The organism is Pseudomonas asiatica, assembly GCF_040214835.1.
In the GTDB taxonomy this organism is placed as follows: Bacteria; Pseudomonadota; Gammaproteobacteria; order Pseudomonadales; family Pseudomonadaceae; genus Aquipseudomonas; species Aquipseudomonas putida_Z.
On record NZ_CP157874.1, the window covers coordinates 5,573,878 to 5,799,992 of the forward strand.

Annotated in this window: 207 protein-coding genes, 1 other RNA gene and 2 pseudogenes (2 of these 210 only partly in view); 87 read left to right on the plus strand and 123 right to left on the minus strand. The window is 63.8% G+C overall.

What is annotated here, in order from left to right; genetic code table 11:
* Both ABNP31_RS24820 and ABNP31_RS24825 read right to left on the minus strand, forming a co-directional pair.
* A protein-coding gene (locus ABNP31_RS24820; RefSeq protein WP_238067041.1) for a LysR family transcriptional regulator crosses the window boundary here: on the minus strand, positions 1-750 show its 5' portion. It extends 120 nt beyond the left edge of the window; the window shows 750 of its 870 coding nt (coding positions 1-750); the start codon lies at positions 748-750; the stop codon falls past the left edge of the window.
* Between the two features lie 9 nt (positions 751-759).
* Complete coding sequence (locus ABNP31_RS24825) at positions 760-2,973, minus strand: heavy metal translocating P-type ATPase (protein ID WP_350012856.1); 2,214 nt, start codon at positions 2,971-2,973, stop codon at positions 760-762.
* A gap of 84 nt (positions 2,974-3,057) precedes the next feature.
* Here ABNP31_RS24825 and cadR point away from each other — a divergent pair, with 84 nt between their 5' ends.
* Complete coding sequence (cadR, locus tag ABNP31_RS24830) at positions 3,058-3,501, plus strand: cadmium resistance transcriptional regulator CadR (protein WP_016712550.1); 444 nt, start codon at positions 3,058-3,060, stop codon at positions 3,499-3,501.
* Positions 3,502-3,623: 122 nt separating this feature from the next.
* Here cadR and ABNP31_RS24835 read toward each other — a convergent pair whose 3' ends face one another.
* The 3 genes from ABNP31_RS24835 to ABNP31_RS24845 are packed head-to-tail and all read right to left on the minus strand — an operon-like array spanning position 3,624 to position 6,252.
* The gene (locus ABNP31_RS24835) at positions 3,624-4,595 is read right to left on the minus strand and encodes a thymidylate synthase (RefSeq protein ID WP_013974664.1); all 972 of its coding nucleotides are present in this window, start codon (positions 4,593-4,595) and stop codon (positions 3,624-3,626) included.
* A gap of 51 nt (positions 4,596-4,646) precedes the next feature.
* Positions 4,647-5,453 (minus strand): prolipoprotein diacylglyceryl transferase, encoded by an 807-nt coding sequence (gene lgt / locus ABNP31_RS24840; protein WP_013974665.1) that lies wholly within the window; start codon positions 5,451-5,453, stop codon positions 4,647-4,649.
* Positions 5,454-5,469: 16 nt separating this feature from the next.
* Positions 5,470-6,252, minus strand: a complete 783-nt coding sequence (locus ABNP31_RS24845; RefSeq protein ID WP_024087873.1) for a sulfite exporter TauE/SafE family protein — start codon at positions 6,250-6,252, stop codon at positions 5,470-5,472.
* 129 nt (positions 6,253-6,381) lie between these two features.
* Between ABNP31_RS24845 and ABNP31_RS24850 the strand changes: the two genes are divergently transcribed.
* A complete protein-coding gene (locus ABNP31_RS24850; RefSeq protein WP_350012857.1) occupies positions 6,382-7,128 on the plus strand; it encodes an NRDE family protein in 747 nt (248 codons plus the stop codon).
* Between the two features lie 133 nt (positions 7,129-7,261).
* Here the strand turns inward: ABNP31_RS24850 and ptsP are convergent, their stop codons facing one another.
* Together ptsP and ABNP31_RS24860 are read right to left on the minus strand one after the other, a co-directional pair.
* Positions 7,262-9,541 carry a phosphoenolpyruvate--protein phosphotransferase gene (gene ptsP, locus ABNP31_RS24855; protein ID WP_013974668.1) on the minus strand — a complete coding sequence of 760 codons (2,280 nt, stop codon included), beginning with the start codon at positions 9,539-9,541 and terminating at the stop codon, positions 7,262-7,264.
* A gap of 22 nt (positions 9,542-9,563) precedes the next feature.
* A complete protein-coding gene (locus ABNP31_RS24860) occupies positions 9,564-10,043 on the minus strand; it encodes an RNA pyrophosphohydrolase (RefSeq protein WP_003249017.1) in 480 nt (159 codons plus the stop codon).
* Positions 10,044-10,184: 141 nt separating this feature from the next.
* Here ABNP31_RS24860 and ABNP31_RS24865 point away from each other — a divergent pair, with 141 nt between their 5' ends.
* On the plus strand, positions 10,185-10,841 hold the full coding sequence (locus ABNP31_RS24865; RefSeq protein ID WP_350012858.1) for an HAD family hydrolase: 657 nt from the start codon (positions 10,185-10,187) through the stop codon (positions 10,839-10,841).
* 129 nt (positions 10,842-10,970) lie between these two features.
* Here ABNP31_RS24865 and ABNP31_RS24870 read toward each other — a convergent pair whose 3' ends face one another.
* Complete coding sequence (locus ABNP31_RS24870; protein WP_015272187.1) at positions 10,971-11,396, minus strand: DUF2269 domain-containing protein; 426 nt, start codon at positions 11,394-11,396, stop codon at positions 10,971-10,973.
* Positions 11,397-11,544: 148 nt separating this feature from the next.
* On the minus strand, positions 11,545-13,059 hold the full coding sequence (ilvA, locus tag ABNP31_RS24875; RefSeq protein ID WP_085664328.1) for a threonine ammonia-lyase, biosynthetic: 1,515 nt from the start codon (positions 13,057-13,059) through the stop codon (positions 11,545-11,547).
* A gap of 134 nt (positions 13,060-13,193) precedes the next feature.
* On the opposite strand from ilvA, the gene rpiA reads away from it, so the two are divergent.
* Entirely contained in the window at positions 13,194-13,868 is a 675-nt protein-coding gene (gene rpiA / locus ABNP31_RS24880) for a ribose-5-phosphate isomerase RpiA (protein ID WP_013974672.1), read from the plus strand.
* 115 nt (positions 13,869-13,983) lie between these two features.
* Here rpiA and ABNP31_RS24885 read toward each other — a convergent pair whose 3' ends face one another.
* The 4 genes from ABNP31_RS24885 to ABNP31_RS24900 all read right to left on the minus strand — a co-directional run bounded on the left by ABNP31_RS24885 (position 13,984) and on the right by ABNP31_RS24900 (position 18,168).
* A complete protein-coding gene (locus ABNP31_RS24885; protein ID WP_085664327.1) occupies positions 13,984-14,886 on the minus strand; it encodes an SdiA-regulated domain-containing protein in 903 nt (300 codons plus the stop codon).
* 90 nt (positions 14,887-14,976) lie between these two features.
* Positions 14,977-15,897, minus strand: a complete 921-nt coding sequence (locus tag ABNP31_RS24890) for an SdiA-regulated domain-containing protein (RefSeq protein WP_085614576.1) — start codon at positions 15,895-15,897, stop codon at positions 14,977-14,979.
* A 182-nt stretch (positions 15,898-16,079) separates the two neighbouring features.
* Positions 16,080-16,745, minus strand: a complete 666-nt coding sequence (locus ABNP31_RS24895; RefSeq protein WP_019472496.1) for a fumarylacetoacetate hydrolase family protein — start codon at positions 16,743-16,745, stop codon at positions 16,080-16,082.
* Positions 16,746-16,770: 25 nt separating this feature from the next.
* The gene (locus ABNP31_RS24900; protein WP_238067045.1) at positions 16,771-18,168 is read right to left on the minus strand and encodes an FAD-binding oxidoreductase; all 1,398 of its coding nucleotides are present in this window, start codon (positions 18,166-18,168) and stop codon (positions 16,771-16,773) included.
* 170 nt (positions 18,169-18,338) lie between these two features.
* On the opposite strand from ABNP31_RS24900, the gene serA reads away from it, so the two are divergent.
* Positions 18,339-19,568, plus strand: a complete 1,230-nt coding sequence (serA, locus tag ABNP31_RS24905; protein ID WP_085664325.1) for a phosphoglycerate dehydrogenase — start codon at positions 18,339-18,341, stop codon at positions 19,566-19,568.
* Between the two features lie 166 nt (positions 19,569-19,734).
* Here serA and ABNP31_RS24910 read toward each other — a convergent pair whose 3' ends face one another.
* Positions 19,735-20,211 carry a DUF4399 domain-containing protein gene (locus ABNP31_RS24910; RefSeq protein WP_025341008.1) on the minus strand — a complete coding sequence of 159 codons (477 nt, stop codon included), beginning with the start codon at positions 20,209-20,211 and terminating at the stop codon, positions 19,735-19,737.
* Between the two features lie 223 nt (positions 20,212-20,434).
* Between ABNP31_RS24910 and ABNP31_RS24915 the strand changes: the two genes are divergently transcribed.
* Positions 20,435-20,923 carry a substrate-binding periplasmic protein gene (locus ABNP31_RS24915; protein WP_085664324.1) on the plus strand — a complete coding sequence of 163 codons (489 nt, stop codon included), beginning with the start codon at positions 20,435-20,437 and terminating at the stop codon, positions 20,921-20,923.
* Between the two features lie 122 nt (positions 20,924-21,045).
* Here the strand turns inward: ABNP31_RS24915 and ABNP31_RS24920 are convergent, their stop codons facing one another.
* Together ABNP31_RS24920 and ABNP31_RS24925 are read right to left on the minus strand one after the other, a co-directional pair.
* Positions 21,046-21,549 (minus strand): DUF523 domain-containing protein, encoded by a 504-nt coding sequence (locus ABNP31_RS24920; RefSeq protein WP_025341010.1) that lies wholly within the window; start codon positions 21,547-21,549, stop codon positions 21,046-21,048.
* On the minus strand, positions 21,536-22,168 hold the full coding sequence (locus ABNP31_RS24925; RefSeq protein ID WP_350013435.1) for a 2OG-Fe(II) oxygenase: 633 nt from the start codon (positions 22,166-22,168) through the stop codon (positions 21,536-21,538). The genes ABNP31_RS24920 and ABNP31_RS24925 overlap by 14 nt, the downstream gene beginning before the upstream one ends.
* Positions 22,169-22,281: 113 nt before the next feature.
* Here ABNP31_RS24925 and ABNP31_RS24930 point away from each other — a divergent pair, with 113 nt between their 5' ends.
* Positions 22,282-23,034: a DUF2059 domain-containing protein gene (locus tag ABNP31_RS24930; protein WP_003258544.1), complete on the plus strand. Its 753-nt coding sequence runs from the start codon at positions 22,282-22,284 to the stop codon at positions 23,032-23,034.
* Here ABNP31_RS24930 and ABNP31_RS24935 read toward each other — a convergent pair whose 3' ends face one another.
* On the minus strand, positions 23,035-23,961 hold the full coding sequence (locus ABNP31_RS24935) for an alpha/beta hydrolase (protein ID WP_085664322.1): 927 nt from the start codon (positions 23,959-23,961) through the stop codon (positions 23,035-23,037).
* Between the two features lie 233 nt (positions 23,962-24,194).
* On the opposite strand from ABNP31_RS24935, the gene ABNP31_RS24940 reads away from it, so the two are divergent.
* Positions 24,195-24,764 (plus strand): DUF6436 domain-containing protein, encoded by a 570-nt coding sequence (locus ABNP31_RS24940; RefSeq protein WP_085664321.1) that lies wholly within the window; start codon positions 24,195-24,197, stop codon positions 24,762-24,764.
* Here the strand turns inward: ABNP31_RS24940 and ABNP31_RS24945 are convergent.
* Positions 24,743-25,309 carry a sugar O-acetyltransferase gene (locus ABNP31_RS24945; protein ID WP_025341014.1) on the minus strand — a complete coding sequence of 189 codons (567 nt, stop codon included), beginning with the start codon at positions 25,307-25,309 and terminating at the stop codon, positions 24,743-24,745. The genes ABNP31_RS24940 and ABNP31_RS24945 overlap by 22 nt on opposite strands.
* Before the next feature lie 86 nt (positions 25,310-25,395).
* Here ABNP31_RS24945 and ABNP31_RS24950 point away from each other — a divergent pair, with 86 nt between their 5' ends.
* Together ABNP31_RS24950 and ABNP31_RS24955 are read left to right on the plus strand one after the other, a co-directional pair.
* On the plus strand, positions 25,396-27,759 hold the full coding sequence (locus ABNP31_RS24950) for a penicillin acylase family protein (RefSeq protein ID WP_350012859.1): 2,364 nt from the start codon (positions 25,396-25,398) through the stop codon (positions 27,757-27,759).
* 159 nt (positions 27,760-27,918) lie between these two features.
* The gene (locus ABNP31_RS24955; protein WP_350012860.1) at positions 27,919-28,734 is read left to right on the plus strand and encodes an alpha/beta fold hydrolase; all 816 of its coding nucleotides are present in this window, start codon (positions 27,919-27,921) and stop codon (positions 28,732-28,734) included.
* 129 nt (positions 28,735-28,863) lie between these two features.
* Here ABNP31_RS24955 and ABNP31_RS24960 read toward each other — a convergent pair whose 3' ends face one another.
* The 18 genes from ABNP31_RS24960 to ABNP31_RS25045 form a co-directional block, all read right to left on the minus strand.
* Complete coding sequence (locus ABNP31_RS24960) at positions 28,864-29,736, minus strand: transporter substrate-binding domain-containing protein (protein ID WP_085664319.1); 873 nt, start codon at positions 29,734-29,736, stop codon at positions 28,864-28,866.
* A complete protein-coding gene (locus tag ABNP31_RS24965) occupies positions 29,733-30,506 on the minus strand; it encodes an amino acid ABC transporter ATP-binding protein (protein WP_054573408.1) in 774 nt (257 codons plus the stop codon). The genes ABNP31_RS24960 and ABNP31_RS24965 overlap by 4 nt, the downstream gene beginning before the upstream one ends.
* A complete protein-coding gene (locus ABNP31_RS24970) occupies positions 30,503-31,162 on the minus strand; it encodes an amino acid ABC transporter permease (RefSeq protein ID WP_025341019.1) in 660 nt (219 codons plus the stop codon). Before ABNP31_RS24970 ends, ABNP31_RS24965 begins: the two co-directional genes overlap by 4 nt.
* Complete coding sequence (locus tag ABNP31_RS24975; RefSeq protein ID WP_085664351.1) at positions 31,143-31,808, minus strand: amino acid ABC transporter permease; 666 nt, start codon at positions 31,806-31,808, stop codon at positions 31,143-31,145. The genes ABNP31_RS24970 and ABNP31_RS24975 overlap by 20 nt, the downstream gene beginning before the upstream one ends.
* 303 nt (positions 31,809-32,111) lie before the next feature.
* A complete protein-coding gene (locus ABNP31_RS24980) occupies positions 32,112-32,897 on the minus strand; it encodes a MetQ/NlpA family ABC transporter substrate-binding protein (protein WP_025341021.1) in 786 nt (261 codons plus the stop codon).
* Positions 32,898-33,072: 175 nt separating this feature from the next.
* Entirely contained in the window at positions 33,073-33,903 is an 831-nt protein-coding gene (locus ABNP31_RS24985; RefSeq protein ID WP_025341022.1) for a sigma 54-interacting transcriptional regulator, read from the minus strand.
* Positions 33,904-33,967: 64 nt separating this feature from the next.
* Positions 33,968-34,549, minus strand: coding sequence for an alpha/beta hydrolase (locus ABNP31_RS24990; RefSeq protein ID WP_025341023.1), 582 nt, complete (start codon positions 34,547-34,549; stop codon positions 33,968-33,970).
* 272 nt (positions 34,550-34,821) lie between these two features.
* Positions 34,822-35,223 (minus strand): ExbD/TolR family protein, encoded by a 402-nt coding sequence (locus ABNP31_RS24995; RefSeq protein WP_025341024.1) that lies wholly within the window; start codon positions 35,221-35,223, stop codon positions 34,822-34,824.
* 1 nt (position 35,224) lies between these two features.
* On the minus strand, positions 35,225-35,944 hold the full coding sequence (locus ABNP31_RS25000) for a MotA/TolQ/ExbB proton channel family protein (RefSeq protein ID WP_085615853.1): 720 nt from the start codon (positions 35,942-35,944) through the stop codon (positions 35,225-35,227).
* A 30-nt stretch (positions 35,945-35,974) separates the two neighbouring features.
* Positions 35,975-36,766, minus strand: coding sequence for an energy transducer TonB (locus ABNP31_RS25005; RefSeq protein ID WP_085664318.1), 792 nt, complete (start codon positions 36,764-36,766; stop codon positions 35,975-35,977).
* A gap of 403 nt (positions 36,767-37,169) precedes the next feature.
* A complete protein-coding gene (locus tag ABNP31_RS25010; RefSeq protein ID WP_013974693.1) occupies positions 37,170-38,159 on the minus strand; it encodes a sulfate/molybdate ABC transporter ATP-binding protein in 990 nt (329 codons plus the stop codon).
* Positions 38,160-38,162: 3 nt separating this feature from the next.
* Entirely contained in the window at positions 38,163-39,035 is an 873-nt protein-coding gene (gene cysW, locus ABNP31_RS25015; RefSeq protein WP_025341027.1) for a sulfate ABC transporter permease subunit CysW, read from the minus strand.
* A gap of 11 nt (positions 39,036-39,046) precedes the next feature.
* Positions 39,047-39,865, minus strand: coding sequence for a sulfate ABC transporter permease subunit CysT (gene cysT, locus ABNP31_RS25020; protein ID WP_025341028.1), 819 nt, complete (start codon positions 39,863-39,865; stop codon positions 39,047-39,049).
* 184 nt (positions 39,866-40,049) lie between these two features.
* Positions 40,050-41,057, minus strand: a complete 1,008-nt coding sequence (locus tag ABNP31_RS25025; RefSeq protein WP_085664317.1) for a sulfate ABC transporter substrate-binding protein — start codon at positions 41,055-41,057, stop codon at positions 40,050-40,052.
* Between the two features lie 48 nt (positions 41,058-41,105).
* Positions 41,106-41,288 (minus strand): sulfur starvation response protein OscA, encoded by a 183-nt coding sequence (oscA, locus tag ABNP31_RS25030; RefSeq protein ID WP_003258557.1) that lies wholly within the window; start codon positions 41,286-41,288, stop codon positions 41,106-41,108.
* A gap of 249 nt (positions 41,289-41,537) precedes the next feature.
* Positions 41,538-44,591: an efflux RND transporter permease subunit gene (locus ABNP31_RS25035; protein ID WP_085615855.1), complete on the minus strand. Its 3,054-nt coding sequence runs from the start codon at positions 44,589-44,591 to the stop codon at positions 41,538-41,540.
* Positions 44,588-45,655 carry an efflux RND transporter periplasmic adaptor subunit gene (locus ABNP31_RS25040; protein WP_025341031.1) on the minus strand — a complete coding sequence of 356 codons (1,068 nt, stop codon included), beginning with the start codon at positions 45,653-45,655 and terminating at the stop codon, positions 44,588-44,590. Before ABNP31_RS25040 ends, ABNP31_RS25035 begins: the two co-directional genes overlap by 4 nt.
* Positions 45,652-46,740: an efflux RND transporter periplasmic adaptor subunit gene (locus ABNP31_RS25045; protein ID WP_085691465.1), complete on the minus strand. Its 1,089-nt coding sequence runs from the start codon at positions 46,738-46,740 to the stop codon at positions 45,652-45,654. Before ABNP31_RS25045 ends, ABNP31_RS25040 begins: the two co-directional genes overlap by 4 nt.
* A gap of 217 nt (positions 46,741-46,957) precedes the next feature.
* Here ABNP31_RS25045 and ABNP31_RS25050 point away from each other — a divergent pair, with 217 nt between their 5' ends.
* Complete coding sequence (locus tag ABNP31_RS25050) at positions 46,958-47,722, plus strand: RHS repeat-associated core domain-containing protein (protein ID WP_238067051.1); 765 nt, start codon at positions 46,958-46,960, stop codon at positions 47,720-47,722.
* 128 nt (positions 47,723-47,850) lie between these two features.
* Here ABNP31_RS25050 and ABNP31_RS25055 read toward each other — a convergent pair whose 3' ends face one another.
* Entirely contained in the window at positions 47,851-48,123 is a 273-nt protein-coding gene (locus ABNP31_RS25055) for a DUF3077 domain-containing protein (RefSeq protein WP_015272215.1), read from the minus strand.
* Positions 48,124-48,650: 527 nt separating this feature from the next.
* On the opposite strand from ABNP31_RS25055, the gene ABNP31_RS25060 reads away from it, so the two are divergent.
* On the plus strand, positions 48,651-49,106 hold the full coding sequence (locus ABNP31_RS25060; RefSeq protein ID WP_350012861.1) for an REP-associated tyrosine transposase: 456 nt from the start codon (positions 48,651-48,653) through the stop codon (positions 49,104-49,106).
* Between the two features lie 105 nt (positions 49,107-49,211).
* On the opposite strand, the gene ABNP31_RS25065 is transcribed toward ABNP31_RS25060, so the two are convergent.
* From ABNP31_RS25065 to ABNP31_RS25095, 7 genes are all read right to left on the minus strand, one after another.
* Entirely contained in the window at positions 49,212-50,105 is an 894-nt protein-coding gene (locus ABNP31_RS25065; RefSeq protein ID WP_003258560.1) for an ABC transporter permease subunit, read from the minus strand.
* Positions 50,102-51,022 (minus strand): ABC transporter permease subunit, encoded by a 921-nt coding sequence (locus tag ABNP31_RS25070; protein WP_013974703.1) that lies wholly within the window; start codon positions 51,020-51,022, stop codon positions 50,102-50,104. The genes ABNP31_RS25065 and ABNP31_RS25070 overlap by 4 nt, the downstream gene beginning before the upstream one ends.
* Positions 51,019-52,161 carry a polyamine ABC transporter ATP-binding protein gene (gene potA / locus ABNP31_RS25075; protein ID WP_013974704.1) on the minus strand — a complete coding sequence of 381 codons (1,143 nt, stop codon included), beginning with the start codon at positions 52,159-52,161 and terminating at the stop codon, positions 51,019-51,021. The genes ABNP31_RS25070 and potA overlap by 4 nt, the downstream gene beginning before the upstream one ends.
* Before the next feature lie 71 nt (positions 52,162-52,232).
* Positions 52,233-53,327, minus strand: a complete 1,095-nt coding sequence (locus tag ABNP31_RS25080) for a polyamine ABC transporter substrate-binding protein (protein ID WP_137162632.1) — start codon at positions 53,325-53,327, stop codon at positions 52,233-52,235.
* A gap of 158 nt (positions 53,328-53,485) precedes the next feature.
* The gene (locus ABNP31_RS25085) at positions 53,486-54,583 is read right to left on the minus strand and encodes a polyamine ABC transporter substrate-binding protein (protein ID WP_025341036.1); all 1,098 of its coding nucleotides are present in this window, start codon (positions 54,581-54,583) and stop codon (positions 53,486-53,488) included.
* 170 nt (positions 54,584-54,753) lie between these two features.
* Entirely contained in the window at positions 54,754-56,115 is a 1,362-nt protein-coding gene (locus tag ABNP31_RS25090; protein ID WP_350012862.1) for an aspartate aminotransferase family protein, read from the minus strand.
* Between the two features lie 46 nt (positions 56,116-56,161).
* The gene (locus tag ABNP31_RS25095) at positions 56,162-57,520 is read right to left on the minus strand and encodes a glutamine synthetase family protein (RefSeq protein ID WP_013974708.1); all 1,359 of its coding nucleotides are present in this window, start codon (positions 57,518-57,520) and stop codon (positions 56,162-56,164) included.
* 41 nt (positions 57,521-57,561) lie between these two features.
* Here ABNP31_RS25095 and ABNP31_RS25100 point away from each other — a divergent pair, with 41 nt between their 5' ends.
* Positions 57,562-57,822 (plus strand): hypothetical protein, encoded by a 261-nt coding sequence (locus ABNP31_RS25100; protein ID WP_015272221.1) that lies wholly within the window; start codon positions 57,562-57,564, stop codon positions 57,820-57,822.
* Positions 57,823-58,094: 272 nt separating this feature from the next.
* Positions 58,095-59,471 carry a glutamine synthetase family protein gene (locus tag ABNP31_RS25105; RefSeq protein WP_003259348.1) on the plus strand — a complete coding sequence of 459 codons (1,377 nt, stop codon included), beginning with the start codon at positions 58,095-58,097 and terminating at the stop codon, positions 59,469-59,471.
* A gap of 151 nt (positions 59,472-59,622) precedes the next feature.
* On the opposite strand, the gene argA is transcribed toward ABNP31_RS25105, so the two are convergent.
* Both argA and argE read right to left on the minus strand, forming a co-directional pair.
* Positions 59,623-60,921, minus strand: coding sequence for an amino-acid N-acetyltransferase (gene argA / locus ABNP31_RS25110; protein WP_350012863.1), 1,299 nt, complete (start codon positions 60,919-60,921; stop codon positions 59,623-59,625).
* A 124-nt stretch (positions 60,922-61,045) separates the two neighbouring features.
* The gene (gene argE, locus ABNP31_RS25115; protein ID WP_350012864.1) at positions 61,046-62,188 is read right to left on the minus strand and encodes an acetylornithine deacetylase; all 1,143 of its coding nucleotides are present in this window, start codon (positions 62,186-62,188) and stop codon (positions 61,046-61,048) included.
* Between the two features lie 220 nt (positions 62,189-62,408).
* On the opposite strand from argE, the gene ABNP31_RS25120 reads away from it, so the two are divergent.
* Positions 62,409-63,776 carry a CYTH domain-containing protein gene (locus ABNP31_RS25120; RefSeq protein WP_003259352.1) on the plus strand — a complete coding sequence of 456 codons (1,368 nt, stop codon included), beginning with the start codon at positions 62,409-62,411 and terminating at the stop codon, positions 63,774-63,776.
* 171 nt (positions 63,777-63,947) lie between these two features.
* Here the strand turns inward: ABNP31_RS25120 and ABNP31_RS25125 are convergent, their stop codons facing one another.
* A complete protein-coding gene (locus ABNP31_RS25125; RefSeq protein ID WP_350012865.1) occupies positions 63,948-64,418 on the minus strand; it encodes an Lrp/AsnC family transcriptional regulator in 471 nt (156 codons plus the stop codon).
* Between the two features lie 126 nt (positions 64,419-64,544).
* On the opposite strand from ABNP31_RS25125, the gene ABNP31_RS25130 reads away from it, so the two are divergent.
* The 3 genes from ABNP31_RS25130 (at position 64,545) to ABNP31_RS25140 (ending at position 67,154) form a co-directional block, all read left to right on the plus strand.
* Positions 64,545-64,850, plus strand: a complete 306-nt coding sequence (locus ABNP31_RS25130) for a hypothetical protein (protein ID WP_003259353.1) — start codon at positions 64,545-64,547, stop codon at positions 64,848-64,850.
* 214 nt (positions 64,851-65,064) lie between these two features.
* On the plus strand, positions 65,065-66,750 hold the full coding sequence (locus tag ABNP31_RS25135) for a GspE/PulE family protein (protein ID WP_350012866.1): 1,686 nt from the start codon (positions 65,065-65,067) through the stop codon (positions 66,748-66,750).
* Between the two features lie 89 nt (positions 66,751-66,839).
* Positions 66,840-67,154 carry a DUF2388 domain-containing protein gene (locus tag ABNP31_RS25140; protein WP_003259356.1) on the plus strand — a complete coding sequence of 105 codons (315 nt, stop codon included), beginning with the start codon at positions 66,840-66,842 and terminating at the stop codon, positions 67,152-67,154.
* Between the two features lie 119 nt (positions 67,155-67,273).
* Here ABNP31_RS25140 and gcvP read toward each other — a convergent pair whose 3' ends face one another.
* The 10 genes from gcvP to ABNP31_RS25190 form a co-directional block, all read right to left on the minus strand.
* On the minus strand, positions 67,274-70,147 hold the full coding sequence (gene gcvP, locus ABNP31_RS25145; protein WP_350012867.1) for an aminomethyl-transferring glycine dehydrogenase: 2,874 nt from the start codon (positions 70,145-70,147) through the stop codon (positions 67,274-67,276).
* A 195-nt stretch (positions 70,148-70,342) separates the two neighbouring features.
* Positions 70,343-70,726: a glycine cleavage system protein GcvH gene (gene gcvH / locus ABNP31_RS25150; protein WP_085664308.1), complete on the minus strand. Its 384-nt coding sequence runs from the start codon at positions 70,724-70,726 to the stop codon at positions 70,343-70,345.
* A 51-nt stretch (positions 70,727-70,777) separates the two neighbouring features.
* Positions 70,778-71,860, minus strand: coding sequence for a glycine cleavage system aminomethyltransferase GcvT (gcvT, locus tag ABNP31_RS25155; protein ID WP_350012868.1), 1,083 nt, complete (start codon positions 71,858-71,860; stop codon positions 70,778-70,780).
* Between the two features lie 125 nt (positions 71,861-71,985).
* Positions 71,986-73,608, minus strand: coding sequence for an ABC transporter permease (locus ABNP31_RS25160; protein WP_085664306.1), 1,623 nt, complete (start codon positions 73,606-73,608; stop codon positions 71,986-71,988).
* A 143-nt stretch (positions 73,609-73,751) separates the two neighbouring features.
* Positions 73,752-74,753 carry an extracellular solute-binding protein gene (locus ABNP31_RS25165; protein ID WP_085615884.1) on the minus strand — a complete coding sequence of 334 codons (1,002 nt, stop codon included), beginning with the start codon at positions 74,751-74,753 and terminating at the stop codon, positions 73,752-73,754.
* Between the two features lie 202 nt (positions 74,754-74,955).
* Positions 74,956-76,173 carry a 2-octaprenyl-3-methyl-6-methoxy-1,4-benzoquinol hydroxylase gene (locus ABNP31_RS25170; protein ID WP_176240876.1) on the minus strand — a complete coding sequence of 406 codons (1,218 nt, stop codon included), beginning with the start codon at positions 76,171-76,173 and terminating at the stop codon, positions 74,956-74,958.
* 9 nt (positions 76,174-76,182) lie between these two features.
* Positions 76,183-76,668: a DUF4442 domain-containing protein gene (locus ABNP31_RS25175; protein ID WP_085615886.1), complete on the minus strand. Its 486-nt coding sequence runs from the start codon at positions 76,666-76,668 to the stop codon at positions 76,183-76,185.
* Positions 76,665-77,864 (minus strand): 2-octaprenyl-6-methoxyphenyl hydroxylase, encoded by a 1,200-nt coding sequence (gene ubiH / locus ABNP31_RS25180; RefSeq protein WP_085664304.1) that lies wholly within the window; start codon positions 77,862-77,864, stop codon positions 76,665-76,667. The genes ABNP31_RS25175 and ubiH overlap by 4 nt, the downstream gene beginning before the upstream one ends.
* Positions 77,861-79,195 carry a Xaa-Pro aminopeptidase gene (pepP, locus tag ABNP31_RS25185; protein WP_025341052.1) on the minus strand — a complete coding sequence of 445 codons (1,335 nt, stop codon included), beginning with the start codon at positions 79,193-79,195 and terminating at the stop codon, positions 77,861-77,863. The genes ubiH and pepP overlap by 4 nt, the downstream gene beginning before the upstream one ends.
* A gap of 21 nt (positions 79,196-79,216) precedes the next feature.
* Positions 79,217-79,771 carry a YecA family protein gene (locus ABNP31_RS25190; RefSeq protein ID WP_102083256.1) on the minus strand — a complete coding sequence of 185 codons (555 nt, stop codon included), beginning with the start codon at positions 79,769-79,771 and terminating at the stop codon, positions 79,217-79,219.
* A 181-nt stretch (positions 79,772-79,952) separates the two neighbouring features.
* Here ABNP31_RS25190 and ABNP31_RS25195 point away from each other — a divergent pair, with 181 nt between their 5' ends.
* The 4 genes from ABNP31_RS25195 to ABNP31_RS25210 all read left to right on the plus strand — a co-directional run bounded on the left by ABNP31_RS25195 (position 79,953) and on the right by ABNP31_RS25210 (position 81,337).
* Positions 79,953-80,135, plus strand: a complete 183-nt coding sequence (locus tag ABNP31_RS25195) for a TIGR02449 family protein (RefSeq protein WP_029886233.1) — start codon at positions 79,953-79,955, stop codon at positions 80,133-80,135.
* Entirely contained in the window at positions 80,132-80,452 is a 321-nt protein-coding gene (locus tag ABNP31_RS25200) for a cell division protein ZapA (RefSeq protein ID WP_003259368.1), read from the plus strand. The genes ABNP31_RS25195 and ABNP31_RS25200 overlap by 4 nt, the downstream gene beginning before the upstream one ends.
* A gap of 17 nt (positions 80,453-80,469) precedes the next feature.
* Positions 80,470-80,649, plus strand: a non-coding RNA gene (gene ssrS / locus ABNP31_RS25205) — 6S RNA.
* 79 nt (positions 80,650-80,728) lie between these two features.
* Positions 80,729-81,337, plus strand: a complete 609-nt coding sequence (locus tag ABNP31_RS25210) for a 5-formyltetrahydrofolate cyclo-ligase (RefSeq protein ID WP_003259369.1) — start codon at positions 80,729-80,731, stop codon at positions 81,335-81,337.
* Positions 81,338-81,355: 18 nt separating this feature from the next.
* Here ABNP31_RS25210 and ABNP31_RS25215 read toward each other — a convergent pair whose 3' ends face one another.
* Positions 81,356-81,508, minus strand: a complete 153-nt coding sequence (locus ABNP31_RS25215; protein WP_013974724.1) for a hypothetical protein — start codon at positions 81,506-81,508, stop codon at positions 81,356-81,358.
* A gap of 178 nt (positions 81,509-81,686) precedes the next feature.
* On the opposite strand from ABNP31_RS25215, the gene ABNP31_RS25220 reads away from it, so the two are divergent.
* From ABNP31_RS25220 to ABNP31_RS25235, 4 genes are all read left to right on the plus strand, one after another.
* Positions 81,687-82,136: an EVE domain-containing protein gene (locus ABNP31_RS25220; protein ID WP_075046713.1), complete on the plus strand. Its 450-nt coding sequence runs from the start codon at positions 81,687-81,689 to the stop codon at positions 82,134-82,136.
* A 238-nt stretch (positions 82,137-82,374) separates the two neighbouring features.
* Positions 82,375-83,334, plus strand: a complete 960-nt coding sequence (locus tag ABNP31_RS25225) for an HlyD family secretion protein (protein WP_085704041.1) — start codon at positions 82,375-82,377, stop codon at positions 83,332-83,334.
* Positions 83,331-86,051, plus strand: a complete 2,721-nt coding sequence (gene rbbA, locus ABNP31_RS25230; RefSeq protein WP_350012869.1) for a ribosome-associated ATPase/putative transporter RbbA — start codon at positions 83,331-83,333, stop codon at positions 86,049-86,051. Before ABNP31_RS25225 ends, rbbA begins: the two co-directional genes overlap by 4 nt.
* 1 nt (position 86,052) lies before the next feature.
* Complete coding sequence (locus ABNP31_RS25235) at positions 86,053-87,165, plus strand: ABC transporter permease (protein ID WP_085664301.1); 1,113 nt, start codon at positions 86,053-86,055, stop codon at positions 87,163-87,165.
* Positions 87,166-87,346: 181 nt separating this feature from the next.
* On the opposite strand, the gene ABNP31_RS25240 is transcribed toward ABNP31_RS25235, so the two are convergent.
* Positions 87,347-87,751: a flagellar basal body-associated protein FliL gene (locus tag ABNP31_RS25240; protein ID WP_350012870.1), complete on the minus strand. Its 405-nt coding sequence runs from the start codon at positions 87,749-87,751 to the stop codon at positions 87,347-87,349.
* Positions 87,752-87,920: 169 nt separating this feature from the next.
* Here ABNP31_RS25240 and ABNP31_RS25245 point away from each other — a divergent pair, with 169 nt between their 5' ends.
* A complete protein-coding gene (locus ABNP31_RS25245; RefSeq protein ID WP_025341059.1) occupies positions 87,921-88,898 on the plus strand; it encodes an NADPH:quinone oxidoreductase family protein in 978 nt (325 codons plus the stop codon).
* A gap of 114 nt (positions 88,899-89,012) precedes the next feature.
* Here ABNP31_RS25245 and ABNP31_RS25250 read toward each other — a convergent pair whose 3' ends face one another.
* The 5 genes from ABNP31_RS25250 to trxA all read right to left on the minus strand — a co-directional run bounded on the left by ABNP31_RS25250 (position 89,013) and on the right by trxA (position 94,464).
* Positions 89,013-89,663 (minus strand): gamma-glutamylcyclotransferase, encoded by a 651-nt coding sequence (locus ABNP31_RS25250; protein WP_025341060.1) that lies wholly within the window; start codon positions 89,661-89,663, stop codon positions 89,013-89,015.
* A gap of 245 nt (positions 89,664-89,908) precedes the next feature.
* Entirely contained in the window at positions 89,909-90,877 is a 969-nt protein-coding gene (locus ABNP31_RS25255; protein WP_085664298.1) for a CDP-6-deoxy-delta-3,4-glucoseen reductase, read from the minus strand.
* The gene (ubiD, locus tag ABNP31_RS25260; protein ID WP_025341062.1) at positions 90,877-92,343 is read right to left on the minus strand and encodes a 4-hydroxy-3-polyprenylbenzoate decarboxylase; all 1,467 of its coding nucleotides are present in this window, start codon (positions 92,341-92,343) and stop codon (positions 90,877-90,879) included. Before ubiD ends, ABNP31_RS25255 begins: the two co-directional genes overlap by 1 nt.
* Before the next feature lie 203 nt (positions 92,344-92,546).
* On the minus strand, positions 92,547-93,806 hold the full coding sequence (rho, locus tag ABNP31_RS25265; RefSeq protein WP_003253661.1) for a transcription termination factor Rho: 1,260 nt from the start codon (positions 93,804-93,806) through the stop codon (positions 92,547-92,549).
* A gap of 328 nt (positions 93,807-94,134) precedes the next feature.
* Entirely contained in the window at positions 94,135-94,464 is a 330-nt protein-coding gene (gene trxA / locus ABNP31_RS25270; RefSeq protein WP_075046720.1) for a thioredoxin TrxA, read from the minus strand.
* A 254-nt stretch (positions 94,465-94,718) separates the two neighbouring features.
* Here trxA and ppx point away from each other — a divergent pair, with 254 nt between their 5' ends.
* Positions 94,719-96,221, plus strand: coding sequence for an exopolyphosphatase (gene ppx / locus ABNP31_RS25275; RefSeq protein ID WP_085616076.1), 1,503 nt, complete (start codon positions 94,719-94,721; stop codon positions 96,219-96,221).
* Here ppx and ppk1 read toward each other — a convergent pair.
* Positions 96,208-98,451 (minus strand): polyphosphate kinase 1, encoded by a 2,244-nt coding sequence (ppk1, locus tag ABNP31_RS25280; protein ID WP_084785300.1) that lies wholly within the window; start codon positions 98,449-98,451, stop codon positions 96,208-96,210. The genes ppx and ppk1 overlap by 14 nt on opposite strands.
* A gap of 213 nt (positions 98,452-98,664) precedes the next feature.
* Between ppk1 and ABNP31_RS25285 the strand changes: the two genes are divergently transcribed.
* On the plus strand, positions 98,665-99,309 hold the full coding sequence (locus tag ABNP31_RS25285; protein WP_085704029.1) for a DedA family protein: 645 nt from the start codon (positions 98,665-98,667) through the stop codon (positions 99,307-99,309).
* Positions 99,310-99,858: 549 nt separating this feature from the next.
* On the opposite strand, the pseudogene ABNP31_RS25290 reads toward ABNP31_RS25285, so the two are convergent.
* Positions 99,859-100,437, minus strand: a pseudogene (locus ABNP31_RS25290) (sterol desaturase family protein); the annotation flags it as partial.
* 112 nt (positions 100,438-100,549) lie between these two features.
* Between ABNP31_RS25290 and elbB the strand changes: the two are divergent.
* Positions 100,550-101,209, plus strand: a complete 660-nt coding sequence (gene elbB, locus ABNP31_RS25295; RefSeq protein ID WP_025341066.1) for an isoprenoid biosynthesis glyoxalase ElbB — start codon at positions 100,550-100,552, stop codon at positions 101,207-101,209.
* Positions 101,210-101,362: 153 nt separating this feature from the next.
* Here the strand turns inward: elbB and ABNP31_RS25300 are convergent, their stop codons facing one another.
* Positions 101,363-101,815 carry a YaiI/YqxD family protein gene (locus ABNP31_RS25300; protein ID WP_025341067.1) on the minus strand — a complete coding sequence of 151 codons (453 nt, stop codon included), beginning with the start codon at positions 101,813-101,815 and terminating at the stop codon, positions 101,363-101,365.
* A 172-nt stretch (positions 101,816-101,987) separates the two neighbouring features.
* On the opposite strand from ABNP31_RS25300, the gene ABNP31_RS25305 reads away from it, so the two are divergent.
* Positions 101,988-104,843: a class I adenylate cyclase gene (locus ABNP31_RS25305; RefSeq protein ID WP_238067064.1), complete on the plus strand. Its 2,856-nt coding sequence runs from the start codon at positions 101,988-101,990 to the stop codon at positions 104,841-104,843.
* Positions 104,844-104,960: 117 nt separating this feature from the next.
* Here ABNP31_RS25305 and rnk read toward each other — a convergent pair whose 3' ends face one another.
* The 3 genes from rnk to cyaY form a co-directional block, all read right to left on the minus strand.
* Positions 104,961-105,371 (minus strand): nucleoside diphosphate kinase regulator, encoded by a 411-nt coding sequence (gene rnk / locus ABNP31_RS25310; protein ID WP_025341069.1) that lies wholly within the window; start codon positions 105,369-105,371, stop codon positions 104,961-104,963.
* Positions 105,372-105,517: 146 nt separating this feature from the next.
* On the minus strand, positions 105,518-105,742 hold the full coding sequence (locus ABNP31_RS25315) for a DUF1289 domain-containing protein (protein WP_013974742.1): 225 nt from the start codon (positions 105,740-105,742) through the stop codon (positions 105,518-105,520).
* Between the two features lies 1 nt (position 105,743).
* Complete coding sequence (gene cyaY / locus ABNP31_RS25320; protein WP_004575827.1) at positions 105,744-106,076, minus strand: iron donor protein CyaY; 333 nt, start codon at positions 106,074-106,076, stop codon at positions 105,744-105,746.
* Between the two features lie 297 nt (positions 106,077-106,373).
* Between cyaY and lptM the strand changes: the two genes are divergently transcribed.
* The 6 genes from lptM to ABNP31_RS25350 are packed head-to-tail and all read left to right on the plus strand — an operon-like array spanning position 106,374 to position 110,987.
* Positions 106,374-106,580: an LPS translocon maturation chaperone LptM gene (gene lptM / locus ABNP31_RS25325; RefSeq protein ID WP_075046725.1), complete on the plus strand. Its 207-nt coding sequence runs from the start codon at positions 106,374-106,376 to the stop codon at positions 106,578-106,580.
* A 9-nt stretch (positions 106,581-106,589) separates the two neighbouring features.
* Positions 106,590-107,837 carry a diaminopimelate decarboxylase gene (gene lysA / locus ABNP31_RS25330; RefSeq protein ID WP_013974743.1) on the plus strand — a complete coding sequence of 416 codons (1,248 nt, stop codon included), beginning with the start codon at positions 106,590-106,592 and terminating at the stop codon, positions 107,835-107,837.
* Between the two features lie 4 nt (positions 107,838-107,841).
* Positions 107,842-108,672, plus strand: a complete 831-nt coding sequence (dapF, locus tag ABNP31_RS25335) for a diaminopimelate epimerase (RefSeq protein ID WP_085664295.1) — start codon at positions 107,842-107,844, stop codon at positions 108,670-108,672.
* 13 nt (positions 108,673-108,685) lie between these two features.
* Positions 108,686-109,396, plus strand: a complete 711-nt coding sequence (locus ABNP31_RS25340; RefSeq protein ID WP_015272252.1) for a DUF484 family protein — start codon at positions 108,686-108,688, stop codon at positions 109,394-109,396.
* Positions 109,396-110,295, plus strand: coding sequence for a tyrosine recombinase XerC (gene xerC / locus ABNP31_RS25345; protein ID WP_025341073.1), 900 nt, complete (start codon positions 109,396-109,398; stop codon positions 110,293-110,295). Before ABNP31_RS25340 ends, xerC begins: the two co-directional genes overlap by 1 nt.
* A complete protein-coding gene (locus ABNP31_RS25350; protein WP_038410237.1) occupies positions 110,292-110,987 on the plus strand; it encodes an HAD family hydrolase in 696 nt (231 codons plus the stop codon). Before xerC ends, ABNP31_RS25350 begins: the two co-directional genes overlap by 4 nt.
* 231 nt (positions 110,988-111,218) lie before the next feature.
* Here the strand turns inward: ABNP31_RS25350 and sutA are convergent, their stop codons facing one another.
* The 3 genes from sutA to glnK all read right to left on the minus strand — a co-directional run bounded on the left by sutA (position 111,219) and on the right by glnK (position 113,694).
* Entirely contained in the window at positions 111,219-111,548 is a 330-nt protein-coding gene (gene sutA / locus ABNP31_RS25355) for a transcriptional regulator SutA (protein ID WP_013974748.1), read from the minus strand.
* A gap of 429 nt (positions 111,549-111,977) precedes the next feature.
* A complete protein-coding gene (locus ABNP31_RS25360; RefSeq protein ID WP_025341075.1) occupies positions 111,978-113,309 on the minus strand; it encodes an ammonium transporter in 1,332 nt (443 codons plus the stop codon).
* A gap of 46 nt (positions 113,310-113,355) precedes the next feature.
* Positions 113,356-113,694, minus strand: a complete 339-nt coding sequence (gene glnK, locus ABNP31_RS25365; RefSeq protein WP_002555808.1) for a P-II family nitrogen regulator — start codon at positions 113,692-113,694, stop codon at positions 113,356-113,358.
* 515 nt (positions 113,695-114,209) lie between these two features.
* On the opposite strand from glnK, the gene ABNP31_RS25370 reads away from it, so the two are divergent.
* Positions 114,210-114,476 (plus strand): accessory factor UbiK family protein, encoded by a 267-nt coding sequence (locus ABNP31_RS25370; protein ID WP_025341076.1) that lies wholly within the window; start codon positions 114,210-114,212, stop codon positions 114,474-114,476.
* A gap of 139 nt (positions 114,477-114,615) precedes the next feature.
* Positions 114,616-116,106: a YifB family Mg chelatase-like AAA ATPase gene (locus ABNP31_RS25375; protein ID WP_100412826.1), complete on the plus strand. Its 1,491-nt coding sequence runs from the start codon at positions 114,616-114,618 to the stop codon at positions 116,104-116,106.
* 123 nt (positions 116,107-116,229) lie between these two features.
* Here the strand turns inward: ABNP31_RS25375 and ABNP31_RS25380 are convergent, their stop codons facing one another.
* Positions 116,230-116,598 carry a response regulator transcription factor gene (locus ABNP31_RS25380; RefSeq protein ID WP_176240875.1) on the minus strand — a complete coding sequence of 123 codons (369 nt, stop codon included), beginning with the start codon at positions 116,596-116,598 and terminating at the stop codon, positions 116,230-116,232.
* Complete coding sequence (locus ABNP31_RS25385) at positions 116,595-117,587, minus strand: response regulator (protein ID WP_075046734.1); 993 nt, start codon at positions 117,585-117,587, stop codon at positions 116,595-116,597. Before ABNP31_RS25385 ends, ABNP31_RS25380 begins: the two co-directional genes overlap by 4 nt.
* 238 nt (positions 117,588-117,825) lie before the next feature.
* On the opposite strand from ABNP31_RS25385, the gene ABNP31_RS25390 reads away from it, so the two are divergent.
* Positions 117,826-122,874: a trifunctional serine/threonine-protein kinase/ATP-binding protein/sensor histidine kinase gene (locus tag ABNP31_RS25390; RefSeq protein WP_238067065.1), complete on the plus strand. Its 5,049-nt coding sequence runs from the start codon at positions 117,826-117,828 to the stop codon at positions 122,872-122,874.
* 117 nt (positions 122,875-122,991) lie between these two features.
* Here the strand turns inward: ABNP31_RS25390 and ycaC (ABNP31_RS25395) are convergent, their stop codons facing one another.
* Together ycaC (ABNP31_RS25395) and ABNP31_RS25400 are read right to left on the minus strand one after the other, a co-directional pair.
* Positions 122,992-123,618, minus strand: a complete 627-nt coding sequence (gene ycaC, locus ABNP31_RS25395; RefSeq protein WP_004375560.1) for an isochorismate family cysteine hydrolase YcaC — start codon at positions 123,616-123,618, stop codon at positions 122,992-122,994.
* Between the two features lie 73 nt (positions 123,619-123,691).
* Positions 123,692-124,054, minus strand: a complete 363-nt coding sequence (locus tag ABNP31_RS25400) for a helix-turn-helix domain-containing protein (protein WP_013974756.1) — start codon at positions 124,052-124,054, stop codon at positions 123,692-123,694.
* 180 nt (positions 124,055-124,234) lie between these two features.
* On the opposite strand from ABNP31_RS25400, the gene ABNP31_RS25405 reads away from it, so the two are divergent.
* The 4 genes from ABNP31_RS25405 (at position 124,235) to ABNP31_RS25420 (ending at position 129,506) form a co-directional block, all read left to right on the plus strand.
* Positions 124,235-125,209: a GlxA family transcriptional regulator gene (locus ABNP31_RS25405; protein WP_085664350.1), complete on the plus strand. Its 975-nt coding sequence runs from the start codon at positions 124,235-124,237 to the stop codon at positions 125,207-125,209.
* Positions 125,210-125,451: 242 nt separating this feature from the next.
* Positions 125,452-127,239 (plus strand): monovalent cation:proton antiporter-2 (CPA2) family protein, encoded by a 1,788-nt coding sequence (locus ABNP31_RS25410; RefSeq protein WP_085664290.1) that lies wholly within the window; start codon positions 125,452-125,454, stop codon positions 127,237-127,239.
* Positions 127,240-127,735: 496 nt separating this feature from the next.
* Entirely contained in the window at positions 127,736-128,029 is a 294-nt protein-coding gene (locus tag ABNP31_RS25415; protein WP_085664289.1) for a hypothetical protein, read from the plus strand.
* Positions 128,030-128,154: 125 nt separating this feature from the next.
* A protein-coding gene (locus ABNP31_RS25420) for an IS3 family transposase (RefSeq protein WP_371915777.1) occupies positions 128,155-129,506 on the plus strand; the annotation gives its coding sequence in 2 pieces (ribosomal slippage) (positions 128,155-128,626 and positions 128,626-129,506; 1,353 coding nt in all).
* Positions 129,507-129,638: 132 nt separating this feature from the next.
* On the opposite strand, the gene ycaC (ABNP31_RS25425) is transcribed toward ABNP31_RS25420, so the two are convergent.
* The gene (gene ycaC / locus ABNP31_RS25425) at positions 129,639-130,268 is read right to left on the minus strand and encodes an isochorismate family cysteine hydrolase YcaC (protein WP_013974760.1); all 630 of its coding nucleotides are present in this window, start codon (positions 130,266-130,268) and stop codon (positions 129,639-129,641) included.
* A 280-nt stretch (positions 130,269-130,548) separates the two neighbouring features.
* Between ycaC (ABNP31_RS25425) and ABNP31_RS25430 the strand changes: the two genes are divergently transcribed.
* From ABNP31_RS25430 to ABNP31_RS25440, 3 genes are all read left to right on the plus strand, one after another.
* Positions 130,549-131,460 carry a LysR substrate-binding domain-containing protein gene (locus tag ABNP31_RS25430; RefSeq protein ID WP_025341085.1) on the plus strand — a complete coding sequence of 304 codons (912 nt, stop codon included), beginning with the start codon at positions 130,549-130,551 and terminating at the stop codon, positions 131,458-131,460.
* A 203-nt stretch (positions 131,461-131,663) separates the two neighbouring features.
* Positions 131,664-132,926, plus strand: a complete 1,263-nt coding sequence (locus ABNP31_RS25435) for an OprD family porin (RefSeq protein ID WP_350012871.1) — start codon at positions 131,664-131,666, stop codon at positions 132,924-132,926.
* Between the two features lies 1 nt (position 132,927).
* Positions 132,928-134,526 carry an MFS transporter gene (locus tag ABNP31_RS25440; RefSeq protein ID WP_238067069.1) on the plus strand — a complete coding sequence of 533 codons (1,599 nt, stop codon included), beginning with the start codon at positions 132,928-132,930 and terminating at the stop codon, positions 134,524-134,526.
* Positions 134,527-134,631: 105 nt separating this feature from the next.
* On the opposite strand, the gene ABNP31_RS25445 is transcribed toward ABNP31_RS25440, so the two are convergent.
* From ABNP31_RS25445 to ycaC (ABNP31_RS25460), 4 genes are all read right to left on the minus strand, one after another.
* On the minus strand, positions 134,632-136,473 hold the full coding sequence (locus ABNP31_RS25445) for an amidohydrolase (protein ID WP_238067657.1): 1,842 nt from the start codon (positions 136,471-136,473) through the stop codon (positions 134,632-134,634).
* Between the two features lie 378 nt (positions 136,474-136,851).
* Positions 136,852-137,670 (minus strand): alpha/beta fold hydrolase, encoded by an 819-nt coding sequence (locus ABNP31_RS25450; protein ID WP_085664284.1) that lies wholly within the window; start codon positions 137,668-137,670, stop codon positions 136,852-136,854.
* Positions 137,671-137,709: 39 nt separating this feature from the next.
* On the minus strand, positions 137,710-138,018 hold the full coding sequence (locus ABNP31_RS25455; RefSeq protein WP_085664283.1) for a hypothetical protein: 309 nt from the start codon (positions 138,016-138,018) through the stop codon (positions 137,710-137,712).
* Between the two features lie 115 nt (positions 138,019-138,133).
* Entirely contained in the window at positions 138,134-138,763 is a 630-nt protein-coding gene (ycaC, locus tag ABNP31_RS25460) for an isochorismate family cysteine hydrolase YcaC (RefSeq protein ID WP_015272313.1), read from the minus strand.
* A gap of 320 nt (positions 138,764-139,083) precedes the next feature.
* On the opposite strand from ycaC (ABNP31_RS25460), the gene ABNP31_RS25465 reads away from it, so the two are divergent.
* On the plus strand, positions 139,084-140,511 hold the full coding sequence (locus ABNP31_RS25465) for a mechanosensitive ion channel family protein (protein ID WP_085664282.1): 1,428 nt from the start codon (positions 139,084-139,086) through the stop codon (positions 140,509-140,511).
* Between the two features lie 108 nt (positions 140,512-140,619).
* On the opposite strand, the gene amaA is transcribed toward ABNP31_RS25465, so the two are convergent.
* On the minus strand, positions 140,620-141,906 hold the full coding sequence (gene amaA / locus ABNP31_RS25470) for an L-pipecolate oxidase (protein ID WP_085664281.1): 1,287 nt from the start codon (positions 141,904-141,906) through the stop codon (positions 140,620-140,622).
* Positions 141,907-142,073: 167 nt separating this feature from the next.
* Positions 142,074-143,564 (minus strand): L-piperidine-6-carboxylate dehydrogenase, encoded by a 1,491-nt coding sequence (gene amaB / locus ABNP31_RS25475; RefSeq protein ID WP_003253547.1) that lies wholly within the window; start codon positions 143,562-143,564, stop codon positions 142,074-142,076.
* Positions 143,565-143,700: 136 nt separating this feature from the next.
* Here amaB and ABNP31_RS25480 point away from each other — a divergent pair, with 136 nt between their 5' ends.
* The gene (locus ABNP31_RS25480) at positions 143,701-144,591 is read left to right on the plus strand and encodes a LysR family transcriptional regulator (RefSeq protein ID WP_238067071.1); all 891 of its coding nucleotides are present in this window, start codon (positions 143,701-143,703) and stop codon (positions 144,589-144,591) included.
* Between the two features lie 184 nt (positions 144,592-144,775).
* On the plus strand, positions 144,776-146,170 hold the full coding sequence (hglS, locus tag ABNP31_RS25485) for a 2-oxoadipate dioxygenase/decarboxylase HglS (protein ID WP_025341095.1): 1,395 nt from the start codon (positions 144,776-144,778) through the stop codon (positions 146,168-146,170).
* Between the two features lie 194 nt (positions 146,171-146,364).
* Here hglS and ABNP31_RS25490 read toward each other — a convergent pair whose 3' ends face one another.
* A complete protein-coding gene (locus tag ABNP31_RS25490) occupies positions 146,365-147,291 on the minus strand; it encodes a LysR substrate-binding domain-containing protein (protein WP_085664279.1) in 927 nt (308 codons plus the stop codon).
* A gap of 156 nt (positions 147,292-147,447) precedes the next feature.
* Between ABNP31_RS25490 and ABNP31_RS25495 the strand changes: the two genes are divergently transcribed.
* Complete coding sequence (locus tag ABNP31_RS25495; RefSeq protein ID WP_024087906.1) at positions 147,448-148,836, plus strand: NorM family multidrug efflux MATE transporter; 1,389 nt, start codon at positions 147,448-147,450, stop codon at positions 148,834-148,836.
* 100 nt (positions 148,837-148,936) lie between these two features.
* Here ABNP31_RS25495 and ABNP31_RS25500 read toward each other — a convergent pair whose 3' ends face one another.
* Complete coding sequence (locus ABNP31_RS25500) at positions 148,937-150,604, minus strand: putative bifunctional diguanylate cyclase/phosphodiesterase (RefSeq protein ID WP_350012872.1); 1,668 nt, start codon at positions 150,602-150,604, stop codon at positions 148,937-148,939.
* A 254-nt stretch (positions 150,605-150,858) separates the two neighbouring features.
* On the opposite strand from ABNP31_RS25500, the gene rep reads away from it, so the two are divergent.
* A complete protein-coding gene (gene rep, locus ABNP31_RS25505; protein ID WP_025341098.1) occupies positions 150,859-152,868 on the plus strand; it encodes a DNA helicase Rep in 2,010 nt (669 codons plus the stop codon).
* A 64-nt stretch (positions 152,869-152,932) separates the two neighbouring features.
* Positions 152,933-153,505: a xanthine phosphoribosyltransferase gene (locus ABNP31_RS25510; RefSeq protein WP_003253535.1), complete on the plus strand. Its 573-nt coding sequence runs from the start codon at positions 152,933-152,935 to the stop codon at positions 153,503-153,505.
* Between the two features lie 110 nt (positions 153,506-153,615).
* On the opposite strand, the gene ABNP31_RS25515 is transcribed toward ABNP31_RS25510, so the two are convergent.
* The 5 genes from ABNP31_RS25515 to dadA form a co-directional block, all read right to left on the minus strand.
* On the minus strand, positions 153,616-155,478 hold the full coding sequence (locus ABNP31_RS25515) for an acetyl-CoA hydrolase/transferase C-terminal domain-containing protein (RefSeq protein ID WP_350012873.1): 1,863 nt from the start codon (positions 155,476-155,478) through the stop codon (positions 153,616-153,618).
* 275 nt (positions 155,479-155,753) lie between these two features.
* Positions 155,754-156,158, minus strand: coding sequence for a c-type cytochrome (locus tag ABNP31_RS25520; RefSeq protein ID WP_038408395.1), 405 nt, complete (start codon positions 156,156-156,158; stop codon positions 155,754-155,756).
* Positions 156,159-156,312: 154 nt separating this feature from the next.
* Complete coding sequence (locus tag ABNP31_RS25525) at positions 156,313-156,861, minus strand: cupin domain-containing protein (protein ID WP_013974777.1); 549 nt, start codon at positions 156,859-156,861, stop codon at positions 156,313-156,315.
* Between the two features lie 109 nt (positions 156,862-156,970).
* On the minus strand, positions 156,971-158,044 hold the full coding sequence (gene alr, locus ABNP31_RS25530) for an alanine racemase (RefSeq protein ID WP_041506316.1): 1,074 nt from the start codon (positions 158,042-158,044) through the stop codon (positions 156,971-156,973).
* A gap of 148 nt (positions 158,045-158,192) precedes the next feature.
* On the minus strand, positions 158,193-159,497 hold the full coding sequence (dadA, locus tag ABNP31_RS25535; RefSeq protein ID WP_013974779.1) for a D-amino acid dehydrogenase: 1,305 nt from the start codon (positions 159,495-159,497) through the stop codon (positions 158,193-158,195).
* Positions 159,498-159,653: 156 nt separating this feature from the next.
* Between dadA and dadR the strand changes: the two genes are divergently transcribed.
* Positions 159,654-160,142, plus strand: a complete 489-nt coding sequence (dadR, locus tag ABNP31_RS25540) for a transcriptional regulator DadR (protein ID WP_003258963.1) — start codon at positions 159,654-159,656, stop codon at positions 160,140-160,142.
* A gap of 2 nt (positions 160,143-160,144) precedes the next feature.
* On the opposite strand, the gene ABNP31_RS25545 is transcribed toward dadR, so the two are convergent.
* The gene (locus tag ABNP31_RS25545) at positions 160,145-160,498 is read right to left on the minus strand and encodes a YkgJ family cysteine cluster protein (protein WP_013974780.1); all 354 of its coding nucleotides are present in this window, start codon (positions 160,496-160,498) and stop codon (positions 160,145-160,147) included.
* Positions 160,499-160,647: 149 nt separating this feature from the next.
* Between ABNP31_RS25545 and ABNP31_RS25550 the strand changes: the two genes are divergently transcribed.
* Entirely contained in the window at positions 160,648-161,940 is a 1,293-nt protein-coding gene (locus tag ABNP31_RS25550; protein WP_085615947.1) for an NAD(P)/FAD-dependent oxidoreductase, read from the plus strand.
* Positions 161,941-162,094: 154 nt separating this feature from the next.
* Here the strand turns inward: ABNP31_RS25550 and ABNP31_RS25555 are convergent, their stop codons facing one another.
* Positions 162,095-162,325, minus strand: coding sequence for a DUF1127 domain-containing protein (locus ABNP31_RS25555; RefSeq protein WP_085615949.1), 231 nt, complete (start codon positions 162,323-162,325; stop codon positions 162,095-162,097).
* A 178-nt stretch (positions 162,326-162,503) separates the two neighbouring features.
* On the opposite strand from ABNP31_RS25555, the gene ABNP31_RS25560 reads away from it, so the two are divergent.
* The gene (locus tag ABNP31_RS25560; protein ID WP_170929250.1) at positions 162,504-163,934 is read left to right on the plus strand and encodes a PLP-dependent aminotransferase family protein; all 1,431 of its coding nucleotides are present in this window, start codon (positions 162,504-162,506) and stop codon (positions 163,932-163,934) included.
* A 60-nt stretch (positions 163,935-163,994) separates the two neighbouring features.
* Positions 163,995-165,551 carry a phospholipase D family protein gene (locus ABNP31_RS25565; RefSeq protein WP_350012874.1) on the plus strand — a complete coding sequence of 519 codons (1,557 nt, stop codon included), beginning with the start codon at positions 163,995-163,997 and terminating at the stop codon, positions 165,549-165,551.
* Positions 165,552-165,672: 121 nt separating this feature from the next.
* Here ABNP31_RS25565 and ABNP31_RS25570 read toward each other — a convergent pair whose 3' ends face one another.
* Together ABNP31_RS25570 and ABNP31_RS25575 are read right to left on the minus strand one after the other, a co-directional pair.
* Positions 165,673-166,812 (minus strand): MFS transporter, encoded by a 1,140-nt coding sequence (locus ABNP31_RS25570; protein ID WP_085588798.1) that lies wholly within the window; start codon positions 166,810-166,812, stop codon positions 165,673-165,675.
* Between the two features lie 141 nt (positions 166,813-166,953).
* Positions 166,954-168,447, minus strand: coding sequence for an aldehyde dehydrogenase (locus ABNP31_RS25575; RefSeq protein ID WP_013974786.1), 1,494 nt, complete (start codon positions 168,445-168,447; stop codon positions 166,954-166,956).
* A gap of 196 nt (positions 168,448-168,643) precedes the next feature.
* Between ABNP31_RS25575 and ABNP31_RS25580 the strand changes: the two genes are divergently transcribed.
* A complete protein-coding gene (locus ABNP31_RS25580) occupies positions 168,644-169,003 on the plus strand; it encodes a cupin domain-containing protein (RefSeq protein ID WP_003258971.1) in 360 nt (119 codons plus the stop codon).
* 170 nt (positions 169,004-169,173) lie between these two features.
* Here ABNP31_RS25580 and rpmG read toward each other — a convergent pair whose 3' ends face one another.
* Together rpmG and rpmB are read right to left on the minus strand one after the other, a co-directional pair.
* The gene (rpmG, locus tag ABNP31_RS25585; RefSeq protein WP_003253507.1) at positions 169,174-169,329 is read right to left on the minus strand and encodes a 50S ribosomal protein L33; all 156 of its coding nucleotides are present in this window, start codon (positions 169,327-169,329) and stop codon (positions 169,174-169,176) included.
* Positions 169,330-169,339: 10 nt separating this feature from the next.
* Positions 169,340-169,576 (minus strand): 50S ribosomal protein L28, encoded by a 237-nt coding sequence (gene rpmB, locus ABNP31_RS25590; RefSeq protein WP_003258972.1) that lies wholly within the window; start codon positions 169,574-169,576, stop codon positions 169,340-169,342.
* A 361-nt stretch (positions 169,577-169,937) separates the two neighbouring features.
* Between rpmB and ABNP31_RS25595 the strand changes: the two genes are divergently transcribed.
* Positions 169,938-171,545: an ABC transporter substrate-binding protein gene (locus ABNP31_RS25595; protein WP_085664272.1), complete on the plus strand. Its 1,608-nt coding sequence runs from the start codon at positions 169,938-169,940 to the stop codon at positions 171,543-171,545.
* Between the two features lie 123 nt (positions 171,546-171,668).
* Here ABNP31_RS25595 and radC read toward each other — a convergent pair whose 3' ends face one another.
* A complete protein-coding gene (gene radC, locus ABNP31_RS25600; protein ID WP_039612333.1) occupies positions 171,669-172,349 on the minus strand; it encodes a RadC family protein in 681 nt (226 codons plus the stop codon).
* A gap of 128 nt (positions 172,350-172,477) precedes the next feature.
* Between radC and coaBC the strand changes: the two genes are divergently transcribed.
* The 4 genes and pseudogenes from coaBC (at position 172,478) to argB (ending at position 176,598) form a co-directional block, all read left to right on the plus strand.
* Positions 172,478-173,689 carry a bifunctional phosphopantothenoylcysteine decarboxylase/phosphopantothenate--cysteine ligase CoaBC gene (coaBC, locus tag ABNP31_RS25605; RefSeq protein WP_003253409.1) on the plus strand — a complete coding sequence of 404 codons (1,212 nt, stop codon included), beginning with the start codon at positions 172,478-172,480 and terminating at the stop codon, positions 173,687-173,689.
* A gap of 5 nt (positions 173,690-173,694) precedes the next feature.
* Positions 173,695-174,150, plus strand: coding sequence for a dUTP diphosphatase (gene dut / locus ABNP31_RS25610; protein WP_015272329.1), 456 nt, complete (start codon positions 173,695-173,697; stop codon positions 174,148-174,150).
* Between the two features lie 144 nt (positions 174,151-174,294).
* Positions 174,295-175,662 (plus strand): annotated as a pseudogene (locus ABNP31_RS25615) (phosphomannomutase/phosphoglucomutase); the annotation flags it as partial.
* Between the two features lie 30 nt (positions 175,663-175,692).
* The gene (argB, locus tag ABNP31_RS25620) at positions 175,693-176,598 is read left to right on the plus strand and encodes an acetylglutamate kinase (protein WP_003258198.1); all 906 of its coding nucleotides are present in this window, start codon (positions 175,693-175,695) and stop codon (positions 176,596-176,598) included.
* A 180-nt stretch (positions 176,599-176,778) separates the two neighbouring features.
* Here argB and pyrE read toward each other — a convergent pair whose 3' ends face one another.
* Entirely contained in the window at positions 176,779-177,420 is a 642-nt protein-coding gene (pyrE, locus tag ABNP31_RS25625) for an orotate phosphoribosyltransferase (protein WP_085664270.1), read from the minus strand.
* A gap of 80 nt (positions 177,421-177,500) precedes the next feature.
* Here pyrE and ABNP31_RS25630 point away from each other — a divergent pair, with 80 nt between their 5' ends.
* Positions 177,501-178,280 carry an exodeoxyribonuclease III gene (locus tag ABNP31_RS25630; RefSeq protein WP_003253401.1) on the plus strand — a complete coding sequence of 260 codons (780 nt, stop codon included), beginning with the start codon at positions 177,501-177,503 and terminating at the stop codon, positions 178,278-178,280.
* Between the two features lie 115 nt (positions 178,281-178,395).
* On the opposite strand, the gene ABNP31_RS25635 is transcribed toward ABNP31_RS25630, so the two are convergent.
* Positions 178,396-178,764, minus strand: a complete 369-nt coding sequence (locus ABNP31_RS25635; RefSeq protein WP_003258195.1) for a DUF4870 domain-containing protein — start codon at positions 178,762-178,764, stop codon at positions 178,396-178,398.
* 23 nt (positions 178,765-178,787) lie between these two features.
* The gene (gene rph / locus ABNP31_RS25640; RefSeq protein WP_013974792.1) at positions 178,788-179,510 is read right to left on the minus strand and encodes a ribonuclease PH; all 723 of its coding nucleotides are present in this window, start codon (positions 179,508-179,510) and stop codon (positions 178,788-178,790) included.
* Between the two features lie 228 nt (positions 179,511-179,738).
* Here rph and ABNP31_RS25645 point away from each other — a divergent pair, with 228 nt between their 5' ends.
* Positions 179,739-180,602 carry a YicC/YloC family endoribonuclease gene (locus tag ABNP31_RS25645; protein WP_085664268.1) on the plus strand — a complete coding sequence of 288 codons (864 nt, stop codon included), beginning with the start codon at positions 179,739-179,741 and terminating at the stop codon, positions 180,600-180,602.
* A 13-nt stretch (positions 180,603-180,615) separates the two neighbouring features.
* A complete protein-coding gene (gene gmk, locus ABNP31_RS25650; RefSeq protein ID WP_075046762.1) occupies positions 180,616-181,236 on the plus strand; it encodes a guanylate kinase in 621 nt (206 codons plus the stop codon).
* Positions 181,237-181,359: 123 nt separating this feature from the next.
* Here the strand turns inward: gmk and ABNP31_RS25655 are convergent, their stop codons facing one another.
* The 3 genes from ABNP31_RS25655 to ABNP31_RS25665 form a co-directional block, all read right to left on the minus strand.
* Positions 181,360-182,901: an APC family permease gene (locus ABNP31_RS25655; RefSeq protein ID WP_013974795.1), complete on the minus strand. Its 1,542-nt coding sequence runs from the start codon at positions 182,899-182,901 to the stop codon at positions 181,360-181,362.
* A 113-nt stretch (positions 182,902-183,014) separates the two neighbouring features.
* On the minus strand, positions 183,015-183,788 hold the full coding sequence (locus ABNP31_RS25660; protein WP_085664267.1) for a gamma-glutamyl-gamma-aminobutyrate hydrolase family protein: 774 nt from the start codon (positions 183,786-183,788) through the stop codon (positions 183,015-183,017).
* A 4-nt stretch (positions 183,789-183,792) separates the two neighbouring features.
* Positions 183,793-185,175: a glutamine synthetase family protein gene (locus ABNP31_RS25665; RefSeq protein ID WP_015272334.1), complete on the minus strand. Its 1,383-nt coding sequence runs from the start codon at positions 185,173-185,175 to the stop codon at positions 183,793-183,795.
* A 207-nt stretch (positions 185,176-185,382) separates the two neighbouring features.
* Here ABNP31_RS25665 and ABNP31_RS25670 point away from each other — a divergent pair, with 207 nt between their 5' ends.
* From ABNP31_RS25670 to ABNP31_RS25690, 5 genes are all read left to right on the plus strand, one after another.
* Positions 185,383-186,255, plus strand: coding sequence for a LysR family transcriptional regulator (locus tag ABNP31_RS25670; RefSeq protein ID WP_013974798.1), 873 nt, complete (start codon positions 185,383-185,385; stop codon positions 186,253-186,255).
* A 261-nt stretch (positions 186,256-186,516) separates the two neighbouring features.
* Positions 186,517-186,780: a DNA-directed RNA polymerase subunit omega gene (gene rpoZ, locus ABNP31_RS25675; protein ID WP_003253383.1), complete on the plus strand. Its 264-nt coding sequence runs from the start codon at positions 186,517-186,519 to the stop codon at positions 186,778-186,780.
* A 59-nt stretch (positions 186,781-186,839) separates the two neighbouring features.
* Entirely contained in the window at positions 186,840-188,948 is a 2,109-nt protein-coding gene (gene spoT, locus ABNP31_RS25680; RefSeq protein ID WP_013974799.1) for a bifunctional GTP diphosphokinase/guanosine-3',5'-bis pyrophosphate 3'-pyrophosphohydrolase, read from the plus strand.
* Positions 188,949-188,971: 23 nt separating this feature from the next.
* Positions 188,972-189,352 (plus strand): RidA family protein, encoded by a 381-nt coding sequence (locus ABNP31_RS25685; RefSeq protein WP_009684531.1) that lies wholly within the window; start codon positions 188,972-188,974, stop codon positions 189,350-189,352.
* 59 nt (positions 189,353-189,411) lie between these two features.
* Complete coding sequence (locus ABNP31_RS25690) at positions 189,412-190,143, plus strand: hypothetical protein (protein ID WP_350012875.1); 732 nt, start codon at positions 189,412-189,414, stop codon at positions 190,141-190,143.
* Between the two features lie 168 nt (positions 190,144-190,311).
* On the opposite strand, the gene ABNP31_RS25695 is transcribed toward ABNP31_RS25690, so the two are convergent.
* Positions 190,312-191,169: an NAD-dependent epimerase/dehydratase family protein gene (locus ABNP31_RS25695; protein ID WP_350012876.1), complete on the minus strand. Its 858-nt coding sequence runs from the start codon at positions 191,167-191,169 to the stop codon at positions 190,312-190,314.
* A 190-nt stretch (positions 191,170-191,359) separates the two neighbouring features.
* On the opposite strand from ABNP31_RS25695, the gene exbB reads away from it, so the two are divergent.
* The 6 genes from exbB to ABNP31_RS25725 all read left to right on the plus strand — a co-directional run bounded on the left by exbB (position 191,360) and on the right by ABNP31_RS25725 (position 198,079).
* Positions 191,360-192,334 carry a tonB-system energizer ExbB gene (exbB, locus tag ABNP31_RS25700; protein WP_274078285.1) on the plus strand — a complete coding sequence of 325 codons (975 nt, stop codon included), beginning with the start codon at positions 191,360-191,362 and terminating at the stop codon, positions 192,332-192,334.
* A gap of 3 nt (positions 192,335-192,337) precedes the next feature.
* Positions 192,338-192,766 (plus strand): TonB system transport protein ExbD, encoded by a 429-nt coding sequence (exbD, locus tag ABNP31_RS25705; protein WP_322490652.1) that lies wholly within the window; start codon positions 192,338-192,340, stop codon positions 192,764-192,766.
* Positions 192,763-193,494 carry an energy transducer TonB gene (locus tag ABNP31_RS25710; protein WP_016489831.1) on the plus strand — a complete coding sequence of 244 codons (732 nt, stop codon included), beginning with the start codon at positions 192,763-192,765 and terminating at the stop codon, positions 193,492-193,494. The genes exbD and ABNP31_RS25710 overlap by 4 nt, the downstream gene beginning before the upstream one ends.
* A 94-nt stretch (positions 193,495-193,588) precedes the next feature.
* Positions 193,589-194,515, plus strand: coding sequence for a hydrogen peroxide-inducible genes activator (locus ABNP31_RS25715; RefSeq protein WP_013974805.1), 927 nt, complete (start codon positions 193,589-193,591; stop codon positions 194,513-194,515).
* Between the two features lie 3 nt (positions 194,516-194,518).
* Entirely contained in the window at positions 194,519-196,597 is a 2,079-nt protein-coding gene (gene recG / locus ABNP31_RS25720; protein WP_085664263.1) for an ATP-dependent DNA helicase RecG, read from the plus strand.
* Between the two features lie 78 nt (positions 196,598-196,675).
* Positions 196,676-198,079 carry an aminoacyl-tRNA deacylase and HDOD domain-containing protein gene (locus ABNP31_RS25725; RefSeq protein ID WP_075046765.1) on the plus strand — a complete coding sequence of 468 codons (1,404 nt, stop codon included), beginning with the start codon at positions 196,676-196,678 and terminating at the stop codon, positions 198,077-198,079.
* 34 nt (positions 198,080-198,113) lie between these two features.
* Here ABNP31_RS25725 and ABNP31_RS25730 read toward each other — a convergent pair whose 3' ends face one another.
* The 4 genes from ABNP31_RS25730 to ABNP31_RS25745 all read right to left on the minus strand — a co-directional run bounded on the left by ABNP31_RS25730 (position 198,114) and on the right by ABNP31_RS25745 (position 200,455).
* Positions 198,114-198,488, minus strand: a complete 375-nt coding sequence (locus ABNP31_RS25730) for an SCP2 sterol-binding domain-containing protein (protein ID WP_025341122.1) — start codon at positions 198,486-198,488, stop codon at positions 198,114-198,116.
* 148 nt (positions 198,489-198,636) lie between these two features.
* A complete protein-coding gene (locus ABNP31_RS25735; RefSeq protein ID WP_013974808.1) occupies positions 198,637-198,936 on the minus strand; it encodes an HU family DNA-binding protein in 300 nt (99 codons plus the stop codon).
* A gap of 186 nt (positions 198,937-199,122) precedes the next feature.
* Entirely contained in the window at positions 199,123-200,271 is a 1,149-nt protein-coding gene (locus ABNP31_RS25740) for an NAD(P)/FAD-dependent oxidoreductase (RefSeq protein ID WP_085588827.1), read from the minus strand.
* 16 nt (positions 200,272-200,287) lie between these two features.
* Complete coding sequence (locus ABNP31_RS25745; protein ID WP_003253349.1) at positions 200,288-200,455, minus strand: rubredoxin; 168 nt, start codon at positions 200,453-200,455, stop codon at positions 200,288-200,290.
* A gap of 230 nt (positions 200,456-200,685) precedes the next feature.
* On the opposite strand from ABNP31_RS25745, the gene ABNP31_RS25750 reads away from it, so the two are divergent.
* Positions 200,686-201,243: a chorismate--pyruvate lyase family protein gene (locus ABNP31_RS25750; RefSeq protein ID WP_085615968.1), complete on the plus strand. Its 558-nt coding sequence runs from the start codon at positions 200,686-200,688 to the stop codon at positions 201,241-201,243.
* Positions 201,243-202,133 (plus strand): 4-hydroxybenzoate octaprenyltransferase, encoded by an 891-nt coding sequence (gene ubiA / locus ABNP31_RS25755; protein ID WP_025341125.1) that lies wholly within the window; start codon positions 201,243-201,245, stop codon positions 202,131-202,133. Before ABNP31_RS25750 ends, ubiA begins: the two co-directional genes overlap by 1 nt.
* A 117-nt stretch (positions 202,134-202,250) precedes the next feature.
* Here ubiA and ABNP31_RS25760 read toward each other — a convergent pair whose 3' ends face one another.
* The gene (locus ABNP31_RS25760; protein WP_085615970.1) at positions 202,251-202,622 is read right to left on the minus strand and encodes a COG4315 family predicted lipoprotein; all 372 of its coding nucleotides are present in this window, start codon (positions 202,620-202,622) and stop codon (positions 202,251-202,253) included.
* Between the two features lie 172 nt (positions 202,623-202,794).
* Here ABNP31_RS25760 and phoB point away from each other — a divergent pair, with 172 nt between their 5' ends.
* The 3 genes from phoB (at position 202,795) to ABNP31_RS25775 (ending at position 206,410) form a co-directional block, all read left to right on the plus strand.
* A complete protein-coding gene (gene phoB / locus ABNP31_RS25765; protein ID WP_003253341.1) occupies positions 202,795-203,484 on the plus strand; it encodes a phosphate regulon transcriptional regulator PhoB in 690 nt (229 codons plus the stop codon).
* Between the two features lie 48 nt (positions 203,485-203,532).
* The gene (gene phoR, locus ABNP31_RS25770; RefSeq protein WP_025341127.1) at positions 203,533-204,840 is read left to right on the plus strand and encodes a phosphate regulon sensor histidine kinase PhoR; all 1,308 of its coding nucleotides are present in this window, start codon (positions 203,533-203,535) and stop codon (positions 204,838-204,840) included.
* A gap of 229 nt (positions 204,841-205,069) precedes the next feature.
* A complete protein-coding gene (locus ABNP31_RS25775) occupies positions 205,070-206,410 on the plus strand; it encodes a hemolysin family protein (RefSeq protein WP_013974815.1) in 1,341 nt (446 codons plus the stop codon).
* Positions 206,411-206,527: 117 nt separating this feature from the next.
* Here ABNP31_RS25775 and ABNP31_RS25780 read toward each other — a convergent pair whose 3' ends face one another.
* The 8 genes from ABNP31_RS25780 to ABNP31_RS25815 form a co-directional block, all read right to left on the minus strand.
* Complete coding sequence (locus tag ABNP31_RS25780) at positions 206,528-207,424, minus strand: M23 family metallopeptidase (protein ID WP_013974816.1); 897 nt, start codon at positions 207,422-207,424, stop codon at positions 206,528-206,530.
* Between the two features lie 198 nt (positions 207,425-207,622).
* A complete protein-coding gene (locus ABNP31_RS25785; protein WP_025341128.1) occupies positions 207,623-208,519 on the minus strand; it encodes a response regulator in 897 nt (298 codons plus the stop codon).
* Between the two features lie 164 nt (positions 208,520-208,683).
* A complete protein-coding gene (gene phoU, locus ABNP31_RS25790) occupies positions 208,684-209,454 on the minus strand; it encodes a phosphate signaling complex protein PhoU (RefSeq protein WP_013974818.1) in 771 nt (256 codons plus the stop codon).
* Between the two features lie 168 nt (positions 209,455-209,622).
* Complete coding sequence (pstB, locus tag ABNP31_RS25795) at positions 209,623-210,456, minus strand: phosphate ABC transporter ATP-binding protein PstB (protein WP_003258171.1); 834 nt, start codon at positions 210,454-210,456, stop codon at positions 209,623-209,625.
* A 72-nt stretch (positions 210,457-210,528) separates the two neighbouring features.
* Positions 210,529-212,145 carry a phosphate ABC transporter permease PstA gene (gene pstA, locus ABNP31_RS25800; RefSeq protein WP_238067658.1) on the minus strand — a complete coding sequence of 539 codons (1,617 nt, stop codon included), beginning with the start codon at positions 212,143-212,145 and terminating at the stop codon, positions 210,529-210,531.
* Between the two features lie 71 nt (positions 212,146-212,216).
* Entirely contained in the window at positions 212,217-214,505 is a 2,289-nt protein-coding gene (locus tag ABNP31_RS25805; protein ID WP_085588835.1) for an ABC transporter permease subunit, read from the minus strand.
* Between the two features lie 139 nt (positions 214,506-214,644).
* Positions 214,645-215,643: a phosphate ABC transporter substrate-binding protein PstS gene (locus ABNP31_RS25810; protein ID WP_013974822.1), complete on the minus strand. Its 999-nt coding sequence runs from the start codon at positions 215,641-215,643 to the stop codon at positions 214,645-214,647.
* A gap of 273 nt (positions 215,644-215,916) precedes the next feature.
* Positions 215,917-217,206 carry an MFS transporter gene (locus tag ABNP31_RS25815; protein WP_085664259.1) on the minus strand — a complete coding sequence of 430 codons (1,290 nt, stop codon included), beginning with the start codon at positions 217,204-217,206 and terminating at the stop codon, positions 215,917-215,919.
* Between the two features lie 360 nt (positions 217,207-217,566).
* On the opposite strand from ABNP31_RS25815, the gene ABNP31_RS25820 reads away from it, so the two are divergent.
* The gene (locus tag ABNP31_RS25820; protein ID WP_003253317.1) at positions 217,567-217,965 is read left to right on the plus strand and encodes an acyl-CoA thioesterase; all 399 of its coding nucleotides are present in this window, start codon (positions 217,567-217,569) and stop codon (positions 217,963-217,965) included.
* Positions 217,966-218,036: 71 nt separating this feature from the next.
* The gene (locus ABNP31_RS25825) at positions 218,037-218,933 is read left to right on the plus strand and encodes a D-hexose-6-phosphate mutarotase (protein WP_085664258.1); all 897 of its coding nucleotides are present in this window, start codon (positions 218,037-218,039) and stop codon (positions 218,931-218,933) included.
* 124 nt (positions 218,934-219,057) lie between these two features.
* On the opposite strand, the gene ABNP31_RS25830 is transcribed toward ABNP31_RS25825, so the two are convergent.
* The 5 genes from ABNP31_RS25830 to ABNP31_RS25850 all read right to left on the minus strand — a co-directional run bounded on the left by ABNP31_RS25830 (position 219,058) and on the right by ABNP31_RS25850 (position 222,670).
* Positions 219,058-219,591: a DUF3299 domain-containing protein gene (locus ABNP31_RS25830; protein ID WP_176240873.1), complete on the minus strand. Its 534-nt coding sequence runs from the start codon at positions 219,589-219,591 to the stop codon at positions 219,058-219,060.
* Positions 219,592-219,639: 48 nt separating this feature from the next.
* A complete protein-coding gene (locus ABNP31_RS25835) occupies positions 219,640-219,885 on the minus strand; it encodes a GlsB/YeaQ/YmgE family stress response membrane protein (RefSeq protein WP_012274863.1) in 246 nt (81 codons plus the stop codon).
* A gap of 96 nt (positions 219,886-219,981) precedes the next feature.
* Complete coding sequence (locus tag ABNP31_RS25840) at positions 219,982-221,064, minus strand: 5-(carboxyamino)imidazole ribonucleotide synthase (protein ID WP_025341133.1); 1,083 nt, start codon at positions 221,062-221,064, stop codon at positions 219,982-219,984.
* A 10-nt stretch (positions 221,065-221,074) separates the two neighbouring features.
* Positions 221,075-221,566, minus strand: coding sequence for a 5-(carboxyamino)imidazole ribonucleotide mutase (gene purE, locus ABNP31_RS25845; protein WP_003253304.1), 492 nt, complete (start codon positions 221,564-221,566; stop codon positions 221,075-221,077).
* Between the two features lie 171 nt (positions 221,567-221,737).
* Positions 221,738-222,670, minus strand: coding sequence for a LysR substrate-binding domain-containing protein (locus ABNP31_RS25850; RefSeq protein WP_161797629.1), 933 nt, complete (start codon positions 222,668-222,670; stop codon positions 221,738-221,740).
* A 182-nt stretch (positions 222,671-222,852) separates the two neighbouring features.
* Here ABNP31_RS25850 and aspA point away from each other — a divergent pair, with 182 nt between their 5' ends.
* The 3 genes from aspA to ABNP31_RS25865 form a co-directional block, all read left to right on the plus strand.
* Positions 222,853-224,277: an aspartate ammonia-lyase gene (gene aspA / locus ABNP31_RS25855; protein ID WP_003260072.1), complete on the plus strand. Its 1,425-nt coding sequence runs from the start codon at positions 222,853-222,855 to the stop codon at positions 224,275-224,277.
* Positions 224,278-224,521: 244 nt separating this feature from the next.
* Positions 224,522-225,514, plus strand: a complete 993-nt coding sequence (locus tag ABNP31_RS25860) for an AraC family transcriptional regulator (RefSeq protein ID WP_238067081.1) — start codon at positions 224,522-224,524, stop codon at positions 225,512-225,514.
* 231 nt (positions 225,515-225,745) lie between these two features.
* Positions 225,746-226,115, plus strand: the beginning of a protein-coding gene (locus ABNP31_RS25865; protein ID WP_085664254.1) for a histone deacetylase family protein. The gene runs 674 nt beyond the window's last position; the window shows 370 of its 1,044 coding nt (coding positions 1-370); the start codon lies at positions 225,746-225,748; the stop codon falls past the right edge of the window.

Consider the following 226,115-nt stretch of genomic DNA (forward strand, 5'->3'; position numbering starts at 1 on the left):
CAGCACCCGCAACTCAGGGTTGTGCGGCACCTCGTGCCGGGCAATCACGCTGATGCCGATATTGCGCAGCACCGCCTCACGGATAGACTCGCGGCTGCCAATCTCCAGCAAGGCGCCGGCCTTCACCCCGGCCTCCTGCATCATCTGCTCGGTCAGCTTGCGTGTGGTCGAGCCCTTCTCGCGCATCAGCAGGCAATGCCCTGCCACCACGTCAATGGACACCGCCTGGCGGTGTGCCAACGGGTGGTTGCGATGCACCGCCACCACCAACGGGTCAGTCCCCAGCACCCGCCGCACCAGCCGAGCGTCTTCCAGCAGTTGCGACGAAGCGGCGATATCCACCCGGTAGTCCTCGAGCATCTCCAGCACCTGCTGCGAGTTGCCGATTTCCACCGCCACTTCCACCTGCGGCAGGCGTTCGCGGTAGATCTTCACCAGGTCGAGAATGTAGTAAGGCGCCGTGGCCGCAATGCGCAAGCTGCCCTGGGCCTGGCCGCTGTTGCGCAGCTCGAACTCGATGTCGGCCTCCTGCTGCAGCAGTGCCTTGACCATCGGCAGCAGGCGCACGCCCTCCTCGCTCAGCACCAGGCGCCGCCCGCCGCGGTAGAACAGCTCCACCGCGTACTGGCTCTCCAGGTTGCGAATCTGCGTGGTCACCGTGGGCTGGCTGAGGCCGAGCTTCTTCGCCGCCAGGGTGATGCTGCCCAGGCGGGCCACCATGTAGAAGGCTTTAAGCTCCGAACTCAGCATGCACGTCCTCTATTTGCGCAACAGGCGCAAGCCGTTGAACACCACCAGCAGGCTCACGCCCATGTCGGCAAACACCGCCATCCACATGGTGGCCATGCCGGCAAAGGTGATCGCCAGGAATATCGCCTTGATGCCCAACGCCAGAACGATGTTCTGCATGAGGATCGCCGCACTTTGGCGCGACAGCCTGACGAAGGCCGGGATTTTCCGCAAGTCGTCGTCCATCAGCGCCACATCGGCGGTCTCGATGGCGGTGTCGGTACCGGCCGCCGCCATGGCAAAACCGATCTCGGCACGAGCCAGCGCCGGGGCGTCGTTGATGCCGTCACCGACCATGCCCACCCGATGGCCCTGGGCGTACAGAGTTTCGATGCTCTTGAGCTTGTCGGCAGGCAGCAGGTTGCCTTCGGCACGGTCGATGCCCACCACGGTGGCGATGGCCTGGGCGGTATGCGGATTGTCACCGGTCAGCATGACAGTCTTGATGCCCAACTCATGCAGCTCGGCGATGGCCTGGCGACTGCTTTCCTTCACCGTGTCGGCCACCGCGAACAGCGCCAACGGGCCGGAGCGGTCGAGCAGAAGCACCACGGTCTTGCCCTGGCGCTCCAGCACATCCAGCTGGGCCTCGAGCTCGGGCGAGCACAGCCCCAGTTCCTCGACCAGACGGTGGTTACCCAGGTGGTAAACCTCACCCGCGATGGTACCGCGCACGCCGCGCCCGGCCAGGGCGGCGAAGTCATCGACCTCGCTCAAGGCCAGGCCTTGCTCCTTGCCGAACTGGGCAATGGCGCGGGAAACCGGGTGATCCGAACGCTCGCCCAGGCTGGCGGCCAGGGCTTGCGCGCGGCCTTCGAACAGCGGCTCCAGTACCTTGGCGTCGGTCTGCACCGGCTTGCCGTGGGTGATGGTGCCGGTCTTGTCCAGGGCCAGGAAGTCCAGCTGGCGCCCGCCTTCCAGGTACACGCCACCCTTGATCAGGATGCCCTTGCGCGCGGCGGCAGCCAGGCCGCTGACGATGGTCACCGGGGTCGAGATCACCAGGGCGCATGGGCAGGCCACCACCAGCAGCACCAGGGCGCGATAGACCCAGTCGAACCAGGCACCGGCCATGAACAGCGGCGGTATCACCGCAACAGCCAGGGCAATGGCGAACACTACCGGGGTGTAGATGCGCGAGAAGCGGTCGACGAAACGCTGGGTAGGCGCCCGCGCGCCTTGCGCTTCCTCGACGGCCTTGATGATCCGCGCCAGGGTCGATTGCCCGGCAGCAGCGGTAACGCGGAACTCCAGCGCCCCTGCCTGGTTGATGGTGCCGGCGAACAACTTGTCGCCCACGGCCTTCTCCACAGGCAGGCTTTCGCCGGTGATCGGCGCCTGATCGACGGTGGATTGCCCGCTGGTCACTTCTCCGTCCAGGCCAATTCGTTCGCCGGGGCGCACCCGCACCAGGGCCCCGATGGCCACCTCCCGCACCTCCACTTCCCGCCACTGGCCATCGGCCTGGCGCACGGTGGCCATGTCCGGGGTGAGCTGCATCAGGCCGCCAATGGCGTTGCGCGCGCGGTCCAGCGAGCGGGCTTCGATCAGCTCGGCGACGGTGAACAGCACCATCACCATGGCCGCTTCCGGCCACTGACCGATCAGCACCGCGCCAGTCACGGCAATGCTCATCAGCGCGTTGATGTTGAGGTTGCGGTTTTTCAGGGCGATCCAGCCCTTCTTGTAGGTACCCAGGCCACAGCCGAGGATCGCTGCCAGCGCCAACGCCGCCACCACCCACTCCGGGGCCAGCGCGGCAAAGTGCACGATTTCGGCGGCGATCGCGGCAAGACCGGACAGCGCCAGCGGCCACCAGCGGGTCTTGACCACTTGTGGCGCGCTGGCCGTGCCATCGTCTTCGGCGCCAAGCGGCTCGGCCTTCATGCCCAGGCTGTCGATGGCCTGCTCGATTTCAGCAGTGCCACCCAGGGTGTGGCGCACGCCAAGCACACGGTTGATCAGGTTGAATTCCAGCTGCTCGATACCGGCCAGCTTGCCCAGCTTGTCCTGGATCAGGGTCTGCTCGGTAGGGCAGTCCATGGCCTCGATGCGAAAACGGCTGAACTGGGCGTGGCTGCTGGCCTTTTCGCTCAGCTGGACCGAGGCTGGCGCAGCAGCGCTGCCACAGCAGCTGTGGGCGTGGTGATCGTGCTTGTGTTCGTGGCTGACAGGCTGGTTCATGGGGTCATCCTTAATTTGAGCCTGTTGCCAAGTGAACACCCTGTAGCCACTATAGGGTCAAGCCACTTGCTGGAGAATTTCGTGATGAAGATCGGAGAACTGGCCAAAGCCACCGACTGCGCCGTGGAAACCATCCGCTACTACGAGCGTGAACAGCTGCTGCCGGAGCCGGCGCGCAGCGACGGCAACTACCGGCTGTATACCCAGGCCCACGTCGAGCGGCTGACGTTCATCCGCAACTGCCGCACCCTGGACATGACCCTGGATGAAATCCGCAGCCTGCTACGCCTGCGCGACAGCCCCGATGATTCGTGCGGCAGTGTCAATGCGCTGATCGACGAACATATCGAGCATGTGCAGGCACGGATCGATGGTCTGGTGGCGTTGCAGGAACAGCTGGTGGAGCTGCGGCGGCGCTGCAATGCGCAAGGGGCGGAATGCGCGATCTTGCAGCAACTGGAGACGAACGGGGCGGTATCGGTGCCGGATACCGAGCATTCGCATGTGGGGCGAAGCCACGGGCATTGAGATTCTGGGGCTGCTTTGCAGCCCATCGCGACACAAGGCCGCTCCTACAGGCTACGCGATCTCCTGTAGGAGCGGCCTTGTGTCGCGAAAGGGGCGCAAAGCGCCCCCGGCAATCTAGAACATCAGACGGCCATCGGCGCCGTCATCGGCGCATGATGCTCATACCCTTCGAGCCAGAAATCGCTCGGCTCGATCTTCTCCAGCCACTCCGGCTCGTACTTGCCCGTCTCGGCAAACGCCGGCACACGGTCGCTGATCACCAGCTTCGGCGCTTCCAGCGGCTCACGCTTGAGCTGCTCGTTGAGCATGTCCAGGTGGTTCTCATACACATGGGCATCGCCGATGAAGTAGGTGAACCAGCGCGGGGTGTAGCCGGTCAGGCGGCCGAACAGCGACAGCAGCGCCGCGCCTTCGGTGAGGTTGAACGGCGTACCCAGGCCCAGGTCGTTGGAACGGATGTAGAGGGTCAGGGAAATCTCCCTGGTCTCCACATTCGGGTGGAACTGGTACAGCAGGTGGCACGGCGGCAGGGCCATTTCGTCCAGCTGCGCGCAGTTCCAGCCGTGGAACAGGATACGGCGGCTGCCCGGGTCGTTGGCGATGGTGTCCAGGCACTGGCGCACCTGGTCGATGGCCTTGTACAGGATGACGAACGCGACGCCGTCCTCCTCGTCCTGGGCGATGCGGCGGAAGCCCGCCTTCTCGGCCATTTCGATGGCCGCCGGGTTGCTCAGCGGGATGCGCTTGTAGCCCGGCCATTGGCGCCATTGCACGCCGTAGATCTCGCCAAGGTCGTCATGGCCCTGACGGAACGGGTTGGCCAGCCACTGGGCGTTCTCGTTGGCGTTCTGGTCCCAGACCTTGCAGCCCAGTTCGCGGAATTCACCGGCGTTCTTCACGCCACGCAGGAAACCGACCATTTCGCCGATCGCCGACTTGAACGCCAGTTTGCGCGTGGTAATGGCCGGGAAGCCCTTCTGCAAGTCGAAACGCAGCATGGCGCCCGGCAGGCTGATGGTGCGGATGCCGGTGCGGTTGCCCTGCAGCGTGCCGTTGTCGATGACGTCGCGGACCAGGTCCAGATACTGTTTCATGGCTTACCTGTAGCAAAAACGGCAGGGGGATCGCCCCTGCCGTGGGATTAATCAGGCGGGTTTCGCCGTAGGCTTGCGATTATAAGCCCACCAGATCAGGCCAAGGCCAGCCAGGATCATCGGCACGCACAGAATCTGACCCATGGTCAGCCAGCCCCAGGCCAGGTAGCCAAGCTGGGCATCCGGTACGCGGACGAATTCGACGATGAAGCGGAAGATGCCGTAGAACAGCGCGAACATGCCGGATACCGCCATGGTCGGCCGCGGCTTGCGCGAAAACGCCCAGAGGATCAGGAACAGCGCCACACCTTCGAGTGCGAACTGGTACAGCTGCGATGGGTGACGCGGCAGCTGCGCCGGGTCGCTGAACGGTGGGAAGACCATCGCCCATGGCACGTCGGTGGCCTTGCCCCACAGCTCGGCGTTGATGAAGTTGCCGATGCGCCCGGCCCCCAGGCCGATCGGCACCAGCGGCGCGACGAAGTCCATCAGCTCGAAGAACGACTTGTTGTTGCGCTTGCCGAACCACAAGGCCGCCAGCATCACGCCGATGAAACCGCCGTGGAACGACATGCCACCCTTCCACACCTCGAAGATCAGCGTCGGATTGGCCAGGTAGGCGTGCAGGTCGTAGAACAGCACGTAGCCCAGGCGACCACCGACGATCACACCCATCGACAGCCAGAACACCAGGTCGGAGAGCTTTTCGCGCGTCCAGGTGGGGTCGAAGCGGTTCAGCCGGCGCGAGGCGAGCAGCCAGGCACCGCCGATGCCGACCAGGTACATCAGGCCGTACCAATGGATTTTCAGCGGCCCGATGGCCACGGCCACGGGGTCTATCTGCGGGTAAGGCAGCATGGAACTTCCTCTCGATTCAAATCAAAAAGCTGAGGCCGACACAGAACAGCAGGGCTGCGAACAGGCGTTTCAACAAACGTGGCGACAGCTTGTGCGCCAGGCGCGCGCCGAAGCGGGCGAAAAACATGCTTGTCACGGCAATGCCGAGCAGCGCCGGCAGGTACACGTAACCCAGGCTGTGGGCCGGCAGGTGCTCCTCGTGCCAACCCAGCAGCATGAAACTCAGGGCACTGGCCAAGGCAATCGGCAGGCCACAGGCCGAAGACGTGGCCACTGCCTGCTGCATGGGCAGGCTGCGCCAGGTCAGGAACGGCACGGTCAGCGAACCGCCGCCGATGCCGAAAATGGCCGAAGCCCAGCCGATCACCCCACCTGCACCGATCAGCGCGGGCTTGCCGGGGATGCCGCGACTGGCCTTGGGCTTGAGGTCCAGGGCCATCTGCGCGGCGATGACCAGGGCGAACACACCGATGATCTTTTGCAGCAGTGGCCCCTGGATCAGCGAGGCGGTCTTGGCGCCGACACCGGCCCCGAGGAGGATGCCGAGGGTCATCCAGGCGAAGATCGGCCATTGCACCGCGCCCTTGCGATGGTGCTCGAGCACGGCGTTGATCGAGGTGAAGACGATGGTTGCCAGCGACGTACCGACAGCCAGGTGGGTCAGCACCGAGGCATCGAAACCCTGCAAGGTGAAGCTGAACACCAGCACCGGCACGATGATGATACCGCCGCCCACGCCGAACAGCCCGGCCAGCACACCGGCGCAGGCGCCCAACAGCAGATAGAGCACGAATTCCATTCGTCTTCCCCGAAAAAACAATGCGGCATGGTAACGGAAGCCGGGCTCGGGGCTCTAGTGAACAGTGTGTCAGGATGGATCCTCCCCGCCGCTGTGGGTACAGTGGCAAAAAACCCAGAGGCCCGACCGATGTGCCTGATCGTATTCGCCTGGCGGCCGGGGCATGCCCTGCCGCTGATCGTGGCGGCCAACCGCGATGAGTTCTATGCCCGCCCCACCCAGGCCCTGGCGGCCTGGGAGGATGCACCCGGGGTATATGCCGGGCGCGACCTGGAGGCCGGCGGCACCTGGCTGGGCGTCGGCCCGCAGGGGCGGTTCGCGGCGCTGACCAATATTCGCGACCCGGCGCAGGCTTTGGGGCCGCGCTCGCGGGGCGAGCTGGTGGCGGCGTATCTGCAGGGGGAGTTGGGGGTCGAGGCCTATCTGGACCAGGTGGCCAGCCGCAGCAGGCAATATTCAGGGTTCAACCTGCTGGTGGGCGATGGGCGGCAGCTGGGCTATCTGCATGCCCGGGACGCGGCGCCGCGCTTGCTGGAGGCCGGGGTTTACGGGCTTTCCAATGCCGGGCTGGATACGCCTTGGCCGAAGCTGGTGAAGGCGCGCAGTGGGCTGGAAGGGTTACTGGAGACGCCAGAGCCACAGCGCTTGCTGGCGTTGCTGGCCGATGCCGAACCGGCGCCGGAGGGCGAGTTGCCGGAGACGGGCGTGGGGTTGGCGACCGAGAAGCTGCTGTCGAGTGTGTTCATTGCCAGCCAGAACTACGGGACGCGGGCGAGCACGGCTCTGATTGTGGATGATCAGGGAAAAAGGCGACTGGTTGAACGCAGTTTCGGGCCCTTTGGTGGGCACTTGGGGGAAGTTGAGTTGCTGGTCTGATAATTTGATGTTGCTTGCTCCGGCCTCTTCGCGGGTAAACCCGCTCCCACAGGTACTGCGCCGCATCTGAAGGCTGCGCTGTACCTGTGGGAGCGGGTTTACCCGCGAAAAGGCCGGAACAGGCACCCCACATTCAGAGGGTTTTATTGGCCCCAGGCCCGATCATCCGCGCCAACCCAAGGTTTTTCAGGGCCAGTTGCAGCGAGCTGTGGATAACCTGCGGGTTGTCATGACTCAAGGCCTCCACCAGCAGCTCCTTGGCCTTGCTCATATTCACCTGACGCAGCATCCACTTCACCTTCGGCAGGTTGGTGGCGTTCATCGACAGGCTGTCGAAGCCCATGGCCATCAACAGGATCGCCGCTGCCGGGTCACCGGCCATCTCACCGCAGATACTCACCGGCTTGCCTTCGCCATGGGCGTCGCGCACCACCGTGTTCAGCGCCTGCAACACCGCCGGGTGCAGGTAGTCGTACAGGTCGGCGACCCGCGGGTTGTTGCGGTCCACCGCCAGCAGGTACTGGGTCAGGTCGTTGGAACCGACCGACAGGAAGTCCACCTGCCGCGCCAGCTCCTTGGTCTGGTACACCGCCGCAGGAATTTCCACCATCACGCCAACCGGTGGCATCGGCACATCGGTGCCTTCGTCACGCACCTCGCCCCAGGCGCGGTGGATCAGGTGCAGCGCCTCTTCCAGCTCGTGGATGCCGGAAATCATCGGCAGCAGGATACGCAGGTTGTTCAGCCCCTCGCTGGCCTTGAGCATGGCGCGGGTCTGCACCAGGAAGATTTCCGGGTGGTCGAGGGTGACGCGAATGCCGCGCCAGCCGAGGAACGGGTTTTCTTCCTTGATCGGGAAGTACGACAGCGACTTGTCGCCACCGATGTCGAGGGTACGCATGGTCACCGGCAGCGGGTGGAAGGCCGCCAGCTGCTCGCGGTAGATGGCCAGCTGCTCTTTTTCGCTGGGGAAGCGCTGGTTGATCATGAACGGCACTTCGGTGCGGTACAGCCCCACCCCTTCGGCGCCACGCTGCTGGGCACGGGCTACGTCGGCGAGCAGGCCGGTGTTGACCCACAGCGGCATGCGGTGGCCGTCCGGGGTAACGCACGGCAGTTCGCGCAGGGCATCCAGGCCCTGGGCCAGCTGGCGCTCCTCCTCGACCACGTCGCTGTACTGCTTGCGCAGCACTTCGCTGGGGTTGGTGAACACCTCGCCCTTGTAGCCGTCGACGATCATCTCGATGCCGTCGACCTTGGAATAAGGCAAGTCGACCAGGCCCATCACCGTGGGGATGCCCATGGCGCGAGCCAGGATGGCGACGTGGGAGTTGCCCGACCCCAGTACCGAGACCAGGCCGACCAGCTTGCCTTCCGGCACTTCACCGAGCATCGCCGGGGTCAGCTCTTCACTGACCAGGATGGTGTTGTCGGCATACACCAGCGACTGCGCGCGGGCTTCCTGCAGGTAGGCCAGCAGGCGCCGGCCCAGGTCCTTGACGTCGGAGGCGCGCTCGCGCAGGTAGTCATCGTCCATCAGCTCGAAGCGGTTGACGTGCTCGCCCACCACCTGGCGCAGTGCGCCCTGAGCCCACTGGCCGGTCTTGATGACCTCCGTCACCTCACCGCCCAGGGCCGCGTCTTCGAGCATCATCAGGTACACATCGAACAGTGCACGCTCCTCCGGGCGCAGCTGGGTGGCCAGCTTGGCCGACAGCTTGCGCATATCGTCGCGCACACCTTCGAGGGCGTTCTGGAACAGCTTCAGCTCGGCGTCGATGTCATCGACGGTCTTGTCCGGTACCACTTCCAGATCGGCTGGCGGCAGCATCACCACTGCGCGCCCCACGGCGGCGCCTGGCGAGCCCGGTACACCGACGAAGCGCGCCTCCTGGATACCCTTGCCCTGGCGGCCCAGGCCACGGATCGAGCCGGTGGCCTCGGCGTGGGCGATAACCCCTGCCAGCTGGGCGCTCATGGTGACCAGGAAGGCTTCTTCGCCCTCGTCGAACTGGCGGCGCTCCTTTTGCTGGATGACCAATACCCCGACCACGCGGCGGTGGTGGATGATCGGCGCACCGAGGAAGGAGGCGAATTTTTCCTCGCCGGTTTCGGCAAAGTAGCGGTAACGCGGGTGGTCGGCAGCGTTTTCCAGGTTCAGCGGCTCTTCCCGGGTACCGACCAGGCCGACCAGGCCTTCGTTGGGGGCCATGCTGACCTTGCCGATGGAGCGCTTGTTCAGGCCTTCGGTGGCCATCAGCACGAAGCGGTTGGTTTCCGGGTCGAGCAGGTAGACCGAGCAGACCTGGCTGCCCATGGCCTCCTTGACACGCAAGACAATGATCCCCAACGCCGACTTGAGATCTTTGGCGGAGTTTACTTCCTGGACGATCTTGCGCAGCGTATTGAGCATGGCTCGGGGTCGAACTCCGTCGTCAGTCGCGCGTCAGCAGACGCGGTGCTAGCTCTTTCAGGGCGCGTCGGTAGACCTCGCGCTTGAATGTCACAACCTGGCCCAGCGGGTACCAATAGCTGACCCAGCGCCAGCCGTCGAATTCCGGCTTGCCGGTCAGGTCCATCCGCACCCGTTGTTCGTTGCTGACCAGACGCAGCAGGAACCATTTCTGCTTCTGGCCGATGCACAGCGGCTGGCTATGCGTACGCACCAGTCGCTGGGGTAAACGATAACGCAACCAGCCACGGGTGCAGGCAAGAATTTCCACATCATCGCGTTCAAGGCCAACTTCTTCGTTCAGCTCGCGGTACAGGGCATCTTCCGGCGTCTCGTCAGGGTTGATGCCACCCTGGGGAAACTGCCAGGCATCCTGGTTGATCCGTCGAGCCCATAGCACCTGCCCGGCATCATTCGTGAGAATGATCCCGACATTGGGGCGAAAACCATCCGGGTCGATCACGGCAGCAACCTCGCAAACGCATGTCACCGCATTGTTCCACAAAGCTTGCGAGCGCAGCAACGCGCCCGCCAAGCTTATGTGCAGCAGCGTGAAAACTCCGTATTCTGCGGGCCTACCCTGTGGCTTATGCGAGTGACCGCGATGCGCCTGGCTTTATTCGACCTGGACAATACCCTCCTCGGTGGCGACAGCGACCATGCCTGGGGTGACTACCTTTGCCAGCGCGGCATCCTCGACCCGGTTACCTACAAGCAACGCAACGATGGCTTCTACCAGGACTACCTGAACGGCACCCTGGACCTGCAGGCCTACCTGGCCTTTTCCATGGAAATCCTTGCGGCAACACCGGTAGCCCAGCTCGACGAATGGCACCGCGACTTCATGCGCGCCTGCATCGAGCCGATCATCCTGCCCAAGGCGCTGACCTTGCTGCAGCAGCACCGCGAGGCCGGCGACCAGCTGGTGATCATCACCGCCACCAACCGCTTCGTCACCGCACCGATTGCCCGGCGCCTGGGGGTTCGCGTGTTGCTGGCGACCGAATGCGAGATGCGTGATGGCCGCTATACCGGGCGTAGTACCGATATACCGTGTTTCCGTGAAGGCAAGGTGACGCGGCTGGAACGCTGGATGCTGGAGAACGGCTTCGATCTTGAGGACAGCTATTTCTATAGCGACTCGATGAACGATTTGCCGTTGTTGCAGCGAGTGGCGCATGCGGTGGCGGTGGACCCCGACCCGAAGCTGCGGGCGGAGGCCGAGATGCGCGGGTGGCCTGTGGTTTCGCTGCGGGATTGAGGTTTTACTGTGCCAGCCTCTTCGCGGGTAAACCCGCTCCCACAGGTACTGCACAGCCCTCAAGCCTTGCTCAGACCCTGTAGGAGCGGGTTTACCCGCGAAGAGGCCAGCACATACAGCACAAAGCTGTCAGACCGGCTTGGCCCCCATCAGCCCGGCGATGGACAGGAAGCAAACCCCACTGAACACCGCCAGTGCCAGGGTAAAGCGCAACCCCACCACCTCGGCCTTGCGCAGCCGGTTCAACCGCACCAGCAGCCACCACACGGCAAACGCGCCCAGCGTATAGATGACGCTGGACGCCAGCACCCAAGTCTGCCCCAGCGGCCAGCCCACCAGGTGCACCAGCCACCAGCCGGTGAACGGCATGCTCACCAGGCACAGGCCCATCACCAGCCAGACGAACACCAGGGGCCGACGCAGCAGCTTGGCGTAGGCCTCGGCATCGCCCTGGCGGCGGGCGCGCACGGTCCAGAGCGCCAAGCCCAGAGCACCCAGCAGCAGGAGCGCGGTGGCGATGATGTGCAGGGTCTTGAGGGTGGTCAGGTGTTCCATGTCTCGGTTGTCCTTAAGCAGGCCATTTTGTGCAGGCTTCTTCGCGGGCTTGCCCGCTCCCACAGGGATATCACAGGCCCTGAAGCCTGCGCAGTACCTGTGGGAGCGGGCAAGCCCGCGAAAGGGCCATCAGCCCCAGCTTAGCCGCTCAGCCCAGGAACAGCTTGTAAGCCGGGTTGTCAGTCTCGTCCCAGTACGGGTAGCCGATCTTCGCCAGCGCCGCCGGCACCAGGTGGCGCTCGTCCTCCGGCACCTGCAACCCCGCCACCACGCGTCCGTCAGCGGCACCATGGTTGCGGTAATGGAACATCGAGATGTTCCAGCGCCCGCCCAGCTTGTTGAGGAAGTTGAACAGCGCCCCCGGCCGCTCGGGGAACTCGAAGCGCAGCACCATCTCGTCACTGGCACCGGCCGAATGGCCACCGACCATGTGGCGAATATGCAGCTTGGCCAGCTCGTTGTCGGTCAGGTCGGTAACCGGGAAGCCCTGCTCGGTCAGTTGCTGTACCAGCGCCGCACGCGGGTCGTTTTCCGGGTGGGTCTGCACGCCGACGAAGATATGCGCCTCGTCGGAGGTGTGCTTGCGGTAGTTGAATTCGGTGATCTGGCGCTTGCCGATAGCCTCGCAGAAGGCCTTGAAGCTGCCCGGGCGCTCAGGGATGGTCACGGCGATGATCGCTTCGCGCTTTTCACCCAGCTCGGCACGCTCGGCCACATGGCGCAGGCGGTCGAAGTTGACGTTGGCACCGGAGTCGATGGCCACCAGGGTCTGCCCGGCCACACCGTACAACTCGACGTACTTCTTGATGCCCGCCACGCCCAGGGCACCGGCAGGTTCGGTGATCGAGCGGGTATCATCGTAGATATCCTTGATAGCCGCACAGATCTCGTCGGTACTGACGGTGACCACTTCATCCACATGATGGCGGCAGATATCGAAGGTGTGCTGGCCGATCTGAGCCACCGCCACGCCGTCGGCGAACAGCCCGACCTGCGGCAGCACCACGCGCTCGCCGGCCGCCATGGCCGCCTGCAGGCAGTTGGAGTCGTCCGGCTCGACACCAATCACCTTGATTTCCGGGCGCAGGTACTTCACGTAGGCAGCAATGCCGGCGATCAGGCCACCGCCACCCACCGGCACGAAGATCGCGTCCAGCTGGCCTGGGTGCTGGCGCAGGATCTCCATGGCCACGGTGCCCTGCCCGGCGATGGTGTGCGGGTCGTCGTAGGGGTGCACGTAGACGAAGCCCTTTTCATCGACCAGTTTCAGCGAATAGGCCAGCGCCTCGGGGAACGAGTCGCCATGCAGCACCACCTTGCCGCCCCGCGAACGCACGCCTTCGACCTTGATTTCCGGGGTGGTCTTGGGCATCACGATAGTGGCCTTGATACCCATCTCGCGCGCAGCCAGGGCAAGACCCTGGGCGTGGTTGCCGGCCGAGGCGGTGACCACGCCACGGGCCAGTTCTTCCGGGGTCAGTTGGGCCAGCTTGTTGTAGGCCCCGCGGATCTTGAACGAGAACACCGGCTGCAGGTCTTCGCGCTTGAGCAGAATCTGGTTGCCCAGGCGCTTGCTCAGCTGCCCGGCGCTCTGCAGCGGGGTTTCGACCGCAACGTCGTAGACGCGCGAGGTGAGGATCTTCTTGACGTACTGTTCGAGCATCGGGAATGCATCACTGGGCCGCGGGACAAGGGCTGGGAGTCTACCCCAGCGCTACGTCGGGCGACCACAGCAAAGCCGCCCGAGCCGTTATACTAGGCTCCTTTCAAAACCGCCCTGCCCCTCTCGGAGCCCGCATGACCCAGGACCAACTCAAACAGGCCGTCGCCCAGGCCGCTGTCGACTTCATTCTGCCCAAGCTGGATGAAAAGAGCGTCGTCGGCGTCGGCACCGGTTCGACCGCCAACTTCTTCATCGACGCCCTGGCTCAGCACAAGACCGCCTTCGACGGCGCGGTCGCCAGCTCCGAAGCCACTGCCCAGCGTCTGAAGGGCCATGGCATCCCGGTCTACGAGCTGAACAGCGTCAGCGAACTGGAGTTCTACGTGGACGGCGCCGACGAGAGCGACGCGCACCTGAACCTGATCAAGGGCGGCGGCGCAGCCCTGACCCGCGAAAAGATCGTCGCCGCCGTGGCCAAGACCTTCATCTGCATCGCCGACGCCAGCAAGCTGGTACCGGTGCTGGGCGCCTTCCCGCTGCCGGTCGAAGTGATCCCGATGGCCCGCAGCCACGTGGCGCGCCAACTGGTCAAGCTGGGTGGTGACCCGGTGTACCGTGAGGGCGTGGTTACCGACAACGGCAACGTGATCCTCGATGTGCACAACCTGCAAATCACCAACCCGGTGGAGCTGGAAGCGCAGATCAACGCCATCGTTGGCGTGGTGACCAACGGCCTGTTCGCGGCGCGTCCGGCAGATTTGCTGCTGCTGGGTACCTCTGAGGGCGTGAAGAGCCTCAAGGCCGAGTAACCTTCTGCGAGGGCTTCGCCCTCGTTTCGCGACACAAGGCCGCTCCTACAGGGGTACGCGATTTCCTGTAGGAGCGGCCTTGTGTCGCGATGGGCTGCAAAGCAGCCCCACCTGCTCACTCCGCTGGCTGTTTGAACACATAGAACAGGTTCGGCTCACTGACCAGATAGATGGTCCCTGCCTCATCCATCGCAATCCCCTCCGCCTGCGGCACCGTCGCCTGCAACCCCTGGAACCCCTTGCGCAACGACAAGGTACTCAGCGGCCGGCCCTCCACATCCAGCTCCAGCACCAGCCGCGACTCGTCCGACAGCGCCAGCAGGTGCCCGCTGCGCTCATCGAACTGCAAGCTCGACAGGTCCCGCACGAACAGCCGCGAATCGCGCTTGCGGTCCTGCACCACATGCACCGCATAGGGTTGTTCAGGATTGTCGTGCGGGAAGCCATGCACCTCGTAGATCAGCATTGGGTCACGCTCCTTGGCCACGAACAGGCGCTTGCCCGCCGAATCGTAAGCCAGCCCCTCGAAGCCCTTGTTGCCGTTCAGGCCAATGCCCAGGGTCAGCTGCTCGGCATCGCCGGCATCGAGGAACATCGTGTCGTCCTCCAGGCGCACGCGAATCAGCCGCTGCTGACGCTCGTCGGTGATCACATAGCTGTTGGGCCCGACGTACTCCACGGCTTCCGGGTCGCCGAAGCCGGTCAGCGGCACCCGGCGCAGGATGCGGCCGTCCAGCGACAGCTCGATCAGCTCCGAGCGGGCATTGGTGACGGTAAACAGGGTCTTGCGGTCGGGGTCGTAGGTCAGCGCCGATATGTCGTCATCCAGCCCTTCGACCGGCTGCGCCTCCACCACCACCCGGTAGCGGTCCAGGCCGATGCTCTGCTCGGCGGGCTGCCACCAGGCCTTGAGGTTGAACCAGCCACGCTCGAACAGGCGGAACTCCTGCCCGGCCAGGCCGAGCAGGAGCAGGCCGATGGCGGCCAGGACAAGGAACAGGCGAACGAAACGGCGCATGAGGGCAGACTCGACATAGGGGTGGCGAATCTAACCATGAACAACTGAAGTAAAGCTTAATGCCAGCATCCGAAAAGTCGGATGTTGGGCTCAGTTCTTTCTGAAGCGATAGAACAGGGCCGGCTCGCTGACCATGTACAGGTTGCCCTTGTCGTCCATGGCCACCCCTTCGGCACGCGGAATGGTGTCCTGCAGGCCGTTGAAACCGCCGAGCAAGGTCATGAAGCTGACCTGCTGACCCTGCTCGTCCAGCTCCAGCAGCATGTTGGAATCGGCCGACAACGCCAGCAGGTGGCCGGTACGCGGGTCGACGCCCAGCGCCGAGAGGTTGCGCAGGTCCAGTTCATCGTTGGGCAACGGCTGCTTTTCGCCCGTGAGCGGGCTGCGGCCATCGGTGTTCCAGGTGTACAGCCTTGGCGGGCGCTCCTCGCCGATGACCAGGCGCTGGCGCAGCGGGTCCCAGGCCACCGCCTCGAAGCCCTTGTTGCTCTTCACCGACTGGCCCAGGTCGTGGCTCTGGAAATCATCATGGTTCAACGAGGTGGTCTGCGCATCCACCTTGACCACGGTCAGGTCGTGCAGGCGCTCATCGGTAATTGCCAGGAAGCCGTCTTCCAACACGGCGACGCCTTCCGGGTTGTTCCAGCCGTTGAGGGGGATCTTGCGCAGTACATCGCCATCCAGGCTCAGTTCGACCAGGATCGGGTTCTTGCCCATGACTGCGAACAGGGTGCGGGTACGCGGGTTGAAGGCCACATCCGAAGCTTCATCGTCGTCCATGCCCGGCAGCGGCTTGGCATCGATGTCGACCTGGTAGTCCGGCAGCCATACGCTTTCGCTGCGCTCGGCGGTGCTTTCGAAGCTTTCCTTGACCCACAGCGCGCCGCGGTCATCCCAGTGCATGGCCACAGCCACGCCATAGCCGATTACCGCCGCCGCGGCCAGGCCGAAGGGCCAGCGCAGGAAGAAACGACGCTTGGGGGTTGCCGGGGCGCTGGAGGGAGATGGCATGCAGGGGTCCTGGGGAAATGGGCGTAGGTTCGCGCATTATCCGGATCAGGTGTGAAAAATCGGTAAACAGGACCGGCCTCTTCGCGGGTGAACCCGCTCCCACAGGGTTCTCCACAGGTTTGAAGCTTGTGATATTCCTGTGGGAGCGGGTTTACCCGCGAAGAAGGCGACGCGGTTTCGAGTCAGAGCACCCGGCTTTCGAAGCGGCTCACACCCGGCAGCTCCAGCACCAGTTCGTCACCGACATTGAACGGCCCCACGCCCGCCGGGGTGCCGGTAAGGATCACATCCCCCGCCTGCAGCGAGAAATGCGCGGCCATGTACTGAATCATCGGCACGATCGGGTTCAGCATCATCGCGCTGTTACCGTCCTGGCGAACTTCGCCGTTGACGGTCAGGCGCACCGGGATGTCGGTCACGTCCTCGAAGCTGGCGGCTGACACGAACGGCGGCAGTACGCAGGCGCCGTCGAAGCACTTGGCCAACTCCCATGGCAGGCCTTTTTCCTTCAGCTTGGCCTGCACATCGCGCAGGGTCAGGTCCAGCGCCGGGGCGTAACCGGAAATGGCGTCCAGCACCTCTTCCTCGCTCGGATGAGTCGACAGCGGCTTGCCCAGCAGCACGGCAATTTCCGCCTCATAGTGCACCGAGCCACGCTCGACCGGAATCTTGAAGCCGCCCTCGGCCGGCACCACGCAGCTGCCCGGCTTGATGAACAGCAGCGGTTCGGTGGGGATCGGGTTGTCCAGCTCCTTGGCATGCTCGGCATAGTTACGGCCGATGCACACCACCTTGCCCAGCGGGAAGTGAATGCGTGTGCCGTCTACGTACTGGTGCTGGTAACTCATGGCCGACTCCTCTGGATACTGCTTTCTATTCAGGTGCGAAGATCTTACCCGGATTCATGATGCCGTTAGGGTCGAACACGGCCTTTATTGCCTTCATGCAGGCGATTTCTTCGGGCGAGCGGCTGTAGCCCAGGTAGTCTCGCTTGGTCATGCCCACGCCGTGCTCGGCCGAGATCGAGCCGTTGTAGCGCTTGACGATATCGAACACCCACTTGTTGACCTTGGTGCACGAAGCGAAGAAGTCATCCTTGCTCATGTGCTCGGGCTTGAGGATGTTCAGGTGCAGGTTGCCGTCGCCGATGTGGCCGTACCACACCACTTCGTAATCCGGGTAATGTTCGGCGACGATGGCATCTATATCGCGCAGGAACAATGGCACTTTCGATACCGTGACAGAAATGTCGTTCTTGTACGGGGTCCAGTGCGAGATTGTTTCCGACAGGTACTCGCGCAGTTTCCACAGGTTTTTCAGCTGGGTCTCGCTCTGGCTCATCACCCCGTCCAGCACCCAGCCTTGCTCGACGCAGTGCTCGAAGGTGGCCAGGGCTTCGTTGGCCACCTCCTCGGTGCTGGCCTCGAATTCCAGCAGCGCATAGAACGGGCAGTCGGTCTCGAACGGCGCCGGCACATCGCCACGCGCCAGGATCTTGGCCAGGCCCTTGTCGGAAAAGAACTCGAAGGCGGTCAGGTCCAGCTTGCCCTGGAAGGCATGCAGCACCGGCATGATCGAGTCGAAATCCGGGGTCCCCAGCACCATCGCGGTGAGGTTGCGCGGCGCACGGTCCAGACGCATGGTGGCCTCGACCACAAAGCCCAGGGTACCTTCGGCACCGATGAACAGCTGGCGCAGGTCGTAGCCGGTGGCGTTCTTGATCAGGTCCTTGTTCAGCTCCAGCAGCTCACCCTTGCCGGTGACCACTTTCAGCCCGGCCACCCAGTTGCGGGTCATGCCGTAGCGAATCACCTTGATTCCGCCGGCATTGGTGCCGATATTGCCGCCAATCTGGCTGGAACCGCTGGAAGCGAAGTCCACCGGGTAATACAGGCCCTGTTCTTCGGCGTAGGCCTGCAACTGGCGGGTAATCACCCCTGGCTGGCAGACCACGGTGCGGTCGAAGGCATTGAAGCCGAGAATCTGGTTCATGTAGTCGAAGGCGACCACCACTTCGCCATTGGCCGCCACGGCGCCTGCGGAAAGCCCGGTACGCCCGCCCGACGGCACCAGCGCCACCTTGTGCGTGTTGGCCCAGCGCACGATCGCCTGCACCTGCTCCACCGTCTTGGGGAAGACGATGGCGCTGGGCGCCGGTGGGTAATGCTTGGTCCAGTCCTTGCCATAGGCTTCCAGGGAAGCTGCGTCGGTCAGGACCTTGCCAGGGTCGACAAGGGTCATCAGTTCATCAATAACAGCGGGGTGAGTCATCGCTGGAACTCTCGACTTATTCATAGTCACCCTGAGCACTCTTCACCTGTCGGGATAAGCTCAGATTGTGTCGCGTATGCTAGCATAGCCCTCCCGCTGTTCATGCTAAGGCTGCCTTTGCGCCTGGCATCACCCTCGCCATTTTTTCTCCGGGATACAGGTTTACGCAGATGAGCAAGACTTCTCTCGACAAGAGCAAGATCCGGTTCCTTCTTCTTGAAGGTGTGCACCAGAACGCGGTCGATACCCTCAAGGCCGCCGGCTACACCAACATCGAATACCTCACTGGTTCGCTGCCGGAAGCCGAGCTGAAGGAAAAGATCGCCGACGCCCACTTCATCGGCATCCGTTCGCGCACCCAGCTGACCGAAGAGATCTTCGACTGCGCCAAGAAACTGGTCGCCGTTGGCTGCTTCTGCATCGGCACCAACCAGGTCGACCTGGAAGCTGCCCGCGAGCGCGGTATCGCCGTGTTCAACGCGCCATACTCCAACACCCGTTCGGTAGCCGAACTGGTACTGGCCGAAGCCATCCTGCTGCTGCGCGGCATCCCCGAGAAGAACGCTTCCTGCCACCGTGGCGGCTGGATCAAGAGCGCGGCCAACTCCTTCGAAATCCGCGGCAAGAAGCTGGGTATCGTCGGTTACGGCTCGATCGGCACCCAGCTGTCGGTCCTGGCCGAGAACATGGGCATGCAGGTGTATTTCTACGACCCGCTGACCAAGCTGCCACTGGGCAACGCCGTGCAGGTCACCAGCCTGAACGAGCTGCTGGGCCTGGCCGACATCGTTTCGCTGCACGTGCCTGAGCTGCCGTCCACCCAGTGGATGATCGGCGAGAAGGAAATCCGCGCGATGAAGAAGGGCGCGATCCTGATCAACGCCGCACGCGGCACCGTGGTCGAGCTCGACCACCTGGCCGCCGCCATCAAGGACCAGCACCTGATCGGCGCCGCCATCGACGTGTTCCCGGTGGAGCCGCGCTCCAACGACGAGCAGTTCGAAAGCCCGCTGCGTGGCCTGGACAACGTGATCCTGACCCCGCACATCGGTGGTTCCACTGCCGAAGCCCAGGCCAACATCGGCCTGGAAGTGGCCGAGAAACTGGTCAAGTACAGCGACAACGGTACCTCGGTATCCTCGGTCAACTTCCCGGAAGTTGCCCTGCCGGCGCACCCAGGCAAGCACCGCCTGCTGCACATCCACGAAAACATCCCTGGCGTGCTCAGCGAGATCAACAAGGTCTTCGCCGAGAACGGCATCAACATCTCCGGTCAGTTCCTGCAGACCAACGAGAAAGTCGGTTACGTGGTGATCGACGTTGACGCCGAGTACTCCGACCTGGCGCAAGAGAAGCTGCAACAGGTCAAGGGCACCATCCGTTCCCGCGTCCTGTTCTAAGTTCGCTGGCGGCATGAAAAAGGGAGGCCCTGGTGGCCTCCCTTTTTTTGCCTGTGACATTGGTGTCGCCTGCTTCACGGGCTTGCCCGCTCCCACAGGGTCCACACCAGCCTTGAAGCCAGTGGTGATCATGTGGGAGCGGGCGAGCCCGCGAAGAACCCGACACCTATTTCACGTCGACAGTAATCTTCTGCGACACGACGCTCGGCTTGAACGGCACGTGATACTGGTCACCCAGCACCAGCTGCAGGGTGTGCTTGCCCGGGGTGAGGGTAATGCTGGTCTCGGTCTGCGCCTTGCCGAAGTGCAGCACTTGCGGGCCATCCGGCAGCGCGGTGCCGGCCTGTGGCATCAGGCTGGATGGCAGCGCCATGTCGGCCACCGGCTCTTTATCCACATCCACCAGCAGGTGGTGGTGCCCGGTGTGCGGGGTGCTGTCGCCCGCAGGCTTGAGCGCCATGCCCTCGATGCCGAACTTGACGGTGAAGGTCTTGTCGACCGTGGCGCCATCGGCGGGGGAAACGATGAAGACCTTGGCATCCTTGGGCGGCTCCTGGCTCTTCAGGGCATCTGCGGCACTGGCGAACATTGACGCTCCCATCAACAGACCAGCAACGGCAGCACGCGAAAATAGGCTGTTCATTCACTTCTCCTGTGATTCACTTATTGACCGCCGCCAGTATTCCAGTGGCGGCGGTGGTTCACCTTAGTTGATATGTTTGCCCAGATGTTCACATCGTCAGGCAGAAATATTTCAATCCGGGTTAAACAATGCCGAGGCTTCAAGGTCATAGGCTGCGCTCGACCACGGCGAGGAAGAAAGCCGTGGCGAAGGTTATTCATCTGCCAAAGAGAAAGGGGCTTTAATGCGTTCGATCATAGGAGTAATGCTGGCGGTACTGATCACGCCATTGGCTCAGGCCGAGCTGATAGACGAAATTGCCGACCGGGGCGAACTGCGCATTGCCGTACAGGCGAATAACTCGCCGTACGCATTCAAGGAAAATGACCACCTGACCGGTTTCGAGATCGAGTTTGGCCAGGACCTGGCCAGGGAACTGGACCTGCGCGCCGAGTTCATCGAAGCCCCTGCGGCAGAGGTACTGCCCGGTGTCGAGAGTGGCAAGTACGACATCGCACTGACCCCGTCGAGCGAATCACCAAAAGGTGACGGCCCGCTCGATGTGAGCCTGCCGTTTGGCGAGAAGCAGCTGGTGATCCCGTTCCAGAAGGACAACCCGGCGTTCGAGAGCGCGGTGAACAATGCACTGCAGCGGCTCAAGGACAGCGGGCGGACTGCCGAGCTTGAGCAGAAGTGGTTCAAGGGTGTGCCTGAGACTGCGTCCGGGCAATAGGATTTTTGCTGCCTGTACCGGCCTCTTCGCGGGTGAACCCGCTCCCACAGGGACATCACAAGCCTTGAGGGCTGTGGAGAACCTGTGGGAGCGGGTTCACCCGCGAAAGGGCCGGAACAGACTTAAGCTGAAAGCCCGGCCAGAGCCTGCTGTGCCTCGTCCAGCTCCAGCTCGCTGAACACCAGCACCCCCGCCCGCCGCAGCAATGCCGTGGTCACCCCTTCCCCGGCCACCTTCACACCACTGAACGTGCCGTCATAGGTCAACCGGTTGCCACACGAAGGGCTTCCAGCCTTCAGCACGGCCACACGAATGCCATGCCGGTGCACCAGCTCCAGCGCCCGCTGCGCCCCGGCCAGGAACTCGGCACTGACATCCTCGCCCGCCACCGTCAGCACCTGCGCGCCACCGTCGAGCACCTCCCCACCCTGCCCGCCCGGTATCTCTGCAGGTGGCCGTGGAGTCGGCAAGCCACCGGCCACTTCCGGGCACAACGGCACCACGCGCCCTTCGGCCTGCCAGCGCTGCAACAGGTCGGGGTGGCCACTGGCGCGGCCGTCATAGCGCACCGGCTGCCCCAGCAGGCAAGCGCTGACCAGCACCTTGGGCAGGTCAGAAGGGGTCATTGCCACGGCGCCGGAACCAGCCGGTCAACGAAAGCCGCTCACGCCCTGCCGGCAGCACCTCATGGGGCACCTCGCCCGACAGGAACACCACCAGGCAGCCCGCCACCGGCTCGACATCATGCTCGACACCGTCCGCCAGGAACATGCGCAACTGGCCACCGTCCTGCGGCTGCCAGCCTTCATTCAGGTACAGGACTGCCGACACCATGCGCCGGTCATCGTCGCGGAAGCGGTCCAGGTGCCGGCGATAGAACGCCCCTGGCGGGTACAAGGCAAAATGGCATTCGAAGTCTTCCAGGCCGAGGAACAGGCCCTGGTTGATGGCCTGGCGCAGCTGGTCCATGGCGCTCAGGTACTGGTCGCAGGCCTCGGCCTGGCCAGGGTCGATCCACTGGATCTGGTCGCCGCGAATGGCCTCGTGCACCTCCTGGGCAGCACCGCGCCCAACCCCTGCAGGGTTGAGTTCGCCTTCGGCATCACGGCGCCGGCACTCGGCCGCGAGCGCGCGCACCAGGTCGGCAGGCAGAAAAAGCGCCTGCTGGGACCAGCCATGGGTGACCAGATCGTCGACGACGGCCGCAAGCATCGGGTGTTCAGGGGAGATGTGCATGGCGCGCATCATATCCATTAGCCATGCTGGCGCACAGCGCCACTTGGCCGAGAAGCACGCGGATATCTCGACAAACCGGCGCCCGGCCACGGACAATAGCCACCTGCCGACAGGAGTCCTGAATGCGCCGTCTGTTTTCCCTGATTCTGCTGATGATCTGCACCGTGCCTGTCTGGGCAGACAACCTGGATCAACTGTACAAGGCCGCCGGCTGGCCCGACCAGCGCGCCCATTTCAATGATGCCCTGACCGCCGCCCAGGAACGCTACCGCAACAGTTTGCCACCCGCCGTGTACCAAGCGCTGGTAAACAACAGCAACCAGCGCTTCCAGGCCCAGGCGGTGGACCGTCGCGCCCAGGCACAGCTGCGCGCAACCTTGGCCAACCCGGCACCGGCGCTGGCCTTCTTCCGGTCGCCGCTGGGGCGCAAGGTGGTGGCTGCGGAGCTCAAGGCCACACGCAAGGACGAACTGGCCAGGAATGCCAAGGGCTTGCCAAAGATCCAGGCCAGCGATGACCGCCTGCTGATAATCGGCCACCTGGCCCAGGCCCTGCCGGCGCGCGAAGCCGGCGCCGAAGTGAGCCTGGCCATCGCCGGCGTGGCGGCCGACAGCCTCAGCTCGATGATCCCCGGCCTGTTCGGCGGCGGCCAGGCTCAGAACCTGCTCGACGGCCAGCGCCAGCGCCTGATGGGCCAGATCGGCGAAGACCTCAACAACACCCTGCTGTATGTCTATCGCGACCTGTCCGATGCCGAGCTGGAAGAGTTCGCCACCTTTGCCGAGTCGCCAGACGGCAAGGCTTACTACCAGGCCGCCCTGGCCGCCGTTCGCGCAGGCCTGGCGGTTGGCCAGAGCAGCAGCGACCTGAAGTGATCAGCCCAGGCGCTGGTCGATGAAGTCGAAGTAGCGCTGGCGAATGCCCGGCAGCTCGTTGGCCAGGTGGTGACGGGCCTCGGGCAGCATCAGAATCTGCGGTTCGGCGAACTTGGCCTTGAGTACTTCGAGGTTGTACGGCCAGTCCACTGTGCCATCCGCCTCTCCTTGCACGATCAACGGCCGCCGCGTGCTGCGCGGCGCGGCCTCGATGCGTTTGACCCAGGCAATCAAGGCGCCCACCCAGGCCGTTGGCAGGCGGCGCGGTTGCAGCGGGTCGGCTTCGAGGAACGGCAGGAAGGTCGGGTCATTGGTGTTCTCGCTGAAGCGCCGCTCGATGCCATTCACGAAGTGACGCAACACGTGATAGCTCAGCTTCGACCAGCGCCAGGCACAGGGCCGCACCAGCGGCGCCAACAGGATGACCTGACCATCGATGGGGCTGCGCGCGCCCTGGTACAACAGGTGGTCCACGGCGATGGCGCCACCGGTGCTTTGCCCGCAAAGGTGCCAGGGGCGCGGCAGTTGCAGCGTGCGCGCCTGTTCGAACAAAGCCTCCAGCACTTGCTGGTAAACCGCGAAATCACTGATGCTGGCCCGCTCGCCGCTGGACAGGCCATGGCCGGGCAGGTCGCAACTGATCACGGCGAAACCCTGTTTGAGCGCCCAATCGATCACATGCCGGTAGAGGCCCATATGGTCGTAATAGCCGTGCAGCAGGAACAGCGTCGCGCTCGGCTGCTCGGGTAGCCAGGCCTGCCCGACCAGCTCGAAGCCTGCGGCCTGGAAGCCGCCCAGCCAGCTGTGGGCCGACAGGTTCAGGCCATAGAAGCGCTGGTAGTCCTGCGCCTGCACCGACAACGGCTGGCGAACGGTCAACGGCGCCAGGCTGGTGCGCAGGAGGTCGGGGTGAAAGGCAGCGGGCATTGGGTACATCCACAGTGAAGCAAGTATTGATCTGGGATATTCAGCTCTGGCCCGCGCCATGGCAAGCTTGCTCACCATCGAACATCAACCACCGATCCCCTGTAGGAGCGGCCTTGTGTCGCGATAGGGCCGCACAGCGGCCCCGGCAATCTCAGCGTGGGGCACAAATCCTGGGGGCGCTTCGCACCCCATCGCGACGCAAGGCCGCTCCTACAGGGGGCCGCGGAACCTTCATGAAGACTCGGATCATCAAACCACTGTGCATGGCTCTCGTCCTCATCGTCGGCGCCATCATCCTCTGGCAGGCCTACACCACCTTCCAGGCCCGCTACCTGCGCCCGTTCGACAACCAGGCCACGCTGTTCGACGGCAGCCAGCTGCAGTTGCCCCCCGAGCTGGCCGGCCCCGGCCCGATCCGGGTAGTGCATTTCTGGGACCCGGCCTGCCCGTGCAACGTCGGCAACCAGCAGCACTTGGGCGACCTGGTCAACCAGTTCGCCAGCCAGGGCGTGACCTTCCACGTACTGCAAAAGCCCGACAGCCACGGCCAGCTGCCCGCCAACCTCACCGCCCTCAAGCCACTCGCCAGCGTGCCCGGCAGCGAACACCTGCCCGCCTCTCCGGCCGTGGCCATCTGGGACCGGCAAGGCCACCTGGCCTACTTCGGCCCCTACAGCGAAGGCGCCGTGTGCAATGCCAGCAACAGCTTCATCGAGCCGATCCTCAAAGCGCTACTCGACGGCCGCCAGGTGAGTGCCTCCAATACCCTGGCGGTGGGCTGCTACTGCCCCTGGGCCGGCTGACGCACCCGCGCAGGGTTGCCCACCACCACCGCGCCTGCCGGCACGTCACGGGTGACCACACTACCGGCACCCACCACGGCGTTATCGCCAATGGTCACCCCCGGCAGGATGATCGCCGCGCCGCCGATCCACACGTTGTTGCCGATGGTCACCGGCCGGCCACTCTCCAGCCCAGTGCGGCGCACCTCGGGGTCGAGCGGGTGGTCGGCGGTATAGATTTGCACGTTGGGGCCGATCTGGCAGTCATCACCAATATGCACCGGCAGCACATCGAGGATCACGCAGTTGAAATTCATGAAGGTGTTACGGCCGACGCTGATGTTGTAGCCATAGTCGCAATAGAACGGCGGGCGGATCACCGCGCCTTCACCGACTTGGCCAAAGTGCTCTACCAGGAGCCCATGACGTGCGTCGTTGAGCAATTCGACACTGCTGTTGTAGCGGTGCATCCAGTGCTTGTTGGCGATCTGCTCGGCCTGCAGCTCGGGGCAGCCAGCGTGATAGAGCTGGCCTGTAAGCATTTTCTGTTTTTCGCTGAGGGACATGGAAACTCCTTCCTGGGGCTATGCTCTGTTCGCGAATCCGCCGATCATCGGACCACATTTTTCGCTTGAACGCACAAGGAGCCTGCATGAAGCGCAGCCTGACCCTGTTGGCCGTGGTGGTTGCCGTGGCCGCCGGCGCCGGATACTGGTACGTGCAGGGCAAGCTGCCGCAACGCGAGGGCGAGGTGGCCATTGCCGGCCTGCAGGCGCCGGTCAGCGTGCGCTACGATGCCCGCGGCGTGCCGCACCTGCAGGCGCAGAGCGAGCCGGACCTGTACCGTGCCCTCGGTTACGTGCATGCCCAGGACCGGCTGTTCCAGATGGAGATCCTGCGCCGCCTGGCCCGGGGTGAGCTGGCCGAGGTGCTGGGCGACAAGCTGCTGCCCACCGACACCCTGTTCCGCAGCCTGCGCATACGCGAACAGGCAGCACTGATGGCCAAGCGTCAGGACCGGCAATCGCCCGCCTGGCAAGCCCTGCAAGCCTACCTCGACGGAGTGAACAGCTGGCAGGCCAGCCACCCCAAGCCCATGGAATTCGACCTGCTCGGCATTACCCCGCGCCCATTCAGCGCCGAAGACACCCTGAGCATCGCCGGCTACCTGGCCTACAGCTTTGCCGCCGCGTTTCGCACCGAGCCCGCGCTGACCTACATCCGCGACCAGCTGGGCCCTGAGTACCTGAACATCTTCGATCTCGCCTGGCAGCCCGAGGGCGCCTTGAGTACACCGCTGGCCGCTGCCGACTGGCAAAGCCTGGAGGCCCTCGCCCGCCTCAGCCATGACGCGCTGGGCGATGCGGGCATCCCGCAATTCGAGGGCAGCAACGCCTGGGCCGTGGCCGGCAGCCGCACCCGCAGCGGCAGGCCGCTGCTGGCCGGCGACCCGCACATCGGTTTTGCGGTGCCGGCGGTGTGGTACGAGGCCGAGCTGTCGGCGCCGGGCTTCAACCTGTATGGCTACTTCCAAGCGCTCAACCCGTTCGCCCTGCTCGGTCACAACCGCGACTTCGGCTGGAGCCTGACCATGTTCCAGAACGACGACGTCGACCTGATCGCCGAGCGCACCAACCCGGCCGACGCCAACCAGGTGATGGTCGATGGCAAATGGCAGGCGCTGGAAAAGACCGAGCAACAGATTGCCGTCAAAGGCGAAGCACCGGTCACCCTCAGCCTGCGCCGCTCGCCCCATGGCCCGATCGTCAACGACGTGCTGGGCGCCACTGCCGGGCCCACGCCAATCGCCATGTGGTGGGCGTTCCTGGAGACCGAAAACCCGATCCTCGACGGCTTCTACCAGCTCAACCGCGCCGATACCCTGGGCAAGATGCGCGAGGCCGCGGCCAAGGTGCATGCGCCGGGGCTGAACCTGGTGTGGGCCAATGCCCGTGGCGATATCGGCTGGTGGGCGGCGGCGCAGTTGCCGATCCGTCCCGACGGCGTCGACCCCGCGTTCATCCTTGACGGTGCCAGTGCGCAGGCCGACAAGCTCGGCTTCTATCCCTTCAGCGTCAACCCGCAGCAGGAGAACCCGGCGCGCGGCTACATTGTCTCGGCCAACTACCAGCCTCCGGCCGCGGTGCCGATACCCGGTTACTACAACCTGCCGGACCGAGGCCGCCAGCTCGACCGCCACCTGGCCAACGCCGAGGTGAAGTGGGATACCCAAAACAGCCAGGCGCTGCAGCTGGACACTGCCAGCGACCATGGCCCGCGCACCCTTGCACCACTGCTGGCAACGCTGCGCGCAGTGGCCGAAGGTGACGAAGAGAAGGAACTGGTCGAGCAACTGGCAGCCTGGAGCGGCGACTACCCGCTCGACTCGACCAGTGCCACGCTGTTCAACCAGTTCCTCTACGAGCTGGCATTCGCGGCCCTGCATGACGAGCTGGGCGACACCTGGTTCCCGGTGCTGATCAGCACCCGCGCCATCGACGCAGCCCTGCCGCGCCTGGCGGCGGATGCCGATTCGCCGTGGTGGAACACCCGCGGAGCCAACCAGCGCACCGACCGTACCGCCGTGGTGCGCACGGCGTGGCAGAACAGCTTGAAGCACCTGCGGGAGACCTTGGGTAGTGACCCGGCCAGCTGGCAGTGGGGCAAGGCCCATACCCTGACCCACAACCACCCGCTGGGGGTTAAAAAGCCGCTGAACCTGCTGTTCAACGTCGGCCCATTCGCCGCACCGGGCACCCATGAAGTGCCGAACAACCTCTCGGCGAAGATCGGCCCGGCGCCATGGCCGGTGACCTATGGGCCGTCGACGCGGCGGCTGGTCGACTTTGCCGATGCCGGGCAGGCGCTGACCACCAACCCGGTCGGGCAGAGTGGCGTGCCGTTCGACAGGCATTTTGCGGATCAGGCCGAAGGGTATGTGCAGGGGCAGTACCAGAAGGCGCAGATGGGGGTGATTCCGGCGCAGAGTACCTTGCGTCTGGTGCCAGCACCGTAGGGGCTGCCTTGCAGCCCATCGCGACACAAGGCCGCTCCTACAGGGGACCGCGCAACTCAAGGCGAATCCTTGTAGGAGCGGCCTTGTGTCGCGATGGGCCGCAAAGCGGCCCCCGACAATTTCGAATTCCCTACAACACTTCCAGCCGAGACCCACTGCATGCAAAGACACTTCATCGAAATCGACGGCGCCCGCATGAGCTACATCGATCAGGGCCAGGGTTTCCCGGTCCTGCTCGGCCACAGCTACCTGTGGTCCGCCGAGATGTGGCAGCCACAAATCGAAGCCTTGTCAGCACACTTCCGCGTCATCGTCCCCGAGCTGTGGGGCCACGGCGGCTCCGATGCTCCGCCTGCGACCATCGACATGGGCGCCCTGGCCCGCCAGCATCTGGCACTGCTGGACGCTCTGGACATTGGCAAATGCCATTTGGTCGGCCTGTCGGTCGGCGGCATGTGGGGCGCGCAACTGGCCCTGGAACACCCCGAGCGGGTAGACCGCCTGGTGCTGATGGACACTTACCTCGGCGCCGAGCCGGAGGCGACCCGGCTCAAGTACTTCGGCCTGCTCGACGCCGCCAGTGCTGCGGGGCTGTTCCCGGAGCCATTGTTGGATATCGTCGTGCCGATCTTCTTCCATGCAGGCGGGCAGACTGTGCCGGAAGTGCGCGAAGGCTTCCGCGCAGCATTGAAGGCGAGCAGCGCCGAGGTGATTCGGCACAGTTTCGATCCGATGGGGCGGGTGATCTTTGGCCGGCCAGACCTGTTGTCGCGGCTGGGAGAACTGGCCAGTGAGCGGACCATCGTTGTCTGCGGCGACCAGGACATTCCGCGGCCGCCGGAAGAGTCCAATGAAATGGCGCGGATCATTGGCTGCCTGGCAGCGCAGATTCCGTTTGCGGGGCATATCTCCAGCCTGGAGAATCCGCGGGTAGTAAATGAGTTCCTGTTGAATTGGCTGCCGCGTAACCAGTGAGATTGCCGGGGCTGCTTTGCAGCCCTTGTGGGAGCGGGTTCACCCGCGAAGCAGGCAACGCGGTGTATGGCACCGGCTTCGCCGGTGTTCGCGGGTGAACCCGCTCCCACAACGGCCTCATTTACCCGACTAACCCTGCCACTTGCCCCCTTCCACAATCACGCTTTCCGGCTTGGTGTCATCGCTCAGTTCCTTGCGCACATACTGGTCATACAGCTTCAGCAGAAACTTCTCCTCCCCCAGCTTGGCCAGCTCGGCATTCACCCAGTCACGCAGCTCGGTGTTGCCCTTCTTAACCGCCGGTGCAATCGGTGCCTCGTCACCCAGCAGCTCAGGCAGCACGCGGTACCCCGGGTTCTGCTTGGCCCAGCTGAACAGAATCAGGTTGTCCTGCGCATAGGCATCGCCACGCCCGGTGGCCAGCGCCTGCAGCGACTCGCTGTTCTTCTCGAACTTGAGCAGTTTCCAGTCCGGGTGGTTCTTGGTCAGCCAGATATCAGCGGTAGTGCCGGTGGTGACGATGATGGTCTTGTCGGCCAGGTCGTCGAGCTTCTGCACCGGGCTGCCATCCGCGACGATGGCCTGCACGGCAACGCGCAGGTTGGGGTTGGTGAAGTCCACCGCTTCCTTGCGCTCCGGGGTCACGGTCATGTTGGCGAGGATCAGGTCGACCTTGTCGCTCTGCAGGAACGGGATACGGCTGGCCGGCTCCACGGCAACGAACTCGACCTTGTTTTCATCACCCAGCAGGTCCTTGGCCAGGCGCCGGCCGATATCGGTGTCAAAGCCCACGTAGCGGCCCTGCTCATCGACGAAACCGAACGGTGGCTTGTCGGTGAACACCCCGACAATCAGCTTGTCGCGGGCCTTGATGGTTTCCAGGTAGCTGGTGGCCGGCGAGGCCGCCGCGGGCTTGGGTGGTTCTTCAGCCTTGTTGCAGCCGGCCAGCAAGGCCAGGCCGAACAACGGCGCCAGCAGTTTGGTGAAGTTGGCAGTTTTCATGACAGTTCCTTGTGCAGTGTCTTCGGCAGGCTTTCTACGAAGGAGAATTTCTCCAGGAACTGCTGCGCGCGTGCGGTCCGCGGTCGTGTGAAGAAGCTCTCGGGGTCGCCCTGTTCAAGGATCCTGCCGGCCTCCATGAACACGATGCGGTCGGCCACCGCGCGAGCGAAGGCCATTTCGTGGGTAACGATGAGCAAGGTCATGCCGTCGCGGGCCAGGCCCTGGATCACCTGCAGCACCTCCTTGACCATTTCCGGGTCGAGGGCTGCGGTAACCTCGTCGAACAGCATCACCTCGGGGTTCATGCACAGCGAACGCACGATGGCGATGCGCTGTTGCTGGCCCCCGGACAACTGCCGGGGAAAGGCGTCGCGCTTGTCCAGCAGGCCGACCCGCGCCAGCAGCGCCTCGGCCTGGGCCTGGGCTTCGGCGCGCTCGCGCCTTTGTACCTTGAGCGGGCCAAGCAGCAGGTTGTCGATCACGCTCATGTGGCCGAACAGGTGATAGCTCTGGAACACCATGCCGACCCGCTGGCGGATCTCGCGCCAATCGGTGCGCGGGTCGAGCAGCTCCTGCCCGGCCAGGCGCAGGTGGCCGCCGTGGGCCTGCTCCAGGCCGTTGAGGCAGCGCAGCAGCGTGCTTTTGCCACAACCGCTGGGGCCGAGGATGACTACCACCTCGCCGGCCGCCACCTGGAGGTCGACGTCCTTGAGCACCTGGTGCTCGCCAAAGAACTTGTTGAAACCCTGGAATTCGATCAATGCGCTCATGAGTGGGCCCAGCGGCGTTCCAGCACGCGTGAAGCGGCGGACAGCGGATAGCAGACGATGAAGAAGAACAGGAACAAGGCGCCGTAGATCAGCACCGACTCGTAGGTGCGTTCGATGATCTGCTGGCCGGCCTTGATTACCTCGACCACGCCGATCAGCACCGCCAGCGAGCTGGTCTTGATGATCCGCGTGTAGATATTGATGGTCGGCGGGGTCATGCGCTTGAGCGCCTGTGGCAACAGCACGTAGCCATACAGCTGCCAGCCGGCCAGGCCGATCGACAACCCCGCCTCGCGCTGGCCGCGCGGCAGCGAGCGCAACGCGCCACGCACCACCTCGCCCACCTCGCTGGCGCCCCACAGGCCCAGCACCAGCACCGCGCACCAGAAGCTGGGGATGCTCAAGGCCAGGAAGATCGGCAGGCCGAAGAACACCAGGTACAGCCAGACCAGCACGGGGATGGCACGGAACAGCTCCAGGTACACCTGCAAGGCAATGTTCAGGGCCCGGTTGCCCAAGGTTGCCAGCACGCCATAAAGCACACCGCCCAGCGTCGCGAAGAGGATGCCCAGTGCAGAGATGGCCAGGGTCTGCGCCGCGCCGCCAGCCAGCTGCGGCAATGCCTGCAGCAGCAGTTCAGACGCCGAACTGGCCATGTTGCAGCCTCCTTTCGACATAGCGCAGCAGCAACGACAGCGGCAGGAACAGCAGCACACAGAGCAGGGTCAGCACGGTGAGCATTTCATAGGTCTTGTAGTACAGCGCGATGTAGTTCTTGGTGGTGTAGAGAATTTCCGGCACGGCCACCGCCGACACCACGGTGGTTTCCTTGAGCAGGAAGATGAAGTTGGCGAACAGTGCCGGCAGGCTGAGGATGCCGGCCTGGGGCAGCACCACATGACGCAGCAGCTGGCCTTCGGACAGGCCGATGGAGCGCCCGGACTCCAGCTGGGCACGGGGCACGGCCTCGATGCCGGCACGCAGCACCTCGGTGAGATAGGCACCGCCCATGAAGGTCATGGTGATGATCGCTGCGGCAAAGCCGGAAATCTTCAGGCCCAGGCTGGGCAAGGCGAAGTAGACGAAAAACAGCTGGATCAGCAGCGGCGTGTTGCGGGCCAGCTCCACGTAGGTTTTTACCAGGCGCCACAGGTACGGGGTGCGTAATACCAGCAGTGTGGCGTTGACCAGGGCGACCAGCAGCGAGGTGGCGATGGCGATCAGGCCGACCTGCAGGGTCACGCCCACGGCCTTGAGGAAGGCGGGCAGCGTGCCGAGGATGAATGCGGTGTCGAGGGTCATGGTGAAGCAGGTCTGCAGGGTGCGCGTGGGCACGATAGCTAGACTCTAATGATCTAAAAACTTTTAGATAAATACCTTTGTAGCATATGCATATCACTGAGAGTTCCGCGCTGGATGCATGTATTGACGGCACACGCAGGTCCTTGTGGGAGCGGGTTTACCCGCGAAGCAGACAACGCGGTGGATGGCACGGGCTTCGCCCGTGTTCGCGGGTAAACCCGCTCCCACAGGTAACTATGCCCACAAACAAAAACGCCGACACAAGGGTGTCGGCGTTGGGTCATGCAAGGTAATGCAAGCGCATCAGAACGCCGGCAGCACCGCACCCTGGTATTTCTTGGCGATGAATTCCTTCACTTCCGGGCTGGTCAGGGCCTTGGCCAGTTTCTGGATGGCTTCGCTGTCCTTGTTGTCCGGGCGAGCGACCAGGAAGTTCACGTATGGCGAGTCGCTGCCTTCGATTACCAGCGCGTCCTTGGCCGGGTTCAGGCCGGCTTCCAGGGCGTAGTTGGTGTTGATCATGTCCAGGTCGACCTGGTCCAGCACACGCGGCAGCATGGCCGACTCAAGCTCGCGGAACTTCAGCTTCTTCGGGTTCTCGGCAATGTCCTTGGGGGTGGCCAGGGCGTTCTTCGGGTCCTTCAGGGTGATCAGGCCAGCCTTCTGCAACAGCAGCAGGGCTCGGCCGCTGTTGCTGCCCTCGTTAGGGATGGCAACGGTAGCGCCTTCTTTCAGTTCGCTCAGGCTCTTGACCTTTTTCGAGTAACCACCGAAGGGTTCGACGTGCACGCCGATCACGGTATCCAGGTGGGTGCCCTTGCCTTCGTTGAAGTTCTGCAGGTACGGCAGGGTCTGGAAGTAGTTGGCGTCCAGGCGCTTCTGGTCAACCTGCACGTTCGGCTGCACGTAATCGGTGAAGACCTTGATCTGCAGGTCCACACCTTCCTTGGCCAGGGTCGGCTTGATCAGCTCGAGGATTTCGGCGTGCGGTACCGGGGTGGCGGCAACCACCAGTTTCTCGGCGGCGGCAGCCAGGCCGGCAAACGACAGGGCAGCAGCCAGGGCAGTGGTCAGCAGGGTCTTCTTCATGGTGGTCCTTGTTCTGGTTCTGGGCCATCGACGATGGCGAATCGGGTGCCCAACCGGTTCACCAGCGGGCGTGAGGCGGACAATACCCAGATTTTTTATTCCGTAACAATATCTTTTATTTAGCTTCTTATTCCAAAAACAAACTGCCATCAGCCACTTTGCTTATGAGCGATGTCTAGCGCGCGGGGTTTGGCAGGTCGAGGTCTTCAGCCAGGATCTCTTCGCCGTCATTCACCAGCAAGGCGAAGTGGATGACGTTCTCCAGTTCACGGGTGTTGCCGGGCCAGGGGTGTGCTTCCAGCACCTGCTGCGCCGCCTCGCTCACCAGCGGCACAGGCCGTTGCAGGCGCACGCTGTAGATGCCCACGAAGTACTCGGCCAACGGCAGGATATCGCCCGGCCGCTCGCGCAGTGGCGGCAGCTCCAGCGCCCCCTCGCGCAGGTATTGATACAGGCGCTCGTTGAAGCGCCCCGCGCGCACCACCCGCGCTAGGTCGATACTGGTAGCGGCCACAAGGCGCACGTCCACCGGTTGCGGCTGCTGCGCGCCCACCCGGGTAACCTCGCGGTTTTCCAGGGCGGCCAGCAGCTTGCCCTGGATGGCCAGCGGCAAGTCGGCGATCTCGTCCAGGTACAACGTGCCGCCGTTGGCCGAGCCGAACCAGCCGGCACGGCTGCTGGCTGTGCCGCCCTGGCTGCCGGCACTGTAGCCGAACAGCTCGGCATCGGCGTAGGTGGGGCTGATGGCAGCGCAGTTGACCGACACGAACAACCCGCTGCGGTCACTGGCACGGTGGATCTGCCGAGCCAGCAGTTCCTTGCCGGTACCGGTTTCGCCACGGATCAGGACTGGCAAGGGTTGTGGCGCCAGGTGCTCGAGCTCCTCGCGCAGCTGCTGCGAACGTGGGTCGATGAACACCAGCGCCTTGGCGCGGATGCTCAACGGGCTCTTGTCCAGCTCAGGGAAGGTCAGCAACGGCTGGCCAAAAGGGTTTTGAAAAGTCATGACAAACTCCCGCCCCAGGCCTTCAATGGCCGGGCGTCAGGCAAACGGTAAACAGTAAGGGCGATCAGGCGCGGCGCAGTGCGCGCTGCTCGACCCGGCTCTGCAAGCGATACAAGTAGGCGAAACCCTGTTCCCAGCGCTCATGGCCGGACTTGACGTTGATGTGCCCGGCGTTGGTCAGCAGCCCTGCTTCGGCGCCCCAGACCTGGGCCAGGTACAGCGCCCTTGGCACGCTTACGGCCGGGTCGTTGTCCGAGCTGACCACCTGGCTGGGGAATGGCAGTGCTTCGGTCGGGATCGGCGCGAAGTTGCGCAGAGCCGGCGCGCAGGTTGGCCGCTCCACGTCAGCGGGCGCCACCAGCAGCGCGCCACGTACCCGCCGCAGCAGGGCCGGGCTGGCTTGCGCGGCCCAATGAGCGACGGTTATGCAGCCCAGGCTATGGGCAATCAGAATCACCGGCGAGCGCTCGGCGGCAATCGCCTGCTCCAGTGCCTGCACCCAGTCCTTACGTTGCGGGGTAAGCCAGTCGTGCTGCTCGACCCGGGCACTGTTGGGCAGGGTGCGCTGCCAGTGACTTTGCCAATGGTTGTCTGGCGATCCTTGCCAGCCCGGCACAATCAGGTAACGAATCGACTCATTGCGCATGGGGACGCCTCCAGTGAGTTTGCGTGCTTGGAGACAAGTATAGGGAGGGAGTTATATCAGTAAAGGAATAAGAAGCTATTTATTAATAACCAAAATGCAATCCTTGTGGGAGCGGGTTTACCCGCGAATGCGTCGGTGATGCCTACATCGCATTCGCGGGTGAACCCGCTCCCACAGGGGGCATTGATAGCCATGAAATCCGGCAAAAAAAAGGGCCATCCCCTGCCAAGAGATATGGCCCCTAAGCACTTGCCTGAAGAAAGTTGACGGGTTCAGCGCGCGGTAATCACCGCCAGCTTGCTGATCCCCGCACGTTCGATAGCCGCCATGGCCCGCGCCACTTCGCCGTAGTTCACGCCGTCATCGGCCTGCAGCTGTACGCGCACGTCCACGTCCTTGTCCTTGGCGGCCTTGAGGCTGGTTTCCAGCAGGTCGGGCTGGATCTCGTCCTTGTTGATGAACAACTTGCCGTCACCGTCGATGCTGACCACCAGCGGGTCCTTCTGCTCCACCGGGGCCACGGCCTCGGTCTTGGGCAGGTTGATGGGGATGGCATTGGTCAGCAGCGGCGCGGTGACGATGAACACCACCAGCAGCACCAGCATGACGTCCACCAACGGCGTGACGTTGATTTCACTGAGGACTTCGTCGCTGTCCTGGGTCGAAAATGCCATGTCAGGACGCCTCCTTCACCGGTTGGGTGAAACCGGCCTGGGGCCTGTGCACGGCCGGGTGCACCAGCACGCGGAAGGCACTCTTCTGCGCCAGGCTGTAGAAGTCGTGGGCGAAGTCATCGAGGTCGGCCGCGGTGAGCTTGAGGCGGCGCAGGAAGTAGTTGTAGACCAGCACCGCCGGCACCGCGACGGCGATACCCACGCCGGTGGCCACCAGTGCCGCGCCAATCGGCCCGGCCACGGTTTCCAGGCTGGCGGAACCGGCCGCGCTGATGCCCTTGAGTGCTTCCATGATGCCCCAGACGGTGCCGAACAGGCCGATGAAGGGCGAGGTACTGCCAATACTGGCGACCACCGCCAGGCCGGTTTCCAGCGAACGGCGCTCACGCACGATCTGCTGGCGCAGGGCACGCTCCAGGCGGTCCTGGTGGTTGATGGCGTGGCTCAGGTCATTGGCCTGGCTGTCACCGACGGCGATGGCGGCATAACCGGCCTGGGCAACACGGGCGGCAGGGCCAGGCAGGTCGTGGCTGGGCTCGGCAGCCGAGTCCAGGCTCGAGGCGGCCCAGAATTGCTGGTGGAAGCGTTTGTCCTGGTTCTTCAGCCGCACGAACTGCACGACCTTGACCAGGGCCAGGGCCCAGGTGGCGACAGAAAAACCGACCAGCAGCCAGATGACTGCGCTTTCAACGGATTCGAGGGGGGATGCCAGCAGGCTCATGATGATGTCTTCCTGTGTTCTGCGAAAAAGTTAGCGAAGCTTGAAATCGATCGGCACGCTGACCCAGCCGGTCTGGGCCACGTCGCCCTGCTTGGCAGGCACGAAACTCCAGCGCTTGACCGCGGCCAGTGCGGCAGCGTCGAGGGCATCACGGCCGCTGCTCTTCTGGATCTGGATCTGCCCGGGCTTGCCGCTGGGCAGCACCTCGACGCGCAGCAGCACGGTGCCTTCCCAACCGCGGCGCTGGGCCATCTGCGGGTACTCCGGCGCCGGGTTCTTCAGGTACGCCGCGTTGGCCGATGCCGGGGTGACCTGGGCCGGCGCGGGTGGCGCTGGCGGTGCCGGAGCGGCCACAGGCGCTGGCGGCGGCGCTTCGACCGGCTTGGGCTGCGGTTTGGGCTGTTGCTTGACCACCGGCTTGGGCACGGGCTTTGGCTTGGGTTTGGGCTTGGCGGCCAGCTCGTCGACCACCGGCGGCGGTGGCGGCTGGACCACCGGCGGTGCCGGGGCTGGTGGCGGTGGCTCGACCACAGGCGGTGCTGGCGCGGCGAACTCGATGGTCATCGGCGGTACTTGCGGTGGCACCACCGGCAGCTCGGGCGTTGGTGCCTGGCTGACCCAGTACGCTGCTGCGCCATGCAGGGCCAGCACCAGCAGGCCCAACACCAGCTTGTCGCGGCGCTTGAGCCCGCTGACGGGCGTGCGTTGCAGGCGCAGCTGGCCAAGCGGGAGGCGAAGCGTGCGTCCAAGGTCGACCAGGTCGCCCGGTGCCGGGCGCCATGGCTGGTCGTAGGCCCTGACGGCCGACTGGACATTACCCATTGATCAAACTCCTGGGGTCTCGATTCAGGTGTGTGGCTGAATCATCGCGGCCAGGGGCTTATCTCTTAAAGTAATGTTTAAAATTATGGTTAGAACTTTACTGAATATAGTTTTCCAGGGATTGTGGCAAAGCCGCGGAATTCGCGGGCTGTGGCCGGGCGGGTTTTCAATCATGCATTGCCGGCATGTGAAATATTCGCGTAAGGCATGAGATTGCCGCGAGGGCTGCGCCCTCGATCGCGACGCAAGGCCGCTCCTACACGGACCGCGCAAGCCCCAGGCATTACGCGATCCCCTGTAGGAGCGGCCTTGTGTCGCGATGGGCTGCAAAGCAGCCCCGGCAATCCATCAGGCATAAAAAAGCCCAGGACCAACCCCGGGCTTTTTCATCACCAAAGGCGACTCAGATATCCGCCACCTTCTGCCAAACCTTCGGCCGGAAGAACAATGTCTCTCCCCGCGCCAACCCGGTCAGGCTGTCATGGTCCTTGACCACCTCTGCCTCGATCAGCTCGCTCTGCCCTTCCACCTTCAAGGTCACCCGCGTGGTCGCGCCCAGCGGCCGGATATCCCGCACCTCTGCCGCATGGTGCCCTTCGGTCTCGTGCCGCGACAGCGACACTTCGTGCGGGCGGAACAGCACATGATGCCCTTCGCTCAGGGCCAGGCGGTTGGAATCACCGAGGAAGTGGTAGACGAAATCGTTGGCCGGGTGCTCGTACACCTCGCCCGGCGAGCCGATCTGCTCGATCACGCCTTTGTTCATCACCACGATGCGGTCGGCCACCTCCATGGCTTCTTCCTGGTCGTGGGTGACGAACACCGACGTCAGGTTGATATCCTCGTGCAGGCGCGCCAGCCAGCGGCGCAGCTCCTTGCGCACCTTGGCATCCAGCGCACCGAAAGGCTCGTCCAGCAACAGCACCTTGGGCTCCACCGCCAGCGCACGGGCCAGGGCGATACGCTGGCGCTGGCCACCGGACAACTGCTCGGGGTAGCGGTCGGACAGCCAGTCCAGCTGCACCATGTTCAGCAGTTCATGCACCTTCTCGGCAATCTTGCTCTCGCTCGGGCGCTCGCCCTTGGGCTTCATGCGCAGGCCGAAGGCGACGTTGTCGAACACACTCATGTGGCGGAACAACGCGTAGTGCTGGAACACGAAACCGACGTTGCGGTCGCGCACGTCATGGCCGGACACGTCCTCGCCATGGAACACGATATTGCCCTGGTCGGGGGTTTCCAGGCCGGCGATGATGCGCAGCAACGTGGTCTTGCCGCAGCCGGACGGGCCGAGCAGGGCCACCAGCTCGCCGCTGTTGATGTCCAGGTTGATGTTGTCCAGGGCCTGGAAGCTGTTGAAGCGCTTGCTGACGTTACGAACTTCGATCGACATGAATCATTCCTCCGCGGCGCTGTGGCGCAGGCGGTTAATACGGTTCTCGCTCCACTGCTTGAGCAGCAGGATGAAGAGCGCCAGGATCAGCAGCAGGCTGGCCACGCTGAAGGCCGCGACGTGGTTGTACTCGTTGTAGAGGATCTCCACGTGCAGCGGCAAGGTATTGGTCACGCCGCGAATGTGGCCGGACACCACCGACACCGCGCCAAACTCGCCCATCGCCCGCGCAGTGCACAGCACCACGCCGTAGATCAGGCCCCATTTGATGTTCGGCAGGGTCACGTGCCAGAACATCTGCCAGCCATTGGCGCCGAGCAGGCGCGCGGCCTCCTCTTCCTGCGTGCCCTGCTCCTGCATCAGCGGGATCAGCTCACGGGCCACGAACGGTACGGTGACGAAGATGGTGGCCAGGACGATGCCCGGCAGGGCGAACACGATCTGGATATCGTGGTCCTGCAGCCACGGCCCGAACAGGCCTTGCGCACCGAACATCAGCACGTAGACCAGGCCGGCGATCACCGGCGATACCGAGAACGGCAGGTCAATCAGGGTGACCAGGATACTCTTGCCACGGAAGGTGTACTTGCTCACGCACCAGGCGGCGCTGACGCCGAACACCAGGTTCAGCGGTACCGAAATGACCACGGCGAGCAGGGTCAGCTTCAGCGCCGACAACGCGTCAGGCTCGAAGATCGCTTCGAAGAAGGTGCCAAAGCCGTTCTTCAGCGCCTGCGATACCACGATCACCAGTGGCAGCAGCAGGAACAGCGCGAACACCAGCCAGCCAAGGCCGATCAGAATACGCCGCGAAGTGGCGCTGCCCCGGCGGGCGGCGTTGGCGGCGGCGGTTGCATTCAGGGATGAACTGGACATGCCGGCCTCCTTCAAGGGGTTTCGATGCGGCGCTGCAGCAGGTTGATCAGCAGCAGCAGGATGAAGGAAACCACCAGCATGAGCACGCCGATGGAGGTCGCGCCGGTGTAGTCGTACTGGTCGAGCTTGACCATGATCAGCAGCGGCAGGATTTCGGTCTTCATCGGCATGTTGCCGGCAATGAAGATCACCGAACCATACTCGCCCACGCCGCGGGCGAAGGCCAGGGCAAAGCCTGTCAGCCAGGCAGGCAGCAGCGCTGGCGCCAGCACATGGCGGAACACCTGCAGCGGCTTGGCGCCCAGGCAGGCGGCGGCCTCCTCCACTTCACGCGGAATGTCGGCCAGTACCGGCTGCACCGTACGCACCACGAACGGCAGGGTGACGAAGGTCAGCGCCAGGGTGATGCCCAGCGGGGTGTAGGCGATCTTGAAACCCAGGTCGGTGGCGAACTGACCGACCCAGCCCGAAGGCGCGTACAGGGCGGTCAGGGCGATACCGGCTACGGCCGTGGGCAGGGCGAACGGCAGGTCGATCATCGCATCGATGATCTTGCGCCCGGGGAAGGTGTAGCGCACCAGCACCCAGGCCAGCAGGGTGCCGATCACTCCATTGATGATGGCGGCGAACAGGGCGGTGCCGAAACTCAGCTTGAGCGCGGCGATCACCCGCGGCGCACTGATGACGTTCCAGAACTGCTCCCAGGTAAGCTGTGCGGCATGCACGAACATGGCGGCCAGCGGTATCAGCACGATCAGGCTGAGGTACACCAAGGTGTAGCCCAGCGTCAGCCCGAAGCCGGGTATGACGGGGGAAATGCGGCGTGACATAAATATCCCTGGTTGAACGCACTTGGCCCGGGAACGATCCCGGGCTGGTGCTAGCTTCTGAAATCCTGGGGCTGCTTTGCAGCCCATCGCGACGCAAGGCCGCTCCTACAGGGGTGCGCGTACCTCTGTAGGAGCGGCCTTGTGTCGCGATGGGCCGCAGCGCGGCCCCGCTTTTCCTTGGCCCTTACTGTGCCTGATAGATCTGGTCGAACACACCGCCATCATTGAAGAATTTAGGTTGTGCAGTCTTCCAGCCACCAAAGTCCTTGTCTATGGTCACCAGGTCCAGTTTTGGGAACTGCTTGCCGAACTCGGCTGCGACCTTCTCGTCACGCGGGCGGTAGAAGTTCTCGGCGGCGATCTTCTGCCCGGCCGGGCTGTACAGGTGCTTGAGGTATTCGCTGGCAATCTCGGTATTGCCCTTCTTCTCGGCGTTCTTGTCCACCACCGCCACCGGCGGCTCGGCGAGGATCGACAGCGACGGCACGACGATCTCGAACTTGTCGGCGCCACCGTCTTCCTTCAGTGCCAGGAAGGCTTCGTTTTCCCAGGCCAGCAGCACATCGCCCTGGCCGTTATTGACGAAGGTGATGGTCGAGCCACGAGCGCCGGTATCCAGCACCGGTACGTGCTTGAACAACTCCTGCACATACTCCTTGGCCTTAGCTTCGCTACCGCCGGCCTTCAGGCCATAGGCCCAGGCAGCCAGGAAGTTCCAACGGGCGCCGCCGGAGGTTTTCGGGTTGGGGGTGATGACCGACACGTCCTTCTTGATCAGGTCGCCCCAGTCCTTGATGCCTTTCGGGTTGCCCTTGCGCACCAGGAACACGATGGTCGAGGTGTACGGGGTGCTGGCATCCGGCAGGCGGGTCTGCCAGTTTTCTGGCAGGGTCTTGCCAAGCTTGGCGACTTCATCGATGTCGCCGGCCAGGGCCAGGGTCACCACGTCGGCACGCAGGCCATCGATCACCGCACGGGCCTGCTTGCCCGAACCGCCGTGGGATTGCTGGATCTTCACCTTGTCGCCCGGGTGGGCCTGCTGCCAGTGCTTGATGAACTCGGCGTTGTACTGCTGGTACAGCTCGCGGGTCGGGTCGTAGGACACGTTCAGCAGTTCGTAGTCCTTGGCGATGGCGGAACCGGCAAAAACAGCACTGGCCAGGGCGGCGAGCGCATAACGGCGGATGGACATGGTGAAGCTCCCGATTGGCATTTTTCTAGTTTTGAATGTGTGGTGCGATCAGCCGGTCTTGTTGCCGGGCTGCTGCAGGCGGAACTTCTCCTTGCGCTCGATCTGCACGACCTGAGCGTTGTGCACGGTAATCTCCACCGCACCGAATCGCAGGTCGCGCAGAGCGCTCTGGATTTCACGCAGAATGGTGGCTTCGTCCTGACCGTCGATGCTACGCAGAGATGCACTCATGCTCGTTCTCCTTGGAGTGAGGGTGCCGGGCTGAGGTTTGAAGGGGATTTGCGCCTGGCTTGAGGGCAATAGTAGTGAGGCTGGGTTATTCTTAAAAATACTGTTTAAGAATGTTTATATAACCAAAAGCAAAAGACAATTTCGAAGGCGACGGAAGGCCCTGTGGGAGCGGGTTCACCCGCGAATGCGGCGGTGGTTCCACCATCGCATTCGCGGGTAAACCCGCTCCCACAGGATCCGTGCAGGGCTTCAGTTGTGTTTCTGTGGCTCGCGGATCTTGTACCAGGCCACATACAAGGCCGGCAGGAACAGCAGCGTCAGCAGGGTCGCCACGATGATCCCGCCAATCATGGCGTAGGCCATCGGCCCCCAGAACACCTCGCGGGCAATCGGTATCATGCCCAGGCTCGCCGCCGCCGCGGTCAGCAGAATCGGCCGGCGCCGGTGGTTGGTGGCCTCCACCACCGCATCCCACGGCGACAAGCCCTGGGCCTCGAACTCGTCGATCTGGGTCACCAGGATCACCGAGTTACGAATGATGATGCCCGCCAGCGCGAGAATGCCGAGAATCGCCACGAAGCCCATGGGCGTACCTGTGGGCACCAGCGCAATGATCACGCCAATCAGCCCCAGCGGCGCCACGCTGACCACCAGGAACAGCTTCTGCACGCTGTGCAGCTGGATCATCAGGAACGTCGCCATCAGGAACAGCATCAGCGGGATGACCTTGCGGATCGGCCCCTGCGCCTTGGCGCTCTCCTCCACCGTACCGCCGGTGGCCACTTCGAAGCCCACCGGCAACTTGCTGGCGAACTCGTCGATCTTCGGCTTCAGTTGGGCCACCAGGTCGGTGGGCTGGATGTCACCGTTGACCGATGCCTTGATGGTGATGGTCGGCTTGCGGTCACGACGCCACACCAGCGGCTGCTCCAGCTCGTAGCGCACGGTGGCGAACGCCAGCAGCGGGATCGAGGTACCGTTGGGTGTCAGGATCTGCAGGTTCTGCAGGGTATCGGGCGAGCCACGCTCGCTGTCCTCGGCACGGGCGACCACGTCGACCAGGTAGATGTTGTCGTTGACCTGGGTGATCTGCACGCCGCTGACGATGCTGTTCATCACATTGGCCACGTCCTCCGACGACAGGCCCAGCTGGCGCGCCTTGTCCTGGGCGATTTCCACGCGCAGCACCTTACCCGGCTCGTTCCAGTCGTAGATCATCTCGCCGATGTGCTCGTTCTGGTCGAGCAAGGTGGCCAGCTCGATGGCGTGCTTGCGTACCTGGTCGATATTGGCGCCGCTGACCCGATACTGGATCGGCCGGCCCACCGGTGGGCCCATTTCCAGCGATTGCACGTTGGTGCCGACGCCAACGAACTCTTCATGCAGGATCTTCTGCAGGCGGTCCATCATGGCCTGGCGTTCTTCGAAGCCCTTGCTGACGATGACCAGCTGCGCGTAGTACGGGTTCTGCAACTGCTGGTCGAGGGGCAGGTAGAAGCGGATCGCGCCTTGGCCGATATACGTACTCCAGTGCACCAGGTCCGGGTCGTCCTTGATCCGCGCCTCGAAGCGGTCGACCACCTTGCGCGTCTCTTCGATCGAGGCGTTTTGCGGCAGGTTGAGGTCGACGAGGATTTCCGGGCGGTCCGAGGACGGGAAGAACTGGTTCTGCACGAAGCGCTCGCAGAAGATTGCCAGGGCAAACAGCACCACGGTGCCGATGATGGTCAGCCAGCGGTTGCGCATGCACCACAACAAACCATGCTCGAAGATTCGGCCGACACGGCCAGGCTCGGCTTCGTGGGGCTTGAGCTTGGCGCTGCTGAGAATGTGCACGCCGAGCACCGGGGCGAAGAACACCGCTACCACCCACGACACCATCAGCGCCACGGCAATTACCGCAAACAGCGTGTAGGTGTACTCGCCCGCCGAACTGGCGTTGAGGCCGATCGGCACGAAGCCGGCCACCGTCACCAGGGTGCCGGTAAGCATGGGGAAGGCGGTGGAGGTATAGGCAAAAGTCGCCGCCTGCTCCTTGCTTTCGCCCATCTCCAGCCGTGTGACCATCACCTCCACGGTGATCATCGCATCGTCCACCAGCAGGCCCAGGGCGATGATCAGCGCCCCCAGCGAAATCCGCTGCATGGTGATGCCGCTGTATTCCATGAACACGAACACCATGGCCAGCACCAGCGGGATCGAACAGGCCACCACCAGCCCGGCACGCACGCCGAGGCTGACGAAGCTCACCGCCAGCACGATCACCACCGCCTCGAACAGCGCACTGGTGAAGCCGCCCACCGCTTGCTTGACCACCACGGCCTGGTCGGAAACAGTGTGCACCCCGACGCCCACCGGCAAGTCTTCGATCACCTTGTCCATGCGCTTTTTCAGCGCCGCGCCGAACACCTGGATATTGCCGCCGGCCTTCATGCCGATGGCCAGGCCCAACGCCGTCTGGCCGTTGTAGCGGAACATCGGCGAAGGGGGGTCGACGTAACCGCGCTCGATATCGGCGATGTCGGCCAGGCGGAAGAAGCGGTCGTTGATCTTCAGGTTGACGGTTTGCAGGTCTTTTTCCGAGGTGAACTGCCCGGAGGTACGCACCGAGATACGTTCCGGCCCGGCCTCGATCACACCGGCAGGGGTCACGGCGTTTTGCGATTGCAGGGCCTGCATGACCTGGCGCTGATCGATGCCCAGGGCTGCCAGCTTGCGGGTGGAGAAGTTCAGGTAAAGCACTTCGTCCTGGGTGCCGATCAGCTCGATCTTGCCGATGTTGGGCACATCGCGCACTTCGGCCCGAGCCTGTTCCACGTAGTCGCGCAGCTGGCGCAGGGTCAGGCCGTCGGCGGTGAAGGCATAGATAGAACCGAACACATCGCCGAATTCATCGTTGAACCCGGGCCCCTGGATGCCCGCAGGGAATTCACCGCGAATGTCCTGGATCTTCTTGCGCACCTGATACCAGATTTCCGGGATGTCCTTGGCCTTGGTGGTATCGCGCAGGTACACGTAGACCGTGGATTCGCCGGGGCGGGTGTAACTTTTGGTGTAGTCGAGGGAGTCGAGTTCCTCGAGCTTCTTCTCGATACGGTCGGTGACCTGGTACAGGGTTTCGTCCTGGGTCGCGCCGGGCCAGCGGGTCTGGATGACCATGGTCTTGATGGTGAACGACGGGTCTTCCTCACGGCCCAGGTTGAAGTAGGAGAAGATCCCCATCAGCAGGCCAACGAACATCAGGTACCAGACGAACGATTGATGCTTGAGTGCCCAGTCGGACAGGTTGAAGCTTCCTTTCATTGCGCATCCTCGTCGAAGGTGACCTTCTGGCCGGGCTTGAGGCTGTTCACGCCCGCAGTCACCACCCGCTCGCCGGGCTGTACGCCCGAACTCAGGACGACGCTGTCGGCGGTGCGGCCGATCAGGGCCACGTCACGAGTGGCCACGGTCTTCTGCTGCGTATCGATCACCCATACCTGGGTCTTGCCGTCGCGCTCGAGCAAGGCACTCAAGGGCAGTTCGCTGCGCGGCGACACCTCCGAACTCAGGGTCACGCTGATGGCGGTGCCCAGGTGGAAGGCCGCCGGGGTGCTGGCCAGGGTCAGGCGCGCGCGGCGGGTGCGAGTGGTGGCGTCGGCCTGGGGTTCCAGTTCCCGCAGGCTGGCGGTGGTGTTGATGGTCGGGTCCAGCTGCGAAGCAACGGTGAAGGTCAGGCCTTTGCTCAACTGCTCGGCCAGGCCGATCGGCAGGTCGATCACCGCTTCCTTCACATCCGGCCTGGCCAGGGTTACCACGGCCTGGCCGGCGGTGACGGTTTGCCCGGCTTCGGCCTGCCAGGCAGTGATCACCGCGGCGTGGTCGGTGCGCAGGGTGCTGTAGTCGAGCTGGTCACGCGCCTGGCTGAGCGCAGAGCGCGCCTGCTCCAACGCCGCGCTGGTGGTCTTCAGGTTGGTCTGGGCGATATCCAGCTGGGCCTGGGCGCCTACGCCACGGTCGTACAGCTGTTGCTGGCGGCGGGCATCGGCCTGGGCGTTGATCCACTGCGCCTGCACCTTGGCCAGGTCGCCTTCGGCGGCGCGCAACTGGTTCTGCTGGTCGGTCGGGTCGAGGGTGGCCAGGGTGTCACCCGGTTTCACCTGGGCGCCCACATCCAGCCAGCGCCGGGCGATACGCCCGGATACCCGGAAGCCCAAGGTGCTTTCGAAACGTGCCTGGATACTGCCGGCGAAACGGCCCAGCTGCGACTGCACCTGGGGTTCGACCTTGACCGACAGTACCGGCCGAATCGGTTCCGGCACTTCATCCTCGCTACTGCAGCCGGCCAACAGCACGCCGGCCGACAGCATCAGCAGCAGGCGCTTCATAGCTCACCCCCGTTGGCCTTGGCATCGATCTTCAGCACCTGCATGCCGGGGTGTAGCAACTGTCCGCCATTGACCACCACGGTCTCGCCGCCTTTCAGGCCACTGGCGACCACGATCCTGCCGGTGAGGTAACGGCTGACCTCGACCTTGCGCAGCTCTACCTTGTCACCCTCGCCCACCACCCAGACGGCGGGCTCATGCAGGGCCTTGGTCAGTGCCGACCATGGCAGCTCGATACTTGGTCGGCCCTGGGCATTGGTGGTGGCCGTCACCGGTGCACCCAGTTGCATCCCTGGCGGCACATCCCTCAGCCCGACCTTGACCTGTACCGTGCCGCTTTGCGCAGACACCGTGGGGGTGATTTCGCGCACGAAGCCACGGGCCTGGACCTTGGGATCGTCCAGCAGGCTGACGATCACGCCGGCATCGCTGGGCGGAGCCACCAGCAGCGATTCGTAGACATTGAACACGGCATCACGATCACCATCGGTGGCCAGGCTGAAGATTGGCATGGTCGCTTGAACCACCTGGCCGACCTCAGCCTGGCGCTCGGTGATGACCCCATCGGCCTCGGAGACCAGCGCGGTATAGCTCAGTTGTTCGTTGGCATTGGCCAATTGCGCCTGTGCGGCCTTGAGCGCGCTCTGATTGCTGCGCAGTGCGGCTTCGGCGGAATCGTATTCGCTCTGGCTGGTGTAGCCCTTGGGCAACAGCTTTTGCTGGCGTACGAAGGCAGCGCTGGTCTGGGTGACCCGCGCCTGCGCGGCGAACACCTCGGCCTTGGCCGAGTCGACATTGTTCTGCAGGTCTTTCGGGTCCAGCCGCGCCAACACCTGGTTGGCCTTTACGTGGTCACCGACATCGACACTGCGCGAAATGATCTTGCCGCCCACACGGAACGACAGGTCGGTCTGCACCCGCGCCTGCACATCGCCAGTCAGGGTGACCCTGGCAGCGAAATCGGTGGGTGATACCTGTTGCACGCCTACGCGTGGCAGTGTTTCGGTGGTTTCTTCCTTACTACAGCCCGACAGCAGGGACACAAGCCCCAGGCAGACGACCAACAGCGGACGTATCAACGTCATGCAGGCTCCTTGCTTGCGCGCAAATGATTCGTGGGATGCGACTGTTAGCGTAGATCAGGGTTCATTAAACGTCATTGACCTGAATGCTTTAGCTCCGTGCCAAAAGCGAGGAAAAGCGCAGAGGTAGCACAAAAATGCTCCGCTGAAACCTGAAATTTCTACCAGTTGAAAAACTGCGAAAAAAGTAGAAAGTCAGCTTTCAGTAGGAGGACTAAGAATGACGAAGCCATGTAACATCACCCATAATCATACTTACTGCCCCTATGGATACTCAAAGCTATCTGATGACCATACCGGATCACTACAATATTGCGGAGAATTTCTAAACAATACAGCGAACCTCTATTTCCTTGGACTTGGGACCCGAACTTACAGCCCCAGAATCTTTCGTTTCAACTCCAGAGATAGCATGAGTCCTTTTTCGCTTGGTGGTATAAACTCATACAGTTATTGCTTTAACGACCCTATAAATCTGTCTGATCCAACTGGCCACTCCCCACTATTACCTCGCCCCAAGGTAATAAAATTCGATACGAACTGGACCTTGAAAACTAGACCTTTTTATGTAAAAAAACAGCTACGCTGGAGCAATTCGTACATCAAGCCTTTCGAATCTAATGATCCCACTGATAAGCTAAGGCTTACGAAATCCTACAAGCAGCAACTCCATGAGCCGGCACCGATCGGACCAAGCTCAAGACGCCCGCCCGTACACATTGATGTAAAGGCTGACGCATTCATCAGGATTCCCGACAGCACTAAGATTCCGCTAAGAGCATATCTCCGCGCTGCAAATCAGCACAATGTCTTTAAGGCTCAGAAGGTCCGTCATCTTCCTTCAGATTCGCTAATGACTCGGGATTTTATTCAGAATCAGGGTGAAGCCAGACGGCTACGCACTATTTTGTTCGGTATCGCAAAATCCACTTTCGATGAATTTGAACGTAATTTACTATCTGAAGTTCTTCGCGTCAGGCTGTGAAACGTACTTGTACGGAAGCACGGTATCTACGAGTCAGCGTCGATGGTACTGATTTGGGTTGAGTTGACGAAAAGCCGTACGCCTTTAGGGCCTCTTCTCGGGCGAGCTCGCGAAGAGGCCGGTAGAGGTCAGAGCTGAACTGAAGCCTTGTTCAATCCCAGTTCGATGTCATCGATCAGTGCTTTGGCAAAGCCACTGAGAATTCTCGCGGCACTACCAGCCAGCCGGTCATTTTCCATCTCGGCTTCGGTCGTCAGGTGATTGATGCAACCGAGCATTACGGAGAGTTCGGAGAAGGCATGGTTGAAGGGGATGTTGGCCTGGACGCGAAACAGGTCCATGCAGGTTTCGCGGCCGACGGTGCTGCTGTTTTTTGGGTGATTTGGAACGTGCGTTGTCATGGTCAGAATCCAATGTCGTTTATGGAACCGCCAGCTCATCTTTCTCACGGATAAGGGGTGGCAGCCGTACGCGGGGTGAGAAAACCGAGGACATTGAACCCGGCCAGGCCGAGGCCTGCCCACGCAAGGCCGCCATGACAGGAAGCCTGTTCAACATCGAGCGGGTTTCTCACACCCGGTCACCTTGATTGGCGACTCGACGACGTTATCCCTGGGGCATTTCCCCAGCAACAGAGCAGCTTCCACACGGCTCGTAGGATAATTCCCAAGCCGATTCAACTGAAGCCTTTGGTTTGAGTTGATGAAAAGTCGTACGCCTTGCGGGCCTCTTCGCGGGTGAACCCGCTCCCACAGGGTTATGTGCAGCCTTCAGGACCTGTGCAATACCTGTGGGAGCGGGTTTACCCGCGAATGGGCCGGTACTGCCATCCGCAAGTCTCTGCCATATCCAGAAACCATGATCTACACAGCACCTGCATCTCAGCCACTACCTTTGAAAAGTCACCTGCTTTTCAAGGAAGAAGCCAATGTCGCGAGCCCAGTCTCACCTGCTTCGCCGTGGTTGCTATTCAGAACTTGGCCGGCTCTATCTGCTGACCACCGTCACCCACCAGCGCAAGCCGCTGTTCCATGATTTCCACCATGCCCGGCTGGTCATTCACCAACTGCGACAATCAGACCAGGAACATGCCTGCCGATCATTGGCCTGGGTGCTGATGCCGGACCATCTGCATTGGCTGATCGAGTTGAAAGGTACGACGTTGGGCACCTTGATGCGCAGGTTCAAGTCCAGGTCCAGTCTGGTTTTGCATCAGGCGGGGGTTGAGCATGATCCGGTATGGCAGCCTGGGTATCAGGACCGGGCACTGCGGCGGGAGGAGAGCATGGTGCATGTTGCCAGATACATTGTCGCCAACCCCTTGCGGGCTGGCCTGGTCAGAAGTGTCAGGGACTATCCACATTGGGATGCAGTCTGGCTTTAAATTAGAGTTGAGGCATTCGCGGGTAAACCCGCTCCCACAGGGATTAACACAGGCCCGAGGCAGTGATATTCCTGTGGGAGCGGGTTCACCCGCGAAGAGGCCAGATCAGGCCGACGCCGCAACCTGCGCCGGGCGCTTCACCTGTGGCTGCGAAGCATTCGCTGCAGCGCCCTCTTCGATCGCCTGCTGTATCGCCTTGCGACGGCGCTCTTCGGCCTGGCGGCTGAAGTACCAGACGAAGAAGGTCACCAGCGACACCGACAGCAGGATCAGGCTTGCCACGGCGTTGATCTCCGGCTTCACGCCCAGGCGCACCGCCGAGAACACTTCCATCGGCAAGGTGGTCGAACCAGGGCCTGACACGAAGCTGGCCAGTACCAGATCATCCAGCGACAGGGCGAACGACATCATGCCGCCCGCCGCCAGCGACGGCGCGATCATCGGGATGGTGATCAGGAAGAACACCTTCCACGGCTTGGCACCCAGGTCCATCGCCGCTTCCTCGATCGAAAGGTCCAGCTCACGCAGGCGTGCCGACACCACCACCGCCACATACGCGGCACAGAACGTGGTATGGGCGATCCAGATGGTGACGATGCCGCGCTCCTGCGGCCAGCCAATCATCTGCGCCATGGCCACGAACAGCAGCAACAGCGACAGGCCGGTGATCACCTCGGGCATTACCAGCGGCGCGGTGACCAGGCCACCGAACAGCGTGCGGCCCTTGAAGCGGGTAACCCGGGTCAGCACGAACGCCGCCAAGGTACCCAGCGCCACGGCTGCCACCGCCGTGTAGCAGGCGATTTCCAGCGAACGCATCACCGAACCCATCAACTGGGTGTTGTCGAGCAGGCCGACGTACCACTTCACCGACCAGCCACCCCATACCGTCACCAGCTTGGAGGCGTTGAACGAGTAGATCACCAGGATCAGCATCGGCAGGTAGATGAACAGCAAGCCGAGCACCAGCATCAGCTTGGAGAAACTGAAGCGCTTCATGCCCTGCCCTCCATTTCTTTGGCCTGGCTGCGGTTGAACAGCAGGATCGGCACGATCAGGATCGCCAGCATCACCACCGCCAGCGCAGAAGCCACCGGCCAGTCACGGTTGTTGAAGAACTCTTGCCACAGCACCTTGCCGATCATGAGGGTTTCCGGGCCGCCAAGCAGTTCAGGGATCACGAACTCGCCCACCACCGGGATGAACACCAGCATGCAGCCGGCGATGATGCCGTTCTTCGACAGCGGCACGGTGATCTTCCAGAAGCTGTTGAAGGTGCTCGAACCCAGGTCCGAAGCGGCCTCGAGCAGGCTCGGGTCGTGCTTCACCAGGTTGGCGAACAGCGGCAGGATCATGAACGGCAGGTACGAATAGACCACGCCGATGTACACCGCCAGGTTGGTGTTGAGGATCTGCAGCGGCTGGTCGATCAACCCGGTCCACAGCAGGAAGCCGTTGAGCAGGCCGTTGTTGCTGAGAATACCCATCCAGGCATAGACGCGGATCAGGATCGCGGTCCAGGTCGGCATCATGATCAGCAACAGCAGGACCGTCTGGGTTTCCTTCTTGGCGTTGGCAATGGCATAGGCCATCGGGTAGCCGATCAGCAGGCACAGCAGGGTGCTGAAGAAGGCCATCTTCAGCGAGCCCAGGTAGGCCGAGATATACAGCTCATCCTCGGTCAACAGGCCATAGTTGGCCAGGTTGAGCACCAGCTGCAGCTTGTCTTCGACGTAGCTGTAGATCTCGGTATACGGCGGGATCGCCACGTCGGCTTCGGCGAAGCTGATCTTCAGCACGATGAAGAACGGCAGCATGAAGAACAGGAACAGCCAGATGAACGGCACGCCGATCACCAGGTGCCGCCCCTCCGGGGTAATACGCTGGAAGGCTCGCTTGAGCTTGCGCAGTTTCATGACCGCAGTACCACGCCGCTGTCGTCTTCCCACCACACGTACACTTCATCGCCCCAGGTCGGGCGGGTGCCCTGGCGCTCGGCGTTGGCGACGAACGACTGGACGACCTTGCCGCTCGGCAACTCGACGTAGAACACCGAGTGGCCACCCAGGTAGGCAATGTCGTGAACCTTGCCGCGCGACCAGTTGTGCTCGCAGGTCGGTTGCTGGGTGGTAACCAGCATCTTTTCCGGGCGCAGCGCATAGGTGATGTGCTTGTCTTCCACCGACGTGGTGATGCCGTGGCCGACATAGATCTTGCGCTCCAGCTCCGGGCTGGCAATGATCGCGTGGCCTTCGGCGTCGTCGACCACTTCACCTTCGAACAGGTTGACGTTGCCGATGAACTCGCACACCAGGCGGCTGGTAGGCGTCTCGTAGATGTCCACCGGCGAACCGATCTGGGCGATCCAGCCCAGGTGCATGATGGCGATGCGCTGGGCCATGGTCATGGCCTCTTCCTGGTCGTGGGTCACCATCACGCAGGTCACGCCCACGCGCTCGATGATCTCCACCAGTTCCAGCTGCATCTGCGAACGCAGTTTCTTGTCCAGTGCGCCCATCGGTTCGTCGAGCAGCAGCAGCTTGGGGCGCTTGGCCAGCGAGCGGGCCAGGGCCACGCGCTGGCGCTGGCCGCCGGACAGCTGGTGCGGCTTGCGCTTGGCGTACTGGGTCATGTGCACCAGCTTGAGCATCTCGGCCACGCGGGCGTCGATCTCGGCCTTGGGCATTTTGTCCTGCTGCAGGCCGAAGGCGATGTTCTGCGCCACGGTCATGTGCGGGAACAGCGCGTAGGACTGGAACATCATGTTGATCGGCCGCTCGTAGGGCGGCATGTCGGTGATGTCGACGCCATCGAGGAAGATCCGCCCTTCGGTCGGGCGTTCGAAGCCGGCCAGCATGCGCAGCAAGGTGGACTTGCCGGAACCGGAGCCACCCAGCAGGGCGAAGATCTCGCCCTTGCGGATTTCCAGGGACACATCGTCCACGGCTACCGTTTCGTCGAACTTTTTCGTGACCCGGTCGATCTTGACCAGCACCTGCTTGGGTTGCTGGCCACCCTCGAGGGCTTTTTTATAGGCACCGGAGGCAACTGCCATGAGTGAAACTCCCAACAAGATTTTTGTGCCCGCGAGCCCTGTTCTACAGGTGCCGCCACGGGCCTGGATTTTTACTTGCCCGACTTGACCTTGGTCCAGCTACGGGTCATCAGCCGTTGCACCTTGGGTGGCAACTCTGAGTTCACGAACATCTTGTCCAGCACTTCCTGCGGTGGGTAAACCGCGGCGTCAGTCCTCACGGCCTGGTCCATCAGGTCGCCAGCCTTGGGGTTCGGGTTGGCGTAACCGACGTAATCACTGACCTGGGCGATAACCTCAGGCTTCAGCAAATAGTTGATGAAGGCATGCGCCTCTTTGACGTTCTTGGCGTCCTTGGGGATCGCCAGCACGTCGAACCAGAGGTTGCCGCCTTCCTTGGGAATGGCGTAGGCCAGGTTCACGCCCTTCTTCGCTTCTTCGGCGCGGGCCTTGGCCTGGAACACATCACCCGAGAAACCTGCCGCGACGCAGATGTCGCCGTTGGCCAGGTCGGTGATGTACTTGGACGAGTGGAAGTAGGTCACGTACGGGCGTACCGCCAGCAGTTTCTTCTCGGCGGCCTGGTAGTCCTTGGCATTGGTGCTGTTGGGGTCCAGCCCCATGTAGTTGAGCACCGCCGGCAGCATTTCGTCCGCCGAGTCGAGGAAGGCCACGCCGCACTTGGCGAGCTTCTTCATGTTCTCGGGCTCGAACAGCACCGCCCAGGAGTCGATGGTGTCCACGCCCAGCGCGGCCTTCACCTTGTCGACGTTGTAACCGATGCCGTTGGTGCCCCACAGATAAGGCACGGCGTACTGGTTGCCCGGGTCGTTCTTTTCCAGGCGTTTCATCAACGCCGGGTCCAGGTTGGAATAATTGGGCAGCAGGTTCTTGTCGAGCTTCTGGAACGCGCCCGCCTTGATCTGCTTGCCGAGGAAATGGTTGGATGGCACTACCACGTCATAGCCGGTGTTGCCGGCCAGCAGCTTGCCTTCCAGGGTTTCGTTGGAGTCGAACACGTCTTGCACGGGCTTGATGCCCGTGGCTTTCTCGAAGTCCGCGAGTGTGGTCGGGCCGACGTAGTCAGACCAGTTGTAGAAGTGCACCGTAGGCGCCGCTTGGACGCTGCATGCCAGCGTCAGGCCCGCTCCAGCCATCAAGGCCTTGCGGAATACAGAAATGGACAAGTGGGTGGTCCTCACAATCAGTGCCTGGGTAGCGACAATGCTGCCGCACACGCAAAACCGGCGCGCAACTTACCTTCGCAGCTTCGATGCCGCAATCATCAATTGCCTTTCACTGGCTCTGGACCGGGATTCCCCGGCCCAGAGGTACCGCATCGGGCTTATTTGCCCGACTTGATCTTGGTCCAGCTGCGGGTGATCACACGCTGGGCAGACGCTTCAGGCGCAGCGATCGCGTACAGTTGCTTCTTGACTTCAGCTGGCGGATAGATGCTCGGATCGCTGGTGATTTCCTTGTCCACGAACTGGGTGGCGGCAGCGTTGCCGTTCGGGAAGCGCACGGCGTTGGTGATCTCGGCCATGATTTCCGGCTGCATCAGGAAGTTCATGAACTGGTAGGCAGCGTCTTTATGCTCGGCATCCTTGGGGATGGCGACCATGTCGTAGAAGGTACCGGCACCTTCCTTCGGAATGACGTAGTCCACCTTGACCTTGTCGCCGGCTTCGTGGGCACGGGCCTTGGACTGCTCCAGGTCACCCGAATAACCGACGGCTACGCAGATATTGCCGTTGGCCATGTCGCCGATGTACTTGGACGAGTGGAAGTAGGTGATCGAAGGACGGATCTTGAGGAACAGGTCCTCGGCGGCCTTCAGGTCTTCCTTCTTGGTGCTGTTGCTCGGCAGGCCCAGGTAGTGCAGCGCAGCTGGCAGCATTTCGGTCGGGGCATCCAGGAAGCTCACGCCGCAGCTCTTGAGCTTGGCGATGTTCTCAGGCTTGAACACCACGTCCCACGAGTCGATCTTGTCCACGCCCAGCGCGGCCTTGACCTTCTCCGGGTTGTAGCCGATGCCGATCGAGCCCCACATGTACGGGAAGGCGTGCTTGTTGTCCTTGTCGCTGGCATCGCCAACGGCCTTGAGCAGGTCTGGGTCGAGGTTCTTCCAGTTCGGCAGCTTGGAGCGGTCCAGTTCCTCGTACACGCCAGCCTTGATCTGCTTGGCCAGGAAGTTGTTCGAAGGCACGACGATGTCATAGCCCGACTTGCCTGCCAGCAGCTTGGCTTCGAGGGTTTCGTTGCTGTCGAAGACGTCGTACTTGACCTTGATGCCCGACTGTTTCTCGAACTTGGCGATGGTGTCCGGAGCGATGTAGTCCGACCAGTTGTAGACGTTCAACACCTTGTCTTCAGCCTGAACAGCGGTAGCCATGGCACCCATCAGGGCGGCGGCCAGCAACGTCTTGCCCATTTTATTCATGCGTAATGCTCCAGAATTTTTTATTTAGCCATCTGTTCAGCAGCCAGGACCTACGGTGCAGAGCGCGCGGCGACTGAAACAGTCGCTAGTCTGGCAAGTTACAAGGCTCTGTATCAAGGAAAGCAGGGCCTTGTAACGACTTAATGTCACATCGCTAGCCTAGCAAACTGTCAGCGGATCGCTTCGAGCGTCAGATCAAGGCATTTACGTGCCTTTTCCACCAGTTCGTCGATCTCTGCATGGCTGATCACCAGCGGCGGCGCAATGATCATGGTGTCACCCACCGCGCGCATGATCAGGCCGTTTTCGAAGCAGAAGGTGCGGCAGATCATGCCCACGCCCTTGCCTTCGTAACGGCTGCGGGTGGCCTTGTCCTTGACCAGCTCGATCGCGCCGAGCAGACCCAGGCCGCGTACCTCGCCCACCAGAGGGTGGTCCTGCAGCTCACGCAAACGCTTTTGCAAATAAGGTGCCGCTTCTGTGCGCGCCTTCTCGACGATTTTCTCGTCACGCAGGATGCGCAGGTTTTCCAGGCCCACGGCGGCCGCTACCGGGTGGCCGGAGTAGGTGAAGCCGTGGTTGAAGTCGCCGCCTTCGCTGAGTACCTGGGCCACGGTGTCACGCACGATCACACCGCCCATGGGGATGTAACCGGAAGTCAGGCCCTTGGCGATGGTCATCAGGTCGGGCTTGAGGTCGTAGTAGTCGGAGCCGAACCACTCGCCGGTACGGCCGAAACCGCAGATCACTTCGTCGGCGACGAACAGGATGTCGTACTTGGCGAGGATCTCCTTCACCTTCGGCCAGTAGGTTTCCGGCGGGATGATCACGCCGCCGGCGCCCTGGATCGGCTCGGCGATAAAGGCGGCGACGTTGTCTTCGCCGACTTCGAGGATTTTCTGCTCCAGCTGATCGGCCGCCCACAGCCCGAACTCATCCGGGGTCATGTCGCCGCCTTCGCCAAACCAGTAAGGCTGCGGGATATGCACGATGCCAGGAATCGGCAGGCCGCCCTGCTCGTGCATGCCGCTCATGCCGCCCAGGCTGGCGCCAGCCACGGTGGAGCCGTGGTAGCCGTTGATGCGGCCGATGATGGTCTGCTTCTGTGGCTTGCCTTTCAGTGCCCAGTAATGGCGGACCATGCGCAGCACGGTGTCGTTGCCTTCGGAGCCGGAGCCGGTGAAGAACACATGGGTCATGCCTTGAGGCGCCACGTCGGAGATCGCCTTGGCCAGTTCCAGCGCAGGCGGGTGGGCAGTCTGGAAGAACAGGTTGTAGTACGGCAGCTCGCGCATCTGCTTTTCTGCCGCCTGCACCAGTTCTTCCCGGCCATAGCCCACAGCCACGCACCACAGGCCAGCCATGCCGTCGAGGATCTTGTGCCCCTCGCTATCCCACAAATGCACACCCTGGGCCTTGGTGATGATGCGCGGCCCCTTCTCCTTCAGCTGCTTGTAGTCGCTGAAGGGCGCGAGGTGATGCTCCCCGCTCAGGGTTTGCCATTCACGGGTTTGCGGGTTGTTGACGCTCATGTGCTTCTCCGTTGTTCGACAGCCGCGTCCTGCGGCACCAAGTTGATCAGACAGCAAACAGCAGGAACTCACGCTCCCAGGAACTGATGACTCGCTTGAAGTTCTCGTGCTCGGCGCGCTTGGTGGCGACGTAGCCGGTGATGAACTTCTTGCCCAGGTACTGCACCAGTGCACGGCTGTTTTCCATGCGTTCCAGGGCATCTTCGATGGTCAGTGGCAGGCGCAGGTTGCGGCGTTCGTAGCCACGGCCCTGCACCGGCGCGCTGGCGTCGATGCCTTCGACCATGCCGATGTAGCCACACAGCAGGCTGGCGGCGATGGCCAGGTAAGGGTTGGCGTCGGCGCCTGGCAGGCGGTTCTCGACCCGGCGGCTTTGCGGGCCGGCGTCCGGCACGCGCAGGCCGACGGTACGGTTTTCCTCGCCCCATTCCACGTTCACCGGCGCCGAGGTGTCGGGCAGGAAGCGGCGGAACGAGTTGACGTTGGGGGCGAACAGCGGCAACGCCTCGGGGATGAACTTCTGCAGGCCACCGATGTGGTGCAGGAACAGTTCGCTCATGCTGCCGTCGTCGTTGCTGAAGATGTTCTTGCCGGTGGCCACGTCGACCACGCTCTGGTGCAGGTGCATGGCACTGCCTGGCTCGCCGGTCATGGGCTTGGCCATGAAGGTGGCGGCCACATTGTGCTTGAGCGCGGCCTCGCGCATGGTGCGCTTGAACACCAGGATCTGGTCGGCCAGGTGCAGGGCGTTGCCATGACGGAAGTTGATCTCCATCTGCGCCGTGCCGTCTTCATGGATCAGCGTGTCGAGGTCCAGCTGCTGCAGTTCGCACCAGTCGTAGACGTCTTCGAACAGCGGGTCGAATTCGTTGGCGGCTTCGATCGAGAACGACTGACGGCCGGTTTCCGGGCGGCCCGAACGGCCTACCGGGGGCTGCAGCGGGAAGTCCGGGTCTTCGCTGCGCTTGGTCAGGTAGAACTCCATCTCCGGCGCGACGATCGGCTGCCAGCCCTTGTCGGCGTATAGCTTGAGGACTTTCTTCAGCACGTTGCGCGGCGACAGTTCGACCGGGTTGCCCTTCTTGTCGTAGGTGTCGTGGATCACCTGGGCGGTCGGCTCGATGGCCCATGGCACCAGGAACACGGCGTTCTCGTCGGGGCGGCAGATCATGTCGATGTCCGCCGGGTCCAGCAGTTCGTAATAGATGTCGTCGTCGACGTAGTCGCCGGTCACGGTCTGCAGCAGCACGCTCTCGGGCAGGCGCATGCCTTTTTCGGCGATGAACTTGTTGGTAGGCGAAATCTTGCCGCGCGTGATGCCGGTCAGGTCACTGATCATGCATTCGACTTCGGTGATCTTGTGCTCTTTCAACCAATCGGTGAGCTGGTCGAGGTTGTTACTCATAAATACCTCAGGAGGTAAGGTGGTCCGCGCACTGATTCTGGATGGAGTACATTGCTAAAGCAAAAACCCCCGCGCAGAGCCGCAGTGGATACACTGAAAACAAGTGTGTCCGTAATGAGTTCGAAAGGCAGGAAGACGAAACGAAGGGCGGCAAGCCGCTGCGAGGGCAGGTCCGGGAGCACCAAACGTCAATTATTGCGGCCAGGGCGGCCACGCCGTTGACGAAGCTTGCAAAAATGACGGATGTACCCGATGGCACTGCGCAGGCAGTACTTTCAGGTCTCGGCAAGCGGACCATGTGACCCTCGTATTATTGTGTTCTGGGTTGAGACCGAGCTTAGCCTTGTTCATTTTTTTACACAACACCTCCGTAAAAAATAAAACACGGCTGGTCGGAGATAGCCCTTTGCGAGGGAAATAGCGGATAATGGCTTGCCCCGATATGCAGCAAATCTGCCGTCGATGTGCCATTTCAGGGCATCATGGGGTTGGCTTGACATCAGTTTGTCTTTTCGATTGACTGGTCTTGCAAGCCCCCCTTGATTGATATTTTTAACAACAAAGGTGTTGCATCATGTCGGTACCCCCGCGTGCCGTTCAGCTTAACGAAGCGAACGCGTTCCTTAAGGAACATCCTGAGGTTCTCTACGTTGACCTTCTGATTGCAGATATGAATGGTGTGGTGCGTGGCAAGCGCATAGAGCGCACCAGCCTCCACAAGGTTTACGAGAAAGGCATCAACCTGCCTGCCTCCCTCTTCGCCCTGGACATCAACGGTTCCACCGTTGAAAGCACCGGGCTGGGCCTGGACATCGGCGATGCTGACCGCATCTGCTATCCAATCCCTGACACCCTCTGTAACGAGCCGTGGCAAAAGCGCCCTACCGCTCAGCTGCTGATGACCATGCACGAGCTCGAAGGCGAGCCGTTCTTCGCCGACCCGCGTGAAGTGCTGCGTCAGGTGGTGAGCAAGTTCGACGAACTGGGCCTGACCATCTGTGCCGCGTTCGAGCTGGAGTTCTACCTGATCGACCAGGAGAACGTGAACGGTCGCCCGCAGCCACCGCGCTCGCCAATTTCGGGCAAGCGCCCGCAGTCGACCCAGGTGTACCTGATCGACGACCTCGACGAATACGCCGACTGCCTGCAGGACATCCTGGAAGGCGCGAAGGAGCAAGGCATCCCGGCCGACGCCATCGTCAAGGAAAGCGCCCCGGCGCAGTTCGAAGTCAACCTGCACCACGTGGCCGACCCGCTCAAGGCCTGCGACTATGCAGTACTGCTCAAGCGGTTGATCAAGAACATCGCCTACGACCATGAAATGGACACCACCTTCATGGCCAAGCCCTACCCGGGCCAGGCAGGGAACGGCCTGCATGTACACATTTCCGTGCTGGACAAAGATGGCAACAACATCTTCACCAGCGAGGATCCCGAGCAGAACGCCGCGCTACGTCACGCTGTCGGCGGTGTGCTCGAGACCCTGCCCGCGTCCATGGCGTTCCTTTGCCCGAACGTCAACTCGTACCGCCGCTTCGGCGCGCAGTTCTATGTACCGAACGCGCCAAGCTGGGGCCTGGACAACCGCACCGTGGCCCTGCGCGTGCCGACCGGCTCGCCGGACGCCGTACGCATCGAGCACCGCGTGGCCGGTGCCGACGCCAACCCGTACCTGATGATGGCCGCCGTACTGGCCGGCGTGCACCATGGCCTGACCAACAAGGTAGAGCCGGGTGAGCCGATCGAAGGCAACTCGTACGAGCAGCTGGAGCAGAGCCTGCCGAACAACCTGCGCGATGCCCTGCGCGAGCTGGACGACAGCGAGATCCTGAACAAGTACATCGATCCGAAGTACATCGACATCTTCGTCGCGTGCAAGGAGAGCGAGCTGGAGGAGTTCGAGCACTCGATCTCCGACCTCGAGTACAACTGGTACCTGCATACCGTGTAAACGAAAACGCCGCCCACAAGGGCGGCGTTCTTGTTCGAGATCGGTGTCGCCTGCTTCGCGGGTAAACCCGCTCCCACAGGGACCGCGCCGGCCTCAGGTCCGGTGAAGATCCTGTGGGAGCGGGTTCACCCGCGAAGAGGCCAGTACAGGTTTACAAGGGCTTCTCGAAGATTTTCGAATTGCGCTGGTAGTTGTACAGCGAAGCCCGCGCCGCTGGCAGCCGCTCGACCCCGCTCGGCGCAAACCCGCGTTCGCGGAACCAGTGCGCAGTACGCGTCGTCAGCACGAACAGGGTGTTCAGCCCCAACTGCCGCGCCCGGCTTTCGATGCGCTCCAGCAGCTCGTCGCCACGCCCGCCATGGCGGTATTCCGGGTTCACCGCCAGGCACGCCAGTTCGCCGGCGTCGGAGTCGGCAATCGGGTACAACGCCGCACAGGCGATGATCATGCCCTCGCGCTCGACCACGCTGAATTGCTCGATCTCCCGCTCCAGCACCTCACGCGAACGGCGCACCAGTATGCCCTGCTCTTCCAGCGGGCTGATCAGTTCCAGCAAACCGCCCACGTCCTCGATGGTCGCCTCGCGCACCACTTCGAACTGTTCCTGCGACACCAGCGTGCCGCCACCACCACGGGTGAACAGCTCGGTCAGCAAGGCGCCGTCCTCGGCATAGCTGACGATATGGCTGCGCGCCACGCCGCCTTTGCAGGCTTCGGCCGCGGCATCCAGCAATTCGCCCTGGTAATCGCTGCCCAGGCGCTGCAGATGCGGGGCAACCTGCTGCGGGCGCAGCTCACGCACCAGCTTGCCATCGGCATCCAGCAGGCCCGGCTCGGCACCGAACAGCAGCAGCTTGTCGGCACCCAGTTCTATGGCGGCGCGGGTGGCCACGTCTTCGCAGGCCAGGTTGAAGATTTCACCCGTGGGCGAGTAGCCCAGCGGCGACAACAGCACGATGGAGCGCTCGTCGAGCAGGCGGCTGATGCCCTTGCGGTCGACCCGGCGCACTTCGCCGGTGTGGTGGTAGTCCACGCCTTCGAGCACGCCGATCGGCCGCGCCGTGACCAGGTTGCCGGACGCCACGCGCAGGCGCGAGCCCTGCATCGGCGAAGCGGCGATGTCCATCGACAGGCGTGCCTCGATGGCCAGGCGCAAGGCGCCGACGGCATCGATCACGCAATCCAGGGTGGCGGCATCGGTGATGCGCAGGCCACGGTGGTAGTGCGGGGTCAGGCCGCGATCAGCCAGGCGGCTTTCGATCTGCGGGCGCGAGCCATGCACCAGCACCAGGCGCACGCCCAGGCTGTGCAGCAGCACCAGGTCGTGGACGATGTTGCCGAAATTAGAGTGTTCCACCCCATCGCCAGGGAGCATGACCACGAAGGTGCAGTCGCGATGGGCATTGATATACGGGGAGGCATGACGCAGCCAGTTGACGTAGTCGGGCATGACAGGGCCTGTGGATAAGTGGACGGAGAACGGCGATACAGGGGGCGTTCAGGATCATCGTCGGAACAGGCTTGCGGTCACGCGCGGTCTCCTCTAGGCAGGAACGAAACAGTTCGGTTGACGTTTAGTCCAGGCAATAGTGCCGGATCAGGTCACGCAATAGACGCACGGTAGGCTCGATTCGTGACATTTCCAGGTATTCGCCGGGCTGGTGGGCACAGGCGATGTCGCCGGGGCCCAGCACGATGGTCTGGCAACCCAGTTGCTGAAGATAAGGCGCTTCCGTGCCGAACGCCACCGCTTCGGCGCGATGGCCGGTCAGGCGCTCCGCCACTTGCACCAGCTCGGCGTCGGCGGCCTGCTCGAATGGCGGCACCTCCGGGAACAGCGGCGCATAGTCGATGCGCACCTCAAAACGCTCTGCCACCGGTACCAGCTTGCCGCGGATGGCTGCGCGCAGTTGCTCCACATCCATGCCTGGCAGTGGGCGCAGGTCGAACTCCAGGGCACATTGGCCGCAGATACGGTTGGGGTTGTCGCCGCCGTGGATGCAGCCGAAGTTCATGGTCGGGGTCGGTACGGTGAACTGCGGGTTGCGGTAGGTTTGCTGCCATTGCTGGCGCAGGCCCATCAGCTCGCCCATCACCGCGTGCATGGCCTCCATGGCGCTGCGGCCCAGGTTTGGGTCCGAGGAGTGGCCGCTGCGCCCGAGGATGTCGATTCGGTCCATGAGGATACCCTTGTGCATGCGGATCGGCCGCAGCCCGGTGGGCTCGCCGATCACCGCCGCACGGCCGAGTGGCTGGCCGGCCTCGGCCAGGGCGCGGGCACCGGACATGGAGCTTTCTTCGTCACAGGTGGCGAGGATCAGCAGCGGCTGCTTGAAATCGTGCTCCAGCAGTGGGATGACCGCCTCGATGACCAGGGCGAAGAAGCCCTTCATGTCGCAGCTGCCCAAGCCGACCCAGCGGCCATCGGTTTCGGTCAGCTTCAGCGGGTCGCTGGCCCACAGCTGTTCGTCATAGGGTACGGTGTCGCTGTGCCCCGCCAGCACCAGGCCACCCGGGCCGGTGCCACGGCTGGCCAGCAGGTTGAACTTGCCGGGGCTGACCTGCTGGATGTCGCACTTGAAACCCAGGTCGCCCAGCCAGCCGGCCAGCAGGTCGATGACCTGGCGGTTGGACTGGTCCAGCGCAGGCTGGGTGCAACTGACCGAGGGCGCGGCGATCAGGGCGGCGAACTGGTCTTTCAGCGTCGGCAACGGCATGCGCGTACTCCTCGGAAGCGTTGCCCATCATAGCAATGCCGTCCAACCGTGTGGGCTTCTTCGCGGGTAAACCCGCTCCCACAGGGAAAGCGCTACACCTGAGGGCTACACAGTACCTGTGGGAGCGGGTTCACCCGCGAAGAAGGCCACCACGATCCAACAGACGAGAGCCGACTCCTGTAGACTGCTGGGCAACCACGCCCCCTCCTTCGAGCCTGTGATGCACAAAGAAACCGAACTCAAGCTCCGCGCCAGCCGCGAGACCCTTGCCGCCCTGCGCGAGCACCCTCTGCTGAAGAAGCGCAACAAGTCCGGCTGGCAGACCCGCGAACTGCTCAACCAGTACTTCGACACCCCCGAGCGCGAGCTCTCCGCCGCCCGTGTCGCCCTGCGCCTGCGCCGCGATGGCGAGGCCATCATCCAGACCCTCAAGTGCCGCGGCACCAGCGTGGCCGGCCTGTCCGAGCGCAACGAGCACGAATGGCAGCTGGACAAGGTCAAGCTCGACCTGAAGAAGCTCGACGACAGCTGCTGGCCCGCGCAACTGGCCAACCTGGACAAAAAGACCATCAAGCCGCTGTTCACCACCGACTTCAGCCGTGAATACGCCGAAATCGCCTGGGGCCGTGGCAAGAGCAAGGTGGTGATCGAGGCCGCGCTGGACCAGGGTTTCGTGATCGCCGGCAAGCGCAAGGAAGAAATCTGCGAGCTGGAACTGGAACTGCGTGAAGGCGAGCCGCAGGCACTGCTGGAACTGGCCGCAGAGCTGGCCGCCAGCCTGCCGTTGATGCCATGCGACATCAGCAAGGCCGAGCGTGGTTACCGCCTGCTGGAGCCGGACAGCTACGAGCTGGGCCTGCCGCACACCGAGCTGGAAGCCGAAATGGCCGTGGACGACGCCTACGCCGCACTGGCCTGGCAACTGCTGGGCAGCAGCCAGCGCCTGGCCGAGCAATACCGCCACAACGGCCACTGGCGCCTGCTGCAAGACTGGGTCGAGTGCCTGAGCGAGCTGCGTGCCATTACCGCCAGCCTGGGCCAGGCCGCGCCGCGCGCCACCACCCGCGACCTGCGCAGCAGCCTCGACGCCCTGCTCGAAGACTGGCGCCCGCTGGTGCAGGCTGGCAACGAAGACGAAGATATCCGCCGCGCCGCCCCCGAGCAGTTCGCCGAAGAGCTGGAGGACGTGCGCTGGGGCCAGTTCTCGCTGGAAACCTCGCGCTGGCTGCTGGCCCGTGCCTGGACCGTGGAGCGCAAAGGCCGTGGCGAGCGCCAGGGCAAGGCGCAGCTGGCAAGCTGGCTGGCGCACCTGCTGGGCGAAGAAGGCCGAGCGTTGAAACTGCCGCTGTACACCCAGCGTCCGGAAGACCTGGCCGAGCAACTGCCGCGTATCGAGCAGCTGCTGGCCTGGCTGCACCATGCCCGTCAGGTGCTGGAAGCGCCGCAGATGGACCGCCTGTATGGCGACCTGAAGAAGCTGCATGAGCTGGCTGAACAGCCGATCAGCGATGAAGTGCTGGAAGCGCGTATCGAACAGGCTCGTGCGGTGGACCAGAGCCGCGGCTGGAAGCACTTGCTCAAGGCGTGAACCCTTCTGAAGGCTGACGCAGCCTTTGTAGGAGCGGCCTTGTGTCGCGAAAGGGCCGCACAGCGGCCCCGGCAATATCTGCTTGGTGCACAAAGCCTGGGGGCGCTTCGCGCCCCTTTCGCGACACAAGGCCGCTCCTACAGGGACCGCGTCAGCGGGTCTGAAACGGTCTTACCGCGAAAGTGGCAGGCTGGTGGTGGACTTGATCTCCGACAGCGCCACGATCGAGTTCACCTCCTGTATCCCCGGCACGTTCGACAGTTTTTCGAAGAAGAACCGTTCATAAGCCTCGATATCCGGGGTGACGATGCGCAACAGAAAGTCCACCGACCCCATCAGCACATAACACTCCAGCACCTCCGGAAACCCGCGGATTGCGTCGGTGAACTCGGTGAAGTTGGAGCGCCCGTGGGCGTTCAGTTTCACCTCGGCGAATATCTGCGTGTTCAGGCCGACCTTCTTGCGGTCCAGCAAGGTCACCTGCCCGCGAATCACCCCCTCCTCCTTCAACCGCTGGATACGCCGCCAGCACGGCGATTGCGACAGCCCCACGCGTTCTGCGATCTGCGCGCTGGACAGAGAAGCGTCCTCCTGCAGCAGTTCGAGGATACGGCGGTCGTAGGAGTCCAGCTCGCTGTGCATCAATAATTCTCCTGAACAGCACTTCATGAATAGAACAATTCGCCAATACAGCGAAATGATCAAATCATAGCGAAAAAATACCGCCGCCAACGTGCAAGAATTTCTCCCACATTTGCGGAGACCAGCATGAACGCACAGCCCCGTACCGACGCCTGGGCCGCCAGCAGCGCCCATAGCACCGTGCACTATCGCCTGCAGGCCGAGGCCGAGCCTGACAGCCTGTGCCGGGTGCTCAACCTGTTTGCCCTGCAGTTCCTGACCCCGCACAGCGTGCAGGTCAGCCAACAGGATGACTGGCTGGATATCGAGGTCGGCATCGGCGGCCTGAGCTGGCACCGGGCCGAGGTGATTGCGCAGAAACTGCGTAACCTGGTGTGTGTGGGTGAAGTGAGCCTGAGCAACCTGCAGCGGGTGGAGCTGGCGGTGGTCTGAGCCATGCTCGGTGCTTGTGCCGGCCTCTTCGCGGGTAAACCCGCTCCCACAGGTACTGCGCAACATTCAGGTTTGTGCGGTCCTGTGGGAGCGGGTTTACCTGCGAAGAGGCCAGTACAGGCACTGCAAGATTCCGAAACCTTTCACCCTCGGTAACCCTCCCTCGCCCGGCTAGCCTTGATCAGCACTCCCCTATCAGGCACGGACGCCAACCATGCACACCCCCGACAACCCGGCACTCGACCTCAAGCTCCTGCTCCAGGCCTTGCTCGCCGACCAGCACCTGCACGCCAACGACACCCTCCCGGTACTCGAGCACGCCGCCAATCACCCCACCGCCCACCCGCTGGAACAGATCGCCGCCTGCGCCCTGGAAGACCGCCGACACCCTGGCCAGCCCCTGGACCTGGACCGCCTCTGCCAATGGCTGGCCAACAAGGTCGGCCAGCCCTACCTGCGCATCGACCCGCTGCAACTGGACCTGCCCCAGGTCACCGGCCTGATATCCCCGGCCTTCGCCCAGCGCCACGGCATTCTTATCGTCGCCGCCGACGCCTCCAGCGTCACCGTCGCCAGCGCCCAGCCCTACCAGGACGACTGGCTGGCCGACCTCACCCGCAGCCTGGGCCGGCCGATCCATCGCGTGCTGGCCAACCCGCAGCAGGTCCGCCAGGCAGGGCAGTCGTTCCACCGCCTGGCCCAATCGGTAAAGGGTGCGCAACACCAGCAGTCAGCCAGCCTGGGCGAACTCGAACAGCTGCTGGAGCTGGGCAAGCGCCAGGCCGAGGCCAGTGCGGACGACGCGCACATCGTGCATATCGTCGACTGGCTGCTGCAGTACGCCATCGAGCAACGCGCCAGCGATATCCACCTGGAACCACGCCGCGAGCAGGGCCAGCTGCGCTACCGCATCGACGGCCTGCTGCACAACGTCTATGCCTTCCCCGCCGGGGTGACCCTGGCGCTGGTCAGCCGCCTGAAACACCTGGGGCGCATGGACGTCGCCGAAAAGCGCCGGCCGCAGGATGGCCGGCTGCAAAGCCGCCTGCCTGGCGGCGGCGAGGTGGAACTGCGGCTGTCGACCTTGCCGACCCCGTTCGGCGAAAAACTGGTGCTGCGCCTGTTCGACCCGCAACAGCTGCAAGAAGGCTTCGACCGGCTGGGCCTGGATGGGCCACAACTGGACCAGTGGCAAGGCCTGCTGCGCCAGCGCCAGGGCATCATCCTGGTCACCGGCCCCACCGGGTCCGGCAAGACCAGCACGCTGTACGCCAGCCTCAAGCTGCTGGCCACGCCGCAGGTCAACCTGTGCACCATCGAAGATCCGATCGAGCGCCTGGATCCCACCTTCAACCAGTTGCAGGTGCAGCCCGCCCTGGACCTGGGTTTCGCCAACGGTGTGCGGGCCATGCTGCGCCAGGACCCGGACATCATCATGATCGGCGAAATCCGTGACCGCGAGACCGCCCTGGTGGCGGTGCAGGCAGCCCTGACCGGGCACCTGGTGCTGTCGACCCTGCATACCAACGACGCCTGCGGCGCGATCACCCGCCTGCAGGAGCTGGGTGTGGCCGACTACCTGATCAAGGCAACGCTGGTTGGGGTAATGGCCCAGCGGTTGGTGCGCACACTGTGCGCGGATTGCCGGGGTTATACAGCGCTGCGCGAAGGGCAGCCATGCCGTACCTGTCGTGGCACGGGGTTCCATGGCCGCACAGGGTTGTTCGAGCTGCTGATACCCAGCGACAGCCTGCGCGCCCTGATAGGCCCGGGCAGCGATCTGGCCAGTTTGCGGCGCCAGGCCGTGGCCGATGGCTTGCTCGATCTGCGCCGCTGCGGCGAAGCCAAGGTAGCCTGCGGGCAGACCCGCCAAGAGGAAGTGCTACGGGCCTGTTCCTGAGCAAAAATCCTTTGTATTCAAGGAACTTGCACCCCTGTGGCAGGATCAAATCGCGCATCTTCAACCCTCACCCTTCGAGGTGTTTCAACATGCGTTTCAAAACCGCCATCGCTGCCGCTGCCTTGCTTTCGCTGCCTATCGGCTCGGCCATGGCCGATACCTTCTGGCGTAACGTGATGACTACCGGTGCTACCACGGCATCGAGCTACCTGACTTCCGGGGATCACAAGCTGGTGATGGCGGCGCAGGATGACGCCGGCAGCTTCGTGGCCAGCGAAGGCGCGATCCGCGGGCCGTTCCTTGAAGCGGCGATTCGCCAGGCCCGCGCGGAGAACCCGGGGATGCAGGCTTCCGACATGGAACTGGCCAATGCCATCCTGGCCAAGAATGCGGTAGCCGAGTAACCGCGTCGCCTGCTTCGCGGGTGAACCCGCTCCCACAGGTACTGCACAGTATTCAAAACTTGTACAAGCCCTGTGGGAGCGGGTTTACCCGCGAAGAGGCCGGCACAGGCAAACCACAATTAGCGGTAAGCCTCCACCGGCACACAAGCACAGAACAGATTCCTGTCCCCATACACATTGTCGACCCGGTTCACCGCTGGCCAGTACTTGTGCTGGCGCACATGAGCACTGGGCGCCACCGCCTGTTCCAGGCTGTAGGGCCTGTCCCACACCGCCAGCACATCGGCCAGGGTATGCGGCGCATGCTTGAGCGGGTTGTTCTCCGCCGGCCAGTTGCCCTCCTGCACTTCGCCAATTTCCGCCCGAATCGCCAGCATCGCCTCGACGAAGCGGTCCAGTTCGGCCTTCGACTCACTCTCGGTCGGCTCGACCATCAGCGTGCCCGGCACCGGGAACGACATGGTCGGCGCGTGGAAGCCATAGTCCATCAGGCGCTTGGCCACGTCCTCTTCGCTGATGCCGGTCAGCGCCTTCAGCGGCCGCAGGTCGAGGATGCACTCATGCGCCACCCGCTGGTTTCGCCCGCGGTAGAGCACCGGGAAGGCCCCACCTAGCTGGCTGGCCAGGTAATTGGCCGAGAGGATCGCCACCTCGCTGGCATCGGCCAGCTGCGGGCCCATCATGGCTATGTACATCCAGCTGATCGGCAGGATGCTCGCACTGCCCCAGGGCGCCGCACTGACCGCGCTGTTGTTCGGGTCCAGGCCGGGTACCGGCACCACCGGGTGGCTGGCGACGAACGGCTTGAGGTGCGCGCGAATGCCGATCGGGCCCATGCCCGGCCCGCCACCACCGTGGGGGATGCAGAAGGTCTTGTGCAGGTTCATGTGTGAAACGTCGGCGCCGATATCCGCCGGCCGCGCCAGGCCCACCTGGGCATTGAGGTTGGCGCCATCCATGTACACCTGGCCACCGTGCTGGTGGACCACTTCGCAGATTTCGCGAATCCCCTCTTCATACACGCCGTGGGTCGACGGGTAAGTGATCATCAGGCACGACAACCGATCCCCGGCCGAGTGGGCCTTGGCCTTGAGGTCGGCCAGGTCGACGTTGCCATCGTCGTCGCAATCGACGATCACCACCTCCATGCCGGCCATTTGCGCCGACGCCGGGTTGGTGCCGTGGGCCGACGACGGGATCAGGCACAGCGTGCGTTGCGGCTGGTGGCGGCTGCGGTGGTAGCGGGTAATGGCCATCAGGCCGGCGTACTCGCCCTGGGCACCGGAGTTGGGCTGCATGCAGATGGCATCGAAACCGGTAATGGCGCACAGCCAGCTTTCCAGTTCGTCGATCATCGCCTTGTAGCCGGTGGCCTGGGCCGCCGGGGCAAACGGGTGCAGCTGGGCAAAGCCAGGCCAGGTGATGGGGATCATCTCGCTGGTGGCATTGAGCTTCATGGTGCACGAACCCAGCGGGATCATCGACTGGTTCAGCGCCAGGTCCTTGTTCTCGAGCTGCTTGAGGTAGCGCAGCATCTCGGTTTCGCTGTGGTGCAGGTTGAACACCGGGTGGGGGAGGAACGGCGTGCGCCGCACCAGGCTGGCGGGGATGCCTTCGGGCAGGGCCAGCTGGTCGAGTGCGGCTATATCCAGGCCGTGGTCCACCCCCAGGAAGATGTCGAACAGGCGCAGCACCGTCTGCTCCGAGCAGGTCTCGTCCAGGCTCACGCCCAGATGCCCGCGGCCAAGGATGCGCAAGTTGATCTGCGCAGCTTCGGCGCTTTCGATGATGGCCACCTGGGCACCGCCGACGTCCAGGGTAAGGGTGTCGAAGAAGTGCTGGTTTAGGCGCTTGATGCCCTTGGCCTCGAGGCCGGCGGCCAGGATGAAGGTCAGCCGGTGCACGCGCTGGGCAATGCGCTGCAGGCCTTCCGGGCCGTGGTACACCGCGTAGAAGCCGGCAATGTTGGCCAGCAGCACCTGGGCCGTGCAGATGTTGGAGTTGGCCTTCTCGCGGCGGATATGCTGCTCGCGGGTCTGCAGGGCCATGCGCAACGCGGTGTTGCCACGGGCATCGCGCGACACGCCAATGATGCGCCCCGGCATGGCTCGCTTGTAGTCATCGCGGCAGGCGAAATAGGCCGCGTGGGGGCCGCCATAGCCCATCGGTACACCAAAGCGCTGGGTCGAGCCCAGCACCACATCGGCACCCAGCTCCCCAGGCGGTGCCAGCACCACCAGGCTGAGCAGGTCGGCGGCTACGCAGGCCAGGGCATGCTGGCTGTGCAAATGGTCGATTTGCGGGCGTAGGTCGCGCACCTCGCCGTGGGTATCCGGGTACTGCAGCAAGGCCCCGAAAACCGCGTGTTTGCCAAGGTTATCCACAGAGTCGACGATCAGCTCGAAGCCGAAGCCCTCGGCACGGGTCTTGAGTACCGACAGGGTCTGCGGGTGACAGTGCTCGTCGGCGAAGAAGGCATTGCTCTTGTTGCGCGCCACCCGCTTGGCCAGGGCCATGGCCTCGGCGGCGGCGGTAGCTTCGTCGAGCAGCGAGGCATTGGCCAGGGCCAGCCCGGTGAGGTCGATGACCATCTGCTGGAAGTTCAGCAGCGCCTCCAGCCGGCCTTGGGCAATCTCGGGCTGATAAGGCGTGTAAGCGGTGTACCAGCCCGGGTTTTCCAGCACGTTGCGCAGGATGACCGTGGGGGTGATGGTGCCGTGGTAGCCCATGCCGATCAGGCTGGTCCAGACCTGGTTCTGCCCGGCGTAACCGGCGAGCTTGGCCAGGGCGGCCTGTTCGTCCAGTGCCGGCGGCAGGTCGAGGGGGCGATTGAGGCGGATGTCTGGCGGTACGGTCTGCTCGATCAGCTCACTGCGGCTGGCGACACCCAGCGCGTTGAGCATGGCCTGCTGCTCCGTGGCATCCGGGCCCAGGTGGCGACGCAGGAATGGGTTGAGCTCTTGCAGTTGATGCAGGGATGGCGACTGGGACATGACGACGCTCTCTTCCTGGAACAGCTCTCATGGAGACTTACAAGTCTAGGAAGGGATTGCCGATTCTGCGGGGAAACTTGTTTTGCAGTACCGCCCTCTTCGCGGCTAAAGCCGCTCCCACAGGGACCGCACAGGTATCAGACGCTGTGCAGTCCCTGTGGGAGCGGCTTTAGCCGCGAAGAAGGCAACGCGGTCTTACTCGCCGATGGCGGCCGCGTAACCAGCAGCATCCAGCAGCTTGTCCAGCTCGGCCGGGTTGCTTGGCTTCAGCTTGAAGATCCACGACTCGTAAGGTTCTTCGTTGAGCAGCTCAGGGCTGTCAGCCAGCTCTTCGTTGACCGCGATCACTTCGCCACCGACCGGGGCATAGATGTCCGAGGCGGCCTTGACCGACTCGACCACACCGGCAGCGTCGCCAGCGGCGAATACCTTGCCGACTTCGGCCAGCTCGACGAACACCACGTCACCCAGGGCTTCCTGGGCGTGGTCGCTGATACCCACGGTCACGGTGCCGTCGGCTTCCACGCGAGCCCACTCGTGGCTTTCGGCAAAACGCAGGTCGGCGGGGATATTGCTCATGTCTTGAATTCCTCGATTGGCTCAGCGGTACGCCCGCCGGTTAAAAATTGTTCAGATCAGGATCTTGCCGTGGCGCACGAAGGTCGGTTTGACCACCCGCACCGGGTACCACTTGCCGCGGATTTCCACCTCGGCCCGGTCGCCGGTGGCCATGGGCACGCGTGCAAGGGCAATGGACTTGCTCAGCGTAGGCGAGAAACTACCACTGGTGATCTCCCCTTCGCCAATCCCGGCTACACGCACCACCTGGTGGGCACGCAGCACGCCGCGCTCTTCCAGCACCAGGCCGACCAGTTTTTCCTGCACGCCGTGCTCGATTTCCGCCAGCAGCCCGGCGCGGCCGATGAAATCGCGCTCGGCCGGCTCCCAGGCGATGCTCCAGCCCAGGTTGGAGGTAAGCGGGGTGTGGGTTTCGTCGATGTCCTGGCCGTACAGGTTCATGCCGGCTTCCAGGCGCAGGGTATCGCGGGCACCAAGGCCGCTAGGGGCTATACCGGCACCGACCAGGTCGTTGAAGAAAGCCACGGCCTGCTCGCCCGGGAGGATGATCTCCAGGCCGTCTTCACCGGTATAACCGGTGCGGGCAATGAACCAGTCGCCTTCGGCAACGCCTTCGAACGGGCGCAACTCGCGGATCAGCGCGGCACGCGCGGAGCTGAGCAGGGCCGCAACCTTATCTCGGGCATGCGGGCCCTGGATGGCAAGGATGGCAAGGTCTGGGCGGACCTCGAAGTCCACGGCAAAACCGTCACGCTGCAGCTGCAGCCAGTCGAGCACCTTGGCGCGAGTGGCGGCGTTGGTGACCAGACGATAGCCATCTTCCGTGCGGTAGACGATCAGGTCATCGATCACCCCGCCCTGCGCCTGCAGCAGCGGGCTGTAAAGCGCCTTGCCGGTGTCGTCGAGGCGGGCCACGTCGTTGGCCAGCAGACGCTGCAACCAGGCAGTGGCGTCGCTACCATCGACATCGATCACGGTCATGTGGGAAACATCGAACACTCCGCAATCGCTGCGCACCTGATGGTGCTCCTCGACCTGCGAGCCATAGTGCAGGGGCATGTCCCAGCCACCGAAATCGACCGTCTTGGCGCCAAGCGCCAGGTGCAGGTCATACAAAAGCGTGCGCTGTCCCATGGGTTTCTCCTTCCGGGCGTGGCGAAGCGGCGGCGGTCGATGACGTCGGGTCGTCAGCTCTTCTTGTGTAGGACCCGCCGCGCGAATGCCGCGCATTGTAGCCGCAAGGGCGCGGGCTGGCACCCTCAGTGACTGTGACCGGGTCGACGTGCCGAACGGCGGATCAGGCCGATGACCGGCAGCAGGCCCACCAGCACCAGCGTCAGTGCCGGCAAAGATGCACGCGCCCACTCACCCTCGCTGGTCATCTCGAACACCCTTACCGCCAAGGTGTCCCAGCCGAACGGGCGCATCAGCAAGGTGGCTGGCATTTCCTTGAGCACGTCGACGAACACCAGCAGGGCGGCGCTGAGCGCGCCAGGCACCAGCAGCGGCAGATACACCTTGAAAAACAATCCCACGCCACCGACGCCCAGGCTGCGGGATGCCTCGGGCAGTGACGGGCGGATCCGCTCCAGGCTGCTCTCCAGCGGCCCGTAGGCCACCGCGATGAAGCGCACCAGGTAGGCCAGCAGCAATGCGGCCAGGCTGCCCAGCAGCAGCGGCTTGCCGGCACCGCCCAGCCAGCTGGACAGCGGGATGACCAGGTGGTTGTCGAGGTAACTGAAGGCCAGCATGATCGACACCGCCAGCACCGAGCCGGGCAAGGCATAGCCCAGGTTGGCCAGGCCTACCCCGGCGCGGATACCGCCCGTCGGCGCCTGGCGCCGGGCAAAGGCCAGCAGCAACGCCACGCACACCGTGACCAGCGCCGCCATGCCGCCCAGGTACAGGGTGTGCAGCACCAGGCCGACATAGCGCTCGTCCAGGTCATGCCGCCCGCGCTGCCAGAACCACGCCAGCAGTTGCAGCAGCGGGATGACGAATGCGCAGGCGAACACCAGCAGGCACCAGCCACTGGCCAGCAATGCCTTGAACCCGCGCAGGTGATACAGCGCCTGCCCGCGCGGCCGCTCGTTGCCGCTGCGGCTGGCCCCCCTGGCACGGCGCTCGCCATACAGCACCAGCATCACCGCCAGCAGCAACAGGCTGGCCAGCTGGGCCGCGCTGGACAGGCTGAAGAAGCCGTACCAGGTCTTGTAGATGGCCGTGGTGAAGGTGTCGAAGTTGAACACCGCCACCGCGCCGAAGTCGGCCAGGGTTTCCATCAGGGCCAGGGCAATACCGGCGCCGATCGCGGGCCGTGCCATAGGCAGGGCCACACGCCAGAACGCTTGCAGCGGGGACAACCCCAGCACCCGCGCCGCTTCCATCAGGCCCTTGCCCTGGGCCAGGAATGCGCTGCGCGCCAGCAGGTAGACATAGGGGTAGAACACCAGCACCAGGACGACGATCACCCCGCCGGTAGAGCGTACCCGCGGCAGGCGCATCGGCCCGAACACCTCGCGCAGGGCGCTCTGCACCGGGCCGGCGAAGTCCAGCAGGCCGACGAAGACGAACGCCAGCACATAGGCCGGGATGGCGAACGGTAGCATCAGCGCCCAGTCCAGCCAGCGCCGGCCAGGGAACTCGCAGAGGCTGGTCAGCCAGGCCAGGCTGACGCCCAGCACGGTGACGCCGATGCCCACACCCACCACCAGCGTCAGAGTATTGCCCAGCAGGCGAGTCATCTGGGTGTCGAGCAGGTGCGACCAGATCTGCAGGTCGATCGACTGCCAGGACAACAGCAGGACGCTCAGGGGCAGGAGCACCAGGGCGGCGACCAGGGTGACCGGGAGGTACCAGCGGCGTTGGGGGGTGTGGGGCAAGTTGAATGTCTCTGTGGCTGATTTGCGACCGCTATGCGGTCGTTCGCGGGCACGCCCGCTCCCACAGGGATCGAGTAATCCTGTGGGAGCGGGCATGCCCGCGAAGAGGCCCTGAAAGGCCCCGGAAGGATAAAGCCTGGCGCTTAGTTCCAGCCAGCCCGATCCATCAAGCGAATCGCTTCAGCCTGGCGCTTGCCGGCGATTTCCACCGGAATGCTGTCAGCCTTGAAGCTGCCCCACGCTGCCACTTCTTCCGATGGTTTGACCTTCGGGTTGGCCGGGAACTCCTGGTTGATGTCGGCGAACAGCTTCTGCGCCTCTTCACCGGTCATCCATTCCACCAGCTTCTTCGCCGCCTCCGGGTGTGGCGCATGCTTGGTCAGGCCGATGCCCGACAGGTTCACGTGCACGCCACGGTCACCCTGGTTGGGCCAGAAGATCTTCACCGGCAGTTTCGGGTTCTGATTGTGCAGGCGGCCGTAGTAGTAGGTGTTGACCACGCCCACGTCGCACTGGCCGGCCTCGATGGCCTGGATCACTGCGTTGTCGTCGGAGAACACGTCGGTGGACAGGTTGTTGACCCAGCCTTTGACGATCTGCTCGGTCTTCGCCTCGCCGTGGGTTTCGATCAGGGTGGCGGTCAGCGACTGGTTGTACACCTTCTTCGCCGTGCGCAGGCACAGGCGGCCTTCCCACTGCTTGTCGGCCAGGGCTTCGTAGGTGCTCAGCTCCTGCGGCTTGACCCGCTCGGTGGAGTAGATGATGGTGCGGGCGCGCAGGCTCAGGCCGGTCCAGTCGTGGGACGAGGCGCGGTACTGCGACGGGATGTTCTGGTCGATGATGTCGGACTTGATCGGCTGCAGGATGCCCATCTGCTCAGCCTGCCACAGGTTGCCGGCATCGACGGTCAGCAGCAGGTCGGCCACGCCGTTTTCGCCCTCGGCCTTGATGCGCTGCATCAGCGGGGCTTCCTTGTCGGTGATGAACTTGATCTTGACCCCGGTCTTGGCGGTATAGGCATCGAACACCGGCTTGATCAGCTCGTCGATGCGCGAGGAGTACACCACCACTTCGTCCGCTGCGTGGGCGGTGCCGCCAAACAGGGTCAGGGCCAGGGCGGCCAGTAGGGGCTTGCGTGGCAACATGGAAAGCACTCCTCGGATCGTATGAGAGGCGCAAATGGTAGTGAATCCCATTTTCCGACTCATCTACATAGGCGTTACCGGATGTTGCAGAGGGGGCTGCTGTGCAGCCCATCGCGACACAAGGCCGCTCCTACAAGAGATTGCGTCCCCCTGTAGGAGCGGCCTTGTATCGCGAAAGGGCCGCAAAGCGGCCCCGACAATCTCAAGCCTTGGCCAGATCCGGCAGATCACCGCTCAAACCCAGCGCCTGCCGCACGAACAGCGCCTTGGCCTCCGGCATCTGCTCCACCAGCTTCAACCCGCTGTTACGCAACCAGCGCAACGGCAACGGGTTGGCCTGGAACAACCGCTCGAACCCTTCCATCGCCGCCATCAGCGCCAGGTTGTGCGGCATGCGCCGTCGCTCGTAACGGCTCAGTACCTTCACATCCGCCAGCCGCTCGCCACGCTCGCAGGCGTTGACCAGCACCTCGGCCAGCACCGCAGCATCGAGGAAGCCTAGGTTCACGCCCTGCCCGGCCAGCGGGTGAATGGTGTGCGCGGCATCGCCGATCAATGCCAGGCCTTCATCCACATAGCGCTTGGCGTGGCGCTGGCGCAGCGGCACGCACAGCCGCGGGTCGGCCTGCAGCACATCACCCAGGCGCCCCTCGAAAGCCCGCTCCAGGGCTTTCAGGAAGGCCGCTTCATCCAGCGCCATCAACTGCTCGGCATGCTCGGGGGTGGTCGACCACACGATCGAGCACCAGTCCTGCTGGCCATCGCGGGTCAGCGGCAGGAACGCCAGTGGCCCTTCATCGGTGAAGCGCTGCCAGGCCGTGGCTTGGTGCCCGGCGCTGCAACGCACGCTGGTGACGATGGCATGGTGCAGGTAATCCCACTCGCGGGTTTCGCAGCCGGCCAGGCGCCGCACTGCAGAGTTGGCACCGTCGGCCGCAATCACCAGCGGCGCACGCAGCTGGCGGCCATCGGCGAGGGTCAGCAGCCACTCGTCGCCGGAGCGGCGCAGCTGTTCGAGCCGCGCGTTGGGCAGCAGGCCGATGTCGCTGTCATGCAGGCGCTCCAGCAGGCCATCCTGCACCACCCGGTTCTCGACGATGTGGCCGAGCACCTGGGCATGCACGCTGGCAGCCGAGAAGTGAATCTGCCCGGTGCCGCTGCCATCCCACACATGCATGTCCGAGTATGGAGTGGCACGCCGCTGGGCAATGCCATCCCAGGCGCCAAGGCGCTCGAGGATGCGCTGGCTGGCTGCCGACAGCGCGCTGACACGCGGCTCGAACGGGGCCTGGGCATCGAACGGCTTGACCGTCAGCGGGCCGCCGTCGAGCAAGAGGATTTGCAAGCCACTGTGGCGCAACGCCAGGGCCAGGGCGCTGCCGACCATACCGGCACCGACAATCAACAGATCTGCGCGCATTTCCATGCCTTACGCCAGCCTCGCTTGCGGCTTGAGCCGCACATATAGGGTTTTATCGACCCGCGCCACCAGCTCGCCGGCGCCGTCGCGGATATCGACCTGCAAACGCGGCAGGCACTTCTTGCCGGTGGCGGTCTGCTGGCGGATTTCGTCCAGCAGCGCGTCATCGACGTGGAGTTCGGCATACACCGGGCCTTTGCCCGGCGAAATGAAATCGATGCTGGCAGCCTTGTCCCAGACGATGTAGTCACGCCCCAGCTGCTCGATCAACAGCAGCATGTAGAACGGGTCGACCATGCCGTACAGGCTGCCGCCGCACTGGGTGCCGACGTAGTTGCGGTTCCAGCGGGTCAGCTTCATCGCCACCTTGACGCTGCGCAGGTCCGGGCTGATGTGCTGCACGCGGATACCAGCACCGAGGTGCGGCGGGAACAGGTTCAGCCGCCAGCGCAACAGGCACGCCCGGCGCGCCAGCCTGCGCGCGTCGTCACTCATGCCTGACCTCGCGGATCGGGGCGGGTGCCCAGGCCCATGGCCTGGCGGGCGAACCAGCTTTTGGCCGGTGGCAGCAGGTCGAGCCCGAGCAGGCCAAGGTTGCGCCCGGCAGCCAGCAATGGCTGGCTGCTGCCGAACAGGCGGGTGACCTGGTCGGAAAAACCGATGGTCATGGCCTGGTCCAGGCGCTGGCGCTGGTGGTAGGCCTGCAACGTGGTCAGATCGCCAGGCTGCTGCGGCCCGGCCAGCAGCGCCTCGGCCAGCGCCTGCACGTCACGCAGCGACAGGTTGAAGCCCTGGCCGGCAATGGGGTGCAGGCTGTGCGCGGCGTTGCCCAGCACCACCAGATGCGGCCGCACCTGCTCCTGGGCCTCGATCAGCGACAGTGGGTAGAGGTGCCGCGCGCCGACCTGGCGCAAGGCGCCCAGGCGATAGCCGAACACGCCCTGCAGCTCGCGCAGGAAACTGCGCTCGTCGATGTCGGCCAGGCGTCGCGCGTCCATGCCCTGGCGGGTCCAGACCAGCGCGCAGCGGTTATCCGGCAGCGGTAGCAGGGCCATGGGGCCTTCTTCGGTGAAGCGCTCGAAGGCCTGGCCGCCGTGGGCCTCGCCCGGGGTGATATTGGCGATCAACGCGCTCTGTTGGTAGGGCGTGTGGCGCACATGGATGCCCAGCTGTTCGCGCAGGCCGGAGCGGCCACCGTCGGCCAGTACCGCCAGGTCGCACTCCAGCTGGGTGTCGTCGTTCAACAGCAGGCGGTAGCCACCGTCGATGGCCTGCATCGCGGTCACCTCCGCCGGGCAGCGCCAGCTCACCACCTCGCTGTCCAGCCCTTGCCACAGGCACTGGCCCAGCCAGGCGTTTTCCACCACGTAGCCAAGCGCCGGCACGCCCTCTTCCAGGGCATCCAGGCGGGTGGCGCCGAAGCGGCCGCGGTCGGATACGTGAATCTGCCGGATCGGCTCGGCGCGATGGCCGATGGCCTGCCACAGGCCCAGCTGCTGGTAGATCTGCTGGGTACCGAACGACAGTGCCGACGAACGCGCGTCGTAGCTGGGCTGGAAGCTGTCACCGGGGGCGAACGGCTCGATCAGCAGGATCTTCCAGCCTCGCGCCTTGGCCCCCGCCTGCAGGGCCAGGGCCAGGCTCGCGCCCACCAGGCCGCCACCGATGATCGCCAGGTTTACCCGATTCATGCCGCGTCCTTGCGGGCGGCCTGCATCAGCGCCTCGATCTCGGCGACCGTGCGCGGCACGCCCGAAGTCAGGATTTCACAACCTTGCCTGGTCACTACCACGTCGTCCTCGATCCTTACACCAATGCCGCGCCATTTCTTGGCCACGGCCTGATTGTCGGCGCCTATGTAGATGCCCGGCTCGACGGTCAGCGCCATGCCGGGTTCTAGCACCCGCCACTCACCGCCCACCTTGTACTCGCCCACATCGTGCACATCCATGCCCAGCCAGTGCCCGGCGCGGTGCATGTAGAAGGCACGATAGGCCTCGCTGTCGATCAGCGCCTGCACCTCGCCCGTCAGCAGGCCCAGTTCCACCAGGCCCTCGGTGATGACCCGCACGGTCGCCTCATGGGCGTGGTTCCAGTGCTTGCCGGGGGCGATCTCGGCAAACGCCGCTGCCTGGGCCTTGAGCACCAGCTCGTAGATGGCCTTCTGCTCCGGCGAAAAGCGCCCGCTGACCGGGAAGGTACGGGTGATGTCGCTGGCGTAGCAGTCGATCTCGCAGCCGGCGTCGATCAGCACCAGGTCGCCATCTTTGAGCGGGGCGTCGTTCTGCTGATAGTGCAGGATGCAGCCATTGCGCCCGGCCGCAACGATAGAGCCGTAGGCCGGCATCTTCGCCCCGCCCTTGCGGAACTCGTAGTCCAGCTCGGCTTCCAGGCTGTATTCGTGCAACCCGGCCCGGCAGGCCTGCATGGCCCGCACGTGGGCCCGCGCCGAGATGTCTGCGGCAGCGCGCATCACCTTCACTTCCGCTGCCGATTTATACAGGCGCATGTCGTGCAGCAGATGATCCAGCGCAACGAACTCGTTCGGCGGCTGGGCGCCCAGGCGGGCCTTGGAGCGGATCACGTTGATCCAGTCCATCAGCCGGCGGTCGAACTCGGGGTTGCTGCCCATGGCGCTGTACACCCGCTCACGGCCTTCGATCAGGCCCGGCAGGATCTCGTCGATGTCGGTGATGGGGAAGGCATCGTCTGCGCCAAAATCGCGCACCGCACCTTCCTGGCCGGCCCGCAGACCATCCCACAGTTCGCGCTCGGGGTTGCGTTCACGGCAGAACAGCACGTATTCGCCATGCTCGCGCCCCGGGATCAGCGCAATCACCGCTTCCGGCTCGGGGAACCCGCTGAGGTACTGGAAGTCGCTGTCCTGGCGGTAAACGTGCTCGACGTCGCGGTTGCGGATGGCAACCGCGGCGGCGGGCAGGATGGCGATGCTGTTGGGGACCATCTGCGCCATCAGCGCCTTGCGCCGACGGGCATACTCGGCCTTGGGAATGTGGCTCATGGGCAGACTACCCCCGGTTGATCAGTGCAGCGATGGCTTGGGTGCGGGGGCGGCCGGCTTGGCCAGCTCGGAGAACAGCAGCAACGGCGCCACGCGCAGGTATTCCATGACTTCCATGTAGTCGCTCTCGCCGTCCTCGGACTCCTCGAGGGCTTCCTGGACCTGGGAAATCGCCACCAGGTCCTGCAGCACTTCCTTGGCCTCGTCGGACAGGTCCTTGCCACCGGCATTCAGGCCGAAACCGGTAATGAAGCCTTGGCACCACTGGCCCAGCGCGGTGGCGCGGTCGCTCAGGGCGGCGGCGTCGGAAGGCAGCAGCAGGACGATGGCCATGTCGTCGCTGGTCAGCTCGCCCTTGACCATTTCCTGCAGGCCGACCAGGGCGTTGCGCACGGTGTCACCGGGCTCGGTTTCCAGCAGCTGGGCGGCATCGGCCAGCCAGCCGTCGGCGTCGAAGCCGGCACCGGCGCAGCTGCGGCCGATCAGCAGGCCGTGCAGTTCGGCCGGGGTGACAGGATGACCATTGCTGGACAGCAGCATGGCGAAGGCGATGTAGGGCGATTGGGTATTGGGCATGGGCAGCTAGGCGCCAGACGGCGCAATGACTAGAATGGAGACCTTGTATCCTAGCACCGGCAGGCGCGCCAAGACCATCGGCACTGGCCGTCGCCGCCCAGGGAGAGGCATCATCGCCAGGTGACTCAACGACGGAGCGAATCGAGTGCAACCCACGCAAGAGAACGACCTGCAGGCACTGATGAGCCGATTCGAGTTGCTGATCGAACGTGTCGAGCAACTAAAACGGCAAAATGCACTCCTAGTAGCTCAGGAAAAATCCTGGCGCGAAGAGCGCGCCCACCTCATCGAAAAGAACGAGATCGCCAAGCGCAAGGTCGAGTCGATGATTTTACGCCTCAAGGCTCTGGAGCAAGACTCATGAGTTCAAGCAATAGCGTCACCGTGCAGATCCTCGACAAGGAATATTCGATCATCTGCCCGCCGGAAGAGCGCAACAACCTGGTCAGCGCCGCGCGCTACCTGGACGGCAAGATGCGCGAGATCCGCAGCAGCGGCAAGGTGATCGGCGCCGACCGCATTGCGGTCATGGCAGCGTTGAACATCACCCACGAAATGCTGCACCGCCAGGAAGACCGCAACGATGCCCCGGCAGGCGGCACCACCCGCGAACAGGTGCGCGACCTGCTGGAACGGGTCGACCAGGCATTGTCCGACGACGCGGATACCAAAATCGGCTGAGATTGGTATACTGGCGCCACTCCCTGGGGGATGCGCCAGTCGGTTATGTCCCTGAGCCGATACGCACAACCACGGGGGTTGCACGCTGGGGCCGGTGTGCATGTCCGCCCGACGGAAAGCCTTAACGCCCCCTGCAATCTCCACCTTGAACTTTCGGGTTCAAGGGCTACACCGATAGCGGTCTTATCGGGGAGCCTGAATTCTCTTGCCCGCCCCTTCCGGCGGGCAATTCGTTTTGGCCGACCACGTCGGCCAGCACCTGGGATCGCCCGTGCCATGACCGACACCGCGCAGCTCACCCGCCCCCAGCTCCGTCGCCTGCTCCGCAACGCCCGCCGCGCCCTTACCCCTGCCCAGCAACGCCAAGCCGCCCTTGGCCTGTACCGCCAGCTGGCGCAGCACCCGCTGTTCCGACGCGCTCGGCACATTGCCCTTTACCTGCCCAACGACGGCGAGATCGACCCTTACCTGCTGCTGCGCGAGGCCCAGCGCCGTGGCAAGCGCACCTACCTGCCGGTGCTGCACGCCTGGCCGCGCACGCGCATGGTGTTCCAGCGCTTCGAGCAGGGCGAGAAGCTCAAGCCCAACCGCTTTCGCATTCCCGAGCCGGTCACCGAGCGCAAGCGCCAGCGCCCGATCTGGTCGCTGGACCTGATCCTGCTACCGTTGGTCGGTTTCGACGAAGTGGGCGGTCGCCTGGGAATGGGCGGTGGTTTCTATGATCGCAGCCTGGCCTACCAGGCGCGTCGCCAGACCTGGAAAAAGCCGTTGCTGTTGGGGCTGGCACATGAATGCCAGAAGGTCGAGCGGCTGGCTCAGGCCAGTTGGGATGTACCGCTGCAGGGGACGGTCTCGGACCGTGGCTGGTACCTGGCGCCGCGTTGAGCGGCGCCGGCAGAGGCATCAACGTTGCGGCTGGCTGGCGTCGACCGGCATCTGATAGGCGTTGTCCAGCTTGCGCTCCCAGATCCCTTGCGCATAACCGGTCGTGACCACACCCAGGCCGAAAATGAACACCAGGATCCACAGCAGATCCGGCTTGTTACGTTGATTCATCGAAGATTGCCCCCCAGGCAAACTGTTCAGGCTCGGCAATTTTCTGGGTATCGCCGGAGCATCGCGCTTTAAACGGGGCGCATTTTCCGACAACCTGCGTCTGCACGCAAACCTTGACGCCAACCGACTGTCGGTTTCATGCAACAGGTTATTTCAAACCTTTTCAGGAGCAGCACCCATGGCCTACTGGCTGATGAAATCCGAGCCCGACGAGCTCTCCATCGAAGCCCTCGGCCGCCTCGGCGAAGCGCGCTGGGACGGCGTGCGCAACTACCAGGCGCGCAATTTCCTGCGGGCCATGAGCGTTGGCGACGAGTTCTTCTTCTACCACTCCAGCTGCCCGCAGCCGGGCATCGCCGGCATTGCCAGGATCACCCGCGCTGCCTACCCCGACCCGACCGCGCTGGACCCGCAAAGCCACTACTACGATGCCAAGGCCACGGCCGACAAAAACCCGTGGAGCGCGGTGGATGTGGCCCATGTGCAAACCCTGCCACGGGTGCTGGAGCTGGGCTGGCTGAAACAGCAGACAGGCCTGGCCGAACTGCCACTGGTTCAGAAGGGCAGCCGCCTGTCGGTGATGCCGGTGACGCCAGAGCAATGGGCGGTGATTGTCGCTTTGCGTTGAAACTGCGGCTAAGGTCAGATCTTGCTGACCGGCGCGGTCCCCTGTAGGAGCGGCCTTGTGTCGCGATGGGGCGCACAGCGGCCCCGGGGATATCAGCGTCACCCCATGAATTGCCGGGGCTGCTTTGCAGCCCTTTCGCGACACAAGGCCGCTCCTACAGGGCCTTTGATTGATATCAACACATCGCCAATGGCCGCAGGCCATGATGCAGTGTGCATGACCGCAAGGATGCAGACCGATGAACCGATACGCCCCCAGGATCTTCGCCACCGCGCTGATCGCCCTACTCGCAACAGCCGGTGGGCTGGGGTACTGGAAGTCGCTCCACGACCAGTTGCCCGAAGGCCTGAGCATGGGCAACGGCCGGCTGGAAGCCACCGAAGTGCAGATCGCCAGCAAAATCCCCGGCCGCCTGGCCGAAGTGCTGGTCGACGAAGGTGACAAGGTAACTCGCGGCCAGCTGCTGGCGCGCATCGACACCCGTACCATGGAAGCCCAGCGCAGCCAGGCCGAAGCCGAAGTGCTGCGCGCTCGGGAAAACTACGCCGCCGCCCAGGCCAGCGTGCAGCTGCGCCAAAGCGAACTGCTACTGGCCAGCCAGGAGCTCAAGCGCGTGCGCGAGATCTTCCAGCGCAAATACGCCAGCCAGCAGTTGCTCGACCAACAGCAGGCGCGCTTCGACACGGCCAACGCCGCCGTGGTCGCCGCCCGCGCCCAACTGGCGGCGATCAAGGCCGCCATCGGCGCCGCCGAGGCCCAGGTGGCGCAGCTCACCAGCGAGATCGACGACAGCAGCCTGCGCGCACCGATCGACGGCATCATCCAGCTGCGCCTGGCCGAGCCCGGTGAAGTGTTGGGTGCCGGCGGCCGCGTACTGATGCTGATCGACCCCAGCGACCAGTACATGAACCTCTACCTGCCCGCCTCCACCAGCGGCCGGCTGACCGTCGGCGACCAGGCGCGGATCGTGCTCGACGCCCTGCCCGAGCGGGCGCTGCCGGCGAAGGTGGCCTTTGTCGCGGCCAAGGCCCAGTTCACCCCCAAGCAGGTGGAAACCCGCGACGAGCGGCAGAAGCTGGTGTTCCGGGTCAAGTTGCGCCTGACCGACCCGGGCGCCGTACCGCAGGCCAAGCCGGGCATGCCAGGCGCCGGCTATGTACGCACGGCTGAGGTGGACTGGCCGGCCAACCTGCAATGAACGCCCCGGCACTGCTGGCCGAGGGTATCAGCCATCGCTACGGCGACCTGGTGGCCCTGCACCCCCTCGGGTTCAGCCTGCCGGCGGGCACCCGCTGCGCGCTGATCGGCCCTGACGGGGCTGGCAAATCGACCCTGCTGGGGCTGATCGCCGGCGTCAAGCGCCTGCAACAGGGCGAACTGCAGGTGCTGGGTGGCTCGATCCGCCAGCGGCGCCATCGCGCGGCGCTGTACCCGAAAGTGGCGTTCATGCCGCAGGGGCTGGGCAACAACCTGTATCCGGAGCTGTCGATCAGCGAGAACATCCGTTTTTTCGCCACCCTGTTCGGCCTCGGCCGCCGCGAATGCGAACAGCGCATGGCCAACCTGCTGCAGGCCACCGACCTGCAGCGCTTTGCCGAGCGCCCGGCGGGCAAGCTGTCGGGCGGCATGAAACAGAAGCTGGGCCTGTGCTGCGCGCTGATCCACGAGCCGGACCTGCTGATCCTCGACGAGCCGACCACCGGCGTCGACCCACTGTCACGGCGGCGTTTCTGGGAGCTGGTCGAACAGGTACGCGCGCAGCGCCCGCAACTGACCCTGCTGGTGGCCACCGCCTACATGGAGGAGGCCGAACAGTTCGAGCATTGCCTGATGCTCGATGGCGGCCGCCTGCTGGCCGCCGGCCCCAGCCATGAGCTTGCCGCAGTCACCCCCAGTGGCAAGCTGGACGACGCCTTCACCCATTACCAAGGTGCAGGCAAGGCACAACACCCTCCGCTCATCATTCCACCGCGCCCGGCCACTGACACCTCGGTCGCCATCGAGGCCCACGACCTGACACTGCGCTTTGGCGATTTCACTGCAGTGAACAAGGTCAGCTTCGCCATTGGCCGCGGGGAGATCTTCGGCTTCCTGGGCTCCAACGGCTGCGGCAAGACCACCACCATGAAAGTGCTCACCGGCCTGATGCCGGCCAGCGAAGGCAGCGCCAGCCTGCTCGGCCGCCCGGTGGATGCCAGCGACCTGGCCACGCGCAAGCGGGTCGGTTTCATGTCGCAGAGTTTTTCGCTGTATGGCGAGCTCAGCACCCGACAGAACCTGACCCTGCATGCCCGCCTGTTCGACCTGCCCAAGGCCGAGAGCGCCCAGCGTATCGACGAACTGATCGAGCGCTTCGACCTGGGTGCCATCGCCGACCAGCCATCCGGCGCCCTGCCCCTCGGCCTGCGCCAGCGCCTGTCGCTGGCGGTGGCGGTGCTGCACCGCCCGGAAGTGCTGATCCTCGACGAACCCACCTCCGGTGTCGACCCGGCTGCCCGTGACGACTTCTGGCGCCTGCTGGTGGAGCTGTCACGCGAGCAGGGCGTGACCATTTTCCTTTCCACCCACTTCATGAACGAAGCCCAACGCTGCGACCGCATCTCGCTGATGCATGCAGGCCGGGTACTGGCCTGCGACACGCCGGGTGCCCTGCAACGCCAGTACCAGGGCAACACCCTGGAAGACGCGTTCGTACGCTGCCTGGAACAGGCCCAGGAACTGGCGCCGCAAGCCACCGACAACGCCGTGCTGGAACAGGCCGCCACGCCTGCGCCGGTGCTGCGCCAGGGTTTCAGCCTGCGTCGCCTGCTGGCGGTGGCCAGCCGTGAGGGCAAGGAGCTGCTGCGCGACAAGGTACGCCTGGCCTTCGCCCTGCTGGGGGCGGTGTTCATGATGGTGATCTTCGGCTATGGCATTTCGCTGGATGTGGAAAACCTCGCCTTCGCCGTACACGACCAGGACCAGAGCCCACAAAGCCGGGCCTATCTGGAAGCCTTCCGTGGTTCACGCTATTTCGCCGAACAAGCGCCCATCCGCGATACCCGCGAAATGCACCAGCGCCTGCAGCGCTCGGAAATCAAACTGGCGCTGGAAATCCCCCCCGGATTTGGCCGCGACCTGTACGCCGGGCGTCAACCGGTGGTGGCTGCCTGGCTCGATGGCGGCATGCCGTTCCGCGCGGAAACCAGCCGCAACTACGTGGAAGCCGTGCATCAGGCCAACCTCGAGCAACTGGCCAAGGCCAGCCCACAGCCGCAGCCGCGCCAGGACCTGGTGCGCCTGGAAACCCGTTTTCGCTACAACCAGGATGTGGTCAGCGTGAACGCAATCGGCCCGGGGGTAATGGCGCTGATCCTGGCCTTCATCCCGGCCATGCTCACCGCGCTGGGTATCGTCCGCGAGAAAGAGCTCGGCTCCATCACCAACTTCTACGCCACACCCCTCACCCGCCTGGAGTTTCTGCTCGGCAAGCAGATGCCCTATCTGGCCGTGAGCCTGGTCAACCTGGCGCTGCTGGTAGCGATGAACCGCTGGCTGTTCGCCGTGCCGCTCAAGGGCAGCGTGCTGGCCCTGGCCTGTGGCGGCGTCGCCTACCTGCTGGCGACCACCAGCCTGGGCCTGCTGATCTCGGCCTTCACCCGCACCCAGATCGCCGCCATCCTGGGCACCATGATCATCACCAGCCTGCCGACCATCCAGTTTTCCGGGCTGATCGTGCCACGCTCGTCGCTGGACGGCGCGGCGGCGGTAATGGGCCAGCTGTTCCCGGCGGGCTACTTCCTCGACATCGCGGTCGGCACCTTCACCAAGGCGCTGGGCCTGCGCGAGCTGTGGCCGCAGTGCCTGATCCTGCTCAGTTTCTTTGTCGTGTTCACTGGCCTGAGCCTGGCCATGCTGAAGAAGCAGGAGGCCTGAGATGTCGCGCCTGAACCACACCCTGCGCCTGGGCCTGAAAGAGCTGACCAGCCTGCGCCATGACAGCGTGCTGCTGTTGTTCCTGCTGTATGCCTTCAGCGTGGCCATCTACATGCCCGCAGCCGGCTCGGTGATCGGCGTGCACAACGCCAGCGTCGCGGTGGTGGACGAAGACCACAGCCTGCTGTCACGCAAGCTCGGCGAAGCCCTGCAACCACCCGAATTCCAGCCCGCCGTGCCGCTGCCCCCGGGGCGCCTGGACCAGGCCATGGACAGCGGCCAGTACACCTTCGTGATCAACGTGCCGGTGAATTTCCAGAGCGACCTGCTGGCCGGGCGCTCGCCGGAACTGCAGATCAATGTCGACGCCACGGCCATGAGTCAGGCGTTCATGGGGGCCGGCTATATCGGCCGTATCTTCGAACGCGAGTTGCTCGACTACAGCCAGCGCAACAACACGCAGAGCCCGGTGCTAATCAACGCCAAGGCGCTGTTCAACCCCAACCTGGAGGGTGGCTGGTTCCTGGCGGTGATCCAGATCGTCAACAACATCACCATCCTGGCGATCATCCTCACCGGCACCGCGTTGCTGCGCGAGCGCGAGCACGGCACCCTCGACCACCTGCTGGTGCTGCCGCTGACCGCGCTGGAAATCATGCTGGCGAAAATCGCCAGCAACGCGCTGGTGGTGGTGATCTGCACCTGGATTTCGCTGGTGGTGGTGGTCAAGGGCGCGCTTGGCGTGCCGCTCTCCGGTTCGATGGGCCTGTTCCTGGCCGTGACCGCGCTGTACCTGTTCGCCAGCACCGCACTGGGCATCTTCCTCGCCACACTGGCGCGCTCGACGCCACAATTCGGCCTGCTGGCAATCCCGGTGATCATCCCGATGCTGTTGCTGTCCGGCGGCAGCACACCGCTGGACAGCATGCCGCAGTGGCTGCAGTGGGTGATGCAAGGGTCGCCGTCGACGCACTTTGTCAGCCTTGGCGCCGCAATCCTGTTCCGTGATGCCGGATGGACGGTGGTGTGGCCGGACATCCTGGCACTGGCCGTGATCGGGCTGGTGTTGTTCGGTGTGGCGCTGGCGCGGTTCCGCCGAAGCCTGGCGTCCTGATCCGCGCATACCCGGCTCAAAATCTGAAAGATTGCGCGATTCCTGTGGGAGCGGGTTTACCCGCGAACACCGGCGCAGCCGGTGCCATGCACCGCGTTGGATTCTTCGCGGCTAAAGCCGCTCCCACAGGGATCGCGCCACAGTGCGGATTGCGCTGTTCCTGAGAGAGCCGGCTTGCCGGTCACTGCACGATCAGGTTGTTGAACAGCAAGTCTTCAACGATCGGCTTGCCCTCTTCGGCTTCCATCACCTGCTGCACCTGTTTCAGCGCTTCCTGGCGAAGATGCTCCTTGGCCTCGACGTTGCTCATGCTGTCCACCGACTGTTGGGTGAACAGCGCCACCAGCTGGTTGCGGATCAGCGGCTCGTGGTGCTTCACCGCCTTGGCGGCTTCGTCGCCGGTCACGCGCAGGGCCACGTCGGCCTTGTACACGCGCAGCCGCGGGCTGCCGTCGAGGGCGTAGTTGCCGACAAAGGGCGGGCTCAGGCTGATGTAGGCGACTTTTGGCGCCCCTTCCTTGGCTTCCTCGGCCATGGCCGCAGCCGGCATTAGCAGCGCCAGCACCATCAAGATCCACGCTTTCACGAATTTGCTCCTCAATACAGTTGGCGCCAGCTTACCCAGCATGCCGCTCAAACCCAAGCCCGGGCTTGTGCCGCCACTTATGCCTGCACATCAGGGCGCCCCATGCTCGTTGACCGTGCAGGCGGCCCTCCTACACTTATCGGCCACGACCCGCAAAGGAATAGCCCCGATGAAAGCTGTGTTGTGCAAAACCCTGGGCCCGGCGCGCGACCTGGTGCTGGAAGAGGTGGCCAGCCCGGTGCCGAAGAAAAACGAGATCCTGCTCGATGTGCAGGCCGCCGGGGTCAACTTCCCCGACACCCTGATCATCGAAGGCAAGTACCAGTTCCAGCCACCGTTGCCGTTCTCACCCGGCGGCGAGGCAGCGGGCGTGGTGGCCGCCGTCGGGGAAAAGGCCGGCGCGTTCAAGGTCGGCGACCGGGTCATGGCGCTGACCGGCTGGGGTGCATTCGCCGAGCAGGTGGCGGTGCCGTTCTACAATGTGCTGCCGATCCCGCCGAGCATGGACTTCACCACCGCAGCGGCATTCGGCATGACCTACGGCACCTCCATGCACGCCCTGCGCCAGCGCGGCCAGTTGCAGGCGGGCGAGACCCTGCTGGTGCTGGGCGCGTCCGGCGGGGTCGGCCTGGCGGCGGTGGAGATCGGCAAGGCCATGGGCGCGCGGGTGATCGCGGCCGCCAGCAGTGCGGAAAAACTGGCCGTGGCCAAGGCAGCCGGCGCGGATGAACTGATCGACTACAGCCAGGCCAGCCTGCGTGACGAGATCAAGCGCCTGACCGGCGGCCAGGGCGTGGACGTGATCTACGACCCGGTGGGTGGCGAGTTGTTCGAGCAGGCAGTGCGCGGGCTGGCCTGGAATGGCCGGTTGCTGGTGGTGGGTTTTGCCAGCGGGACCATCCCGCAGCTGGCGGCCAACCTGGTGTTGCTCAAGGGCGCGGCGGTGCTCGGGGTGTTCTGGGGGGCGTTTGCCCAGCGCCAGCCGGAGGACAATGCGGCCAACTTCCGGCAGCTGTTTGCATGGCATGCCGAAGGCAAGTTGAAGCCGCTGGTGTCGCAGACTTATCCACTGGCTGAGGCAGGGGCTGCCATTGAAAAGTTGGGGCAGCGTCAGGCTGTGGGTAAGTTGGTGGTGCTGGCCAGGTAAGACAGTTCCGGCCTTTTCGCGGGCACGCCCGCTCCCACAGGAATACCATGCCGTTCGAGGCTGTGGTGATCCTGTGGGAGCGGGCGTGCCCGCGAAGAGGCCGGTGCAGGCTAATCAAACTTCGCGCAGGTTATGGCAGCGCCTGAACCGCGCCTCCAGGTTGCGATCGGGCATCTGGTGGCTGCGCAGGGCATTCAAGGTCTGTTCGACATAATCACGCGTGGTGCCATAGCGCCCCTTGGCACTGGCCAGGATCTGGCTGAGCAGGGTGTCCGGCAGGTTCCCGGCATAGCACGGCAGATGCCGCTCCAGCACGAAGCCCAGGGCCTGCACCTTGCTGCCATCACCCAACCGGCAACTGAGCCAGTGCGGCCGGTACGCCGGGTACGGCATCTCGCGCTGCCACAGGGCCATCAGCGACTCGTCCAGGCTGCTTTCATCCAGCCGGTAGGCAAAACCACTGCAGGAGCCCCCACGGTCCAGGCCGAACACCAGCCCGGGGGTTTCCGGGGTGCCGCGGTGTTCGTGCGACCACAGGTACAAACCACGGTGGTAACCATGTACCCGCGCGCGTTGGCGCTCCACCGAGTTGCACTCCGGTCGCCAGATCAACGAACCATAGGCGAACAACCACACCGGCCCACCCTGATGGCGAGACATGGTTGTCTTCATGGAATTGAACAACTGTTCGCGGGTATGTTGCTGACCGAAGTCGAGTGTCGGTGGATATGAAACTTCCCAGGACATACTTTCAAGTGCCGACATAAGCTGCCGCCATTATCCCTGTGAACTACGGATGTAGCGAGATTCGATTACGATGCGCCCCCAGCCTCTGTACCAAGGGCGCTTGCAGTAACCATAGGACAGAAGTGCAGGAATACTCAAGCCCTCGCGCCAGAGTTTCATCCGCGCTCCCGACGACTGGAAAGTACTGTTTCGGCAACTGTGAAAGTTATTAGCCAAGGCGGTAACAATTACCGCCTTATACCCACACTTTCAAACTTCGGTTATTAGCCGCGTGGTGCGTAGGCAAACACATCGGCGCGCATGCGGTGCGCATCCATTCCGGCTTCGACCAGGGCGTCGAGCGTGGCATAGATCATGTTCGGCGAGCCGCTGGCATATACATGCACGCTGTTGAGGTTGGCGATGTCCTCGCAGACCGCCTCATGCAGCATGCCGCAACGGCCTTCCCAACCGCACAGGTCGCTGACCACCTGATGCAGGAACAGGTTGGGCAGGCGCTGCCATTCGTCCCAGTGCTCGATCTGGTAGAAGTCCTCGGGCCGGCGCACGCCCCAGTACAGGTGCACCGGGTGCTTGAAACCCTGAGCCCGGCAATGCTCGACCAGGCTGTGCATCTGGCCCATGCCGGTGCCAGCAGCGATCAGCACCAGCGGCCCATCGGGCAACTCGGCCAGGTGGGTGTCGCCGAACGGCATTTCGATGCGCGCCAGGCCGTCGCGCTTGAGCTGCTCGATAAGTTGTACCGCACTGGGCTCGCGCGCCAGCACATGCAGCTCCAGCTCGCGCCCGGCATGGGGTGCGGAGGCCAGCGAAAACGCCGCCTGCTTGCCGCCTTCGCGCTCGATCATCAGGTACTGCCCCGCGTGGTAGCGCGGCGGCCTGCCCGCCGGCGCGCGCAATCGCACGCGCCAGACGTCGCCACCGACCTCGACGCACTCACTGACACTGCACGCCAGTTTGCGCACCGGCAACTCGCCCAGGGCGAGCACACCATCCCAGAGCAACACGCAGTCCTCCAGCGGTTCGGCAATGCAGGTGAACAGCTCGCCATGGTCGCGGACTTCACCGTCCTGGCGTACCCGGCCTTCGACCAACAACGCGGCGCAGACATGGCAATTGCCATTGCGGCAGCTGTTCGGGCAGTCATAGCCCAGCCGCCGCGCTCCATCCAGGATCCGTTCCCCGGGTTCGAGCGCCAGCACCGCCCCGGACGGCTGCAACGTTACCTGCATCAATCTATTCCCAACTGATCCCACAGCTCATCGATACGGCGGGTGACGGCTTCGTCCTTGACGATGACCCGTCCCCATTCGCGTGTAGTCTCGCCCGGCCACTTGTGCGTGGCGTCCAGGCCCATCTTCGACCCCAGACCTGATACCGGCGACGCGAAGTCCAGGTAGTCGATCGGGGTGTTGTCAATCATCACCGTATCACGCTTGGGGTCCATGCGCGTGGTGATGGCCCAGATCACATCGTTCCAGTCGCGGGCATTGATATCGTCATCGGTGACAATAACGAACTTGGTGTACATGAACTGTCGCAGGAACGACCACACACCCAGCATCACGCGCTTGGCGTGGCCCGGGTACTGCTTCTTCATGGTCACCACCGCCATGCGGTACGAGCAGCCTTCCGGCGGCAGGTAGAAATCGACGATTTCCGGGAACTGCTTCTGCAGGATCGGCACGAACACTTCGTTCAGCGCCACGCCGAGGATCGCCGGCTCATCTGGCGGGCGGCCGGTGTAGGTGCTGTGGTAGATCGGTTTCTGCCGATGGGTGATGCGCTCGACGGTGAACACCGGGAAGCTGTCCACTTCGTTGTAGTAGCCGGTGTGGTCGCCGTACGGGCCTTCCGGGGCCATTTCGCCCGGGTGGATCACGCCTTCCAGGATGATTTCGGCGGTGGCCGGTACCTGCAGGTTGCTGCCCCGGCACTTGACCAGTTCGGTACGGTTGCCGCGCAGCAGGCCGGCGAAGGCGTACTCGGAGAGGGTGTCCGGTACCGGGGTCACGGCGCCGAGGATAGTGGCCGGGTCAGCGCCCAGGGCCACGGCGACCGGGAACGGCTGGCCAGGGTTCTTCTCGCACCATTCGCGGTAGTCCAGGGCCCCGCCACGGTGGCTGAGCCAGCGCATGATGACCTTGTTGCGGCCGATCACCTGCTGGCGGTAGATGCCCAGGTTCTGGCGGTCCTTGTTCGGGCCGCGGGTGACGGTGAGGCCCCAGGTGATCAGCGGCGCCACGTCGCCCGGCCAGCAGTGCTGGATCGGCAGAGCGCCGAGGTCGACATCGTCCCCCTCGACCACCACTTCCTGACACACCGCGTCCTTGACCACCTTCGGCGCCATCGACACGACTTTCTTGAAGATCGGCAGCTTGGACCAGGCATCCTTCAGGCCCTTCGGCGGCTCAGGCTCCTTGAGGAAGGCCAGCAGCTTGCCGATTTCCCGCAGTTCATCGACCGACTCGGCGCCCATGCCCATGGCCACGCGCTCCGGGGTGCCGAACAGGTTACCCAGCACCGGGATGTCGAAGCCGGTGGGCTTTTCGAACAGCAATGCAGGGCCCTTGGCACGCAAGGTGCGGTCGCAGACCTCGGTCATTTCCAGGACGGGGGAGATCGGAACCTGGATGCGCTTGAGCTCGCCGCGCTGTTCCAGGCCACGGATGAAGTCGCGCAAGTCGCGATACTGCATGCAGGAGCCTCGTGTTGGCCGTATCGGTCGGGGGTGCAGAGTGTAGCGCCGTTCAGTGCCTAATAGCCAAAAATGACTTGGGGCCGCTTCGCGCCCCATCGCGATACAAGGCCGCTCCTACAGGATTACGCATTCCCCTGTAGGAGCGGCCTTGTATCGCAATGGGGCGCGAAGCGGCCCCAATCAATTCCGGCCTGAAACGCTTACTTGCGCTTCATCGACAGGAAGAACTCGTCGTTGGTCTTGGTCTGCTTGAGCTTGTCGACCAGGAACTCGATGGCGGCGATTTCGTCCATCGGGTGCAGCAGCTTGCGCAGGATCCACATGCGCTGCAGTTCGTCGTCGGCGGTCAGCAGCTCTTCGCGACGGGTACCGGAACGGTTGATGTTGATGGCCGGGAACACGCGCTTCTCGGCGATGCGGCGGTCCAGCGGCAGCTCCATGTTGCCGGTGCCCTTGAACTCTTCGTAGATCACTTCGTCCATCTTCGAGCCGGTTTCGACCAGCGCGGTGGCGATGATGGTCAGCGAACCGCCTTCCTCGATGTTACGCGCGGCACCGAAGAAGCGCTTCGGCTTCTCCAGGGCGTGGGCGTCGACACCACCGGTCAGTACCTTGCCGGAGCTCGGGATCACGGTGTTGTAGGCACGCGCCAGACGGGTGATGGAGTCCAGCAGGATGACCACATCCTTCTTGTGCTCGACCAGGCGCTTGGCCTTCTCGATCACCATTTCGGCAACCTGCACGTGGCGGGTTGGCGGCTCGTCGAAGGTGGAAGCAACCACTTCGCCGCGCACGGTGCGCTGCATTTCGGTCACTTCTTCCGGGCGCTCGTCGATCAGCAGAACGATCAGGTGGCACTCGGGGTTGTTGCGGGTGATGTTGGCCGCGATGTTCTGCAGCATGATCGTCTTGCCCGCTTTCGGCGGAGCAACGATCAGGCCACGCTGGCCTTTGCCGATCGGGGCGCACAGGTCGATGACGCGGCCGGTCAGGTCTTCGGTGGAGCCGTTACCGGCTTCCATCTTCAGGCGCTTGTTCGGGAACAGCGGCGTCAGGTTTTCGAACAGGATCTTGTTCTTCGCGTTTTCCGGGCGGTCGAAGTTGATGGTGTCGACCTTCAGCAGGGCGAAGTAACGCTCCCCTTCCTTCGGCGGGCGGATCTTGCCGACGATGGTGTCACCGGTACGCAGGTTGAAGCGGCGGATCTGGCTGGGCGAGACGTAGATATCGTCAGGGCCGGCCAGGTAGGACGCATCAGCCGAACGCAGGAAACCGAAACCATCCTGGAGAATCTCCAGCACGCCGTCACCCGAGATCTCTTCGCCGCTTTTCGCGTGCTTCTTCAGCAGGGCGAAAATCACGTCCTGTTTGCGCGAACGGGCCATGTTTTCGATGCCCATCTGTTCGGCCATTTCCAAAAGATCGGTAATCGGCTTTTGCTTGAGTTCAGTCAGGTTCATAAGGGGAGTGACGTAATCATGTAAGAAGGGAGAATTAAGCTTCTGGCTTAATGAGGCCGCGCCGCTAGATGGCGACAGGATCGCGTACTGATTCGAATTAGGGATGCTTCGGCGACGGCGTGTAGAGGGCACTGGAGAAGCAGTGCGAGGCCGAATGTAACACTTGCTTTTTTCGACGTCTAGTGGTTTTGACCGGGTAAATCGTGCCATGTGGGAGCGGGTTTACCCGCGAAGGCGGCAGCGGGTTCGGCATCGAATTCGCGGGTAAACCCGCTCCCACAGGCCCTTCGGGCAAAGAAAAGCCCCGCATCTGCGGGGCTTTTTCATATCACAGGTGGGCGTCGAGGAACGCGGCCAGCTGCGATTTGGACAGGGCGCCGACCTTGGTGGCTTCGACGTTGCCGTTCTTGAACAGCATCAGCGTCGGGATACCACGCACGCCGTGCTTGGCCGGGGTTTCCTGGTTCTCGTCGATGTTCAGCTTGGCGACGGTCAGTTTGCCGTTGTAGGTAGCGGCGATGTCGTCCAGTACTGGAGCGATCATCTTGCATGGACCGCACCATTCAGCCCAGTAGTCGACCAATACCGCGCCTTCGGCCTTCAGGACATCGGCTTCGAAGGAGGCGTCGGTGACATGTTTGATCAGATCGCTGCTCATGGATATCTCCAGGGTCGTAAGCAAAAAAACGTGGCCCATGATAGCCGCACCCACGCCCGACAGGAAGCCACGGACGATTGAGTGTAACTATAGTTGTGCAAGACGCCACGAATCGAAACTGTCATACAAACGTCATAGCATCGAATGGCACATTGCCTTGCATCAAGGCCAGCTCAACGGCTATGTACCACGCGTTGGCGACAGCCTGCTATCGTGGCACGATTGCCGGGTTAACGACCGAGAACAACCAGATCATGCCGCAAACCATCGCGAAGAACCTGTCCCTGATCGCCGCCATCGACCTTGGCTCCAACAGCTTTCACATGGTCGTGGCCAAGGCCCACCATACCGAAATCCGCATTCTCGAGCGGCTCGGCGAGAAGGTTCAGCTGGCCGCTGGCATCGACGAAGAACGCAAGCTCAGTGAAGAGGCAATGGAACGAGGCCTGGATTGCCTCAAGCGCTTTTCCCAACTGATCAACGGCATGCCGGCAGGCTCGGTGCGCATCGTCGGTACCAACGCCTTGCGCGAAGCGCGCAACCGCAACGAATTCATCCAGCGCGCCGAAGCCATCCTTGGCCACCCGGTCGAGGTGATCTCCGGCCGTGAAGAAGCGCGCCTGATCTACCTGGGCGTGTCGCACACCCTGGCCGATACACCCGGCAAGCGCCTGGTCGCCGATATCGGCGGCGGCAGTACCGAGTTCATCATCGGCCAGCGCTTCGAGCCGCTGCTGCGCGAAAGCCTGCAGATGGGCTGCGTCAGTTTCACCCAGCGCTACTTCCGCGACGGCAAGATCACCCCGGCTCGCTACGCGCAGGCCTACACCGCAGCGCGCCTCGAGCTGATGAGCATCGAGAATGCCCTGCACCGCCTGACCTGGGACGAGGCCATCGGCTCGTCCGGTACCATTCGTGCCATCGGCGCCGCCATCAAGGCAGGCGGCCTGGGCAATGGCGAGGTCAACGCCGAGGGGCTGGCCTGGGTCAAGCGCAAGCTGTTCAAGCTTGGCGAGGTCGACAAGATCGACTTCGAAGGCGTCAAGCCGGACCGCCGCACCATCTTCCCGGCGGGCCTGGCGATTCTCGAAGCGATCTTCGATGCCCTGGAACTGCAGCGCATGGAACACTGCGACGGCGCCCTGCGCGAAGGCGTGCTGTTCGACCTGCTGGGCCGCCACCACCACGAAGACGTGCGCGAACGCACCCTGAACTCGCTGATGGAGCGCTACCACGTGGACCAGGGCCAGGCTGCGCGCGTCGAGCGCAAGGCATTGCACGCCTTCGACCAGGTGGCCGACGCGTGGGACCTCAAAGACGGGAATTGGCGCGATCTGCTGGGCTGGGCGGCGAAAGTGCACGAAATCGGCCTGGATATCGCCCACTACCACTATCACAAGCACGGCGCCTACCTGATCGAACACTCCGACCTGTCGGGCTTCTCCCGCGAGGACCAGCAAATGATGGCCTTGCTGGTGCGCGGCCACCGCCGCAACATCCCCAAGGACAAGATCGCCGAGCTGGGTGAGGAAGGGGTCAAGCTGCTGCGCCTGTGCGTGCTGCTGCGCTTCGCCATCCTGTTCCACCACATCCGTGGCAACCAGCAGATGCCGAAGGTCGAGCTCAAGGCTGCCGACAGCAGCCTCGATGTGGCCTTCCCTGAGGGCTGGCTGGAACAGAACCAGCTGACCCAGGCCGACTTCGCCAACGAGGCGGAGTGGCTGGCCCGGGTCGGCTTCGTCCTCAGCGTACGTTGAGGACCGGGTTGCTCAGGCGCTCCAGCAGGGTCGCCTGGGCACTGCGCGGGTTCTGGTTGCCGGTCGGCGTGCTGCGCACGTAGCGCCCGTCCGGCTGCAGGGTCCAGGCGTGGGTGTTGTCGGTCAGGTAGCCTTCCAGCTCCTTCTTCACCCGCAGCAACAGCTTCTTGCCTTCCACCGGGAAGCAGGTCTCGACACGCTTGTCGAGGTTGCGCTCCATCCAGTCGGCACTGGACAGGTAGATCTGCTCTTCGCCGCCATTGAGGAAGTAGAACACCCGCGTGTGCTCGAGGAAACGGCCGATGATCGAACGCACCTGGATGTTGTGCGATACCCCCGGAATGCCTGGGCGCAGGCAGCACATACCACGCACCACCAGGTCGATCTTCACGCCCGACTGGCTGGCCTTGTACAGCGCCTTGATGACCTTGGCGTCGGTCAGCGAGTTGAACTTGGCGATGATATGCGCCGGCTTGCCTTCGAGGGCGAACTGGGTTTCCCGCGCGATCATGTCGAGCATGCCCTTCTTCAGGGTGAACGGCGCGTGCAGCAGTTTCTTCATGCGCAGGGTCTTGCCCATGCCGATCAGCTGGCTGAACAGCTTGCCGACGTCCTCGGTGAGGGCGTCGTCGGATGTCAGCAGGCTGTAGTCGGTGTACAGGCGGGCGTTGCCGGCGTGGTAGTTGCCAGTGCCCAGGTGCGCATAACGCACGATCTCGCCCTGCTCGCGGCGCAGGATCAGCATCATCTTGGCGTGGGTCTTGAAGCCGACCACGCCGTAGATCACCACCGCACCGGCCGCTTGCAGTCGGCTGGCCATCTGCAGGTTGGACTCTTCGTCGAAGCGCGCCCGCAACTCGATCACCGCAGTGACCTCCTTGCCGTTACGTGCTGCGTCCACCAGCGCGTCGACGATTTCCGAGTTGGCCCCGGAACGGTACAGGGTCTGGCGCACGGCAAGCACGTGCGGGTCCTTGGCGGCCTGGCGCAGCAGGTCGATCACCGGGGTGAAGGACTCGAACGGGTGCATCAGCAGAATGTCCTGCTTGCCGATCACGCTGAAGATGTTGTCGGCGTTCTGCAGCAGCTTGGGGATCGCCGGGGTGAACGGCGTGTACTGCAGCTCGGGGTGGCTGTCCAGGCCGGTGATGCTGAACAGGCGGGTAAGGTTGACCGGGCCGTTGACCTGGTACAGCTCGCTTTCGCTGAGGCTGAACTGCTTGAGCAGGTAGTCCGACAGGTGTTTCGGGCAGGTGTCGGCCACCTCCAGGCGCACAGCGTCACCGTAGCGGCGCGAGAACAGCTCGCCGCGCAGGGCGCGGGCCAGGTCGTCGACCTCTTCGGAGTCCAGCGCCAGGTCGGCGTTACGGGTCAGGCGGAACTGATAGCAGCCCTTCACCTTCATGCCCTGGAACAGGTCGTCGGCGTGCGCGTGAATCATCGACGACAGGAACACATAGTTGGCGCCCGGGCCACCCACCTCTTCCGGCACCCGGATGACCCGCGGCAGCAGGCGCGGGGCCGGGATGATCGCCAGGCCCGAATCGCGGCCGAAGGCGTCGACACCCTCGAGCTCGACGATGAAGTTGAGGCTCTTGTTCACCAGCAGCGGGAACGGGTGGGTCGGGTCGAGGCCGATCGGGGTGATGATCGGGGCGATTTCGTCGCGGAAGTAGCGGCGCACCCAGGTCTTGAGCTTGGGTGTCCAGTAACGCCGGCGGATGAAGCGGATATGGTGCTTTTCCAGCTCTGGCAGCAGCACGTCGTTGAGGATCGCGTACTGGCGCTCCACTTCGCTGTGCACCAGGTCGCTGATGCGTGCCAGCGCCTGGTGCGGCTGCAGGCCGTCGGCACCGGCCTGCTCACGGGCGAAGTTGATCTGCTTCTTCAGGCCAGCGACGCGGATCTCGAAGAACTCGTCGAGGTTGCTGGAGAAGATCAACAGGAACTTGAGGCGTTCGAGCAGCGGGTAGCTCTCGTCCAGCGCCTGTTCCAGCACACGGATATTGAACTGCAGCTGCGAGAGCTCGCGATGAATGTACAGGCTGCTGTCGTCCAGGCCTGGGATGATGATTGCCGGGGCCGGCGCGGGTGCCGGAGCCGCAGTTTCTGCCACCGGTTCCGCGGCAGGCAGGGGCGCCGGCGGCAGGTCTGGCGGGGTCTGCACCATCTCTTCGGGGAGCTCCTGGGCATCCTTGATCGCGACAGGGGTTAGCACTTCATTATTCATCTGGCGTTCCTGAGGACGTTAACGCCCTATCATCTATTGAGCGGCAAGATAAGCGCCCATTATGACGCCTGTGTTACATGCCAGGGCAAGCCATGGCGCGTGGCTTCTGGCATTCTCCGAGCAGGAATTGTTCATGTCGAGACACATTTGGACACTTTCACGAACGCGCGCGAAGGGGTAGGCTTCGCGTTCATTTCGCCAGCACCTCAGAAAATGCTTCAACAATTCCTGCAGGATTTCGGCTACTTCGCCCTTTTTCTAGGCACCTTCTTCGAAGGCGAGACCATTCTGGTGCTTGCGGGATTCCTTGCGTTCCGCGGTTACATGGATATCAACCTGGTGTGCCTGGTGGCGTTTTTCGGCAGCTATGCCGGCGACCAGCTGTGGTACTTCATGGGCCGTCGCCACGGGCGCAGGATCCTGGCACGCAAACCGCGCTGGCAGGCGATGGGTGACCGGGCGCTGGACCACATCCGTCGCCATCCCGACATCTGGGTACTGAGTTTCCGCTTCGTCTATGGCCTGCGCACGGTCATGCCGGTGGCCATTGGCCTGTCCGGCTACCCGCCACGCCGCTATCTGCTGCTGAATGGTCTTGGCGCGGCCATCTGGGCAGTGGCCCTGGGCGCGGCCGCGTATCACTTCGGCGCCATCCTCGAAGGCCTGCTGGGCAACGTGAAGCGCTACGAGCTATGGGTGCTCGGTGGCCTGTTGGCGCTGGGCGGCCTGCTGTGGCTGCGCCGGCGCTTCCGCACGTTGCGCGCGGAGCGCAAGGCGGCGGGCAAGGCCCAGGCCCCAGAGGCTGAGCAGGCTGTAAGCCACGAGCAGCAACCAGGCCAGCGGCACGACCACCGCTAGGCCCAGTGCGCCGGCCAGGTACAGCGCCGGCGCATTCGCCAGCAACCGTACCAGCTCCAGGCGCACGGCCCATGGCCGGTTCTCCAGCAGCGCGCCAAGCACGAACAAGCCAAACGCCATCAGCGCCCAGCCGAGTACCAGGGCGGAGGTTGGCACGCGTTCGGCCACCTCCATCAGATAGCTGCCCAGCGCCACGTAACCCACGAATTGCGCCGCCACATAGGCCTGCTGCGCTCGGCCCAGGGCAACCTCGAACTTGCGAAACAACGCCAGGTCCTGCTTGGCCTGCGGGTAGCGTGCAGCCACATCGGCCGGGCGCCAGCCGGTGGGCATGAACCAGATGCGCAGTTTGTCCCACAGGCTGCCGGCGCGACGGGCGTCGTGCCAGAGCTGGGCATAGAACTGCAGATTGGCCCACAGCGGGTTCCAGCTGGCCAGCGGCGTGGTTACCCCGAACACCACCGGCTCGGCCGGGTCTTCCTCTTTGAAGGTGCCGAACAGACGATCCCAGAGAATGAACACGCCGCCGTAATTGCGATCCAAGTAAGCAGGATTTTGCGCATGGTGGACGCGATGGTTGGATGGCGTGATCAACACCCACTCAAGCCAGCCCAGCTTGGGAATGTGCCGGGTATGCACCCAGAACTGGTACAGCAGGTTGAGCGACGCCACCGTGATGAACACCAGCGGCGGCACACCGAGCAACGCCAGCGGCAGGTAGAACAGCCACGAGAAGATGAACCCGCTGCTGGTCTGGCGCAGCGCCGTGGTGAGGTTGTATTCCTCGCTCTGGTGATGCACCGAGTGCGCAGCCCACAGCACGTTGCGCTCGTGGCCAAGACGATGCAGCCAGTAGTAGCAGAAGTCGTACAGGACAAAGGCCAGCAGCCACACCCACCAGGCCTGCGGCGGCAGGCGCAGCAACGCCATGTGCTCGAACGCCAGGGCATAGGTCACCAGCCCCACCCCTTTGGTCAGCAACCCGGTACTGGTCGACAGCGCACCGGTGCTGAGGCTGTTGATCGAGTCAGCCAGGGTGAAGTTGCGCTGGCCGCGCACACGGTCGGCCAGCAGTTCGACGGCGATCAGCACGAAGAAAAACGGCACGGCCAGCAGGATCAGGTCCATGGGTACGACCTCAGGTGTTATCCGCCAAGATTAGGCCGCGCTTGCAGGAATCCCTATGGCTACATCTGCCAAACTAGAGGACATTTAGCGCCTCGACACTGGAGTAAAAAGCATGACAAAAAAAGTAGCGGTGATTCTTTCCGGCTGTGGCGTTTATGACGGCGCCGAAATCCACGAAAGCGTGATCACCCTGCTGCGCCTCGACCAGCGTGGTGCGCAGGTGCAGTGCTTCGCGCCGAACATTGCGCAGATGCATGTGATCAACCACCTGACCGGCGAGGAAATGCCCGAATCGCGCAATGTGCTGGTGGAGTCGGCGCGCATTGCCCGCGGCGAGGTCAAGGACATCCGCGAGGCCAAGGCCGAAGACTTCGATGCGCTGATCGTGCCGGGCGGTTTCGGGGCGGCGAAGAACCTGTCCAACTTTGCCGTGGAAGGCGCCAACTGCAGCGTCCACCCAGATGTGCTGGCCCTGGCCGAAGCCTTTGCCGACGCCTGCAAGCCGGTTGGCCTGATCTGCATCTCGCCGGCGCTGGCGGCGAAGATCTACGGACCAGGCGTGGTCTGCACCATCGGTACCGACGCTGGCACTGCGGCGGCCGTGACGAAGATGGGTGGCACCCATGAAGAGTGCGATGTGCACGATATTGTCGAGGACACCCAGCGCAAGCTGGTGACCACCCCGGCGTACATGGAGGCCAAGTCGATCAGTGAAGCGGCTGGCGGGATCTACAAGCTGGTGGATCGGGTGCTGGAGCTGACGCACGAATAGGTTCTTGCTGGCACGCGCTGTGTAGGAGCGGCCTTGTGTCGCGATCGGGCCGCGAAGCGGCCCCGGCAATTTATGCGGCGAAGCTGAAAACCTGGGGCCGCGCTGCGGCCCGATCGCGACACAAGGCCGCTCCTACAGGGACCGCTCCTGCCCTCAGGCTCTGGACAACCGGGCAATGATCCGGTCCAGCGCATTGGCAAACGCCTGTTTCTCGCGCTCGCCATAAGGCGCCTGCCCTCCCCCCACCTGGCCCTGCTCGCGCAGCTCGGTGAACAGGTTGCGCGCCGCCAGCCGATCACCCATGTTGCGCTCGTCGAACTCGCGCCCGCGCGGGTCCAGTGCCGCCACGCCCTTTTTCACCAGGCGGTCGGCCAACGGCACGTCACTGCAGATCACCAGCTCGCCAGGCACGGCGTGCTCCACCAGGTAATCATCGGCCGCGTCCATGCCGCTGGGCACCACGATCAGGCGCACGATCGCGAACGCCGGCTTGGCCACAGCCTGGCCCGCCACCATCACTACCTCGAACTTGCGCTTGAGGGCGAACTTGACGATCAGATCCTTGGCCGCCTTGGGGCAGGCGTCGGCATCGATCCACACACGCATCGGAAAACCTCGCAATCAGCTTGAGGCCCCCATCATGCCTCAAGCGCAACGAAAGCTGCAGCCGCCGCCCACGCGCGCTGGGAAAATGGCGCCAATATTTCAATTGCCGCTTATCCGACCCCGCCACTCAGGCTACACTCGCCACAGCTCCGCTGGCCTGCCCGAGTGCGCAATGAACCACCCCCACGAAATCCGCCCCGACCTGGACGAAGGCATCGACCGCAAGGTCCTGGCGACATTGCGTGCGCGCTTCCTGCGGCTCAACCAGGGTCGGCTGCAGCGGGCCCTGGAGGGCCTGTCGACGCGCCAGCAACAGGTGCTGACGCTGCTGCCGCTGCTGTTTCATGTGAACCACCCGTTGCTGCCGGGCTATGTCTCCGGCAGCACCCCCGCCGGCGTATCGGGCTACGAGCCAAGCGCCGACCTGGTAGTCGAGGCCCAGCGCCTGGCACGCTCGTTCACCTACAAGGCCCGCCATGGCAATCCGCCGCGGCCGATCCACGGCCTGTTCCTGATGGGCAGCCTGGGCTCGCTCGCCCAGGCCGAGCACAGCGACATGGACCTGTGGGTGTGCCATGCACCCGGTCTGGCCGACGAGCTGCTGGGCGAGTTGCGCCGCAAATGCCAACTGCTGGAGGCATGGGCGGAAAGCCTGGGTGCCGAGGCACACTTCTTCCTGATCGACACGCAAGGTTTCGCCCAGGGCCAACGCGAGGGCCAGCTCGGTTCCGACGATTGCGGCACCACCCAGCACTACCTGCTGCTGGACGAGTTCTACCGCACCACTATCTGGCTGGCCGGGCGCACACCACTGTGGTGGCTGGTGCCGGTCTACCAGGAACACGATTACCACACCTATACCCAGACCCTGCTGTCCAAGCGCTTCATCCGCAGCCAGGACGCCCTCGACCTCGGCAACCTGGCGCACATTCCGCCCGGCGAGTTCGTCGGCGCCGGCTTGTGGCAACTGTTCAAAGGCATCGACTCGCCCTACAAGTCGCTGCTCAAGCTGCTGCTGACCGAGGCCTATGCCAGCGAACACCCCGCAGTACGCTGCCTGAGCCTGGACTACAAGCAGGCAGTGTTCGCCAACCAGCTCGACCTCGACGAGCTGGACCCGTACGTGATGGTGTACCGGCGCATCGAGCGCTACCTGCTGCAGCGTGGCGAACACGCGCGCCTGGAGTTGGTGCGGCGCAGCCTGTACCTGAAGGTGAACAAGAAGCTCAGCGACCCGGCCCGGGCCAATGGCTGGCAACGCCGGCTGTTGCAGCGCCTGGCCGACGAGTGGGGCTGGGACGAGCGCCAGTTGGCCCTGCTGGACAGTCGCAACCAATGGAAAGTGCAGCAGGTTGCCGTCGAGCGCCGCGAGCTGGTGGCCGAACTGAACCACAGCTACCGCTTTCTCAGCCAGTTCGCCCGCACTCAGAACGCCAGCAGCCGCGCCGACCAGCGCGATCTCAATGTGCTGGGCCGGCGCCTTTACGCGGCCTTCGAGCGCCGCGCCGGCAAGGTCGAAGTGATCAACCCCGGTATCGCCCCGGACCTGGCCGAAGGCACCCTGACCCTGGTCCAGGCGCCTAACCGCAAAGAGCCCGGCAGCCACCACTGGGAGCTGTACACCGGCAACCTGAGCCCCCATGAGGTGGACCACTTCAGCCCGCTCAAGCGTTGCCGCGAACTACTCGAACTGCTGACCTGGGCCCATCGCAACGGGGTGATCGACAGCAGCACGCGTCTGGCGTTGCACCCGGGTGTCAGCGACCTCAGCGAATTCGAGCTGTTCAACCTGGTCGGCTGCCTGCAGCAGAGCATCCCCCTGCCCTTGCCGACCGTCAGCGAAGTGCGCCTGCTGCAACCCAGCGTTGCCGACGAGGTGCTGCTGCTGGTCAACGTCGCCATCGACCCACTGCGCCACCACCGCGACCTGAACATCCTGATGACCACCGAGCGTACCGACTCGTTGAGCTATGCAGGCGTGCGCGAAAACCTGGTCCTGACCCTGGACCAGGTCACCCTCAACAGCTGGAACGAGGTACTGGTCCAGCGCTATGACGGCGAGCACGCGCTGGTGCGCTGCCTGCGCGACTTCCTCAACAGCCCCGTGCTGCGCGGCCACCGGCCGAGGGTGCGGGTGCGCTGCTTCTGCCACAGCCGCGCCCAAGCCATCGGCCAACGCGTGGAGGAAATCTTCGACACCGTGCAGCTGCTGCTGGACCAGGGCCTGAACCACCGCTACCTGCTGCAGGTGGCCCAGCACACCCATGTGCTGGAGCTGCTGGCCGGGCACGTCGGCCTCACCACCCTGGCCGAGCACGAGGCACTGCTGGACCACCTAGGCGAAGAGCGTAGCGCCTACAGCCCGCTGTACCTGGATGCCAACGCCCTGCAGGACCATGACCTGCACCTGGTGCTGGAGCAGGGCCGGCCGGCCTGCATCCAGGTGTTCTACCGCCTGCAGGGTGGCTGGGCCGAGCTGTACGTGCTGGATGAATACAATGCCCTGTGGCAGCAACGCCTGCCTCTGCACGACGAAGCCCACCTGCTGTTGCCGCTGCAGCGCTTTCTGCGTTCGGTGGTGATGCGCCGTGATGCCCGGCTGCCGCTGGACACCCAGCGCGCGGCCTCACTGGACATCCACTACGCGCAACTGTTGCCTTCCGGGCCAGGCAAGGCGCGCAGCATCGAGCCGCGCCAGGCCCCGCTCGAGGGTAGCGACCAGCCTTACTATGAGGTGCAGGCGATCATCCAGGCCGGAGTGGCGGGTGCGGCGCACGTGACGCTGTATTGCGACCAGCAGGAGTTTTCCGAACTGGAGCATGGTGAACAGCTGTATGCGGTAGCCGCCCGGCAGATCATCGGGCAGCGACATGGTGCAGGGCAGTACCGCTGCTACATCACTGACCTGGATTTGTCCGAGTTGCTGGATGACCAGCTGGGGTCGACGCAGCTGTACCTGCGCTACAAGCGGGAGCTGGAGCAGGCTTTGAACGAGGGGTTGGAGCAGGTTTTGGCGCAAGAAGCTTGAATTGCCGGGGGGCGCGTTGCGCCCCTTTCGCGACACAAGGCCGCTCCTACAGGGGAATGCGTAATCCTGTAGGAGCGGCCTTGTGTCGCGATGGGCCGCAAAGCGGCCCCCAGGCCCTTACAGGTCGAAATCGCCCGCCGCTTCCGGCTGGTATTCCACTTCCAGCAGCTTCAGCTTGAGGGTCTTGCCCCCCGGTGCCGGCCAGTCGATCTGCGCGCCCACCGACAACCCCAGCAAGGCGCAACCGATCGGCGCCAGGATCGAGACCTTGCCTTCCGGCCCGGCATCCTTCGGATACACCAGGGTCAGGTGGTAGTCCTTGCCGCTGGCTTCCTCACGGCAGTGCACGCGCGAGTTCATGGTCACCACGCCAGCCGGGACTTCCTCGTGACCGACCACCTGCTCGGCGCGGTCCAGCTCGTCCTGCAGGGCGAGCACACCCGGCGTACTCTCGTCGAGGCTGTCGATCAGACGCTCCAGACGTTGTACGTCCAATCGGGTGAGGATGAGGGAAGGCTTGGTGCTCATGATCCAGTCAGACTCCTTTGAACAGGCGGTTTTCATCGTGCAGATAAAGCAAAACCCCGCCCAAGGGCGGGGTTTGTGAAGGCTTTGGCGTCACCGACGCAGAACCCGACGTTACCACAGCCGGGTAAATACTCAAGCCCCTGCGATCAGTGTGCCTTAGCCTGGTCGCGCAGGGCCTGGGCCTCGCGGCAGATCTGCCGGCGCCGTTCGTCATCGGCCGAACGCCATTCGCGGATGTGCTCGACATGCCGGTGGCAACCCGTGCAGACCCGCTGTTCGTCCAGCCGGCAAACGCTGATGCAGGGCGACGGTACTGCGGGGCTGACGTTGCTGTAGAGCGGCTTGGGCGGCCGGGCCTGGGTGCTGCTCATGTCAGATCTCGTCGAAGTCCAGCTTCTCGCCGGCCCGCTCCCAGACGATGCGCTCGAGCATTTCGCCCAGCAGCTCCTCGCTCTTCTCGCACACCCACTTGCCGCTGTCTTCGTCGTAGTCGAAGTGGAAACCGCCGGAACGGTCGGCCAGCCACAGCTGGCGCAGCGGCTCCTGGCGGCTGAAGATCAGCTGGGCGCCGCCTTCGAACTTGACGGTGAGGACGCCAGCGGAGTTCTCCATGTCCAGGTCCAGGCCGCTCTCGTCGAACAGGTCTTCCAGGGCCTGTTGGGTCGCGTCGACCAGATCATGGAAACGCGCTTCACTCAAACTCATTGCAGGAACCTCGAAATTGGCTGCGTTACAGGCAAGCCCGGCAAGATACGGGCGCTTGCCGCCGAATGCAAAGGTTTAGCCGCTACCTTCACTTGCCCCTTCGCGGCTAAAGCCGCTCCCACAGGTACTGCACATGGCGTGAGGCCGATGCGGTCGAGGTGGGAGCGGCTTCAGCCGCGAAAGGGCCCTTGCAGGCGGTAAGAATAGCCCGCCAGGCGGGCCGGCCCTTGCATAGGCAAGCCGTCGGTCGCTCGGTATACTCGGGCGCAATACTGCATATTTCTAAGGATTTCACCCATGAAGCGCCTGATTTCCTCCCTCGCGGCGCTGGTCGCTGTTGCCTGCCTCGTTTCGGCCTGCGGCCAGAAAGGCCCGCTGTATCTGCCAGAAGACGGCGATAACGGCAAAGCGCACAAGTCGCACCAGCACCAGCCAAAAGCCAAGCCGGCCCCGGTACAAGAACAGCAGCCGGAGCTCGAGCCCGAGCAGTCGCCAGCGCAGTAAGGAAACCAGATGAACGCTTTCAACTACCGCGACGGCGAGCTGTTCGCGGAAGGCGTGGGCCTGTCGGCCATCGCCGAACGCTACGGCACCCCGACCTACGTGTACTCGCGCGCCCACATCGAGGCCCAGTACCGTAGCTACGCCGACGCCCTGCAAGGCACCGAGCACCTGGTGTGTTTCGCGGTCAAGGCCAACTCCAACCTCGGCGTACTGAACGTGCTGGCGCGCCTGGGCGCAGGCTTCGACATCGTCTCCGGCGGTGAGCTGGAGCGCGTGCTGGCCGCTGGCGGCCGTGCCGACCGCGTGGTGTTCTCCGGCGTCGGCAAGACCCGCGACGACATGCGCCGTGCCCTGGAAGTCGGCGTGCACTGCTTCAACGTCGAATCCACCGACGAACTGGAGCGCCTGCAAGTGGTGGCCGCCGAGATGGGCAAGGTTGCCCCGGTCTCACTGCGGGTCAACCCGGACGTCGACGCCGGCACCCACCCGTACATCTCCACCGGCCTGAAAGAGAACAAGTTCGGCATCGCCATCGCCGACGCCGAGGCCATCTACGTGCGTGCCGCGCAGCTGCCGAACCTGGAAGTGGTCGGTGTCGACTGCCACATCGGTTCGCAACTGACCACCGTCGAGCCTTTCCTCGATGCCCTCGACCGCCTGCTGGTGCTGGTCGACCGCCTGGCCGAGTGCGGCATCCACCTGCGCCACCTGGACCTGGGTGGCGGTGTCGGCGTGCGTTACCGCGATGAGGAGCCGCCGCTGGTGGCCGACTACATCAAGGCGATCCGCGAGCGCGTCGGCGACCGCGACCTGGCCCTGGTGTTCGAGCCGGGCCGCTACATCGTGGCCAACGCTGGCGTCCTGCTGACTCGCGTGGAATACCTCAAGCACACCGAGCACAAGGACTTCGCCATCATCGATGCGGCGATGAACGACCTGATCCGCCCGGCCCTGTACCAGGCCTGGATGGGTGTCAGCGCGGTCAAGCCACGCGCAGGCGAAGGCCGTGCCTACGACCTGGTCGGCCCGATCTGCGAGACTGGCGACTTCCTCGGCAAGGACCGCGTGTTGAACCTGGCCGAAGGTGACCTGCTGGCCGTACAGTCCGCGGGCGCCTATGGTTTTGTCATGAGCTCCAACTACAACACCCGTGGCCGTTGCGCTGAAATCCTGGTCGACGGCGACCAGGCCTTCGAAGTACGCCGCCGCGAGACCATCGCCGAATTGTACGCTGGCGAAAGCCTGCTGCCGGAGTAAGCCCATGCTGCTGCGTTTTACCAAGATGCATGGGCTGGGCAACGACTTCATGGTCCTCGACCTGGTCAGCCAGCACGCGCACATCCAGCCCAAGCACGCCAAGCAATGGGGTGACCGCCACACCGGCATCGGCTTCGACCAGTTGCTGATCGTCGAGGCGCCGAGCAACCCGGAAGTGGACTTCCGCTACCGCATCTTCAATGCCGACGGCTCCGAGGTCGAGCAGTGCGGCAACGGTGCGCGCTGCTTCGCCCGCTTCGTGCTGGACAAGCGCCTGACCGCGAAAAAGCGCATCCGCGTGGAAACCAAGAGCGGCATCATAGAGCTGGACGTGCAGAACGACGGCCAGATCAGTGTCGACATGGGCCCACCGCGCTTCATCCCTGCCGAAATCCCCTTCGTCGCCGACGAGCAGGCGCTGAACTACCCACTGGAAGTCGACGGCCAGGTGCATTCGATTGCCGCCGTGTCCATGGGTAACCCGCATGCCGTGCTGCGTGTCGACGACGTGCGTACCGCCCCTGTGCACCAGCTGGGCCCGAAGATCGAAAACCACCCACGCTTCCCGCAGCGGGTGAATGCCGGCTTCCTCCAGGTCATCGACCGCCACCGCGCCAACCTGCGTGTGTGGGAACGTGGTGCGGGCGAAACCCAGGCCTGCGGCACCGGCGCCTGCGCCGCCGCCGTGGCGGCGATCAGCCAGGGCTGGATGGACTCCCCGGTGTCCCTCGACCTGCCCGGTGGCCGCCTGCACATCGAATGGGCCGGCCCCGGCAAGCCCGTGGTGATGACCGGCCCGGCCGTACGCGTCTACGAAGGACAGGTTCGTCTCTAAGCGAGTAACCGCCATGACCGATCAGCCCCAGGTTGTACCCCAGCAGTCCGCCGAGCTCGATGCCGAAGCGGTGGTCGCCTACCTGCGCGCCCACCCCACCTTCTTCGCCGAGCACGACGAGCTGCTGATCGAACAGCGCATCCCGCACCAGCGTGGCGACAGCGTGTCGCTGGTGGAGCGCCAGCTCAAGCTGCTGCGCGACCGCAACATCGAGATGCGCCACCGCCTGTCGCAACTGATGGACGTGGCCCGCGACAACGATCGGCTGTTCGACAAGACCCGCCGGCTGATCCTCGACCTGCTCGACGCCGGCAGCCTGGAAGAAGTGGTGATGGCGGTCGAAGACAGCCTGCGCCAGGAGTTCCAGGTGCCCTTCGTCAGCCTGATCCTGTTCGGCGAAAACGTCGCGCCGGTCGGGCGCTGGGTCAGCAACGCCGAAGCGCAGCAGGCCATCGGTGCCCTGCTGGGCGGCGGCAAGACGGTCAGCGGCAACTTGCGCGAGCACGAGCTGGCCTTCCTGTTCGGTGAAGAACAGCGCCGGGAAGTGGGCTCCAGCGCCGTGGCTGCCCTGGAATACCAGGGTCTGCACGGGGTGCTGGCGATCGGCAGCCGCGACCCGCAACACTACAAGAGCAGCGTCGGCACCTTGTTCCTTGGCTACATTGCCGAGGTGCTTGGCCGCGTTGTGCCACGCGTTACCCAGACCCTGCGCCCGGTACGCTGATGGAACGCCAGCTGGAGGCTTATTGCGCACACCTGCGCAACGAGCGCCAGGTGTCCGAGCACACCCTGCTGGGCTACCGTCGCGACCTGGACAAGGTGGTCGCCTACTGCAAGGAGCACGGCATTGCCGGTTGGCAGGCGCTGCAGATCCAGCAACTGCGCCAGCTGATCGCCCGCCAGCACCACCACGGCCAGTCCTCGCGCAGCCTGGCCCGGCTACTGTCGGCGGTGCGTGGCCTGTACCGCTATCTCAACCGCGAAGGCCTGTGCCAGCACGACCCGGCCAGCGGCCTGAGCGCGCCCAAGGGCGAACGCCGGCTGCCCAAGGTGCTGGACACCGACCGCGCCCTGCAACTGCTCGATGGCGGTGTCGACGATGACTTCATCGCCCGTCGCGATCAGGCCATCCTCGAACTGTTCTATTCGTCGGGCCTGCGCCTGTCCGAGCTGACCAACCTCGACCTCGATCACCTCGACCTCGCCGCCGGCCTGGTGCAGGTGCTGGGCAAGGGCGGCAAGGCCCGCGTGCTGCCGGTCGGCCGCAAGGCCCGCGAAGCCTTGCAGGCCTGGTACCGCCTGCGCGGCATCGGCAACCCGCGCGACCGCGCGGTGTTCATCACCCGCCAGGGCAACCGCATCAGCCCACGGGCCGTTCAGCAACGGGTGAAGGCAGCCGGTGAGCGCGAGCTGGGCCAGCACCTGCACCCACACATGCTTCGCCATTCCTTCGCCAGCCACGTGCTGGAATCGTCCCAGGACCTGCGCGCAGTGCAAGAGATGCTCGGCCATGCCGACATCGGCACCACGCAGATCTATACCCACCTGGACTTCCAGCACCTGGCCGCGGTGTACGACAGCGCCCACCCTCGGGCCAAACGCAGCAAAGGCACAGACTCATGAGCATCAAGCTGATCACCTTCGACCTCGACGACACCCTGTGGGATACCGCGCCGGTGATTGCCAGCGCGGAAGTCGTGCTGCGCGACTGGCTCGAAGCCAACGCCCCAATCCTTGGCGGCGTGCCGGTGGAGCACCTGTTCGCCATTCGCGAGCGCCTGGTGCAAGCTGAACCCGGCCTGAAGCACCGCATCAGCGCCCTGCGCCGACGGGTGCTGTTCCATGCCCTGGAAGAAGTCGGCTACAGCGAAAAGCATGCGCAGGAGCTGGCCAACGAAGGTTTCGAAGTATTCCTGCATGCCCGTCACCAGGTGGAGATCTTCCCGGAGGTACAGCCGGTGCTGGAGATCCTGCGCCATCACTACACCTTGGGCGTGGTCACCAACGGCAATGCCGACGTGAGCCGGCTGGGGCTGGCGGACTATTTCCGCTTTGCCCTGTGTGCCGAGGACCTCGGCATCGGCAAGCCGGACCCGGCGCCGTTCCTCGAAGCCCTGCGCCGCGGCGACGTGGAAGCCAGCGCGGCGGTGCACATCGGTGACCACCCGGGCGATGACATCGCCGGCGCCCAGCGCGCCGGGCTGCGTGCGGTGTGGTTCAACCCGCAGGGCAAGGCGTGGGCAGGCGAACAGGCGCCTGATGCCGAGATCCAGCGCCTGTCGCAGTTACCCGACATCCTCGCGCGCTGGCGCTGACAGGTACTGCACAGCCCTCGAGGCCTGCGCGGCCCGTTGTAGGAGCGGCCTTGTGTCGCGAAAGGGCTGCGAAGCAGCCCCAGCAATTCGTGCATCTACGCGAAAACCCTGGGGCTGCTTCGCAGCCCTTTCGCGACACAAGGCCGCTCCTACAGGGACCGCGTCAACCTGGCCTGAACAGCAGGCACAAAAAAGCCCGCAGCGACGGCGGGCTTTTTTTCGATCAGCCACTCAGATAGGGCGGCTGCCGTACTTGTTGTCCGGTTTCTTGGGCGGGTCGGCGACCACGTTGGCCTCGACTTCCTGAACCTTGCCGCCGCGAGCGAGGAACTCTTCCATGGCCTTGGCCAGGGCGTCACGCTCCTTCTGCTTGGCTTCCATGCTCGGCATCTCGTCTACCGAGACCGCGGCCTTGGATTTGCCCTTGGCAGCGGGTGCCGGGCTGCTGTCGTCATCGCCAGCGTCTTCGGCGCCGTCATCAGCTGCCGCTTCGAGGCCTTCATCGCCCTCGTCTTCGTCGCCTACTTCGAGGTCATCATTTTCCAGATCGTCGTCGCTCATGTTCTACCTCATGACTTGCGAAAAGCAGGTTAGTTATAGACCAGTGCAGCCGTAGACCGGCAGCCACCAGTGAAAATTCAACTGGCCGTGGGTTAGGCCACTGCCCTAGGGTCGGCGCTCCTGATGGGAGGCGGCACCCAGCAGGCCCTGCTCCTGGCAGGACCTGACAAATCCTTTAGCCCCTGCTGGCCACACGCTATTGGCAAGCCTAGCAAAGGCTGGCGAAGCGTGTGGACTACTCGTCAAACACCCTTCGGCGCGCATTCTAGCGCGCCAGCAGAAAAAGCAAAGCACCATGAATGCTCTGCGTTTTGTAAGATTTCCGCCTACGTCGCGAACGTGTCGGATAAACCGTTTGCCGTGCGGGAAATGCTAAAAATCTGGCAAAAAAATGCCCGGCAAGCCGGGCAAGTTTTTACCGCGTCGCAGTTACAGGTTGTAGCCGCGCTCGTTGTGCTGAGCCAGGTCGAGGCCGACCGACTCTTCTTCTTCGCTGACCCGCAGGCCCATCACCACATCCAGCACCTTGAGGATCACGTAGGTGACGATGGCGGTGTAGACCACGGTGAAGATCACGCCCTTGGCCTGGATCCAGACCTGCATGCCGATGTCGGTGACGGCACCGAAGCCGCCCAGCGCCGGGGCTGCGAACACGCCGGTGAGGATGGCGCCGATGATACCGCCGATGCCGTGCACGCCGAAGGCATCCAGCGAGTCGTCATAGCCCAGCTTGCGCTTGAGGCTGGTGGCGCAGAAGTAGCAGACCACACCCGAGACCAGGCCGATCACCAGGGCGCCCATCGGGCCTACGGTACCGGCAGCCGGGGTGATGGCGACCAGGCCGGCGACCACGCCCGATGCGATGCCCAGGGCGCTCGGCTTACCGTGGCCGATCCACTCGGCGAACATCCAGCCCAGGGCCGCGGCGGCGGTGGCGATCTGGGTCACCAGCATGGCCATGCCGGCGGTGCCGTTGGCGGCAGCGGCAGAGCCTGCGTTGAAGCCGAACCAGCCGATCCACAGCATGGCCGCGCCCATCAGGGTGTAGCCCAGGTTGTGCGGGGCCATCGGGGTGGTCGGGTAGCCCTTGCGCTTGCCCAGCACCAGGCAGCAGACCAGGCCAGCGATACCGGCGTTGATGTGCACCACGGTGCCGCCGGCGAAGTCCAGCACGCCCCAGTCCCACATCAGTGCACCGTCACCGCTCCAGACCATGTGCGCGATCGGCGCGTAGACCAGGGTGAACCAGATGCCCATGAACACCAGCATCGCGGAGAACTTCATGCGCTCGGCGAAGGCACCGACGATCAGCGCCGGGGTGATGATGGCGAAGGTCATCTGGAAGGTGATGAATACCGCTTCAGGGAACAGCGCGGCAGCCGAGGTCAGGTTCGAGGGCGTGACGCCGCTGAGGAACGCCTTGGAGAACCCGCCGACGAAGGAATTGAAGTTGAGCACGCCCTTTTCCATACCAGTGGTATCGAAGGCCATGCTGTAGCCGTAGACGACCCAGAGAATGCTCATCAGGCCAGTGATTGCAAAGCACTGCATCATCACCGACAGCACGTTCTTGGAACGCACCATGCCGCCATAGAACAGGGCCAGGCCCGGAATGGTCATGAACAGCACCAGCGCCGTTGCGGTCAGCATCCAGGCGGTGTCGCCGGAGTTCAGCGCTGGGGCAGCTTCCTCTGCCAGGGCAAGCCCGGGCATTACGAGGGACAATAGGGCTCCTAGCCCTGCGATCTTACGCAGAGTCATGTTGTTTTCTCCTGGGGCGTTGGGTTTGGTGAGGCTTTGTTGCTGCTTAGATCGCGTCGGTATCGGTTTCGCCGGTACGGATACGGATCGCCTGCTCCAGATTCACCACGAAAATCTTGCCGTCACCGATCTTGCCGGTGTTGGCTGCCTTGGTGATGGCTTCGATTACCCGATCAAGGTCCTTGTCATCGATGGCGACATCGATCTTCACCTTGGGCAGGAAATCGACCACGTATTCAGCACCGCGATACAGCTCGGTATGGCCCTTCTGCCGACCGAAGCCTTTGACTTCGGTGACGGTGATGCCCTGCACGCCGATTTCCGACAGCGACTCGCGCACGTCGTCCAGCTTGAACGGCTTGATGATGGCTGTGACTAGCTTCATGAAACTCTCTCCCGATTTGGTGGACTTGCCCCAGGAAAACAAACCCGTCTCAAGTCTAAGCGCAGCGCTTGGCTTTGTAACGCGTCGTCGGCATCCGGCTCCGCGTGCGCACTGCCTGGTCACAAGGAACTGCATCAGTGCATGGCTCGCAGTGGTCTTTGCAGAAACCTTGCCAGTTCCGTCAAAGCACGGGAAAACAGCGAGTTATGTGAATCAGTCGGGATTGGCCAGTCGCCAGCATGCGAAACATGCACAATTTCGGTGCATCCCGGCCTGGCGCATTGCTCGAAAAATGTGCAGTTTCAGAGGTGCGCTGCTTTCTGTAGGAGCGGCCTTGTGTCGCGATAGGGGTGCGAAGCGCCCCCACGATTTGTGCCTGGATACTGATATCGCTGGGGCCGCTGTGCGGCCCTTTCGCGACACAAGGCCGCTCCTACACAAGCCCGCGACCGGATCAGATGCGCATGTGTGCGTGCTACACTGCCGGCCATTTCCCAGTATCAGTGGACAGCCCCATGCTCGCGCCCAAAGCCCTTCTCGATGCCCTGAGCGACCAGGCCTCGCGCCTGTTCAGCAGCGATACCGCCCAGCCCCGCGCCGAACTGGAAAGCCAGTTCAAGGTGCTGATGCAAGGTGCCTTCAGCAAGCTGGACCTGGTCAGCCGCGAAGAATTCGACAGCCAGATGGTCGTCCTGGCGCGCACCCGCGCACGCCTCGAAGCCCTGGAAAAACAGGTAGCCGAACTGGAAGCACGGCTGAATCCAGCCCCGCAGGATGAATGAATGCGCAAGGGCATGAAAATACAGGGTAACGCCCTAGCCTGAAAAACCACGACGCACACTTGTAGCTCCGGCCCGGGCCGCGCTGGCTATGCTTGCAAAGCCGCAGGAAGCGGCCCTTTTCAGCGACAACGGAGCGTCCATGTCCCTAGCCCTCGTCCACAGCCGCGCCCAGGTGGGCGTGCAGGCACCGGCGGTCAGCGTCGAAACCCACCTGGCCAACGGCTTGCCCCATCTCACGCTGGTCGGTCTGCCGGAAACCACGGTCAAAGAGAGCAAGGACCGGGTACGCAGCGCCATCGTCAACTCCGGTTTGAACTACCCGCAGCGGCGCATCACCCAGAACCTCGCCCCCGCCGACCTGCCCAAGGATGGCGGGCGCTATGACCTGGCCATTGCCCTGGGTATCCTCGCCGCCGATGGCCAGGTACCAATGGCCACCCTTGCCGAGGTCGAATGCCTGGGCGAACTGGCACTGTCTGGCAAGTTGCGCCCGGTGCAGGGCGTGCTGCCCGCGGCACTGGCGGCACGCGAAGCAGGCCGGGCGCTGGTGGTGCCACGGGAAAACGCCGAGGAAGCCAGCCTGGCAGGCGGGCTGGTGGTGTATGCGGTGGGGCACCTGCTGGAGCTGGTCGCCCACCTGAACGGCCAGGTGCCGTTGCCGCCGTATGCGGCCAACGGCCTGATCCTGCAACAACGCCCGTACCCGGACCTGAGCGAGGTGCAGGGCCAACTGGCTGCCAAGCGTGCACTGCTGCTAGCGGCGGCCGGGGCACATAACCTGCTGTTCACCGGGCCTCCCGGTACCGGCAAGACCTTGCTCGCCAGCCGCCTGCCAGGGCTGCTGCCACCGCTGGACGAGCACGAGGCACTGGAAGTGGCGGCGATCCAGTCGGTCAGCGGCCATGCGCCTCTGAGCAGCTGGCCGCAGCGGCCTTTTCGCCATCCACACCACTCCGCCTCCGGCCCGGCGCTGGTCGGCGGCAGCAGCCGGCCGCAACCGGGCGAAATCACCCTGGCCCACCATGGCGTGCTGTTTCTGGACGAACTGCCGGAATTCGAGCGGCGTGTGCTGGAGGTGTTGCGCGAGCCGTTGGAGTCGGGCGAGATCGTGATTGCCCGGGCCCGCGACAAGGTGCGCTTCCCGGCACGTTTCCAACTGGTGGCGGCAATGAACCCCTGCCCTTGCGGCTACCTGGGCGACCCCACTGGCCGCTGCCGCTGCAGTACCGAGCAGATCGCGCGGTATCGCAACAAGCTGTCCGGGCCGTTGCTGGACCGTATCGACCTGCACCTGACCGTGGCCCGGGAGAGCACCACGCTGAACAACCAGCCCTGCGGCGAGACCAGTGCCGATGTGGCGGCCAAGGTAGCCGAGGCACGTGAACTGCAACAGCGGCGGCAAGGGTGTGCGAATGCGTTTCTCGACCTTGAGGGGTTGCGCCGCCATTGTGGCTTGGCAGCGGCGGACCAGGCCTGGCTGGAGGGGGCATGTGAACGGCTGACCCTGTCGTTGCGCGCGGCACACCGGTTGTTGAAGGTGGCGCGAACGCTGGCGGATCTGGAAGGTAGCCAGGCAATTGGCCGGGCGCATCTGGCCGAGGCCCTGCAGTACCGGCCGGGGAGCAGTTAAATTGCCGGGGCTGCCTTGCAGCCCATCGCGACACAAGGCCGCTCCCACAAGAGACACCACAGTTTCAAGGGTTGTGGAGATCCCTGTGGGAGCGGGCAAGCCCGCGAAGGGCCGACACAGGCATCACTGGCTGCCCACCAAAGCATCCTCAACCACCTTCAGCAGCACCTCTTCAGAAAATGGCTTGCCCAGGCAGACCAGCGCCCCAAGCGCCATCGCCGCCCGCACCGCCCCTTCATCCCAATGCGCCGACATGCAGATCACCGGCAAACGCCACTCCAGCCGGGCCAGTTCGCGCTGCACCGCCAGCCCGCTCATTCCGGGCATCCTCAGGTCGAGCAGCACACACCCCGCTTGCCGCGCCAGTGCCGAGGCCAGGAACAGGTCCCCTGCAGCAAACGACAAGGTCTCGAAACCTGCCGAACGCAGCAGGTTGGCCAGGCTTTTGCGCACCGACGCATCGTCGTCGACGATGCACACCGCTCTGCTCATGCGCCGCCCAGGCCCTCAGGCTGCGCCCCGATGACGTTGTGCATGGCCACCAGCTCCAGCAGCGAGCGGGACTGCATCTTGTTCATGATGTTCTTCTTGTGCACCTTGGTCGTCACCTCGCTGGTGCCGATCTGCTTGGCGATCTGCTTGTGCGACAGGCCGCCAACCACCAGCGAGAACACCTGGCGCTCGCGCTGGGTCAGGCGCTGGTACTTTTCCTCGACCTGCCGCGCATGGTGCCACCTGCGCCCTTCGGCCACGGCACGCGTGCGCACCGCCTGCAGCAGTGTCAGCAGCTGGTCTTCGTCGAACGGTTTGGTCAGGAACTCCACGGCCCCGGCACGCATGGCCTGGACGGTCATCGGGATGGTGCCGAAGCCGGTCATGAACACGACCGGCCAGGGCAGCGCCAGCCGGCGCAGCGCGTCTTGTACCTCCAGGCCGCTGGTATCGGGCAGGTGCATGTCCAGCAACAGGCAGGCATAGGGGGTTTCCAGGCGGGCCTCGAACAACGCCTCGGCACTGGCGAACAAATGATGCGGAATGTCCTGCGAGCGCAGCAGGCGGCCTAACGCCGTACGCACCGACGGGTCGTCATCCACCACCAGCACCGGCACGTTCAAGTGCTCATCGAACAACTCGACAGTGTCGGCCACGGCGCACAGCGGCGATTTGCCCAACGCCTCGCCAGGCACCTCGAGACTGATCTCGGCGGCCAGGCGATAGCCCCGGCGCGGCACGGTCTGGATCAGGCCACGGTCGCCAAAGGCCTTGCGCAGCAAGGACACCTGCACCTGCAGGTTGTTGTCCTCCACCACCGTGCCAGCCCACACCTGGCTGAACAGCTCGTCCTTGCCGACCACCCGGCCCTTGGCCTTGATCAGCGTAGCCAGCACCTCGAAGGCACGCCCGCCCAACAGGATCGGCTTGCCATCAACAAAGGCTTCGCGCCGCTCCAGCGACACCTGGGCATTACCTATTCGGATCATGGCTTCCTCGCGCGGGCATGGGCGTTTCCCAGCCCCGGGCAGCCTAGGCCAGCGTACGCCTTCAGACAATTATCCCGAGGGATAGGTTGGCCTGGGGACTATACAAAAGCCCGCCAGCCCCCAGGGGACGATAACGGACAACAGCGTGCCCGTTCCTGCCAAGCAGGCTGCAGGCCGCATCCGTGCTGGGCTCGCTGCGTATACTCGCGCGTCAGGATGTCGCTAGCAGGGGTGCCTTATGCTCGATGAACGCCTTGCCCACAGGCCCATCGATTACGACCAGACCGTCGACGAGGGCTGGCTGAACCGGTGCGACATCAGCGCGCTGGGCCAGGAAGGTGAGCTCAGCTACTTCCGCCTGCGCGACCCTGCCACCCACCAGGCCTGGATCGCCGTGCGCGCCCCGCGCGAGGCCCCCGCCGCCTGCCAGCGCCTGGAACGTGACTACCGCCTGCAACTCGACCCGCAGTGGGCGGTGATCCCCTCGGCGTTCGTACGTTCGGCCGAAGGCCCGCTACTGGTGTACCCGGCCGGCCGCTCAATCGCCGACCTTATCGCAGAAGGCCCAGCAGCCCTGACGCCGTTTCTCGAGATTGCGGTAAACGCGGCCACTGCCTTGGCCCAGGCCCACGAACGCAACGTGCTGCACGGCGCGCTGCAGCCCGAACATGTGTGCCTGCACTCCAACCAGCGAGTGCGGCTGGGCTGCTTTCGCGCCGACCCGGCGGAGCTGATCAGTGAACATGGCACCGCGCTCGGCAACTGGGCGTACCTGGCGCCGGAACAGGTCTGCCCACATGGCAGCAGCAGCGACCGACGCACCGACATCTATGCCCTTGGCGCGATCCTCTATCAGCTACTGCTGGGCGAATTGCCGCTGGCCGGACGCGACACCCAGCACTGGCGCCAGCTGCATGCCGGCGTGCAGCCACGAGCGGCCTGCGAAGTGGACAGCAATGTGCCGCAACCTCTCAGCCGGATCCTGGCCAAGGCTTTGGCCAAAGAGCCGGACGCCCGCTACCAGAGTGCCCGCGCCCTGTCGGTGGACCTGGCCCATTGCCAGCGGCAGTGGGCCGCCAGCAAGTCCATGGAGGCCTTCGAACCAGGCTGTGCCGACCCGGTCACGCCCGACCGCGCACGCCTGTATGGCCGCTGCGCCGAGCAGAAGGCCATCGCCCTGCTGCTCAAGGCCCTGCGCCGTGACAGCAAGCCACAGGCCCTGTTCATCAATGGGGCTACCGGCATGGGCAAGTCGAGCCTGGTCGAGGCAGCACTCAAGGCCAACGCCCAGGGCTACTGGGCCACCGGCAAGTGCAGCGGCGTTGCCCAGGCCGTGCCCTACGCGCCCTGGGTCGAAATTCTCGGCGCGCTGACCACCCAGTTGCTGGCCCAGAACAGCCAGGACCTCGACACTCTGCGCCGCGAGATCCTGCGCCGCATCAAGGGCCACGGCCGGCTGCTCGGCAAGCTGGCGCCAGACCTGCAACTGGTCCTCGGCCCCCTGCCCGAATTGCCGGCCAAGCCCACGCGCCTGGCGCTGCAGAAGGAGCTGCGGGCGATCGTCGAATTCCTGCAGGTGTTCAGCCGCCCCGGCCAGCCGCTGGTGCTGTTCTTCGATGACCTGCAGTGGGTCGACGACGCCAGCCAGCAACTGCTGGCGCAACTGCTGGCTCACGCGCCCGGCAACCTGTTGCTGATCTTCGCCCGGCGCAATGATGCGCCAGCCAGCAGTACCCCCCTTGCCTTGCCCGCAGCGGTGCGCAGCACCACGCTGAACCTGCGGCCCCTGGCGGTGGGCGCGGTGACCGAGCTGATCGGCGAGCGCTACCATGTCGGCCCCGAGGATGCATTGCAGGTGGCCGAACTGGTGCACGACAAGACGGCGGGCAACCCGTTCTTCATCAATCAGATTCTCCGGGCCCTGGTCGAGGACCAGCTGTTCACCTTCGACACCCAGGCCATGCGCTGGTCATGGTGCCTGAAGGCCGTGGCCCGCCACCGCTATTCCGACAATGTCGCCGACCTGATGATCCACCGCCTGGCGCGCCTGCCAGAGCCGCAGCGCGACCTGCTGCGAGTGGCCAGCGCTGCGGGCAGCCGCTGCGATGAACGCCTGCTTCAGCAGGTGCTCTCTCAAGTGCCCGGCGAACCGTTGAAAGCCTTGATTGGCGCGGGTTTCCTGCAATCGGGCCAGAACGGCCTGGGCTTCGCCCACGAGCGGGTGATGGAAGCCGCGTACGCTCTCACGCCCGCGCGCGAGCGTGCCCAGCTGCATGCAAATATCGCCCTGGCCATGCGCCAGGCCTGGCCGGGGCGTCTGCACGAGGCACTGTTCGAGCTTGCCAACCAGCTGCAACGCGCCAGCCCATGCGGGTTTGCAGCGGATGACTGCGAAGCGTTCCTGCAGCTTTTACGCGAAGCCGCAGCACGAGCACGCGACGGCGGCGCTTTCGAACAGACAGCTGGCTACCTGCACACGGCCGAGCAGTTGCTGCACCACGGCGCAACGCTGGAAAGCCGCGCCACGCATGGCTTTGCCATCGCCTGCATGGCGACCGAGTGCGACATGCAACTGTCGCGAATGATCGCGGCCGAGGCCCGCATCACTGAATGCCGCCAGCGCGCTCGCTCGGCGTTGGACCAGGCGCGGGTGTGCCGCCTGCAGGCGCTGCTGTACACCTTGCGCGGCGACTATCAGGCGGCCATCGACAGCGCCATATCCGGCCTGGACTTGCTAGGTATAAGCCCGGTGCGGGGTGTCGACTGGCAACAGGTCGAGGCCAGTCATGCCCATGTACAGGCCTTGGTCGAACAGAAAGGCCGCCACTGCCTGGAGTCGCTGCAGCGCACCGATTCGGAGGAAGTGACGGTTGCCATCAGCCTGCTGGCCACCCTGTCGTCATCGTTTTTCGTAAAGGACGACATCTGCTTCCTGCACCTGGCCAAACTCATGGAGCTGTCGCTGGTGCACGGCGTCGCCCCGGGCAGCACCTACGGCATGGCTTGGTACGGAGTGATGATTGCCGAGCGCTTCGGCGCCTACCATGATGGCCATGCTTGCTGCCTGGCTGCGCTCAAATTGATAGAGCGGCACGGTTTCGACGCTGACTTGACCAGCGCGCTGCTGGCCCTGGACCAGGTCAGCGCCTGGACCTCGCCCATGGAGTTCGCCCGCCGTACTGCGCTGGATGCGGTCGACTCAGGGCGCGTGAGCGGTGACCTGGCGATGAGCTGCTATGCCTGCAACCACCTGGTTTCCGATTCGCTGTTCATGGGCCGCTACCTGCCGGACGTGGTGGAGGAACTGGCGCAAGGCCTGGCCACCGTGCGTCGCTACGGTTACCGCGACATCGAGCAGATCCTGCAGGCCCAGCAAGCGTTCGTCGGCAAATTGAGCGGCACGCCCTGCCCGGCCTCGGCCACAGCCTCGAAATCGCCTACCACGCGGTTCTTCCAGTACCTGATGGCCGGCATGTGCGATTTCTACCTGGGCAACATTCCGCAGGCCATGCGCAACCTGGCACTGGCCGGCGACAACACCTGGGCGGTACCGGCGCACATCAACCTGGCCGACTATCACCTGTTCCGCGGCCTGGCCCTTGGCAGCCCCGAGGCCATTGGCAGCCTTGCCGACAAGCTGCGCGAGCTACACGCCCTGCGGGAGCGCTTCGGCCGCTGGGCCGGCTTCAACCCGGCCACCTTCCGCAACAAGCTGTTGCTGATCGAAGGCGTGATCGCCAAACTCGAAGGCGACGGCCTGGCCGCCATCCGCTGCTTCGACCAGGCACAGATCGCCGCCACCGCCGCCGGTTTCATCCACGAGCAGGCGCTGGCCCACGAACAGCTGGCCGAGGTATGCATCCCCAGCGGCCTGATCTCCGGCGCCAACCTGCACCTGCGCATCGCCCGCGACTGTTTCCATATCTGGGGCGCGACCGGCAAGGTGCACCAGCTGGAGGCTTTGCACCCGTTCCTGCGCACCCAGCCGATCCAGGAAAGCCACCGCGCCACCCACCAGGCCAAGCTCGACCTGGAAGCCGGCATCGAGGCAGCCCGGGCGCTGTCCGAGGAAGTGCTGCTCGAGGGCCTGATCGAAACCCTGATGGGCCAGCTGACCCAGCATTCCGGCGCCGACCACGGTGCGCTGCTGATCGTCAGCGGTGCCGAATTCCAGATGGCGGCCCTCGCCTACATCGACGACGCCGGGCTGCACGTGAGCATGGACGACTGCCAGAAGTTCATGACCCAGGCGCCGCTGTCGATCATCAACGCCACCATGCGCACCAAGAAGCCCCTGGTGCTCAACGATGCCCAGAGCGATTGCCCCGAGGCCTTCCGCCAGCAGTTGCAGGCGCGAAAGGCCCGTTCGGTGCTGTGCCTGCCGCTGGTGATCCAGGGCGTGCTTATCGGCCTGGTGTACCTGGAAAACCGCCTGGTACCGAACCTGTTCGGCAGCCAGCGCCTGGCCATGCTGGAAATACTCGCCTCGCAGGCGGCGGTGTCGCTGCAAACCGCCAAGTTCTACACACGCCTGGCCGAAGACAACCAGACCCGCGCCCAGATGGAGGCCGAGTTGCGCCGCTCCCGCGCGGAGTTGGCGCGCACGGCGCACCTGCAGGTGATGAACGAGCTGTCAGCGTCCATCGCCCACGAGATCAGCCAGCCGCTGCTGGGCATCGCCTCCAACGCCGCTGCCAGCCTGCGCTGGCTGAAGCGCGCCAAGCCCGACCTGGAAGAGGCGATTGCCGGCCTGGAAGACATCCGCAACGACAGCGAACGGGCCGCCAACATCGTGCGTGCACTGCGCTCGCTGGCCAAGCAGTCACCGATGCAGCTCAAGGTATTGAAGCTGGACGAACTGATCCGCGAAGTGGTGCGCCTGACCTCGGCCGATGCCGCCAAGGGCACGGTGGATGTGCAGATGCGCTTGCAGGCGGGGGTGAGCGTGATGGCCGACCCGGTGCAGTTGCAGCAGTTGGTGTTCAACCTGATTACCAATGGCCTGGAGGCGCTGGCGGGGTATCGCAGCGATGGGGTGCTGCGGATTGCGTCGGCGGTGGTCGGGGATGGGGTGGAAATCTGCGTGGACGACAACGGGCCGGGGATTGCAACGGATGAGCGCGAGCGAGTGTTCGATGCGTTTCATACCACCAAGATCGGCGGCATGGGGATGGGCTTGGCGATCTGCAACTCGGTGGTGCAGGCCCATGGTGGGCAGTTGCAGGCGCTGGTGTCGGAGTTGGGGGGGTGTCGGATTCGCTTTACGCTGCCTGTGAATCCTTCTTGAGCCTGTACCGGCCCTTTCGCGGGTGAACCCGCTCCCACAGGGATAGTGCACAGCTTGAGAACTGCACGGTTCCTGTGGGAGCGGGTTCACCCGCGAAAGGGCCGGTACAGGTTTACATCAACGGGCGCTCAGGGCCGCATAGCTGTTCATCAGGTTGCGGTAGTTGGGAATGCGCTGCGACAGCAGGTTACCCAGCCCTTCGATGTCATTGCGCCAGTCGCGGTGCAGCTCACAGGCCACCGAGAACCAGTTCATCATCTGCGCACCCGCCTGGGTCATGCGCACCCAGGCCGCCTGCTGCACGGTTTCGTTGAAGGTGCCCGAAGCATCGGTCACCACGAACACTTCAAAACCTTCCGCCAGCGCCGACAGGGTCGGGAACGCCACGCACACATCGGTCACCACGCCAGCGATGATCAGCTGCTTGCGGCCAGTGGCCTTGATCGCCTTGACGAAGTCTTCGTTGTCCCAGGCGTTGATCTGGCCAGGGCGGGCAATGTACGGCGCATCCGGGAACATCTCTTTCAGCTCGGGCACCAGCGGGCCGTTCGGGCCTTGCTCGAAGCTGGTGGTGAGGATGGTCGGCAGGCCGAAGAACTTGGCCAGGTCGCCCAGGGCCAGCACGTTGTTCTTGAACTCGTTGGGCGAGAAGTCCTGCACCAGCGAAATCAGGCCGGTCTGGTGGTCGACCAGCAGCACCACGGCGTCGTCTTTGTTCAGGCGCTTGTAATCGGGTTGGCTCATCGGGGTGACTCCTTGGGTTGGGAAAACAGGCCGGCACTGTTCACAAGGGGCTATACCGGCGGATAGGTTCGGCTTAAGGATGGGCCTGCGCCTGGCGCCACGCCTTGGGTGGCTGGCCGACCAGGCGGCTGAAGGCGCGGGTGAAATGGGCCTGGTCGCAGAAGCCGCATTCCAGGCTCACGTGGGTGATCGGCGCCTCGGTGGCGAGCAGACGCTTGGCCTTTTCCATGCGTGCCAGCAGGCGCCACGCCTGGGGCGAGAGGCCGGTGTTGACCTTGAACGCACGCGAGAAGTGGCTGCGGGTGAGGTTGCATAACCCGGCGATTTCGATGATCGACAACGGGCTGTGCAACATCAGTTCCTTGGCCCGGCGCAAGCGCGCCGGCGTCAGTGCGCCGGGGGTTTGCAGCGGCGCTTGGGGCGTCCCGGGGTGCATGGCGGCTCTCCTGTTCAATGCAGAAAGTCTCGCCTCCGGCACATGACAAAGTCCTGAGCCAAACCTGAATTGTTGTTAATTGCGCGCTGCTGGCCCTGACGGTTTTGCCGATACCTTAAGATGCGTTTCGTATTCAGCTTCGGGCCGCTGGTGGCGGCCGGCATTCAAGGCAAAAGAGCGATGCAGGAAAAACCCGCCCACCGCACCGTGGCCATGGTGTTGTTCAATGATGTGTTGTTGCTGGATGTCACCGGTCCCATGGATGCCTTCGCCATAGCCAACCGGTTCTTGCCTGCAGAGCGGCAATACCGGTTGCTGACCCTGGCCGAGGGGCAAGCGGCGGTGCGCGGCTCATGCGGGCTGAAAGTGATGGCCGACCTGCGTCTGGAGGACTTGCCGGAAGCCGTCGACCTGTTGCTGGTGCCAGGCGGCCCGGGCGCCTATGACGTCGCCCTGCCAGGCATCGAGCGCTGGCTGCCCCAGGCCGTGCGCCGGGCCAAACGCTTTGGTGCAATATGCACCGGGGTATTCCTTCTGGGCCGGGCCGGGCTGCTGGACGGCTATCGCTGTACCACCCACTGGAACTACGTGGAGCGCCTGGCACAAGCGTTCCCCGAGGCGAAGGTCGAGACAGAGCAGATCTACGTGATCGACCGTTGCCTGATTACCTCAGGCGGCATCACCGCTGGCATCGACCTGGCACTGGCGGTGGTGGCCGAAGACCACGGCAAGGCGCTGGCCCTGGAAGTGGCCAAGGTGCTGCTGGTCGCCCGCCATCGCCAGGGTGGGCAAACGCCTTACGGGCCACTGCTGGCGGCTGTGCCGCGGGATGATTCGCCGATTGCACGGGTGCAGGCGTATATCGTCGACCATATCGAGCAAGCCTTCACCGTGCAGAAGATGGCCGACCTGGTGGCCATGAGCGGGCGCAACTTCGCCCGCACCTTTCAACGCGAGGTGGGCATCACGCCGCTGCAATACTTGCAGAACGCACGCATCGACCGCGCGCGCAAGCTGCTGGAAGACACCGACCTGCCGTTGAAGGTAGTGGCGGCGCAGTGCGGGTTTGGCAGTGACCGGCATTTGCGCAAGGTGTTCTGCGAGCGGATTGGCATGACGCCGGCGCAGTATCGGGCGCAGTTTGGTGGCAGTTGAGTATGCAGATTTCCTGTGCCGGCCTCTTCGCGGGTGAACCCGCTCCCACAGGTGTTGCGCAGGCTTGAAGACACCGCTGTACCTGTGGGAGCGGGTTCACCCGCGAAGAGGCCAGCACGATTGTCACCTGATTCAGGACAATGTGTCTTCCTCACAGCAGATTGTCTGGCACTCCCACATTCCCCAGAATTGTCCGCCAAACTGATCTAACGCTGCCCCGGCAGCTCATGGAGTACGAGCCAATGCCACACGAAGGCAGCCTTCTGCAAACCGCGGTGATCTTCCTGCTCGCCGCTGTCCTCGCCGTCCCCCTGGCCAAGCGCCTGCACCTGGGGGCCGTGCTCGGTTACCTGCTCGCCGGCGTGATCATCGGCCCGCAGGCGCTGGGCCTGATCCGCGATACCGAAAGCGTGGCGCACATTTCCGAGCTGGGCGTGGTCCTGCTGCTGTTCATCATCGGCCTCGAGCTTTCGCCCAAGCGCCTGTGGCTGATGCGCAAGTCCGTATTCGGCGTCGGCACCGCCCAGGTGCTGCTGACCGGTGCGCTGATCGGCGCCATCGCCCTGTTCGGCTTCAGCCAGACGCTACCGGCGGCCATCGTGCTCGGCCTGGGCCTGGCGCTGTCGTCCACCGCCCTTGGCCTGCAGAGCCTGGCCGAAAGCAAGCAGCTCAACGCCCCGCACGGCCGCCTGGCGTTCGCCATCCTGCTGTTCCAGGACATCGCCGCCATCCCACTGATCGCATTGGTTCCACTGCTGGCCGCCAGTGGCCCGGACACCAGCCACGGCGACAGCCTGGAGCATGGCCTGAAGGTATTCGCCAGCATCGCCGTGGTCATCGTCGGTGGCCGCTACCTGCTGCGCCCGGTGTTCCGCACCGTGGCCCGCACCGGCCTGCCGGAAGTGTCCACCGCCACCGCGCTGCTGGTTGTGATCGGCACGGCCTGGCTGATGGAAGAAGCCGGCATTTCCATGGCCCTGGGTGCCTTCCTCGCCGGCCTGCTGCTGGCCGACTCGGAATACCGCCACGAGCTGGAATCGCAGATCGAACCGTTCAAGGGCCTGCTGCTGGGGCTGTTCTTCATCAGCGTCGGCATGGGCGCCAACCTGCGCCTGCTGATTGAAATGCCTTTGGTGGTGCTGGGCCTGACCCTGCTGCTGGTGGCCGTGAAGCTGGTACTGCTGATCGGCGTCGGGCGCCTGGCCGGTGGCCTGAACAGCGCCAGCGCCCTGCGCCTGGGCATGGTGCTGGCTGCCGGTGGCGAATTTGCCTTCGTGGTGTTCAAGCTGGGCAAGGACCAAGGCTTGTTCGACACCCAGACCTACGACCTGCTGCTGATGACCATCACCCTGTCGATGGCCATTACCCCGCTGCTGATGATTGGCTGCGCCCACGCCCTCAAGCGCCCGCAACCTGTGCGTGAGGTGCCGGAGCATTACAAGCAGATCCAGGCTGACACGCCACGGGTGGTGATCGTCGGCATGGGCCGCATGGGCCAGATCGTCGCGCGCATCCTGCGGGCACAGAAGATTCCGTTCATTGCCCTGGAAACCTCGGTGGACACCATCGAGATGACCCGTATGTTCGAACAGGTACCCGTGTTCTACGGCGACCCGCTGCGCCCCGAGGTGCTGCATGCCGCCAAGGTGGGCGAGGCGGAATACTTCATCATCACCATCGATGACCCGGAAGCTGCCATTCACACGGCGGAACGGGTGAAACGCCTGTACCCGCACCTGAAAGTGCTGGCCCGCGCGCGTAACCGCCAGCATGTGCACAAGTTGGCGGATGTCGGCGCCGAGCCGATTCGCGAGACGTTCTACTCCAGCCTGGAGATGACCCGCCGGGCATTGGTGGGGTTGGGGTTGAGCGAGGCGCAGGCGGCGGACCGGATTGCGCGGTTTACCCAGCATGACGAAGAGGTGCTGGTGGCCCAGGGGCAGGTGCGTGATGACCGGGCCAAGGTGATGCAGACGGCCAAGGAGGCCCGGGCGGAGTTGGAGCGGTTGTTTGATTCGGATGCGGATTGAGGGTTTCGAGCGCATGGCTGTAGAGATGTAGCGGCCTTGAGATCGAGCGCCGCCCGCGCGGCGCTCGGTCTCATAGGCGCCAGAAATCTATCGTCAGGCACCTGGAGGCCATTCTGCAACCTCCCGACGGTCACCTCCCTGCCATTACGCGGATACCAAAAAACCATCAAAAAATCGTCCGTCTCAGCAAGGTCCTACCTCCTAGCGAACCATTTCCTACGTTAATGCTGACCCTGACGAATTATCCTACGCACCGTGTCGACGCCCGTCTGATTGTCCGGGGAAAGCCTGCTCTCTAGGCTTGCCGGGTCGCTGTCGGTTCAGCGATCGGGTGTGGAAACCCGTCTCGGTTTGAGGTTCTGTCGTCAATGGCAGTTGTGCGCGGGAGGCCGTATGGCCTACCGGGTTGCCTCTCACCGGTTTTCCACCCCGCGTACAACTGCCACCCTTCGCGTGGAAACGGATGGTTGCAGTACAACCTAGAGAGCTTACTGCAATGAAAAAGATTGTCCCCAATCCACCTCTTCCCGACACCAAAGAGCGCGCTTTCAGCCGCTGCGATGCCGGCCATCCACCTTTGTTCACAGTAAACCCGGGCGTCTCTGCCCACGACGCCCTGGTGCATATCGCCCAGTACCTGCGCGGCGCCTACGACTGTGGCTACAAAGCCCTGGAACACCTGGATGAAACCGGCAAGAGCCTGTTCTGGAGCAACCTGAATGCAGTCGAAATGGCAGAAGGGTTGGTTGAGGCATTGTTGGATGGGATTGAGTCGCAGCCCATGAATTGATGTTGTCCTTGCTGGCCTCTTCGCGGGTGAACCCGCTCCCACAAGGATCACCACAGGAGCTGAAACTGTGCAGTACCTGGACTGCCCCCAAGAAGTTGGACACCAATCCAACCCTTGGGGGATCTATGGGTAAATACACAGAGCAGTTCAAGCTCACGGCTATCACCGCTTACCTAGAGGGCAGCCGGGGCTTTCGCAAGGTGGCACAACACTTTGGCATCGATTTCAGCCTGCTTCGGCGCTGGGTTGCTGGCTACCAAGTCGATGCCAGCCTCAGCCCTCGCTCGCATGGTCGCCGCTACACCGAGGAATTCAAGCGGCGGGTGCTCAAGTACATGCTTGAGCATCGCCTGTCCCTGCGCCAAACAGCGGCGCACTTTGACCTTGGACAGTCCTCACAGATAGGCATTTGGCTGCGGCAGCACTACAGTGGCAGTCCTGTAGCCACTCTCGCCAAACAAAGAAAATCAGCCGTGCCGAAGAAAATTAAGCCCATCAAGCCGACAGACACCAATGACGCAGAGAAATCTCGTGAGCAGTTGTTGAGCGAGCTCGAGTATCTGCGCATGGAGAATGATGTCCTAAAGGAGTTAAAGGCTCTGCGAGAGGAGAAGGAGCGAACACGGACGAAAAAGCCCTGATCGTCTGCAAATTCAGACATAAATATCCGCTGCCCGACCTCTTGCAGATGGTGGGGTTGGCACGCAGTACCTTTTATTACCAGGTCAAGTGCCAGCAAAAGCCGGACAGGCACGCCTCGCTCAAGGAGTTGGTGCAGCGTGTCTATCACGAGGAGAAAGGGCTGTATGGCTACCGCCGCATTGCCCTTGCCATCAGGAATCAGGGGACCTTGGTCAACAAGAAGGTCATTGAACGGTTGATGGCTGAGCTTGGTTTGCAGTCCGTTGTACGCCCGAAGAAGTATCGATCCTATCGCGGCATTGTCGGCAAGGTGGCAATGAATTTGCTGGAGCGTAATTTCGTCGCGCAACGCCCCAACCAGAAGTGGGTGACCGATGTCACTGAGTTCAAAGTGGCCCAACAAAAGCTCTACCTGTCGCCCGTGATGGACTTGTACAACGGTGAGATCATCGCCTATGAAACAGCTTGCCGGCCTACCTATGGCTTGGTCGGGAACATGCTGGAAAAGGCGCTCGATGGGTTGGGTGAAAAGCCCAAGCTAGTGATCCACTCAGACCAGGGATGGCATTACCAGCAGCCCCAATACCGCCATAAGCTCGCAGCGCACGGTGTGAAGCAGAGCATGTCTCGCAAGGGTAATTGTCTGGATAATGCAGCGATGGAAAGCTTCTTCGGCACACTGAAGTCAGAGTTCTTCTACCTGAAGCGCTTTGAAAGCGTCGAACAGCTGAAGGCGGGCCTGGAGGAGTACATCCATTACTACAACCATGACCGCATCAGGCTGAAACTCAATGGCCTGAGCCCTGTCAGCTACAGGACTCAGGCCACGGGCTAAAACTGTCCAACTTTTCGGGGGCAGTCCATACCTGTGGGAGCGGGTTTACCCGCGAAAGGGCCAGCGCAGCAAACAAAAAAGGCCAGCTCCCTACAGAGGAAGCCGGCCTTTTTGCATTCAACTAACGGACTGTTACTTACCCGCAGTCAGCGCGTTGTAGCTGGTAATCAGGTTGCGATAATCCGGAATGTGGTTGGAGCAGAGCGCCGCCAGCCCTTCGATGTCGTTGCGCCAGTCGCGGTGCAGCTCACAGGCCACGCCGAACCAGGTCATCATTTGCGCGCCTGCGCGGCTCATGCGGTCATGGGCAGCATCGCGGGTCATTTCGTTGAAGGTGCCGGAAGCATCAGTCACCACGAACACTTCGAACTCCTCTTCCAGGGCCGACAGCGCCGGGAACGCTACACAGACCTCAGTCACCACTCCGGCGATGATCAGCTGCTTCTTGCCCGTGGCCTTCACCGCCTTGACGAAGTCTTCGTTGTCCCAGGCGTTGATCTGGCCTGGGCGGGCGATGTAGGGGGCGTCCGGGAACAGGGCTTTCAGCTCTGGTACCAGCGGGCCGTTGGGGCCTTGTTCGAAGCTGGTGGTGAGAATGGTCGGCAGGTTGAAGAACTTGGCCAGGTCGGCCAAGGCCAGCACGTTGTTCTTGAACTTGTCCGGCTCGATGTCACGGACCAGGGACAGCAGGCCAGCCTGGTGGTCGACCAGCAGGACAGCGGCGTCGTCTTTGTTCAGGCGGTTGTAGGTGAATTTGCTCATGGTCCGTGCTCCTAAGGGTTATGAATTTTTCAGCATTCGGGGGTGTTTCGCGTTGATGGGCACAGATTAAAATCATCACCTTTGTGGCGGTAGATAGCAGAATTTGGCTTTAGCGTTCCGTTTTATGAACGATAGATTCGTAGGGGCTGTGCCGGCCTCTTCGCGGGTAAACCCGCTCCCACAGGGATGGCGCCGGGCTTGAGCCCTGTGCAGTACCTGTGGGAGCGGGTTTACCCGCGAAAGGGCCGGCACAGGCAACCAAGTACCCGGAGACCGATCATTGGAAGACCTCAACTCCCTCTACTACTTCACCCAGGTAGTCGAACACGGCGGCTTCGCCCCGGCTGGCCGGGCGCTGGACATGCCCAAGTCCAAGCTAAGCCGGCGCATTGCCGATCTCGAAGACCGCCTGGGCGTGCGCCTGCTGCACCGCACCAGCCGCCATTGTTCGCTCACCGAGATCGGCCAGGCCTACTACAACCGCTGCCTGGCCATGCGCGTGGAGGCCGAGGGCGCGGCGGAGATCATCGAGCGCAACCGCAGCGAACCGCGTGGCCTGGTGCGTATCAGTTGCCCGACCACCCTGCTCAATTCCTGGGTCGGGCCGATGCTGACCCGCTACATGCTCAAGTACCCGCAGGTGGAGCTGTTCATCGAGAGCACCAACCGCCGCGTCGACCTGCTGCACGAGGGCTTCGATATTGCCCTGCGGGTGCGCTTTCCGCCGCTGGAGAACACCGACATGGTGATGAAGGTACTGAGCAACAGTACCCAGTGCCTGGTCGGCCAGCCGCAGTACCTGGAGCAGTTGCCCAAGGGCTTCGACCCGCAGCTGCTCGGCACGCTGCCGAGCCTGCATTGGGGCAGCGCCCAGCGTGAGTACCAATGGGAGCTGTTCCAGGGTGAGGACAGCAGCCACAGCATCGTCATCCCGCACACACCGCGCATGGTGACGGACGACCTGTTCGCCCTGCGCCATTTCGTGGTGGCCGGGGTGGGTATTGCGCACCTGCCACGGGTGGCGGTGCGTGAAGACCTGGCGGCGGGGCGGCTGGTGGAGTTGTTGCCGGAATGGCACCCGCGTTGCGGCATCGTGCATGCGATCTTCCCGTCGCGGCGGGGGTTGCTGCCGTCGGTGCGGGCGCTGATCGATCATCTGGCCGAGGAGTTTGCGATCAGCGACATGGCTTGAGTTCTGGGTTGGCTGTACGGGCCTCTTCGCGGGCTCGCCCGCTCCCACAGGTATTGCACAGGGTTCAGAGCCTGCGGTGAATCTGTGGGAGCGGGCGAGCCCGCGAAGAGGCCGGCACAGGCAAAACCAGCCAGAGCACACACATACAAGACCCCTGGCCTATCCTTCATCCACATTCCCGGATCATCCCTCCCGGAGCCCCCATGATCCGCGCCACTCACGGACCAGGCCGCGCCCTGTTCGCCACCCTCGCCCTGTGCCCGGCGCTCAGCCAGGCCGAAGAGCCCGGCTGGTCGCTGCTCAGCCGCAACTATTTCCTGCACAGCGACTTCCGCTCGCCCTCCGGCAGTGGCCAGAACTACCGCCAGGAATGGGCTCAGGGCTTCATTGGCGAAATCCGCTCCGGCTTCACCGAGGGCACACTCGGCGTCGGCATCGATGCCCATGGTTTTCTCGGCCTCAAGCTGGACGGCGGCCGCGGCCATGCCGGCACCGGCCTGCTGCCGCGCGACAGCGATGGCCGCGCCGAGTCCGACTACTCCAGCGCCGGCGCTGCACTCAAGCTGCGGATGGGCAACACCCAACTGCGCTACGGCGAAATGACCGTGGAAACCCCTGTGTTCGACACCAGCGACAAACGCCTGCACCCGGAGTACGCCACCGGCTGGTTGCTGGACAACACCGACCTGCCCGACTGGCGCCTGCAGGCCGGGCACTTCACCGCCTTCAACAACCAGGACAACAGCTCCAGCCATGATGACTTCAGCGGCTACGGCGCTACCACCGACAACCGTGCCATCAGCCTGGCCGGCGCCGCGTTCGCACCCGACGGGCCATTTGGTGGCGCACTGTACGCAGGCCAGTTGGAGGACACCTGGCGCCAGGCCTACCTCAACCTGAACCTGGCCGAGGGCAACTGGCGCCTGGACGGCAACCTGTACAAGACCCGCGACACCGGCAATGCCAGTGCCGGGGCAATCGACACCCTCGCCTACAGCCTGCTGGCCAGGTACAGCTTTGGCGCCCAGGCGCTGAGCCTGGCCTACCAGAAGGTCGAGGGCGATACCCCGTTCGACTTCGTCGGCGGCGACTCCATCTACCTGGCCAACTCGATCAAGTACGCCGACTTCAACGGCCCCGGCGAGCGCTCGTGGCAACTGCGCTACGACCTCGACTTCGCCACCCTCGGCGCCCCCGGCCTGAGCCTGATGGGCCGCTACGTCAGCGGCCGTGGCATCGACGGCAGCCATGCCCCGGCAGGCGGCGCCTATGTGGGCCTGTACGGCGACGGCGGCAAGCACTGGGAGCGCGACATCGACCTGAAATACGTGGTGCAGTCGGGCGCCGCCAAGGACCTGAGCCTGTCGTTTTCCCACGTCAGCCACCGCGCCAACCAGGCCCAGGCCGGCGATGACATCGACCGGATCTACCTGATCATCGAATACCCACTCAAAGGCAGCTTCTGACATGAGCACGACCCCTTCAGGCGCCTGGAGCCCATTGCGCAACGCCACCTTCCGCATGCTGTGGATCGCCACCATCGCGTCCAACATCGGCACCTGGATGCATGAGGTGGGCGCCGGCTGGCTGATGACCACGCTGTCGGCCAGCCCGTTGCATGTGGCCCTGATCCAGGTAGCCGGCTCGCTACCGATGTTCTTCCTCGCCCTACCGGCCGGCGCGGCGGCGGATATCGTCGACAAGCGCCGCTACCTGTTGCTGGTGCAACTGTGGATGTCTTCGGTGGCCGTGGTGCTGGCGGCCCTGACCCTGCTCGGGCTGATGAACGTCACCCTGCTGCTGGTGCTTACCCTGGCGCTGGGCATCGGCACGGCACTGATGATGCCGGCCTGGAGCGCGCTGACACCGGAGCTGGTGGGCAAGGACGACTTGGCCAACGCGGTGGCGCTTTCCAGTGTCGGTATCAATGTGTCGCGCGCCATCGGCCCGGCTTTGGCGGGCGTGGTGGTGAGCATGGTCGGCCCGTGGCTGACCTTCGCCCTGAATGCCATCTCGTTCGCCGGGGTGATTTTGGTGCTGTTCCTGTGGAAGCGCGAGGTGAAGGAGCCGCTGCTGCCGGCCGAGCGCTTCGTTGGCGCCATGCGCACCGGGCTGCGTTTCGCGCGCAGTGCCAAGCCCTTGCAGGCGGTGATATTGCGCGCCTTGGCATTCTTTTTCTGCGCCAGCGCCGGCACCTCGCTGCTGCCGTTGATCGTGCGTGGCGAGATGCATGGCACCGCCGCCGATTTCGGCCTGCTGCTGGCGGCCATCGGCATTGGCGCGGTGGCCGGCGCCACCTTGCTGCCACGCCTGCGCGAACGCATCAGCCGCGACCGCCTGGTGCTGCTGGCCAGCCTGCTGTATGCCCTGTTCCTGCTGGCCCTGGCGCTGGTGCGCAACTTCTATGTGCTGCTGCCGGCAATGCTGCTCAGCGGCGCGGCGTGGATTGCCGTGCTGTCCAACCTGCAGGTGGCGGCGCAGACCTCGGTGCCAGCCTGGGTACGGGCGCGGGCGCTGTCGGTGTACATCCTGATCTTCTTTGGTGCCATGGCCGGTGGCGGGTTGCTGTGGGGCACGCTGGCCAGCCATGCAACCATCACCTTGAGCCTGCTGCTGGCCGCAGGAGGCCTGGCACTGGGCACGCTGCTGACCTGCAAGGTGACGCTGCCGGAAACCGCAGCCGAGGAGCTGACGCCGTCACTGCATTGGCCGGTGCCGCTGCTGAGCGACGACATGGACAAGGAAAGCGGGCCGGTGATGGTCACCGTTGAGTACCACATCGACCCGGCCAAGGCCGAGGCGTTCCAGCAGGCAGCGCGGGAGCTGGAGGCGATGCGCAAGCGCAATGGCGCGTTGTCGTGGGGGTTGATGCGCGACAGTGCGGACCCGGCGTTGTGGCTGGAGTTCTTCTTCGAGGAATCGTGGCTGGAGCATTTGAGGCATCACCACCGGGTAACCCGGGGTGAGCTGAAGATCGAGGCCAGGGTGCGGATGCTGCAGACCGATGGGGTGGAAGTTAAGATTCGGCATCTGTTGGCTGGAGCTGAGCACAAGGCTCACCATTGATGCTGGCCTTTCCGGCCTCTTCGCGGGCTCGCCCGCGAAGGGGCCAGCACAGAAGGAACAAAAAAGGGGGCCAATAACTGGCCCCCCTTTTCACATCAGCTCAGCTTAGAAAGCAAAGCACGAACAACCCAACGCCCCCCAGAAGCCCTGGAAGTCATTCACCGGCACATTCGAATGCCGTGCCTTCTCATGGCTGTGCGCATGCACCCCGCAAGGCCCGACACACTGGTGCGCCACCGCTGCCAGCGATGGCGTGCCCACGCGCCAGTGGCCCGGCACCTTGGTCACCGGCGACCACTCCGGCAGCACCGGCACCAGGGGCGGGCCGAGCTTGTCGAATTCCGCCGCGCCATACACCACCTTACCGTCGACCACCGTCAGCACCGACTCGATGCCCTTGATCGCCTCTTCATCGACACTGAAGAAGTCCAGCGACAGCGCCGCCAGGTCGGCCAGCTGGCCCACCTTGATCTGGCCTTTCTTGCCCTGCTCGCTGGAGAACCAGGCGCTGCCCTGGGTGAACAGCTGCAGCGCGGTGTCACGGCTGAGGCCTTCCGGGTACAGTTCCATGCCACCGACGGTCTTGCCGCTGACCAGCCAGTACAGCGAAGTCCACGGGTTGTAGCTGGACACGCGAGTGGCGTCGGTACCGGCGCCCACCGGCACGCCCATGTCGAGCATGCGCTTGATTGGCGGGGTCTGCTCGGCAGCCTTGGCACCGTAGCGGTCGACAAAATACTCACCCTGGAAGGCCATGCGGTCCTGGATGGCAATACCGCCGCCCAGCGCACGCACACGCTCGATGTTCTGCGGGGTGATGGTTTCGGCGTGGTCGAAGAACCACGGCAGGCCATTGAACGGGATTTCGCGGTTGACCTTCTCGAACACGTCGAGCATGCGCGTGATCGATTCGTTGTAGGTGGCATGCAGGCGGAACGGCCAGCGCTGCTCGACCAGGTGGCGTACCACCGGCTCCAGCTCTTGTTCCATGGTTTGCGGCAGGTCCGGGCGCGGTTCGAGGAAGTCCTCGAAGTCGGCGGCGGAGAACACCAGCATCTCGCCGGCGCCATTGTGGCGCAGGAAGTCGGTACCGCTGTGCAGCTTCACGCTGGAGGTCCACTTGCGGAAGTCGTCCAGCTCTTCCTTGGGCTTCTGGGTGAACAGGTTGTAGGCAATGCGCACAGTCAGCTGGTTGTTGTCGGCCAGCTCCTGGATCACCTGATAGTCGTCCGGGTAGTTCTGGTAGCCACCACCGGCATCGATGGCGCTGGTCAGGCCCAGGCGGTTGAGCTCGCGCATGAACTGGCGGGTGGAGTTGACCTGGTATTCCAGCGGCAGCTTCGGCCCCTTGGCCAGGGTGGCGTAGAGGATCATCGCGTTGGGGCGGGCGATGAGCATGCCGGTCGGGTTGCCGAACTTGTCACGCTGGATCTCGCCGCCCGGCGGGTTGGGCGTGTCCTTGGTGTAGCCGACGGCCTTGAGCGCGGCGCGGTTGAGCAGTGCGCGGTCATACAGGTGCAGCAGGAATACCGGGGTGTCAGGTGCGGCCTGGTTGATTTCCTCCAGGGTGGGCATGCGCTTTTCGGCGAACTGGAACTCGTTCCAGCCACCGACAACGCGCACCCACTGCGGGGTCGGCGTACGCGCAGCCTGGTCCTTGAGCATGCGCAGGGCATCGGCCACCGAAGGCACGCCTTCCCAGCGCAGTTCCAGGTTGTAGTTCAGGCCACCACGGATCAGGTGCAGGTGCGAGTCGTTCAGGCCGGGGATGACCGTGCGCTGCTTGAGGTCGATGATCTGCGTGGTGGCGCCCTTGTGGGCCATGGCTTCGGCGTCGTTGCCCACGGCGATGAAACGGCCATCCTTGATGGCGACGGCGGTCGCGGTGGGCTTTTCACGATCAACGGTGTGCAGTTTGCCGTTGAACAGAATCAGATCGGCGGTCATGGAACCTCCTTGGGTGGATGCGTGAGCGGAACCGGCGGAACCGGTAAAAGGCAATGCGGACCAGAGCGCGCCGGCGGCACCGAGCACGGTACTGGTGGCGAGGAACTGGCGACGGGTCTTGTCGTTGCGGTCCTGGGACATGGTGTTCTCCGTCTGGGTGCGGCAGCGGGCAGGCGCAACTGCGGAGCATGCCGGTTGGTGTAGGGGCAAGGCTTGGATGGATGTGCGGTGGGTTGTTGAAGGTTAGCCCTGTTCAGCATTTGTGCTGCCTGGGCTGGCCTCTTCGCGGGTGAACCCGCTCCCACAGGGACACCACAGGCCTGGAAGACTGTGATATCCCCTGTGGGAGCGGGTTTACCCGCGAATGCCCCAGCACAGTTACTTCTGAAGGAACGCCAGCAAGTCTTGATTGAGTTGCTGTGCATGAGTCACCGCAAACCCGTGCGGCGCCCCCGCGTACACCTTCAGCTCAGCCCCGCGAATCAGCTCCGCCGCCCGCTTACCGGTACTCTCGAACGGCACGATCTGGTCGTCGTCACCGTGGATCACCAGGGTCGGCACATCGATCTTGGCCATATCCGGACGGAAGTCGGTTTCGGAAAACGCCGTCACACAATCCAAAGTGCCCTTGATCGATGCCATCAGCGCAATGTTCAGGGTCTGGGTCTGCACACCCTGGGACACCTGCTGCCCATGGTTGATGCCATAGAACGGCGCGGCGAAATCGGCGATGAACTGCGCCCGGTCGGCACGCAGGCCGGCGCGGATACCCTCGAACACCGACAGGTCGACACCTTCAGGGTTGTCGTCACGCTTGCCGAACACCGGCGTCACCGCGCCCAGCAGCACTAGCCCGGCCACACGCTCGCTGCCGTGGCGGGCGACGTAGCGGCTGACGTCGCCGCCACCCATCGAGAAGCCCACCAAGGTCACATCGCGCAGGTCGAGGTGTTCGATCAGCTGGGCGATGTCATCGGCGAAGGTGTCGTAGTCGTAGCCGCTCCATGGCTGGCTCGAACGGCCGAAACCACGGCGGTCGAAGGCGATGGCGCGGTAGCCGCGGCTGGCCAGGAATTCCATCTGCGAATCCCACATGTCGGCATCCAGTGGCCAGCCGTGGCTGAACAGCACAGGTTTGCCGCTGCCCCAGTCCTTGAAGTAGATCGAAGTGCCATCGCGGGTAACGAACGTGCTCATGTCGGTATCTCCTTGAAAATGTCGAGGTAAAGGCCTGGCTCAGCCACGCAGCCAGTTGGCGCAGCGGCGGGTTACCCAAGGCATGATGTAGAACACCACGGGCAGGATGACGAACACATTGACGATCAGGTTGCCGGCAATCACACCGCCCAGCTGCGGGAAGCGTGCAAACAGCGGTGCCAGCAGTTGCGGAATGATCATGGTCATCGGGCAGATCACCAGGTAGGTCAGCAGCGCCTGTTTCCAGCGCGGCGGTTGCGCTGCCGTGGTGCCCGGGGTGCTATCAAGAACCTGGTGTTGCAGGCATACGGTTACCACTTCGCGGTTGTCTTGGAGTGCGGTGTTCATCAGCGTTCCTTGGGATGAGCTTGCCCGCATCCACTGTGCAACGGCGGACGGGCGCTGGATTGGACAGGTGTGCTGCCTTGCCGGGCACCGACTGGCGGTGCCCGGGGCGATCGGTTTACTTGCTGGCGTTGAAGGCGTTGTAGCTGGTGATCAGGTTGCGGTAGTCCGGGATGTGGTTGGAGCACAGCGCGGCCAGGCCTTCGATGTCGTTGCGCCAGTCGCGGTGCAGCTCACAGGCCACGCCGAACCAGGTCATCAGTTGCGCGCCGGCCTGGCTCATGCGGTCGTGAGCGGCGTCGCGGGTCATGGCGTTGAAGGTGCCGGAGGCATCGGTGACCACGAACACTTCGAACTCTTCTTCCAGGGCCGACAGCGCCGGGAAGGCTACGCACACTTCGGTCACCACGCCGGCGATGATCAGCTGCTTCTTGCCGGTGGCCTTCACCGCCTTGACGAAGTCCTCGTTGTCCCAGGCGTTGATCTGGCCTGGGCGGGCGATGTAGGGGGCGTCCGGGAACAGGGCTTTCAGTTCTGGTACCAGCGGGCCGTTCGGGCCTTGTTCGAAGCTGGTGGTGAGGATGGTCGGCAGGTTGAAGAACTTGGCCAGGTCGGCCAGGGCCAATACGTTGTTCTTGAACGCGTCCGGCTCGATGTCGCGGACCAGGGACAGCAGGCCAGCCTGGTGGTCGACCAGCAGGACAGCGGCGTCGTCTTTGTTCAGGCGGTTGTATTTGAAGTTGGTCATGGTCGTTGCTCCTAAGGGTTTTGATCTTTTCAGTAAGTTGGGTGTTTCGCGTTGATGGGAGAAGATTAAAACCATGACCTTTCTGGCGGTAGATAGCGGTTTTTGGCTCTAGCGTTCTGTTTTATGAACGATGGTTTTGTATGGGCTCGACCGGCCCTTTCGCGGCTAAAGCCGCTCCCACAGGGATTGCGCTGGATTTGAATCGTGCGCAGTACCTGTGGGAGCGGCTTTAGCCGCGAATAGGCCGGCACAGGCCCCATTGCCTGCCCGGCCAACCTGCTCTATTACTACCCACAGCCCTCCCCTCACCCGAGACCACCATGCTGGCGTTCATCCAGTCATACCCGTTGTTGCTCGGCACCGCCCTGATCCTGCTCGACCTCGTGCTTTGGCAACTGATCCCTCTCCAGCACCGGGCCTGGCGCATCGGCGCGCGGCTGGTGCTGTTCCTGCTGTTCAGCTCGGTGCTGGTGGCTGCCGGCATGAGCCCGCTGCAACCACCACCCTGGCCCGATGATGTCTCGCGCAACCTGATCGCCACGGTACTGGCGATCGGCTGGTGGCTGTTCGGCGCACGCACGGTGACGGTGGTGTTCGGCCTGTTGCTGGTGGCCCGCGGCAGCCATGGCGGGCGTTTGCTGCAGGATGTGCTGGGGGCGCTGATCTTCCTGGCTGCCGTGGTCGCTGCCGCAGGCTATGTGTTGCAGTTGCCGGTCAAGGGCCTGCTGGCCACATCGGGGGTAATGGCCATCGTCATCGGCCTGGCGCTGCAGAGCACACTGGCCGACGTGTTCAGTGGCATCATCCTGAACACCACGCGGCCGTATCAGATTGGCGACTCGATCTCCATCGACAGCACCGAAGGCAAGGTGCTGGAAATCGACTGGCGTGCCACCCGCCTGCTCACCAGCACCGGCAGCCTGGCGGTGATCCCCAACTCGGTGGCGGCCAAGGCCCGGCTGCTCAACCACAGCCGCCCGGCCGATGTGCACGGAGTGTCGGTCAGCGTGGTGGTACCGGCCAAGGTGCGGCCCAAACGGGTGTTCGATGCTCTGGAAAAAGCCTTGCAAGGCGTCAGTGCCATCCTGGCTACACCAAGACCAAAGGTGACGGTGAAAGCCTCGACGCTGGAATCAGTGGAATACGAAGCCAGTGGCTTCGTGGCCGATGCGGGCGCCAAGGGCGACGCGCGCAACCAACTGTTCGACCTGGCCCACCGGCACCTGGAGGCCAGCGGGGTGATGTGGAACACCGACCTGGCCATGCCACCACGCAGCCGCCAGCGCGAGGTGCTGGACGAGGTGCGGGTGTTCCGCTCGCTGAGCGCGGAAGAGCGCGATGCGCTTAGCCAGCGCATGACGGCGGTGGAATACCTGGCCGACCAGGTAATCCTGGGCGTGGGCGAGCATTCCGATCATTTGCTGGTGATTGGCAGCGGGGTGGTTTCGGCGTCGATTCGCGATGGCGACAAGCTGGTCGAAGCAGGACGCATGGGGCCGGGCGAGGTGCTGGGAATCGAAGGAATCATCGACGAAGAGGAATCGCTGGCCGAGTTCCGCACGCTGACCGGTTGCGTGCTGTATCGGATCGACAAGGAACAGGTGAAGAGCTGCCTGGTGCAACGCGGCGATGTGCAGACGGCCTTGAGCAAGTTGCAACGGTTTCGGCGGCAGAGCCGGGAGTCGTTGTTGCTGCAGAAGCCGGTTTCGATCAAGAAGGGCGGCTTTCTCAGCTGGTTGCACAAGTAAGCCTGTGCCGGCCTCTTCGCGGGTAAACCCGCTCCCACAGAGACCGCGCAAATTCAGAACGCTGCGCAGTACCTGTGGGAGCGGGTTTACCCGCGAAGAGGCCAGTATTTACAACACAACTCTCAAACATTGCCCCGCGTGGTACAGCGAGAACCCGGACTCATAGAACGCCGTCCGCAGCGAGGGCGCACTCACGCCCTTCATCGGCGAAAACGGAATCGGCAGGCTGCCCGCCTCCCCCTTCAGCAGGAACTCGGCAAACGCCCGGCCAATCACGGTCCCGGTAGTATTACCCCGCCCGTTGTACCCGGTCACCGCCACCAGCCCCGGCGCCGGCTCGAACAGGCGCATCAGGTGGTCTGGGGTGAAGTCGATGCAGCCGGTCCAGTGCATTTCCCACTCGACCTTGCCCAGCTCCGGGTAATAGTGGCTCTGGATGCGGTCGGCCCAGCTGCGCACGAACCAGGCCGGCTTGTTGTCGACCCGGCCCAGGCTGCCGAGCAGCAGGCGGCCCTGGTCGTCGCGACGGATGCTGCTGAGCACGGTGCGGGTGTCCCACGAGCCTTGGCCATGTGGCAGCACCTTGTCGGCTGCAGCACCCTGCAACGGCTTGGATGCCACCTGGTAGTAGTAGCCACGGAAGAACTGCTTCTGCAGGTTGCTCCAGTCGCCTTCGGTGTAGGCGCCGGTGGAAATCACCACCTTGTCGGCGCGCACCGAACCACGTGCGGTCTTCACCCGCCAGGCATCGCCGTCACGCTCCAGGCCTTCGACCGAAGACTGCTGGAACAGCTTGCCACCCAGGCGTGCCACCGCTGCGGCCAGGCCCTGGGTGTAGCCCATGGGGTTGATGGTGCCGGCGCGGCGGTCGAGCAGCGCGGCGGAAATCTTGTCGGTGCCGCAGTATTCCTGGCATTGGGCGCCGGTCAGCAGCTCCACATCGGCACCACGGCGGCGCCATTGTTCGTGGCGGGCCTCGAGGTCGGCGATACCGGTGGCGTTGTGCGCCATGTGCAGCGTGCCTTTGTGCTGGGCCTGGCAGTCGATGCCAAGGCGTTCGATCATGGCGAACACTTCGGCCGGGGCTTCGCCGAGCACCTGGTTCAGGCGGCTGCCCTGCTGCAGGCCAAGGGTGGCCTCGACATCGTCGGGGCGGATCCAGGTGCCGGCGTTGACCAGGCCGACGTTGCGCCCGGAGCCACCGTGACCGATCTTCCAGGCCTCCAGCAGGATCACCGACTTGCCCTGTTCGAGCAGGTGGATGGCCGCCGACAGACCGGTAATGCCGCCACCGATCACGCAGACATCGGCCTTGTGCTCACCGGCCAGGGCCTGGGCGGCGACGGTCGGTTTGCTGACGAATTCCCACAAGCATTCTTGACGCAGTTCGGACATGGCCCGGCTCCAGCAATTTGTTCTTGTTTGGGGCCGCGTTAGGGCCCATTCGCGGGCAAGCCCGCTCCCACAGGAGGTACACAGGTTTCGAAATCTGTGGGGTACCTGTGGGAGCGGGCTTGCCCGCGAACCGGGGGCTGAGCCCCCGGCCATGCAGCATCAACCCATCAGTCGAACACGATACCCTGCGCCAGCGGCAGTTCGCGCGAGTAGTTCACGGTGTTGGTCTGGCGACGCATGTAGCCTTTCCAGGCATCCGAACCGGACTCACGGCCACCGCCAGTCTCCTTCTCGCCACCGAAAGCACCGCCGATCTCGGCGCCGCTGGTGCCGATGTTGACGTTGGCGATGCCGCAGTCGCTGCCCGAGGCGCTCTGGAAGCGTTCGGCCTCACGGATGTCGGTGGTGAAGATGCACGACGACAGGCCTTGTGGCACTTCGTTGTTCAGGCGCAGGGCCTCTTCGAAGTCGTCGTAGGCCAGCACGTACAGGATCGGGGCGAAGGTTTCGTGGCGCACCACGTCGCTCTGCGCCGGCATTTCGGCGATGGCAGGCGATACGTAGTAGGCGTTCGGGTACTGGTCGGCCAGCTGACGCTCACCACCAAATACCTGGCCACCTTCGTCGCGGGCCTTGGCCAGCGCGCCCTGCATGGCGTCGAACGACTGCTTGTCGATCAGCGGGCCCACCAGGTTGTCCTTGCGTGGGTCACCGATGCGCACCTTGCCGTAGGCGGCTTTGACACGGGCAACCACTTCGTCCTTGATCGAACGGTGCACGATCAGGCGGCGCAGGGTGGTGCAACGCTGGCCGGCGGTGCCGACTGCGGAGAACAGGATGCCACGCACGGCCAGGTCGAGGTCGGCGCTCGGGGCCAGGATCATGGCGTTGTTGCCGCCCAGTTCGAGGATGCTGCGGCCGAAGCGGGCAGCCACACGTGGGCCGACTTCGCGCCCCATGCGGGTGCTGCCGGTGGCGCTGACCAGCGGTACGCGCGGGTCGTCGACCATGGCTTCGCCGGCTTCACGGCCGCCGATTACCAGTTGTGCCAGGCCAGCCGGGGCATCACCAAAGGCTTTCAGGGCTTTTTCGAACAGCGCCTGGCAGGCCAGGGCGGTCAGCGGGGTCTTCTCGGACGGTTTCCATACCACCGAGTTACCGGCGACCAGGGCCAGGGCGGTGTTCCAGGCCCAGACTGCGACCGGGAAGTTGAAGGCGCTGATCACGCCGACCACGCCCAGCGGGTGCCAGGTTTCACGCATGTGGTGGCCAGGGCGCTCGGAAGCGATGGTCAGGCCGTACAGCTGGCGCGACAGGCCAACGGCGAAGTCGCAGATGTCGATCATTTCCTGCACTTCGCCCAGGCCTTCCTGGGTGATCTTGCCGGCTTCGATCGAAACCAGCTCGCCGAGGTCGGCCTTGTGCTCACGCAGCACTTCGCCGAACAGGCGCACCAGCTCGCCGCGGCGCGGGGCCGGCACGCTGCGCCAGGCTTCGAAGGCGCTCTGGGCCTGATCGATGCGGGCGATGGTCTCGGCCTTGCCGAGCAGTTTCACCGAGGCGATCTGGCTGCCGTCGATCGGCGTGTGAACAGGGTAGTCGCCCTGGGTGTAAGCCTCGGCAGCAACGCCAAGGCGCTCGAGCAGTCCAGCAACCATTTGTGCATCTCCTACATCGGGTGATGGGGTGGAAAAATGATGTGGATCAGTATTAATCCGATCACACCGGTGCAACAAACGACCTTTATTCCGCATATCATTCCGTCAGGTAATGATTTGAGCCGCAGAGACCGCTATGTCCAAACGCCTGGTGCCCTCCATGACCGCCCTGCAGTGCTTCGAAGCTGCAGCCCGCCATTTGAGCTTTACCCGTGCCGCCGAAGAGCTGCACCTGACCCAGAGCGCGGTCAGCAAGCAGGTGGCGCAGCTTGAAGACATGCTGCGCCACCACCTGTTCCTGCGTATCCGCCGCCGCCTGCAGCTGACGCCGGCGGGCAGCCTGTACCTGGCCGAGGTCAACAAGATCCTCACCCAGGTGGACATGTCCAGCCGCTACGTGCTCACCTACGGCGAGCAGACCGAGATATTGAAGGTAGCCACTCAGCCGAGTTTTGGCGTGCGCTGGTTGATCCCGCACCTCAAGGGCTTTGGCAAGCGCCACAGCAACATCCACCTGGACATCCGCAACGAGATGGAACCGTTCGCCCTGCTGCAGGGCTCGGCGGACGTGGTGTTCTTCTATGGCCAGGGCACCTGGCCGGGGGCCACCTGCGTTGAGCTGTTCGGTGAGGAGGTGGTGCCAGTGTGCGCGCCGGAGTTGCTGGCCGGACGTGAACTGAACGATGCCGGGGAGCTGGCCGAACTGGTGCTGCTGCAGAGCACCTCGCGGCCAGAAGCCTGGCACGAGTGGTTCCTGGAGCTGGGCTTGCAGAGCGTCAGCGCCTACCACGGGCCGCGCTTCGATACCTTCTACATGGCCTTGAGCGCGGCGCAGGCCGGGTGCGGGGTGGCGTTGGTGCCGCGCTACCTGGCGGCGAAGGAGCTGGCCGAGGGGAGTTTGGTGGTGCCGTGGAACCATGCGATGCGCAGTGCCGGGGCGCATTACCTGGCGTATGCCGAGCATGCGGCGGAGGTGCCCAAGGTAAGGGCGTTGGTGGAATGGATTCGTGAGCAGCTATCGACCTGAGGGCCTCTTCGCGGGCACGCCCGCTCCCACAGGTATCGCGCAAGGCCTGAACCCTGTGAGGTGCCCGCGAAAGGGCCCTTGAGGTCGATCAAAAAAGGAATGACACACTCACTTTTTTTCGCTTGTGAGCAAAGTGCATTCCCAGCTTTCATGTAAGCGTCCGAACCCAACCAGGAAGCTAGCGATGCCCGCCCACGATTTCGTCAGCCCCGACAGCATCCGCGCGCAGTTCTCTGCCGCCATGTCGCTCATGTACAAACAGGAAGTGCCCCTGTACGGCACGCTGCTGGAGCTGGTGAGCGAAATCAACCAGCAGGTCATGGCCCAGCAACCCGAGGTTGCCGAGGCCCTGCGCTGGACCGGCGAAATCGAGCGCCTTGATCAGGAGCGCCACGGCGCCATCCGTGTGGGCACCGCCGCAGAGCTGGCCACCATCGCCCGGTTGTTCGCGGTCATGGGCATGCAGCCAGTCGGCTACTACGACCTCAGTTCCGCTGGCGTGCCGGTGCATTCCACCGCCTTCCGCGCGGTGCACGAGCAGTCGCTGCATGTCAGCCCGTTCCGCGTGTTCACCTCGCTGCTGCGCCTGGAACTGATCGACAACCCGCAACTGCGCGAGCTGGCAGAGAGCATCCTGGCCAAGCGCCAGATCTTCACCGCACGTGCCCTCGAACTGATCGCCCAATGCGAGCGCGATGGTGGCCTGAACGCCGCCGATGCCGAAGCGTTCGTGCAGGAAGCGCTGCACACCTTCCGCTGGCACCATGACGCCACCGTCACTGCCGAGCAGTACCAGCAGTTGCACGACCAGCACCGCCTGATCGCCGATGTGGTGGCCTTCAAGGGCCCGCACATCAACCACCTGACCCCGCGCACCCTGGACATCGATGCAATCCAGCTTGGCATGCCGGCCAAGGGCATCCCGCCAAAGGCCGTGGTCGAAGGCCCACCCACCCGCCGCCACCCGATCCTGTTGCGCCAGACCAGCTTCAAGGCCCTGCAGGAAAAGGTCGCGTTCAGCGATCAGCAGGGCAGCGAAGGCAGCCATACCGCGCGCTTCGGCGAAATCGAGCAACGCGGTGCGGCGCTGACGCCGAAAGGTCGCCAGCTGTACGACAAGCTGCTCGACGCCACCCGCGCCGCCCTGGGTGGCGCCCCGGCCGAGGCCAATGCCGAACGCTACATGGCGTTGCTGAAGGACACATTTGCCGAGTTCCCGGATGACCTGGCACAGATGCGTGAACAAGGGCTGGCCTACTTCCGCTACTTCGCCACCGAAAAAGGCCTGGCTGCGCGCGACCAGGACGGCCGCCCGACCACACTGGAAGGGCTGATCGAGGCTGGCCATGTGCACTTCGAGGCGTTGGTGTACGAGGACTTCCTGCCGGTGAGCGCGGCGGGGATCTTCCAGTCCAACCTGGGTGACGATGCGCAGGCCGAGTACGGCAGCAACGCCAACCGCGATGCGTTCGAAGCGGCGCTGGGGCTGCAGGTGCAGGATGAGCTGGCGCTGTATGCGCAGAGCGAGCGTCGGTCGCTGCAGGCGTGTGCACAGGCTTTGAACCTGGGCTCGATGTAAGGCATTGCGGCCTCTTCGCGGGTAAACCCGCTCCCACAGGTACAGTGCAGTCCTTGAGGCCAGCGCTGTCCTGTGGAAGCTTCGGCGCAGGCCTTGAGGCCAGTACTGTACCTGGGAAAGGTTCGATGCAGGCTTTCAGGCCTGCGCTGTACCTGTGGGAGCGGGTTTACCCGCGAAGAGGCCGGTACAGGCGATCAAAGGGCCGGCAGGATCTGCACATTCGGCAAATCCATCGCCGCCACCTCCTCTTCCAGAAACGCGCTCAAACGCCGCAACCGCTCGCCCCCTGGCCGAGTGCGCGGCCACACCAGGTAATAATCCATCCCGCTGGGCACCGCCGTCGGCCAAGGCAGGCTCAAGCGCCCCTGCGCCACATCTTCGGCCACCATCAGCAAATCACCCATGGAAATGCCATAGCCACGCGCCGCGGCAATCATGCCCAGCTCCAGGGTGTCGAACACCTGCCCGCCCTTGAGCGAAACCTTGTCACTCAACCCCATGCGCTCCAACCACTCCCGCCAGTCGCGCTTGTCCACCGTGGGGTGCAGCAGCTCGATGCAGGCCAGCCGACGCTCGTCCCAGGGTTCTTCGTCGAGCAGGTCTGGCGCACCCACGGGGATCAGCAGCTCCGGGAACAACCTGCGCACTTCCCATTCCGGCGGGAACACCCCGTCGCTGAGCAACACCGCGCAATCGAACGGCTCCTGGTTGAAGTCCACATGGTCGACATCCATCCAGGCGCTGGTCAGCTGCACTTCGTTGCCAGGCTGCAAGTGGCGAAAGCGGCTAAGGCGCGCCAGCAACCAGCGCATGGTCAGGGTCGAGGGGGCCTTCATGCGCAGGATGTCATCCTCACCGCGCAAGGTATCGCAAGCCCGTTCCAGCGCGGCAAAGCCTTCACGCACACCGGGCAGCAACACCCGCGCCGCTTCGGTCAGTTGCAGGCTGCGGCCGCTGCGCACGAACAGGCGGCAGGCAAAATGCTCCTCCAGCGTGCGGATATGCCGGCTGACCGCGCTCTGGGTAATCGACAGCTCTTCGCCGGCACGGGTGAAGGAGCTTAGCCGCGCGGCGGCTTCGAATGCGCGCAGGGCATACAGCGGGGGGAGCTGACGGGACATGAGGCACCTGCCATACGGGGCTGTGAAATGAATCACCGGGAAGCATATATACATGAGTCAGACTCATGCCAATGATCGCTTTTATCCTTTTGTGCAAAGTTGACCAAAGCCTCAGAATCGCCCTTCGTTGATCACCCCAGGAAAAGGACTGCCCCCATGCATGTCGCGCCCACCACAGAACTCAAGGCTTTGCTGCGCCTGGCCGGGCCGCTGATCGCCTCGCAGTTGGCGCACATGCTGATGGTGCTGACCGATACCCTGATGATGGCCCGCATCAGCCCGCAAGCCCTGGCTGGCGGCGGCCTGGGCGCGGCGAGCTACTCGTTCGTGTCGATCTTCTGCCTTGGCGTGATCGCTGCGGTCGGCACCCTGGTGGCCATTCGCAAGGGCGCCAACGACATCGAGGGCGCCACCCGCCTGGCGCAGGGTGGCCTGTGGCTGGCCTGGGGCCTGGCGCTGTTCGCTGCGCTGGTGCTGTGGAACCTTGAGCCGGTACTGCTGCTGTTCGGGCAAAAGCCCGAGAACGTTGCCTCGGCCGCCGAATTCCTCACCCTGCTGCCACTGGCCCTGCCCGGCTACCTGACCTTCATGGCCTTGCGCGGCTTCACCAGCGCGCTGGGCCGCTCGACCCCGGTGATGGTCATCAGCCTGGTCGGCACGGTGCTCAACTACCTGTTCAACGTGGCGTTGATCGAAGGCATGTTCGGCCTGCCCAAGCTGGGCCTGATGGGTATCGGCCTGGTCACCGCGGTGGTGTCGATGGGCATGGCCATTGCCTTGGCGCTGTATATCCGCTGGCACCCGGCCTATGCCGCCTACCCACTGCGCAAGGGCCTGTCGCGCCCTTCGCTGCCGGCCCTGCGCGAGCTGTGGCGGCTGGGCCTGCCGATTGGCGGCACCTACATGGTGGAAGTCGGCCTGTTCGCCTTCGCCGCGCTGTGCATGGGCGTGCTGGGCAGCACCGAGCTGGCGGCGCACCAGATCGCCCTGCAGATCGTCTCCACGGCGTTCATGGTGCCGACCGGGTTGTCGTATGCGGTGACCATGCGCGTGGGGCTGTACTACGGCGCCGGCAACCTGCTGGCGGCGCGCAGTGCCGGGCGGGTGGGCATCGGCTTCGGGGCGATGATCATGTTTGCCTTCGCCGCGCTGTTCTGGCTGCTGCCCGATGCGCTGGTGGGGCTGTTCATCGACCGTGACGACCCGGCATTTGCGGCGATCTTCCAGCTGGCGGTGCAGTTGCTGATGGTGGCTGCGTGGTTCGAGCTGTTCGATGGCATGCAGACGATCGCGATGGGCTCGATCCGTGGGCTGAAGGATGCCAAGACCACCTTCCTGATCGGCCTGGTGTGCTACTGGCTGGTGGGGGCGCCGAGCGCCTGGCTGTTCACCTTTACCCTGGGTGGTGGCGCGGTCGGGGTGTGGTGGGGGCTGGCGTTGGGGCTGGCGTGTGCGGCGGTGGCACTGACCTTTGGCTTTGAGTGGCGGATGAAGCGGCTTTTGGGCAAGGCCGGGATTGGTGGAGCAGCGACGGCTTCGGCCTGACTTGCGGGCCTCTTCGCGGGTAAACCCGCTCCCACAGGGACTGCGCAGGGTCTGAATACTGTGCAAAGCCTGTGGGAGCGGGTTCACCCGCGAAAGGGCCCTAAAGGGCTGTGCCCAACTGGCAGCCGGTCGCCTGCAGCAAGAACTCCATCAACTCCCCCACCGGCAGCGGCTTGCTGACCAGGAAGCCTTGAACCTGGTCACAGCCAAACCCGCGCAGCAACGCCATCTGCTCTTCGCTCTCCACCCCTTCGGCCACCACCTCCAGGTTGAGGTTGTGCGCCAGGTTGATCATGGCGTGCACCAGCTTGCGGTTCTCCTCGCGCATTTCCATTTCCGCGACAAAGCTGCGGTCCACCTTGAGCAAGGTGATCGGCAGGCTGTTGAGGTGCACGAACGAAGAGAACCCGGTACCGAAATCATCGAGCGAAAAGCGCACGCCCAGACGCCCCAGGGCGTCCATGGTCTGGCGCACCAGTTCGTTGCGGCGCATCACCGCCGTTTCGGTCAGTTCGAACTCGAGCCAGCGGGCATCCACGCCATGTTCGAGAATCAGGCGGCTCAAGGTCGCCAGCAACTGGCTGTCCTGGAACTGGCGGAAGCTCAGGTTGACCGCCATGTGCAGCGGCTCCAGGCCGCGCTCGCACAGCGCCTGCATGTCGCGCAGGGCACGGGAAATCACCCAGTAGCCCAGCGGCACGATCAGGCCGCTCTGCTCGGCCAGCGGCACGAACTCGCTGGGCGGCAACAGGCCGCGCTCGGCATGCCGCCAGCGCACCAGCGCCTCGAGGCCGACGATGCGCCCGTCGGCCAGGTTCAACCGCGGCTGGTAATGCAGCTCCAGTTCGTCCCGGCGCAGGGCGCGGCGCAGTTCGCTTTCCAGGTCGGCAAGGCTGCGGGCGTTGCGGTTGATGCGTTCGTTGAACACATGGAAAGTGCAACCCTGGCTGCCCTTGGCCTGGCGCATGGCGATGTGCGCGTGCCACATCAGCGGGTCGGCACCACCCTGGGCGCGGGCATGGGCCAGGCCCAGGCTGCAGCCCAGCAGCAGGCTTTCGCCGTCGATCCAGTAGGGTTCGGCCAACGCCTCGACAATCCGCTCGGCAATCGATTCGGCACGATTGGGGTCGCGTCGGGTGTCGATCAGCAGGGCGAACTCGTCGCTGCCCAGGCGCGCCAGCTGGTCACCCGCCTCCAGTTGCTGTTTCAGGCGCGCCACCACCTGCAGGATCAGGCGGTCGCCACTCTGGTGGCCAAGGGCGTCGTTGACGTGGCGGAAGTTGTCCAGGTCCAGGTGGCCGAGGGCAAGGCCACGGCCGTCGTTCTCGGCCAGCCGCGCGGTCAGCAAGGCCTGGAAGCCCTGGCGGTTGGCGATGCCGGTCAGCGGGTCCTGCTCGGCCAGGCGCTGCAGGGTGGCCACCAGCACGCCGCGCTCGCGCACATGGCGCAGCGAGCGGCGCAATGTGTCGGCATTGAGCTGGTCACGCACCAGCCAGTCGCTGACAGCGGTGGGCGCTACCTGGGGCTCGTGGTCGAGCAGCAGGATGGTCGGCAACTCGCAGCGCCCGGGCGCGGGCTGCAGGGCCGGGGTTGCCAGCACGATAGCCTGACGGTCCTGGTTGAACAGGCTGTCGACCGACTCCCAGTTCGGCGCCGTCAGCAGTACGGCGCTGCCACCCAGTGCGGGCGTGCACTCGCGTAGCAGCGCCCCCCATTCCGGCTCATCGGCCAACAGCAGCAAACGCAATGGTTCGACAGGCGTGGACAAGCGGGCTCCTTAGGGCTTCACGGTGCAACGGAAACTGGCAGGTATGCTACTGCATTAATGAAAATGATTTTCAATTTAATACATGTTTTTACGGGTGTAGCATCCCGACGTATTTTGTCGTGCATCCTGCGCGAAACTGCGCCAGCCGGCAAATCCCGTTTACATATTTGACTCAGACGTCAGACGGTCGCGCCACAAACGCCCCATGCCTGTTAGAATGCGCGGCTATTTTCTGGCGACCCCCGGTTTCTAGCATGTCCCGACTCAATCCCCGGCAGCAGGAAGCCCGTGACTATGTCGGCGGCCCTCTTTTGGTGCTCGCCGGTGCAGGCTCGGGCAAGACCAGCGTGATCACGCGCAAGATTGCCCACCTCATCCAGAACTGCGGCATCCGTGCCCAGTACATCGTGGCGATGACCTTCACCAACAAGGCCGCGCGCGAGATGAAGGAGCGGGTCGGCACCCTGCTGCGCCCGGGGGAAGGCCGTGGCCTGACGGTGTGCACGTTCCACAACCTGGGCTTGAACATCATCCGCAGGGAGCACGAGCGCCTAGGCTACAAGCCGGGTTTCTCGATCTTCGACGAGTCCGACATCAAGGCGTTGCTGTCGGACATCATGCAGAAGGAATACTCCGGCGACGACGGCATCGACGAGATCAAGAACATGATCGGTGCCTGGAAGAACGACCTGATCCTGCCCGCCGAAGCCCTGGAGAAGGCGCGCAACCCGCGCGAGCAGACCGCAGCAATCGTCTACACCCACTACCAGCGCACGCTCAAGGCGTTCAACGCGGTGGACTTCGACGACTTGATCCTGCTGCCGGTCAAGCTGTTCCAGGAACACCCCGATGTGCTGGAGCGCTGGCAGAACCGCGTGCGTTACCTGCTGGTGGACGAATACCAGGACACCAACGCCAGCCAGTACCTGCTGGTGAAGATGCTGATCGGCATGCGCAACCAGTTCACCGTGGTAGGCGACGACGACCAGTCGATCTACGCCTGGCGTGGCGCCCGGCCGGAAAACCTGATGCTGCTCAAGGAGGACTACCCCTCCCTGAAAGTGGTGATGCTGGAGCAGAACTACCGCTCCACCAGCCGCATCCTGCGCTGCGCCAACGTGCTGATCGCCAACAACCCGCACGCGTTCGAGAAGCAGCTGTGGAGCGAGATGGGCGTGGGCGACGAGATCCGCGTCATCCGCTGCAAGAACGAGGAAGCCGAGGCCGAACGCGTGGCCATGGAAATCCTCACCCTGCACCTGCGCACCAACCGGCCGTACAGCGACTTTGCCATCCTCTACCGCGGCAACTACCAGGCCAAGCTGATCGAACTGAAGCTGCAGCACCACCAGGTGCCGTATCGCCTGTCGGGCGGCAACAGCTTCTTCGGCCGCCAGGAGGTCAAGGACCTGATGGCCTACCTTCGCCTGCTGGTGAACCCGGACGATGACAACGCCTACCTGCGGGTGATCAACGTACCGCGCCGCGAAATCGGCTCCACCACCCTGGAAAAGCTCGGCAACTACGCCACCGAGCGCGGTATTTCGATGTACGCCGCCAGCGAGGAGCTTGGCCTGGGCGAGCATCTGGACGCCCGCTATACCGAGCGCTTGCAGCGCTTCAAGCATTGGCTGGACGGGGTGCGCCACAAGGTTGCCCTGGAAGACCCGATTGCCGCGCTGCACGAGATGATCCGCGATATCGACTACGAGAACTGGATCCGCCAGCAGACCGCCAGCGACAAGGCTGCCGAGTTCCGCATCAGCAACGTCTGGTTCCTGGTCGAAGCGCTGAAGAACACCCTCGAGAAGGACGAAGAGGGTGACATGACCATCGAGGACGCCATCGGCAAGCTGGTGCTGCGCGACATGCTCGAGCGCCAGCAGGAAGAGGAAGAGAACGCCGAAGGTGTGCAGATGATGACCCTGCATGCCTCCAAGGGCCTGGAATTCCCCTACGTGTTCATCATGGGCATGGAAGAGGAAATCCTCCCGCACCGCTCCAGCATCGAGGCCGACACCATCGAAGAGGAACGCCGCCTGGCCTACGTGGGCATCACCCGCGCGCGCCAGACCCTGGCCTTCACCTTCGCCGCCAAGCGCAAGCAGTACGGTGAAATCATCGACTGCACGCCCAGCCGGTTCCTCGACGAACTGCCACCGGACGACCTGGCCTGGGAAGGCCTGGACGATGCGCCGGTCGAGGTAAAGGCCGCACGGGGCAACAATGCCCTGGCCGATATCCGGGCAATGCTCAAACGCTGATCAACCATTACTCTTTAACTTTGCCGCTATTTGCGGCCACCTTTGCTACATCGAGGAAAACAAAGTGGAAGCACTGCATCAGAAGATTCGCGAAGAAGGCATCGTGCTTTCCGATCAGGTTCTCAAAGTCGACGCGTTTCTCAACCACCAGATCGATCCGGCGCTGATGCAGCTGATCGGTGACGAGTTCGCCCGCCTGTTCGCCGACGCGGGCGTGACCAAGATCGTCACCATCGAAGCCTCGGGCATTGCCCCGGCGGTGATGACTGGCCTGAAGCTGGGTGTGCCGGTGATCTTCGCCCGCAAGCACCAGTCGCTGACCCTGACCGAGAACCTGCTGACCGCCTCGGTGTATTCCTTCACCAAGCAGACCGAGAACACCGTGGCCATCTCGCCGCGTCACCTCAACAGCAGCGACCGCGTGCTGGTGATCGACGACTTCCTGGCCAACGGCAAGGCGTCGCAGGCCCTGATCTCGATCATCAAGCAGGCCGGCGCCACCGTGGCCGGCCTGGGTATCGTGATCGAAAAGTCGTTCCAGGGCGGCCGTGCCGAGCTGGACAGCCAGGGCTATCGCGTTGAGTCGCTGGCCCGGGTGAAGTCGCTGGAAGGTGGTGTGGTGTCCTTCATCGAATAAGGCCGCTACGCGATCTCTGTGGGAGCGGGTTTACCCGCGAAGGCGATTTGGGATGCGCCATCGCATTCGCGGGTAAACCCGCTCCCACAGGGGACAGTATGTCCGAGCGCTTATTTTGCAGCCTGTAAGCCCGCCAGCAGCAACCGCTGGTAAAGCTCTTCCTTCAGCCCCTGCGGCTGATCCAGTTGCATCCGCGCAAGATGCCTCGCATACCCCTCTGGCCCCGGCGCATCCAGCGCTGCCTTGCCCAGCTCCAGTACCTCGCTCAGCTTGAACTTGCTCTTCAACCAGTTCAGTGCCCGCAGCAAATCCCGCTCTTCAGCCGTAAAGTCCGTGCCCAGCGGATACTCCGGGAACAACCGCGAGTGCCGCGCCCTGATCGCCTCCAGCCGCTGCGGCGTATTGTCGGTAAAGCACGCCTCCAGTTGAAAGTCTTTGGCCAGCTTGCCGGCGTCCTTTGCCTGCTCGATCAACCCCTGCTGGAACCGTGAATCACATACCGCCAGCAACCGCGCAATCACCTCGCTGTCGGTCTGCCCACGCAGGTCGGCGATGCCGTACTCGGTCACCACGATATCGCGCAGGTGCCGGGGGATGGTGCAATGGCCATAGTTCCAGAACAGGTTCGAGGTCACCTCCCCGCCCGCCTCACGCCAGCTGCGCAGCAGCAGGATCGAACGCCCGCCCACCAGCGCATGGCCCTGGGCGACGAAGTTGTACTGCCCGCCCACGCCACTGAGTACCCGGCCATCCTCCAGCTGGTCGGCCACCCCGGCGCCGAGCAGGGTCATGCCGAATACGGTGTTGATGAAGCGCGCATCACGGCGTTGGCGGCGCTTGAGCTCCTCCTGTCCATACAGCTCGTTGATGAAGCTGATACGCGTCATGGCAAACCGTGCGCGCTGTTCCAGCGGCATGTCGCGCAAGCGCTGGTAGAACGCCTGGGGGCCGAGGAAGAAACCGCCATGCAGCACTGCCGCCCCCTGCTCGTCCGCCGGGCGCCGCAACAGGCCCGCTTCGGCCAGCGCCAGCAAGCCGTTGACGAACATCTCGCTGCAGCCGTACAGGCCTTGGGCGAAGGTATCCAGGCCCCCTTCCCGTTCGATCAGCGCTTGCCACGAGCCAGCACCCAGCGCGTCGAGCACGGCACGATATCCGGCGTTGTCACCCTGGCGCGCCAGCAATGCGGCAGCTACCGCATCGCCCATGGCACCAATGCCGATCTGTAGCGTGCCGCCGTCGCGAACCAGGCTGCTGGCGTGCAGGCCGATGCAGTGGTCCTGGGTGTTGACCGGCATGTTCGGCGTGGAGAACAGGCGGCGTTGCTCGGCTGTGTCGATCAGCAGGTCGAACGTATCGATGGGTAGCTCGGCGTCACCCGGCATGTAAGGCAGCTCGGCATGCACCTGGCCGAGCATGAGGATGGTCTCGCCGGCGGCGCGGCGCTTGGCGATCATCGGCAGCAGGTCGAGGGTGATGTCGGGGTTGCAGGCCAGGCTCAGGTGCACCGGCCTCTCGGGGGTGGCGGCCACCAGCTGCGCGATCAGGTTCAGGCCCTTGGCGTTGATGTCGCGTGCGGCGTGGCTGTAGTTGCTGCTGATGTAGCTCTGCTGGGCCGACGCGCTGTGCAGCAGGCTGCCGGGCTGCATGAAGAACTGTTCGACGCGAATGTTGGATGGCAACGTGTCGTTGCGAAGGTCGGTGAGGTAGGCGAGTTCTTCGTAGTCGGCGAAAACGCGTTCGACAAAGGGTTCGAGAAAGCGCCGTTGCAAACCGTCACCCAGTGACGGACGTCCGAGGGACAGGGCCGTGTAGATGGTCAGCTGCCGTTCGGGCAGCTCGCGGATGCGGGCGTAAAGCGCATTGACGAAGGCGTTGGGCTTGCCCAGGCCCAGCGGCAGGCCCATGTGGATATGGGCTGGCAGGCGCGACAGGACTTGCTCGACGGCCTGGTCGATGGAGCAGAGGTGCATCGGGGCCTCCTGAGACATCCATGGGTTCAGGGGTTGGACATGGGCTTTGGTGGGTTGGTTGCCCGTGCCGGCCTCTTCGCGGCTAAAGCCGCTCCCACAGAGACCTCACCGCCCTTGAGTCCTGTGCTGTACCTGTGAGTTCCCACAGGGGCCCCACAGCCCTTGAAGCCTGCACTGCACCTGTGGGAGCGGCTTTAGCCGCGAAAGGGCCGGCACAGGCACCACAAAAACAAAGCCCGCCATCAATGGCGGGCCTCATGCAATTCAGCTGTTTCTCACAGCCCGGACATTTTCTTGATCGCCCCTTTCAGGTCGTCATCCGAGCAGTCCGCGCAGGTGCCTTTCGGTGGCATGGCGTTGATGCCGGTAATGGCCTTGGCCAGGATGCCGTCCAGGCCGCCCTGGTGGTCGGCGCGTTCCTTCCACGCCGCGGTATCGCCAATCTTCGGTGCGCCGAGCAGTCCGGAGCCATGGCAGGCATTGCAGTGCTTGGCGATGATCTCGTCCGGCGTCTTGGCACCACCGCCACCTGCGGCGGCGGCCACTTCCATGCCTTTGCACTCTTGGCCCTGGACGCACACCTGGCCAACCGGCTCCAGGCGCTTGGCGATGTCATCATTGGTCGCAGCGGTTGCGCTCATTGCCCAGAGGGCGAATACGGCTGCTGGTACGGCCAGCATCTTCTTGATTTGGTTCACGCGAACACCCTCATGGTGGCTAATCACGCTCGCGGCCACGGATCGGCGAGCGTTGAAAAGTATAGCGGGAACCCAGAGGCCGTGAAACGACCCCACACAGGAAAGGGGTATTGCCGAATCAATGCACTGCGCTGGATCAAAAGTTTGAAGGCGTCGCCGCACTGATCAGCCGCGCCGGCCGGTCGAACGGGTTGCGAAAGCGGTGCGGGCGGGTGCTTTCGAAGTAGTAGCTGTCGCCCTCTTCAAGGATGAAGATCTCGTTGCCGACCACCAGCTCCAAGCGGCCTTCGAGCAGGATGCCGGTTTCTTCGCCGTCGTGGGTAAGCATTTCGGCCCCCGTATCGGCACCCGGTGGATACACCTCGGTGAGAAAGGCGATGGCACGGTTGGGGTGCGACTTGCCGACCAGCTTCATGGTCACCGCACCGTCGGAGATATCGATCAGTTCATGGGCCTTGTAGACGATCTGCGTGGGGCTTTCAGGTTCCAGTTCGACCGAGAAGAACTCGACCATGGACATGGGAATGCCGCTCAGCACCTTGCGCAGCGAGCTGATCGACGGGCTCACGCTGTTCTTCTCGATCATCGAGATGGTGCTGTTGGTCACGCCGGCACGCTTGGCGAGTTCACGCTGGGACAGGCCCTTGAGCTTGCGGATGGCTTGCAGTCGTTCGCCGACGTCCAAAGCTGGAGCCTCCTGAAACGGTGGAAAGGGGGGTGGATGTGAACGATATCATGGCAATGCCGTTCAGTATTTACAACACACCGCCCCTCAACCTGTCCGCTTCAGCGTGTCATTCGCCGATGTAGTCCCGCGGTACTCGCTTCAGGTTGCAGAAAATCTGGTACGGAATGGTACCCGCGTGCGCAGCCACCTCACTGGCCAGCACATGCTTGCCCCATAGTTCGACCGGGCTGCCGACGGTGGCTTCCGGCACGTCGGTCAGGTCGATGCTGAGCATATCCATCGATACTCGGCCGATCAGTTGGGTGCGCTTGCCAGCGACCAGCACCGGGGTACCGTTGGGCGCCTGGCGCGGGTAGCCATCGGCATAGCCCATGGCAACCACACCAACGCGGGTTGGCCGTGGGCTGACGAACTTGGCGCCATAGCCCACCGGCTCGCCGGCAGGCAGTTCGCGCACGCTGATCACCCGCGATTGCAGGGTCATCACCGGTTGCAGGCGCTCGGCCTCGGCCTGAGCCACTTCGAACGGTGTGGCACCGTACAGCATCAGGCCCGGGCGCACCCAGTCGCTGGGGGCCTGCGGCCAGCCCAGCACACCGGGGGAGTTGCGCAGGCTGCACTCGGCGGCCAGGCCCTGGCGGGCGGCCTCGAACACGGCGATCTGCTGGGCGGTAGCGTCGGCATCCAGTTCGTCGGCGCGAGCGAAGTGGCTCATCAGCACGATGCGCGCGACCTTGCCGCTGGCCAGCAGGCGCTGGTAGGCCTCGTGGTAGTCCTTGGGGTGCAGGCCGACGCGGTGCATGCCGCTGTCGAGCTTGAGCCAGACGGTGAGCGGCTTGTGCAGCTGGGTCTTTTCGATCGCTTCCAGTTGCCACAGCGAGTGCACCACGCACCACAGGTCGTGTTCGGCGATCAGGGCCAATTCGCTGGCTTCGAAGAAGCCTTCCAGCAGCAGCACCGGGGCCTTGATACCGGCGGCGCGCAGCTCCAGCGCTTCTTCGATGCAGGCCACGGCAAAGCCGTCGGCTTCTGCCTCCAGGGCCAGGGCACAGCGCACGGCGCCGTGGCCGTAGGCGTCGGCCTTGATCACGGCGAGGGCTTTGGCACCGGTCAGTTCACGGGCCAGACGGTAGTTGTGGCGCAGGGCCTGGAGGTCGATCAGGGCGCGGGCGGGACGCATGGCGGCTGCCTTATGGTGGTTCACAGGTTGAAAACGGTGTTGGGTTCTTCGCGGGCTCGCCCGCTCCCACAGGTACTGCACAGTTTTCAATATCTGTGGTGTTCCTGTGGGAGCGGGCGAGCCCGCGAAGAGGCCGGTACAGGCGAACTTACTGCTGGTGAGCCGGCGCAGTCTGCCCGTGCTTGGCCACTTCCGGGCTGTTGCCATAACGGGAAATGTCCAGGCCTTCGGCACTGATCTGCGGCTTCTTGCGCGCAATCAGGTCGGCCAGCAGGCGACCGGAGCCGCACGCCATGGTCCAGCCCAAAGTACCGTGACCGGTGTTCAGGAACAGGTTGCGGAACGCCGTGGCGCCGACGATCGGCGTGCCGTCCGGGGTCGCCGGGCGCAGGCCGGTCCAGAAGCTGGCCTGGCTCAGATCACCGCCGCGAGGATAAAGGTCGTTGACGATCATCTCCAGCGTTTCGCGCCGACGCGGGTTCAGCGACAGGTCAAAACCGGCAATTTCAGCCATGCCGCCGACGCGGATACGGTTGTCGAAACGGGTAATGGCGACCTTGTAGGTCTCGTCGAGAATGGTCGAGGTCGGGGCCATGTCGGCGTTGGTGATCGGCACGGTCAGCGAGTAGCCCTTCAGCGGGTACACCGGGGCCTTGATGCCCAGCGGCTTGAGCATCTGCGGCGAGTAGCTGCCCAGCGCCAGCACGTAACGGTCGGCGGTTTCCAGCTTGCCGTCGATCCACACGCCATTGATGCGGTCACCCGCGAAGTCCAGGCGCTGGATGTCCTGGCCGAAGCGGAACTCCACGCCCAGCTTAACGGCCATTTCGGCAAGCTTGGTGGTGAACAGCTGGCAGTCGCCAGTCTGGTCGTTTGGCAGGCGCAGGGCGCCGGCCAGGATGTCCTTGACGCCAGCCAGGGCCGGCTCGACGCGGGCAATGCCGTCGCGGTCGAGCAGCTCGTAAGGCACGCCGGACTGCTCCAGCACGGCAATGTCCTTGGCCGCGGCATCCACCTGGGCCTGGGTACGGAACAGCTGGGTGGTGCCCAGGCTGCGGTTTTCGTAGGCGATGCCGGTTTCGGCGCGCAGTTCGTCGAGGCAGTCACGGCTGTACTCGGACAGGCGCACCATGCGCTCCTTGTTCACCGCGTAACGGCTGGCGGTGCAGTTGCGCAGCATCTGTGCCATCCACAGGTACTGGTCGACGTCGCCGGTGAGCTTGATGGCCAGGGGCGCGTGGCGCTCCAGCAGCCATTTGATGGCCTTCAGCGGCACGCCTGGGGCGGCCCAGGGCGAGGCATAGCCGGGCGAGATCTGGCCTGCGTTGGCAAAGCTGGTTTCCATGGCCACCGCCGGCTGGCGATCGACCACCGTTACTTCGAAACCTTGCCGGGCCAGATAGTAGGCACTGGCGGTTCCGATCACACCGCTACCAAGTACCAGAACTCGCATCGTTTTATCCCTCGCACGCGGCGCGCCGCAGACTTTTATTGAAATGGCATGAATGCGCGCAGTATAGGAATTTGAAGGCAGTGCAATTCACTATATAAAAGCCTATTATTGGCGAGAATTCTCGGCAAAATCGCCTTTCACGGAGGGGCATCCCCTATGAGAACCCAGCACCAGAGCAAGCGTGAACTGGACAAGATCGACCGTAACATCCTGCGTATCCTGCAGAATGACGGGCGTATTTCCTTCACCGAACTGGGCGAGAAAGTTGGGCTTTCCACCACCCCTTGCACCGAGCGGGTCCGCCGCCTGGAGCGCGAGGGCATCATCATGGGCTACAACGCCCGCCTGAACCCGCAGCACCTCAAGGGCAGCCTGCTGGTGTTCGTGGAAATCAGCCTGGACTACAAATCGGGCGACACCTTCGAGGAGTTCCGCCGCGCGGTGCTGAAACTGCCCCACGTGCTGGAATGCCACCTGGTTTCAGGCGACTTCGACTACCTGGTGAAGGCGCGCATTTCCGAGATGGCCTCGTACCGCAAGCTGCTCGGCGACATCCTGTTGAAGCTGCCGCACGTGCGCGAATCGAAGAGCTACATCGTGATGGAAGAGGTGAAGGAGAGCCTTTGCCTGCCGATCCCGGACTGAAGTCAGACCAGCACCTGGCGGGTGGTGGCAATGAACTGATGGACCAACTGCTCGGCAGCGGGCTCGATCATCTGTTCAGGGCCACGGCCACGCGGGCAGGCCAGGCGCGGGGTGGTGCCGAACAGGCGGCAGATCATCGGGCGCTCTTCATACACCGTGCAGCCGTTGGGGCCCAGGTGCACACAGTCCAGGCGCTCCAGGGCGGCGTCCTGCTCGGCCTGGGACTTGCGCGGCAGGCGGGCCATTTCTTCCGCCGAAGTGGTGACCGGGCCGCAGCAGTCGTGGCAGCCGGGCTCGCACTCGAAGGAAGGGATGAGTTCGCGCAGGAAGTGGATCTTGTGGCGGTTGCAGGACATGGCTGGGTTCAAAACTAGGAAATTGGCCAGATTATAGGCCCATTCGCGGGCTTGCCCGCGAACGAGGGCGCAGCCCTCGCCTTGTTGCCCACCACCCTACCCCGGCTTATCCTCCTCCCCCTCAGCCCACCAGCCTCAGGACCTGCCCAATGATCCACAGCGCGCAGCACGCCGCCTCCTACTACGCCGCCAGCAGCGCGCCACACCCCGACCACTCCTTCCTGCAAGGCGAGCACAGCGCCGACGTGTGCATCGTCGGCGGCGGCTACTCGGGCCTGAACACCGCCATCGAACTGGCCGAACGCGGCTTCTCGGTCATCCTGCTGGAAGCGCGCAAGCTCGGTTGGGGCGCCAGCGGGCGCAATGGTGGGCAACTGATCCGTGGCGTCGGCCACGGCCTGGAACAATTCCTCCCGGTCATCGGCGAGGAAGGCGTGCGCAGCCTGAAACTGATGGGCCTGGAAGCCGTGCAGATCGTCCGCGAGCGGGTCGAAAGGCATGCCATCGCTTGCGACCTGACTTGGGGTTACTGCGACCTGGCCAACAAACCCGCCGAACTGCTGGGCTTTGCGGAGGATGCTGAAGAACTGCGCACCCTCGGCTACGCACATGAACTGCGCCTGGTCGGCAAGGACGATATCCACAGCGTGGTCGGTGCCGACTGCTATGTCGGCGGGCTGGTCGACATGGGCTCCGGGCACCTGCACCCGCTCAACCTGGCCCTGGGTGAGGCTGCCGTGGCCAGCCGCCTGGGCGTGAAGCTGTTCGAGCAGTCCGAGGTCACACGCATCGACTACGGCCCGGAAGTACAGGTACACACCGCCCAGGGCCGGGTACGCGCCAAGACTCTGGTGCTGTGCTGCAACGCCTACCACAACGACCTCAACCGCGAACTGGGCGGCAAGGTGCTGCCAGCCGGCAGCTACATCATCGCCACCGAGCCGCTGGGCGAGGAACGTGCCCGTTCGCTGCTGCCGCAGAACATGGCGGTGTGTGACCAGCGGGTGGCGCTGGACTATTACCGCCTGTCCGCCGACCAGCGCCTGTTGTTCGGCGGTGCCTGCCACTATTCAGGCCGCGACCCGAAGGACATTGCCGCCTACATGCGGCCAAAGATGCTCAAGGTATTCCCGCAACTGGCCGATGTGCGCATCGACTACCAGTGGGGCGGCATGATCGGCATCGGCGCCAACCGCCTGCCACAGGTTGGCCGCCTGGCCAGCCAGCCGAACGTGTATTACGCCCAGGCCTACTCCGGCCATGGGCTCAACGCCACCCACCTGGCTGCGCGCCTGCTCGGCGAAGCCATCAGCGGCCAGGAAAGCGGGCGGTTCGACCTGTTTGCCAAGGTGCCGCACATCACCTTCCCCGGCGGCCAGCACCTGCGCTCGCCGCTGCTGGCGTTGGGGATGCTGTGGCATCGTCTGAAAGAGCTGATCTGAAAGCCACGCGGTCCCTGTAGGAGCGGCCTTGTGTCGCGAAAGGGGTGCGTAGCGCCCCCAGGTTTCAGCTTTGCCGCAAATATCGCTGGGGCCGCTCTGCGGCCCAATCGCGACACAAGGCCGCTCCTACATCGACCGCGCAACATCTGTATGGTCAGTCCTTCCAGAAGGGCTTACGCCCCTCGGTCCGGGCCTGCTCCCAGCTCAGCCCGACATCGCGCAACTCGTCATCGGTCAACTGCAGCAGCGCCCTGCGGGTGTGCCAGCGATGCAGCATCAGCCCCCAACGCCCCAACCCTTCCGGCGCGTTGAACACCTTGGCTTGCTGCCCGGCTTCCAGTTCCTTGGCCAACAGTTGCAAGCGCACATCGCTCATGCCACCCATCACCGCATCCTCTCGTTCAGTTGATACCGTGGTGAAAGCATGCGCGTCGACAGCACCGGCAATACAGATCCAATACAGCCTTATTATTCCCATACAGAATTGGCCGCAGGCCGACTGAATGCTGTATTTTCAGCGCAACTGTACCGGTCGCCACGCTATTGCAGCGAAGGAGTATGCCGTGACCCTTTACCTGAACCTCGCCGAACTGCTCGGTGCGCGCATTGAACAGGGCCTCTACCGCCCCGGCCAGCGCCTGCCGTCAGTGCGCGCCCTGAGTGTGGAGCACGGGGTCAGCCTGAGCACCGTGCAGCAGGCCTACCGCATGCTGGAAGACAGCGGCATGGTCTCGCCCCGGCCCAAGTCCGGCTACTTCGTCAACGACCACCGCCACCTGCCAGCCCTGCCCGCCGTCAGCCGCCCGGCCCAGCGCCCGGTAGACATCTCGCAATGGGAGCAGGTGCTGGAACTGGTGCGCAGCACCCCACGCCAAGGCGTGATCCAGCTCGGCCGCGGCATGCCCGACATCGACAGCCCCACCCTCAAGCCACTGCTGCGCAGCCTCGCCCAGCTGAGCCGGCGGCAGGACATGCCCGGCCTGTACTACGACAACATCCACGGCAACCTGGCCCTGCGCGAACAGGTGGCCCGGCTGACGCTCGACTCCGGCTGCCGCCTGGGCCCGGGCGACCTGGTGATAACCACCGGCTGCCATGAGGCGCTGTCATGCAGCATTCGCGCAGTGTGCGAGCCGGGCGATATCGTCGCGGTCGACTCCCCCAGCTTCCACGGCGCCATGCAGACCCTCAAGGGCCTGGGCATGAAAGCCCTGGAGATCCCTACCGACCCGGTCACCGGTATCAGTCTGGAAGCGCTGGAACTGGCCCTGGAGCAGTGGCCGATCAAGCTCATCCAGATCACCCCCAGCTGCAACAACCCGCTCGGCTACATCATGCCCGAGGCCCGCAAGAAGGCCCTGCTGAGCCTGGCCCAGCGCTACGACGTGGCGATCCTCGAAGATGATGTATACGGCGACCTGGCCTATACCTACCCGCGCCCACGCACCCTAAAGTCGTTTGACGACGACGGCCGCGTGCTGCTTTGCAGTTCGTTCTCCAAGACCCTCGCCCCCGGCCTGCGGATAGGCTGGGTGGCGCCCGGGCGTTACCTGGAGCGGGTGCTGCACATGAAGTACATCAGCACCGGCAGCACGGCCAGCCAGCCGCAGTTGGCCATTGCCGACTTCATCGCCGGCGGGCACTACCAACCCCACGTGCGCCGCATGCGCAGCCAGTACCAGCGTGGCCGCGACCTGATGAGCGATTGGGTGACCCGCTACTTCCCGGCGGGCACCCGGGTCAGCCGGCCGCAAGGCGGCTTCATGTTGTGGGTGGAATTACCCGAACATTTCGATACGCTGCGCCTGAACCGGGCTTTACTGGAGCAGGACGTACAGGTTGCCGTGGGCAGCATCTTCTCGGCCTCGGGCAAGTTCCGCCACTGCCTGCGCATGAACTTCGCCGCGCGGCCGACGCCGCAGATCGAAGCCGCCGTGCGCAAGGTTGGTGAAACCGCCCTTCGTCTACTGGATGAAGAAAGCGCCGGCGCGTAACTTTGCGCCGCCCGCCACGGTCCAACCTATCAAGCCTTTGCTGCACAGGACGATCCACCCTTGAGACTCCAGCGAGCCCTGCCTCTGCTGCTGGTGCTACTGCTCGGCCTTGCCGGCTGCGCCAGCGTCGGCACGCCCCGCGAAACCAGCCAGGCGCTGCCTGCCAACGACTCGGCCTTCGGCCGTTCGGTTCTGCGCCAGGCCGCGCCCTACGGCGGCCGCTCAGGCTTTCGCCTGCTGCCCAACAGCAACGAGGCGTTCCGCGCCCGCGCCGAACTGATCCGCAACGCCCAGGCGAGCATCGACCTGCAGTACTACATCGTCCACGATGGCCTCAGCACCCGCGCCCTGGTGCATGAACTGCTGCGCGCCGCCGACCGTGGCGTGCGCGTGCGCATCCTGCTCGACGACACCACCAGCGACGGCCTGGACGTCATCATGGGTACCCTCGATGCCCATCCGAACATCCATATCCGCGTGTTCAACCCGCTGCACCTGGGCCGCAGCACCGGCGCGACACGCGCGGTGGGCCGCCTGTTCAACCTGTCGCGCCAGCACCGACGCATGCACAACAAGCTGTTCCTGGTGGACAACAGCATGGCCATCGTCGGCGGGCGCAACCTGGGCGATGAGTATTTCGATGCCGAACCCAACCTCAACTTCACCGACATCGACTTGCTGGGCGTCGGCCCGGTGGCCGAACAGCTCGGCCACAGCTTCGACCAATACTGGAACAGCGCCCTGAGCCGGCCGATTACCGACTTCCTCTGGCGCGACCCGGATGCCAGCGACCTGCGCGCCAGCCGCCACCGCCTGGAAGTTTCACTGGCCGAAGCCAGGACCCAGCGCAAAGCCCTGTATGACCGCTTGATGGCCTACCAGTCGCAGCCACGCCTGGATGTGTGGCGCAACGAGCTTATCTGGGCCCATGCCCAGGCGCTGTGGGATGCGCCGAGCAAGGTGCTGGCCGATGACGAACCGGACCCGCAACTGCTGCTGACCCAGCAACTGGCCCCGGACTTGAGCAAGGTGCAACACGAGCTGATCCTGGTATCGGCGTACTTCGTGCCCGGCGAGTCCGGCCTGCTGTACCTGACCCACAGCGCTGACGCGGGCATATCGGTCAAGCTGCTGACCAACTCGCTGGAGGCTACCGACGTGCCGGCGGTGCATGGCGGCTACGCGCCGTATCGGCGGGCGCTGCTGGAGCATGGCGTGCAGCTGTACGAGCTGCGCCGCCAACCAGGCGACCCCAGCGCGCAGCACCGCGTGAGCTTCCATGGCAGCTCGGACTCGAGCCTGCACAGCAAGGCGATCGTGTTCGACCGGCGCAAGACCTTCATCGGCTCGTTCAACTTCGACCCGCGTTCGGTGTTGTGGAATACCGAGGTCGGAGTGCTGGTGGACAGCCCGGAGCTGGCCGAGTACACCCGCGCGCTGGCGGTACAGGGCATGGCCCCGGCCTTGAGCTATCAGCCGACGCTGGTGGGTAACCAGATGGTGTGGGTGACCGAGGAAAATGGCAGGCGGCGCATGCTCACATCCGAACCGGGCGGGATGTGGCGGCGGTTCAATGCCTGGATCAGCAAGGCGGTTGGCCTGGAGAAGATGTTGTAGCGGCGATTTTGGGGCTGCTTTGCAGCCCATCGCGACACAAGGCCGCTCCTACATGGGATCGCGTATCTCCTGTAGGAGCGGCCTTGTGTCGCGATGGGCCGCAAAGCGGCCCCAGAATCCATCAGGCAGAGGCAGGCTCAAACGCCCCGCGCCGCCGGGTCAACACCACCAAACCCGCAGCCCCCGCCGCCATCAGCAACGGCAACGCATGCCCGCTGATCCACTGGCTGCCTGCCCCGGCCAGCAGCGGCCCTAGCAGGCAGCCAATACCCCACAGCTGCGCCACATGGGCGTTGGCCCGCACCAGCGCATCATCCCGGTAGCGCTCACCAATCAGCACCAGCGACAAGGTGAACAAGCCCCCCGCACTAGCCCCGAACAGCACCCACAGCGGCCAGATCGCCGGCGTATGCAGCAGCAACGGAATCGCCAGGCTGGATACCAGCAGGGTCACCGCACAGCCGGTAAACAGAGCGCGCCGCGACATATGGTCGGCCAGCGCACCGATGGGCAGTTGCAGCACCGCATCGCCCACCACCACGGTACTGACCATGAACAGGGCGATTTCAGTGGTAAAGCCTTGCTGCAGGCAATACACCGGCAGCAAGGTAAGGATCATTGCCTCGAACGAGGCAAACAGGGCAATGGCCCAGGCGATCACCGGCAAGCGCCGGCAGAAGGCGAACAGGTCGCCGAAGGTGACGCTGCAGGCCTCTGTGCTGGGTGCCCCGCCACGGCCCAGGAGAATCAGCGGTGCCACCAGCAGCAGGCCGGTAGCGGCCCAGAAGCCGAAGTCGTCATCCGAGCCGAGAAAGCCCAGCACCAGCGGCCCGGCCAGCTGGCTGAGGGCATAGCTGCTGCCATACAGCGCCACCAGGCGGCCGCGCCATTGCTCGATCACCAGCTGGTTGATCCAGCTTTCGCCGAGTATGAACACCACGGTCAGCGACATACCGATCAGCAATCGCAACAGCAGCCACAGCGGGTAGCTGGGCAGCAGTGCGACCAGGCCGATCGACAGCGCCCCGCCCCACAGGCACAGGCGCATGGCCGATGGCACGCCGACCCAGCCGGCCAGGCGGCTGGCCAGGCTGGCACCTACCAGCACGCCCAGCGCCGGCATCGCGGCCATCACGCCGATGGCGAAGCTGCCGTAGCCCCAGGCCTCCAGGCGCAGGGATACCAGCGGCATGCTCACGCCGAGTGCCAGCCCGACGCTTAGCACCGATGCCAGTACGGCGAAGTAGGTACCCCAACGCATTGCAGCCTCCCAGGCCAAGAATTTTCCATGGCCCATTCGCGGGTAAACCCGCTCCCACAGGTACACCACCGCCCTTGAGAGCGGTGCAGTACCTGTGGGAGCGGGTTTACCCGCGAATGGGCCGCTAGGCGGCCCCCGGGATTACAACTTGATCCAGGTCGCCTTCAGCTCGGTGTACTTCTCCAGCGCATGCAGCGACTTGTCACGGCCGTTGCCCGACTGCTTGAAGCCACCGAACGGCGCGGTCATGTCGCCGCCGTCGTACTGGTTGACCCAGACGCTGCCAGCGCGCACGGCACGGGCGGTCTTGTGAGCCTTGGAGATGTCCGAGGTCCAGATGCCAGCGGCCAGGCCATACGGCGTGTCGTTGGCAATGGCGACGGCTTCTTCGGCGGTATCGAAGGCGATCACCGACAACACCGGGCCGAAGATTTCTTCCTGGGCGATCTTCATGGCGTTGGTCACGCCGTCGAAGATGGTCGGCTCGACATAGGTGCCACCGGTTTCTTCCAGGGTGCGCTTGCCGCCGGCCAGCAGCTTGGCGCCGTCCTTGTGGCCAGCCTCGATGTACGACAGCACGGTGTTCATCTGCTGGGTGTCGACCAGGGCACCGACAGTGGTCTGTGGGTCCAGCGGGTTGCCTGGCTTCCAGCCTTTCAGGGCCTCGACCACCATCGGCAGGAACTTGTCCTTGATCGAACGCTCGACCAGCAGGCGCGAGCCGGCGGTGCACACTTCGCCCTGGTTGAAGGCGATGGCGCTGGCGGCAGCTTCGGCGGCAGCTTGCAGGTCCGGAGCGTCAGCGAAGACGATGTTGGGGCTCTTGCCGCCGGCTTCCAGCCAGATGCGCTTCATGTTCGATTCGCCCGCGTAAACCATCAGTTGCTTGGCGATCTTGGTCGAACCGGTGAATACCAAGGTGTCGACGTCCATGTGCAGGGCCAGGGCCTTGCCCACGGTGTGGCCGTAGCCTGGCAGCACGTTCAGCACGCCAGCCGGGATACCGGCTTCGATGGCCAACTGGGCAATACGAATGGCAGTCAGCGGCGATTTTTCGGACGGCTTGAGCACTACCGAGTTACCGGTGGCCAGGGCCGGGCCGAGCTTCCAGCAGGCCATCAGCAGCGGGAAGTTCCACGGTACGATGGCACCGACCACACCCACCGCTTCGCGGGTGACCAGGCCGAGCTGGTCATGCGGGGTCGGGGCGACTTCGTCGTAGACCTTGTCGATGGCTTCGGCAGTCCAGTGGATGGCATTGGCCGCGCCAGGTACGTCAATGCTGGAGGAGTCGCCGATCGGCTTGCCCATGTCCAGGGTTTCCAGCAGCGCCAGCTCTTCGACGTTCTTGCGCAGCAGGTCGGCGAAGCGGATCAGCTTGGCCTTGCGCTTGGCCGGGGCCAGCTGCGACCACACGCCGGAGTTGAAGGTGGCACGGGCGTTTTCCACAGCGCGGTTGGCATCGGCCAGGTCGCAGCTGGCAACCTTGGCCAGGAAGCGTCCGTCGACCGGGCTCAGGCACTCGAAGGTTTCACCGGATGCGGCATCGGTGTATTCGCCGTTGATGAAGGCACGGCCTTCGATCTTCAGTTGCTGGGCACGTTGTTCCCAGTCCGCACGAGTCAGGGTGGTCATACGAAACTCCTCCTCTTGTATAGGTGCAACGCCGCACTGAGGACTCACAGGCGTTGTCAGAATTCTGCCCAAGCGTCGAGGGCATTTTAGCTACCGACACCCTAAACCAGCCCGTGTAAACTATCAATATATTTGACACGAATGGCTCAAAAGCCTACTCATGTGCATTTTATTAAACAACAACAGGAGCCGAACCATGAGCATCGACAGCATCATCGACTTCGCGCAGGTCATTACCGAGGCCGAACGCTACCGCCCGGCGGCGGAAAAAATCCTCAAGGGCGAGCCAGACCAGGCTGTCTACAACCATTATTCCAGCCCGTGCGGGCAGTTTGCCGCGGGCGTGTGGGAAGGCGAGGTGGGGCAGTGGACGGTGAACTACACCGAGCATGAGTACTGCGAGATCGTCCAGGGCGTTTCGGTGCTGCGTGACCAGGATGGCGGAGCCAAGACCCTGCGTGCCGGTGATCGGTTTGTCATCCCGGCCGGCTTCAAGGGCACCTGGGAGGTGCTGGAGCCTTGCCGCAAGATCTATGTGATGTTCGAGCAGAAATGATTTGAGGCTGTGCCGGCCTCTTCGCGGGTGAACCCGCTCCCACAAGGATTTCACCGCCCTAAAGGCTTGTGATGTACCTGTGGGAGCGGGTTTACCCGCGAAGAGGCCAGCACAGGCATAAAAAAACCCGCCTCCTTTCGGATGCGGGTTTTTTTCAGGTCGCCGATCAATTACTTGATCTTGGCTTCCTTGTACACCACGTGCTTGCGAACAACCGGATCGTATTTCTTGATCTCGATTTTGTCCGGAGTGGTGCGCTTGTTCTTGTCGGTGGTGTAGAAGTGGCCAGTGCCAGCACTCGAAACCAGACGGATCAATTCACGCATGACGTTCTCCTTAGAACTTTTCGCCGCGAGCGCGCAGCTCGGCCAGCACTACGTCGATACCACGCTTGTCAATAACGCGCATGCCTTTGGCAGATACGCGCAGACGCACGAAACGCTTCTCGGATTCAACCCAGAAACGGTGGTGCTGCAGGTTCGGCAGGAAACGACGACGGGTTTTGTTGTTTGCGTGGGAAATGTTGTTCCCGGTTACTGGACCCTTACCAGTAACTTGACAGACTCTCGACATGACTCAGCCCTCTAAAACCACATGCCCAACCCGGCATGGGTTGGCCGCTTAATCTCTCAGTCTTTGGCGCCTAGGCGCCGTGATTCTGGAGGTCTTATCGACCGGATCCGCTTATGCGACAGGCCGAGCCCCTAGAAAAGAGCGCTGCTTTATACCAGAAAGACTTGGCCGCAACAACATTAGATGCACATTGTCACGAGCCGGAACGCGCCGGGCCAGCATAGCGGCAGGCCCCGCCAGCCGTCGACCGCCCGTCGCCAATTTTGTAAAAAAGGGTGTGGTCATTTCCCGACGGGCACACTAGGGTAGGCCTTTTCCAGACTGCACTGGCAGATGGGCCACTGACAGCCAAGGAGCCACTATGCGTGCTGCCGCCCTTTCCTTATTGTTCAACTCCTTGTTCGCCGCAGGCGCCCTGTTCGCCGCCGGCGTTGCCCAGGCCGACCCGCTGAGCGTCTGCAGCGAGGCCAGCCCCGAAGGCTTCGACGTGGTGCAGTACAACTCGCTGACCACCACCAACGCCACGGCCGATGTGCTGATGAACCGCCTGGTGGAGTTCGACGCGGCGCAAGGCAAGGTGGTGCCGAGCCTGGCGGCCAGCTGGACGGTATCGGCCGACGGCCTGATCTACGACTTCACCCTGCGCGATGACGTGAAATTCCACACCACCGCCTACTTCAAGCCAAGCCGCGCACTGAACGCCGACGACGTGCTGTTCAGCTTCCAGCGCATGCTCTACCCCGCCCATGCCTGGCACAAGACTGCACCGGGCGGCTACCCGCATGCCCAGTCGCTGCAACTGGGCAGCCTGATCAAGGCAATCGAGGCGCCGGCACCGAACGCCGTGCGCTTCACCCTCAGCCACCCGGACGCCACCTTCCTGGCCACCCTGAGCATGGGCTTCGCCTCGATCTACTCCGCCGAGTACGCCGACAAACTGCTCAAGGCCGGTACGCCGGAGAAGCTAAACAGCCAGCCGGTCGGCACCGGGCCGTTCATCTTCCAGCGCTTCCAGAAGGACGCCGTGGTGCGCTATCGCGCCAACCCCGACTACTTCGCCGGCAAGCCAGCGGTCGACCCGTTGATCTTCGCCATCACCACCGATGCCAACGTGCGCCTGCAGAAGCTCAAGCGCGGCGAGTGCCAGGTCGCGTTGTCGCCCAAGCCGCTGGACATTGCCGAAGCCGGCAAGGACGGCAACCTCAAGGTGGCCACCACCCCGGCGTTCATGACCGCCTTCGTCGCCATCAACAGCCAGCACCCACCGCTGGACAAGCCGGAAGTGCGCCAGGCCATCAACCTGGCCTTCGACAAACAGGCCTACCTCAAGGCCGTATTCGAAGACTCCGCGGTGGCCGCCAACGGCCCCTACCCGCCCAACACCTGGAGCTACGCCAAAGACCTGCCCGGCTACCCGCTGGACCTGAAGAAAGCCAAGGCCCTGCTGACCAAGGCCGGCCTGGCCGAGGGCTTCAGCACCACGATCTGGACCCGCCCGTCGGGCAGCCTGCTCAACCCCAACCCCAGCCTCGGTGCGCAGATGCTGCAGGCCGACCTGGCCAAGATCGGCATCAAGGCCGAGATCCGCGTGATCGAGTGGGGCGAGCTGATCCGTCGCGCCAAGGCGGGCGAGCATGACCTGCTGTTCATGGGTTGGGCGGGTGACAACGGCGATCCGGATAACTTCCTCAGCCCGCAGTTTTCCTGCGCGGCGGTGCAGTCGGGGACCAACTTCGCACGCTTCTGCGACAGCCGCCTGGACCAGTTGATCAGCGCCGGGCGCACCACCAACGACCAGAGTGTGCGCAGCCGGCTTTATCAGCAGGCACAGACGCTGATCCAGCAGCAGGCGCTGTGGGTGCCGCTGGCGCACCCGACGGCGGCGACCTTGCTGCGCCAAGGGGTCGAGGGGTACCAGGTGAGCCCGTTCGGGCGGTTGGATTTCAGCAAGGTGTCTGTGAACAAGTAAGCCTGCACCGGCCTCTTCGCGGGTAAACCCGCTCCCACAGGGACCGCGCCAACTTTCAACATGGCACTTTCCCTGTGGGAGCGGGTTTACCCGCGAAAGGGCCGGGACAGGCAGCAAAAGTGCCTAAGCCACAATCCACCCATGCTCGACCATCGACAGTGGCTCCCCGTCACCGATGATGATGTGATCCAGCACCCGCACATCGATCAACGCCAGCCCCCGCTTCAACGACAGGGTCAAGTGCACATCGTCCTGGCTGGGCTCACTGTTGCCCGAGGGGTGGTTGTGGCACAGGATCAAGGCCGCTGCGTTATGCAGCAATGCCCGCCGCACCACTTCCCGCGGGTAGACGCTGGCCCGATCTATCGTGCCTCGGAAGAGGATCTCAAACGCCAACGGCCTGTGCTTGGTATCGAGAAAAAGGCACCCGAACACTTCGCTGACTTCATGTCGCAGCATCGCTTTCAAATAGCGCCTCACCGTTGCCGGGCTGTCCATCGCGGATTCACGCTCAATCGAAGTTGCAAGGTGCCTGCGCCCGATCTCCAGCAGCGCCTGCAGCTGGCTGTACCTCACCGGGCCCAACCCAAGCTCGCCGACGAAAGCCTCACGGTCGGCCTCCAGCAACTGGCGCAAACCCCCGAACTTCACGAGCAGACCTCGCGCCAGCTCCACGACATTGCGCCCACGCACACCTGAGCCGAGAAATACAGCCAGCAATTCCGCGTCCGTCAGGCTTCCAGCCCCACGCTGCAACAACTTCTCCCTCGGCCGCTCTTCAGCCGGCCACTCCCTGATATTCATCCCGTCCCTCTGCCCTTGCTGCGGCCCATTTCGGCCCTGTGTTAATCTATTTCGCCTCGTACATGCGACGTTCTGCCGCAGGCATTTTCAAACGTCGTCGCCCGCTCTCACTGGAAAAAGGCAAGCCTATGCAGCGGCTGTATCGCAAGCGCATCGTTCTCGGCGTGGGTGGCGGCATTGCCGCCTACAAAAGCGCCGAACTGATTCGCCGACTCCTGGAGCACGGCGCGCAGGTGCGCGTCGTCATGACCCGTGGTGGTGCAGAGTTCATCACCCCGCTGACCCTGCAGGCGCTGTCAGGCCACCCGGTGCACATGGATCTGCTCGACCCTGCCGCCGAAGCGGCCATGGGCCACATCGAACTGGCCAAGTGGGCTGACCTGGTGCTGATCGCCCCGGCCACCGCCGACCTCATGGCGCGCATGGCCCAAGGCATGGCCGACGACCTGCTGACCACCCTGGTGCTGGCTACCGATGCCACCGTTGCCGTGGCCCCGGCCATGAACCAGGCCATGTGGCGCGACCCGGCCACCCAGGCCAACCTCGAACTGCTCAAGAGCCGTGGCATCCAGGTGTTCGGCCCGGCGTCCGGCAGCCAGGCCTGTGGCGATGTCGGCCTGGGCCGCATGCTCGAAGCCACCGACCTGGCCTGGTGTGCCGCGGAAAGCTTCAAGCGCCAGGCACTGACCGGCAAGCACGTGCTGATCACCGCCGGCCCGACCCAGGAAAACATCGACCCGGTGCGCTACATCACCAATCATAGCTCCGGCAAGATGGGCTTCGCCCTGGCTGAAGCGGCCGCCGAAGCCGGGGCTCGGGTGACCCTCGTCACTGGCCCGGTGCACCTGCCGACCCCCGACCGGGTCAGCCGTATCGACGTGGTCAGCGCGCGGGACATGCTCGCGGCCTGTGAAGCGGCCATGCCGTGCGACCTGTTCATCGCCTCTGCGGCGGTTGCGGACTACCGCCCGGAAGTCGTTGCCACGCAAAAATTGAAGAAAGATCCTACGACGGGCGACGGCATGCTGCTGCAGATGGTGCGCAATCCCGATATCCTTGCCACCATCGCTGGCCGCGCCGACCGCCCGTTCAGCGTCGGTTTCGCCGCCGAGACCGAACACTTGCTCGATTACGCCACGCGCAAGCTCAAGGACAAGAACCTCGACCTGATCGTCGCCAATGATGTGGCCAACCCCAGCATCGGCTTCAACAGCGAGGAAAACGCCTTGACCGTGATCGACCGCCAGCAGCACCAGACCCTCTTCGCGCAGACCAGCAAGGGCAAGATTGCCCGGCAACTGGTCGCCTTCATCGCCGAACGGCTCAATCAGGTTCAATAAGTTACATGCACGCTCTTCAAGCCAAGATCCTCGACCCACGCCTGGGCACCGAATTCCCCCTGCCGCAGTACGCCACCCCCGGCTCCGCCGGCCTGGACCTGCGCGCCCTGCTCAAGGAAGACACCGTCCTCGAGCCAGGCCAGACCCTGCTGATCCCCACCGGCCTGTCGATCTACATCGGCGACCCGGGCCTGGCGGCGGTGATCCTGCCGCGCTCGGGCCTGGGCCATAAGCACGGCATCGTGCTGGGCAACCTGGTCGGGCTGATCGACTCGGACTACCAGGGCGAGTTGATGGTGTCGTGCTGGAACCGCGGCAACACCCCGTTCACCATCGCCGTTGGCGAGCGCATTGCCCAGCTGGTGCTGGTACCGGTGGTACAGGCCCATTTCGACATCGTCGAAGCGTTCGATGAAAGCCAGCGCGGTGCTGGCGGCTTCGGCCATTCCGGCAGCCACTGAGCCGAGAAATGACCGTTCAGGCCAAGGATGGCGAACTCTCTGGCGAAACCACCGTCCAAGCGTTCAGTTTGCGCCTGCCCAGAAAGCCTTTGACTAATGGAGCTTCCAGAGATGAACGACATGGCCCACCTGGTACCCGCCGCACTGCCAGACAGCATTTTCCGCGCGTATGACATTCGCGGCGTGGTCGGCAAGACCCTTCACGCCGAAACCGCCTACTGGATCGGCCGCGCCATCGGCGCGCAGAGCCTGGCCCAGGGCGAACCGCAGGTTTCGGTCGGCCGCGATGGCCGCCTGTCCGGCCCGATGCTGGTCGAACAGCTGATCAAGGGCCTGGTCGATGCCGGCTGCCAGGTCAGTGACGTCGGCCTGGTACCCACCCCGGCGCTGTACTACGCAGCCAACGTGCTGGCCGGCAAGTCCGGTGTGATGCTGACCGGCAGCCACAACCCGTCGGACTACAACGGCTTCAAGATCGTCATCGCTGGCGACACCCTGGCCAACGAACAGATCCAGGCCCTGCTGACGCGCCTGAAAACCAACGACCTGACCCGCGCCGAAGGCCGCGTGGAAAAGGTCGAGATCCTTGACCGCTACTTCCAGCAGATCGTCGAAGACGTGAAGCTGGCCAGGAAGCTCAAGGTGGTCGTGGACTGCGGCAACGGTGCCGCCGGCGTGGTCGCGCCGCAACTGATCGAAGCCCTTGGCTGCGAAGTGATCCCGCTGTTCTGCGAGGTCGACGGCAACTTCCCCAACCACCACCCGGACCCGGGCAAGCCGGAAAACCTCGAAGACCTGATCGCCAAGGTCAAGGAAACCGGCGCCGACATCGGCCTGGCCTTCGACGGTGACGGCGACCGCGTCGGCGTGGTGACCAACACTGGCAGCATCGTCTACCCAGACCGCCTGCTGATGCTGTTTGCCCAGGACGTGCTATCGCGCAACCCGGGCGCCGAGATCATCTTCGACGTCAAATGCACCCGTCGCCTGACCCCGCTGATCGAGCAGCACGGCGGCCGCGCTCTGATGTGGAAGACCGGTCACTCGCTGATCAAGAAGAAGATGAAGCAGACCGGCTCGCTGCTGGCCGGCGAGATGAGCGGTCACATCTTCATCAAGGAACGCTGGTACGGTTTCGACGACGGCATCTACAGCGCCGCGCGCCTGCTGGAGATCCTCAGCAAGGCCGGGCAGAGCGCCGAAAACCTGTTCGCCGCGTTCCCGAACGATATTTCCACGCCGGAAATCAATATTGATGTGACCGACGAGGGTAAATTCAGCATCATTGATGCACTGCAACGCGACGCCGACTGGGGCGAAGCCAACCTGACCACCATCGACGGTGTGCGGGTGGATTACGCCCACGGCTGGGGCCTGGTTCGCGCCTCCAACACTACCCCGGTGCTGGTGCTGCGCTTCGAGGCCGACAGCGACGCCGAATTGCAACGTATCAAGGATGTTTTCCGTACCCAGTTGCTGCGGGTTGAGCCTGAGCTGCAACTGCCGTTCTGACCGACTATCTGTTCCTTACAGGAGCCCTGCATGACCCTCGATCGCGATGCCGCTTCCCATGTAGCCGAGGTTTTGTCCGAAGCACTGCCTTACATCCGCCGCTTTGTCGGCAAGACCCTGGTGATCAAGTACGGCGGCAACGCGATGGAGAGCGAGGAGCTCAAGACCGGCTTCGCCCGTGACATCGTGCTGATGAAGGCTGTGGGCATCAACCCGGTGGTGGTCCACGGTGGTGGCCCGCAGATCGGCGACCTGCTCAAGCGCCTGTCGATCGAAAGCCACTTCATCGACGGCATGCGCGTCACCGACTCGGCGACCATGGACGTGGTGGAGATGGTGCTGGGTGGCCAGGTCAACAAGGACATCGTCAACCTGATCAACCGCCACGGCGGCAGCGCAATCGGCCTGACCGGCAAGGACGCGGAGCTGATCCGCGCCCGCAAGCTGACCGTCAGCCGCCAGACGCCCGAGATGACCACCCCGGAAATCATCGACATCGGCCACGTTGGCGAAGTGGTAAGCGTGAACACCGACCTGCTGAACATGCTGGTGAAGGGCGACTTCATCCCGGTGATCGCGCCGATCGGCGTGGGTGCCAATGGTGAGTCGTACAACATCAACGCCGACCTGGTGGCAGGCAAGGTAGCCGAAGCACTGAAGGCCGAGAAGCTGATGCTGCTGACCAACATCGCCGGCCTGATGGACAAGCAGGGCGAAGTACTGACCGGCCTGACCACCGAGCAGGTCAACGAACTGATCGCCGACGGCACCATCTACGGCGGCATGCTGCCGAAGATCAAGTGCGCGCTGGATGCGGTGCAGGGCGGTGTCAACAGCTCGCACATCATCGATGGCCGCGTGCCGAATGCGGTGCTGCTGGAGATCTTCACCGACAGCGGCGTGGGTACCCTGATTACCAACCGCAAGCAGCGCTGATTGGTTGGTTAGCCTGCACTGGCCCTATCGCCGGCAAGCCAGCTCCCACAGAATCTCCACAGCCCTCAAAGGCGGTGCTGTACCTGTGGGAGCGGGCATGCCCGCGAAGAGGCCAGAACAGGCGACACAAAAAAAGGCGACCTTCACAAGAAGGTCGCCTTTTTCATTTCCGGGCCCGGATCAGATACCGTACTGCGCCCGGTAAGCCTCGACAGCTGGCAGATGCTGCTTCAGCTGTGGGTCATCGGCCAGGAACTCCAGCACCTGGGTCAGCGAAACGATGCTGACCACAGGGATACCGAAGTCACGCTCCACTTCCTGGATCGCCGACAGCTCGCCATTGCCGCGCTCTTCGCGGTTCAGCGCGATCAGCACGCCAGCGGCCTTGGCGTGCTGGGCATTGATGATCTGCATGACCTCACGAATGGCGGTACCGGCGGTGATCACGTCGTCGATGATCAGCACATCACCGGCCAGCGGGGCACCGACCAGGCTGCCACCTTCACCGTGGTCCTTGGCTTCCTTGCGGTTGAAGCACCATGGCACGTCGAGCTGATGCTGATCGGCAAGGGCCACGGCAGTAGTCGCTGCCAGCGGGATACCCTTGTAGGCCGGGCCGAACAGCACATCGAACGGGATCTTGCTGTCGACGATGGCTGCAGCATAGCAACGGCCCAGTTCGGCCAGGGCGGAACCGGTGTTGAACAGGCCGGCATTGAAGAAATACGGGCTGGTACGCCCCGATTTCAGGGTGAATTCACCGAAACGCAGTACCCCGCGATCGATGGCAAAACGGATGAAGTCGCGCTGATACGGCTGCATGGATAGTCCCGGACACCACGGATTTAGCTAAATGGGTTGAGCTCGGGTATCATACACGCACGAGATTTTTGGGGCCATTTATGCGGATCATCAGTGTGAACGTAAATGGCATTCAGGCTGCGGCCGAGCGTGGTTTGCTCAGCTGGCTGCAAGCCCAGAATGCCGACGTCATCTGCCTTCAGGATACCCGCGCCTCGGCCTTTGAACTCGATGACCCAGCTTTCCAGCTCGATGGCTATTTCCTTTATGCCTGCGACGCGGAGGTGCCTGCCCAAGGTGGTGTGGCCCTGTATTCGCGCATGCAGCCCAAGGCAGTCATCACCGGCCTGGGCTTCGAGACAGCCGACCGCTACGGGCGTTACCTGCAAGCAGATTTCGACAAAGTCAGTATTGCCAGCCTGCTGCTGCCTTCGGGTATGAACGGCGACGAAGACTTGAACCAGAAGTTCAAGTTGATGGACGACTTCGCCAAGTACCTGGACAAACAGCGTCGCAAGCGTCGCGAATACATCTACTGCGGCTCGTTCTACGTGGCGCAGCAGAAGCTCGACATCAAGAACTGGCGTGACAGCCAGCAGTCGCCGGGCTTCCTGGCGCCGGAGCGTGCCTGGATGGACGCGATCACTGGCGAGATGGGTTACGTCGATGCCCTGCGCGAAGTCAGCCGTGAGGGCGACCAGTACAGCTGGTGGCCGGACAACGAGCAGGCCGAGATGCTCAACCTGGGCTACCGGTTCGACTACCAGATCCTCACCCCGGGCCTGCGCCGCTTCGTGCGCAACGCCCGCCTGCCGCGTCAACCGCGCTTCTCCCAGCATGCGCCGCTGATTGTCGACTATGACTGGACGTTGACCATCTGAAGGCATGGGGCCGCTTTGCGGCCCTATCGCGACACAAGGCCGCTCCTACAGGGGAATGCATATCCCTTGTAGGAGCGGCCTTGTGTCGCGATAGGGCTGCAAAGCAGCCCCAGCCTTATTTGATCGGCCGCCAGATCATCGGGTAGCGATACGGCTTGCCCTCATTCGCCCGCACAGCCGCAATGATGATCAGGATCATCACCGCGACCATCAGCATGGCGAACAGCACCAGCCCGATGAACACGAACATCAGCAGGAAGCAGATGAATCCGGCAATGGTCACGCTGATCTGAAAATTCAGCGCCTCTTTGCCCTGGGCGTCGATGAAAGGGTCTTGCTCGCGCTTGAGGTGCCACAGCACCAGCGGGCCCAGCAAGTGCCCGAGCGGCACCACCAGGCCCAGCAGCGCGGAGAGGTGGCAGAACATCGCCCACTGCCGGATTTCGGCATTGGGCGGGGTGATCGACAGGTTCGATTCGCTCATGCCCCTCACCTCCCTGGCTGGGTTCAGTCGGCCAGTGCCGCCTGCTGCAGTTCGAAGATCTCGCTCATGCCCTTCTGTGCCAGGGCGAGCATGGCGTTGAAGTCTTCAGGCTGGAACGGCGCACCTTCGGCAGTACCCTGCACTTCGATGAAACCACCGGCGCTGGTCATGACCACGTTCAGGTCGGTTTCGGCGGCGGAGTCTTCCAGGTAGTCCAGGTCGAGCACCGCTTCGCCCTGGTACATGCCCACCGACACTGCGGCGATCATGTGCTTGAGCGGGTTGCCGGCCTTCAGGCCACCGCGCTTCTTGATCACCGCCAGGGCGTCGCACAGGGCGACCATGGCACCGGTGATGGATGCGGTACGGGTGCCACCATCGGCCTGGATCACGTCGCAGTCGACGTACAGGGTAATGTCACCGAGCTTGCTCATGTCCAGCGCGGCGCGCAGCGAACGGCCGATCAGGCGCTGGATTTCCAGGGTGCGGCCACCCTGCTTGCCACGGCTGGCTTCGCGCTGGTTACGCTCGCCGGTGGAACGCGGCAGCATGCCGTATTCGGCGGTCAGCCAGCCTTGGCCCTGGCCTTTGAGGAAGCGCGGCACACCGTTTTCCACGCTGACCGTGCAGATGACCTTGGTGTCACCGAACTCGACCAGTACCGACCCTTCGGCGTGCTTGGTGTAGTTGCGGGTGATGCGGATCGAGCGGAGCTGATCGGCGGCGCGACCACTTGGACGTTTCATCTGGGATACCTGTACTGGGACTTTGAATCTGCCGAGCATTATAGAGCCCACGGCCCGGGGAAGACATGCCTATTGTCGCGCCCGACACAGCCCGTCGCCTTTTCCTGCCGGCCAGGCCACCCGTCGGTAACATGGGTGGATTGGGCGCCAAGGCCCCACTGCGCTACAATCCTGCGCCTTGCAGCCGAGAGGCTCCCACCGTTCATTCATATACGCGAGGTACTCCCCATGGTGCACAGCATGACCGCTTTTGCTCGTGTCGAGCGCGCCGGCAGCCAAGGCACCCTGGTCTGGGAGCTGCGTTCGGTCAACCACCGTTACCTGGAGCCGCACCTGCGCCTGCCCGAGGCCCTGCGCGACCTCGAAGGCGCCGTGCGCGAAGGCCTGCGCCAGGGCCTGTCGCGGGGCAAGGTGGAATGCACCTTGCGCCTCAACGAAGACAGCAACGGCAAACCGCTGAAGGTGGACCGCGAGCGCGCCGCGCAGCTGGTTGCCGCCGCCGAGGAAGTGGCCGGCCTGATCAAGCAGCCGGCACCACTGAACCCGCTGGAGGTGCTGTCGTGGCCAGGCGTGCTGGTGGCCGACGCCAGCGACCCGCAGGCACTGAATACCGAAGCCATGGCGCTGTTCGATGAAGCACTGGCCGAGCTCAAGGCCGGACGCCAGCGTGAAGGCCAGGAACTGGCCCGGCTGATCAACGAACGCCTGGACAACATGGCCAGCGAAGTCACCACCCTGCGCGCCCTGGTGCCGCAGATGCTGGCAGCTCAGCGGCAGAAGATCCTCGACCGCTTCGGCGACATGCAGGCCGAACTCGACCCGCAACGCCTGGAGCAGGAGATGGTGCTGCTGGCCCAGAAGAGCGACGTGGCCGAGGAACTCGACCGCCTCACCACCCACGTCACCGAAGTGCGCCGGGTGCTCAAGGGTGGCGGCGCCGCCGGCCGGCGCCTGGACTTCCTGATGCAGGAACTCAACCGCGAGGCCAACACCCTCGGCTCCAAGGCCTTCGACCCACGCAGCACGCAAGCGGCGGTCAACCTGAAGGTATTGATCGAACAGATGCGTGAACAAGTACAGAACATCGAGTAAGGCCACCCCGACCATGAACCACAGCAGCGGCACCCTCTACATCGTTTCGGCCCCTTCGGGCGCCGGCAAGACCAGCCTGGTCACAGCCCTGATCAAGGCCGACAAGCGCGTAAGCGTCTCGGTCTCGCACACCACCCGCGCCATGCGCCCGGGCGAGCAGCACGGCGTGAACTACCACTTCGTCAGCCATGACGACTTCAAGGGGCTGATCGCCAAGGGTGACTTCCTCGAGCACGCCGAAGTGTTCGGCAATTTCTACGGGACCTCGCGCAGTGCGCTGCAAGAGGTACTCGACCAGGGCAATGACCTGATCCTGGAAATCGACTGGCAAGGCGCCCAGCAGGTACGCAAGCTGATGCCCGAGGCTTTGTCGGTGTTCATCCTGCCGCCAAGCCAGCAGGCCCTGCGCGAGCGCCTGGATGGCCGCGGGCAGGACAGCGAAGAGATCATCGCCGGGCGCATGAAAGAAGCGGTCAGCGAGATGGTGCACTACGACGAGTATGACTACGTGATCATCAACGATGACTTCGACGTGGCGCTGGAAGACTTGAAGGCCGTGTTCCGCTCGAACCGCCTGGTGCTGAAGAAGCAGCAACAGCGTCATGCGGCATTGCTGAAGCAAATGATCGGCTGAAGATTGCCGAGGCCTCTTCGAGGCCCTTTCGCGACACAAGGCCGCTCCTACATCGGAAGGCGTACGCCGTGCTGTTGTAGGAGCGGCCTTGTGTCGCGAAAGGGGCGCGAAGCGCCCCCAGCCTTATTCCTGCAGTGGCAAGGTAGCCTGCTGACGCAGGGTAGCCCCCAGGAAGTACGCCGGCGCGCGCAGGCGCGACAGCATCATCAGCACGATCCCCAGCACCGAAATGATCGCGGCGATCACGAACACCAGCCCCAGCCCGCCCACATGCGAGCCACTGCCGAAGTCCGGCGAGGCGCTGTCGATGGCGGTACGCACGAAGATCACCGACAAGATCACCCCACCCACCAGCGGGCACAGGCCGCGCATCAGGAAGTGGCGCAGGCTGTCGAACAGGCTGTGGCGGAAGTACCAGACACAGGCGAACGCCGTCAGCGAATAGTAGAAGCAGATCATCATGCCCAGTGCAGTGATGGTATCTGCCAACACGTTCTCGCTCAGGGTGCGCATGGTCACGTAGAACAGGCCCGCGGCCACACCAGCGCAGATGGTGGCGTAACGCGGGGTCTGCGAACGAGGGCAGACGCTGGCGAACTTCTGCGGCACCGCACCGTAGTAACCCATGGCCAACAGGGTGCGCGCCGGCGACACGAAGGTCGACTGCAGCGACGCCGCGGTGCTGGCCAGCACCGCGATGGACATCAGGATCGCCAGCGGCCCCATGACCGGACCGGCCAGGTGGGCGAAGACGTTTTCCTGGATGCGCGGGTTGTTGAGGCCCAGGCCTTGTTCGCTGATACCGGCAAACTGCAGGGTGGCAATCGCGGTGAACAGGTACAGGCCGAGGATCAGCAGCACGGTCCAGGTGGCCGCCTTGCCCGGCACTTCGTCACTGCCGACCGATTCCTCGCTGACAGTCAGGCACACGTCCCAGCCCCAGAAGATGAAGATCGACAGCGACAGCCCGGCGGCAAAGGCCGAGAACGATTCGACGCCGAACGGGTTGAACCAGGCGAAATCGAATTCCAGCGGTGGCGGCGCGGTGGTTTCGCCGAAAGCGGCAAAGGCAAAGCCGATCAGCACCAGCAACTGCAGGGCCACCAAGCCGTATTGCACGGTCATGGTGGTGGTCATTCCGCGGCAGCAGATCCACACCGCCAGGGCGATGAACACGCAACAGGTGGTTATGTTGATGAGCAGGTTGTCGGCCAAGGCCGCCAGTTCATGCTTGCCGGTGATCTGGCCAAGGAACAGGTAGAAGAAGTCGACCGCCACCCCTGCCAGGTTCGACAACACGATGGTGGTGGCGACCACCAGGCCCCAGCCACCGATCCAGCCGATCATCGGGCCGAAGGCACGCGCCGACCAGGTAAACGAAGTACCGCTGTCCGGCTCCGCCGAGTTCAGTTCGCGGTAACCCAAGGCCACCAGCAGCATCGGCAGGAAGCCGACGATGAACACCGCCGGCAGGTGCGCGCCCACTTCACGCACGGTCGGGCCAAGGGCACCGGTTAGGGTGTAGACCGGGGCGATGGTGGAAATGCCCAGCACCACGCTGGCCAGCAAGCCCAGCCGGCCGGTGGCCAGGCCCTTGCTGCGCTGGGTGTTGCCCGCGTCGGCCGCCACGTCGGGTGGGCGGCCGGCTTCTGTGTAATTGCTCATGAGTATTTGCCGTAAATTTTGGAATTGTTTTCACAGGCCTTGCGTACAAGGCCCGCTTTCACTCATTGAAAGCTTGCTGCCGGGAACAAGTCATCCGAGACCTTCGGGTGACATCAGAATGCCTCCTGCCGTGCGCCCTCCCGTGTAGCGTAAGCAATGCAGGCCTCACGAAACGCCTGGAACAGGCGCCGCGAGACCGGGTTTTCGGTAAATCGCCACTCCGGGTGCCACTGCACGCCGAGCACAAAACCCGGCGCCGCAGGCATGGACACTGCTTCGATCAGGCCATCCGGGGCCCGTGCCTCGACGCGCAGGCCCGGGGCCAGTCGGTCGATGCCCTGGCTGTGCAGCGAGTTGACCTCGAACTGCGCCGCCAGGCCCAGGCGCTCGAACAACCCGCCAGGCTCGATGCCGACAAGGTGACGAGGGCCGTATTGCACCTCCAGGGGTGCGTCCTCAGGTTCACGGTGGTCAAGGTAGCCGGGCAGTTCCTGCACGCGCTGGTGCAGGCTGCCGCCCAGGGCCACGTTCAATTCCTGGTAGCCACGGCAGATACAGAACACCGGCACACCGGCGGCAATGGCCGCCTGCAACAACGGCAGGGTCAGGCGATCGCGTGCCAGATCGTGCCGGGTACCCGCCGCGCTGGGGGCGCCATTGTAATGATGCGGTTCGATATTTGAAGGTGAGCCGGTAAAAACAATGCCGTGCAGACGGGCCAGCAGCGCCTGCGTGTCGCTGCCCCCGTCACGGGCCGGCAAGATCAATGGCAAGCCGGCAAAGCCGGCCGCCTCGACATACTTGTCGCCTACCGTATGCGACGAGTTCTTCCCCACCTGCTGGCGGCAGGCGCTGACACCGATCAAGGGGACCGCATTTGCGCTCATGGGCTTACACCGTGTGCAGGTACCAGTTGTACTCGAGGTCGGAAATCGACACTTCGAACTCGGCCAGTTCGCTTTCCTTGCAGGCCACGAAGATATCGATGTAGTCCGGGCTGATGTATTGGTTGAGGACTTCGCTGTCGTCCAGCGCGCGCAGGGCATCGCGCAGGTTGTTCGGCAGGCTCTGCTCCAGCTGTTCGTAGGAGTTGCCTTCGATCGGTGCCTGCGGCTCGACCTGGTTGGTCAGGCCGTGGTGAACACCGGCGAGGATCGCCGCGAGCATCAGGTAGGGGTTGGCGTCGGCACCGGCCACGCGGTGCTCGAGGCGCACGTTGTCGCTGCTGTCGGTGGGCACGCGCACCGCCACGGTACGGTTGTCCAGGCCCCAGCTTGGCGCATTGGGCACGTAGAACTGCGCGCCGAAGCGGCGGTAGGAGTTGATGTTCGGGCAGAGGAAGGCCATCGACGCCGGCATGGTCTCCAGCACACCACCGATGGCGTGGCGCAGCGCGTCGCTTTGCAGCGGGTCGTCGCTGGCGAAGATGTTCTTGCCGGTTTTCTTGTCCAGCAACGAAATGTGCACGTGCAGGCCATTGCCTGCCTGGCCCGGGTAGGGCTTGGCCATGAAGGTGGTGTCCATTTCATGGTCGTAGGCAACGTTCTTGATCAGGCGCTTGAGCAGGATCGCGTAGTCGCAGGCCTTCAGCGGGTCGGCCACATGGTGCAGGTTGACCTCGAACTGTGCCGGGGCGCTTTCCTTGACGATGGCGTCGGCGGGCAGGCCTTGCTCCTTGGCCGCTTCGAGCATGTCCTGCAGGCAGTCGGCATATTCATCGAGGTCGTCGATCAGGTACACCTGGGTCGACTGCGGGCGCTTGCCGGAAATCGGCGAGCGCGGCGGCTGCGGGCGACCGTTGAGGTTGTCCTGGTCGATCAGGTAGAACTCCAGCTCGAACGCGGCGCAGATATCCAGGCCCAGGTCATCGAACTTGCTCACCACTTGGCGCAGTACTTCGCGCGGGTCGGCGAAGAACGGCTGGCCATCCAGTTCGTGCATGGTCATCAGCAGCTGGGCGGTGGGGCGTTTCTGCCACGGCTCGTCCGACAGCGTGCCGGGGATCGGGAAGCAGATGCGGTCGGCATCGCCGATGTCCAGGCCAAGGCCGGTACTCTCGACGGTGGACCCGTTGATGTCCAGGGCGAACAGCGATGCCGGCAGGTTGATGCCCTTCTCGTACACCTTGTGCAGGCTGGCCCGCTCGATGCGCTTGCCACGTACCACGCCGTTCATGTCGGAGATCAGCAGGTCGACGTACTGCGTGTCCGGATGGGCCTGGAGGAAGTCATTCATCTCGCTGGAAGAACTGGCGCACGGGGTTACCGACGTCATGGCTGTACATCCTTTGATTTGCTGCGGCGATGTGGGGGATACGGCTGGCGCCTCACGGGCGACGATGGTTGCAGCTGTTGTTCTTTTCACTTTCCCATCGTGGGGATTGGTTACCCGACCGGGCGCATTGATTCCCGGGGGCCGTTTCACTATAAAATGGCCAAAACGCAACAGACATTGGCAATTCGGCAAGCAGAGCGTGCACCAATGCAATATCAGATTACCCATGCCGACCTCTCCCTGGTCCTGGCCCTGGAACGTGGCCGCTCGCTGGCCAAGGCTGCCGAGTTGCTCAAGGTCGATGTTTCGACGGTGTTCCGCTCGATCCGCCGGCTGGAGTCGGCGCTGGGCACAGCCTTGTTCGTCAAGAGCCGCAAAGGCTACCTGCCGACTGACACCGCCCAGGCCCTGGCCGAGCAGGCCGAACGCGCCGAGCAGGCGCTGGAGGCGGCGCGCATCGCCATGACCAGTGGCGAGCAGGTGGTCAGCGGCACCGTGCGCCTGACCTGTACCGAGGCGGTGATGCACAGCCTGCTGCTGCCGGCGCTGGCCGAGTTCATGCCCAACTACCCGGCCTTGTCGCTGGAGATGGGTACCTCCAACACCTTCGCCAACCTCAGCCGGCGCGATGCCGACATTGCCCTGCGCCTGACCAACACGCCGCCGGAGCACCTGGTGGGCCGCAACCTGGGGTCCACCTCCTACGTGGTCTGCGGCCAGCCGCAGTGGCGCGAGCGCCTGGCCGAGTCACCTGCCAGCGTGCCGTGGATCGCCCCCGACGACTCGATGCAGGACCACCCCACGGTGGTCTGGCGCAACCAGCAGCACCCGGGCTTGAGCCCGCGCTACCAGTGCAGCGGCATGTCGACCATCGCCCAGCTGGTCACGGCCGGGCTCGGCGTGGCAGCGTTGCCGGACTACATGGTGCACGCGCTGCCCGGGGTGGATGCGCTGAGCGGGCCGCTGCCGGGTTGCGACACACAGCTGTGGCTGCTGACCCGGCCGGACTGCCGGGCGTTGCGCTCGGTGCAGACCCTGTTCGAGGAGCTGACCCCGCGGTTGCGTGATGCGATGCTCTGAGGTTATCGTCAGGTTCAAGCGATAGGGTGTCTGTTCCGGCCCTTTCGCGGCTGAAGCCGCTCCCACAGGGTGCGGTGATGAACCTGAGGACAATGCGGTCCCTGTGGGAGCGGCTTCAGCCGCGAAGAAGGCAACACAGGGCTTGAAGGTAACCACCCGACAAAACAGCGCTTCCCTATTGGCTGGTGATTTTTTAAACTATCGAGTCCGCCTGCCCATTATTGGGCTGCACGCCCACCGCAATTGCTACTGAGGAAGACCATGGCCCGCGTAACTGTTGAAGACTGCCTGGAACACGTGGATAACCGCTTTGAGCTGGTCATGCTCTCGACCAAGCGCGCTCGCCAGCTGGCGACCGGCGGCAAAGAGCCACGCGTTGCGTGGGAAAACGACAAGCCGACCGTTGTTGCCCTGCGTGAAATCGCCGAAGGCATCGTCACCAACGAGTTCATCGCCGCTGAAGAGATCGTCACCGAGGATCCGGTGTTCGCCGCGTTCGAGGACGAGAACAACGAGGCTGTCTGATTGATGCCAGGTCGACGTCGCACGGCGCAAGGCCCCCTTCCTCGGCAGGAGGTGAACCCATGCCGGGTATAGAAGCCTTGGCCGAACGGCTGTCGACCTATCTTGGCCCCGAACAGGTCAATCTGGTCCGGCGCGCCTATTTCTACGCCGAACAGGCCCACGATGGGCAGCGCCGCCGCAGTGGCGAGCCCTACGTGACCCACCCGCTGGCCGTGGCCAGCATCCTCGCCGACATGCACATGGACCATCAGAGCCTGATGGCGGCCATGCTGCACGACGTGATCGAAGATACCGGCATCGCCAAGGAAGCCCTCAGCCAGCAGTTTGGCGAGACCGTGGCCGAACTGGTCGATGGGGTCAGCAAGCTGACCCAGATGAACTTCGAGACCAAAGCCGAGGCGCAGGCCGAAAACTTCCAGAAGATGGCCATGGCCATGGCCCGCGATATCCGCGTGATCCTGGTCAAGCTGGCCGACCGCCTGCACAACATGCGCACCCTGGAAGTGCTGTCCGGCGAAAAACGCCGGCGCATCGCCAAGGAAACCCTCGAGATCTACGCCCCCATCGCCAACCGCCTGGGCATGCACACCGTGCGCGTGGAGTTCGAGGACCTCGGCTTCAAGGCCATGCACCCGATGCGTTCGTCGCTGATCCACCGTGCGGTGAAAAGCGCTCGCGGCAACCGCAAGGAGATCGTCGCCAAGATCGAGCATTCGCTGGCCAACTGCCTGGCCGCCGACGGCATCGAGGGCGAGGTCAGCGGCCGGCAGAAACACCTCTATGGCATCTACAAGAAGATGCGCGGCAAGCGCCGCGCCTTCAACGAGATCATGGACGTATACGCCTTCCGCATCGTCGTCGACAAGGTCGACACCTGCTACCGCGTACTCGGTGCGGTGCACAACCTGTACAAGCCGCTGCCCGGTCGCTTCAAGGATTACATCGCGATCCCCAAGGCCAACGGCTACCAGTCGTTGCACACCACGCTGTTCGGCATGCACGGCGTGCCCATCGAAATCCAGATCCGCACCCGCGAGATGGAAGAGATGGCCAACAACGGCATCGCCGCGCACTGGCTGTACAAATCCAACGACGACGAGCAGCCCAAGGGCAGCCACGCCCGCGCCCGCCAGTGGGTCAAGGGCATCCTCGAGCTGCAGCAACGTGCCGGCAACTCGCTGGAATTCATTGAAAGCGTGAAGATCGACCTGTTCCCGGACGAGGTCTACGTGTTCACGCCCAAAGGCCGCATCATGGAGCTGCCCAAAGGCTCCACGGCGGTCGACTTCGCCTACGCGGTGCACACCGACGTCGGCAACAGCTGCATCGCCTGCCGCATCAACCGCCGCCTGGCGCCGCTGTCCGAACCGCTGCAAAGCGGCTCGACGGTGGAAATCGTCAGCGCCCCGGGCGCACGGCCGAACCCGGCCTGGCTCAACTTCGTGGTTACCGGCAAGGCGCGCACGCACATCCGCCACGCGCTCAAGCAACAGCGCCGCTCCGAGTCCATCAGCCTGGGCGAACGCCTGCTGAACAAGGTGCTCACCGGCTTCGACAGCAGCCTGGAAATGATCCCCCAGGAGCGTATCCAGGCGATTCTCGCCGAGTACCGCCTGGAGCTGATCGAAGACCTGCTCGAAGACATCGGCCTGGGCAACCGCATGGCCTACGTGGTCGCGCGCCGCCTGCTGTCGGCCGAGGGCGAGCAGTTGCCGGCACCGGAAGGCCCGCTGGCGATCCGCGGTACCGAAGGCCTGGTGCTGAGCTACGCCAAGTGCTGTACGCCGATCCCGGGCGACCCGATCGTCGGCCACCTGTCAGCCGGCAAGGGCATGGTCGTGCACCTGGAAAACTGCCGCAACATCAGTGAAATCCGCCACAACCCGGAGAAGTGCGTACAGCTTTCCTGGGCCAAGGACATCACCGGTGAATTCAATGTCGAGTTGCGTGTCGAACTGGAGCACCAGCGCGGCCTGATTGCCCTGCTGGCCAGCAGTGTCAACGCCGCCGACGGCAACATCGAGAAGATCAGCATGGACGAACGCGACGGCCGTATCAGCGTGGTCCAACTGGTGGTCAGCGTGCACGACCGCGTGCACCTGGCGCGTGTGATCAAGAAGCTGCGTACCCTGACCGGTGTGGTCCGCATCACCCGCATGCGTACGTAGTCCGCCAACCGCAAGGAGTCATCATGAGCAAGACCGTCATCAACAGCGACAAGGCCCCTGCCGCCATCGGCACCTACTCGCAGGCGATCAAGGCCGGCAACACCGTGTACATGTCGGGCCAGATCCCTCTGGACCCGAAGACCATGGAACTGGTCGAAGGCTTCGAAGCCCAGACCGTACAGGTGTTCGAGAACCTCAAGGCCGTGGCTGAAGCCGCTGGCGGTTCGTTCAAGGACATCGTCAAGCTGAACATCTTCCTCACCGACCTGAGCCACTTCGCCAAGGTCAACGAGGTGATGGGCCGCTACTTCGAGCAGCCTTACCCGGCCCGCGCCGCCATCGGCGTTGCCGCGCTGCCGAAAGGCGCCCAGGTCGAAATGGACGCTATCCTGGTCATCGAATGATGCCCCCGGTGACGGGCGCCCTGCCCGTCACCTTCCCTTCTCTGCAAGGTTACCCCGTCATGCGTCAAGCACTGCCCCTCGCGCTGGCAGCCCTGCTTCTGGGCGGCTGCGCCAGCCACAAACCCGAAGATTTCAACGGTACCTGGATCAACCAGGACGCCATCAATGCGGCCGTCAAGGGCGGCAGCCTGCGTCAGGCGCTCAGTGAGCACGGGCCGGTGTTCGAGTGGAAGCTCGACGTCGCCAGCCAACAGGCCAGCTACAGCAATGGTTTCGAAGCGGCCGACGGCCAGCTGAGCGCCACCGACAAGCAATGGCAGGCCAGCTTCCAGGGTGGCCAGACCGAACAGCTGTCGCTCGATGGCGACGAATTGCAGGCGGTCGATCAAAGCGGCGGCAAGCAGACCTTCGTGCGCGCCAAAGCGCCGGCGACGGCCAATGCGCCACTGGGCAGCAGCTTCGAGAAAGCCCTGTACCAGGCTTATCTGGGCGGCAACTGGAAGATCATCGAAGGCCAGGGCAAAGGTGCCAGCGTGCGCTTCGGCGACACCGGCAACGTCACCGGCCTGCCGGGGCCAGACCGTTTCGCCCTGTGCCTGGCGGGTGACTGCGCGACCATGGGTGGCAGCAATGACAGCCTGTGGCTGGAGCGCAACCAGCGTGGCGCCCCGTTCATCCTCAAGCGCGATGGCGACAAGCTGGAGATCTTCCAGGCGGTGAACCGCGCACAGCCGGATGAAATGCCAGTGTTGGCAGCCGGCAAGCGCCAGTGGGTGCTGGAGCTGGACTGAAAACCGTCCCTGACCAAGCGCCGCCCCTTTGTGGGAGCGGCCTTGTGTCGCGAAAGGGCTGCAAAGCAGCCCCGGCAGGTGGTGCCGTAACGCTGAAATCCTGGGGCCGCTTTGCGGCCCTTTCGCGACACAAGGCCGCTCCCACAAGAGGCCGCATCAAACCTGGAGTTAGTTTTTCCCTTTCAGGATGGCCGCATAGCCTTCCCTGTAGCTCGGATACACCGGCGCCCAGCCCAACGCCCGCGCCCGCGCATTGCTGCAGCGCTTGCTGCCGGTACGCCGCACTCGCTGCTCATCCGACCACTCGGTTACCCCCATGTACGCCCGCAGCCAGGCCACCACGTCGGCCAGCGGTGCCGGGTCGTCGTCGACGCCGATGTAGCAGTCGTCGAGCACCTTGCCATCAGCATCGGCCAGCAACAGGAACGCCAACAGGCTGGCGGCATCCTCGGCATGGATGCGGTTGCCATAAAGCGGTGGTTCCTCGGCCACGCGGTAGCCCTGGCGCACCTGACTGAGCAGCCACTCGCGGCCGGGGCCATAGATGCCGGTCAGGCGCACCACGCTGGCCGGGATGCCGCTGGCCAGCGCCAGCCGCTCAGCCTCCAGCATCAACCGCCCGGAATAACCTTCAGGCTCGGTGGCCGCGCCTTCTTCGATCCACTCGCCGTCCTTCTGTGCATACACGCTGCTGCTGGACACGAACAGCAGGCGCCGTGGGCGTTGGCCGCGCTCGGCCAGCCAACCCAGCACATGGCGCAAACCGTCGACATAGGCTGCCTGGTAACCCGCCTCGTCGTGCTGGCTGGCCGCCACGCAATACACCAGGTAGTCCGGCGCGCGCTGCGGCCAGGTGTCGGGGATCGATGGCTCGGACAAGTCCGCCGCCACCGGCACGACCCCCGCAGGCAACTGCCCGACCGAGCGACGCAGGCCGCTCACCTGCCAGCCGCGCGCAAGCATCTGCCGGGCAAGACGCCCGCCTACATCACCACATCCCACCACCATCACGGAAAGGTCTGACATCTCTAAACTCCCTAGACCAATTGATCAGCCCGACCACGCTACACGATGGATGGCTAGACCATAGGCGAAAAAAGCAACAAGATTACTTTTGTTAACAAGAATTACTTGCAATAATGGCCGCCAAATTGTTCTCGGCCTACCTCGAGGCCTTGGAGAACGTTCACTTTATTCTTCATCAGGTCCGGCCAGCATGACACGTACTCAACCTTCCGCTTCGCCAACCCCGTCGCGCGCCTGGCGCGCCATCGCCGCGCTGACGCTCAGCCTGGTGCTGGCCCCGGTGGCCATGGCCGATGAGCCAACCGCCAATGCTGCCGCGCCTGCTGCCGCTACCGCACCAGCTGCGCCGGCCGCTGCCCCAGCCGCAGCACCGGCTGCCGACGCAGTGGCCGCCACCCCGGTTGATGCCCCGGTCGCGGTAGACCCGAGCGTCGAAGCCCTGGTTGAAGACACCTCGCTGGGCATGGCCCACGACCTGTCCCCATGGGGCATGTACAAGAACGCCGACGTGGTGGTCAAGGCGGTGATGATCGGCCTGGCCATCGCCTCCATCATCACCTGGACCATCTGGATCGCCAAAGGCTTCGAGCTGATGGGCGCCAAGCGTCGTCTGCGTGGTGAAATCGCCCTGCTGAAGAAATCCGCCAGCCTCAAGGAAGCCAGCGACGTTTCCAACAAGGAAGGCACCCTGGCCCACACCCTGGTCCACGATGCCCTCGAAGAGATGCGCCTGTCGGCCAACGCCCGCGAAAAAGAAGGCATCAAGGAGCGCGTCAGCTTCCGCCTGGAGCGCCTGGTACACGCCAGCGGCCGCACCATGAGCAGCGGCACCGGCGTACTCGCCACCATCGGCTCCACTGCGCCATTCGTCGGCCTGTTCGGTACCGTATGGGGCATCATGAACAGCTTCATCGGCATCGCCAAGACCCAGACCACCAACCTGGCCGTGGTTGCCCCGGGTATCGCCGAGGCCCTGCTGGCCACCGCCCTGGGCCTGGTCGCCGCAATCCCGGCCGTGGTCATCTACAACGTCTTCGCCCGCTCCATCGCCGGCTACAAGGCCCAGGTGTCCGACGCCTCCGCCCAGGTGCTGCTGCTGGTCAGCCGTGATCTGGACCACCAGGGCAGCGAGCGCGCCGCCCCGCACATGGTGAAAGTGGGGTAAGCCATGGGCCTGCATCTCAACGAAGGTGGCGACGACCTCGCCGAAAACCACGAAATCAACGTTACGCCGTTCATCGACGTGATGCTGGTGCTGCTGATCATCTTCATGGTCGCAGCCCCCTTGGCCACGGTCGACATCAAGGTCGACCTGCCGGCCTCGACCGCCAAGCCGGCGCCGAGGCCCGAGAAACCGGTGTTCGTCAGCGTCAAGGCCGACCAGAAGCTGTACGTCGGCGACGATCAGGTCCCTGCCCCCGACCAGCTTGGCCCGATGCTCGATGCCAGAACCAAGGGCGACAAGGAAACCACCATCTTCTTCCAGGCTGACAAAGGCGTGGATTACGGTGACCTGATGGAAGTGATGAACAACATGCGCGCGGCCGGCTACCTGAAAGTCGGTCTGGTAGGTCTCGAGACGGCAGCCAAGAAATGACAAAAACGCGCTCTAACATGGCGCGCTACGGTGGCAGCCTGGCGATCGTGCTGGGCGTGCACGTGGTCGCCGTGCTGCTGACGCTCAACTGGTCGGTGCCCCAGGCCATCGAACTGCCACCGGCAGCCATGATGGTCGAGCTGGCGCCATTGCCGGAGCCTGCGCCACCACCGCCCCCGAAAGCGGCGCCGCAGCCACCGGCGCCGGTCGAGGAACCGCCGCTGCCGAAGCTGGCCGAGGCACCCAAGCCCAAGATCGCCATTCCCAAGCCGCCCAAGCCGAAGGCCAAGCCACAGCCGCCCAAGCCCGAGAAAAAGCCTGAGCCGCCTAAGGAAGCACCGCCGACCGAACAAACGGTAGACGCACCGCCCAGCAACACGCCACCGCAGAAGTCCGCGGCACCGGCGCCGAGCATTGCGTCCAACAGCAACGCCCTGCCGACCTGGCAGAGCGACCTGCTGCGTCACCTGGCCAAGTACAAGCGTTACCCGGAAGACGCGCGCCGTCGCGGTCTGCAGGGCATCAACCGCCTGCGCTTCGTGGTCGACGCCGAAGGCAAGGTGGTGTCGTACTCCATGGCCGGTGGCTCGGGCAGTGCCGCCCTGGACCGGGCGACCCTGGAAATGATCCGTCGGGCCGGCACGGTACCCAAGCCGCCACCCGAGTTGCTGAACAATGGCACGATCGAGGTCGTGGCACCGTTCGTCTACTCGCTGGACCGCCGCTGAGACTTTTGTTTCTGTCACAAATCGGCAAGTCTGATAACGTGCGTCTATCGATTGCAGCCGCTATGCTGGGCTCGCAACTTCATGGACGCACGTTATGACCCTCACAGAATTACGCTACATCGTCACACTCGCCCAGGAACAGCACTTCGGCCATGCCGCCGAACGCTGTCACGTGAGCCAGCCGACCCTGTCGGTCGGTGTGAAGAAGCTCGAGGATGAGCTTGGCGTGCTGATCTTCGAGCGCAGCAAGAGCGCGGTCCGCCTGACCCCGGTCGGCGAAAGCATCGTCGCCCAGGCGCAAAAGGTACTGGAGCAGGCCCAGGGCATTCGCGAGCTGGCCCAGGCCGGCAAGAACCAGCTGACCGCCCCGCTCAAGGTTGGTGCCATCTACACCGTCGGCCCGTACCTGTTCCCGCACCTGATCCCTCAGTTGCACCGCGTGGCGCCGCAGATGCCGCTGTACATCGAAGAGAACTTCACCCATGTACTACGCGAAAAGCTGCGCAACGGCGAACTGGATGCGGTGATCATCGCCCTGCCGTTCAACGAAGCCGACGTGCTGACCCTGCCGCTGTACGATGAACCGTTCTGCGCCCTGATGCCGGCCGACCACCCGTGGACGGCGAAAAAGACCATCGACACCGCCATGCTCAACGACAAGAGCCTGTTGCTGCTCGGTGAAGGCCACTGCTTCCGCGACCAGGTACTGGAAGCTTGCCCAACGCTGAACAAGGGCGGTGAAGGCTCCAAGCACACCACGGTCGAGTCCAGCTCGCTGGAAACCATCCGCCACATGGTGGCCTCGGGCCTTGGCGTGTCGATCCTGCCGCTGTCGGCGGTGCACAGCCACCACTACGCCCCCGGCGTCATCGAGGTTCGCCCACTGACCGCACCGGCACCATTCCGCACCGTGGCCATCGCCTGGCGCGCCAGCTTCCCGCGGCCGAAGGCCATCGAGATCCTCGCCGACTCGATCCGCCTGTGCTCGGTCGCCAAAGCCCCTGCGGAACAACCGGCCTGAGTCATGAGTGAGCTGTCGAAGGTCCCGGTCACGGTACTCAAGGGGGTTGGCGAGGCCATGGCGGAGAAACTCGCCAAGGTCGGCCTGGAGAACCTGCAGGACGTGCTTTTCCACCTGCCCCTGCGCTACCAGGACCGCACCCGCGTGGTGCCGATCGGCCAGCTGCGCCCTGGCCAGGACGCGGTGATCGAGGGCGTGGTCAGCGGCGCCGACGTGACCATGGGCAAGCGCCGCAGCCTGGTGGTGCGCCTGGGTGACGGCAGCGGCGTGCTGAGCCTGCGCTTCTACCACTTCAGCAACGCGCAGAAGGAAGGCCTCAAGCGTGGTACCCACCTGCGCTGCTACGGCGAAGCCCGCCCCGGCGCCTCGGGCCTGGAAATCTACCACCCGGAGTACCGCGCACTGAACGGCGACGAGCCGCCGCCACCGGTCGAGCAGACCCTGACGCCGATCTACCCGTCCACCGAAGGCCTCACCCAGCAACGCCTGCGCCTGCTGTGCCAGCAGAGCCTGGGCCTGCTCGGCCCGCGCAGCCTGCCAGACTGGCTGCCCGACGAACTGGCCCGGGACTACCAGCTGGCGCCGCTGGACGATGCCATCCGCTACCTGCACAACCCGCCGGCCGACGCCGACCTCGACGAACTTGCCGAAGGCCAGCACTGGGCCCAGCACCGCCTGGCCTTCGAAGAACTGCTGACCCACCAGCTGTCGCAGCAACGCCTGCGCGAAAGCCTGCGCAGCCTGCGCGCGCCAGTGCTGCCCAAGGCCCAGCGCCTGCAGGCGCAGTACCTGGCCAACCTGGGCTTCCAGCCGACCGGCGCGCAGCAGCGGGTGGCCAACGAAATTGCCTACGACCTCAGCCAGCACGAGCCGATGATGCGCCTGGTGCAGGGCGATGTGGGTGCCGGCAAGACCGTGGTCGCCGCCCTGGCCGCGCTGCAGGCCCTGGAGGCCGGCTACCAGGTGGCCTTGATGGCGCCCACCGAGATCCTCGCCGAACAGCACTACATCACCTTCAAGCGCTGGCTCGAACCGCTGGGCATAGAAGTGGCCTGGCTGGCCGGCAAGCTCAAGGGCAAGGCTCGGGCAGCCGCCCTGGAGCAGATCGCCAACGGTGCGCCAATGGTGGTCGGCACCCATGCGCTGTTCCAGGAAGAGGTGAAGTTCAAGCACCTGGCCCTGGCGATCATCGATGAACAACACCGTTTTGGCGTGCAGCAACGCCTGGCCCTGCGCAAGAAGGGCGTGGCCGGGGAATTGTGCCCGCACCAGCTGATCATGACCGCCACGCCCATTCCGCGCACCCTGGCCATGAGCGCCTATGCCGATCTGGACACCTCGGTGCTCGACGAACTGCCACCCGGGCGCACCCCGGTGAACACCGTGCTGGTGGCCGACAGCCGCCGCTTCGAAGTGGTCGAGCGGGTGCGCGCCGCCTGCGCCGAAGGGCGCCAGGCCTATTGGGTGTGCACCCTGATCGAAGAATCCGAAGAGCTGACCTGCCAAGCCGCCGAAAGCACCTACGAGGAGCTGGGCAGCGCCCTGGGCGAGCTGCGGGTGGGGCTGATCCACGGGCGCATGAAGCCGGCGGAAAAGGCTGAGATCATGGCCGAGTTCAAGGCCGGCAACCTGCAGCTGCTGGTCGCAACCACGGTCATCGAGGTGGGCGTGGACGTGCCCAACGCCAGCCTGATGATCATCGAGAACCCCGAGCGCCTGGGCCTGGCCCAGTTGCACCAGCTGCGCGGCCGGGTTGGCCGGGGCAGCGCCGTCAGCCATTGCGTGCTGCTGTACCACCCGCCACTGTCGCAGATCGGCCGCGAGCGCCTAGGGATCATGCGGGAAACCAACGACGGCTTCATCATCGCCGAGAAAGACCTGGAACTGCGTGGTCCAGGCGAGATGCTCGGCACCCGCCAGACCGGCCTGTTGCAGTTCAAGGTCGCCGATCTGATGCGCGACGCCGACCTGCTGCCGGCCGTGCGCGACGCCGCCCAGGCCCTGGTCGCACGCTGGCCGGAGCACGTCAGCCCCCTGCTCGATCGCTGGCTGCGTCATGGCCAGCAATATGGCCAAGTGTGACGCTGGTCCCATAATGGATCCAGTTTTGCCCCCAGGCTGGTTATACTTCGCGTTTAAAAGAATCAGTGGATACGGACCATGACTGAAGTTGCCCTGGACACCGCAACCCCACACGCTCCCTCGGTCATCCGGCTGCTGCTCGACAAACTCGGCGTGGCCTACCGCGAGGTGGTCGAACATCCGCACCTGCCGGCAGCGTCGCGGGTACAGGCCGTGCTGCTCGACGACGAGGTCGGCGCCCTGATGGTGCTGTTCCCGCAGAGCCAGCTGCTGGACCTCAACCGCCTCGCCGAACTGACCGGGCGCAAGCTCACCGCGGTGTCGGTGCCGCGCCTGAAGCAGATGCTGGACAAGCACCAGCTCAAGGCCCTGCCGGGCATCCCGGCGCTGACCAGCTCGCCCTGCCAGTACGAAAAGAGCCTGCTCGACGCCGATAAAGTGTTTATCCAGTCTGGCGAAGCCGGCCTGCTGCTGGAAATCGAACGCGCGCACTTCAAGCGCATGCTGGTCAAGGCCAGCGCCAGCAGCTTCGGCCAGGAAGTCGAGGCCATCAGCCCCAACCTCGACCGCCCCGATGATGACACCCGGGAAATCACCAACGCCGTCCAGGCCTTCACTGCCCGGCGCATCCAGAAGCGCCTGGAAGAAACCATCGAAATTCCGCCGCTGGCCGACACCGCGCAAAAGATCATCAAGCTGCGGGTAGACCCCAACGCCAGCATCGACGATATCACCGGCGTGGTCGAAACCGACCCGGCGCTGGCAGCACAGGTGGTGAGCTGGGCGGCATCGCCCTACTACGCCTCACCTGGCAAGATCCGCTCGGTAGAAGATGCCATCGTGCGTGTGCTGGGCTTCGACCTGGTGATCAACCTGGCCCTGGGCCTGGCGCTGGGCAAGACCCTGAGCCTGCCGAAAGACCACCCGCAGCAAGCCACGCCGTACTGGCAGCAGTCGATCTACACCGCCGCGATCATCGAAGGCCTGACCCGCGCCATGCCACGGGCCGAGCGCCCCGAGGCCGGCCTCACCTACCTGGCCGGGCTGCTGCACAACTTTGGCTACCTGCTGTTGGCGCACGTTTTCCCGCCGCACTTCTCGCTGATCTGCCGCCACCTGGAGGTCAACCCGCATCTGTGCCACACCTACGTGGAACAACACCTGCTGGGCATCAGCCGCGAGCAGATCGGTGCCTGGTTGATGAAGCTGTGGGACATGCCGGAAGAACTGTCCACCGCGCTGCGCTTCCAGCACGACCCGGCCTATGAAGGCGAGTTTTCGGCGTTCCCCAACCTGGTGTGCCTGGCCACCCGCCTGCTGCGCTCGCGGGGGATTGGCTCGGGGCCGCAGCAGGAGATTCCAGACGAGTTGCTGGAGCGGCTGGGGATTACCCGGGACAAGGCCGAGGATGTGGTGAACAAGGTGCTCGAGGCAGAGAGCCTGCTGCGTGAGCTGGCTTCGCAGTTCCACACACCTCACTGATATCAAATGGGGCCGCTTTGCGGCCCCTACAATTTCAGCCCTTCTTCTTCGGCTTCAGGTACTTCATCAACCCCTGGAACCACATCACCAGCGCCGGGTTGCCCTTGATCTGGATATGCTTGTCCTGGATCCCCTGCATGAACGCCAACTGCTTGTTTCCTGCCTGCATGGTGGCGAAGCCATAGGCGGCGTCCTTGAAGGCAATGGCGAACGCCGGCTGCGGGTGCGCACCGCCCTTGCTGCTGACGCGTTCGTTGTTGACGATGAAGTGCCGGGCGACCTTGCCGTCCAGGGTCTGCATCTGGAACACCAAGTCCTTGCCTTTGAGCTGCTGCTGGAATGCCGGGTTGTTGCGGCTGGCCCTGGCCATCAACAGCCCCATGGCCCAGAGAAGAAAGCGGAACTTCATCAACGCGCCTCGAATTAAAAGTGACTAAGGCGCGCAGTCTATCCTTTTCCGAAACTATTTATGCAAGTTCGAAACATTTTGCCTGCAGAAAGCACAACGGGCGCCCTGGGGCGCCCGCTTGGCTGACACTGGGGTTGTCAGGGAGCGATCACTTGCCTTTCTTGGCCGGCTTGACGGGGGCGTTGACGCTGTCGCGCAGGTTCTTGCCTGGCTTGAAAGCCACGGTATTGCTGGCCTTGATCTTGACCGGTTCACCGGTTTGCGGGTTCTTGCCGGTACGCGCACCGCGATGACGTTTTTCGAAGGTGCCGAAACCGACCAGGGTCACAGTGTCCTTGTCCAGGGCACCCGTGATGCTGTCGAGAATCGCGTTCAAAACCTGATTGGCCTTTTCCTTGGTCAGATCGGCCTTTTCGGCGATGACGGCGGCGAGTTCTGGTTTGCGCATAGTGAAGCCTCTTTGACGGAATTCTTGTTGTTATGCCGTGCTGCCCTGGGAGCAGCGCTCAAGGCACCGCAGGCTCTAATCTGCGGCAGACGGAAGTGAGGATGGCACGTGCACAGGGGCCGCGCCAGTATCTGGGCGGCCATTGTGCAAGCAACAACAGGATAAATCCGACAGAACGCCAGCTATTTACGCCATCACGGCCGGCAGCTGGCGATTCAGGGCCAGCTTTTCCATCACGGCCGCCCCGGTGAGGGCGTAGCCCAGCAGCTTGCCCTCTGCATCAAGGCAGAGCACCTTGAGGTCACTGCCCTGCCCTTCTACCTGCCAGGTGCCTTCGTGGCCCTGGGGCGGCGGCGAGACCACCAGCGGGCAGGCCGGGGTTTTCACGGTGATCGGCATCGGCCCGTAGGCGACCGTTGTCGGCTTGCCGGCCAGGGTTTGCGCCAGAGCCCGGGCACAGCTCATCAGCGGCATCACATAGAGCAGGTTGATGCCATCGACTTCGGCACAGTCGCCAAGGGCGAATATGTTCGCGTGGGACGTGCGCAACTGGCGGTCCACGCAAACGCCGCGGTTGGTCTGCAGGCCAGCGGCTGCGGCCAGGTCGGTGCGCGGGCGCAGGCCGATGGCCGAAACCACCAGGTCGCAGGCGATCACGCTGCCGTCGGACAGGTGCGCCTCCAGCCCCTGGGCCACCTGCTGCAGGCGGGTCAGTACCGGGCCGAGGTGAAAACGCACGCCCAGGCCTTCCAGCCCGGCCTGCACGGCAGTGGCAGCGGCCGGGTGCAGCAGGGTCGGCATGACTTGCTCGCACGGCGCCACCACATCGACCTGGAAGCCGCCCAGGCTCATGTCGTTGGCGAATTCGCAGCCGATCAGGCCGGCACCGAGGATCAGCACGCGCTGTTTGCCGACGGCGGCGGCACGGAAGCGCGCGTAGTCTTCCAGGTCGTTGATCGGGAACACTCGATCGCCGCCATCACCTTCGATCGGCACCTGCACCGTCTGCGCGCCCCAGGCCAGCACCAGGTCGCGGTATTCCACCGCCTCTTCACCTATCCACAAACGCTTGTGGCCCGGGTCGATGCCGCTGATGCGGGTATGGGTGCGAATCTCGGCATTCAGTTGCTCGGCCATGGCGCCCGGCTCGGCCATGCACAGGCCGTCGGCGTCCTTCTGCTTGGCAAAGCCGGTGGACAGCATGGGCTTGGAGTAGGAACGACCGTCATCGGCGGTGATCAGCAGCAGCGGCGTCTGCGCATCGAGCTTGCGAAATTCACGGGCCAGGTTGTAGCCCGCAAGGCCGGTACCGATGATTACCACAGGGGACGTCATGTCGTGCTTTCCTCGATTAGCCGATGGAGATCATTTCAAAGTCGCTCTTGCCCACGCCGCAGTCGGGGCACAGCCAGTCTTCAGGCACGTCTTCCCAGCGGGTGCCGGGGGCGATGCCGTCGTCTGGCCAGCCTTCGGCTTCGTCGTAGATCAGGCCACAGACAATACATTGCCACTTTTTCATGGGGGTGGGTTTCCTCGGTTCAGGCTGGAGCTTTGTGTTGCTGCTGATGGCCTCTTCGCGGGCATGCCCGCTCCCACAGGAATTGTGCATAACCTGTAGGAGCGGGCATGCCCGCGAAGAGACCAGCGCGCAATTCGTGGGGCTTTGTAGCGGCCCTGCCAGCAGTATGCAAGCAGTCGGGGCAATCATGCTAAGCTCGCCGCCTCTCTGGTTGTAACAAGCAGACCGACGTGTCGTACGAATCCCCGCAAGCAGCCGCTGTCGCGTGGCTGCCGTATTCACAGCTGGCGACCGATCTCGACCAGCCCACCCTTGACTGGCTGTTCGACGAGGGCTCGCTGACCCGCCGCCTGACCCGCCTGTCCAACGATCACTTCTCCGTCACCCCGCTGTTCGAGGGCTGGCAGCCGCTGCGCGATGACGAATGCCAGGCACTGGGCATCGCCGCTGGCGCCGAAGGCTGGGTGCGCGAGGTTTACCTGCGCGGCCATGGCCAACCCTGGGTGTTCGCCCGCAGCGTCGCCAGCCGCAGCGCCCTGGAGCGCGGCGGGCTGGACCTGGAAACCCTGGGCAGCCGTTCGCTGGGCGAGTTGCTGTTCTGTGACCAGGCATTCATCCGCCACCCCATCGAGGTGTGCAGTTATCCACAGGCCTGGCTGCCGGGTGAAGCCGCCCACGCGGCGCTGTGGGGCCGCCGTTCGCGCTTCGAACGTGGCGGCCTGGACCTGCTGGTGGCAGAGGTGTTTCTGCCAGCATTGTGGCAAGCGGCCAAGGAGGAAAACCGCTGATGTACCTGCAACTGCTCAAGTCGCTCAACCGCCTGCACCCGCGGGCCTGGGACTTCGTCCAGCTCAGCCGCATGGACCGGCCGATTGGTATCTACCTGCTGCTGTGGCCGACCTTGTCGGCGGTGTGGATTGCCGGCAACGGTTCACCAACCCTGGCCAACGTGCTGATCTTCGGCCTAGGTGTGGTGCTGATGCGCGCTGCAGGTTGCTGCATCAACGACTTTGCCGACCGCAAGGTGGACGGCCACGTCAAACGTACCGCCGACCGCCCACTGGCCAGCGGCCGGGTCCGCCCGCGCGAAGCACTGGCGCTGTTCGCCATCCTGGTCGGAGTGAGCTTCCTGCTGGTGCTGTGTACCAACAGCCGCACGGTTTGGCTGTCGTTCGGTGCGGTGGCACTGGCGTTCTGCTACCCGTTCATGAAGCGCTACACCTATTACCCGCAGGTGGTGCTGGGGGCGGCGTATTCCTGGGGCATTCCCATGGCCTTCACCGCAGCGGGTGGCGAGCTGCCGGCCAGCGCCTGGCTGCTGTATATCGCCAACCTGCTGTGGACGGTGGGCTACGACACCTACTACGCCATGGTCGACCGTGATGACGACCTGAAGATAGGCGTGAAGTCGACCGCTATCCTGTTCGGCGACGCCGACCGCACCATCATCCTGACCTTGCAGCTGCTGTCGCTGGGCTGCCTGTTGCTGGCCGGCAGCCGCTTCGAGCTGGGTGGCTGGTTCCACCTGGGGCTGCTGGGCGCGGCGGCGTGCTTTGCCTGGGAGTACTGGGCGACGCGCAAACTGGACCGGGAGTCGTGCTTCAAGGCGTTTCTGCACAATCACTGGGCGGGGATGCTGGTGTTCATCGGGGTGGTGCTGGATTACGCGTTGCGCTGAGGATTCTGGGGCTGCCTTGCAGCCCATCGCGACACAAGGCCGCTCCTACAGGGGATCGCGCATTCCTGTAGGAGCGGCCTTGTGTCGCGAGAGGGCCGCAAAGCGGCCCCGGCAATCTCAAGGCTTGGCAACGTGCCAGACGTCCTTCATGCCGTCACCGGTCATATCGCCGGCCTTCTTGTCCTTGATGAAGGTGTACAGCGGCTTGCCGTCATAGGCCCACTGCTTGCTGCCGTCATCGCGCATCACCACTGTCCACTTGTCCTTGGCCGGTTCGTCATTGGCCTTGACCATCAGCGGCGGCCAGTTGGTGGCGCATTCGCCATTGCACATCGACTTGCCGCCCGCATCCTTGTCGAAGGTGTACAGGGTCATGCCGGCATGATCGACCAACATCCCGCCCTTCTCCATCGCATGGTCGGCCAAGGCCACCCCCGGGAGCGCCAGCGCAGTGAAAAGGGCCATCCAGCTCAGCGTTTGTCGTGTCATTGGATTCACCATTGTTTCGGGGGGATTGAGTTCTGGTTGCCACAACTACGGCCCTTTCAAGCCTAGTTCAGTCATGGAATGTCGCCAGAACGGCCAACACCCTGTCACACAGCTGCAATAATTCCGTTATCTAATGCGGGCCAAGACACCGTATCCAGGAGAGGTTTTGAGCATGGTTGGCAGGAACATTCTGATCGTCGACGACGAAGCACCAATTCGCGAGATGATCGCCGTTGCCCTGGAAATGGCCGGTTATGACTGCCTGGAAGCGGAAAACTCCCAACAGGCCCACGCGATCATCGTCGACCGCAAACCGGACCTGATCCTGCTCGACTGGATGCTGCCGGGCACCTCCGGCATCGAACTGGCCCGCCGCCTCAAGCGCGACGAACTGACCGGCGACATCCCGATCATCATGCTCACCGCCAAGGGTGAAGAGGACAACAAGATCCAGGGCCTGGAAGTGGGCGCCGACGACTACATCACCAAGCCGTTCTCGCCGCGTGAACTGGTCGCCCGCCTGAAAGCCGTGCTGCGCCGCACTGGCCCGAGCGATAGCGAGGCACCGATCGAAGTCGGCGGCCTGCTGCTCGACCCGATCAGCCACCGCGTGACCATCGACGGCAAGCCGGCCGAGATGGGCCCTACCGAATACCGCCTGCTGCAGTTCTTCATGACCCACCAGGAGCGCGCCTACACCCGTGGCCAGCTGCTGGACCAGGTGTGGGGCGGTAACGTCTATGTCGAAGAGCGCACCGTCGACGTACACATCCGCCGCCTGCGCAAGGCGCTGGGTGAAGCCTACGAAAATCTGGTACAAACCGTCCGGGGCACCGGCTACCGCTTCTCGACCAAGAGCTGATCGAGCTGAAAAGCGCCAAGCTGCACGTCGTTGTACAAGGACCGTCAATTGAACCAGAACTGGCACGCGACCCTGATTCGCCACCTGCTGCTGCTGATTACCGTCTGCCTGATCGGCGGGCTGGTCAGCGGCTACTATGGCTGGAGCCTGGCCATCGGCCTGGCGCTCTACCTGGGCTGGACCCTCAAGCAACTGCTGCGCCTGCATGACTGGCTGCGCAACCACCAACCCGACGAAGCACCACCCGATGGCTACGGCCTGTGGGGCGAAGTGTTCGACAGCATCTACCACCTGCAACGCCGCGACCAGCGCGTGCGCGGCCGCCTGCAGGCGGTAATCGACCGGGTGCAGGAGTCTACCGCCGCGCTGCGTGACGCGGTGATCATGCTGGACAGCGACGGCAACCTGGAATGGTGGAACCGCGCCGCCGAGACCCTGCTGGGCTTCAAGACCCCACAGGACGGCGGCCAGCAGGTGACCAACCTGGTGCGCCACCCGCGCTTCAAGGAATACTTCGAGGCGGAGAACTACCTCGAGCCGCTGGAAATCCCCTCGCCGATCAACGACCGTATGCGCGTGCAGCTGCACATCACCCGCTACGGCAACAACGAGCACCTGATGCTGGTGCGCGATGTTACCCGCATCCACCAGCTGGAGCAGATGCGCAAGGACTTCGTCGCCAACGTGTCCCACGAGCTGCGCACGCCGCTGACGGTGATCACCGGCTACCTGGAAACCCTGCTGGACAACGTCGAAGACGTGAACCCGCGCTGGGGCCGAGCCCTGCAGCAGATGAGCCAGCAAGGCTCGCGCATGCAGACACTGCTCAACGACCTGCTGCTGCTGGCCAAGCTGGAGGCCACCGACTACCCGTCGGACAACCAGCCAGTGGCGGTCGATGCCTTGCTTGCCGCGATCAAGAACGACGCCCAGGCCCTGTCCGGGCCCCGCAACCAGCGCATCACCCTGGAAGCCGCGCCTGGCGTGCAGTTGAAGGGCAGCGAGTCGGAGCTGCGCAGTGCCTTTTCCAACCTGGTGTTCAATGCGGTCAAGTACACCCAGGACGAAGGCAGCATCCGTATTCGCTGGTGGGCCGATGCCCAAGGCGCGCACCTGTCGGTGCAGGACTCGGGGGTGGGCATCGATGCCAAGCACCTGCCACGCCTGACCGAGCGCTTCTATCGGGTCGATTCCAGCCGTGCGTCGAATACCGGCGGCACCGGGCTGGGGCTGGCGATCGTCAAGCATGTGCTGATGCGCCACCGCGGGAAGCTGGAGATCAGCAGCGTGCCGGGGCATGGCAGTACCTTTACCTGTCACTTCGCGCCGGCACAATTGGCCAACGGCAAGGCTTGAGGGCCTCGGGGGCTGCTTTGCAGCCCATCGCGACACAAGGCCGCTCCTACACGGGATCGCGGTCTCCTGTAGGAGCGGCCTTGTGTCGCGATGGGGCGCAAAGCGCCCCCAAAGAATCCATCGCCCTTTGCTTTTACGGCCCCAGCCGCTACATTGGACCCCCTGTGCCAGCAAGAGCTGGCACTTTTTTTCTCTCTATTTCGAAGACGGACCCCGTAAAAACTCCATCATGGACCCTTCCCCTGGTATCAGCCTCACCTCGTTATTCGCCGATTTCGGCATGATCATCTTTGCCTTGCTCCTGGTGCTGCTCAACGGCTTCTTCGTTGCCGCCGAGTTCGCCATGGTCAAGCTGCGCGCCACCCGCGTCGAGTCCATCGCCGAGCTGCATGGCTGGCGTGGCAGTATCCTGCGCAAGGTACACAACCAGCTCGACGCCTACCTGTCGGCCTGCCAGCTGGGCATCACCCTCGCCTCGCTGGGCCTGGGCTGGGTCGGTGAACCGGCGTTCGCCCACCTGCTCGAGCCGCTGCTGGCCTACCTGGGCGTGGACACGCCCGAGCTGATCAAGGCCATCTCGTTCTTCGTCGCCTTCTTCGTCATCTCGTACCTGCACATCGTGGTCGGCGAGCTGGCGCCCAAGTCCTGGGCCATCCGCAAGCCCGAGCTGCTGTCGCTGTGGACCGCCGTGCCGCTGTACCTGTTCTACTGGGTGATGTACCCGGCCATCTACCTGCTCAATGCCAGCGCCAACACCATCCTGCGCATTGCCGGCCAGGGTGAGCCCGGCCCACACCACGAGCACCACTACAGCCGTGAAGAGCTCAAGCTGATCCTGCACTCCAGCCGTGGCCAGGACCCGAGCGACCAAGGCATGCGCGTGCTGGCCTCGGCCGTGGAAATGGGCGAGCTGGAGGTGGTCGACTGGGCCAACTCGCGCGAGGACATGGTCAGCATCGACGCCCATGCGCCGTTGAAGCAGATCCTGGCCCTGGTGCGCCGCCACAAGTTCAGCCGCTACCCGGTGTACGACGCCGAGCGTGAAGAATTCACCGGCCTGCTGCACATCAAGGACCTGCTGCTGGAGCTGGCCGAACTCGAGCACCTGCCCGAAACCATCGACCTCGACGACCTGGCACGGCCACTGGAGCGCGTGTCGCGGCACATGCCGCTGGCGCAGTTGCTGGAGCAGTTCCGCAAGGGCGGCGCGCACTTCGTGCTGGTGGAGGAAGCCGATGGCAAGGTGATTGGCTACCTGACCATGGAAGACGTGCTGGAAGTGCTGGTGGGCGACATCCAGGACGAGCACCGCAAGACCGAGCGCGGCATCCTCGCCTACCAGCCGGGCAAGCTGCTGGTGCGTGGCGACACGCCGCTGTTCAAGGTCGAGCGCCTGCTGGGCGTCGACCTTGACCATATCGAAGCAGAAACCCTCGCCGGGCTGGTCTACGAGACGCTCAAGCGCGTGCCTGAAGAAGAGGAAGTGCTGGAGGTCGAAGGGCTGCGCATCATCATCAAGAAGATGAAAGGGCCGAAGATCGTGCTGGCCAAGGTGCTCAAGCTGGATTGAGGGCCAGGGGGCTGCTTTGCAGCCCTTCGCGACGCAAGGCCGCTCCTACAGGGGTTCGCGTATCCCTGTAGGAGCGGCCTTGTGTCGCGATGGGGCCGCAAAGCGGCCCCAAAAATCTCAAGGGTTACCCGCAGTGAAGTCAGGCAACCCTCCGATCGGCCTGTCGAACCGATAAGGTATCGACTCCAGCGCCAACCCCACATTGCGCTGCACCACGAAATGCAGGTGCGGCCCGGTGCTGTTGCCGGTATTGCCCGACTTGGCCAGCATCTGCCCCTGCCGCACCCGTTGCCCCTCTGCCACCACCACCGAACCGCGCATCAGGTGCAGGTACACACCCATGGTGCCGTCCGGGTGCAGGATCCTGACGAAATTGCCCGACGGGTTGGGGCCGCGCCCGCTCTGGCTGTTCTCCGTCTTCACCACCACCCCTTCCCGCGCCGCGATGATGGTGGTGCCTTCGGGCATGGCGATATCCATGGCATAACGCCCCTTGGGCCCAAAATGGCTGACCCGGCCATTGGGGCCCTGGGTCACGCGGAACGGCCCGCCAATCCAGGGGAATGCATAGCGGAAGCCCTGGGGCCGCTTGCCCGGGTCGCCCATGGCCTGCAGCAGGGTCGAGCGGTAGTTCAGCAACATCCCGGGACGCCCCCTGAGCACGCTGAGCATTTGCGTGGTGCGCGGCGGCAGTACCCGGCGCACGGTACGCGGGGCATTGCCACCTTGTGCGTTCACCAGGTTGTCCAGGCGCAGCTCTACCTCCACCGGCACATGCAGCTGGTTGCGGGCCGAAAAGCTCACGCCACCGTTGAAGGTTATCGCGTTCAGCAGCACCTGGCCTTCGGGCACTTCGACCATGGGTACGCGCCGCACAAAGGTTTTGGCACCGGGGCCGGGCCGGTCGGAATAGGAGGTCACACGGCCATCATCGGTGATCTCGTAGATAGTCATGCCCAGGCTCGACGCCGAGGCCATGAGCAATGCACAGAACAGCAGCAGGCGGGCGGGCATGATAGTGGCTTTTTGACAGTTATGATTTGTCGAAGCCTAGCAGGGGGTTTTGCGGCGGGTATGACAGTTGGTCGGATGGCGTCAACAGGACTGGCCCCATCGCCGGCAAGCCAGCTCCCACAGGAAATGCACAAGGCCAGAGGTTGACGCTGTACCTGTGGGAGCTGGCTTGCCGGCAATGGGGCCAGTAGTCATTACTCAGGCGCCCGGGGTGAAATGCTTCTGCGCCGTCCCGCGGGCAATCAGCCGCGACAGGTAGTCGAGCTTCTGGGCATCCTGGTCGACGAACTTGAAGGTCAGTTGCAACCAGTCACTGTCGGGCTTGGGTTCCAGTGCCGCGACGGCATGCAGGTAGCCGTTCAGGCGCGCGACTTCGGCGTTCTCGCCCTGCTCCAGGTCCAGCACCGCGCCTTCCAGCACTTGGGGCAGCGCTTCGCCACGGCGCACCACCAGCAGGGCCTCTTTCAGGCTCAGCGCCTTGATCACGCATGGCTGCATGCCGCCGGCCAGGCGCAACTGGCCCTGGCCACGGCCGGTCGGCGCAGGAGCGGCGGGCCGGGGGGCATTGGCCACTGGCCTGGCGAGTGCAGGTGCCGGCGCTGGCGCCGTGACCTTCACCGCTTCAGGCTTGCCGGCGGTCAGCGCATTCAGCGAGTCATTGGCGAACGCCGAGTTGACCCGTGCCGGGCCGCTGGCCATCAGGCTGTCGAGCTTGCCGATCTTGGTCAGGGCCTTTTTCACCTTGGTCAGCAATTGCTCGTTGGTGAACGGCTTGCCGACAAAATCGGAAACGCCCGCCTGAATCGCCTGGATGACGTTTTCCTTGTCGCCACGGCTGGTCACCATGATGAACTGCAGGTTCTTCAACTCAGGCTGCTGGCGGCACCAGGTGAGCAGTTCCAGACCGGACATTTCCGGCATCTCCCAGTCGCACAGAACCAGGTCGAACGCTTCCTTGCCCAGCATGGCCATGGCCTTGCGACCGTTGACGGCGTCGTCGATGGTCATGCCCGGGAAGGCATTGCGCAGGCATTTGCGGACCAGGTCACGGATAAACGGGGCGTCATCCACGACCAGCACATTCACTTTACTCATCGATACTCCTTCTGAATCCCGACTAGCCTACCGCCGAATAATGGCCACTTGCTACAACCTGGTCACGCCGGGACTTCTTCACATCGTTCGCGGGTGCCTGCCGGCTCCTCGACCGCAAACGAAAACGCCCGGCCAAGGCCGGGCGTCGATGCTCGGGAGCAACCTTACTTATCGTCAGGTTCGGCCGGAACATTAGCGTTTTCGCCGTCGGAAACAGCAGTGCCCTGCACTTCTGCCGTCATGCGCTTGAGGCCCATGTGACGCACGTCGGTGCCGCGCACCAGGTAGATCACCAGCTCGGAGATGTTGCGCGCATGGTCGCCGATACGCTCCAGCGAACGCAGGACCCAGATAACGCTCAGTACCCGCGAGATCGAGCGCGGGTCTTCCATCATGTAGGTCACCAGCTCACGCAGGGCGGTCTTGTATTCACGGTCGATGGTCTTGTCGTACTGGGCCACCGACAGCGCCAGGTCGGCGTCGAAGCGGGCAAAGGCGTCCAGCGCGTCGCGGACCATGTTGCGTACCTGATCGCCGATGTGACGCACCTCGACATAGCCGCGCGGCGACTCGCCTTCCTCGCACAGCTGGATGGCGCGACGGGCGATCTTGGTCGACTCGTCACCGATGCGCTCCAGGTCGATCACCGACTTGGAGATGCTGATGATCAGGCGCAGGTCGGAGGCCGCCGGCTGACGACGGGCGAGGATGCGCAGGCACTCCTCGTCGATGTTGCGCTCCATCTGGTTGATCTGCTCGTCGACTTCGCGCACTTGCTGGGCCAGGCCCGAGTCGGCTTCGATCAGCGCAGTGACTGCGTCGTTGACCTGCTTTTCGACCAGGCCGCCCATGGCCAGCAGGTGGCTACGCACCTCTTCGAGCTCGGCGTTGAACTGCTGGGAAATGTGATGCGTAAGGCTTTCTTTGTTGATCATCGTTCGCTCCGCGAAGAAGCTGCAAGCTTCAATTTGTTCGTCTCGTTCCCTGGTCTGTGGGAGCGGGTTTACCCGCGAACACCGGCGAAGCCGGTGCCAGACACCGCGGCGCCTGCTTCGCGGGTAAACCCGCTCCCACAGGGGCCAGGTACCTATCCGGAGCGGCGATCAGCCGTAGCGACCGGTGATGTAGTCTTCGGTCTGCTTCTTCGCCGGGTTGGTGAACAGGGTGTCGGTATCCCCGAATTCGACCAGTTTGCCCATGTACATGAACGCGGTGTAGTCCGAAACACGGGCCGCCTGCTGCATGTTGTGGGTCACGATGACGATGGTGTACTTGGATTTCAATTCGTAGATCAGCTCCTCGACTTTCAGCGTCGAGATCGGATCCAGTGCCGAGCACGGTTCGTCGAGCAGCAGCACTTCCGGCTCCACGGCGATGGTACGGGCGATGACCAGACGCTGCTGCTGGCCACCGGACAGGCCCAGTGCCGAGTCGTGCAGGCGGTCCTTGACCTCGTCCCACAGGGCCGCACCCTTCAGCGCCCACTCGACCGCTTCGTCGAGCACGCGCTTCTTGTTGATGCCCTGGATGCGCAGGCCGTAGACCACGTTTTCGTAGATGGTCTTGGGGAACGGGTTGGGCTTCTGGAACACCATGCCCACACGGCGGCGCAGCTCGGCCACGTCTTCGCCCTTGCGGTAGATGTTGTTGCCGTACAGGTTGATGGCGCCTTCCACGCGGCAGCCGTCAACCAGGTCGTTCATGCGGTTGAAGGTGCGCAGCAGGGTCGACTTGCCGCAGCCGGACGGGCCGATGAAGGCGGTCACGCGCTGCTTGGGGATGTTCATCTGCACGTCGAACAGCGCTTGTTTGTCGCCGTAGAACAGGCTCAGGCCCGGCACTTCGATGGCTACGGTTTCTTCGGCCAGGCGCAGGCTCTGCTTGTCGCGGCCCAGGGCAGACATGTCGATGCCGTGGGTATGGGATTCTTGCTGCATGGTCAACTCCATACGCTAACAATTCGTTTCAAAGGGCCGCCCGGCTCACGGGCGGCACGCTTGCAATCAGGATCAGCTGTCGAGGGCCTTGTACTTCTCGCGCAGGTGGTTACGGATCCACACGGCCGAGAGGTTGAGGGCCGCAATCACCAGCACCAGCAGCAACGCCGTGGCATATACCAGCGGCCGCGCGGCCTCGACGTTGGGGCTCTGGAAGCCGACGTCATAGATGTGGAAGCCCAGGTGCATGATCTTCTGGTCCAGGTGCAGGTACGGGTAGTTCCCGTCCACCGGCAGCGACGGGGCCAGCTTTACCACACCTACCAGCATCAGCGGTGCCACTTCACCGGCGGCGCGGGCCACGGCGAGGATCATGCCGGTCATCATCGCCGGGCTGGCCATTGGAAGGACGATCTTCCACAGGGTCTCGGCCTTGGTCGCGCCCAGGGCCAGCGAGCCTTCGCGCACGGTACGCGGGATACGCGCCAGGCCTTCCTCGGTGGCCACGATCACCACCGGCACGGCCAGCAGCGCCAGGGTCAAAGATGCCCACAGCAGGCCCGGGGTACCCAGGGTTGGCGCCGGCAGTGCTTCGGGGAAGAACAGGCGGTCGATCGAGCCACCCAGCACATAGACGAAGAAGCCCAGGCCGAACACGCCGTAGACGATCGCCGGTACACCGGCCAGGTTGTTCACCGCGATGCGGATCAGGCGGGTCACCGGGCCCTGTCTGGCGTATTCGCGCAGGTACACGGCAGCCAGCACACCGAACGGGGTGACGATCACGGCCATGATCAGGGTCATCATCACGGTACCGAAGATGGCCGGGAAGATACCGCCCTCGGTGTTGGCTTCACGCGGGTCGTCGCTGAGGAACTCCCAGACCTTGGTGAAGTAGGCCCCCAGCTTGGTGAACCCCGACATGGCGTTCGGCTGGATGGCGTGCACCACCTTGCTGAGGTTGATTTCCACTTCACGGCCGTTGCCATCGCGGGCCACCAGGCTGTCGCGAGCGAAGGCCTGGTGCAGGCCGGTCAGGCGGTCTTCGATGGCCTTGTAGCGGCTGTTCAGCTCGGCGCGCTCGGCGTCCATGTCGGCCTGGGCAGCGGCGTCCAGCTTGCCGTCCAGCTCCAGCTTGCGCGCCTGCAGACGCAGGCGCTCGAGGCCATGGTTGATGGCGCCGATGTCTTTCTTCTCGAGGCTTTGCAGTTCGCTGTTGAGCTGGTTGGCGCGCTTGAGGCGGGCCTGCAGCTCGGCCCAGGCGGCAGCACCTTCGGCGACCACGCGGCCTTCTTCCTTGACGCTGACCAGGTAGCCGTAGAAGTTGCCCCACTCGCGACGCTCCAGGGCGATCAGGTCGGTCGGGCGCTTTTCGTCGACCAGCCAGTCGCCGACCACCCAGGTGAAGTCGCTGCCGTTGAGGTCGCGGTTGCCCACCTTGATCAGCTCACGGGTCATGAACTCCGGGCCTTGGTCAGGCACTGGCAGGCCGGCGCCCTTCAGGCGGGCACGGGGTACTTCTTCCTTTTGCACCACTTCGCCAATGACGACGTGGTCGGCCTGGCCCGGCACCTTGTAGGTGGCCTGGACAAGATCGGCCGGCCAGAAGTGGCCCAGGCCGCGCACGGCAATCACCGCCAGCAGGCCAACGGTCATGATCACTGCCATGGCCACCGCACCGCCGCTCATCCAGACGCCTGGGGCGCCGCTCTTGAACCAGCCTTTGAGGGAATCCTTTTTCACGGATCGCTACCTTTCTATCAAAGCGACGAGTATTTCTTGCGCAGACGCTGGCGAATCAGCTCGGCCAAGGTGTTCATGATGAAGGTGAACATCAGCAGCACCAGCGCGGCCAGGAACAGCACGCGATAGTGGCTGCCGCCGACTTCCGACTCCGGCATTTCCACGGCCACGTTGGCGGCCAGGGTGCGCATGCCCTCGAACAGGTTCAACTCCATCACCGGGGTGTTGCCGGTGGCCATCAGCACGATCATGGTCTCGCCCACCGCACGGCCCATACCGATCATCAGCGCCGAGAAGATACCCGGGCTGGCGGTGAGGATGACCACGCGAGTCAGGGTCTGCCATGGCGTCGCTCCCAGGGCCAGGGAGCCCAGGGTCAGGCTGCGCGGCACGCTGAACACGGCGTCTTCGGCGATGGAGTAGATGTTCGGGATGACCGCGAAGCCCATGGCGATACCCACGACCAAGGCGTTGCGCTGGTCGTAGGTTATCCCCAGGTCGTTGGTGATCCACAGGCGCATGTCGCCGCCAAAGAACCAGTTCTCGAGGTGCGGGCTCATGGTCAGGGCGAACCAGCCGGTGAACAGGATGACCGGGATCAGGATCGCCGCTTCCCAGCCATCCGGGATACGCAGGCGGATCGACTCGGGCAGGCGGGTCCAGGCGAAGCCGGCCAGCAGGATACCGAGCGGCATCAGCAGGAACAGGCTGAACACGCCCGGCAGGTGGCCTTCCAGGTAGGGGGCGAGGAACAGGCCGGCGAAGAAGCCGAGGATCACCGTCGGCATCGCTTCCATCAGTTCGATCACCGGCTTGACCTTGCGGCGCATGCCCGGGGCCATGAAGTAGGCGGTGTAGATGGCCGCGGCAATCGCCAGCGGGGCCGCCAGGATCATGGCGTAGAACGCGGCCTTCAAGGTACCGAAGGTCAGCGGCGACAGGCTCAGCTTGGGCTCGAAGTCGGTGTTCGATGCGGTAGATTGCCAGACGTATTTCGGCTCGTCGTAGTTCTCGTACCACACCTTGCCCCACAGCGCGCTGAAGGAAATTTCCGGGTGCGGGTTGCGCAGGCTCAGTGGCAGCAGCTTGCCGCCTTCTTCGATGATGATGCGGTTGGCACGTGGCGAAAGGGCCAGGATGCCGGGGCCTTCGGCGGCCGGCTCGACCAGCAGGGTACGGTGCGCGGTGCTGTGGAACACGCCCAGCTCGCCTGCGGCGTCGAGGGCGACGAAGCCCTTGCGGCGCTCTTCGGCGTCGATCTGCACGACCGCGGCCTTGCCCATCTGGAAGGTGCGGATCAGCTTGAAGCGGGATTCGCCATCCGGGTCACGGGCCATGAACCACTGAGCCAGGCCACCCTTGGAGTCGCCGATGATCAGCGAGATGCCGCCGACCAGCTGGGCGGTGGCGGTAATTTCGGTGTCGGCGCTTTCAGACAATTTGTAGCGGCCGTTGAGGCTCTTGTCGCGCAGGTTGAACACGTCTGCGGTGGCGCGGCCGTTGATCACGTACAGCCACTGCTGACGCGGGTCGATGAAGATGTTCTTCACCGTTTCGGTCATCTGCGGCAATTCGATGCGGTTCTGCTCGGTGGTGACCTCTTCGGTCATCATGTTTTCGGTGCGGGTCAGCTCGACCACCTGCAGGTGCGCGCCGGTGGAACCGGCCATCAGCAGGGTGTCGCCATTGACGTTGACGCTGACATGCTCCAGCGCACGGCCCTGCTCGTCGAGCACGAACGGTTGCTCGCCGTACGGGTAGTCGATGCCGGGGGCGATGGTTTTCTTGTTGTCCGGGTAGGTGATCTTGTAGGTGTGGTGGAACACCAGCGCCTGGCCATTGGACAAGCCCAGCACCACCAGCGGGCTACCCGGCTGGTCGGCACTGATCGAAGTGACCTGGGTGCCTGCCGGTACCGGCAGGTCGAAACGCTTGAGCTCGTTACCGGTCTTGGTATCGAAGAACAGTGCCTGGCCCTTGTCCGAAACGCGCATGCCCACCAGGTTCTGCTCTTCAAGCGCGATCATCAGCGGCTTGCCGGCATCCTGTTGCAACCAGGTCGGCTCCAAGGCTTTCTTGCTGGTCAGCTCGGCGCCCTGGAACAGCGGCAGCACCACATAGGCCAGATAGAAGAAGATCAGGGTGATCGCCGCCAATACGGCAAGCCCGCCCACCAGTACATACCAGCGGGTCAGGCGGTCCTTGAGCGCGCGCATGCGGCGCTTGCGTTGCAACTCCGGCGTATTGAAATCAATCCGCACGGGCTGGGAGTTTTGGGTCATGTTGGAGTTGGCCAGATCATTCATGCGCACACCCTAGCGGTCCCGTGTGACAAAAACATTACAAAGTGGTGACGCACGAAAGCCCGCCGCACAGGAAACCTGGCTTCGGACTGGAATTTCGTGGAAGAGGCCGGGCATCAGCGCCGGCCTCCCCTTCAATTACTTACTTTTTTGCGACGTTACCAGCGTGGGACAGGCCCAGGTCAGCCAAGGTCTTGTCGACGACTTTGGCCGGCAGCGGGATGTAGCCATCCTTCACCACGACCTGCTGGCCAGCTTGCGACAGCACCAGCTTGACGAACTCGGCTTCCAGCGGGGCCAGAGGCTTGTTCGGGGCCTTGTTGACGTAGACGTACAGGAAGCGCGACAGCGGGTAGGTGCCGTTCAGGGCGTTGGCTTCGTTGTCTTCAACGAACTCGCCGCCTTCCTTCTTGGCCAGGGCCACGGTCTTGACGCTGGCAGTCTTGTAGCCGATGCCCGAGTAGCCGATACCGTTCAGCGAGGAGCTGATCGACTGCACGACCGAGGCCGAGCCAGGCTGTTCGTTGACGTTAGGCTTGAAGTCGCCTTTGCACAGGGCTTCTTCCTTGAAGTAGCCGTAGGTGCCCGATACCGAGTTACGGCCGAACAGCTGTACTGGCTTGTTGGCCAGGTCGCCGGTCACACCCAGGTCACCCCAGGTCTTGACGTCGGCTTTGCCACCGCACAGGCGGGTGGAAGAGAAGATGGCGTCGACCTGGGCCATGGTCAGGCCTTTGATCGGGTTGTCCTTGTGCACGAACACAGCCAGGGCGTCTACGGCGACCGGGATGGCGGTCGGTTTGTAGCCGTACTTCTGCTCGAAGGCCTGCAGCTCGACGTCCTTCATCTTGCGGCTCATCGGGCCGAGGTTGGCGGTGCCTTCGGTCAGCGCGGGTGGCGCGGTGGAGGAGCCGGCAGCCTGGATCTGGATGTTTACGTTCGGATATTCCTTCTTGTAGGCCTCGGCCCACAGAGTCATCAGGTTGGCGAGGGTGTCCGAACCGACGCTGGAGAGGTTGCCCGAAACACCGGTGGTCTTGGTGTAGGTCGGGATCGCAGGATCGACAGCGGCTACCGCGTTGGCGGTTGCAACGCCAGCGGCGGCAAAGGTGAGGGCCGCCATCAAACGCTTCAGTTTCATGCCTTGCTCCTAGCAGGAATATTGGGGTGTTGGATGGAACGGGCCCAAGTATCTGCAGGCCGCATGAATACGATATGACTTGAATATGACAATTGGATGAAAGGCCATCACCGCTCAGCTGCTTGGCAATACCTGTAGGAGCGGCCTTGTGTCGCGATGGGCTGCGCAGCAGCCCCGGCAATTTGTGCCGGGTTGCGATCTCTGGGGCTGCTGCGCAGCCCATCGCGACACAAGGCCGCTCCTACAATGACTGCGTTGACCAATCGGTGCCGATCAGCGCTTGTTGGCGAGCAGGTACAGGCCCACAACCAGACCAACGGCACACAACCCCGCCACATAGTAGGCCGGTGCCATCGGGCTCACTTTCAGCAGCGCAGTCACCACCATCGGCGTCAGCCCGCCAAAGATTGCGTAGGCCACGTTGTACGAGAACGACAGCCCGCTGAAGCGCACCACCGCCGGGAACGCCTTGACCATCACATAAGGCACCGCGCCAATCACGCCCACGCACAGGCCGGTCACTGCATACAGCGGGAACAGCAGCTCGGGGCGCGTAGGCAAGCTGTGGTAGAAGGTCCAGGAGGTCGCCAGCAGCAACAGGCTGCCGATCACGAACACCCGGCCCGCGCCAAAACGATCAGCCAGGCTGCCAGCGCCGATGCAGCCGAAGCTGAGCAGCACGATGGCCAGGCTGTTGGCCTTGAGCGAGTCGGTGGGGCTGATGTGGTAGATGCTCTGCAGCAGCGCCGGAGTCATCAGGATGAGCACCACGATGGCGGCCGACAGCATCCAGGTCAGCAGCATCGACAGGATGATCGCACCGCGATGGTCACGCAGCACCGCGCGCAACGGCAGCTCCTCGGCCAGCGCCTTGCGCTGCTGCATCTCGGCGAACACCGGGGTTTCGTGCAGCCAACGGCGCAGGTACACCGAGAACAGGCCGAATACACCGCCGAGCAGGAACGGGATACGCCAAGCGTAATCGGCCACTTCCTCTGCGCTGTAGACGCTGTTGATCAGGGTCGCCACCAGCGAGCCAAGCAGGATACCCGCGGTGAGGCCAGCGGTTAGGGTGCCGCAGGCGTAGCCGGTGTTGCGCTCTGGCACGTGCTCGGACACGAATACCCAGGCGCCCGGTACCTCACCGCCGATGGCCGCGCCCTGGATCACGCGCATCAGCAGCAACAGGATCGGCGCCCACATGCCGATCTGTGCATAGGTGGGCAGCAGGCCCATGATCAGCGTTGGCAGGGCCATCATGAAGATGCTCAGGGTGAACATCTTCTTGCGCCCGAGCAGGTCGCCGAAGTGGGCCATGATGATGCCGCCCAGCGGCCGCGCCAGATAGCCGGCGGCAAAAATGCCGAAGGTTTGCATCAGGCGCAGCCATTCGGGCATGTCGGCGGGGAAGAACAGCTTGCCGACCACCGTGGCGAAGAACACGAAGATGATGAAGTCGTAGAACTCCAGCGCGCCGCCCAGGGCGGACAGTGAGAGAGTCTTGTAGTCACTGCGGGTCAGCGGCCGCGAGGGCTGCTCGATACTGCTCGGCACGGAAGTCATCGCTGATTGTTCTCTTTGTAGGCATGCAGGCCGCTTGGCACGCGGCTTCTGGAGTGGGAGACAGGCGAAGATAGCAAATTGCTGAGCTGCGCCGGAAGCGATACAAAATCCCTACACATATTCATGAATGCACGGTCGTCGCTGGCCGTTATGCTCTATATACTGGCAGTTCGTAGGAAAAGGTTGCTGCTAGCGTGGGATGTTGTGCGAAAACGCCGGTCTTTATGTCAGGCGGTTTCGCAGAGTTTCCCTACGGCCGCTCAGTGAAACGAAATCGGCGTAGTATGTTTCAAGCTGAATCGTTTACCCGGCCTTTGCGCCACACCAACGAAAAGCGTCACGGGTCAGAGGCCCCATCGCATGATTGAGCTCGAACAAGAAGATCCTATCCCGCAAGGTGACCTGGCCTTGCAGATCACCGCACTGCCGCGCGAAACCAACGGGTTTGGCGACATCTTCGGCGGCTGGCTGGTCGCCCAGATGGACTTGGCCGGTACCGCCATGGCCAGCCGTGTCGCCGGCGGCCGCGTGGCCACCGTAGCCATCGACCGCATGGCCTTTCTGGTCCCGGTCGCCGTCGGCGCGCAGCTGTCGTTCTATACCCAGACCCTGGAAATCGGTCGCAGCTCGATCCAGATGATGGTCGAAGTGTGGAGCGACGACCCGCTGTCCAGCGAATGGCGCAAGGTCACCGAAGCAGTCTTCGTCTTCGTCGCCATCGACGGCAGTGGCCGCACCCGCTCCGTACCTCGTCGCTGAGCCACGCCGGCGGTAAACTCATTGCATGTGCCCGGGTCCAAGGCCCACTGGCAATCAATGAGATGAATGCAATGGCTACCTTCCAGGTCGTAACCGAGCAACATGGCGAACTCAACTGCTGGCGTATCAGCAGCGACCAAGCCGAACTACTGATCGCCCAGCAGGGCGCGCAGATCCTCAGCTACCAGCGCGTTGGCGAGCCACCGCTGCTGTGGCTGAGCGACCAGGCCATCTTCCGTCAGGGCAAGTCGGTACGCGCCGGTGTGCCGGTGTGCTGGCCGTGGTTCGGCAACCTGCAGCGCAACCCCCAGGCCGTGCAGGCCATGTACCACGGCAAACAGGCTCCCGCCCACGGCCTGGTGCGCGCGCGCGACTGGCAATTGCTGGCTATCGAGGAAGCGGGCGAAGGCCTGCGTATCGAATTCGAACTGCCGGAAGCGCAGGGTGACCTGCCTGGCTGGCCTCATGACGTCGAGCTGAAGCTGGTAGTGGAGCTGGGCGAGGACCTGAAGCTGAACCTGACCAGCCGCAACATGGGCAATACCCCCGTCACCATCAGCCAGGCCCTGCACAGCTACTTCGCGGTCAGTGACGTGCGCCAGGCGCGGGTCGAAGGGGTGGAGGGACTGAGCTATATCGAGACCCTGGCTGACTGGGAGCAGCGCCAGCAGCAGGGGCCGCTGGCGTTTGCCGGGGAGACCGACCGGATCTACCTGGCGACCCCGCAAACCCTTAGCATCGTCGACCCGCATTGGGAGCGGCGCATTACCTTGACCAGCAGTGGGTCGCGCTCGGCGGTGATCTGGAACCCTTGGACTGAACGGGCCAGGGATCTGCCGGACATGGCTGATGATGGGTGGCAGCGGATGCTGTGCATCGAGACGGCGAATGTGTGGGATGACTTGGTGGAATTGAAGCCTGGGGGCAGCAGCTCGCTGGGGGTCAGGATTGGCTGTGAAATGATCTGAGTTTTGCAGTGCCTGTTCGGGCCCCTTCGCGGGTAAACCCGCTCCCACAAGGTCTCCACAATATTCAAGGTTTGTGGAGACCCTGTGGGAGCGGGTTTACCCGCGAAAGGGCCAGTGCAGGCAATCAGAGGTCTGCATCCTCCACCACCCTCACCTTCCCGGCATCCAGCGCATAGGCCGCATCGGCCAGGTCATTGCTGACCTTCTCCACCTTCAGCTTGCCGCTGACCCACAGCGGTGTGTAGATATCATCGATCTTCAGGCCTTTCGGGTAGCGCACCAGTACCAGCTGGTTCGGTGGCGGTGGCGGCACATGGATGCACGCGCCCGGGTACGGCACCAGGAAGAACAACGTGCTGTTGCCCTTGGCATCGCTCTCCAGCGGCACCGGGTAGCCGCCCAGGCGAATTTCCTTGCCGTTCATGGCCGCCACGGTCTTGGTCGAGTACATCACCGCCGGCAGGCCCTTGCTCTGCTTCAGGCCGCCCTTGTCGGTAAAGGTGCCCATGGCTTCCGGCGAGTTGTGGTCGATATCGGGCATTTGCTCGAGTGCCTGCTGGTCCGACTTGGGCATCAGCTCCAGCCAGTCGGTTTCAGGCAGTTCGGCATGGGCCAGGGTGCTGGCCAACAGCAGTGGGGCGAGGAAAAAGGCACGCATGAAAATGCTCGGCAACTCGAATGAATTGCCGGGCATTCTAACCAGTATTCAGCGTTTCTTGATGAATCCGTAGATCACCAGAAGGATCACAGCACCGATCAGCGCGCCAAGGAAACCGGCAGCCTGCCCGGCCTGGTAGATACCCAGCGCCTGGCCGCCGTAGGTGGCCAGCAGCGAGCCGGCAATCCCCAGCAGGATGGTCATGATCCAGCCCATGCTGTCGTCGCCCGGCTTGATGAAGCGGGCCAGCAGGCCGACGATAAGGCCGATGAAGATGGTTCCAATGATACCCATGGCAATCCCTCTGCAGTGAAGATGGAACAAGCCAAAGCCTAGACAGCGCTTTGGCTTGTTGCCATTTCAGAGGGCAAGCCGCTGGTAGAAGTTCGATCAGTTGCCGATCAGGGCTTCTACTTCGGCAATCTTGCGCTCGAGGGTGGCCATGTCGTGGCAGCGCAGGGTGGCGTGGCCAACCTTGCGACCAACCTTGAAGGCCTTGCCGTAGTGGTGCAGGTGGCAGTCACCGATGGCAACCACCTTGTCCACCGCCGGCACTTCACCGATGAAGTTGAGCATCGCGCTCTCGCCGACCTTGGCAGTCGAGCCCAGCGGCAAGCCGGCGACGGCGCGCAGGTGGTTCTCGAACTGGCTGCACTCGGCGCCTTCGATGGTCCAGTGCCCGGAGTTGTGCACGCGCGGGGCGATTTCGTTGGCCTTCAGGCCGCCGTCGACTTCGAAGAACTCGAAGGCCATCACGCCCACATAGTCCAGTTGCTTGAGCACACGGCCCACGTAGTCTTCGGCCAGAGCCTGCAGCGGGTGCGCCTGGCTGGCGACCGACAGGCGCAGGATGCCGCTTTCGTGGGTGTTGTGCACCAGCGGGTAGAAGCGGGTTTCGCCATCACGGGCACGCACGGCCACCAGCGACACTTCGCCGGTGAATGGCACGAAGCCTTCCAGCAGGCAAGGTACGCTGCCCAGCTCGGCAAAGGTACCGACCACGTCCTCAGGCGTGCGCAGCACCTTCTGGCCCTTGCCGTCGTAACCCAGGGTGCGGGTTTTCAGCACGGCCGGCAGGCCGATGCTGGCCACCGCGGCGTCCAGGTCGGCCTGCGAGAGGATGTCGGCGAAGGCCGGGGTAGGGATACCCAGGTCGCGGAACATGCTCTTCTCGAACAGGCGGTCACGGGCGATGCGCAGCGCTTCGGCGCTGGGGTACACCGGCACGAACTGCGAGAGGAAGGCCACGGTCTCGGCCGGGACGCTTTCGAACTCGAAGGTGACCAGGTCGACTTCGTCGGCCAACTGGCGCAGGTGGTCCTGGTCGCCGTAGTCGGCACGCAGGTGCTCGCCCAGCGGCGCAGCGCAGGCGTCCGGCGCCGGGTCGAGGAAGGCGAAGTTCATGCCCAGCGGGGTACCCGCCAGGGCCAGCATGCGGCCCAGCTGGCCGCCACCGATTACACCGATCTTCATGGGTTGAGCCTCAAGCCTGGCGCGGGTCTGGGTTGTCCAGCACGGTGTCGGTCTGTTCCGTGCGGAACTGCTTGAGCGCCGCGTGGTACTGCGGGTACTTGGCGCCGAGGATGCTGGCCGACAGCAGCGCGGCGTTGACCGCACCGGCACGACCGATGGCCAGGGTGGCAACCGGCACGCCGGCTGGCATCTGCACGATCGACAGCAGCGAATCGACACCCGACAGCATCGACGATTGCACAGGCACGCCCAGCACCGGCAGGTGGGTCTTGGCGGCACACATGCCTGGCAGGTGGGCTGCGCCACCGGCACCGGCGATGATCACCTCGATGCCACGGCCCTCAGCCTCCTCGGCATACTGGAACAGCAGATCCGGGGTACGGTGGGCGGAAACCACCTTCACCTCGTAGGGAATGCCGAGTTTTTCCAGCATATCGGCGGTGTGGCTAAGGGTGGACCAATCGGACTTGGAGCCCATGATCACGCCAACCAGTGCACTCATCGTCGAGCCTCTTCGCTTGTGCGCCCTTGGGCGCGTCAAAAAACAACAAGCCACGCGGGACGACCGGCGTGGCTTGTTTGCTGATCAGGACCGGACGCATCCGGTCGAAAGGCCGCGCAGTATACCGTAAGGTGGTGCGTTTAAGGCACCCCGGCGACCAACTGTCGCCCCTTATTTTTCGGGGCTTTGACTGACTTTTGGGTCAACCATTGCCGCCCCCTCGAGCTTGCGCCACAACAGCCTTACATTGGCCTTGCGCACCAGGGCGCAGCGGTACAGGCGGATTTCCAGCGGCACGTGCCACTGGCTGCCGCCGCAGATCGCCAGTTCGCCCCGTTCCAGTTCGCCACGCATCGACAGGCGCGGTACCCAGGCGATGCCCATGCCTTCCAGCGCCATGCTCTTCAGACTGTCGGCCATGGCGGTTTCATAGACGGTGGTATAGCGCAGGTTGCGCTGACGCAGCAGCAAATTGACCGAGCGACCGAGGAAGGCGCCGGCGGTATAGGCCAGCAGCGGCACGCTGCCCTCGCCTTCCAGGTCGAACAACGGCTTGCCGTCGGCATCCACGGCGCATACCGGCAACATTTCAGTGGTGCCCATGTGCAGTGACGGGAAGATCTCGGCATCCATCTGCAGGGCGGCATCCGGGTCATAGAAGGCCAGCATCAGGTCGCAGCCACCTTCGCGTAATGCATGCACTGCATCTCCGACGTTGGTCGCAACCAGGCGGGTGGCGATGTTCAACCCGTCGTTGCGCAACTGGGCCACCCAACGCGGGAAAAAGCCCGATGCCAGGGAGTGTGCTGCGGCCACCTGCACCACCTCACCCTGCCCGCCTTCCAGATGATGCAAGTGGCGGAGAATTTCGCTCAACTGGTCGACAACAGTACGCGCCGTGACAAGAAACAGCTGGCCGGCCTCTGTCAGCTCGATCGGCGTGCGGGAACGATTCACCAATTGCAGGCCCAAGGCTGCTTCCAGGCTGCGAATGCGCCGGCTGAAGGCCGGTTGGGTGACGAAACGCCGCTCTGCCGCCTGGGAAAAACTGCGGGTGGCGGCCAGCGCGCTGAAGTCTTCCAGCCATTTGCTTTCAAGGTTCACGAAGCACATCTCCTGGCGTGCACCAAAATGGAACACGCTCGAATGTCAATTGGCGTCACATGAAACACTATGCCGTTTGTGCATAGGTTAGCGTGCAACAGCATTGGCCGCAAAATCACCTTCAGGCCTAGGATTGGCGCCATTCCGGCATGTGCCGGGTCAAAATCGAGATGATATACATCATGTCCTCCGCTGCATCGTTCCGCGTCGAAAAAGATTTGTTGGGTACCCTTGAAGTTCCTGCAGATGCCTACTACGGCATCCAGACCCTGCGCGCTGCCAACAACTTCCACCTCTCCGGTGTTCCGCTGTCGCACTACCCGAAGCTGGTCGTGGCCCTGGCCATGGTCAAGCAGGCTGCTGCCGACGCCAACCGTGAGCTGGGTCACCTGAGCGATGCCAAGCACGCTGCCATCACCGCAGCCTGCGCCCGCCTGATCAAAGGCGATTACCACGACCAGTTCGTGGTGGACATGATCCAGGGCGGTGCTGGTACTTCTACCAACATGAACGCCAACGAAGTCATCGCCAACGTCGCGCTGGAGGCCATGGGCCACCAGAAGGGTGAGTACCAGTACCTGCACCCGAACAACGACGTGAACATGGCGCAGTCGACCAACGACGCCTACCCGACCGCCATCCGTCTGGGCCTGCTGCTGGGCCACGACGCCCTGCTGGCCAGCCTCGACAGCCTGATCCAGGCCTTCGCTGCCAAGGGTAAAGAGTTCGACCACGTACTGAAGATGGGCCGTACCCAGCTGCAGGACGCCGTACCGATGACCCTGGGCCAGGAATTCCGCGCCTTCGCCACTACCATGACCGAAGACCTGCAGCGCCTGCGCTCGCTGGCCCCGGAACTGCTGACCGAAATCAACCTGGGCGGTACCGCCATCGGCACCGGCATCAACGCCGACCCTGGCTACCAGGCCCTGGCCGTACAGCGCCTGGCTGCCATCAGCGGCCAGCCACTGGTACCGGCTGCCGACCTGATCGAAGCCACCTCGGACATGGGCGCCTTCGTGCTGTTCTCCGGCATGCTCAAGCGTACCGCCGTCAAGCTGTCGAAGATCTGCAACGACCTGCGCCTGCTGTCCAGCGGCCCGCGCACCGGCATCAACGAGATCAACCTGCCAGCGCGTCAGCCAGGCAGCTCGATCATGCCAGGCAAGGTCAACCCGGTTATCCCGGAAGCCGTCAACCAGGTGGCCTTCGCCATCATGGGCAACGACCTGGCCCTGACCGTCGCCGCCGAAGGTGGCCAGCTGCAGCTGAACGTTATGGAGCCGCTGATCGCCTACAAGATCTTCGACTCGATCCGCCTGCTGCAACGCGCCATGGACATGCTGCGCGAGCACTGCATCGTCGGCATCACCGCCAACGAACAGCGCTGCCGTGAACTGGTCGAGCACTCGATCGGCCTGGTCACCGCCCTGAACCCGTACATCGGCTACGAAAACGCCACCCGTATCGCCCGCGTTGCCCTGGAAACCGGCCGCGGCGTACTGGAACTGGTGCGCGAAGAGAAGCTGCTGGACGACGCGATGCTCGACGACATCCTGCGTCCGGAAAACATGATCGCTCCCCGTCTGGTTCCGCTGAAGGCGTAACCAGGCCGCTGTAAACAGTCTCACCAGGTCGAGGGACTAGACACCTCTCAACCTTTCCAAGGCCCGAGCCTATGCTTCGGGCCTTTTTTTTTGCCTGAAGGATTTGGGGCTGCTTTGCAGCCCATCGCGACGCAAGGCCGCTCCTACAAGAGCCCTGCGTACACCGGCCAATGTGGGAGCGGCCCCCGAACATCGGCACACAACTTGCTCCATAATGCGTCCCAGCCCAACGGGATTACCCAGCATGCTGCACAGCCACCTGACCACCCTCAACGCGGTTTCGCTGATCCTCAACGTCTTCCAGGCAGACGGTTGCGAGGCGTCGGCGCTGCTAGCCGGCAGCGGCATCGGCCCGGCAGACCTGGGCCATGCCGATGCGCGCATCACTACCCAGCAGGAACTGCAGGTGTGCGCCAACGCCGTTGCCCGACGCGAGGATATCGGCCTGGAACTGGGCCGACGCATGCATGTGTCGTGCTACGGCATGCTCGGTTACGCCCTGCTCTCCAGTGCCACTTTGGGTGACGCCTTGCGCCTGGCGCTGCAGTATCCGGCACTGCTGGGAACAGTCTTCAAGCTGCGTTTGCTCGACGACGGCCAGCGCGTCTGGTTCAGCGCCAGCGACTACCACGACAGCCCGACGCTGACCGCCTTCAACGCCGAGTTCTGCCTGGTGTCGCTGAAGGTCATCTGCGACGACCTGCTCGGCCGCCCGCTGCCCCTGCTGGCAGCCCGTTTCGAACACCCACGGCCCGGTTACCACGCACTCTATGCCGGGGCATTCCAGTGCCCGGTCGGTTTCGAAGCCGAGGACAATGCCTTTGCCTTCGAACGGCGCTGGCTGGACACGCCACTGCCGCTGGCCGACCCGATTACCCACAAGGCCATGAGCGAACGCTGCCGGCGCCTGAACCTGGAATTCACCGGCCGCCAGGCCTGGCTGGGGAGGATTCGCCAACTGCTGGCGCAGCAACTGGATGCAGCGCCCGGGCTGGATGGGCTGGCGCGGCAGATGAACTGCTCATCGCGCACCCTGCGCCGGCATTTGCAGGCGTTGGGCAGCAGTTATCAACAGCTGCTGGATGAACTGAGGTTCGAGCGGGCCAAACAATTGCTGGCTGATGAGCAGATGCCGATCTATCGGATTGCCGAGTGCCTGGGGTTCAGCGAGACCGCCAGTTTTCGGCATGCCTTCCAGCGTTGGAGTGGCGTCGCGCCCAGCCATTTTCGCGGTTGACCTGTACCGGCCCTTTCGCGGGTGAACCCGCTCCCACAGGGATTGCACACACTCAGGTGCAACACTGTACCTGTGGGAGCGGGTTCACCCGCGAAAGGGCCAGTACAGGCCACCAACAAATCCAGCCAAAGAGCTTGGCCATATCGATCCCCTTTTGGCCACTTGCGTCGTTCTCCCCCACTGGCCCGCCCATGAGAATGGGCCCACGCCAGTACCCACCGGAGAACAACAATGCTGACGATCTATTCCGATGACCACCGCCTGCACCACGGCCGCTGCGAGCTGATCGACGGCAAGCTGATGCCCTGTTTCGAAATGCCGTCACGCGCCGACCATGTGCTCGACCAAGTCAAGAAGCGCAACCTTGGCGACATCCAGGGCCCCACCGACTTCGGGCGCGCACCGTTGCTGCGCATCCACAGCGCCGGCTACCTGGACTTCTTCGAAGGCGCCTGGGCACGCTGGGCCGCACTGGGCCAGGAAGGCGACTTGCTGCCGTTCACCTGGCCCGCACGCACCCTGCGCCAGGTAAAACCCACCGGCCTGCACGGTGAGCTGGGCTACTACAGCTTCGATGCCGGCGCACCGATCACCGCCGGTA

Coding starts and splice junctions, on each gene's coding strand:
- ABNP31_RS25775 (WP_013974815.1), top strand. CDS start 205,070: ATGGACCCTTCCCCTGGTATCAGCCTCACCTCGTTATTCGCCGATTTC.
- ABNP31_RS24925 (WP_350013435.1), bottom strand. CDS start 22,168: ATGCGCGCCATGCACATCTCCCCTGAACACCCGATGCTTGCGGCCGTC.
- argA (WP_350012863.1), bottom strand. CDS start 60,921: ATGCCCGACTACGTCAACTGGCTGCGTCATGCCTCCCCGTATATCAAT.
- rpmG (WP_003253507.1), bottom strand. CDS start 169,329: ATGCGTGAATTGATCCGTCTGGTTTCGAGTGCTGGCACTGGCCACTTC.
- ABNP31_RS25805 (WP_085588835.1), bottom strand. CDS start 214,505: ATGAATGATCTGGCCAACTCCAACATGACCCAAAACTCCCAGCCCGTG.
- ABNP31_RS25060 (WP_350012861.1), top strand. CDS start 48,651: ATGTCGCGAGCCCAGTCTCACCTGCTTCGCCGTGGTTGCTATTCAGAA.
- ABNP31_RS24835 (WP_013974664.1), bottom strand. CDS start 4,595: ATGAAACAGTATCTGGACCTGGTCCGCGACGTCATCGACAACGGCACG.
- ABNP31_RS25360 (WP_025341075.1), bottom strand. CDS start 113,309: ATGACTCTGCGTAAGATCGCAGGGCTAGGAGCCCTATTGTCCCTCGTA.
- cysT (WP_025341028.1), bottom strand. CDS start 39,865: ATGTCACGCCGCATTTCCCCCGTCATACCCGGCTTCGGGCTGACGCTG.
- ABNP31_RS25065 (WP_003258560.1), bottom strand. CDS start 50,105: ATGAAGCGCTTCAGTTTCTCCAAGCTGATGCTGGTGCTCGGCTTGCTG.
- rho (WP_003253661.1), bottom strand. CDS start 93,806: ATGAACCTGACTGAACTCAAGCAAAAGCCGATTACCGATCTTTTGGAA.
- ABNP31_RS25300 (WP_025341067.1), bottom strand. CDS start 101,815: ATGCGTGTGTGGATCGATGCCGACGCCTGCCCCAAGGCGGCCAAGGAT.
- lptM (WP_075046725.1), top strand. CDS start 106,374: ATGAAGCGCCTGATTTCCTCCCTCGCGGCGCTGGTCGCTGTTGCCTGC.
- exbD (WP_322490652.1), top strand. CDS start 192,338: ATGGGCCTGCATCTCAACGAAGGTGGCGACGACCTCGCCGAAAACCAC.
- ABNP31_RS25285 (WP_085704029.1), top strand. CDS start 98,665: ATGCTTCAACAATTCCTGCAGGATTTCGGCTACTTCGCCCTTTTTCTA.
- ABNP31_RS24870 (WP_015272187.1), bottom strand. CDS start 11,396: ATGGAACACCTGACCACCCTCAAGACCCTGCACATCATCGCCACCGCG.
- ppk1 (WP_084785300.1), bottom strand. CDS start 98,451: ATGAATAATGAAGTGCTAACCCCTGTCGCGATCAAGGATGCCCAGGAG.
- ABNP31_RS25170 (WP_176240876.1), bottom strand. CDS start 76,173: ATGCGCGCAGATCTGTTGATTGTCGGTGCCGGTATGGTCGGCAGCGCC.
- ABNP31_RS25830 (WP_176240873.1), bottom strand. CDS start 219,591: ATGCGTGCCTTTTTCCTCGCCCCACTGCTGTTGGCCAGCACCCTGGCC.
- ABNP31_RS24935 (WP_085664322.1), bottom strand. CDS start 23,961: ATGCCCGCTGCCTTTCACCCCGACCTCCTGCGCACCAGCCTGGCGCCG.
- ABNP31_RS25630 (WP_003253401.1), top strand. CDS start 177,501: ATGCGGATCATCAGTGTGAACGTAAATGGCATTCAGGCTGCGGCCGAG.
- pepP (WP_025341052.1), bottom strand. CDS start 79,195: ATGAGCCACATTCCCAAGGCCGAGTATGCCCGTCGGCGCAAGGCGCTG.
- ABNP31_RS25405 (WP_085664350.1), top strand. CDS start 124,235: ATGCAGGAAAAACCCGCCCACCGCACCGTGGCCATGGTGTTGTTCAAT.
- ABNP31_RS24930 (WP_003258544.1), top strand. CDS start 22,282: ATGCGCCGTCTGTTTTCCCTGATTCTGCTGATGATCTGCACCGTGCCT.
- ABNP31_RS25665 (WP_015272334.1), bottom strand. CDS start 185,175: ATGACGTCGGTAACCCCGTGCGCCAGTTCTTCCAGCGAGATGAATGAC.
- ABNP31_RS25135 (WP_350012866.1), top strand. CDS start 65,065: ATGCACACCCCCGACAACCCGGCACTCGACCTCAAGCTCCTGCTCCAG.
- ABNP31_RS25730 (WP_025341122.1), bottom strand. CDS start 198,488: ATGAAGTTCCGCTTTCTTCTCTGGGCCATGGGGCTGTTGATGGCCAGG.
- ABNP31_RS25685 (WP_009684531.1), top strand. CDS start 188,972: ATGAGCAAGACCGTCATCAACAGCGACAAGGCCCCTGCCGCCATCGGC.
- ABNP31_RS25085 (WP_025341036.1), bottom strand. CDS start 54,583: ATGAATAAAATGGGCAAGACGTTGCTGGCCGCCGCCCTGATGGGTGCC.
- rpoZ (WP_003253383.1), top strand. CDS start 186,517: ATGGCCCGCGTAACTGTTGAAGACTGCCTGGAACACGTGGATAACCGC.
- coaBC (WP_003253409.1), top strand. CDS start 172,478: ATGCAGCGGCTGTATCGCAAGCGCATCGTTCTCGGCGTGGGTGGCGGC.
- ABNP31_RS25045 (WP_085691465.1), bottom strand. CDS start 46,740: ATGACGTTGATACGTCCGCTGTTGGTCGTCTGCCTGGGGCTTGTGTCC.
- ABNP31_RS24965 (WP_054573408.1), bottom strand. CDS start 30,506: ATGAGCGCATTGATCGAATTCCAGGGTTTCAACAAGTTCTTTGGCGAG.
- ABNP31_RS25690 (WP_350012875.1), top strand. CDS start 189,412: ATGCGTCAAGCACTGCCCCTCGCGCTGGCAGCCCTGCTTCTGGGCGGC.
- ABNP31_RS24945 (WP_025341014.1), bottom strand. CDS start 25,309: ATGTCCCTCAGCGAAAAACAGAAAATGCTTACAGGCCAGCTCTATCAC.
- ABNP31_RS24910 (WP_025341008.1), bottom strand. CDS start 20,211: ATGAACAGCCTATTTTCGCGTGCTGCCGTTGCTGGTCTGTTGATGGGA.
- ABNP31_RS25455 (WP_085664283.1), bottom strand. CDS start 138,018: ATGAACACCGCACTCCAAGACAACCGCGAAGTGGTAACCGTATGCCTG.
- ABNP31_RS25495 (WP_024087906.1), top strand. CDS start 147,448: ATGCATGTCGCGCCCACCACAGAACTCAAGGCTTTGCTGCGCCTGGCC.
- gcvT (WP_350012868.1), bottom strand. CDS start 71,860: ATGGGACAGCGCACGCTTTTGTATGACCTGCACCTGGCGCTTGGCGCC.
- ABNP31_RS25815 (WP_085664259.1), bottom strand. CDS start 217,206: ATGACTTCCGTGCCGAGCAGTATCGAGCAGCCCTCGCGGCCGCTGACC.
- ABNP31_RS25695 (WP_350012876.1), bottom strand. CDS start 191,169: ATGTCAGACCTTTCCGTGATGGTGGTGGGATGTGGTGATGTAGGCGGG.
- ABNP31_RS25635 (WP_003258195.1), bottom strand. CDS start 178,764: ATGAGCGAATCGAACCTGTCGATCACCCCGCCCAATGCCGAAATCCGG.
- ABNP31_RS25840 (WP_025341133.1), bottom strand. CDS start 221,064: ATGAAGATCGGTGTAATCGGTGGCGGCCAGCTGGGCCGCATGCTGGCC.
- ABNP31_RS25545 (WP_013974780.1), bottom strand. CDS start 160,498: ATGTCCTGCAACCGCCACAAGATCCACTTCCTGCGCGAACTCATCCCT.
- rph (WP_013974792.1), bottom strand. CDS start 179,510: ATGAAACGTCCAAGTGGTCGCGCCGCCGATCAGCTCCGCTCGATCCGC.
- ABNP31_RS24950 (WP_350012859.1), top strand. CDS start 25,396: ATGAAGCGCAGCCTGACCCTGTTGGCCGTGGTGGTTGCCGTGGCCGCC.
- ABNP31_RS25215 (WP_013974724.1), bottom strand. CDS start 81,508: ATGAATCAACGTAACAAGCCGGATCTGCTGTGGATCCTGGTGTTCATT.
- ABNP31_RS25415 (WP_085664289.1), top strand. CDS start 127,736: ATGAAAAAGATTGTCCCCAATCCACCTCTTCCCGACACCAAAGAGCGC.
- ABNP31_RS24990 (WP_025341023.1), bottom strand. CDS start 34,549: ATGCGCAATGAGTCGATTCGTTACCTGATTGTGCCGGGCTGGCAAGGA.
- ABNP31_RS25090 (WP_350012862.1), bottom strand. CDS start 56,115: ATGAGCGTCAACAACCCGCAAACCCGTGAATGGCAAACCCTGAGCGGG.
- spoT (WP_013974799.1), top strand. CDS start 186,840: ATGCCGGGTATAGAAGCCTTGGCCGAACGGCTGTCGACCTATCTTGGC.
- ABNP31_RS25725 (WP_075046765.1), top strand. CDS start 196,676: ATGACTGAAGTTGCCCTGGACACCGCAACCCCACACGCTCCCTCGGTC.
- pstA (WP_238067658.1), bottom strand. CDS start 212,145: ATGAGCGGCGGTGCGGTGGCCATGGCAGTGATCATGACCGTTGGCCTG.
- ppx (WP_085616076.1), top strand. CDS start 94,719: ATGCCGCAAACCATCGCGAAGAACCTGTCCCTGATCGCCGCCATCGAC.
- ABNP31_RS24915 (WP_085664324.1), top strand. CDS start 20,435: ATGCGTTCGATCATAGGAGTAATGCTGGCGGTACTGATCACGCCATTG.
- ABNP31_RS25050 (WP_238067051.1), top strand. CDS start 46,958: ATGACGAAGCCATGTAACATCACCCATAATCATACTTACTGCCCCTAT.
- ABNP31_RS25825 (WP_085664258.1), top strand. CDS start 218,037: ATGGCTACCTTCCAGGTCGTAACCGAGCAACATGGCGAACTCAACTGC.
- ABNP31_RS24900 (WP_238067045.1), bottom strand. CDS start 18,168: ATGACTCACCCCGCTGTTATTGATGAACTGATGACCCTTGTCGACCCT.
- ABNP31_RS25095 (WP_013974708.1), bottom strand. CDS start 57,520: ATGAGTAACAACCTCGACCAGCTCACCGATTGGTTGAAAGAGCACAAG.
- ycaC (WP_004375560.1), bottom strand. CDS start 123,618: ATGAGCCAACCCGATTACAAGCGCCTGAACAAAGACGACGCCGTGGTG.
- ABNP31_RS25385 (WP_075046734.1), bottom strand. CDS start 117,587: ATGATCCGAATAGGTAATGCCCAGGTGTCGCTGGAGCGGCGCGAAGCC.
- ABNP31_RS24850 (WP_350012857.1), top strand. CDS start 6,382: ATGTGCCTGATCGTATTCGCCTGGCGGCCGGGGCATGCCCTGCCGCTG.
- ABNP31_RS25740 (WP_085588827.1), bottom strand. CDS start 200,271: ATGACGTCCCCTGTGGTAATCATCGGTACCGGCCTTGCGGGCTACAAC.
- lysA (WP_013974743.1), top strand. CDS start 106,590: ATGAACGCTTTCAACTACCGCGACGGCGAGCTGTTCGCGGAAGGCGTG.
- ABNP31_RS24865 (WP_350012858.1), top strand. CDS start 10,185: ATGCGCCTGGCTTTATTCGACCTGGACAATACCCTCCTCGGTGGCGAC.
- ABNP31_RS25255 (WP_085664298.1), bottom strand. CDS start 90,877: ATGCAGGTAACGTTGCAGCCGTCCGGGGCGGTGCTGGCGCTCGAACCC.
- amaA (WP_085664281.1), bottom strand. CDS start 141,906: ATGTCCGAACTGCGTCAAGAATGCTTGTGGGAATTCGTCAGCAAACCG.
- purE (WP_003253304.1), bottom strand. CDS start 221,566: ATGAGTGCACTGGTTGGCGTGATCATGGGCTCCAAGTCCGATTGGTCC.
- ABNP31_RS24960 (WP_085664319.1), bottom strand. CDS start 29,736: ATGAAAACTGCCAACTTCACCAAACTGCTGGCGCCGTTGTTCGGCCTG.
- ABNP31_RS25440 (WP_238067069.1), top strand. CDS start 132,928: ATGAGCACGACCCCTTCAGGCGCCTGGAGCCCATTGCGCAACGCCACC.
- ABNP31_RS25040 (WP_025341031.1), bottom strand. CDS start 45,655: ATGAAGCGCCTGCTGCTGATGCTGTCGGCCGGCGTGCTGTTGGCCGGC.
- ABNP31_RS25165 (WP_085615884.1), bottom strand. CDS start 74,753: ATGTTGCCACGCAAGCCCCTACTGGCCGCCCTGGCCCTGACCCTGTTT.
- ABNP31_RS24970 (WP_025341019.1), bottom strand. CDS start 31,162: ATGGCCAGTTCGGCGTCTGAACTGCTGCTGCAGGCATTGCCGCAGCTG.
- ABNP31_RS25490 (WP_085664279.1), bottom strand. CDS start 147,291: ATGTCCCGTCAGCTCCCCCCGCTGTATGCCCTGCGCGCATTCGAAGCC.
- sutA (WP_013974748.1), bottom strand. CDS start 111,548: ATGAGCGACGACGATCTGGAAAATGATGACCTCGAAGTAGGCGACGAA.
- ABNP31_RS25410 (WP_085664290.1), top strand. CDS start 125,452: ATGCCACACGAAGGCAGCCTTCTGCAAACCGCGGTGATCTTCCTGCTC.
- ubiH (WP_085664304.1), bottom strand. CDS start 77,864: ATGAATCGGGTAAACCTGGCGATCATCGGTGGCGGCCTGGTGGGCGCG.
- hglS (WP_025341095.1), top strand. CDS start 144,776: ATGCCCGCCCACGATTTCGTCAGCCCCGACAGCATCCGCGCGCAGTTC.
- ABNP31_RS25195 (WP_029886233.1), top strand. CDS start 79,953: ATGAGCCGATTCGAGTTGCTGATCGAACGTGTCGAGCAACTAAAACGG.
- ABNP31_RS25645 (WP_085664268.1), top strand. CDS start 179,739: ATGGTGCACAGCATGACCGCTTTTGCTCGTGTCGAGCGCGCCGGCAGC.
- ABNP31_RS25780 (WP_013974816.1), bottom strand. CDS start 207,424: ATGCCCGCCCGCCTGCTGCTGTTCTGTGCATTGCTCATGGCCTCGGCG.
- ABNP31_RS25105 (WP_003259348.1), top strand. CDS start 58,095: ATGTCGGTACCCCCGCGTGCCGTTCAGCTTAACGAAGCGAACGCGTTC.
- ABNP31_RS25140 (WP_003259356.1), top strand. CDS start 66,840: ATGCGTTTCAAAACCGCCATCGCTGCCGCTGCCTTGCTTTCGCTGCCT.
- ABNP31_RS25550 (WP_085615947.1), top strand. CDS start 160,648: ATGATCCACAGCGCGCAGCACGCCGCCTCCTACTACGCCGCCAGCAGC.
- ABNP31_RS25305 (WP_238067064.1), top strand. CDS start 101,988: ATGAACCACCCCCACGAAATCCGCCCCGACCTGGACGAAGGCATCGAC.
- ABNP31_RS25000 (WP_085615853.1), bottom strand. CDS start 35,944: ATGAGCCTGCTGGCATCCCCCCTCGAATCCGTTGAAAGCGCAGTCATC.
- pyrE (WP_085664270.1), bottom strand. CDS start 177,420: ATGCAGCCGTATCAGCGCGACTTCATCCGTTTTGCCATCGATCGCGGG.
- ABNP31_RS24975 (WP_085664351.1), bottom strand. CDS start 31,808: ATGACCCTCGACACCGCATTCATCCTCGGCACGCTGCCCGCCTTCCTC.
- ABNP31_RS25235 (WP_085664301.1), top strand. CDS start 86,053: ATGTCGCGCCTGAACCACACCCTGCGCCTGGGCCTGAAAGAGCTGACC.
- ABNP31_RS25735 (WP_013974808.1), bottom strand. CDS start 198,936: ATGCGCAAACCAGAACTCGCCGCCGTCATCGCCGAAAAGGCCGATCTG.
- glnK (WP_002555808.1), bottom strand. CDS start 113,694: ATGAAGCTAGTCACAGCCATCATCAAGCCGTTCAAGCTGGACGACGTG.
- ABNP31_RS24895 (WP_019472496.1), bottom strand. CDS start 16,745: ATGAGTTACCAGCACCAGTACGTAGACGGCACACGCATTCACTTCCCG.
- ABNP31_RS25810 (WP_013974822.1), bottom strand. CDS start 215,643: ATGAAACTGAAGCGTTTGATGGCGGCCCTCACCTTTGCCGCCGCTGGC.
- ABNP31_RS24890 (WP_085614576.1), bottom strand. CDS start 15,897: ATGCCATCTCCCTCCAGCGCCCCGGCAACCCCCAAGCGTCGTTTCTTC.
- ABNP31_RS25660 (WP_085664267.1), bottom strand. CDS start 183,788: ATGAGCGCAAATGCGGTCCCCTTGATCGGTGTCAGCGCCTGCCGCCAG.
- ABNP31_RS24825 (WP_350012856.1), bottom strand. CDS start 2,973: ATGAACCAGCCTGTCAGCCACGAACACAAGCACGATCACCACGCCCAC.
- ABNP31_RS25210 (WP_003259369.1), top strand. CDS start 80,729: ATGACCGACACCGCGCAGCTCACCCGCCCCCAGCTCCGTCGCCTGCTC.
- ABNP31_RS25450 (WP_085664284.1), bottom strand. CDS start 137,670: ATGAGCACGTTCGTTACCCGCGATGGCACTTCGATCTACTTCAAGGAC.
- ABNP31_RS25035 (WP_085615855.1), bottom strand. CDS start 44,591: ATGAAAGGAAGCTTCAACCTGTCCGACTGGGCACTCAAGCATCAATCG.
- ABNP31_RS24885 (WP_085664327.1), bottom strand. CDS start 14,886: ATGCGCCGTTTCGTTCGCCTGTTCCTTGTCCTGGCCGCCATCGGCCTG.
- ABNP31_RS25580 (WP_003258971.1), top strand. CDS start 168,644: ATGAGCATCGACAGCATCATCGACTTCGCGCAGGTCATTACCGAGGCC.
- ABNP31_RS25595 (WP_085664272.1), top strand. CDS start 169,938: ATGCGTGCTGCCGCCCTTTCCTTATTGTTCAACTCCTTGTTCGCCGCA.
- cyaY (WP_004575827.1), bottom strand. CDS start 106,076: ATGAGTTTGAGTGAAGCGCGTTTCCATGATCTGGTCGACGCGACCCAA.
- ABNP31_RS25225 (WP_085704041.1), top strand. CDS start 82,375: ATGAACCGATACGCCCCCAGGATCTTCGCCACCGCGCTGATCGCCCTA.
- dadA (WP_013974779.1), bottom strand. CDS start 159,497: ATGCGAGTTCTGGTACTTGGTAGCGGTGTGATCGGAACCGCCAGTGCC.
- ABNP31_RS25435 (WP_350012871.1), top strand. CDS start 131,664: ATGATCCGCGCCACTCACGGACCAGGCCGCGCCCTGTTCGCCACCCTC.
- radC (WP_039612333.1), bottom strand. CDS start 172,349: ATGAATATCAGGGAGTGGCCGGCTGAAGAGCGGCCGAGGGAGAAGTTG.
- ABNP31_RS25515 (WP_350012873.1), bottom strand. CDS start 155,478: ATGCACCTCTGCTCCATCGACCAGGCCGTCGAGCAAGTCCTGTCGCGC.
- pstB (WP_003258171.1), bottom strand. CDS start 210,456: ATGCAGCAAGAATCCCATACCCACGGCATCGACATGTCTGCCCTGGGC.
- ABNP31_RS25465 (WP_085664282.1), top strand. CDS start 139,084: ATGCTGGCGTTCATCCAGTCATACCCGTTGTTGCTCGGCACCGCCCTG.
- gcvP (WP_350012867.1), bottom strand. CDS start 70,147: ATGTCCCAGTCGCCATCCCTGCATCAACTGCAAGAGCTCAACCCATTC.
- rep (WP_025341098.1), top strand. CDS start 150,859: ATGTCCCGACTCAATCCCCGGCAGCAGGAAGCCCGTGACTATGTCGGC.
- ABNP31_RS24920 (WP_025341010.1), bottom strand. CDS start 21,549: ATGACCCCTTCTGACCTGCCCAAGGTGCTGGTCAGCGCTTGCCTGCTG.
- phoU (WP_013974818.1), bottom strand. CDS start 209,454: ATGATCAACAAAGAAAGCCTTACGCATCACATTTCCCAGCAGTTCAAC.
- rpiA (WP_013974672.1), top strand. CDS start 13,194: ATGACCCAGGACCAACTCAAACAGGCCGTCGCCCAGGCCGCTGTCGAC.
- ABNP31_RS25245 (WP_025341059.1), top strand. CDS start 87,921: ATGAAAGCTGTGTTGTGCAAAACCCTGGGCCCGGCGCGCGACCTGGTG.
- serA (WP_085664325.1), top strand. CDS start 18,339: ATGAGCAAGACTTCTCTCGACAAGAGCAAGATCCGGTTCCTTCTTCTT.
- ABNP31_RS25570 (WP_085588798.1), bottom strand. CDS start 166,812: ATGCGTTGGGGTACCTACTTCGCCGTACTGGCATCGGTGCTAAGCGTC.
- ABNP31_RS24995 (WP_025341024.1), bottom strand. CDS start 35,223: ATGGCATTTTCGACCCAGGACAGCGACGAAGTCCTCAGTGAAATCAAC.
- alr (WP_041506316.1), bottom strand. CDS start 158,044: ATGCGTCCCGCCCGCGCCCTGATCGACCTCCAGGCCCTGCGCCACAAC.
- ABNP31_RS25340 (WP_015272252.1), top strand. CDS start 108,686: ATGACCGATCAGCCCCAGGTTGTACCCCAGCAGTCCGCCGAGCTCGAT.
- ABNP31_RS25220 (WP_075046713.1), top strand. CDS start 81,687: ATGGCCTACTGGCTGATGAAATCCGAGCCCGACGAGCTCTCCATCGAA.
- ABNP31_RS25010 (WP_013974693.1), bottom strand. CDS start 38,159: ATGTCGATCGAAGTTCGTAACGTCAGCAAGCGCTTCAACAGCTTCCAG.
- ABNP31_RS25835 (WP_012274863.1), bottom strand. CDS start 219,885: ATGGGTATCATTGGAACCATCTTCATCGGCCTTATCGTCGGCCTGCTG.
- potA (WP_013974704.1), bottom strand. CDS start 52,161: ATGGCAGTTGCCTCCGGTGCCTATAAAAAAGCCCTCGAGGGTGGCCAG.
- trxA (WP_075046720.1), bottom strand. CDS start 94,464: ATGAGCAGCGATCTGATCAAACATGTCACCGACGCCTCCTTCGAAGCC.
- cysW (WP_025341027.1), bottom strand. CDS start 39,035: ATGTCCAGTTCATCCCTGAATGCAACCGCCGCCGCCAACGCCGCCCGC.
- ABNP31_RS25120 (WP_003259352.1), top strand. CDS start 62,409: ATGCACAAAGAAACCGAACTCAAGCTCCGCGCCAGCCGCGAGACCCTT.
- ABNP31_RS25380 (WP_176240875.1), bottom strand. CDS start 116,598: ATGAGCAGAGCGGTGTGCATCGTCGACGACGATGCGTCGGTGCGCAAA.
- ABNP31_RS25315 (WP_013974742.1), bottom strand. CDS start 105,742: ATGAGCAGCACCCAGGCCCGGCCGCCCAAGCCGCTCTACAGCAACGTC.
- ABNP31_RS25375 (WP_100412826.1), top strand. CDS start 114,616: ATGTCCCTAGCCCTCGTCCACAGCCGCGCCCAGGTGGGCGTGCAGGCA.
- cadR (WP_016712550.1), top strand. CDS start 3,058: ATGAAGATCGGAGAACTGGCCAAAGCCACCGACTGCGCCGTGGAAACC.
- ABNP31_RS25055 (WP_015272215.1), bottom strand. CDS start 48,123: ATGACAACGCACGTTCCAAATCACCCAAAAAACAGCAGCACCGTCGGC.
- ABNP31_RS24955 (WP_350012860.1), top strand. CDS start 27,919: ATGCAAAGACACTTCATCGAAATCGACGGCGCCCGCATGAGCTACATC.
- ABNP31_RS25760 (WP_085615970.1), bottom strand. CDS start 202,622: ATGACACGACAAACGCTGAGCTGGATGGCCCTTTTCACTGCGCTGGCG.
- ABNP31_RS25130 (WP_003259353.1), top strand. CDS start 64,545: ATGAACGCACAGCCCCGTACCGACGCCTGGGCCGCCAGCAGCGCCCAT.
- ABNP31_RS25070 (WP_013974703.1), bottom strand. CDS start 51,022: ATGAAACTGCGCAAGCTCAAGCGAGCCTTCCAGCGTATTACCCCGGAG.
- aspA (WP_003260072.1), top strand. CDS start 222,853: ATGTCCTCCGCTGCATCGTTCCGCGTCGAAAAAGATTTGTTGGGTACC.
- ABNP31_RS25480 (WP_238067071.1), top strand. CDS start 143,701: ATGTCCAAACGCCTGGTGCCCTCCATGACCGCCCTGCAGTGCTTCGAA.
- ABNP31_RS24940 (WP_085664321.1), top strand. CDS start 24,195: ATGAAGACTCGGATCATCAAACCACTGTGCATGGCTCTCGTCCTCATC.
- ABNP31_RS25370 (WP_025341076.1), top strand. CDS start 114,210: ATGCTCGCGCCCAAAGCCCTTCTCGATGCCCTGAGCGACCAGGCCTCG.
- ABNP31_RS25785 (WP_025341128.1), bottom strand. CDS start 208,519: ATGAGTAAAGTGAATGTGCTGGTCGTGGATGACGCCCCGTTTATCCGT.
- amaB (WP_003253547.1), bottom strand. CDS start 143,564: ATGGTTGCTGGACTGCTCGAGCGCCTTGGCGTTGCTGCCGAGGCTTAC.
- ABNP31_RS25250 (WP_025341060.1), bottom strand. CDS start 89,663: ATGTCGGCACTTGAAAGTATGTCCTGGGAAGTTTCATATCCACCGACA.
- ABNP31_RS25715 (WP_013974805.1), top strand. CDS start 193,589: ATGACCCTCACAGAATTACGCTACATCGTCACACTCGCCCAGGAACAG.
- oscA (WP_003258557.1), bottom strand. CDS start 41,288: ATGAGTGCATCTCTGCGTAGCATCGACGGTCAGGACGAAGCCACCATT.
- ABNP31_RS25670 (WP_013974798.1), top strand. CDS start 185,383: ATGCAATATCAGATTACCCATGCCGACCTCTCCCTGGTCCTGGCCCTG.
- ABNP31_RS25350 (WP_038410237.1), top strand. CDS start 110,292: ATGAGCATCAAGCTGATCACCTTCGACCTCGACGACACCCTGTGGGAT.
- dut (WP_015272329.1), top strand. CDS start 173,695: ATGCACGCTCTTCAAGCCAAGATCCTCGACCCACGCCTGGGCACCGAA.
- xerC (WP_025341073.1), top strand. CDS start 109,396: ATGGAACGCCAGCTGGAGGCTTATTGCGCACACCTGCGCAACGAGCGC.
- ABNP31_RS25125 (WP_350012865.1), bottom strand. CDS start 64,418: ATGCACAGCGAGCTGGACTCCTACGACCGCCGTATCCTCGAACTGCTG.
- ycaC (WP_015272313.1), bottom strand. CDS start 138,763: ATGACCAACTTCAAATACAACCGCCTGAACAAAGACGACGCCGCTGTC.
- ABNP31_RS25575 (WP_013974786.1), bottom strand. CDS start 168,447: ATGACCACCCTGACTCGTGCGGACTGGGAACAACGTGCCCAGCAACTG.
- ABNP31_RS25860 (WP_238067081.1), top strand. CDS start 224,522: ATGCTGCACAGCCACCTGACCACCCTCAACGCGGTTTCGCTGATCCTC.
- rpmB (WP_003258972.1), bottom strand. CDS start 169,576: ATGTCGAGAGTCTGTCAAGTTACTGGTAAGGGTCCAGTAACCGGGAAC.
- lgt (WP_013974665.1), bottom strand. CDS start 5,453: ATGCTGCCTTACCCGCAGATAGACCCCGTGGCCGTGGCCATCGGGCCG.
- argE (WP_350012864.1), bottom strand. CDS start 62,188: ATGCCGTTGCCGACGCTGAAAGACCAGTTCGCCGCCCTGATCGCCGCG.
- gcvH (WP_085664308.1), bottom strand. CDS start 70,726: ATGAGCAATATCCCCGCCGACCTGCGTTTTGCCGAAAGCCACGAGTGG.
- ABNP31_RS25005 (WP_085664318.1), bottom strand. CDS start 36,766: ATGGGTAATGTCCAGTCGGCCGTCAGGGCCTACGACCAGCCATGGCGC.
- ABNP31_RS25200 (WP_003259368.1), top strand. CDS start 80,132: ATGAGTTCAAGCAATAGCGTCACCGTGCAGATCCTCGACAAGGAATAT.
- ABNP31_RS25390 (WP_238067065.1), top strand. CDS start 117,826: ATGCTCGATGAACGCCTTGCCCACAGGCCCATCGATTACGACCAGACC.
- argB (WP_003258198.1), top strand. CDS start 175,693: ATGACCCTCGATCGCGATGCCGCTTCCCATGTAGCCGAGGTTTTGTCC.
- ABNP31_RS25555 (WP_085615949.1), bottom strand. CDS start 162,325: ATGGGTGGCATGAGCGATGTGCGCTTGCAACTGTTGGCCAAGGAACTG.
- ubiD (WP_025341062.1), bottom strand. CDS start 92,343: ATGCAGTATCGCGACTTGCGCGACTTCATCCGTGGCCTGGAACAGCGC.
- ABNP31_RS24985 (WP_025341022.1), bottom strand. CDS start 33,903: ATGACTTTTCAAAACCCTTTTGGCCAGCCGTTGCTGACCTTCCCTGAG.
- rnk (WP_025341069.1), bottom strand. CDS start 105,371: ATGAGCACCAAGCCTTCCCTCATCCTCACCCGATTGGACGTACAACGT.
- ycaC (WP_013974760.1), bottom strand. CDS start 130,268: ATGAGCAAATTCACCTACAACCGCCTGAACAAAGACGACGCCGCTGTC.
- recG (WP_085664263.1), top strand. CDS start 194,519: ATGAGTGAGCTGTCGAAGGTCCCGGTCACGGTACTCAAGGGGGTTGGC.
- ABNP31_RS25655 (WP_013974795.1), bottom strand. CDS start 182,901: ATGAGCAATTACACAGAAGCCGGCCGCCCACCCGACGTGGCGGCCGAC.
- ilvA (WP_085664328.1), bottom strand. CDS start 13,059: ATGCTCGAACAGTACGTCAAGAAGATCCTCACCTCGCGCGTCTACGAC.
- ABNP31_RS25400 (WP_013974756.1), bottom strand. CDS start 124,054: ATGCACCCCGGGACGCCCCAAGCGCCGCTGCAAACCCCCGGCGCACTG.
- ABNP31_RS24845 (WP_024087873.1), bottom strand. CDS start 6,252: ATGGAATTCGTGCTCTATCTGCTGTTGGGCGCCTGCGCCGGTGTGCTG.
- ABNP31_RS25710 (WP_016489831.1), top strand. CDS start 192,763: ATGACAAAAACGCGCTCTAACATGGCGCGCTACGGTGGCAGCCTGGCG.
- ABNP31_RS24980 (WP_025341021.1), bottom strand. CDS start 32,897: ATGAAGAAGACCCTGCTGACCACTGCCCTGGCTGCTGCCCTGTCGTTT.
- ptsP (WP_013974668.1), bottom strand. CDS start 9,541: ATGCTCAATACGCTGCGCAAGATCGTCCAGGAAGTAAACTCCGCCAAA.
- ABNP31_RS25445 (WP_238067657.1), bottom strand. CDS start 136,473: ATGACCGCCGATCTGATTCTGTTCAACGGCAAACTGCACACCGTTGAT.
- ABNP31_RS25820 (WP_003253317.1), top strand. CDS start 217,567: ATGATTGAGCTCGAACAAGAAGATCCTATCCCGCAAGGTGACCTGGCC.
- elbB (WP_025341066.1), top strand. CDS start 100,550: ATGACAAAAAAAGTAGCGGTGATTCTTTCCGGCTGTGGCGTTTATGAC.
- gmk (WP_075046762.1), top strand. CDS start 180,616: ATGAACCACAGCAGCGGCACCCTCTACATCGTTTCGGCCCCTTCGGGC.
- ABNP31_RS25745 (WP_003253349.1), bottom strand. CDS start 200,455: ATGAAAAAGTGGCAATGTATTGTCTGTGGCCTGATCTACGACGAAGCC.
- ABNP31_RS25190 (WP_102083256.1), bottom strand. CDS start 79,771: ATGCCCAATACCCAATCGCCCTACATCGCCTTCGCCATGCTGCTGTCC.
- phoB (WP_003253341.1), top strand. CDS start 202,795: ATGGTTGGCAGGAACATTCTGATCGTCGACGACGAAGCACCAATTCGC.
- ABNP31_RS25520 (WP_038408395.1), bottom strand. CDS start 156,158: ATGCTGGCCGTACCAGCAGCCGTATTCGCCCTCTGGGCAATGAGCGCA.
- dadR (WP_003258963.1), top strand. CDS start 159,654: ATGAGAACCCAGCACCAGAGCAAGCGTGAACTGGACAAGATCGACCGT.
- ABNP31_RS25100 (WP_015272221.1), top strand. CDS start 57,562: ATGGAGTACATTGCTAAAGCAAAAACCCCCGCGCAGAGCCGCAGTGGA.
- ABNP31_RS25175 (WP_085615886.1), bottom strand. CDS start 76,668: ATGAGTGACGACGCGCGCAGGCTGGCGCGCCGGGCGTGCCTGTTGCGC.
- rbbA (WP_350012869.1), top strand. CDS start 83,331: ATGAACGCCCCGGCACTGCTGGCCGAGGGTATCAGCCATCGCTACGGC.
- dapF (WP_085664295.1), top strand. CDS start 107,842: ATGCTGCTGCGTTTTACCAAGATGCATGGGCTGGGCAACGACTTCATG.
- exbB (WP_274078285.1), top strand. CDS start 191,360: ATGACACGTACTCAACCTTCCGCTTCGCCAACCCCGTCGCGCGCCTGG.
- ubiA (WP_025341125.1), top strand. CDS start 201,243: ATGTACCTGCAACTGCTCAAGTCGCTCAACCGCCTGCACCCGCGGGCC.
- ABNP31_RS25025 (WP_085664317.1), bottom strand. CDS start 41,057: ATGTCCATCCGCCGTTATGCGCTCGCCGCCCTGGCCAGTGCTGTTTTT.